Annotated in this window: 154 protein-coding genes, 1 tRNA gene and 2 pseudogenes (1 of these 157 cut by a window edge); 94 read left to right on the top strand and 63 right to left on the bottom strand. The window is 68.8% G+C overall.

The window, feature by feature from the left end; all coding sequences use genetic code 11:
* Positions 1 to 213, top strand: a pseudogene (locus ACQ5SP_RS14120) (hypothetical protein); the annotation flags it as partial.
* A gap of 46 nt (positions 214 to 259) precedes the next feature.
* Here the strand turns inward: ACQ5SP_RS14120 and ACQ5SP_RS14115 are convergent.
* From ACQ5SP_RS14115 to ACQ5SP_RS14095, 5 genes and pseudogenes are all read right to left on the bottom strand, one after another.
* Positions 260 to 529, bottom strand: a complete 270-nt coding sequence (locus ACQ5SP_RS14115) for a hypothetical protein (RefSeq protein ID WP_430939035.1) — start codon at positions 527 to 529, stop codon at positions 260 to 262.
* A 29-nt stretch (positions 530 to 558) separates the two neighbouring features.
* Positions 559 to 879: pseudogene (locus ACQ5SP_RS14110) on the bottom strand (inorganic phosphate transporter); the annotation flags it as partial.
* A gap of 60 nt (positions 880 to 939) precedes the next feature.
* A complete protein-coding gene (locus ACQ5SP_RS14105) occupies positions 940 to 1887 on the bottom strand; it encodes a fumarylacetoacetate hydrolase family protein (protein ID WP_430939034.1) in 948 nt (315 codons plus the stop codon).
* Positions 1888 to 1898: 11 nt separating this feature from the next.
* Positions 1899 to 2645: a sulfite exporter TauE/SafE family protein gene (locus ACQ5SP_RS14100; RefSeq protein ID WP_430939033.1), complete on the bottom strand. Its 747-nt coding sequence runs from the start codon at positions 2643 to 2645 to the stop codon at positions 1899 to 1901.
* Entirely contained in the window at positions 2642 to 3364 is a 723-nt protein-coding gene (locus ACQ5SP_RS14095; RefSeq protein WP_430939032.1) for a GntR family transcriptional regulator, read from the bottom strand. Before ACQ5SP_RS14095 ends, ACQ5SP_RS14100 begins: the two co-directional genes overlap by 4 nt.
* Positions 3365 to 3487: 123 nt before the next feature.
* On the opposite strand from ACQ5SP_RS14095, the gene ACQ5SP_RS14090 reads away from it, so the two are divergent.
* The 4 genes from ACQ5SP_RS14090 (at position 3488) to ACQ5SP_RS14075 (ending at position 8093) form a co-directional block, all read left to right on the top strand.
* Positions 3488 to 4357: a fumarylacetoacetate hydrolase family protein gene (locus ACQ5SP_RS14090; RefSeq protein ID WP_430939031.1), complete on the top strand. Its 870-nt coding sequence runs from the start codon at positions 3488 to 3490 to the stop codon at positions 4355 to 4357.
* 70 nt (positions 4358 to 4427) lie between these two features.
* Complete coding sequence (locus ACQ5SP_RS14085) at positions 4428 to 5504, top strand: hypothetical protein (RefSeq protein ID WP_430939030.1); 1077 nt, start codon at positions 4428 to 4430, stop codon at positions 5502 to 5504.
* Between the two features lie 108 nt (positions 5505 to 5612).
* Entirely contained in the window at positions 5613 to 7553 is a 1941-nt protein-coding gene (locus ACQ5SP_RS14080; protein ID WP_430939029.1) for a tripartite tricarboxylate transporter permease, read from the top strand.
* A 21-nt stretch (positions 7554 to 7574) separates the two neighbouring features.
* Entirely contained in the window at positions 7575 to 8093 is a 519-nt protein-coding gene (locus ACQ5SP_RS14075; RefSeq protein WP_430939028.1) for an OsmC family protein, read from the top strand.
* Positions 8094 to 8631: 538 nt separating this feature from the next.
* On the opposite strand, the gene ACQ5SP_RS14070 is transcribed toward ACQ5SP_RS14075, so the two are convergent.
* Positions 8632 to 9411, bottom strand: coding sequence for a helix-turn-helix transcriptional regulator (locus ACQ5SP_RS14070; RefSeq protein WP_430939027.1), 780 nt, complete (start codon positions 9409 to 9411; stop codon positions 8632 to 8634).
* Between the two features lie 213 nt (positions 9412 to 9624).
* Here ACQ5SP_RS14070 and ACQ5SP_RS14065 point away from each other — a divergent pair, with 213 nt between their 5' ends.
* The 9 genes from ACQ5SP_RS14065 (at position 9625) to ACQ5SP_RS14025 (ending at position 21785) form a co-directional block, all read left to right on the top strand.
* The gene (locus ACQ5SP_RS14065; RefSeq protein WP_430939026.1) at positions 9625 to 10662 is read left to right on the top strand and encodes an ABC transporter ATP-binding protein; all 1038 of its coding nucleotides are present in this window, start codon (positions 9625 to 9627) and stop codon (positions 10660 to 10662) included.
* 28 nt (positions 10663 to 10690) lie between these two features.
* A complete protein-coding gene (locus ACQ5SP_RS14060; protein ID WP_430939025.1) occupies positions 10691 to 11851 on the top strand; it encodes an ABC transporter substrate-binding protein in 1161 nt (386 codons plus the stop codon).
* A gap of 20 nt (positions 11852 to 11871) precedes the next feature.
* A complete protein-coding gene (locus ACQ5SP_RS14055; protein ID WP_430939024.1) occupies positions 11872 to 12726 on the top strand; it encodes an ABC transporter permease in 855 nt (284 codons plus the stop codon).
* A gap of 12 nt (positions 12727 to 12738) precedes the next feature.
* Complete coding sequence (locus tag ACQ5SP_RS14050; RefSeq protein ID WP_430939023.1) at positions 12739 to 13563, top strand: ABC transporter permease; 825 nt, start codon at positions 12739 to 12741, stop codon at positions 13561 to 13563.
* A gap of 17 nt (positions 13564 to 13580) precedes the next feature.
* Positions 13581 to 14339, top strand: coding sequence for an SDR family NAD(P)-dependent oxidoreductase (locus tag ACQ5SP_RS14045; protein WP_430939022.1), 759 nt, complete (start codon positions 13581 to 13583; stop codon positions 14337 to 14339).
* Between the two features lie 24 nt (positions 14340 to 14363).
* The gene (locus ACQ5SP_RS14040) at positions 14364 to 16811 is read left to right on the top strand and encodes a GcvT family protein (RefSeq protein WP_430939021.1); all 2448 of its coding nucleotides are present in this window, start codon (positions 14364 to 14366) and stop codon (positions 16809 to 16811) included.
* A gap of 436 nt (positions 16812 to 17247) precedes the next feature.
* Positions 17248 to 18975, top strand: a complete 1728-nt coding sequence (locus ACQ5SP_RS14035; protein WP_430939020.1) for a cation:proton antiporter — start codon at positions 17248 to 17250, stop codon at positions 18973 to 18975.
* Complete coding sequence (locus ACQ5SP_RS14030; protein WP_430939019.1) at positions 18972 to 19952, top strand: universal stress protein; 981 nt, start codon at positions 18972 to 18974, stop codon at positions 19950 to 19952. The genes ACQ5SP_RS14035 and ACQ5SP_RS14030 overlap by 4 nt, the downstream gene beginning before the upstream one ends.
* A gap of 384 nt (positions 19953 to 20336) precedes the next feature.
* Positions 20337 to 21785 (top strand): amidohydrolase, encoded by a 1449-nt coding sequence (locus ACQ5SP_RS14025; protein ID WP_430939018.1) that lies wholly within the window; start codon positions 20337 to 20339, stop codon positions 21783 to 21785.
* 97 nt (positions 21786 to 21882) lie between these two features.
* On the opposite strand, the gene ACQ5SP_RS14020 is transcribed toward ACQ5SP_RS14025, so the two are convergent.
* The 12 genes from ACQ5SP_RS14020 to atpD all read right to left on the bottom strand — a co-directional run bounded on the left by ACQ5SP_RS14020 (position 21883) and on the right by atpD (position 31176).
* Positions 21883 to 23298: a mannose-1-phosphate guanylyltransferase/mannose-6-phosphate isomerase gene (locus ACQ5SP_RS14020; protein WP_430939017.1), complete on the bottom strand. Its 1416-nt coding sequence runs from the start codon at positions 23296 to 23298 to the stop codon at positions 21883 to 21885.
* A gap of 522 nt (positions 23299 to 23820) precedes the next feature.
* Positions 23821 to 24006 (bottom strand): hypothetical protein, encoded by a 186-nt coding sequence (locus tag ACQ5SP_RS14015; RefSeq protein WP_430939016.1) that lies wholly within the window; start codon positions 24004 to 24006, stop codon positions 23821 to 23823.
* Positions 24007 to 24165: 159 nt separating this feature from the next.
* Entirely contained in the window at positions 24166 to 24357 is a 192-nt protein-coding gene (locus tag ACQ5SP_RS14010; RefSeq protein WP_430939015.1) for a hypothetical protein, read from the bottom strand.
* A gap of 209 nt (positions 24358 to 24566) precedes the next feature.
* Entirely contained in the window at positions 24567 to 25481 is a 915-nt protein-coding gene (locus tag ACQ5SP_RS14005; RefSeq protein ID WP_430939014.1) for a F0F1 ATP synthase subunit gamma, read from the bottom strand.
* Positions 25468 to 26991 carry a F0F1 ATP synthase subunit alpha gene (locus ACQ5SP_RS14000; protein ID WP_430939013.1) on the bottom strand — a complete coding sequence of 508 codons (1524 nt, stop codon included), beginning with the start codon at positions 26989 to 26991 and terminating at the stop codon, positions 25468 to 25470. Before ACQ5SP_RS14000 ends, ACQ5SP_RS14005 begins: the two co-directional genes overlap by 14 nt.
* Before the next feature lie 9 nt (positions 26992 to 27000).
* Positions 27001 to 27783, bottom strand: a complete 783-nt coding sequence (locus ACQ5SP_RS13995) for a F0F1 ATP synthase subunit delta (protein WP_430939012.1) — start codon at positions 27781 to 27783, stop codon at positions 27001 to 27003.
* A gap of 4 nt (positions 27784 to 27787) precedes the next feature.
* Positions 27788 to 28069, bottom strand: coding sequence for a F0F1 ATP synthase subunit C (locus ACQ5SP_RS13990; protein WP_430939011.1), 282 nt, complete (start codon positions 28067 to 28069; stop codon positions 27788 to 27790).
* 2 nt (positions 28070 to 28071) lie between these two features.
* Positions 28072 to 28782: a F0F1 ATP synthase subunit A gene (locus tag ACQ5SP_RS13985; protein ID WP_430939010.1), complete on the bottom strand. Its 711-nt coding sequence runs from the start codon at positions 28780 to 28782 to the stop codon at positions 28072 to 28074.
* A 3-nt stretch (positions 28783 to 28785) separates the two neighbouring features.
* Positions 28786 to 29076 (bottom strand): ATP synthase subunit I, encoded by a 291-nt coding sequence (locus tag ACQ5SP_RS13980; RefSeq protein ID WP_430939009.1) that lies wholly within the window; start codon positions 29074 to 29076, stop codon positions 28786 to 28788.
* Positions 29077 to 29094: 18 nt separating this feature from the next.
* Positions 29095 to 29409 carry an AtpZ/AtpI family protein gene (locus ACQ5SP_RS13975; protein WP_430939008.1) on the bottom strand — a complete coding sequence of 105 codons (315 nt, stop codon included), beginning with the start codon at positions 29407 to 29409 and terminating at the stop codon, positions 29095 to 29097.
* Between the two features lie 2 nt (positions 29410 to 29411).
* Positions 29412 to 29798: a F0F1 ATP synthase subunit epsilon gene (locus ACQ5SP_RS13970; RefSeq protein ID WP_430939007.1), complete on the bottom strand. Its 387-nt coding sequence runs from the start codon at positions 29796 to 29798 to the stop codon at positions 29412 to 29414.
* Positions 29788 to 31176: a F0F1 ATP synthase subunit beta gene (atpD, locus tag ACQ5SP_RS13965; RefSeq protein ID WP_430939006.1), complete on the bottom strand. Its 1389-nt coding sequence runs from the start codon at positions 31174 to 31176 to the stop codon at positions 29788 to 29790. The genes ACQ5SP_RS13970 and atpD overlap by 11 nt, the downstream gene beginning before the upstream one ends.
* A 165-nt stretch (positions 31177 to 31341) precedes the next feature.
* Here atpD and ACQ5SP_RS13960 point away from each other — a divergent pair, with 165 nt between their 5' ends.
* Positions 31342 to 32739: a multicopper oxidase family protein gene (locus tag ACQ5SP_RS13960; protein ID WP_430939005.1), complete on the top strand. Its 1398-nt coding sequence runs from the start codon at positions 31342 to 31344 to the stop codon at positions 32737 to 32739.
* A 30-nt stretch (positions 32740 to 32769) separates the two neighbouring features.
* Here the strand turns inward: ACQ5SP_RS13960 and ACQ5SP_RS13955 are convergent, their stop codons facing one another.
* From ACQ5SP_RS13955 to ACQ5SP_RS13915, 9 genes are all read right to left on the bottom strand, one after another.
* A complete protein-coding gene (locus tag ACQ5SP_RS13955; protein ID WP_430939004.1) occupies positions 32770 to 32895 on the bottom strand; it encodes a hypothetical protein in 126 nt (41 codons plus the stop codon).
* Positions 32892 to 34196 (bottom strand): c-type cytochrome, encoded by a 1305-nt coding sequence (locus ACQ5SP_RS13950; RefSeq protein ID WP_430939003.1) that lies wholly within the window; start codon positions 34194 to 34196, stop codon positions 32892 to 32894. Before ACQ5SP_RS13950 ends, ACQ5SP_RS13955 begins: the two co-directional genes overlap by 4 nt.
* A complete protein-coding gene (locus tag ACQ5SP_RS13945; protein ID WP_430939002.1) occupies positions 34196 to 35428 on the bottom strand; it encodes a formate dehydrogenase subunit gamma in 1233 nt (410 codons plus the stop codon). The genes ACQ5SP_RS13950 and ACQ5SP_RS13945 overlap by 1 nt, the downstream gene beginning before the upstream one ends.
* Positions 35429 to 35545: 117 nt before the next feature.
* Positions 35546 to 36178: a formate dehydrogenase FDH3 subunit beta gene (gene fdh3B, locus ACQ5SP_RS13940; RefSeq protein WP_430939001.1), complete on the bottom strand. Its 633-nt coding sequence runs from the start codon at positions 36176 to 36178 to the stop codon at positions 35546 to 35548.
* Between the two features lie 13 nt (positions 36179 to 36191).
* Positions 36192 to 39104 (bottom strand): formate dehydrogenase subunit alpha, encoded by a 2913-nt coding sequence (locus tag ACQ5SP_RS13935; RefSeq protein WP_430939000.1) that lies wholly within the window; start codon positions 39102 to 39104, stop codon positions 36192 to 36194.
* A 106-nt stretch (positions 39105 to 39210) separates the two neighbouring features.
* Positions 39211 to 39402: a ubiquinol-cytochrome c reductase iron-sulfur subunit N-terminal domain-containing protein gene (locus ACQ5SP_RS13930; RefSeq protein ID WP_430938999.1), complete on the bottom strand. Its 192-nt coding sequence runs from the start codon at positions 39400 to 39402 to the stop codon at positions 39211 to 39213.
* A gap of 66 nt (positions 39403 to 39468) precedes the next feature.
* Complete coding sequence (locus tag ACQ5SP_RS13925) at positions 39469 to 40077, bottom strand: TorD/DmsD family molecular chaperone (protein ID WP_430938998.1); 609 nt, start codon at positions 40075 to 40077, stop codon at positions 39469 to 39471.
* A gap of 25 nt (positions 40078 to 40102) precedes the next feature.
* A complete protein-coding gene (locus ACQ5SP_RS13920; RefSeq protein WP_430938997.1) occupies positions 40103 to 40741 on the bottom strand; it encodes a DUF3306 domain-containing protein in 639 nt (212 codons plus the stop codon).
* On the bottom strand, positions 40738 to 41310 hold the full coding sequence (locus ACQ5SP_RS13915) for a DUF3305 domain-containing protein (protein WP_430938996.1): 573 nt from the start codon (positions 41308 to 41310) through the stop codon (positions 40738 to 40740). The genes ACQ5SP_RS13920 and ACQ5SP_RS13915 overlap by 4 nt, the downstream gene beginning before the upstream one ends.
* A gap of 353 nt (positions 41311 to 41663) precedes the next feature.
* Between ACQ5SP_RS13915 and ACQ5SP_RS13910 the strand changes: the two genes are divergently transcribed.
* Entirely contained in the window at positions 41664 to 43622 is a 1959-nt protein-coding gene (locus tag ACQ5SP_RS13910; RefSeq protein ID WP_430939038.1) for a 4Fe-4S binding protein, read from the top strand.
* Here the strand turns inward: ACQ5SP_RS13910 and ACQ5SP_RS13905 are convergent.
* Positions 43616 to 44347, bottom strand: coding sequence for a hypothetical protein (locus tag ACQ5SP_RS13905; protein ID WP_430938995.1), 732 nt, complete (start codon positions 44345 to 44347; stop codon positions 43616 to 43618). The two genes, ACQ5SP_RS13910 and ACQ5SP_RS13905, sit on opposite strands and share 7 nt — an antisense overlap.
* Before the next feature lie 92 nt (positions 44348 to 44439).
* Here ACQ5SP_RS13905 and ACQ5SP_RS13900 point away from each other — a divergent pair, with 92 nt between their 5' ends.
* From ACQ5SP_RS13900 to ACQ5SP_RS13885, 4 genes are read left to right on the top strand one after another with little or no spacing between them, the layout of a single operon-like run.
* Positions 44440 to 44634, top strand: a complete 195-nt coding sequence (locus ACQ5SP_RS13900; protein WP_430938994.1) for a DUF6494 family protein — start codon at positions 44440 to 44442, stop codon at positions 44632 to 44634.
* Between the two features lies 1 nt (position 44635).
* The gene (gene apbC / locus ACQ5SP_RS13895; protein ID WP_430938993.1) at positions 44636 to 45697 is read left to right on the top strand and encodes an iron-sulfur cluster carrier protein ApbC; all 1062 of its coding nucleotides are present in this window, start codon (positions 44636 to 44638) and stop codon (positions 45695 to 45697) included.
* Positions 45694 to 46413: a DUF4444 domain-containing protein gene (locus tag ACQ5SP_RS13890; RefSeq protein ID WP_430938992.1), complete on the top strand. Its 720-nt coding sequence runs from the start codon at positions 45694 to 45696 to the stop codon at positions 46411 to 46413. Before apbC ends, ACQ5SP_RS13890 begins: the two co-directional genes overlap by 4 nt.
* Entirely contained in the window at positions 46410 to 46889 is a 480-nt protein-coding gene (locus ACQ5SP_RS13885) for a DUF6505 family protein (RefSeq protein WP_430938991.1), read from the top strand. The genes ACQ5SP_RS13890 and ACQ5SP_RS13885 overlap by 4 nt, the downstream gene beginning before the upstream one ends.
* Before the next feature lie 16 nt (positions 46890 to 46905).
* Here the strand turns inward: ACQ5SP_RS13885 and ACQ5SP_RS13880 are convergent, their stop codons facing one another.
* From ACQ5SP_RS13880 to ACQ5SP_RS13865, 4 genes are all read right to left on the bottom strand, one after another.
* On the bottom strand, positions 46906 to 47475 hold the full coding sequence (locus ACQ5SP_RS13880; RefSeq protein ID WP_430938990.1) for a hypothetical protein: 570 nt from the start codon (positions 47473 to 47475) through the stop codon (positions 46906 to 46908).
* Positions 47476 to 47556: 81 nt separating this feature from the next.
* A complete protein-coding gene (locus ACQ5SP_RS13875; RefSeq protein ID WP_430938989.1) occupies positions 47557 to 47823 on the bottom strand; it encodes a hypothetical protein in 267 nt (88 codons plus the stop codon).
* Between the two features lie 237 nt (positions 47824 to 48060).
* Complete coding sequence (locus ACQ5SP_RS13870; protein WP_430938988.1) at positions 48061 to 50010, bottom strand: M1 family metallopeptidase; 1950 nt, start codon at positions 50008 to 50010, stop codon at positions 48061 to 48063.
* 96 nt (positions 50011 to 50106) lie between these two features.
* Positions 50107 to 51432, bottom strand: coding sequence for a Glu/Leu/Phe/Val family dehydrogenase (locus ACQ5SP_RS13865; protein WP_430938987.1), 1326 nt, complete (start codon positions 51430 to 51432; stop codon positions 50107 to 50109).
* A 140-nt stretch (positions 51433 to 51572) separates the two neighbouring features.
* On the opposite strand from ACQ5SP_RS13865, the gene ACQ5SP_RS13860 reads away from it, so the two are divergent.
* Entirely contained in the window at positions 51573 to 52463 is an 891-nt protein-coding gene (locus ACQ5SP_RS13860) for a DMT family transporter (protein ID WP_430938986.1), read from the top strand.
* Positions 52464 to 52627: 164 nt separating this feature from the next.
* Positions 52628 to 53455 (top strand): polysaccharide deacetylase family protein, encoded by an 828-nt coding sequence (locus ACQ5SP_RS13855; RefSeq protein ID WP_430938985.1) that lies wholly within the window; start codon positions 52628 to 52630, stop codon positions 53453 to 53455.
* A gap of 14 nt (positions 53456 to 53469) precedes the next feature.
* On the opposite strand, the gene ACQ5SP_RS13850 is transcribed toward ACQ5SP_RS13855, so the two are convergent.
* Together ACQ5SP_RS13850 and ACQ5SP_RS13845 are read right to left on the bottom strand one after the other, a co-directional pair.
* Positions 53470 to 54846, bottom strand: coding sequence for an SLC13 family permease (locus tag ACQ5SP_RS13850; RefSeq protein WP_430938984.1), 1377 nt, complete (start codon positions 54844 to 54846; stop codon positions 53470 to 53472).
* 70 nt (positions 54847 to 54916) lie between these two features.
* Positions 54917 to 55552 carry a transglutaminase-like cysteine peptidase gene (locus ACQ5SP_RS13845; protein ID WP_430938983.1) on the bottom strand — a complete coding sequence of 212 codons (636 nt, stop codon included), beginning with the start codon at positions 55550 to 55552 and terminating at the stop codon, positions 54917 to 54919.
* Positions 55553 to 55920: 368 nt separating this feature from the next.
* Between ACQ5SP_RS13845 and ACQ5SP_RS13840 the strand changes: the two genes are divergently transcribed.
* Positions 55921 to 56727, top strand: coding sequence for a glycosyl transferase (locus ACQ5SP_RS13840; RefSeq protein ID WP_430938982.1), 807 nt, complete (start codon positions 55921 to 55923; stop codon positions 56725 to 56727).
* A 22-nt stretch (positions 56728 to 56749) separates the two neighbouring features.
* A complete protein-coding gene (locus ACQ5SP_RS13835; protein ID WP_430938981.1) occupies positions 56750 to 57811 on the top strand; it encodes a glycosyltransferase family 4 protein in 1062 nt (353 codons plus the stop codon).
* Here ACQ5SP_RS13835 and ACQ5SP_RS13830 read toward each other — a convergent pair.
* Positions 57784 to 60345 (bottom strand): DUF3131 domain-containing protein, encoded by a 2562-nt coding sequence (locus ACQ5SP_RS13830; protein WP_430938980.1) that lies wholly within the window; start codon positions 60343 to 60345, stop codon positions 57784 to 57786. The two genes, ACQ5SP_RS13835 and ACQ5SP_RS13830, sit on opposite strands and share 28 nt — an antisense overlap.
* 233 nt (positions 60346 to 60578) lie before the next feature.
* Here ACQ5SP_RS13830 and ACQ5SP_RS13825 point away from each other — a divergent pair, with 233 nt between their 5' ends.
* The gene (locus tag ACQ5SP_RS13825; protein WP_430938979.1) at positions 60579 to 63896 is read left to right on the top strand and encodes a glycosyltransferase; all 3318 of its coding nucleotides are present in this window, start codon (positions 60579 to 60581) and stop codon (positions 63894 to 63896) included.
* 46 nt (positions 63897 to 63942) lie between these two features.
* On the opposite strand, the gene bshA is transcribed toward ACQ5SP_RS13825, so the two are convergent.
* Positions 63943 to 65103, bottom strand: coding sequence for an N-acetyl-alpha-D-glucosaminyl L-malate synthase BshA (bshA, locus tag ACQ5SP_RS13820; protein WP_430938978.1), 1161 nt, complete (start codon positions 65101 to 65103; stop codon positions 63943 to 63945).
* A 225-nt stretch (positions 65104 to 65328) separates the two neighbouring features.
* Between bshA and rnd the strand changes: the two genes are divergently transcribed.
* Entirely contained in the window at positions 65329 to 66495 is a 1167-nt protein-coding gene (gene rnd, locus ACQ5SP_RS13815; RefSeq protein ID WP_430938977.1) for a ribonuclease D, read from the top strand.
* Positions 66496 to 66507: 12 nt separating this feature from the next.
* On the opposite strand, the gene ACQ5SP_RS13810 is transcribed toward rnd, so the two are convergent.
* Positions 66508 to 66966, bottom strand: coding sequence for a hypothetical protein (locus ACQ5SP_RS13810; protein WP_430938976.1), 459 nt, complete (start codon positions 66964 to 66966; stop codon positions 66508 to 66510).
* Positions 66967 to 67111: 145 nt separating this feature from the next.
* On the opposite strand from ACQ5SP_RS13810, the gene ACQ5SP_RS13805 reads away from it, so the two are divergent.
* The 8 genes from ACQ5SP_RS13805 (at position 67112) to ACQ5SP_RS13770 (ending at position 73535) form a co-directional block, all read left to right on the top strand.
* Positions 67112 to 67540 carry a SufE family protein gene (locus ACQ5SP_RS13805; RefSeq protein ID WP_430938975.1) on the top strand — a complete coding sequence of 143 codons (429 nt, stop codon included), beginning with the start codon at positions 67112 to 67114 and terminating at the stop codon, positions 67538 to 67540.
* A gap of 94 nt (positions 67541 to 67634) precedes the next feature.
* Positions 67635 to 68645, top strand: coding sequence for a betaine--homocysteine S-methyltransferase (gene bmt, locus ACQ5SP_RS13800; protein WP_430938974.1), 1011 nt, complete (start codon positions 67635 to 67637; stop codon positions 68643 to 68645).
* Between the two features lie 131 nt (positions 68646 to 68776).
* Positions 68777 to 69478 (top strand): corrinoid protein, encoded by a 702-nt coding sequence (locus tag ACQ5SP_RS13795; RefSeq protein WP_430938973.1) that lies wholly within the window; start codon positions 68777 to 68779, stop codon positions 69476 to 69478.
* 120 nt (positions 69479 to 69598) lie between these two features.
* Positions 69599 to 69817 (top strand): hypothetical protein, encoded by a 219-nt coding sequence (locus tag ACQ5SP_RS13790; RefSeq protein ID WP_430938972.1) that lies wholly within the window; start codon positions 69599 to 69601, stop codon positions 69815 to 69817.
* A 39-nt stretch (positions 69818 to 69856) separates the two neighbouring features.
* On the top strand, positions 69857 to 70495 hold the full coding sequence (locus ACQ5SP_RS13785) for a DUF1638 domain-containing protein (protein ID WP_430938971.1): 639 nt from the start codon (positions 69857 to 69859) through the stop codon (positions 70493 to 70495).
* 123 nt (positions 70496 to 70618) lie between these two features.
* Entirely contained in the window at positions 70619 to 71839 is a 1221-nt protein-coding gene (locus tag ACQ5SP_RS13780; RefSeq protein ID WP_430938970.1) for an NAD-dependent epimerase/dehydratase family protein, read from the top strand.
* The gene (locus ACQ5SP_RS13775; protein ID WP_430938969.1) at positions 71836 to 72663 is read left to right on the top strand and encodes a glycosyltransferase; all 828 of its coding nucleotides are present in this window, start codon (positions 71836 to 71838) and stop codon (positions 72661 to 72663) included. The genes ACQ5SP_RS13780 and ACQ5SP_RS13775 overlap by 4 nt, the downstream gene beginning before the upstream one ends.
* Positions 72660 to 73535, top strand: coding sequence for an NAD-dependent epimerase/dehydratase family protein (locus tag ACQ5SP_RS13770; RefSeq protein WP_430938968.1), 876 nt, complete (start codon positions 72660 to 72662; stop codon positions 73533 to 73535). Before ACQ5SP_RS13775 ends, ACQ5SP_RS13770 begins: the two co-directional genes overlap by 4 nt.
* Here the strand turns inward: ACQ5SP_RS13770 and ACQ5SP_RS13765 are convergent.
* From ACQ5SP_RS13765 to purC, 5 genes are all read right to left on the bottom strand, one after another.
* Positions 73526 to 74860, bottom strand: coding sequence for a sigma-54-dependent transcriptional regulator (locus tag ACQ5SP_RS13765; RefSeq protein ID WP_430938967.1), 1335 nt, complete (start codon positions 74858 to 74860; stop codon positions 73526 to 73528). The genes ACQ5SP_RS13770 and ACQ5SP_RS13765 overlap by 10 nt on opposite strands.
* Before the next feature lie 15 nt (positions 74861 to 74875).
* Positions 74876 to 76636: a sensor histidine kinase gene (locus tag ACQ5SP_RS13760; RefSeq protein ID WP_430938966.1), complete on the bottom strand. Its 1761-nt coding sequence runs from the start codon at positions 76634 to 76636 to the stop codon at positions 74876 to 74878.
* Positions 76637 to 76720: 84 nt separating this feature from the next.
* Positions 76721 to 77392 carry a phosphoribosylformylglycinamidine synthase subunit PurQ gene (gene purQ / locus ACQ5SP_RS13755; protein ID WP_430938965.1) on the bottom strand — a complete coding sequence of 224 codons (672 nt, stop codon included), beginning with the start codon at positions 77390 to 77392 and terminating at the stop codon, positions 76721 to 76723.
* A gap of 133 nt (positions 77393 to 77525) precedes the next feature.
* Positions 77526 to 77765 (bottom strand): phosphoribosylformylglycinamidine synthase subunit PurS, encoded by a 240-nt coding sequence (purS, locus tag ACQ5SP_RS13750; protein WP_430938964.1) that lies wholly within the window; start codon positions 77763 to 77765, stop codon positions 77526 to 77528.
* 20 nt (positions 77766 to 77785) lie between these two features.
* Positions 77786 to 78547 (bottom strand): phosphoribosylaminoimidazolesuccinocarboxamide synthase, encoded by a 762-nt coding sequence (purC, locus tag ACQ5SP_RS13745; protein ID WP_430938963.1) that lies wholly within the window; start codon positions 78545 to 78547, stop codon positions 77786 to 77788.
* 177 nt (positions 78548 to 78724) lie between these two features.
* On the opposite strand from purC, the gene ACQ5SP_RS13740 reads away from it, so the two are divergent.
* A complete protein-coding gene (locus ACQ5SP_RS13740; RefSeq protein WP_430938962.1) occupies positions 78725 to 79039 on the top strand; it encodes a DUF1476 domain-containing protein in 315 nt (104 codons plus the stop codon).
* 74 nt (positions 79040 to 79113) lie between these two features.
* Here ACQ5SP_RS13740 and ACQ5SP_RS13735 read toward each other — a convergent pair whose 3' ends face one another.
* On the bottom strand, positions 79114 to 79278 hold the full coding sequence (locus ACQ5SP_RS13735; protein ID WP_430938961.1) for a hypothetical protein: 165 nt from the start codon (positions 79276 to 79278) through the stop codon (positions 79114 to 79116).
* Positions 79279 to 79401: 123 nt separating this feature from the next.
* On the bottom strand, positions 79402 to 80709 hold the full coding sequence (gene purB, locus ACQ5SP_RS13730; protein ID WP_430938960.1) for an adenylosuccinate lyase: 1308 nt from the start codon (positions 80707 to 80709) through the stop codon (positions 79402 to 79404).
* 143 nt (positions 80710 to 80852) lie between these two features.
* Between purB and ACQ5SP_RS13725 the strand changes: the two genes are divergently transcribed.
* The 3 genes from ACQ5SP_RS13725 to ACQ5SP_RS13715 all read left to right on the top strand — a co-directional run bounded on the left by ACQ5SP_RS13725 (position 80853) and on the right by ACQ5SP_RS13715 (position 83234).
* On the top strand, positions 80853 to 81284 hold the full coding sequence (locus ACQ5SP_RS13725; protein WP_430938959.1) for a DUF6314 family protein: 432 nt from the start codon (positions 80853 to 80855) through the stop codon (positions 81282 to 81284).
* 64 nt (positions 81285 to 81348) lie between these two features.
* Positions 81349 to 81954, top strand: a complete 606-nt coding sequence (locus tag ACQ5SP_RS13720; RefSeq protein ID WP_430938958.1) for a biotin transporter BioY — start codon at positions 81349 to 81351, stop codon at positions 81952 to 81954.
* 461 nt (positions 81955 to 82415) lie between these two features.
* Complete coding sequence (locus tag ACQ5SP_RS13715; RefSeq protein ID WP_430938957.1) at positions 82416 to 83234, top strand: polysaccharide lyase; 819 nt, start codon at positions 82416 to 82418, stop codon at positions 83232 to 83234.
* A 230-nt stretch (positions 83235 to 83464) separates the two neighbouring features.
* On the opposite strand, the gene ACQ5SP_RS13710 is transcribed toward ACQ5SP_RS13715, so the two are convergent.
* Together ACQ5SP_RS13710 and ACQ5SP_RS13705 are read right to left on the bottom strand one after the other, a co-directional pair.
* Positions 83465 to 83977, bottom strand: coding sequence for a flavin reductase family protein (locus tag ACQ5SP_RS13710; RefSeq protein WP_430938956.1), 513 nt, complete (start codon positions 83975 to 83977; stop codon positions 83465 to 83467).
* A 64-nt stretch (positions 83978 to 84041) separates the two neighbouring features.
* Positions 84042 to 85385 (bottom strand): NAD(P)/FAD-dependent oxidoreductase, encoded by a 1344-nt coding sequence (locus ACQ5SP_RS13705; protein ID WP_430938955.1) that lies wholly within the window; start codon positions 85383 to 85385, stop codon positions 84042 to 84044.
* 130 nt (positions 85386 to 85515) lie between these two features.
* Here ACQ5SP_RS13705 and ACQ5SP_RS13700 point away from each other — a divergent pair, with 130 nt between their 5' ends.
* From ACQ5SP_RS13700 to ACQ5SP_RS13665, 8 genes are all read left to right on the top strand, one after another.
* Positions 85516 to 86916 (top strand): aminotransferase, encoded by a 1401-nt coding sequence (locus ACQ5SP_RS13700; protein WP_430938954.1) that lies wholly within the window; start codon positions 85516 to 85518, stop codon positions 86914 to 86916.
* Positions 86916 to 87902, top strand: a complete 987-nt coding sequence (gene speB, locus ACQ5SP_RS13695; protein ID WP_430938953.1) for an agmatinase — start codon at positions 86916 to 86918, stop codon at positions 87900 to 87902. The genes ACQ5SP_RS13700 and speB overlap by 1 nt, the downstream gene beginning before the upstream one ends.
* Positions 87903 to 87990: 88 nt before the next feature.
* On the top strand, positions 87991 to 89442 hold the full coding sequence (locus ACQ5SP_RS13690) for an aldehyde dehydrogenase family protein (protein ID WP_430938952.1): 1452 nt from the start codon (positions 87991 to 87993) through the stop codon (positions 89440 to 89442).
* Positions 89443 to 89541: 99 nt separating this feature from the next.
* Complete coding sequence (locus ACQ5SP_RS13685; protein ID WP_430938951.1) at positions 89542 to 90432, top strand: ABC transporter permease; 891 nt, start codon at positions 89542 to 89544, stop codon at positions 90430 to 90432.
* Positions 90429 to 91238 (top strand): ABC transporter permease, encoded by an 810-nt coding sequence (locus ACQ5SP_RS13680; RefSeq protein WP_430938950.1) that lies wholly within the window; start codon positions 90429 to 90431, stop codon positions 91236 to 91238. Before ACQ5SP_RS13685 ends, ACQ5SP_RS13680 begins: the two co-directional genes overlap by 4 nt.
* The gene (locus ACQ5SP_RS13675; RefSeq protein WP_430938949.1) at positions 91235 to 92323 is read left to right on the top strand and encodes an ABC transporter ATP-binding protein; all 1089 of its coding nucleotides are present in this window, start codon (positions 91235 to 91237) and stop codon (positions 92321 to 92323) included. Before ACQ5SP_RS13680 ends, ACQ5SP_RS13675 begins: the two co-directional genes overlap by 4 nt.
* 132 nt (positions 92324 to 92455) lie before the next feature.
* The gene (locus ACQ5SP_RS13670; RefSeq protein ID WP_430938948.1) at positions 92456 to 92881 is read left to right on the top strand and encodes a c-type cytochrome; all 426 of its coding nucleotides are present in this window, start codon (positions 92456 to 92458) and stop codon (positions 92879 to 92881) included.
* Positions 92882 to 92965: 84 nt separating this feature from the next.
* Positions 92966 to 93496, top strand: coding sequence for a DUF6647 family protein (locus ACQ5SP_RS13665; protein ID WP_430938947.1), 531 nt, complete (start codon positions 92966 to 92968; stop codon positions 93494 to 93496).
* Between the two features lie 45 nt (positions 93497 to 93541).
* Here the strand turns inward: ACQ5SP_RS13665 and ACQ5SP_RS13660 are convergent, their stop codons facing one another.
* Together ACQ5SP_RS13660 and ACQ5SP_RS13655 are read right to left on the bottom strand one after the other, a co-directional pair.
* Positions 93542 to 94591, bottom strand: a complete 1050-nt coding sequence (locus ACQ5SP_RS13660) for an ABC transporter substrate-binding protein (protein WP_430938946.1) — start codon at positions 94589 to 94591, stop codon at positions 93542 to 93544.
* Positions 94592 to 94750: 159 nt separating this feature from the next.
* Entirely contained in the window at positions 94751 to 95500 is a 750-nt protein-coding gene (locus tag ACQ5SP_RS13655) for a FadR/GntR family transcriptional regulator (protein ID WP_430938945.1), read from the bottom strand.
* 134 nt (positions 95501 to 95634) lie between these two features.
* Here ACQ5SP_RS13655 and ACQ5SP_RS13650 point away from each other — a divergent pair, with 134 nt between their 5' ends.
* The 15 genes from ACQ5SP_RS13650 (at position 95635) to ACQ5SP_RS13580 (ending at position 111748) form a co-directional block, all read left to right on the top strand.
* A complete protein-coding gene (locus ACQ5SP_RS13650; RefSeq protein WP_430938944.1) occupies positions 95635 to 96390 on the top strand; it encodes a DUF2182 domain-containing protein in 756 nt (251 codons plus the stop codon).
* A gap of 19 nt (positions 96391 to 96409) precedes the next feature.
* Positions 96410 to 97078, top strand: coding sequence for a DUF1326 domain-containing protein (locus ACQ5SP_RS13645; protein WP_430938943.1), 669 nt, complete (start codon positions 96410 to 96412; stop codon positions 97076 to 97078).
* Positions 97075 to 97590, top strand: coding sequence for a DinB family protein (locus ACQ5SP_RS13640; RefSeq protein WP_430938942.1), 516 nt, complete (start codon positions 97075 to 97077; stop codon positions 97588 to 97590). Before ACQ5SP_RS13645 ends, ACQ5SP_RS13640 begins: the two co-directional genes overlap by 4 nt.
* Positions 97587 to 98699: a dimethylsulfoniopropionate demethylase gene (locus ACQ5SP_RS13635; RefSeq protein ID WP_430938941.1), complete on the top strand. Its 1113-nt coding sequence runs from the start codon at positions 97587 to 97589 to the stop codon at positions 98697 to 98699. Before ACQ5SP_RS13640 ends, ACQ5SP_RS13635 begins: the two co-directional genes overlap by 4 nt.
* Before the next feature lie 22 nt (positions 98700 to 98721).
* Complete coding sequence (locus tag ACQ5SP_RS13630; RefSeq protein ID WP_430938940.1) at positions 98722 to 99717, top strand: MDR family oxidoreductase; 996 nt, start codon at positions 98722 to 98724, stop codon at positions 99715 to 99717.
* A 254-nt stretch (positions 99718 to 99971) separates the two neighbouring features.
* Positions 99972 to 101618, top strand: coding sequence for a BCCT family transporter (locus tag ACQ5SP_RS13625; RefSeq protein ID WP_430938939.1), 1647 nt, complete (start codon positions 99972 to 99974; stop codon positions 101616 to 101618).
* Positions 101619 to 101717: 99 nt separating this feature from the next.
* Positions 101718 to 102947, top strand: a complete 1230-nt coding sequence (locus ACQ5SP_RS13620) for an aminotransferase class V-fold PLP-dependent enzyme (protein WP_430938938.1) — start codon at positions 101718 to 101720, stop codon at positions 102945 to 102947.
* Positions 102948 to 102997: 50 nt separating this feature from the next.
* The gene (locus tag ACQ5SP_RS13615; RefSeq protein WP_430938937.1) at positions 102998 to 104428 is read left to right on the top strand and encodes a cryptochrome/photolyase family protein; all 1431 of its coding nucleotides are present in this window, start codon (positions 102998 to 103000) and stop codon (positions 104426 to 104428) included.
* Positions 104429 to 104487: 59 nt separating this feature from the next.
* On the top strand, positions 104488 to 105699 hold the full coding sequence (locus ACQ5SP_RS13610) for a class I SAM-dependent methyltransferase (RefSeq protein ID WP_430938936.1): 1212 nt from the start codon (positions 104488 to 104490) through the stop codon (positions 105697 to 105699).
* Between the two features lie 11 nt (positions 105700 to 105710).
* Positions 105711 to 106151: a TrgA family protein gene (locus ACQ5SP_RS13605; RefSeq protein WP_430938935.1), complete on the top strand. Its 441-nt coding sequence runs from the start codon at positions 105711 to 105713 to the stop codon at positions 106149 to 106151.
* Between the two features lie 8 nt (positions 106152 to 106159).
* Positions 106160 to 107302 carry an NUDIX domain-containing protein gene (locus ACQ5SP_RS13600; protein WP_430938934.1) on the top strand — a complete coding sequence of 381 codons (1143 nt, stop codon included), beginning with the start codon at positions 106160 to 106162 and terminating at the stop codon, positions 107300 to 107302.
* Between the two features lie 57 nt (positions 107303 to 107359).
* Positions 107360 to 108394 (top strand): cysteine synthase A, encoded by a 1035-nt coding sequence (locus ACQ5SP_RS13595; protein WP_430938933.1) that lies wholly within the window; start codon positions 107360 to 107362, stop codon positions 108392 to 108394.
* Positions 108395 to 110872 (top strand): DUF3772 domain-containing protein, encoded by a 2478-nt coding sequence (locus ACQ5SP_RS13590; RefSeq protein WP_430938932.1) that lies wholly within the window; start codon positions 108395 to 108397, stop codon positions 110870 to 110872.
* The gene (locus ACQ5SP_RS13585) at positions 110869 to 111588 is read left to right on the top strand and encodes an alanyl-tRNA editing protein (RefSeq protein WP_430938931.1); all 720 of its coding nucleotides are present in this window, start codon (positions 110869 to 110871) and stop codon (positions 111586 to 111588) included. Before ACQ5SP_RS13590 ends, ACQ5SP_RS13585 begins: the two co-directional genes overlap by 4 nt.
* A 70-nt stretch (positions 111589 to 111658) precedes the next feature.
* Positions 111659 to 111748, top strand: a tRNA-Ser gene (locus tag ACQ5SP_RS13580).
* Between the two features lie 302 nt (positions 111749 to 112050).
* Here ACQ5SP_RS13580 and ACQ5SP_RS13575 read toward each other — a convergent pair.
* Entirely contained in the window at positions 112051 to 112704 is a 654-nt protein-coding gene (locus ACQ5SP_RS13575) for a TetR/AcrR family transcriptional regulator (RefSeq protein WP_430938930.1), read from the bottom strand.
* A 100-nt stretch (positions 112705 to 112804) separates the two neighbouring features.
* Between ACQ5SP_RS13575 and ACQ5SP_RS13570 the strand changes: the two genes are divergently transcribed.
* The 4 genes from ACQ5SP_RS13570 to ACQ5SP_RS13555 all read left to right on the top strand — a co-directional run bounded on the left by ACQ5SP_RS13570 (position 112805) and on the right by ACQ5SP_RS13555 (position 116189).
* Positions 112805 to 113272 (top strand): ABA4-like family protein, encoded by a 468-nt coding sequence (locus ACQ5SP_RS13570; protein WP_430938929.1) that lies wholly within the window; start codon positions 112805 to 112807, stop codon positions 113270 to 113272.
* Positions 113259 to 114077, top strand: a complete 819-nt coding sequence (locus tag ACQ5SP_RS13565) for a hypothetical protein (RefSeq protein WP_430938928.1) — start codon at positions 113259 to 113261, stop codon at positions 114075 to 114077. Before ACQ5SP_RS13570 ends, ACQ5SP_RS13565 begins: the two co-directional genes overlap by 14 nt.
* Positions 114078 to 114587: 510 nt before the next feature.
* A complete protein-coding gene (locus ACQ5SP_RS13560) occupies positions 114588 to 115517 on the top strand; it encodes an META domain-containing protein (RefSeq protein ID WP_430938927.1) in 930 nt (309 codons plus the stop codon).
* Positions 115518 to 115865: 348 nt separating this feature from the next.
* Positions 115866 to 116189, top strand: a complete 324-nt coding sequence (locus tag ACQ5SP_RS13555; RefSeq protein WP_430938926.1) for a hypothetical protein — start codon at positions 115866 to 115868, stop codon at positions 116187 to 116189.
* A 211-nt stretch (positions 116190 to 116400) separates the two neighbouring features.
* Here ACQ5SP_RS13555 and ACQ5SP_RS13550 read toward each other — a convergent pair whose 3' ends face one another.
* A complete protein-coding gene (locus ACQ5SP_RS13550) occupies positions 116401 to 117498 on the bottom strand; it encodes an alanine racemase (protein ID WP_430938925.1) in 1098 nt (365 codons plus the stop codon).
* Between the two features lie 124 nt (positions 117499 to 117622).
* Between ACQ5SP_RS13550 and ACQ5SP_RS13545 the strand changes: the two genes are divergently transcribed.
* A complete protein-coding gene (locus ACQ5SP_RS13545; RefSeq protein ID WP_430938924.1) occupies positions 117623 to 119161 on the top strand; it encodes a glutamate synthase-related protein in 1539 nt (512 codons plus the stop codon).
* Between the two features lie 144 nt (positions 119162 to 119305).
* A complete protein-coding gene (locus ACQ5SP_RS13540; protein ID WP_430938923.1) occupies positions 119306 to 119566 on the top strand; it encodes a hypothetical protein in 261 nt (86 codons plus the stop codon).
* Between the two features lie 46 nt (positions 119567 to 119612).
* Here the strand turns inward: ACQ5SP_RS13540 and ACQ5SP_RS13535 are convergent, their stop codons facing one another.
* Positions 119613 to 120242: a glutathione S-transferase family protein gene (locus ACQ5SP_RS13535; RefSeq protein ID WP_430938922.1), complete on the bottom strand. Its 630-nt coding sequence runs from the start codon at positions 120240 to 120242 to the stop codon at positions 119613 to 119615.
* A gap of 246 nt (positions 120243 to 120488) precedes the next feature.
* Here ACQ5SP_RS13535 and ACQ5SP_RS13530 point away from each other — a divergent pair, with 246 nt between their 5' ends.
* The 7 genes from ACQ5SP_RS13530 (at position 120489) to ACQ5SP_RS13500 (ending at position 130659) form a co-directional block, all read left to right on the top strand.
* Positions 120489 to 121616 (top strand): ABC transporter permease, encoded by a 1128-nt coding sequence (locus tag ACQ5SP_RS13530; protein ID WP_430938921.1) that lies wholly within the window; start codon positions 120489 to 120491, stop codon positions 121614 to 121616.
* Positions 121613 to 122419, top strand: a complete 807-nt coding sequence (locus ACQ5SP_RS13525) for an ABC transporter ATP-binding protein (protein ID WP_430938920.1) — start codon at positions 121613 to 121615, stop codon at positions 122417 to 122419. Before ACQ5SP_RS13530 ends, ACQ5SP_RS13525 begins: the two co-directional genes overlap by 4 nt.
* A gap of 2 nt (positions 122420 to 122421) precedes the next feature.
* Complete coding sequence (locus ACQ5SP_RS13520) at positions 122422 to 124161, top strand: MlaD family protein (RefSeq protein WP_430938919.1); 1740 nt, start codon at positions 122422 to 122424, stop codon at positions 124159 to 124161.
* Positions 124162 to 124170: 9 nt separating this feature from the next.
* On the top strand, positions 124171 to 124788 hold the full coding sequence (locus ACQ5SP_RS13515; protein WP_430938918.1) for an ABC-type transport auxiliary lipoprotein family protein: 618 nt from the start codon (positions 124171 to 124173) through the stop codon (positions 124786 to 124788).
* A 57-nt stretch (positions 124789 to 124845) separates the two neighbouring features.
* Positions 124846 to 126282: an alpha/beta fold hydrolase gene (locus ACQ5SP_RS13510; protein ID WP_430938917.1), complete on the top strand. Its 1437-nt coding sequence runs from the start codon at positions 124846 to 124848 to the stop codon at positions 126280 to 126282.
* A 94-nt stretch (positions 126283 to 126376) separates the two neighbouring features.
* Positions 126377 to 127537 (top strand): efflux RND transporter periplasmic adaptor subunit, encoded by a 1161-nt coding sequence (locus ACQ5SP_RS13505; RefSeq protein ID WP_430938916.1) that lies wholly within the window; start codon positions 126377 to 126379, stop codon positions 127535 to 127537.
* A gap of 2 nt (positions 127538 to 127539) precedes the next feature.
* Positions 127540 to 130659, top strand: a complete 3120-nt coding sequence (locus ACQ5SP_RS13500) for an efflux RND transporter permease subunit (RefSeq protein WP_430938915.1) — start codon at positions 127540 to 127542, stop codon at positions 130657 to 130659.
* Between the two features lie 18 nt (positions 130660 to 130677).
* On the opposite strand, the gene ACQ5SP_RS13495 is transcribed toward ACQ5SP_RS13500, so the two are convergent.
* A complete protein-coding gene (locus ACQ5SP_RS13495; RefSeq protein ID WP_430938914.1) occupies positions 130678 to 131370 on the bottom strand; it encodes a winged helix-turn-helix transcriptional regulator in 693 nt (230 codons plus the stop codon).
* A gap of 153 nt (positions 131371 to 131523) precedes the next feature.
* On the opposite strand from ACQ5SP_RS13495, the gene ACQ5SP_RS13490 reads away from it, so the two are divergent.
* Positions 131524 to 131850, top strand: a complete 327-nt coding sequence (locus ACQ5SP_RS13490) for a DUF1330 domain-containing protein (protein ID WP_430938913.1) — start codon at positions 131524 to 131526, stop codon at positions 131848 to 131850.
* 22 nt (positions 131851 to 131872) lie between these two features.
* Here the strand turns inward: ACQ5SP_RS13490 and ACQ5SP_RS13485 are convergent, their stop codons facing one another.
* Together ACQ5SP_RS13485 and ACQ5SP_RS13480 are read right to left on the bottom strand one after the other, a co-directional pair.
* Positions 131873 to 132109: a hypothetical protein gene (locus ACQ5SP_RS13485; RefSeq protein WP_430938912.1), complete on the bottom strand. Its 237-nt coding sequence runs from the start codon at positions 132107 to 132109 to the stop codon at positions 131873 to 131875.
* An 83-nt stretch (positions 132110 to 132192) separates the two neighbouring features.
* On the bottom strand, positions 132193 to 133263 hold the full coding sequence (locus ACQ5SP_RS13480; RefSeq protein ID WP_430938911.1) for a PLP-dependent cysteine synthase family protein: 1071 nt from the start codon (positions 133261 to 133263) through the stop codon (positions 132193 to 132195).
* A gap of 478 nt (positions 133264 to 133741) precedes the next feature.
* Here ACQ5SP_RS13480 and ACQ5SP_RS13475 point away from each other — a divergent pair, with 478 nt between their 5' ends.
* Positions 133742 to 134500, top strand: coding sequence for a cobalamin-dependent protein (locus ACQ5SP_RS13475; RefSeq protein ID WP_430938910.1), 759 nt, complete (start codon positions 133742 to 133744; stop codon positions 134498 to 134500).
* Between the two features lie 121 nt (positions 134501 to 134621).
* Positions 134622 to 134840: a hypothetical protein gene (locus ACQ5SP_RS13470; protein WP_430938909.1), complete on the top strand. Its 219-nt coding sequence runs from the start codon at positions 134622 to 134624 to the stop codon at positions 134838 to 134840.
* 18 nt (positions 134841 to 134858) lie between these two features.
* Here the strand turns inward: ACQ5SP_RS13470 and ACQ5SP_RS13465 are convergent, their stop codons facing one another.
* On the bottom strand, positions 134859 to 135905 hold the full coding sequence (locus tag ACQ5SP_RS13465) for a LacI family DNA-binding transcriptional regulator (protein ID WP_430938908.1): 1047 nt from the start codon (positions 135903 to 135905) through the stop codon (positions 134859 to 134861).
* 149 nt (positions 135906 to 136054) lie between these two features.
* Here ACQ5SP_RS13465 and ACQ5SP_RS13460 point away from each other — a divergent pair, with 149 nt between their 5' ends.
* The 9 genes from ACQ5SP_RS13460 (at position 136055) to ACQ5SP_RS13420 (ending at position 143972) form a co-directional block, all read left to right on the top strand.
* A complete protein-coding gene (locus ACQ5SP_RS13460; RefSeq protein WP_430938907.1) occupies positions 136055 to 136240 on the top strand; it encodes a hypothetical protein in 186 nt (61 codons plus the stop codon).
* Positions 136241 to 136260: 20 nt separating this feature from the next.
* Complete coding sequence (locus ACQ5SP_RS13455) at positions 136261 to 137406, top strand: TRAP transporter substrate-binding protein (protein WP_430938906.1); 1146 nt, start codon at positions 136261 to 136263, stop codon at positions 137404 to 137406.
* Positions 137407 to 137517: 111 nt separating this feature from the next.
* The gene (locus ACQ5SP_RS13450) at positions 137518 to 138033 is read left to right on the top strand and encodes a TRAP transporter small permease (protein WP_430938905.1); all 516 of its coding nucleotides are present in this window, start codon (positions 137518 to 137520) and stop codon (positions 138031 to 138033) included.
* A 16-nt stretch (positions 138034 to 138049) separates the two neighbouring features.
* Positions 138050 to 139378 carry a TRAP transporter large permease gene (locus tag ACQ5SP_RS13445; protein WP_430939037.1) on the top strand — a complete coding sequence of 443 codons (1329 nt, stop codon included), beginning with the start codon at positions 138050 to 138052 and terminating at the stop codon, positions 139376 to 139378.
* Between the two features lie 9 nt (positions 139379 to 139387).
* Positions 139388 to 140695: a histidinol dehydrogenase gene (gene hisD / locus ACQ5SP_RS13440; RefSeq protein ID WP_430938904.1), complete on the top strand. Its 1308-nt coding sequence runs from the start codon at positions 139388 to 139390 to the stop codon at positions 140693 to 140695.
* Complete coding sequence (locus tag ACQ5SP_RS13435; RefSeq protein WP_430938903.1) at positions 140688 to 141458, top strand: SDR family NAD(P)-dependent oxidoreductase; 771 nt, start codon at positions 140688 to 140690, stop codon at positions 141456 to 141458. Before hisD ends, ACQ5SP_RS13435 begins: the two co-directional genes overlap by 8 nt.
* Positions 141455 to 142450 carry a zinc-dependent alcohol dehydrogenase gene (locus ACQ5SP_RS13430; protein WP_430938902.1) on the top strand — a complete coding sequence of 332 codons (996 nt, stop codon included), beginning with the start codon at positions 141455 to 141457 and terminating at the stop codon, positions 142448 to 142450. Before ACQ5SP_RS13435 ends, ACQ5SP_RS13430 begins: the two co-directional genes overlap by 4 nt.
* A gap of 39 nt (positions 142451 to 142489) precedes the next feature.
* Positions 142490 to 143533, top strand: a complete 1044-nt coding sequence (locus tag ACQ5SP_RS13425; RefSeq protein ID WP_430938901.1) for a YeiH family protein — start codon at positions 142490 to 142492, stop codon at positions 143531 to 143533.
* Positions 143534 to 143549: 16 nt separating this feature from the next.
* Entirely contained in the window at positions 143550 to 143972 is a 423-nt protein-coding gene (locus ACQ5SP_RS13420) for a universal stress protein (protein ID WP_430938900.1), read from the top strand.
* On the opposite strand, the gene ACQ5SP_RS13415 is transcribed toward ACQ5SP_RS13420, so the two are convergent.
* From ACQ5SP_RS13415 to ACQ5SP_RS13390, 6 genes are all read right to left on the bottom strand, one after another.
* Positions 143969 to 145099 carry an acetate/propionate family kinase gene (locus tag ACQ5SP_RS13415; RefSeq protein ID WP_430938899.1) on the bottom strand — a complete coding sequence of 377 codons (1131 nt, stop codon included), beginning with the start codon at positions 145097 to 145099 and terminating at the stop codon, positions 143969 to 143971. The two genes, ACQ5SP_RS13420 and ACQ5SP_RS13415, sit on opposite strands and share 4 nt — an antisense overlap.
* 5 nt (positions 145100 to 145104) lie before the next feature.
* A complete protein-coding gene (gene xsc, locus ACQ5SP_RS13410; RefSeq protein ID WP_430938898.1) occupies positions 145105 to 146880 on the bottom strand; it encodes a sulfoacetaldehyde acetyltransferase in 1776 nt (591 codons plus the stop codon).
* Between the two features lie 31 nt (positions 146881 to 146911).
* The gene (locus tag ACQ5SP_RS13405) at positions 146912 to 148441 is read right to left on the bottom strand and encodes a PLP-dependent aminotransferase family protein (RefSeq protein WP_430938897.1); all 1530 of its coding nucleotides are present in this window, start codon (positions 148439 to 148441) and stop codon (positions 146912 to 146914) included.
* 81 nt (positions 148442 to 148522) lie between these two features.
* On the bottom strand, positions 148523 to 149788 hold the full coding sequence (locus tag ACQ5SP_RS13400) for an ABC transporter permease (protein WP_430938896.1): 1266 nt from the start codon (positions 149786 to 149788) through the stop codon (positions 148523 to 148525).
* Complete coding sequence (locus ACQ5SP_RS13395; RefSeq protein ID WP_430938895.1) at positions 149785 to 150591, bottom strand: taurine ABC transporter ATP-binding protein; 807 nt, start codon at positions 150589 to 150591, stop codon at positions 149785 to 149787. Before ACQ5SP_RS13395 ends, ACQ5SP_RS13400 begins: the two co-directional genes overlap by 4 nt.
* A 71-nt stretch (positions 150592 to 150662) precedes the next feature.
* On the bottom strand, positions 150663 to 151661 hold the full coding sequence (locus ACQ5SP_RS13390; protein ID WP_430938894.1) for an ABC transporter substrate-binding protein: 999 nt from the start codon (positions 151659 to 151661) through the stop codon (positions 150663 to 150665).
* A 291-nt stretch (positions 151662 to 151952) separates the two neighbouring features.
* Here ACQ5SP_RS13390 and ACQ5SP_RS13385 point away from each other — a divergent pair, with 291 nt between their 5' ends.
* The 3 genes from ACQ5SP_RS13385 to ACQ5SP_RS13375 all read left to right on the top strand — a co-directional run bounded on the left by ACQ5SP_RS13385 (position 151953) and on the right by ACQ5SP_RS13375 (position 156456).
* On the top strand, positions 151953 to 153335 hold the full coding sequence (locus ACQ5SP_RS13385; RefSeq protein ID WP_430938893.1) for an aspartate aminotransferase family protein: 1383 nt from the start codon (positions 151953 to 151955) through the stop codon (positions 153333 to 153335).
* Positions 153336 to 153463: 128 nt separating this feature from the next.
* The gene (locus ACQ5SP_RS13380) at positions 153464 to 155791 is read left to right on the top strand and encodes a glycosyltransferase family 2 protein (protein WP_430938892.1); all 2328 of its coding nucleotides are present in this window, start codon (positions 153464 to 153466) and stop codon (positions 155789 to 155791) included.
* Between the two features lie 44 nt (positions 155792 to 155835).
* Positions 155836 to 156456 carry a hypothetical protein gene (locus tag ACQ5SP_RS13375; RefSeq protein ID WP_430938891.1) on the top strand — a complete coding sequence of 207 codons (621 nt, stop codon included), beginning with the start codon at positions 155836 to 155838 and terminating at the stop codon, positions 156454 to 156456.
* A gap of 37 nt (positions 156457 to 156493) precedes the next feature.
* Here the strand turns inward: ACQ5SP_RS13375 and ACQ5SP_RS13370 are convergent, their stop codons facing one another.
* On the bottom strand, positions 156494 to 158116 hold the full coding sequence (locus ACQ5SP_RS13370; RefSeq protein WP_430938890.1) for a glycosyltransferase family 2 protein: 1623 nt from the start codon (positions 158114 to 158116) through the stop codon (positions 156494 to 156496).
* 122 nt (positions 158117 to 158238) lie between these two features.
* Between ACQ5SP_RS13370 and ACQ5SP_RS13365 the strand changes: the two genes are divergently transcribed.
* The gene (locus tag ACQ5SP_RS13365; RefSeq protein WP_430938889.1) at positions 158239 to 160047 is read left to right on the top strand and encodes an FkbM family methyltransferase; all 1809 of its coding nucleotides are present in this window, start codon (positions 158239 to 158241) and stop codon (positions 160045 to 160047) included.
* Positions 160048 to 160236: 189 nt separating this feature from the next.
* On the opposite strand, the gene ACQ5SP_RS13360 is transcribed toward ACQ5SP_RS13365, so the two are convergent.
* Complete coding sequence (locus tag ACQ5SP_RS13360; protein WP_430938888.1) at positions 160237 to 160695, bottom strand: GNAT family N-acetyltransferase; 459 nt, start codon at positions 160693 to 160695, stop codon at positions 160237 to 160239.
* A 366-nt stretch (positions 160696 to 161061) separates the two neighbouring features.
* On the opposite strand from ACQ5SP_RS13360, the gene ACQ5SP_RS13355 reads away from it, so the two are divergent.
* The 4 genes in view from ACQ5SP_RS13355 to ACQ5SP_RS13340 are tightly spaced (at most 56 nt apart) and all read left to right on the top strand, a layout consistent with a single transcriptional unit that may run on beyond the window.
* Positions 161062 to 165453, top strand: coding sequence for an Ig-like domain-containing protein (locus ACQ5SP_RS13355; RefSeq protein ID WP_430938887.1), 4392 nt, complete (start codon positions 161062 to 161064; stop codon positions 165451 to 165453).
* A 56-nt stretch (positions 165454 to 165509) separates the two neighbouring features.
* Positions 165510 to 166286: a SapC family protein gene (locus tag ACQ5SP_RS13350; RefSeq protein WP_430938886.1), complete on the top strand. Its 777-nt coding sequence runs from the start codon at positions 165510 to 165512 to the stop codon at positions 166284 to 166286.
* The gene (locus ACQ5SP_RS13345) at positions 166283 to 167596 is read left to right on the top strand and encodes a TolC family protein (protein WP_430938885.1); all 1314 of its coding nucleotides are present in this window, start codon (positions 166283 to 166285) and stop codon (positions 167594 to 167596) included. The genes ACQ5SP_RS13350 and ACQ5SP_RS13345 overlap by 4 nt, the downstream gene beginning before the upstream one ends.
* A protein-coding gene (locus tag ACQ5SP_RS13340) for a type I secretion system permease/ATPase (RefSeq protein WP_430938884.1) crosses the window boundary here: on the top strand, positions 167593 to 168139 show its 5' end (the start). Its footprint extends 1637 nt past the window's final position; 547 of the gene's 2184 nt are visible here — the first part of the coding sequence; it begins with the start codon at positions 167593 to 167595; its stop codon lies beyond the right edge, outside the window. The genes ACQ5SP_RS13345 and ACQ5SP_RS13340 overlap by 4 nt, the downstream gene beginning before the upstream one ends.

The raw sequence follows: 168139 nt of genomic DNA, 5'->3' as shown, positions 1-168139 counted from the left end.
CGCACCTCCACCGCACACGCGCCTTGGTGTGTCCTGCCGGCCAACAACAAGAAATACGCGCGGATTGCCGCGATGCATGAGATCGTCGAGCGGCTGTCGGCCAGTGTTGACCTCGCGCCGCCAAATCTTGACGCGGCCGTTCTCGAAGAGGCCGAGAAGCATTTCGATTTGCCCGGACCTCTCGCAAGTAACCCTGCACGTCTGCCCGAGTGAGATGGGGTGCCAGAGTGTGGGGTATGCTCAAAGGTTCATACCACGGCTAAACATCCCGCATGGCATTGCGTCGTTGAAGGATGGTCTTTTCGGTTCGCGCGATGCGACGGATCGTTCTGAAGATATCGTCGAGCGCCTCGGTCAGCTCGATTTCGCGGGTGTAGGCCGGCAGCCTCTGCGGTTCAGAGGTCTGCAGGCGGGCCACCTGATGCGCGGCGATTTCCCTTAGGATCCTGGCGACCCTTGATTTCATTGCACGGACCTCGGCGGCACGCTTGCGGTCACGGGTCTCGAGGGCGGCGATGGCGCCGGACATGGCCGTCACCACCTCGCCGTGGAGCCGGGTAATGATCTGCGCCGTGGCATCGCCTTGATGTACTCGCGCAGGAAACCGACGCCGAACACGCCACCGACGGCGATATGCGTCGAGCTGACCGGCAGGCCGAGTTGCGAGGCAATAATCACCGTGATCGCGGCAGCCATCGCGATGCAATAGGTGCGCATCTTGTCGAGCTCGGTGATCTCGCTGCCGACCGTGCGGATCAGCTTGGGGCCGTAAAGAGCAAGCCCGAGCGAAATTCCGATGGCCCCCACGGCCATGACCCAGAGCGGTATCGCAGCTTTATCGGTGACGCTTCCGGCGAGGATCGCATCGTTGAGGCTCGCGTATGCTCGGCCTGCTTGGCCCAGTCAGAGAAATCCTGCCTGAGGCGGGCAGGGGGCTTCTCACCGATTCCGAGCCGCTGAAACGGGATTTTTCAAGGTGCCGATCTGATCGATCGTGCTCTCCACGATATCACCAGGCAGACAATAGCGCGTTGCCGGAACCAGCGCGCCCTCGGGCTTCCACGTGCCACCAAGATCGGCATCTACTGACCATGCTGTGCCCGCTGGGGTGCCGGTCAAGATCAACATGCCGGGGCGCAGCGTGAAGTTGATCGAGAAGAAATGTATGAGCTCGGCGCAGTTCCAAATCATGTCGGCGGTTGAGGCGCTTTGACGAAGCTCGCCGTTAATCCGGGTCGAGAGGTTCAGGGCCTGCGGGTCCGGGATTTCTTCTGCCGTGACGATCACGGGCCCAAGAGGCAAGCTTGAATCAAAGGCCTTACCACGACCAAGCTCGTACCAGGTCAGGCCTTCAGGCGAGCGGCGAACCTGTCTGTCACGCGCCGTGACATCGTTCGCCACGGTATACCCGAAGACATGCTCCATCGCCCGGTCGACGGGAATGTGACGGCCCGGTTTGCCGATCACCACCGCCAGTTCCGTTTCGCAATCGAGCTTCTGGCTGAGCGCGGGGTCATGGATTATCGGCTCCTCGGGGCCAATCACGCAGTCCGCAGTCTTGATGAAGAATTCCGGTTCCTTGCCGCTGAGGGGTGTGTTCGCCTTTTCGGCGTTGTGACTACGATAATTCGAGCCCGAGCAAAGAACGGTCGAGGGAAGAACCGGCGCACCAAGCTTGCATTCGGCGAAAGGCCGGCGGGCAGCATCCTCTCCGTCAGCGAGAAGCTGCTTCGCGGCCGCGATGCCGTCGTCGCCCGCGGTGATGAAGGCAACCGTATCCGCAAAGATCTCGGTAGAACCTCCGGCCGCCAGCGCGTCGAGTAGCGTGTCGCCATCAACAAGGCCCAGGCGATGGCGACCGTTTTCCAAGAACGTGCATATCCGCATAGGTCTTCTCCTCAACGGAATAGGAAAGAAAGCGTGAGAACGAGGCCAAGTCCGGCGACCCCAACTCGCATCAGGCGTTCCGGCAGGTGGCGGGTAATATGGGCGCCAAGATAGCCTCCGGCGAGGCCGCCCGCCACGACCCCCGCCGCCGCGATCCAGTCGACAAGGCCAGATAGGGCAAGCGGAACCACCGCGACTGTGTTCAGGCCGAAAGCGAACAGGTTCTTCGCGGCGTTTGCGCGCCCCAGCGTGTCGTCGCCTGCCGCGGAGAGAACCGCCAACAGCATGAACCCCAGGCCTGCACCGAAGTAGCCACCGTAAAGGCCGCAGAAGAAGAGCAAGACCCCCGCGGCTGTCTCGAGCCTCTTGCCCGGGAACGTGCGGCGCATCAGGTCCGCCAGCTTGGGGCCGAGAAGAATGGCAGTGACTGCAAGGAGGAGAAGCACCGGGATAATCGCGAGGAAGGTGCCCTCGGGTGAGCCGATCAGGAGGAGTGCGCCAATCAGGGCCCCTGCCAGCGCAGGGAGCATCTGTCGGACCAGTCTTCGGCCATGCGCCACGAGTTCCCTGCGATAGACCCATGCGGCCGGGAGTTGCGCGGGCCAGACGGCGACGGTTCCGGTGGCGTTGGCAGCGATCGGGGGCAGCCCGGTCGCGAGGAGGAGGGGAAAAACGAAGAGCTTGGCACCACCCGCGGCGGCGTTCACGAGCCCGCCAACCAGACCCGCGCCGAGAAACAACCAGATGTCAGGTGTCATTTGGCGCCAAGCTCCGCCGTAGCGGTCACCAGTGTCTCGGCCGTGAGGGCGAAGTGTTTCTCGGTCAGGGCACAGGCGCGCTCCGCGTCGCGGTCCAGCACCGCCTTTTCGATCTCGCTGTGCTCAGCGCCGAGGTCGCGCTTGCCGAGCTTCTGGTATACGGCAGCGCGTCGGTAGCGCTCACAAAGATCATGGAGGCCGGCCCTGGTCCGCAACAGCCAGGATGATCCGCATGCCGAAACCAGCGTGCTGTGGAAGGCGGAGTTGGCTTTCTCCCAGCTGTCCGGGACGTAGCTTGCGCCATCCAGGGCCGCGTCTTCCTTGGCCATCAGGTAGCTCGCCGCCACGACGCGGGCTTCCCAGTCGTCATCGCCACGAGCGATGGAGAGGCGAAGCGCTTCTTTTTCCACGGCGGTGCGAGCCGTGTTCAGGTCGAGAAATTCGTCAGGGTCGAGCGGCGCGACCGTGAAACCGCGATTGCCTTCGACAAGAACCAGCCCGTCCATCGACAATTTCTGCAGCGCCTCGCGGAGCGGCGTCGGGCCAATTCCATAGATGGTCTTGAGCCGCTCGATGCGCAGGCGCTCGCCCGGCGGACGACGGCCGCAAATAATGTCGACTCGCAATGTGCGATAGGCAGCTTGCGCCAGCGTTTCGCCTTGCTCTGGGGCGATTCCGGGGGCACTCCCCTGAGCTTTCTGCATGCTTGCCTCGTTCAAGCGGGGCTCTCCTTTGGCTGCTCCGTCTCTGAGCATACCCACCGGCGGTTTGGCAACGGGTTTGACAGACTCAATTTTGTATGCTTGCCTATATTATCGATAAAAAAACAAAGTGTCGAGAATATGAAGCTTGTTTCCTTTGAAGAAGACGGTCGCATCGCGGCTGGCTATATCGATGGCGAGCAAATCGTCGTTTGCGCCGAGGGTTCCGGCGCGGACCGCGCCGTGCTGAGCCTGGTCGAGGGTGATGAAGCTGCGAAAGCGGCCTGGGCTTCCGGCGATGGGCGACGCGTTCCGCGCGCGGCTGTGCGGCTCATTGCCCCGATCCCTGAGCCGAGACGCGACATCTTCTGCGTTGGAAAGAACTACTATGCCCATGCCGCCGAGTTTCATTCGAGCGGCTTCGACTCCAGCGCCAAGGAACAGGTGCCGTCCCATCCCGTCGTTTTCACCAAGGCTACAACCAGCGTCTGCGGGCCAGGCGACGTGGTGAAAGGCTCACTCGACCACACGAATACGGTTGATTACGAGGGCGAACTCGGCGTCGTGATTGGCAAGCGTGCCTTCCAGACGCCCAAGGACCGGGCCATGGATCACGTGTTTGGCTACGTGATCGTCAATGATGTGACGTCGCGGGAGCTGCAGAAAATCCATAATCAATGGGTGATCGGCAAAGGCGTGGATACGTTCTGTCCAATGGGCCCCTGGATTGCCACCGCGGACGAGGTGGCGGATGTCGGCGCGCTGCAACTGACAACGGAAATCAATGGTGAGCTCCGCCAAGATGCGCGGGTGGCAGACTTGATCTTCGATATTCCGACCCTGATCGAAACCATGTCGCGGACGATGACGCTGTTGCCGGGTGACATCATTGCGACGGGCACGCCAGTTGGCGTGGGGATCGGGTTCACACCGCCGAAATACCTGGTGCCGGGAGACCGGATGCGTGTCGAAATCACGGGGCTTGGGGTCCTGGAAAACGAAATCGGCTGAGTTTCCGGGTGGACCATGCTTTGAAAAGGCGAACCACCCGAAAAAAACCAAAATAGGGAGGACGAAAGAAATGTTTCGTAAACTGATGACGACAGCGGCAGCCGCCGCGGTCCTGACGGCGGCCGGCACGGCCTCGGCGCAGGATGGGTATTTCGCGGGCAAGACGATCGACGTGATCGTGCCCTTCGGCCCAGGGGGAGCAACTTTCGTCTCCGCCAAGTTCCTCGAGCCATATTTCGAGAAGCACCTGCCGGGTAATCCTGAAATCAACGTGATCGACCGCCCGGGCGGGGGATCGATCCTCGGTGCGAACTGGTTTGAACAGAACGCGAAATCCGATGGCACGACGATCCTGTTCACGACCTCGTCGACCGCGAACCCGTTCGTGCTCGGCCAGGAGGGCGTCGAGTATCGCCTCGCCGATTACCGTGTGGCCTACAGTCACCCGTTCAGTGCCGTTGCCTATACCTCACCGGAGACCGGCGTGACCGAGGCCTCCGAGATCAAGGATGCAAGCGTGCCGCTGATCTACGGCGGAATTGCGGCCGCGGCGTCGGACTTGCCGGGCCTGCTGTCATTCGAGGTTCTCGATCTCGATGTGAAAACGGTCCTCGGGTTCAACGGGCGCGGTCCGGTGCGCCTTGCCTTCGAGCAGGGTGAGGTCAATCTCGACTACCAGTTCACGCCCGTTTACCTGACCCAGGTCGTGCCCTCGGTCGAAGAAGGCCGGGCAGTGCCACTTTGGACAGGTGGCAGCATCGAGGACGGCGTGCTGAAAGGCCGTGATCCGATTGCGCCCGAACTTCCCTCGGTCTGGGAAGTTTATACCGAGATGAATGGCGAAGAACCCTCCGGCATCGAGTGGGACGCATTCCAGGGCGTAGCCTCGGTCACCTATGCATACGGCCTGACCGGCTACATGCATCCTGACACACCGGAGGAGGTTCTCGAAATTTTCGCCGAGACCGTGGAAGCCATCAACACCGACCCGGAATTCATCGCTGAAAGCCAGGAAGTCACGAATGGCGCGCGGTTGAATGCCGGTCCCGACACCGAGGAGGCCATCAAGGCAGCCCTGTCGCCCAGCCAAGAGGTGAAGGACTATCTCCGCAATCTCCTGAGCGAAAAATACGGGGTCAATTTCTGATCTCGACCCCCACCGGTCGGCGCGCCACGCTCCCTGGCATGCCGACCGGTTTTTGGAAGGCGCGGGCTGCCCATGGCCCGCGCCGCCTTTGTCCCACGGAGCCTGCCCATGTTGGAAAACGCGCTCGCCGCCCTCGACTCGCTTTTCGATCCGATGCGCCTCGCTGCACTGCTTGCAGGAATGATGGTCGGCATGGTTTTCGGTATGTTGCCTGGGCTGGGGGGTGTGGCGGCCGTTTCGATTCTGCTGCCTTTTGTCTACTACATGGATGACTACTCCGGCCTGGCGATGCTGCTGGGGGCCATTTCGGTCGTCTACACGTCTGACACGATCACCTCGGTTCTACTTGGTGCGCCGGGGTCGCCTGCCTCCGCGCCCACGGCGATCGAAGGTCATGCGCTGGCCAAGAAAGGTCAGGCGGCGCGTGCGCTCGGGGTGGGTTTCCTTGCCTCGATGGTGGGCGGTTTGGTCGGGGCGGCGATCCTGTTCGTGGCAATCCCCGTCGCTGGCCCGATTGTCCTTTTGCTTTCCACGCCGGAACTTTTCATGTTCGCGTTGGTCGGGCTCTTTTTCGCCTCTTCGATGATTGGCAAAGACCTGGCAAAGGGGTTGGCGGCTGCCTGCCTCGGGATGTTGCTCGGGGTCGTGGGACCTGCCCAGGCGGCCGCCGATTTTCGGTTCACTTTCGGGCAGGTCTACCTCCTGGACGGGTTTTCACTGACCATCGTTGCCCTCGGGCTCTTTGGGGTGGCCGAGGTCATCGGCATGCTGGCCGCCGGTGGCGGCATCTCGCACAAGCGCATGGAGGTGGCGCGATGGGGAGAAGGGTTTCGCGACTTCTGGGCGAACAAGTTCCTTGTGCTGCGATCGTCGGTGATCGGCGTTTTCGGTGGCTTTGTCCCCGCCGTTGGAGCTTCGGCATCGACCTGGGTCGCTTACGGTCACGCAATCAGATCAACGCCGGATCGCTCGCGTTTCGGAAAGGGTGAGATCCGCGGGGTTGCCGCATCGGAGGGGGCAAACAATGCAACCGTGATCTCCGATCTCGTGCCAACCTTGCTTTTCTCTGTCCCCGGGGGACCTGCGGCTGCGATCTTTCTCGGCGCGCTGTTCTCCTTTGGGTACTACCCCGGACCGCGGATGATCACCCAGAATCCCGATCTGATGTTCCTCATCGTCTGGAGCGTCGCCCTGACATCGATCCTGGGGGCCGCGGTCTGCTTTGGACTTGCCCCGTTCCTTGCCCGGCTGACCCGGATCCCGTTCGCGATCATCGCCGCGCCCCTGGTCCTGGTAATGGTGATCGGCGCCTACCAGTCCACGAGCACGATGGGTGACATCTTCATGCTGATCACGCTCGGGGCGCTTGGTTGGCTGATGAAGCATGGCGGCTGGCCGCGCGCACCGGCGCTCGTGGGCTTCGTGCTTTCAGGACCGATGGAGCAGTATTTCTGGCTGACGAACCAGATCCACGGTTGGTCGTGGCTGACGCGGCCTGGCGTGCTTATCATTGGATCTGTCATCATTATCCCCCTGGTCATGCATGGCTGGCGCTGGGTCCGGGCGCGGGGGGTGAGAAGCCCCGCCGATGCTGTGCGCCCCACCGACGAGGAGGCCGAAGCCGATGATCCGGCGGACAAGGGCATAGCGCTCCTGCTCGCCGTGGTTGCCAGCACTGCGTTCGGCTACGCGCTCTGGGAAATGTCGACCTTCAATCCTTCGTCCCGCCTGATGCCCGCGCTTGCCGTCTTCCCGGGCTTGCCGTTGGCGCTCTGGCTTCTGTGGCGTGGGATCCGCGAATACGATCGTGGATCGGGAACGGGTGAAACCGGGATCCTCTTGACGCTCGCGGCTTATGTCGGGGCGGTCTGGGCCATCGGCTTCAGCGTGCCGACGGTGGCGCTGTTGGGCTGGATGCTCATCGTTCGGGCGCGCATGCGAATTTGGACCGCGCTGATCTATGGCGGGACAGTGTTCCTGCTTATCCGGCTGCTTTTTGAACTGCTCAGAGGCGATGCGCCGGTTGGTGCGCTGCTGCCGCTGAACTGACGACATCAAGGGAGGAAAACCATGATCGACCCCGACATCATCGAACCAAGCATCGACCCTGAAACCAAGAAGATCGGCGTGCGCCACGTGAAAGCGACGAACGCAGCCGGGACGCGCACCAAGATCCAGGTCCGCGATTTCGATCCGGTCTATACCGACGAACCTGCATCGCTGGGCGGAACCAATTCGGCCCCAAGCCCGCTCGAGACGGTTCTGGTGGCGCTCGTGGGGTGTGACGGGGTCATCATCAACGGTGTGGCGCAGGCCATGAGCTTTGAATATTCGGGCGTCGATTTCGCGTGTGAGAGCCAGATCGATGTGCGCGGGCCGAAGGGCGTTTCTGGCATTCGGCCTTACTTCGAGACCGCGAAACTTGAAATTATCGTCTACTCGGATGAGACCGAGGCCCGTTTCAATCAACTTCGCAAGAACGTCGAATTCCGGTGCCCGGTGATGAATTTGCTTGATGCCGCGAATGTCGAAATGAACGTGACCTGGACACAGAAGCCAGCCGGTGAATACGCCGGCAATGTGGAATAATTGTAGATCTGCAGCGGAGGTAAGGCTTGGGCTGTGCTTGCGGGTCGAGGACGGACCGAAGCTGACATTCACACGCGGAGGCTTGAGGGTCCGTTCTCCAGTCGACCGGATCATTCGGTCAGCCCAGACCTGAAACCTTCCGCCGGGTTGTCCAAGTTTTTCCCCCGAAGATCGGGTGACCACGACCATCTTTTGGAGACTGCGCTTCGATGGTTCCAATGTTTCTGACCCGCGTGCTCTGACCAGAAGGATGGAGGGGTAACTTGCTTGGGCTGGCTCCTCTCGCCGCAGATATGGACGCCTGCACCTTGGCGCATCGCAACGCCGGCATGAGCAGGAGCCATCCCCCCATCAGCTCAGCGCCCTTTTTCCCGCGTTCGTATCCAGTCGCGCGAGCGAAGCTTGCGCAGCTCGGGGGGACAACGCCTCAGGCGTTGAGCGCCTTTCCTCCAGCCTCTCCGCGTAATCCCGCGCACCGATCCGGGCGGAGGCTGCGCCCCGGGTGGCCGGGGCGGCCCCGCGATGAACCGCGCGAAGACTATGCGTGGCCGGCCATTATCGCCGATATGAACGCGGAGAACAGTTCGCCCTGCGAGCTGATGCGCAGCTTGGCGTAGATGTTGCGCCTATGAATGCGCACGGTGCCTGGCGAGATACCAAGGGTCTTCCCGGTCGCGTCGGCGGAATAGCCCTGCAGGGTGTATTCGACGATCTCGCGTTCGCGGGGCGTGAGGACGCCCTCGCCGATGGACCGGAAGGCCGTCCGGATCCGGTCGTCGATGCCGGCCCGGTCATGCGTGGTGTCGCGGCTGACGTTCGCCCAGTGCCGGCGGCTCGCGGCCTGGACGACCGGCGTGACCGCCGCCAGGTGCCGGAACTCGGTCGCGGAGAACCGTTTCTCCCTGCGCATCAGCGACACGACCAGCCTCAGGTCATCCCGGACGGTGACCAGGTAGCCGATCTCCTCGGCCAGGCCCGTCTGCTCGTAGTAGTTCCGGAAGTACTCGCCCTGGTAAAAGCGATCGGGCGCGATATCGGACAGGCGGTAGAGGCCGCGCAATGCAGGATCTCGGCTGGCGAGGAAGAACGGGTCGAGTATGTAGGGACCCTCGAGATATTCCGTGACATGCATCCTCCGGCGATCCGGGGGGAAATCCTCGTAAAGGGCGAGCGGTTGGGCATCGCCCGAATAGCCGAAAACCACGCAGAAATCGAAACCCACGATGTCGCGCAGGGCACCTGCGAGCACGGCGGGGAATGTCTCGTCACCGAGCGAGTCGATGATATCGGCAGTCTGCTTGATCCAGCCCGTTTGCACGCTTTTCCCCGCAACAACAGTCATTTGATAAACGTATAACAAAAAGCATATTTACTATATCGTCAATATTTTCGTTTCATAGCGAAAATGCAATCTATGCAGATTTCGGGAATGATTCAGGAAAACGCAAAAGAATTGGCATATGAGGCGCCGGCGGAAGCCGCCACCCCCGTGGCCGAGCTGCGGTCCGTGTCGAAGTCTTTCGGTTCCGTAATGGCGGCGCGGGATCTCAACCTGGCGATCGGCCAGGGCGAGTTCCTGTCCTTTCTCGGCCCGTCCGGATGCGGCAAGACCACCGCGTTGCGCATGCTGGCAGGCTTCGAGACACCCACCGAGGGCGAGGTGCGCATCGCCGGCGACGTCGTGAACGACCAGCCGTCTTTCCAGCGCCCGGTCAACATGGTGTTCCAGAGCTACGCGTTGTTTCCCCACCTGACGGTCGCGCAGAACATCGCCTACGGCTTGCAGCAGAAAAGGCCGCGCCCCGCCCGTGCGGATATCAAGGCCAGGGTGGCCGAGGCCCTTGAGACCGTTCGTCTCGAAGGGTTCCAGGATCGCCGCATCTGGGAGATGTCGGGCGGTCAGCAACAGCGCGTGGCGCTTGCGCGGGCGATCGTGAACCGGCCGCGGCTGCTTTTGCTCGACGAACCGCTCGCGGCGCTCGACCGCAAGCTGCGCAAGGAAATGCAGATCGAACTGCAGGACCTGCAGCGGTCGCTGGGCATTACCTTCGTGCTGGTGACCCATGACCAGGAAGAGGCGCTGTCGCTCAGCGACCGGATCTGCGTCATGCGCAACGGCGAGATCGTCCAGATCGGATCGCCGCAGGAATTGTACGATCACCCGGCGACGAGATACGTCGCGGATTTCGTCGGCACCTCCAATTTTTTCGAGGGCCGGATCGCCTCGAAGGATGGCGCGCGGGCCGGGCTCGGTCTCGAGGGCGGCCAGGTCCTGTCCGGGTCCTGTGGGCCGGGGCTGAACGTCGGCGACCGGGCCTGCATGAGCCTGCGACCGGAGCGGATATTCCTCCGCTCCGAGGCCGGGGATGCGGGGCATCCCGTCACGGTCCAGAACCGCATCTTTCTCGGGGAGCACACGGAATATCTCGTCACCAGCGAGACGCTTGGGCAGGTCATCGTCTTCGCTCCGCGTCAGACGGAGCAAGAGGGCCTGGGGTACAACAAGGGCGACACGGCATGGATCACGTGGCGCGACGACGCGGCGCGCATTCTCCTGTCGGAGCAGTGAACATCAAACCACAACAGGGAGCGTTCCAATGAAAGACAACAGTGGCTACATCTCGAAGCGCAAGTTCATGGAGGAACTGCGCCGCTACCAGAACGGGTCGGTGAGCCGGCGTCATTTTCTGGGTGTCACGGGGCTCGGTGCGGCGAGTGCCGTGATGGGCGCCGCGATCCCGGGCCTGCGTCCGACGGCGGCACGGGCGCAGACGGATATCGGCGACCGGGTCATCCTTGCCACCTGGCCGAACTACCACGATCCCGAGAATTTCGAGATCTTCACCGAGACGACCGGCGCCTACACGCAGGTCAACGTCTTCGGATCGAACGAGGAAATGCTGGCCAAGCTCCAGGCGGGGGGCAGCGGCTGGGACGTCTTCGTGCCGACCAACTACACGATCACGACCTATGTGGACGAGGACCTGATCGAGCCGCTCGACCTGTCGAGGCTGCCCAACTACGACCCGTCGGCCTTCAACCCGCGTTTCGCCGATGCGGGGACCGTCAACGGGACCGTCTACGCGGTTCCCAAGAACTGGGGCACGACGGGCTTCGCGGTGAATTCCGACCACGAGGGCGGCAGCGCGATGAGCTCGTGGAAGGCCTTCTGGGACCGCACCCGGGACGATTTCTCGGGCCGCACCATGGTTCATGACTACCAGCTGACAACCATCGGCAACGCGCTGAAGTATTTCGGCTATTCCTTCAACTCCGTCGCGGAGGCCGAGCTGGCCGACGCCGAGCAGTTGCTGATCGACGCCAAGCCGCACCTCTTCGCGATCTCGTCGGATTACCAGCCGGCGATGCGGTCGGGCGATGCCTGGCTGACCATGTGCTGGACGGGCGACGGCAAGCAGCTGAATGTCGACATGCCCGAGATCCGCTTCGTCCTGGGCGAGGAAGGCGGGGAACTCTGGAGCGATTACTACGCCATCCCGAAGAGCGCACCGCGCAAGGATGCGGCCTACGCGCTGATCAACTTCCTGCTCGATCCGGAGGTCAACGCGCGAGAGGTACTCGCCCATGGCTATCCGACGCCGGACCAGCGCACGAAGGACCTGCTGCCGGAAGAGATCCTCAACGATCCGATCCTCTATCCGGCCGAGGAGCTGCTCAGCGCGCTTGAATTCGGGGCGGCGGCGACGCTGACCGACCCGAACCGGGCCGAGCTGATGGCGCGGTTCAAGTCGGCCTGATCGCAGAACGGAGGGGCAGGATGACACGGCGCGAACGCAACTGGCTTTTGCTGGCCCCGGCGGCGGCGTGGTTTTTCATCATGTTGATCCTGCCCCTCTCCTTCGTCTTCGTGTTCAGCTTCGGTGAACGCGGCGACGCGGGCGGCTACGTGGCGGCGTTCACCCTGGAACAATACGCCAACCTGCCGGCGCGTTTCGCGGCATTCAAGAACACCTTGATCCTGGCACCACTGGGCACGGCCGCGGCGATGCTGATTGCCTACCCGCTTGCCTACCAGCTGGCCGTCCGGACCGATCCGAAATGGAGGTTGATCCTTCTCGTGCTGGTCATCGTGCCGTTCTGGACCTCGATCCTGATCCGGAGCTACGCCTGGATCTACATCCTCGGCGGGCAGGGGATCCCGCGCCTGCTCGAGAGCATCGGGATCGACGATGTGCGGTTGATCTACACGCCTTTCGCGGTGCTGATCGGTATCGTCTACGGCTACCTGCCGCTGATGGTCTTTCCGATCTACGTCGCCCTCGACCGCCTGGACAAGCGGCTGCTGGAGGCATCGGCCGACCTGGGCGCGCGGCCGATGACCACCTTCTTCCGGATTACCCTTCCGAACTCGATCCCGGGCATCGCCACGGGATGCATGCTGGTTTTCATCCTGCTCATGGGCGAGTTCCTGATCCCGGCGCTGCTCGGGGGCGGCAAGGTCTTCTTCGTCGGCAACGCGCTCGTCGACCTGTTCCTTCAGTCGCGGAACTGGGCCTTCGGCTCGGCGGTGGCAATGACCCTGATCGTCGTGATGCTGGTGACCGTGACGCTCTACATGCGGCTGATCGCGCGGCTCAACACGCAGCGCGATTCCGACGTGTCGTTGATGTGAGGACAGCCCGAGATGCGAATCTACGCCGCCTGCGTCTACCTGTTCCTCTACACGCCCATCGCGATCATCGCGCTGTTCAGCTTCAATGCGGGCCGACATGCCAGCCAGCTGCAGGGCTTCTCGGTGCAATGGTACGGGCGGGCGCTGAACAATCCCTTCGTGATGGAGGCGCTCGAGAACAGCCTCGTCGTGGCCTTCACCTCGGCCACGCTGGCCAGCATCATCGGCACGATGGCCGCCGTCGGGCTGCATTCCGTGCGCGGGCCGGTGCGCGCCGTCTTCGACGCCATCATCTACATCGCGATCATGATCCCCGGTATCGTCATCGGGATCGCGACGCTGATCGCGCTGGTCACCGTGTTTGACGTGATCAACCCGTGGATCGCCGCGATCTGGCCGAGGGTCGAGGCCGCGCCGCAATTCTCGATGGGGCGCGGGTCGATCATCGCGGCGCACACCATGTTCACGATGGCGCTGGTCGTCGTCATCGTGCGCGCACGCCTGTCGAGCATCGAGGGGGCGCTGATGGAGGCGTCCGCCGATCTTTATGCGCCGCCCTGGGCGACGTTCCGCCGGATCACGCTGCCGCTGATCGCGCCGGCGATCTTCGCCGGCTTCCTCCTGGCCTTCACGTTCAGCTTCGACGATTTCATCATCGCGTTCTTCGTCGCGGGCTCGGAGACGACGCTTCCGATCTATATCTTTTCCTCTATCCGCCGGGGCGTCACGCCTGAAATCAATGCCATCGGCACCATGGTGATGGTGGTGTCGCTCGTCTTGCTGATCGTCGCCCAGCTCATCCTGCGCAGCAGCGACAGGAAAAAATCCAGGAAATGAAACGTAGGAGGCCATGCATGGATCTTCAGGACAAGATCGCGTTCGTCACGGGCGCAGGATCCGGAATTGGCGCGGCGGGCGCCCGAAAGATGGCCGCGGAGGGCGCGTTCGTCGTCGTCACGGATCGCGACGGCGATGCCGCGCGGGCGACCGCCGACGCAATCCTCGAAGCAGGGCACCGGGCCGAGGCCGTGACGCTCGACGTGACGGATGATGCCGCGCTGGTCGCGGCCATCGACGGTGTCGCCGCGCAACAGGGCCGTCTCGATATCCTGCATTCGCATGCCGGCATCCAGGTCGAGGGCAAGCTGGAACAAGTGGACGTCGCCGACATGGATGCGTCCTGGCAGCTCAATGTCCGGGCGCATTTCGTCGCCGCCAAGGCGACCGTGCCACATATGCGCAAACAGGGACGCGGGAGCATCATCATCACGTCGTCCAATTCCGGCGTGCAGTATGATCGCGAGATGATCGCCTATGCCACGACGAAGCATGCCGTCCTGGCCATGACGCGACAGATGGCGGCCGACTACGCGCACGAGAATATCCGCTTCAACGCCCTCTGCCCGGGTTTCATCGACACGCCGTTCAATCGCGGGTTCGAAATCCAGATGGGGGGGCGGGACAAGCTCGAGGAATACATCGCTTCGCAAATCCCGATGGGCCGCTTCGGCACCGTCGCGGAGATCGCCGAGGGGATTGCCTATCTGGCGTCCGATCGGTCTTCTTTCATGACCGGCCAGGCACTGGTCATCGACGGTGGCGAGTGTATCTGACCATTGAGCGAGAGGAGGCAGGACGTGTCCCAGATCCCTGACCAGGCGCGCGTGGTGATCGTCGGCGGCGGCGTGATCGGCTGTTCGGTGGCCTATCACCTCGCCGCGATCGGCTGGCGCGACATCGTGCTGCTGGAACGCAAACGCCTGACCTCGGGAACCACCTGGCATGCCGCGGGGCTGATCGGGCAGCTGCGCTCCTCGCAGAGCATGACCCGGCTCGCCAAGTATTCGGCCGATCTCTACGCGTCGCTCGAAGAGGAAACCGGCGTCGCCACCGGCTTCCGCCAGGGCGGCTCGATCAGCGCGGCGCTGACCGCCGAGCGGCACGAGGAACTGCTGCGCACCGCCGCCATGGCCCGCGCCTTCGGCGTCGCCGTCGAGGAACTGTCGCCCACCGAGGTGCAGGACCGTTACCCCCATCTCAACATCGAGGGGGTCACGGGCGGTGTCTTCCTGCCGGCCGACGGGCAGGCCGACCCGGCCAACATCGCCTACGCGCTGGCAAAGGGCGCGCGCCAGAAGGGCGCCGAGATCCGGGAAGGCACCCGGGTGACGGGCTTCCGCCGCGCGGGCGCGCGGGTCGAGGGCGTCGAATGGCAGGCAGAGTCGGGCGAACGCGGCGTCATCTCCTGCGAGCATGTGGTGAACGCGGCCGGCATGTGGGCCCGTGACCTGGGGCGCATGGCCGGGGTCAACGTGCCGCTGCATGCCTGCGAGCATTTCTACATCGTGACCGAGGCGATCGAGGGGCTGGGCGTGCTGCCGGTTCTGCGCGTTCCCGACGAATGCGCCTATTACAAGGAGGATGCGGGAAAGCTGATGCTCGGCGCCTTCGAGCCCGAGGCCAAGCCGTGGGGCATGCAGGGCATTCCCGAAGACTTCGAGTTCGACCAGTTGCCGGAGGATTTCGACCATTTCGAGCCGATCCTCGAGCGCGCGGTGAACCGCGTGCCGGTCCTGGCGGAGGCGGGCATTCACACCTTCTTCAACGGCCCCGAAAGCTTCACGCCGGACGATGCCTACCATCTCGGGCTCTGCCCGGGCGCGGACAATGTCTGGGTGGCGGCGGGCTTCAACTCGATCGGCATTCAATCCGCCGGCGGCGCGGGCATGGCGCTGGCGCGGTGGATGGAAGACGGTGAAAAGCCTTTCGATCTCGGCGATGTCGACATCGCGCGGATGCAGCCCTTCCAGGGCAACCGCCACTATCTCTTCGAGCGTTCCAGGGAAACGCTGGGCCTGCTCTACGCGGATCATTTCCCCTACCGCCAGAAGGCGACCGCGCGCGGCGTGCGCCGCACGCCCTTCCATGCCCAGCTTCTGGAACAGGGCGCGGTCATGGGCGAGGTCGCCGGCTGGGAGCGCGCAAACTGGTTTGCCGCACCGGGTCAGGCGCGGGAATACCGCTATTCCTGGGGGCGTCAGAACTGGTTCGCCAACGCGGCGGCCGAACACCGGGCGATCCGCGAAGGCGTCGGGCTTTACGACATGTCGTCCTTCGGCAAGATCCGGGTCGAGGGCGCCGATGCCTGCGCCTTCCTCAACCTGGTCTGCGGCGGCCAGATGGACGTGGCGCCCGGCAAGATCGTCTACACCCAGTTCCTGAACGCGCGCGGCGGGATCGAGGCCGACGTCACCGTCACCCGCCTGAGCGAGACCGCCTACCTTGTCGTCACCCCCGCCGCGTCGCGGCTGGCCGACCAGACATGGCTCGACCGGCACCGGGGGGATTTCCGCGTCGTCGTCACCGACCTGACGCCCGCCGAGGGCGTGCTGGCGGTCATGGGGCCGCGTTCGCGCGAGGTGATGGCGCGGGTCAGCCCGAACGATTTCGGCAACGAGGTCCATCCCTTCGGCACCGCCCGGGAGATCGAGATCGGCATGGGACTCGCGCGGGCGCACCGCGTCAGCTACGTGGGCGAGCTGGGCTGGGAGCTTTATGTCCCCGCCGACATGGCCGGGCATGTCTTCGAAACCCTGTGTGATGCCGGCCAGGAGCTGGGCCTGAAACTCTGCGGGCTGCACGCGATGGACAGCTGCCGGATCGAGAAGGGCTTCCGGCATTTCGGGCACGACATCACCTGCGCGGATCACGTGATCGACGCGGGGCTGGGCTTCGCGGTCAAGACCGACAAGCCCCGCTTCATCGGCCGGGACGCGGTGTTGCGGCGCAAGGAAACCGGGCCGCGCCTTCGCATGATGCAGTTCCTGCTCCGGGATTCGGAACCGCTGCTCTACCACAACGAGCCGATCCTCCGGGACGGCGAGATCGTCGGGTATCTGAGTTCGGGCAATTTCGGCCATCACCTGGGCGCGGCGGTCGGCATGGGATACGTGCCCTGCGAGGGCGAAAGCGCGGCTGCGCTGCTCGACTCCGCCTACGAGATCGACGTCATGGGAAGGCGGGTCGCCGCGACGGCCGCGCTCAAGCCGCTCTACGATCCCGCGGCGGCGCGGATGAAGGCCTGACGCCCGTTATCGCAAACCGCCGTCGATCACCGTCCCGTAGCGATAACGACCCGCGGCCCGGGCCGGATGCCCGGCGCGCGCGCCGGTGCCGGGGCGCCGCCTGACCCGACCGGCCAATCCCCGCATCTGCCCAAGCGCCCCTGTGCCCGCGCCGCCCTTCGGGCGCGGGGCTGGGCGACCGGGCGCACGTCGCCGGGCGCCCCGGTTACCGGTGCGAAACGGCATGCCGGACGGTCCGATCAAGATAGGTATTGCTTTTCCGAGTAAACTTGTCAGCTTTATCTTGGAGGCGTCAACCAGGTGAGAGGACCAAGAATGCGGTTTGTCGGTTGGCCGAAGGTCGAGACGGCGTCACCGGTCCTTGCCACGGCCATGCGGTCAGGCGGCCAGGCGAAGGCCCGTGCCGGCAATCGCGCAGAGCATTGACGAGAGGGATGTGAGCACAGCGATAGAGAGCTATATCTTCTACGAGATCGCGGCCCTGCTGGTATTGGCGGCGGGGGTTGGCTTTGTCGGGCTTTTGTTGCGCCAGCCGCTGATCGTCAGTTTCATTGCCGTGGGAATCATCGCCGGGCCCTCGGTCCTCGACATCGCGCAGTCAGACGAACAGATCGACCTGCTTGCCGAGCTGGGCATCGCGGTGCTGCTCTTCCTCGTGGGGCTCAAGCTCGATTTCAACCTCGTGCGCACCCTGGGTCCGGTCGCGCTGGTCACCGGGCTCGGGCAGGTGTTGTTCACGACCGTCTTCGGCTTCCTGATCGCGCTGGCGCTCGGGCTGAGCGCCCTGACGGCGATCTACGTGGCGATCGCGCTGACCTTCTCTTCCACGATCATCATCGTGAAGCTCCTGTCCGACAAGCGCGAGATCGATTCGCTGCATGGGCGGATCGCGCTGGGCTTCCTGATCGTGCAGGACATCGTCGTCGTGGTCGCCATGATCGCGCTGTCGGCCATCGGTGTGGGCGGTGCCGCGGCCGAGGGCGACACCGCGGTGACCGAGGTGCTGCGCGTCCTGGCCTACGGCATCTCGATGCTGGCCTTCGTCGTGGTCTTCATCCGCTACGTGGCCAACCCGCTGGTCGAGCGGCTTTCGCAGGCGCCCGAGCTTCTGGTGTCCTTTGCCATCGGATGGGCGGCGCTGCTGGCCGCGGTCGGCCATTACCTTGGCTTCGGCAAGGAGCTTGGGGGGCTTCTGGCCGGTGTCTCGCTCGCCTCGACGCCCTTCCGCGAGGCGATCGCGGCGCGGCTCGCCTCCCTGCGCGACTTCCTGCTGCTGTTCTTCTTCATTGCGCTCGGCGCCTCGCTGGACCTCTCGGTTCTGGGGGCGAGCATCGGTCCGGCCATCGTGCTGTCGCTCTTCGTGCTGATCGGCAATCCGCTGATCGTGCTCGCCATCATGGGGGCGATGGGCTACCGCAAGCGCACCGGCTTCCTCGCCGGGCTGACCGTCGCGCAGATCAGCGAGTTCTCGCTGATCTTCATGGCGATGGGGGTGGCCATCGGCCATCTGGCCGAGGAGGCCCTGGGGCTGGTCACGCTGGTCGGGCTCGTGACCATTGCCGCATCGACCTACATGATCACCTATTCCCACCAGCTTTATGGCCTGTTCGAGCCGGTGCTCGGCGTCTTCGAGCGCCGCCAGCCGCAAGCGGAAGATGCGGGCACGACCGAGGCCGCCCGCGCACATGACGTGATCCTGTTCGGCCTTGGCCGCTACGGGCTGGGTATCGCGTCGGCGTTGCGCGACAGCGGCAAGCGGATCCTCGGCGTCGATTTCAGCCCCGGGGCGGTGCGCTATGCCCGCGCGCAGGGCTTCGACGTGCTGTTTGGCGACGCGACCGACCCGGAGTTCCTCGGCCACCTGCCGCTCGCACGGGCGGAATGGCTGGTCATGGCGGTGCCCGAACACGACACCGGGCTCACCCATGACGATCCGCGCCACGCGCTCCTCAAGGGCGTGCGCGATCTGGGCTTCCATGGCAGGATCGCCGTGGCCGCACATCGAGATACCACCGCGGGCATGCTGCAGGCGGAACGGGCTGACCTCGTGCTGATGCCCTACCGGGATGCCGCCTTTGCCGCGGCCAGGATGATCGCGGGCGATGCGCCCGCCCAGGAGCACGCGGTGGAGGATCCAGAGGGCCAAAAGGAGTTGCCGGCATGACCATGAGCATAGCGAACCCCCGCAAGATCCTTGTCGTGGCGGATACGAGCGACAGCCGGGTCGCCCTGCAGAGCGCGATGGCCCTCTCGGACATGCATGGCGCGTCGCTCGAGGTCATCGCCTGCGTGGAGCCCCCGCACGACCTGTCGATCCTCGCCCGCCTGTCCGGCGCGGATGCCGACAAGCTGATCGAGGACGCGGTGGAGCGCACCCGCAATTCGGTGCGCGAGAAACTGGCAGAGATCGCGCCCGACCGCCCGGTCGCGCTGTCGGTGGCGGTCGGCAAGGCCTATCTCGAGATCATCCGGCACGTGGCGCGGTCGGACTGCGACTTCGTCGTCAAGAAGGCCGAACCGCTGCCCGGCCTGGATCGCTTCCTGTTCGCGAGCACCGACCAGCATCTGCTGCGCAAGTGCCCATGTCCCGTCTGGCTGCAGACGCCGACGGCGTCGCCGCGTCCCAGGCGCATCCTGGCCGCGGTCGATCTCGATGTCCTGGACGCCGCCGAGCCCGAGACGCTGACGGCCTTGAACCGGCGCGTGGTCGATGCCGCCTGCATGGTCGCGGGCGCGCCGGAGGCCGAGGTCATCGTTCTTCACGCGTGGGAAGCGGTCGGCGAGGGGATGATCTGGGCGTTTTCCGGCGGGAGCGACGCGCAGATCTCCGCCGACCGATACGTGAACGAAATCCTCGCCGCCCGGCACGACGTGATGGATCGTTTCCTAGCGCATGTCCGGGCAGAGATCGGCCCCGTGCCCCGGCTGGTGCCGCGCCTGGAACGCGGGACCCCGGAGACGGTCATACATGAGCAGAGCCGCGCGGTCGGGGCGGACGTGGTCGTCATGGGCACCGTGGCGCGGACGGGGCTGAGCGGCGTGTTCATCGGAAATACGGCCGAGAACATCATCAACAGCCTGGAATGTCCGGTCCTCGCCGTGAAACCGGAAGGCTTCGTCAGCCCGCTGCTGAAGCACTGATGCAGCGCGGCGCGGTCTTGCGCGCTGCGCTGTGCACCGTGTGAAGAGGGGCCGCGAACGCGCCGCCCTTGCCATCGCACGGGCCTGCGCCCGTTCGGCCAGGGAGCGGCGGACCGCCACGCTACTACGCATCGAGAAGGACCGGCGACGGCGTTCATCCCCGCCCCAGGTTTTCGGAATGGTGCATTTGCCTCTTGGCGCGTTAAGCTTCGGCGAGGTTATTCATGTCCTTGCCAAGGGAGCACCGATATTTCCATATCAGTCGCACAGACCACCGCCCGGGCGTTCATCGAGGCGCACGCCCCCGATCTCTCGGACTGGTGCGCACGCATCTTCGATTACGGGGAGACCGCGTGGCGTGAATACGAATCCGCCGCATGGTATGTGGAGAAACTGCGCGCCGAGGGCTTCACGGTCGAGGAAGGCTCCGGGGGCATGCCCACGGCGTTCGCGGCGGAATGGTCCAACGGACCGGGTCCGGTCATCGGGATGTATGCGGAATACGACGCGATACCCGGCAACTGCCAGGCCGCACTGCCACGTCGGATGCCGCGCGCGGGCCTGGGCTACCAGGCCGGCGGCCACACGGATCCGCATTCCGCCCTGGGGATAGGCGCGTTGGGCGGGCTCCTGGCGACCAAGGCCGCGATGGAGCGGCATGGCATACCGGGCGGGTTGCGCTTTACCGGGGAACCCGCGGAGAAGGTGCGCGGCTCCAAGCCGATCCACGCGGCGAAAGGCTATTACGACGGCCTGGCCGCGATGCTGTCGTTTCATCCGTTCTACATGCTTCCGCTTTGCAACACGGTGCGCTGGAACACGCATTGCGGGGCCGCGTACGCGATGGTCTACCGCTTCATCTGCGACGCGCCCGAGAACTGGGGTTCGGGTGACGGTGCCCCGATACCGCAATCCCACAGCGCGGCCCGCGCCCCGGGCGCGATGGACGCGCTGGCGGTGATGTACGTGAACGCGAAGGCGCTCCGCGACAGCATGCTGCCCCACCAGGGCGGCTGGTCCATCTCCGAGGCCGTCCTGACGGCCGGGCAGGCGACCGCGGACAACCAGCCGGCCGGACTTGCCGAGCTGCAATACATGATCCGGGTTCCGACCATTGACATGGCCGAGCATGTCACGGCCGCGCTGGACCGCACCGCCGCGGCCGCCGCGGCCGCGACGGGCTGCCGCTGGGAACGGCATTGGGTGTCGAAATCGCGCCCAGGGCTTGCGAACCACGCGATGGCCCGGGTCGTCTGGGACGCGATGCAGGCGGCCGGTCCGCCTGCCTGGGGGCGCGCCGCGATCGAGGTGGCCCAGGCGATCCAGGCCGAGCTCGGACTCGATCCGATGGAGGCGCCGTTCATCGACGCCATGCAGCGTCTCGTGTCCCCCGAGACGGCAGAGGCAGCGCTTCGCCAGGAGTTGGCGCCCAGCCAGACCCACGCCACGTCGGACGACTACACCGAGATGTGCTGGCATGCGCCCACGGCGCGCTTCTATATCGCCCGCCCGGCGCTGAAGGCGCCCGAGGGCTTCGGCTATCCCGCCTGGGTAATGAATGCATTGGGCGGGATCCCGGCCACGATCGATCCCACGGTGCTGAAAGCGGCGGAAGTGCTCGCGATCTCGGCCCTGCGGTTGCTCGAGGATGACAGCGCGCGCGACGCCGCCATGGCGGAGTTCCGCACGCGGACAGGCGGCGGCGTCGGCGGCGCGGACTGGCAGCCGCCGCTTTGCGATTACGACCCGCCCATACACTTCCGATGGCCCGAATACATCTCGACGCCACGCGGGCGCGACTGGTGGATCCCGCGGGGGCTGCCGGGCGCCTGAGGCGCGTGACCGGCGAAGACGCACCCGTCTCGTGCAAAGAGGGGGGCGGACCCGCGCGGCATGGGGGCGGGCACGGCGCGGGCGACCCTTGACCCGCTCAGGGGCGCGCGTAGACGTCCTCGTAGCGCAGGATGTCATCCTCGCCGAGATAGCTGCCGGTCTGCACCTCGATAAGCACGAGCGGCACCTTGCCCGGGTTCTCCAGGCGGTGACGGGTGCCGGCGGGCACGTAGACCGACTCGTTTTCGGTCACGAGGCTCCGGTCCCCGCCGATGGTCGCCCGGGCCGAGCCCTCGACGACGATCCAGTGCTCCGAGCGGTGATAGTGACTCTGCAGGCTGAGCGTCGCCCCGGGTTCCACGACGATCCGTTTGACCTGGAACCGCCCCCCCTTCGCCAAAGACTGGAACCACCCCCATGGCCGGTGTTGCTTCGGGAACTGCTCGGCCTGGGATACGCCCTTCTCCTTAAGGCGGGCGACGACGGATTTCACGTCCTGGGCGCGGTCCATACCGGCCACCAGGACGCCATCCGACGTCGCCACGGCGATCACCTTTTCCAGACCGAGGCCGACCAGTGCCACCTCGGGATCCTCCGATCTCAGGAGCGTGTCGCGGCAATCCATGGCGGTCGCGGGGCCATGCGTGACAACGCCGGCTTCATCCGGTTCCTGCGCGCGCCAGACGGAGTCCCACCCGCCGAGATCGGACCAGTGGCCGGGATAGGGCACCGCCGAGATGTTCGTCGCCTTCTCCATGATCGCGTAGTCTATCGAGATGTCGTCCGCGTCCTGCCATGGCTCCGGGGCGAGCCGTAGAAAACCGAGATCGGCCGTCGCGCCGTCGACGGCCCGCGCGACAGGGTCCATGAGCGCGGGGGCATGCGCCGCGAAGGCCGCCACGATATCCCGGACCGAAAAGAGGAATATCCCGGAATTCCAGAGACAGGTGCCGGCCGCCAGCATCTCGGCAGCCCGGGCATGATCGGGTTTCTCGATGAAGCCTCTCAGCTTCCCGGGGCTGCCGTCCCGGGCAGGGCCGGCGAGTTCGAGATAGCCGTAGCCGGTCTCGGCGCGGTCGGGCGTTATGCCGAAGGTGACGAGGTCGCCTGCGGAAACGGCCCCCATCCCGCGGGCGACCGCCGCGCGGAAGGCGGATGCGTCGGGAATGACGTGATCGGAGGGCGCGACGAGCATCACCGCCTCCGGATCCTGTTTCGCAAGGTGCAGCGCGGCCGCCAGGATCGCGGGCGCGGTGTTGCGGCCTTCGGGCTCGATGAGAATGGCGCCCGGATCGACCCCGGCTTCGGTCAGCTGCTGGGTCACGATGAAACGGAACTCCGCGCCGGTAAGCACGCAAGGCGCGGCGTAGCCCGCGCCGCTCAGTCGCCGCGCAGTCGCCTGGAGAAGCGTGCCCCCCGGAACGAGTTCGGTGAACTGCTTGGGGTAGCTCTTGCGCGAGAGGGGCCAGAGCCGTGTACCGGAGCCGCCGCAGAGAATGACCGGATAAATCATCGGGAGGATCCTGGATCCCAGGGTTTCAAGAGATACGGGCCATTGGCCGATATGTTAGACCGGGGGCCGGTGGCGGTCTTCCCCGTCCATGCGCCTGCGCCCTCCGGCCCCGGTCGCGCGGGACCGCCGCGCGGCCGGTGGCCTGGATCATCGTAGGTCACCATAGCTTTACGCGCCTCCGGGATCATCGCCCAACGGGGCAGAGGCCTGCCGTGTAACATCCTTCACGCTGCAACACGCCGCCGGGGGCGTCCACTCTCTTTTCATGGACATGACGCCGGATCGCTTCGGGTTTTCCCGGTTTTCGTTTTCGTGGTGATGCTTGCCGCGCGCCACAACCCTGCTGGCAGAGCCGTGGCGCCGCGCCCCCGGTGCCGTCGTGCCGGCCCCGGACGGCCGGTTTCCCGCCGCGGGTCGGACCTTGGCACGCGGTCCGGTTCGGCTGTCCGCGCGCCATCCCGTTGCCGGGAACAACAGCCCGCCGCCCTGCGGGAGGGCAGGGCGTGACCGACCTGCAGGGGCTCAGGGCGACAGGCGGGCCTTCATCCGCTCGGCCCCCGCGCGCAGGTCCTCGAGGCCCTGAACCAGCGCGGTCCGCGGCGCGGGATCATCGCCCGGGGCGGCAGGTCTGAACAGGGTGAAAAGCAGGAAAGCCGCGCACAGGCCGATGAGGACGACAGCTTTCCACTCGTATCTGAGTGTTCTCAACTCGTACTCCGGATTTACTCGTACACACTCCGCCATGATGGTTGACGCCGGGTTAAAACGCAACCATTGGATGCAGGCGGTCAGCCGTTTCGCGCGCCCCTCTCGCGATGTGGTGGGGCTGCCCGGCATCCGCCGGGGCGCGCGGGCGCTGTGACGCGATCAGTTCGCCGCGAGGGTTCTCAGCCGCTGGATGTCGGTCTTGAACGCCTGCAGGCTCTGAACGAGGCCACCCTTTTGACCTTGGTTTCCCGGATCGGTGGCCTGGGCGGCCATCTGCGTGAAAATGACCGCAAGGGTGATGGCCGTCACGACCGCGAGCGGTGTCCAATCATGCCTGAGGGTTTTCAACATGTACTCTCCACTTACCAAAAATAAATTTCCAGTACTCTCCTAAATTATAGTTAACGACCCAAGAAAAATCAATCTCGGGTTGTGCGACGCCCCGCCGCTCCCCGACACGGGGTAGGACGCAATTTTATTTCGCGGAGTCAGTCACCTGGGCGGGTGTACGGATATCGCATTTCCGCCAGGGTTCCCGCGCGGCAGGCCCGCGGCGCCGATCAGGCGTCGCGGGGAGGTTGTTCGGGGGTGTCGGTGACGCTCTCGGACGATCGCGCCGCCTCGAAGCCCGACACGATATCCAGCAATTCGGTCGTGATCTGCTGCTGGCGTTTCTGCCGGACCTGGGCGACCAGCGCTTCGCGGCGATCCGAGATATTGCGGTCGGCCGCCTGCATCGCGGCGAGCCGCTGGGCGTGTTCGCTGGCCAGCGACTCCGCGAGCGCGCGGTAGATCTCGAGGAAGAGACGCTGCCGGATCAGCCAGGAAAAGAGCGCGCCGCGGTCCATCGTGATCATCGGCAGGCTGTGGCCGGGCCAGGGCGCGTCAGCCAGCGCGGTCAGGAAGTCACGGGAAAGCGGGGCCGCGCGGGCGATATAGGGCACGGCCCGCGCCGTTTCGGTGCGGCGGTTGTAGCAGACATGCAGCGCGCCGAGCTCTTGCGCGCCGCGCCAGGCGTCGATGCGCAGAAGGATCTCGTGCGCGGTCCGGGTCAGCCCCTCGACCGCGCCCGGCAGCTCGAGCATGGCGTCGGGGGAATGGCCGAGCGCGTCCAGCCGCGCCGCCCCGCGCAGACCGGCCGCCAGCAGCCGCGGGGGCGCCGGCCCGCCCAGCAACGCGCGGCTGGCCCGATCCGCGACCGTCTCGTTGAACCGCCCGCAGAGCCCGTGATCGGAGCCGACCACGATCACCGTTGCGCGGGCCATGGTGCCGGCCCGGGGGCTTTCCCGGGGCACCCCGTCCCGGAGAAGCGCCTGCAGCCCCAGGTCTACCGTCCGCTGGTAATCGCGAAGCGCGACCACGGCGCGCTCGTACTGGGTGATGCTGACGGCAGAGAGCGATTTCATCGTGCGGACGATGGCGCGGATGTCCTCGGTCGTCTCCAGCCGGGCGGTGAGGGTTTCAAGCGTGTCCATGGCTCTCCTGCGCCGTCACCACGTCGCGCAGCGCATCGACGAGCGTCTCGAGGTCCGATTGCGACAAGGTCTCGCCGGCCTCGATCCGCGCGGACAGGGCGCCCATCCTGTCCCGGACGGCCGTGCGGATCGCCTGCTGGACCGCCCCGACCGCCCCGGGCGCCACCCCGTCGAGCAGACCCTCGGTCGCTGCGAGCAGGACGGCGATCTGCTCGGGCACGGGGAAGTGGTCACGCTCGGTCTGTTGCAGCACGTCGCGCACGCGCCGGCCGCGGGTCAGCTTCTTGCGGGTGCCCTCGTCGAGCCGGGTGCCGAAGCGCGCGAAGGTCTCCAGCTCCTCGAACTGGGAATAGAAGAGCCGCAGGTCGCCCGCGACCGCGCGGTAGGCGGGCAGTTGCACCTTGCCCCCGATCCGCGAGACCGACGCACCGATATCGATGGCCGGCAGCTGGCCCTTTTCGAACAGCGCGGGCGAGAGATAGATCTGCCCGTCGGTGATCGAGATCAGGTTGGTCGGGATGAAGGCCGAGATGTTCTGTGCCTGGGTCTCGATGATCGGCAGCGCCGTCATGGAGCCGCCGCCGAGCGTATCGCGCAGATGCGTCGCGCGTTCCAGCAGGCGGGCATGGATGTAGAAGACGTCGCCGGGATAGGCTTCGCGCCCCGGCGGCCGGCGCAGCAGCAGCGACAACTCGCGATAGGCGCGGGCGTGGCGGGTGAGATCGTCATAGACCACGAGAACGTCCCGGCCCTGGCGCATGAAATGCTCGGCCATGGTGGTTGCGGCATAGGGCGCGATGAATTGCAGCCCCGGCGCGTCCTCGCCGCTGGCCACGACCACGACGGTCCGCTCCAGCGCGCCGCTCTCGCGCAGCGCGGCGATGACCCGGGCCACCGCCGAGGCGCGCTGACCCACGGCGCAATAGACCGAGAGCACACCGCTGTCGGCCTGGTTCAGGATCGCGTCGAGCGCGATGGCGGTCTTGCCGGTCTGCCGGTCACCGACGATCAGCTCGCGCTGGCCGCGGCCGATGGGAATGGCCGCATCGATCGCCTTGATCCCGGTCTGCAGCGGCTCGTCCACCGGGGCGCGGTCCATGATCCGCGGCGCGGGCTGCTCGATGGCGCGCCGCGCCTCGGCCTCGATCGGCCCGCCCGCGTCGATCGGCTGGCCCAGCCCGTCCACGACACGGCCGAGCAGCGCTGCACCCACCGGCACGTCCACGGCCCGCCCGGTGCGGTGAACGCGCTCGCCGCTGCGGATGCGGCCCGTGTCGCCCAGGACGGTGACGCCGGTGCGCGCCTCGCCGAGATTGGCCGCGAGCCCGGTCACGCCGGACTCGAAGATGACCAGTTCGTCGGGGTGAAGCCCGGTGAAGCCGACGATCTCGGCCACGCCGTCGCCCACGCTGCGGACATGGGCGATCTCGGCCAGCTCGAGCGCGGGCCCGACGCGGGTCATGGCGGTGCCGATGTCCTCGAGAAGCCCGGGAAGAACGGTCCTGAGCATCGTCCCCCCTCAGGCCGCTTCCGTGGCCGCGGCGGCCCTGTTCTCGAGGATGTCGGCGATCTCTTTCTCGAGCCGGTCCAGGTAGCCGCGCGCCGACCATTCGGCGACCTGTTCGCCGATGGTCAGCCGGACGCCCAGAAGGAGATCCGGATCAGTCTCGTAGACCACGTCGAGATCGGCTTCCACGGTCTCGTGCACGGCGCGGGTGATGCGGCTGCGCGCGGCGGCGGGGAGGGTGGCCCCGCTTTCGACGACGGCCTGCGCCCCGGTCCGCTTCGCGGCATGGGCCAGCGCGTCGCGGCGCTCGGCGTCGAGCGCGTCCAGGCGGGCGGCGAATTGCGCGGCGACCTGGCCGGCGAGGTCGGCATCCGCGTAGTCGGCCAGGATCGAGCGGATCACCTCGACCACCTGGGCCGCGGCGCGGCGGCGCAGCTCGGCCAGGAAATCGTCGTGCTCGTCGGCGATCTGGCGCTGCCAGTCGGCGCGCTGGTCCCGCACCTCCGCCCGGATCTCGTCCTCGAGGTCCTGGCGCAGCCCCGCGGCGCGCTGCCGGGCATCCGCGAGGATCTGCTCGCGCCGATCGTCGAGCTCGCGCCGTTCCGCGCGCAGCGCCTCGGCCTCGTCGCGGGCCTCGTCCTGCATGGCCCGCGCATCGGCCAGCCGATCCTCGATCCGGGTCTCGCGCCGGGCCATGGCCCGGGTGATCGGGCCGTAGAGAAATCGCTGCAACAGCCAGACCAGAACCAGGAAGTTGACGATCTGCGCCGCGACGGTCAGCCAGTCGATCTGCACCTGCTTACCCCCCGGCCGCCTGGGCCGCGATCTCGGTGAAGGGATTGGCGAAGATCAGGATCATGGAGACCACGAAACAGTAGATCGCCGTCGACTCGATCATCGCCAGGCTGACGAAGAGCGTCCGCGTGATGGTATTGGAGGCGTCGGGCTGCTGGGCGATGGCCGCCAGCGCCTGCGATGCCGCGCGCCCCTCGGCCAGGGCCGGCCCGATGGAGCCGATGGCGATGGTCAGCCCGGCCGTGACGATGGATACGGCGGCGATCCAGAGGGAATAGTCGTCCATGCTCAGTCTCCTGTCTCTGTGTCGTCGGGCGTGCCGGCCGCCTCGGCGGGCCGGGTCCGGGCGGCAGAGGCGATGTAGACCATCGCCAGCACCGCGAAAATATAGGCCTGGATCAGCCCCGTCAGCAGCCCGAGAAGCTGCATCAGGACCGGGAAGAAAAACGGTGCCACGCTGATCAGGATGCCGGCGATCACGGTGCCGCTCATGACGTTGCCGTAAAGCCGGATCGCCAGGGCGATGGTGCGCGAGACCTCGCCGATCACGTTGAAGGGCAGCATCAAGACGGTCGGGCGGACATAGCTGCCGAGATAGCCGCGCAGCCCGCGCTCCGTGATCGCGAAAAGCGGCACCGCCACCAGCACGCAGGCCGCCAGCGCCACGGTGGTCGAGAGCGACCCGGTCGGCGGGCGGAACCCCGGCACCACCGCCAGCAGGTTGGAGGCCGCGATGAAGAGAAACAGCGTCCCGATGAAGGGCAGGTAGCGCGCCGGGCGGTCCGCGCCGACATCCGCGATCTGATCGCGGATCGTCTCGACGACGACCTCCAGCATCACCTGCCAGCGCGAGATCCGCGTCCCCTCGGAGAGCCGCGCGGTGATGGCCCAGGAGATCAGGACCAGCAGCGCCATCACCCCCCAGGTGAAGACCACCGTGGCGTTGAGCGCGAGCCCGCGCCATTCGTAGAGGATCCACTGGTCCGGGCTGATCTGCATGGCCTATCCGTCCCCTGCCGGGCGCCGCGCGATCCGTGTCGCCGCGACCCGCGCGATCACGAAGCCGATGCCGGCGGCCAGCAGCTCTGCGGCCCCGGCCCCGGCCCAGGCGAGCGCGCCGAGCGCGCCGAGAACGGCCAGCAGCCGCAGGGCCGTGGCCAGCGCGAAGCCGCGCCAGCCGCCGTCCCCGGTGAGCCGGCGCACCGAGATCCAGAGCGCTGCGAAATAGAGCCCGCCGGCCAGCAGGCCCAGCCCGAGGGCCAGCGCCACGGGTGCCGGGTCGGGAATCGTCATGGGTGACCCACCGTCGGTTCAGTCATCGCGGCTCTCCTTTTGAACCCAGTACCAGGCGTTGAAGCATCCCAGCGCCACCCCGCCCAAGAGCAGGGCCAGCGTCCATGATGTCCCGGAACCGGCCCGGCTGTCGATCCACATGCCGAGCGCCGTGCCGAGCAGCGTCGGGACCGCCACCGCCCAGCCGACGAGCCCGAACATGCCAAGGCCGTACCAGAGCCCCCGATCCTTGCGCCGCTGCGCCTCGAGCTTGCGCCTGGCGCTGCGCCCGATGCGGTCCGCGGTCTCGTCGCCCGGGCGCGGGCGCTTCCTTTCGGGGTCGGTCCCGGCCATCGTCAGGTCTTTTCCAGTTCGAGGAAACGGCGCACGATGCCGGCCTCCAGCCGTGCGAGCGCCGAGCGCGCCTGGCGCTCTTCCTCGTCGAGTTCGATGAATTCGGCCCGAACGCGGGCCTGCAGCGAATCCAGGTCGTCGCCGGGGATGGCGTTCCGGGTCGAAACCAGTACCTCGGCCCCGCACTTGACCAGCGTGCCGGCATTGATGCCGACATAGTGTTCGCCCCCGGCCGCCGTCTCGTAGACCAGCACCCCCGGCACCAGCGGCGAGACGAAATCGACATGGCGGGGCAGCAGCCCGAAGGACCCGTTCGGCGCCTCGGCCACGACGCGGGCGACCGTCTCGTCGAGACAGGGCGCGATCGGGGTGACGATCTTAAGCCGCATCCGCATCCTCCAGTTCGGCGACGGTGCCGATCATGTAGAAATCGCTCTCCGGCCGGTCCGAGAAGGCGTCGCCGAGGATCGCCTCGCAGGATTCGAGGGTGTCCTCCAGTGCCACGAAGCGGCCCGGCTTGCCGGTGAACTGCTCGGTGGTGAAGAAGGGCTGGGTCAGGAACCGTTCCAGCCGACGCGCGCGGGAGACCGTGGCGCGATCCTGCTCGGACAGTTCCTCCATCCCCAGCATCGCGATGATGTCCTTGAGATCCTCGTATTGCGACAGCGCGTTGCGCACGTCGCGCGCGACGCGGTAATGGCGATCGCTGACCGTGCCCGGCGTCAGCATCTTGGAATAGGATCGCAGCGGGTCGATGGCCGGGTAGAGTCCCTGCGAGGCCTTCTTGCGCGACAGCACGATCGAGGCGGAGAGATGCGAGAAGGTATGCGTGGCCGCGGGATCGGTGAAATCGTCCGCCGGCACGTAGACCGCCTGGATCGAGGTCATGCGGCCCGACTCCGTCGAGCAGATGCGCTCTTCGAGATCGGCCAGTTCTGTGCCGAGCGAGGGCTGGTAGCCCACCCGCGAGGGGATGCGCCCGAGCAGCCCCGACACCTCTGAGCCGGCCTGCACGAAGCGGAAGATGTTGTCGATCAGCACCAGCACGTCGCTGCGCATGTCGTCGCGGAAATACTCGGCCATCGTCAGCGCGGCGTGGCCCACGCGAAAGCGCACGCCGGGGCTTTCGTTCATCTGGCCGAACACCATCACCGTGCGCTCCAGCACGCCGGCCGCGTCCATCTCGCGGTACAGCTCCTCGGCCTCGCGCGATCGCTCGCCGATCCCGCAAAAGAGGCTGACGCCCTCGTATTCGGCGACCATGTTGTGGATCATCTCGGTGATCAGCACCGTCTTGCCGACCCCCGCACCGCCATAGAGCCCGGCCTTGCCGCCGCGTTCCAGCGGGCTGAGAAGGTCGATCGCCTTGATGCCGGTCTCGAAGATCTCGCCCTCGACCCGGCGCCGGGCCAGCGGCACCGGACGGCCGTGGATCGACCTGCGGGGCAGGTCGACCAGGTCGCTGCCGCCGTCGATGGTCTCGCCGAAGACGTTGAGCATCCGCCCGAGAAGCGCATCGCCCACCGGCACGCTGAGCGGCCGGCCGGTGGAATGGACGGCCATGCCCAGCCGCAGTTCCGGCCCGGGATTGAGCACCAGGCCACGCACCGTATCGGCGGCAACGAGGCTCGCCACCTCGATCCGGATGTCGCGGGCCTCGCCGGCCAGCAGCAGGGTGCCGATCCGCGGCACCGCGCCGGGAAAGCGGATTTCGGCCACGCTGCCCGAAATCGCGGTCATGCGTCCGGTCGTCTCGGCGCTGGACATTCCGCCTCCGCCCTGCTGGCGCGGCCCGCGGGCCGCGGTGGCTCCGTTCGCCGGCATGGTAACGCGTTGGCGGGACTTAGCCCATAGCCCCCGGCCTGCGTCAAATGCGCGGCATCGGCGCTACCCCCAGCGCGGGGATGCGCTATACTCCGGCGCATGAAAGACATGACCCTGACACGGCGCAGGCTGCTGGCCGGGATGGCGGCCGGCGCGGCGCTGCCGGCGCTGCCGCGGACGCTCGGCGCCGCGGCCGCGGCGATGCCGGTCCTTCGGACCGAAGAGCTGTCCGCCCGGCTGCTGCCCCCGGAATACCCCGAAACCCGTCTCTGGTCCTATGCCGGCCGCTCGCCGGGGCCGGAGCTGCGCCTCGCGCAGGGGGCGCGGCTGCGGCGCCGGCTGGAAAACCGGTTGCCCGCGGCGACCACGGTTCACTGGCACGGCATCCGCATCGACAACGCCATGGACGGGGTGCCGGGGCTGACGCAGGATGCCGTCCCGCCCGGCGCCAGCTTCGACTACGATTTCGCGCTGCCCGATGCCGGGACCTACTGGTACCACGCGCACGAGAAATCCTACGAACAGGTGGCGCGCGGCCTCTACGGGGCGCTCATCGTCGAAGAGCCGGACCCGCCCGAGGTCGACCGCGAGGAGGTGCTGGTTCTCGACGACTGGCGCATCGATCCCGCGACCGGGCAACTGGCCGCGAATTTCGAGATGCCGCATGACCGCTCCCATGCCGGGCGGATCGGCAATTACATCACAACGAACGGGGCGCAGACCCTTGAGCTGGCCGCCCGGCGTCACGAGCGGCTGCGTCTGCGGCTCGTCAACGCGTCGAACGCGCGGATCTTCCGGCTTGGCCTGATGGGGCTGGAGGGCTGGCTCATGGCGCTCGACGGCATGCCGCTGGAGACGCCCGCGCCGCTGACCGCCACCCTGACGCTGGCCCCGGCACAGCGGGCGGACCTGATCGTCGACGTCATCGCAGAGCCGGGGGGCGAGGCCTTCCTCGTTCGCCAGGAGCGCGACGGCGGCTATGCCCAGGCCGTCTTTGCCGTCGCCGGCCAGGCCGGCGCCGCGCGCCGCGACGCGCCTGGCGCGCTGCCGCCCAACCCGGTGACCGCCCTGAAGGCGCCCGGTACCGCCCGGCGGCTCACGCTGCACATGGAAGGCGGCGCGATGGGCGGGATGCAGGGCGCGATGCTGAACGGCCGCGCGGCCGACATGCGCGAGATCGCCGGGGCCAACCAGTTCTGGGCCTTCAACGGCATGGTGGGCATGCCCGACGCGCCGCTCGCCGAACTGGACCGCGGCGAGGAGGTGCGCGTCGCGATCCGCAACGACACCGCCTTTCCCCACGCGATGCATGTCCACGGCCACCATTTCCGCGAGATCGGCGCGGACGGCGCGCGCGGGCCTTGGCGGGACACGCTGCTGGTGGATCGGGGCGAGACGCGCGAGATCGGTTTCGTGGCCGACAATCCCGGCGACTGGCTCTTTCACTGTCACATGCTGGCCCATGCGGCCTCGGGCATGATGACATGGTTCCGCGTCACCGGCTGAGCCCGGCGGCGCCGGGGCCGGCGCCCGGGATCAGTCGAGGCGCACGTCGCTGCCCGCGGTCCGGTCCTGGGCCGAGAAGCCGATCCGGTCCAGCGCGATATCGGCGGCGACCGCGATCGCGGCGACCGCGATGAAGGCGATGATCATGGCTTTCATTGCTGCTCCTTTGCTGGGCGCGTGACGCGCCGGAGATAATCGACGAGATCCGCGCGGTCGCTGGCGCGGGTGATGCGCTGCATGGGCATTTTCGTCCCCGGAACGTAGTGATCGGGGCCCTCGTCGAACAGGGCGGCCACGGTCTCCGCCGTCCAGACGATATCGGAACTCTCGAGCGCGGGCGAATAGCTGTAGTCGGGCACGGTGCCCGCCCGGCGCCCGAAAAGTCCGTAAAGCGTCGGGCCCGCCCGCCGCGCCGTGCCCGGAGTCAGCACGTGACAGATCGAGCATTTCCGCGCGAATTGCCGCTCGCCGTTCGTCATCTCGGCGGGGTCGCGCAGGAAGCTCTTGCCGGCGTCCTGCATCGGGTCCTGCGCGCCGAGCCGTGCGACCGGCCAGCTGTGCAGCGCCTCGTCGAGCCCGCCGGCATGCACCACCGTGCCGTCCGGCGAGAAGGCGAGCGCCCAGATCGGCCCGTGCGTCGTGGCGCGGAAATCGCGCAGGATGCTCCAGTCGGCGGTCGAGACCACCATGATGTAGCCGTCGCCGTCGCCGATGGCGAGCTGGCCCTGCACCGGATCATGGGCCAGCGCCAGGACCGGCCGGCGATCGAGCGTCAGGTCCGCCAGTTCGCGGCCGTCGCCGGGGGCGATGATCCTGACCACGCCGTCCACCGTGCCGTAGGCGAGCCAGGAGTCGTCGGGGGGCAGGGCGATCTCGTTGATGCCGAAACCGCCGCGTACCAGCTGGCCCGTCTCGGCACCGGTCTCCCGGTCCCAGACCCGCAGCGTGCCGTCCGCCGCGCCGGAATAGAGCCGGCGGCCATCCGCCGAGAAGGCGACGGCACTCACCGTGCCGTCATGCCCGCGGAGATAGCGCAGCGTGCCGTCCGGCTCCGCCAGGCCGACCGTGCCGTCCCAGCTGGCCGAGGCCACGCCACCGTCCGGCGCGACCGCCAGCCCCATCACCTTGCCCTTGTGCAGGATCAGCTCCGACGGGGCGCCGCCGCCTGCCGGCCAGCGCAGGACGCGGAAATCATCGCCGCCGGACACGAGCCCGCCATCCGGCAGGCCCGCCACGACGTTGACGGCGGCCCGGTGCCCGTCGCGCCAGCTGGGCGTGGTCCCCGACCAGAGCCCTACCGAGTTGTCGAAGCTCGCCGTGGCGATCCGGCCAGCGGCGTCCAGCACCGCGACGCCCATGATGGGGCCGCCATGCCCTTCGCGCAGCGTGAAGTCCTGCGCCGCCGCGGCCACGGCGCCGCAGGCCATCCAGAGGGCCGCGGCCAGACCCCGGCGCATCATTCCGCCGGGGTGGTGGCACCCGAGCCGGTCGCGGATTGCTTTTCCTCCATCTCCGCGACCCAGAGACCGTGGTGCTCCCTGGCCCACTGTTCCTCGACCTCGCCGGAGCCCATCGCGTCGAAGGCGCCTTCCATCCCGACCGAGCCGAGATAGATATGCGCCAGGATGATCGCCATGAAGACGAAGGCCACGATCGCGTGCCAGAGCTGCGCGAACTGCATCTCTTCATGCGGGGCCAGCACCTCGGGCAGGGTGCCGAAGCCAAGCGCCTGCGGCAGGCCGGTCTGGTTCAGCACGACGAAGGTCTTGGCGAACATCGGCAGCTCGAAGGGGAACAGCAGCGACAGCCCCGAGGCCGAGATCGACGCGCCCAGAAGGATCACCGCCCAGAAGATGATCTTCTGGCCCGCGTTGAACTTCTTGGCCGGCGGGTGGACGTTCTTGGAGAACAGGCCACCGCCCACGGCCAGCCATTTCAGGTCGGTCCTGTTCGGGATGTTGTGGACGACCCACATCACGAAGATCAGCACCAGCCCCAGCATGAAGGCCCAGGACACGTTGTTGTGCACCCATTTGCTGCCCTGGGCGAGCAGGGCGTAGTTTTCCCTGCCCATGATCGGAATCAGCCCGATGCGCCCGAACAGCGTGACCAGCCCGGTGATGCCGAGCAGGATGAAGGAGCCCGCCGTCAGCCAGTGGCCGAAGCGCTCGATCGCGGTGAAGCGCAGGATCCGGCGCCCGGTCTTGGGGCCGTCGATCCGGATGCGCCCGCGCAGCAGGTAAAAAAGCGCCAGCGCCGCCAGCGTGCCCAGCATCAGGTAGCCGCCATAGGTCAGCAGCGGACCCTCGCGGAACTGGAGCCACCACATGCCGCGGTCCTGGACCAGCACCTCGGCGCCCTTGGCGCGGGCCGCGGCCGACGAGGAGAGCCGCACATCGGCGGAATTGTAGCGCAGCGCCCTGAACACCTCGGCGTCCGAGGCGGCGCCGAGCGTGCCCAGTTCCGGCGCGAAGGCCGATGACGGCGTGTCGCCGCCGGTCGCCTCGCGGCGGAAGCTGTCGTCGATCTGCTGGCCGCGCTGGCGGGCGAGGATATCCTCGAGCGTCTGGGCGCCGCCGGTCGCGGCCCGCGGATCCTGGTCCGTGTCGGGACCGATGTCCTGCGCGAAGGCGGTACCGCCCAGGGCGAGGCTCAGAAACAGGATGAAAGCGTGAAGCGCGCGACGCATTGTTATTCGCCTCTCTTGCGCGGGGCCGGGAAACCCGGGCCCGGAAAAGCCATGTGTCGGGGAAGGGGCAGGGGCCGCCCGCAGCGGGCCGCCCCTGCCGGTTCGCTCGGGAACGGCTCAGCCGCCCTTCTGATCGTAGGCCGTACCCCAGCCCCAGGCGCCGGAGCCGAAGCCGCGGGCCACCACGCGTTCGCGGTAGATGCCCGAGACGACGTCGCCGTCGCCGGCCAGAAGCGCCTTGGTCGAGCACATCTCGGCGCAGATCGGCAGCTTGCCTTCCGCGATCCGGTTGCGCCCGTACTTGGCGAACTCGGCCGTCGAGTGGGTCTCTTCCGGACCGCCGGCGCAGAAGGTGCACTTGTCCATCTTGCCGCGGGACCCGAAATTGCCCGCCTGCGGGAATTGCGGCGCGCCGAAGGGGCACGCGTAGAAGCAATAGCCGCAGCCGATGCAGAGATCCTTGGAGTGCAGGACGATCCCGTCTTCCTGCTGGTAGAAGCAGTCCACCGGGCACACGGCCATGCACGGCGCGTCCGAGCAGTGCATGCACGCCACCGAGATCGATCGCTCGCCCGGCTTGCCGTCCTGGATCGTCACCACCCGGCGGCGGTTGATGCCCCAGGGCACCTCGTGCTCGTTCTTGCACGCGGTGACGCAGGCGTTGCACTCGATGCACCGTTCCGCATCGCAGAGGAACTTGGCGCGTGCGCGGCCTTCGAGCCCACCGGAATTGTCGACTTGTGTAGCCATCTGTCAGTCCTCCTTAGGCCGGCATGATCTTGCAGAGAGTCGCTTTCGTCTCCTGCATCTGGGTCACCGAGTCGTAGCCATAGGTCTGGGCGGTGTTGGTGGATTCCCCCAGCACATAGGGGTCGGCGCCGTCGGGATACTTGTCCCGCAGGTCCTTGCCCTGGAAATGGCCGCCGAAGTGGAAGGGCATGAAGGCAACGCCCGCCCCGACACGTTCGGTGACCATGGCCATCACCTTGACCTTGCCGCCCTCGGGTCCTTCGACCCAGACCTGTGCGCCGTCCCGCACGCCGAGATTGTTGGCGTCGCGCGGGTTGATCTCGACGAACATGTCCTGCTGCAGTTCGGCCAGCCACGGGTTCGACCGGGTCTCGTCCCCGCCGCCCTCGTACTCGACCAGTCGGCCGGAGGTGAGGATGATCGGGTAGTCCTTCGAGAAGTCGTTCTTCTGGATCGACGCGTACATCGTCGGAAGCCGGTAGAACTTCTTGTCCTCGTAGGTCGGATAATCCGCGACCAGGTCGCGCCGCGGCGTGTAGAGCGGCTCGCGGTGCAGCGGCACCGGGTCGGGGAAGGTCCACACGACCGCCCGCGCCTTGGCGTTGCCGAAGGGCGCGCATTCGTGCTTGATCGCCACCCGCTGGATGCCGCCCGACAGGTCGGTCTTCCAGTTGACGCTGCCGATGTTGTCCGGCCCGCCGGCGACCGCCTCGATGGCGGCGCGTTCCTCGGCGGTGAGATCGGAATCCCAGCCGAGATCCATCAGCATCTGCATCGTGAACTCGGGATACCCGTCCTGGATTTCCGAGCCCTGGCTGTAGACGCCTTCGGCCAGCAGGTTGTCGCCGTTCCGCTCGACGCCGAAGCGCGCGCGGAAGGTGAGCCCGCCCCGCGAGACCGGCTTGGACATGTCGTAGAGGTTCGGCGTGCCCGGGTGGTTCATCTCGGGCGTGCCCCAGGACGGCCAGGGCAGGCCGTAATAGTCGCCGTCGGCCGGGCCGCCCACCGCCTGCAGGGTGGTCCTGTCGAAGGTGTGCTGGTTTTCCATGTGCAGCTTCAGCCGTTCCGGCGACTGGCCGGTATAGCCAATGGTCCACATGCCGCGATTGATCTCGCGCAGCGTGTCCTCGACGTTCGGCGTCACGCCGTCATCCTCGATCGCGATGTTGCGGAACATGCGATCGTGGAAGCCGAACTTCTTGGCGAAGAGGCCGACGATCTCGTGATCCGACTTCGACTCGAAGAGCGGGTCGACCACCTTCTCGCGCCACTGCAGCGACCGGTTCGACGCGGTGACCGAGCCGTAGGTCTCGAACTGCGTGCAGGCCGGCAGCAGGTAGACGCCGTCCTCGCGATCCTGCAGCACCGCCGAGACGGTCGGGTAGGGATCGATGACGACCAGCATGTCGAGCTTTTCCATCGCCGTCTTCATCTCGGTCATGCGGGTCTGCGAGTTGGGCGCGTGGCCCCAAAGCACCATGGCGCGAACGTTGTTCGGCTGGTCCATGTTCTCCGCGTCCTCGAGGATGCCGTCGATCCAGCGGCTGACCGGGATACCGGTGAGGTTCTGCAGCGACTTGGTCTTGCCGTCCGCGCCCTCGAGCGTGTCGAACTGGCCGGCCAGCCATTCCGGGTCCTCGCCCCAGACACGCGCCCAGTGCGCCCAGGCGCCCTTGGACAGGCCGTAATAGCCCGGCAGCGTATGGCTGAGCACGCCGAGATCGGTCGCGCCCTGCACGTTGTCATGGCCGCGGAAGATGTTCGTGCCGCCGCCGGACGTGCCCATGTTGCCCAGGGCCAGCTGCAGGATGCAGTAGGCACGGGTGTTGTTGTTGCCGTTGGTGTGCTGCGTGCCGCCCATGCACCAGATCACCGTGCCGGGACGGTTGTTGGCCATGGTGCGCGCCACGCGCTCGAGCTGGCTGCCCGGCGTGCCGGTCACGCGCTCGACTTCCTCGGGGGTCCACTTGGCGACCTCTTCCTTGATCTGGTCCATCCCCCAGACACGGGTGCGGATGAACTCCTTGTCCTCCCAGCCGTTCTCGAAGATGTGCCAGAGGATGCCCCAGACCAGCGCCACGTCGGTGCCGGGCCGGAAGCGGACGTATTCGTCGGCATGGGCCGCGGTGCGGGTGAAGCGCGGGTCGCAGACGATCAGCGGCGCGTTGTTCTGCTCTTTCGCGCGCAGAACGTGCAGCAGCGAGACCGGGTGCGCCTCGGCGGGGTTGCCGCCGATGATGAAGATCGCGCGGCTGTTGTGGATGTCGTTGTAGCTGTTGGTCATGGCGCCGTAGCCCCATGTGTTCGCAACACCCGCAACGGTGGTGGAGTGACAGATCCGCGCCTGGTGATCCACGTTGTTCGTGCCCCAGTAGGCGGCGAACTTGCGGAACAGGTAGGCCTGCTCGTTGCTGTGCTTGGCCGAGCCGAGCCAGTAGACGCTGTCCGGGCCGCTTTCCTCGCGGATCTGCATCATGCCGTCGCCGATCTCGTCGATCGCCTGTTCCCAGCTGATGCGCTTCCACGCGCCGCCCTCTTTCTTCATCGGGTATTTGAGCCGGCGCTCGCCATGGGCGTGCTCGCGGACCGCGGCGCCCTTGGCGCAGTGGGCGCCCAGGTTGAAGGGGCTGTCCCAGCCGGGCTCCTGGCCCGTCCAGACGCCGTTCTGAACCTCGGCGATGACGGTGCAGCCGACCGAGCAGTGGGTGCAGACGGACTTGACCGTTTCGACCGCCTGGTCGGCGGCGTTCTGGGCCGATGCCTGGGTCACGGTGCCGCCCGTGGCGCCGATTGCGGCCAGGCCGCCGATGGCCAGGCCCGAGCCGCGCAGGAAGGCGCGGCGGTCGACGGATTTCCCGGCGACCTCAGACAGGATACTTGTCCGCTGGGGGCGTCGCGCAACCCCGTTGGTCTTTTTCCTAAGCATTGCAGTTACCTCGCTTGACGTCCCCTTTGGACGCGCAGGTGTTTCGACAACCTCCGGCAGTTGGGCGTCACGCAACCGGTCGCCGGAAGCTTTTGACGACGTCCGGTCAGAACCGGGCGCTGTCGAAGTAGGCGCGCGTGTGCGCGGTGTCCTGAAGACGGGTCTCGCCCGTCGCGGGCTGTGCCGCGTCGGCGTCGGTCGGGGCAAGCGTCGCTGCGGCGAGCGCTGCCGGGGCCGATGTCGTCGCGAGCTTCAGGAAATCACGACGGTTCGCGCCGCGCTTCTCCTTGTCACTCATCGAAGGGTCTCCCTTCCGGTTTCGGTTATGACCGGGCGCGGACGCCCGGCCGGCGCGTTCGCGGGGTCAGGCCCCGCCCATTCGGAACGCCTCGCGCTCGATCTCCATGAAGATCCGGCCGGCGGCGCCGACCGAAGCATAGAAGACCGAGTTCTTGGCGGCTTCCAAATCCGAGTAGAAATGCCCCGCCCAGGGGCCGATATGGCGGTTCCAGAAGGTTTTCTGGTTTTCCAGGTCCGCCGGGGCGGCGAACCGCCCGGTGATGAGCCCGGCCATCATCTCCATCAGCGAGGCGATGTTGTCCTCGGGCTCGAACGTGTTGGGCGCCCGGGTGATGCGGCGCGCGATCATGTCGTTGCGCAGCTGCGCCAGCGGCTTCTCGTTGAGGAAACCGGTCAGGTAGTAGCTGCCATAGGGCAGCAGCTCTCCCCGCCCGAGCCCGATGAAGAGCGCGTTGTACTCGCGCTCCACCGCTTCGGGGCGGGTGGCGCGCGCGACCCGCGCCATGGCGCCGATCGCCTGGCCGAGATCGCTGTCATCGCCGGTCAGGGTGGCGGTCTGCTTCAGAAGCGCCCCGTCGGGCGGTGCCGCCAGGAGGCGGGCGAGGAAATCGTAGAGATCGGCGCGCAGCTGATCTTCTGGGGCGATTTCTCGGCGTTCGGCGGTCACTGTCATCGGGGCTCCGGCTGTTGGGTCTGTGTCAGCTGGCAAAACTGAATCTCATGCGGCGGGGCAGGGCGGGGGCGGGTGCGTCCTCGTCGGTCCCCGCCCAGGCGGTTTGTGCGGGCTGCGCGTCGGGCCCGGTCTCGGTCTCGGGGGCGGCCGCTGCCACGGCCGCGTCGTCCGCGTGGGACTCCCCCGGCTCATCCGGCGTGCCGGTCTCGGTCGTGCCAGATGCGGGGTCGGCCGCCGCGGCCTCCGCCTCCGCCTCTGCCTCGGCCTGGCGGGCGAGTTCCTCGACATGGGCCTTCATGCCCTTGCCGACCTGGTAGGCCGTGCGCACGACCTCGGCCACGCCGCTGCCCGTGTAGTCCTCGCCGTAATCCACCAGCGAGTCGAGATTGGCGAGCGTCGGGTTCGACAGCCAGAGCCGCCGCAGGGCGCGGCGCCGGATACGCTCGGGCACGGCCTTGGCCATGAAGCCCGAGAAATCGTCGCCCGGCTCCAGGCTGTCGGGATCCGGCAGCTCAAGCTCGGCCAGGACGTCCGCGTCGGACTTTTCCTCCAGCTCGGCGCGGGTTTCGGCCAGCTCCGCCGCGGCGCGGGCGCGGGCCTCCGCGTCCTCTTCGGCGCGGACACGGGCCTTGCGGCGGGACCAGAAATCGCTGCCACGGCTCATTGCAGCCCTCCCGCCTTGCGGGCCGGGCGCGGCGCCCGGTAGACGTCGGACATCTGGCGGATCCGGTGGTCGCCCTTCCCGTCCTCGACCAGGTCGATGCGCTTCTTGTCGCGCTTGCGCTTGACGAAGGCTTCCTCGACATGGTGCGCGGTTACGAAATCGCGGACCCAGGCGACGAGGCCGCGGGTCATCGGCACCTTCTCGACGAGCTCTTCGCCGGAGTCGGTATAGTCCTGCGCCTCGTAGGGCGAGGCGGTCACGAGCAGAACCTCGAGCGGCGCGCCGTCCTCGGCCTCGTCGCGCATCACGACGTAGATCGACGGCACCTCGTCCGAGAGCGCGGCCAGATAGGCCTCGGTCTCGGCCGCCCAGAGCGTCAGCGGCAGCGTGGCGGCGTGATACTCGGTCACGTCACCCTCCTGGCGCAGCACGGCCCAGTGGGCCGGCGCGGCGCCGGGCAGAACGGCGACCGCCTTGAACGCCCAGCGCGCCCAACGCGTCACCCCCGGCTGTCGCCGGATCACGATGCCCAGTGGCAGGGTTTCATGAATGGCGGCACTGCGCGCCACGATCGGTGTCCTCCCAGGTGTCTTTCTTCCGGCTCCGCAGGTACGGACGCAGCGCTCGCAGAGACCGGGATTTGAACCAATCATGTGCCAGAATGGACTGTTCGCAAAGAAATATTTTTGGATGTGTACCGTCGTTCACCATTTCCCCTAGCGCGACAGGAGATTCCGTGCATGCCTTTGCATACGCGGCATGGCGATCCTGCGCCGCAGCATCCGCGGCGCGATTCGCGCCGGGGATCGCGGGGGGGGTGACGCGGCACCCGGCAAGGGCTTTACCCTGCGGGGGAATTGTGGCTTCCTGCCCGTGCGAACAGGGAGGACGGGCCGGCATGGCCCGTGACATGGGACCGAAAATGGCGAAGCACCTCGTGCTCTGCGACTGCGAGGGAACGCAGTCGATCGACCGCAAGACGCTCGAAGAAACAACCGGACTGCGCTGCTCGAAGATCTACGACGGCCTGTGCACGCGCCAGATCGGCGCGGCGGCCGAGGCGATCGGGCAGGGCGACGCGATCATCGCCTGCCAGCAGGAGCGGGCCCGGTTCGAGGAACTGGCCGCCGAGCTTGGCCTGCCCGAGCCGGGCTTCGTCGATATCCGCGACCGCGCCGGCTGGACCCGCAAGGGCGAGGATCCGGCCCCGAAAATGGCCGCGCTCGCGGCCGAGGCCGCGATGGCCGCGCCGGCGCCCAAGGCGCTCGACGTGGTCTCGGAAGGCATCTGCCTCGTGATCGGCGCGGCCGAGGTGGCGCTGCCGGCGGCCGAGCGCCTGGCCGGGGCGCTGGGGGTCACCGTGCTGCTGACCGACGCGGGCGCGTTGCCGCTCGACCGGCGCTTCGACGTGGTGCGGGGCGAGGTGCGCAGCCTGTCGGGGGCGCTCGGCGGCTTCGAGCTGCGGATCGACCGGCTGCAGCAGGTCGCGCCCGGCGGGCGCGGCGCCTTCGGCCTGACCGCGCCGCGCGACGGCGGCGTGTCGGAATGCGACATCGTGCTGGACCTGTCGGGCGGAACGCCGCTGGTGCCCGCCCCCGCCAAGCGCGAGGGGTATCTCCGCGCCGATCCGGGCGATCCCAACGCGGTCGCCGCCGCCCTGCTCGAGGCCGTGCAGCTCGTCGGCACCTTCGAGAAGCCGCTTTACGTGCGGATGGAAGAGTCGCTCTGCGCCCATTCGCGGGCCGGGCAGGTGGGCTGCACGCGCTGTCTCGACATCTGCCCGACCGGCGCGATCACGCCGGCCGGCGAGCACGTCACGGTCGACCCGATGATCTGCGCGGGCTGCGGGGCCTGTGCCGCGCTCTGCCCGAGCGGGGCGATCAGCTATGACGACCCGCCGGTGGATCATCTCTTCCGGCGGCTGGACATGCTGGCCCGCAGCTACCGCAAGGCCGGCGGAACGGCGCCGCGCCTCGTGGTCTGCGACACCGCGCATGGCCGCGAGATGATCGCGCTGGCCGCGCGGTTCGGCGACGGGCTGCCCGCGGACGTGATCCCGCTGGAACTGGATACCGTGTCGGGCTTCGGGCATGCCGAGATGCTGGCCGCGCTGGCCACGGGATTTGCGCGCGTGGACGTGCTGCTGGCCCCCACGACCGAGCGCGACGCGCTCATCCGCGAGCAGGCGCTGGCCGAGGCCGTTTCCGGCGCGGGCCGGGTCGGGCTTCTCGACGTGGCCGATCCCGAGGAGATGTCGCACCGTCTCTACGACGCCGATCGTCTGCCCGCGCAGGCGGAGCCGGTCCTTCCGATGGGCTCGCGCCGGCAGGTGACGCGCCTGGCCGCCCAGGCGCTGGCCGGGACGCCGGAAGAACCGCTGCCGCTGCCCGAGGGCGCGCCCTACGGCGCGGTGCTGGTCGATACCGAGGCCTGCACGCTCTGCCTGTCCTGCGTGTCGCTCTGTCCTTCGGGGGCGCTGGTCGACAATCCCGACATGCCGCAGCTCCGCTTCCAGGAGGATGCCTGCCTGCAATGCGGGATCTGCAAGACCGTCTGTCCCGAGAACGCGATCACGCTGGAGCCGCGGCTCGACCTGACCGACGCGGCGCTGTCGCAGCGCGTTCTCAACGAGGAGGAGCCCTTCGCCTGCATCGAGTGCGGGGCGCTGTTCGGGGTGAAATCCACCGTCGAGAAGATCATGGAGACGCTGGCCGGCAAGCACCCGATGTTCGCGGAATCCGACGCGGCGCGGATGATCCAGATGTGCGACAACTGCCGGGTAAACGCGCAGTACCATTCCCAGGACAACCCCTTCGCCATGGGCGAGCGGCCGAAGCTGCGCACGACGGACGACTACTACTCCAAGCGCCGGGATCACTGATGCTTGACGGGGGCGCCCAGATCTGCCGGCGCGAGCGCGGCCGTGTAGGCGATGATCGCGTCGAGATCGTCCAGCGTCATCTCGATGGGCACGATGGGCGAGGGGCGCGTCTTGTCGAAGGGCGGCGTCACGCCTTCGACCTGGGTGAAGGCCCCGTGCGGGTTCAGCGCGAAGAACGCCTCGAAGCGGGCGTTCCAGTTGGGCAGCCCGCGCAGCACCGCGAAGGACGGCGTCGAGCCGAGCCCGTTCATGCGGTTTCGCTCGTTGATGACATGACAGCGTCCGCAGAGCGTGAGCGACAGCTCTTCCCCGAGCACGGCGTCGCCGTCATATGTGGCCGCCGCCGCCGCAACCGCCTGCCGGACCGTGGCCGAGAAGGCCGCGCCCCCCTCCGGCGCGAAGCTGTCCACCGTGCGCCTGCCGATATCGGAGGTCAGCCAGTCCTCGAAGCGGAGCGCATCGGCGCTGCCGTCGTGGCGCAGGTGATAGACCGTGCCGCCGCGCTCGAAGACGGGCGTGCCGGGCGGGCCGGCCGCGATCTGCAGCGCGCCCCGGTCGGCCAGCGCGACGCGGATCGAGGTCTTGAGCGAAAACCGTGGCAGCAGGTGGGCCATCAGGCCGCTCTCCACCGTCTCGGGCGCGGCCTGCATCCGCAGGTCGGGCTCCTGCGCGGCGGCGCCCAGGGCGGTGCCGAGGATCAGGGCGATACAGAGACCGAGACGCATGGCGGTCCCTCTCGGGCTGTTCAAGTGACCTATATACCTTACGAGGCGGGTTTGCCGCCCGTCAACGCGACCGGGAAAAAGGGAGGAAAACCATGAGCGACGACTTCAACATGTCGATGCGGAAATTCCTGAAGCAGGTGGGCGTCACCTCGCAGCAGGCCATCGAGGAGGCCATGCGCGAGGCCGGCGACACGGCCGGCAAGACCTACGCGGCCAAGGTGGTGCTGACCGTCGACGGGCTCGATCTCGAGCATGTGGTGACCGGCGAGATCAAGGGGCAGTCCTGACGTGGCGACGCGTGACGAGGTTCTGGCCGCGCTCCGCGCGGTCCGTGATCCCGGCCGGGACGAGGATATCGTCTCGGCCGGGATGGTGCGGGCGCTGACCGTCGAGGACGGCGCCGTCCGCTTCGTGCTCGAGATTGACCCGGCCCGGGCCGAGGCGATGGAGCCCGTCAAGGCCGAGGCCGAGCGCGCGCTGAAGGCGCTCGGGAGCATCGACGCCGTGTCGGTCGTGATGACCGCGCATTCCCAGAAGGCGCCGCCGGACCTGAAGCCCCAGCGCCCGGCCGAGCCGCAGGGCCCGCAGAAGGTGCCCGGCATCGACCGCATCGTGGCGATCGCCAGCGGCAAGGGGGGCGTCGGCAAATCGACCGTCACCGCCAACCTCGCCTGCGCGCTCGCCGCCGAGGGCCGGCGGGTCGGGCTGCTGGACGCCGATGTCTACGGGCCTTCCCAGCCGCGGATGCTGGGCGTTTCCGGCCGTCCGGCCAGCCCGGACGGCAAGACGATCCTGCCGATGCGCAACCACGGCGTGACCATGATGTCGATCGGGCTGATGACCAACGAGGACCAGGCGGTGGTCTGGCGCGGCCCGATGCTGATGGGCGCGCTGCAGCAGATGCTGTCGCAGGTGCAGTGGGGGGCGCTCGACGTGCTGCTGGTGGACCTGCCGCCCGGCACGGGCGACGTGCAGATGACCCTAGCGCAGAAGGCCGTGGTGGACGGCGCGATCATCGTCTCGACGCCGCAGGACGTGGCGCTGCTCGACGCGCGCAAGGGGGTGGACATGTTCCGCCAGCTCAACGTCCCGATCCTCGGCATGGTCGAGAACATGAGCACCCATATCTGTTCCAATTGCGGGCATGAGGAGCACGTCTTCGGCCATGGCGGGGTCACCCGCGAGGCCGAGAAGCTCGGCGTGCCCCTGCTGGCGGAAATCCCGCTGCATCTGGATATCCGGACCGCCGCCGACGGGGGCGCCCCCATCGTGATCTCCAAGCCCGACAGCGCGCAGGCCGATGCCTTCCGCCGGCTCGCCCGGCAACTGATCGACGCGGGCGCGGCATGACCGACGCGCCCGCCCCGACATTCCCGCCGCTGATGGAGGGTCAGGCGCTCGACGGGGGACTCGACCCGTTCGAGAAGGCCTGCGCGCAGGCGCTTCTGGGCTGCGATGCCGGGCTGGTGAATTATAACCTGCAGGCCGACAGGCTGCGCGCGGCGATCGTCTTCGCGCCCGAGGTCGCGCTCGAGCCGGCGATGGCGATGCTGCCTGCCTGCGGCGTCGGTTTCCAGAACGCGCTGGGCGCGCTCGCGCCGCCCGAGGTCGCGGTGCATCTCGGCTGGGACGGGCGTATCTTCGTCAACGGCGCGCGCTGCGGCCGGCTGCGGGTGGCCGGTGACGACGTCGCGCCGGACGCGGTGCCGGCCTGGCTGGTCGTCGGGCTGGACCTGCCGCTTCTGCCCGGGGGCGACGTGCCGGGCAGCGCGCCCGAGCGCACCTCGCTCTATGACGAGGGCTGCGCCGGGGTGGACCCGGTGCACCTGCTCGAAAGCTGGGCGCGCCATACGCTGGTCTGGCTCAATCGGTGGGAAGACGAGGGCCAGGCCCCGCTTCATGCCGAATGGCTGGGGCTTGCCCATGGCGTCGGCGAGGAGATCGAGGTCGACGGCCAGGCCGGCACCTTCCTCGGCGTGGACGAACATTTCGGCATGCTCCTGCGGGACAGCGAAAAGACCCGGCTGATCCCGCTCTCATCTCTGGTGAAAGGGAAAAGCGCATGAAACTGGCCCGCGCGATCCATTTCGACGAAAGCGACATGAACGTCTTCTTCAGCCCCGCGCGCACAGGCGAATGGGCGATCAGCGGCGGCTTCGAGTTTTCCAACTGGACCGAGGGCGACCTGGTCGGCAAGGCGCGCCAGGCTTTCGCCAATGGCTGGCTCGGGCTGGAGACCTTCGGCCGGGTCACCTTCGTCGCGGTGACCCAGATCGAGGAATCCGAGATCGCGCTGCTCGAGCGGGCGCTGGCCCGCCACTTCGTCGCGGTCTACGGCGCGCCCTCGGAAGAGGCGGCGCTGGGCGTGGCGCGGGAGGAGATCGCGCATATGCGCGAGCTTTGCGAGGATCACCCGGCCAACACGCTGCTGACGGTCAGCCGCGAACTGACGGAATCCGGCGTGCGCGAAGCCTTCCGCGTGATCGAGGCGCAGGAGGCCGGGCTGGAACAGTTCGCGATCCATGGCGACCTGCCGCAGTAACGCGGCGGTCACGGGATCACGATGCGCCGTCGCGGCCCAGCAATCGCATCCAGCGGAAAACGAACATCAGCACGACCATGCAGACGACCAGCCCCATGAGGTCGCCCACCGCGTAGGTCAGCAGGACGCCCAGCATTTCCTCGAGGCCGATGAGCCCGGAATAGACGATGGTCTGGCCGATCGAATTCAGCACCGAGGCGATGGCGCCCACCAGCACGAGGGCGGTCCAGTTCAGCCGCGACCGGCCGCCCGCGTAGAGATCGCGCCCCGCGAGGCGGAGCAGCTCGAACGCGGCCCAGGCCGACATTGCGCCGATCAGGATGGATTCCACGAGCGCCGGCTGCAGGTAGTCGCGGATCTCGGTCGGCGTGAAGATCAGGTCCGAGACGATGGCACCGGCGATCAGCGCCGGGATCGCCTTCCAGCCATACACCCATGTCGCCAGCACGCGGACGCCGTGGGGCAGGTAGACGAGGCTGGCGAAAACGGTCGTCTCCGGCAGGATCTGCGCCTGGACCGGCGTAACGGCGAACGCCGTCATCCCGTGGCAGAGGATGTAGGCCAGGGCGACGATCAGCAGGCTCACGGAGCGGTGATCCCGTTCCATGCATGCCGATCGGGCGCCGGCCGCGTCGCGCGGCGCGCGCCTTTGCGCCGTGGCGTCGTTTCAATTCGCGGCAAGATCGCTCCGCACGACATAGTGGCGAGCCTTGAAGCCTTCGGCCTTCTCGAGCAATCCCAGCGCCACGAGGGAGCGCAGGGCGCGGTGATAGGACGCCTGCGCCATGTGCCGGACGAGCTCGTGCCGGCGAATCTGGTCGGACGTGACAGAGCCGCCCGGCATGCCCGTCAGGGCGTGGGCGGCGAGGAAGACGTCAAGCTCCGACGGGCTGAGCGCGTCGAGCCCGACATCGCGTTCCATCTGGCGAAGCATGCGCCGGAGTTCAAAAAGGGCCGATAGCTTGTTCATAATTCTTTTATATTTGTGACGCCGGGCGAATTCCATAACCGAAATTCAAATCCGAATGCAATTATCATATTGACAGACAAGTCATTTGAAAGGATCGTTTTCTAATTACTCCCTGAGACGTCTTCGTGAGTGGTGGCGTCTCACCTCGTTTCATCACGGGTCTGCCCCGGTTGCCTTGTGGCAGCCGGGGTTTTTCGTCGCTCAGCGAGGCTGGGCCGTGGCAAAGCTCCTGGCCAGCGGGCTCGACGGCATGTCCCATACCCCGGTTTCGACCGTCGCGCCGGCGGCGAAAGCGACATAGCTGCGCCCGGCGTAATAGGGGGCGGCCACGAGTTCCTCCGTGAGCGCGTTGACGCGGTCGGCCGACGCGAAAACGATCTGCCGGCCGGTCGCGTCGCGTTCGGCCCAGATCCGCGCCGCGCCGGTCGCCGGGTCCCAGGGCGCCGGGCCGGCGATCATCTCGTCGCGCAGGCGCGAGACCGCGGCCGTCGTGCCGATCACCAGCAGGTCTGCCGTCGCGGCGCCGGGCGCCTCCAGTGCGACCTCTTCGCGCCGCAGCAGCCGGGCGGCAAGCGTCCGCGCCGCCTCTTCCAGCCCGGCCGCCGTGCCGGCGAGGCGCAGGGTCATCCCCGCGCCGGACAGCGCCCGCAGCGTCGGCGGCACCTCGCCCGGCAGGAGCCGCCGCGCAAGGTCGAACCCCGGATCGACGTGCACCCCCGTGGCCGGGGCGTCGAGCGGCAGCGTCACCGACAGGCGGGTGTCCTCGAGGCGCACGTGCCGCGTGACCGTCCCCGCAGCCGTATCTATGCGCAGCGGCACCGCGAGCCGGAAGGCCGGGCCGGACTGGGAGAGCGCGATGCGCAGCGCCGGCCCACCGCCGGTGTCGATCGCCTCCGCCGCATCGAGCCGGATCTCCGGCAGGCCGGGCCGGTTGATCCACTGGTCGAAAAAGCCCGACAGATCCCGCCCGGCCGCCGCCCCGAACGCATCTGCGAGATCCGCCCAGCCGGCCACCTCGCTTTCCTGTGCCGCGTAGAAGCGCCGGATCCCCGCGCGGAACGCGGCCGGGCCGATCTCGTCCCGCAGCATGTGCAGGACCAGCGCCGCCTTGCCGTAGCCCACCGCCTGCCGCCCGTCATGCGCGGCCGAGCGGAAATCGCGCAGGGCCCCGATATCGTCCGCGGGCAGCTGCGCGAGTCCCCGTAGCCATTCGAGCCGCATCTCGCGCGCGGCCGCCGCGCCCTCGGCCTCGGCCAGGGCGTAGTCGGCCTGGAAGGTGGTCAGCCCCTCGGCCCAGTTCCCGGCCGCGTAATCCACCGCCACGGCGTTGCCCCACCAGCTGTGTACCACCTCGTGGGCGAGCGACCGGCCGCGCATGTAGGGATGCGACAGGATGGACCGGGCGACGTAGGTCAGCCCCGCGAACCCGAGCCCGACCGGGATCGGCGCCGAGACGACCGCGAAACTGTCGTAAGGGTAGGGGCCGATCTCGGCCTCGTAGCGGGCAAGGTATCCCGCCGCCGCGTCGATATAGGCGGCCGACAGGTCGGCGTCGCCGTCCTCGAAATAGGTGCGGATGCGCCGGCCGTCGCGGATCTCCTCGGCGATGGTGTAGCGGCCGACGAAGAGCCCGAGATCGCGCGGACGCCCGGTAAAGACGAAATCGGCGCGGTAGCGGCCCTCGGCGCGGGTTTCGCCGGAAAGCGATCCGGTGGCCACGACGCGATGGCTTTCGGGCACCGAGAGCCCCAGGCGGAAGCGACGCAGCGCGCGATCGTCACGCGGCAGCCAGTCCGCGCCCACGAGATGACCGCCATCGGCGGTCATGCTGGCCAGTCCGATGGGCCGGGCGGGTTGCGGCAGGCGGCCGGCGAGACGAACGGTGACCGGCGCGCCCCCGTGCCGGCCCGGGGCGAGGGTGGCGCCATCGGGCACCGCCGCCCTGTCGCCGATCGCCAGGCCGGTGATCTCCAGCCAGCCGAGGTCGGGCAGGCGGACCGGACCCTCGGGCGCCTCGATCCGCGTCTCGACCTCCAGCGTGGCGCCGTCCGGATCGAGCGACAGCCGGACGGTCTGCAGCACCGGTGTCTCCGCCAGGGCGGGGACGGCGAGACAGATCAGGACCAGGACCGGGCGCAGCAAAGCGGTCATTGCGGGTCTCCTCATGCGGGGCGCGGCCCCCGCGACGCGCCTTAACCTAGGGGAAAGAGCGCCCGGGTCCACGCCGCCCGACAGCGCCCGGGACCGTCAGAGACGCCCGCCATTGGCGAAGAACGCCTCGGTCCCGCGGGCCTCGATCGACTCGGCGATGCGCTTGAGGCCGTGGATATAGGCCGCCTCGCGCATGGAAACCTCCATCTGCGTGCGCAGCGACCAGATCGCCTGGGTCTCGGTCTCCATCTTGGTCTTGAGATGATCGCGCACCTGCGAACTGTCCCAGTAGAAGCCGGACCGGTTCTGCACCCATTCCAGGTGCGACACGGCCACGCCGCCGGCATTGGCCAGGATATCGGGCAGGATCAGTATGCCTTTCGCGGTCAGCGCCGCGTCGGCCTCGGGGGCGACCGGGCCGTTGGCGAGTTCCAGGATGATCCGCGCCGCGATCCGGTCGCAGTTCTGGGCGGTGATCTGGCGCTCGAGCGCGGCGGGGACGAGCACCTCGCAGGGCTGTTCCAGCAGCTCCGCGTTGCTCATCTCGCGGGTCTTGCCGTGGCCCTTGGCGCCCAACACGGTGCCGTTGATGTGCTTGTGCTCCATCGCGGCCAGCGGGTCGATCCCGGCGGGGTCGTATATGCCACCGCACGAGTCGCTGACGCCCACGATCCGGTAGCCGTCGGCATGCAGCAGCTTGGCGCAGTGATAGCCAACATTGCCGAAGCCCTGCACGATCACCGTCGACTTGTCCGGGTCGATGGCAAGCGCGGGCTCGAGATGGCGCAGCGCGTAATAGCCGCCCCGCGCCGTGGCGTCGGTGCGCCCGACCGTGCCGCCGAAAGCCAGCGGCTTGCCGGTGATCGCCGTGGGCGAGGGGCGCCCGGTGATCGAGCTGTACTCGTCCGCCATCCAGGCGATGACGATCCCGTTGGTGTACATGTCGGGGGCCATGATGTCGCGGTCGGTGCCGATGAAGCTGGAGAAGGCCTCGACATAAGCGCGCGAGAGCCGTTCCAGCTCGCCCTTCGACAGCGCCTTGGTGTCGACGCAGACCCCGCCCTTGCCGCCGCCGAAGGGCAGATCGGCCACGGCGCATTTGAAGGTCATCCAGAAGGCCAGCGTCTGGATCTCGTCGAGACACACGCCGGGGTGAAAGCGCACGCCGCCCTTGGTCGGCCCGCGCCGGTCGTTGTAGCGGCAGCGCCAGGCCGGGAAGCTGCGCCGGCTGCCGTCGTCCATCCGGATGAGCAGGCTGGCCGAAAGCGTCTCGCGCGGGTCTTTCAGCTCCTCGAAGACGTCGGGATGGATCTTGAGCCGCTCGCAGGCGGCGCGCAGGTTGTCCCGCGCGGCCGGGAACAGTGCCTCGATCGGCGGCGCGGCGGGTGCGGTGCGGTCGTCGCTGTCGGGATCGTCTTTCATGGGCGGCATTGTCGGGCGCGCGGCGGGGCCTTGTCCAGCCAAGACTTCGGCGTCCGCGGGGGCACGCGGCACCGGGGGCATTGGACCTGGGCCGAAAGGCGGCTAAGGCTTGGCAACCACGGATCCGCAACGGAGACATCATGCGCCGACACCCGCTCTTCGGGCTTGCCCTTGCCGCCGGCGGGGCGCTCGCGCTGACACCGGACACGCTCTTCATGCGCTGGTCCGGTCTCTCGGGGGTGCAGATGCTGGCGTGGCGCGGGCTGTTGATGGGGGCGCTGCTGCTCGTCATCTGGGCCGTCACCAGCCGCGCCCCCCGCGCCGAGCTGCGCCAGCTGGCCAGCCGGCCCGGCATCGCGGTCGCCCTGTTCCATTTCCTGAATGCGACCTTCTTCAGCCTCGGCATCGCGGCGGCCCCGGTCGCGGTGGTGCTGATCGCGGTGGCGACGGTACCCGTCTTCGCGGCGATCTTTTCCTGGCTCCTGATGGGCGAGCCGACGCGCCCGGCGACCTGGGTCACCATCGCCGTCGTGCTGGGCGGCATCGCGCTGGCGGTTTTCGGCAAGGACGCCCAGGGGATCGGTCTGAACGCCGCGGCCCTGCTGGGCGCGCTGGCTGGGCTGGGCGTCGCTGTGATGCTGGCGCTGACCTTCGTGACGCTCCGCGCCCATGGCGGCGTGCCGATCCTGCCGGCGATCGGCGGCGGGGCGTTTCTCTCGGGGCTTTTCGGCATGGCGCTCTCGGGTGGCCCGGCAGCTCTGGGCGGCGAGGCGCTCTGGGCGATCTGGATCGCCGGCGGGGTCATCCTGCCGGTCTCGTTCTTCGCGCTCTCGCTGGCCTCGCGCTACACCCATGCCTCCAATGTCAGCCTGCTGATGCTGCTCGAGACGGTGCTCGGCCCCGCCTGGGTGTGGCTCGGCACGGGCGAGCGGCCGACACCGCAGATGGTGCTGGGCGGCACCGTCGTGGTGGTGAGCCTGGCGGTCTACCTCGTCCATACGGGCCGCCGGCGGATGCGGGCCGCGGCCTGATCCGGCGCGGACGGGTTCGTGTCCGGTGTGCACTGGGCGCCGCGGCGCCTGGCCCGGTGCGGATGCCGGGTCTTTTCACCGAGCGGCCCGCGAGATAGGTTAACATCCGGTTAACCCATCTGCCGGGTGCGGTCGCCCCGGCGCGACATGTCTGGACCCGCGTCATGCTTGCACGGATCATCGGGCCCGCGACGGGCGCTGCCGTCTTCCTGTTCTCCGCCTTCGCGCTGCAGGCGGAGAACCGTGCCGCGCCGTCCGGCGCCGACACGGCACGGCCGCCGGGGGTTGTGACCTTCACCTTCGATGACGGTCTGCGGTCGCAATACGATCTCGCCCTGCCGCTGCTCGTGGATTACGGGGTTCCCGGCACGCTCTTCGTGGTGTCGGACTTCGCTGATACCGCCGACGCGGCATCCGGCCTCAAGACCGGCAAGGCGCAGGTCTTCATGACCTGGGACGAGATCCGCGCCTACCAGGAGGCGGGCTGGGAAATCGGCTCGCACAGCGCGACGCATCCGCATCTGAGCGAACATGCGCCGGACCGGATCACGGCCGAAATCGAGACCGCCGCGCAGCGCATCGCCGAGGAGACCGGCCGCCGGCCGGCCGCCTTCGCGCCGCCCTACGGCGATTTCGACGCCCGGTCGCTGGAGATCGCGATGCGCCGGCACAGCAGCCACGTGCTGGCCTGGGACGAGACCGGCACCGGCAACAGGATCGCGTCGCTCGATCCGGCGCGGATCGTGCGCCTCGAGGTGGGGCCCGACATGGCGCCGGAGATCGCCTGCGCCGAGGTGCTGCGGGCGGCCCGCGAGGGCCGCTGGCTGGTGCTGATGTTCCACGGCTTCGTCGAAGAGGATCCGGGCAGCTACGAATACGCCACCGGCGATTTCGCCGAGATCCTGGCCTGCGCCGACTACCTGCGCGATGCCGGCCTCGTCCGGTTCGCCACGGTCACCGATGTGGTCGAGGAGGCCGCGGCCACGAACTGATCGCGCGGGCCGGGTCAGAACGCCAGCGGTGCGATCAGCATGGCGAGGCCCGCCGCCACCACGATCCCGATCACGTCGAGCGGGGCGCCCGCCTGCAGCATCGCCGCGCGCGTCACCGACGGATGGGCGAAGACGATGGCGTTGGGCGGCGTCGCGACCGGCAGCATGAAACCCACCGAGGCCGCCAGCGCCACCGGCAGCATGAAGGCGACCGGGTCCGCCCCGATGCCGAGCGCCACGGCGCTGGCGATGGGCAGGAAGATCGAGGCCATGGCCGTGTTGCTGGCCAGCTCGCCCACATAGACGATGACCGCGGCGATCGCCAGGATCAGCAGCGGTACGGGCAGCCCGCCCATTTGCGTGACCTGCGCGCCGATCCAGGCGGCCAGCCCGCTGCGTTCCAGCACGCCGGCCAGGGCGAGGCCGCCGCCGAACAGGATCAGCACGTCCCAGCGCAGCGTCGCCGCGGTCTTCCAGTCGAGCAGCGGCGTTCCCTCGCCCGAGGGCAGCAGGAAGAGCGCCAGCGCCGCGGTCATCGCGATCCCGGCATCGCTGAGCGCGAGCCCGGGAAAGACCCAGTCGAGCAAGGGGCGCCCGATCCACGCGAGCGCGGTCAGCCCGGCGATCGCCGCGACCCGCCGTTCGCCGCGGCCGGCCGGGCCCGGTCGCTCCAGGCTCAGGGCGCCGGCTGCGCCGCTGCCGGTGCCGGGGCTCACCCAGGCCAGCAGCGCCCAGGCGATCGCCAGCAGCAGCAGGGCGACCGGCAGGCCCACCAGCGCCCAGCGGGCGAAGCCGATCTCGATGCCGTGGCGCTCGGCCACGAAGGCGGCAAAGATCGCGTTGGGCGGCGTGCCGATCAGCGAGCCCATCCCCCCGATGGTCGCGGCGAAGGCCACGCCCAGCATCACCGCCGTCGCGAAGCCGCGGGCGCCCGCCGCGGCGGTGGCGACCGCCGCGGCAATGGGCATCATCACCATCGACGACGCGGTGTTGCTGATCCAGAGGCTGAGAAAGGCCGTCGCGCCCATCACCGCGGCCAGGATGCGGCGCGGATCGCTGCCCGCGAAGCCGAGCAGCCACAGCGCGAGGCGACGATGCAGCCCCCAGCGCTCGATCGCCTTGGCCAGCAGGAAGCCGCCCAGGAACAGGATGATCAGCGGGTTGGAATAGGACGGGGCAACCGCGCCGATGCCGCCGAGCCCGAGCGGCGGCGCCAGCGCCAGCGGCACCAGCGCCGTCGCCGCCAGCGGCAGGGCCTCGGTCAGCCACCAGACCGCCATCATCAGCGCCAGCCCGGCGGCGCGCCAGGCGGGTTCCGGCATCGCGCCGGGCGGGGGCAGGATCAACGGTACGGCGAGCCCGGCGAGGCCGAGCAGGATCGAAAGACGCATGGCGCCATCTAAGGCGGGGGGCGCCCGTCTCGGCAAGGGGAAATCCCGGGGCCGGGGACGGCCGCCGGGGTCAGCGCGACGCGGCCGCGCCGCTGGCCGCGGCGACCGGCGGGTCGGCGAGCATCCCGCCCGCGAACACCCTGCGCCAGCGCGCCGGCGCCTCGGGATCCTGGACCCGTAGGAAGGTATAGCCCGTCTTGTCCCATGGCAGGATGCTGTCCACGAGATTGTCGAGCACGAGATCACCCTCGTCGGTGCGCAGCAGCAGCACGGCATGGCTGCGGCCCTGCCGGTCGAGCACGGTGGCGATCATCAGGCGCGCGGGCTCAACGCCGAAGGTCATCAGCTTGCGCTTCTTCAACAGGGCGAAATCCTCGCAGTCGCCGCCCCGTGCCGTGGGCAGCGCCCAGACTTCCTCGCGGCCGTACTGGGCCTTGTCCGAGATCTCCGTCACCGCGCGGTTCACCCGGGCATTGACGACACGGGCCCGGGTCATCAGGGCGCGTGCGTTCCAGGACCGCGTCTCCGAGGCCGCGCAGGCCCAGGGATGGGCCGCGCAGAGACCGCGCGCGCCTTTCGGCGCCGCGACCGCCTCGCCCTTAGGCGCAAAGGCCGTGGAGTGGCCGGTGGCCGCGCCGGGCGTCGCGCCGCCGCCCAGGACCAGCGCGGCGAGCGCGGCGGCCCGGAGCGCGGCAAGCCTCCGCATCGGGGGGCGGGGCGCGGTCGGTGTTTCACATGCCATGCGATGACTCTTCTCTTCGGCGGAAGGAGGACTCATCCTGGCCCGCCGTCGGTTTCGGTCCGGTTTACGCGATGCGTATGGGCTTAAGCCGCCGGCCCGCAGTTTCAAGGCAGGCGGCACGCCCGGGTCGGCGGATCGCCGCCTCTTGCGCCAAACCGGCGGTTTCGTGCCGGTGGCATAGGGGCCGGATCGGCGGAACCGTGCCACCCGCCCGTCCGCGCATGGCCTTTCGGGCGGGGCTTGCCCCGATGCCGGATCCGTGAAAAACGATTGCCCGAACCTGTGCCGGGGCCTTCCTGCCGGCCGGAGCAGACGGAGATTCGGCGGCGGCGATGAAACAGATCATCTGCATCAAGTGGGGGAGCAAATACGGTCCGGATTACGTCAACCGCCTCTACGGGATGGTCGCGGACAACATCACGCCCCCGTTCCGGCTGGTTTGTTTCACCGACGATACGTCGGGCCTGCGCCCTGAGATCGAGACCCGGCCCCTTCCGGAGATCGACTATGACGACCGGCCGGCCAAGACTTTCGGGCGCTGGCCCAAGTCGCGGCTCTGGTCCCGGGATCTCGGCGGTCTGGACGGCGTGGTGCTCTTCATGGACCTGGATGTCGTGGTCACGGGATCGCTCGATCCCTTTTTCGACCACGGCGATCCGGAGGACGTGATCCTGGCCTATAATCCGACGACCCCGCTCGAACGGATGGGCCAGACCTCGATCTACCGGATGCCTGTCGGCAAGCTGGCCCCGCTGCAGGAGGAATTCGCCGCCGACCCGCAGGGCATCGCCGACAGGTTCGGCTTCGAGCAACGCTTCGTCACCCGCCGGGCACCGGGCGGCGTGAAATTCTGGCCGCGCCGCTGGGTGCAGCTGTTCAAGCTCGACTGCATCCCGCCGTTCCCGCTGAACTATGTCCGGCCGCCGCGCCTGAAACCTGGCACGCGGGTCGTCATTTTCCCTGGGCCGCTGAACCCCGTGGAGGCGATCGAGGGGCGCTGGAACTGGCGCTATGAGCCGCGCGCGCCGATGGATCATCTGCGCGCGACCTTCGACGGGCGCCGCATCGAGAGCGTGCCGAAACACCTGCGCCATTATTTCCTGCCCGCGGCCTGGGTGAAGGATTACTGGTATCGCTGATCCGGCTGACGGAGCGTTGGGGATGACCGAGTTTCAGGATCCACGAGAGATCGACGTGATCGCGCCGAGCTTCAAGAAACGGCTCTCGGGCGTGACCGCGACCGTGGTGCGGCTGGTGCCGCTGCAGGCCCGCGACATCCGTATCGCCGCGGCCGGCCCGGCGCTGCCGGACAGGGTGCCGCAGATCCGGCTGCGCGACCTGGTGCTGATGGGACGCAGCGGGCCGAACGGCCCGCGGGTCTGGCACGCGCGGCGCAATGTCGAGATGCTGGGCGGGCTGGTGCTGCGTGGCGTTCTCGGAAAGCGGCTGAAGATGGTTTTCACCTCGGCCTCGCAGCGCGAGCACAGCTGGCTGACCAAGGCACTGGTCCGGCGCATGGATGCCGTGATCGCCACCTCGGCGCGGACCGCGACCTATCTCGAGCGGCCGGCCACGGTGATCCTTCACGGGATCGACGTCGAGAGTTTTCGCCCGCCCGTGGACCGCGCCGCGCTGCGGGCCGAACTCGGCCTGCCCGACGGGCCGCTCATCGGCTGCTACGGGCGGATCCGCGCGCAGAAAGGCACCGGCGACTTCGTTGCCGCGATGACCGGGATACTGGCGGCCCGGCCCGGCGCCACGGCCCTCGTCATGGGGCGGGCCACCGAGAAACACGCCGCCTACGAGCGCGACCTGCGCGCGCAGGTGGCCGCGGCCGGGCTCGAGGGGCGCGTTCGCTTTCTGCCCGAGGTCCCGGTCTGGGACATGGCGCGCTGGTACCAGGCGCTCGATCTTTTCGTGGCGCCGCAGCGCTGGGAGGGCTTCGGGCTGACGCCGCTCGAAGCGATGGCCTGCGGCGTGCCGGTCGTCGCAACGCGCGTGGGAGCCTTCGAGGAACTGGTCGCCGACGGCGAGACCGGGCTTCTCGTGCCGCCCGAGGATCCGGCCGGACTGGCCGCCGCGGTCTCCGCGCTGCTCGATGATCCGGACCGGCGCGCCGCCTGTGCCCGGGCCGCGCGGCGCCGCGTCGAAACCGGGTTCCGGATCGAGGACGAGGCCGCCGCCATCAACGCCGTCTACCGGGCCGTGCTGCCCGGGCTCTGAGGTTCCCGGGGGGACGGTCGTCCGCGGCCGCCCAGCATGTGCCGTACCGCCTGCAGGATCACGCCGTTGGTGTTCATGTCGGCGTAATTCACCGTCGGCGCGCCGGTTTCCGCGAAGATGCCGGTGACGAATCCGACCTCGGCGCTGGCCGCGCGTTCGCGGACCAGCTTCAGCAGCCGTTCGGAATAGGCATGCGGGTAGACCGCCGCCCAGAGAAAGGCGGCCTTGGAGCTGATCATCAGGTTTTCGCGCTGGTAGGCCTCGGTCTGGTAGCGCGACGCGCTCGACAGGACCCGTACCGTGAACGGCCAGCCCTGGGCGTCGATCCGCAGGCCCTGGTAGGAGAACCACGGCGAATAGGGCAGCGGTGTCTCCGACACGCAATGGGGCGTGCCGGTCTCGCGGAAGGCCGCGTATTGCGCGGCGAACAACACCCGCGTCAGGACGGTGGACTCCGGCGACGGACCGAACTCGACGGCCTCGCTCAGCAGGGGTTCGGCGCCGATCGAGCCGATCTCGGCCGCGCGGTAGAGCAGCGCCATCTCCGAGTCGGTTTCGGTGTCGCGGTCCATCACGCTGTAGGGGCTTGCCGCCGGGATCCCCCAGTGCCCGAAGGCCCGCGTCGCGTAATGGGTGCAATGCGACAGGAAGACCGGCTGCATGCGTCCGGCGGTGATCGAATGAAGCTGCCCGTCACGGATCGTGTCCGCAAGCGCCCAGCCCGCGACCAGCGCCGCGACCGGCTCGGCCAGCTCGGCTGTCTCGGCCATGGTTCTCAGGGCGCTCAGCAGCCGGCCCGTGTCGCAGGCATTGTAGTCCGACAGGCCCGAAGACGGATTGCTTGTGCTGATCTCGCTGCGTGGCAGGCGCGCACCGGAGAGCGTCGCCCGTTCGAGTGACCCGAGGATCAGCCCGGATCGCGCGAGATAGTCCTCGGCCTCGATCAGGCCGAGATCCAGCGCCGCCCGGTTGGCGAAGATCAGGCTGCCCAGGTCCCACATGGTCAGGCGATCATGCCCGATGGAGCTGCCGTCCTCGGCCAGGAAAACGGTGGAGTCGCAAAGCCCGGTCCTGGGGTTGGCCAAACGCTCGAAATACTGCCAGGCCTTGCGGGCATCGGCCATCAGCCGGGCGGCGTCGGTCGCCGCCGGCGAAAGCGGGGCGGGGGCGATCTCGGCGGCCATCCGGCGGGTCTGCCAGAGCCGGTCATAGACCGGGTCGCCGCCGCGAAGCGCGTGCGCGAAGTCGCGCAGGCCGCGCGTCTCGGTCGTGCTGTCGGCCGCCGCGTCCGTCAGGGCGCGCGTGAGCACGTTGCGCCGCGCGCGGGTCGCAAAGGCGGAGGGGGGAACCCGGATCACCGCGTCGGCGAACGGGCTGAGCCGGCCGAGCGCGGTGTCCGGCGCGGTCGTCTCGTCCAGCACCACGCTCGGGGCGAGATGGTGCTGCCCGGCCCCGGTCATGCGGGTCATGACCGCGCCGCTCTCCTCGAGGATGAGCGAAAGGCCGGTCTCGCGGGGCGGGGCGTCGGCGGGGCCCGCGACCGCGACACAGTCGGACGACCCCTGTCGGGGGTCGCCGTCCGGCGGCGCGTCCTGCGCCGGCGAACGGGGGCAGGCGGAGTCGAACCGGGCGGCGACCTCGGGCGCGTCGGTCACCACGGTGAAGGCCAGGCCCGCCTCGGCGAGCGCGTCCGTCAGGGACAGGAAGCTTTCGAAAACCGCGCCCGCGCCCTCGGACGGCGCGTCGATCCGCAGACCGAACAGGCGGCGTGCGCCCGGTATGGCCCGGAAGGCGATCTCGCGGGGCAGGGCGGGGACGATGGCGGCGCGGTCGCGCGCGGCGGCCAGCCCTGTTGCGAAGCGCAGGGGTGCGCCGGGATCGTCGTCGGCAAGGCCCGGCGCCAGCGACAGGTAGACCGGGGCGCCCCCGCCCATGGTGAGCGCCCGGTCGAGCAGCGCCGGCGCCGCGGCCAGCGGGGCCGGCCGCGCGAGCCCCGCGCAATATGCCGCGGCGCTGCATTCCATCGGCATCCGGCCGGAGCCCTCGGTCGGCAGAAGCAGCGCAGAGCGGAACCCGGCGGCGCGCAGGCCGCCGAGCCGCGGCGGCTCCGGGCCGTGGCCGGGCGTGGCCAGCGTCACCGGTTCCGTGATCGGCGGCAATCCCGTTCCCAGCAGCGACGTGACGGCTGCGCGTGCCGCGCTGGCGGCCCGCATCTGGAAATAGGCGGGCTGGCGGATGGCGGCATCTGCCCGCGGCACCACCTCCAGCAGGGCGGGGCGCTCGTCGACCAGCCGCCGCAGGAACGCGGCCCGCGCGGCCCCGGTCTCGGCGGGGCTGACCAGAAGCGCCAGCGGCAGGTCGCGTTCGATGAAAGGCGCCATCGCCGCCAGGAGCGCGTCTTCCGGTGCGGTCTCGAGGCCCGTGAGCAGGACCGCCGTTTCGGTCGGGGCGTGCTGTGCCGGCCCGGCGCGGGGGGCGAACAGCGTCGTCAGGGCGGTCGCGCCGGAGAGCTTCAAGACAGTTCTGCGCTGCATCCGATCCGTCATCCCCGCACGCTGCCCGGCCGCGCGACCGATTGCCCCGGCCGCACCCCCGGCGCGCATAATCATAGTATACTATATGGGTATATACGCGTAGAGAATACCGGTTAGCAAATCCTTAACGGGAGGGGAGGCTCCGGGTGAGGTTTCCGGCACAGAAAGTGCAGGAAGACGCGGCGCGGCAGAGATTGCCGGTGTTCTCCGATCCGGGACACAGGCGCCGCGGCATGATCCGCTGGCTGGCGGCCGTCGTGGCGGTTGCCCTCGTCGCATGGTCGCTGAGTTTCGGTGCGCGGCTCTACTATGTCGAGAAACTTCCCGAGAGCCAGGCCCTCTTCGGGGCGGCCGACATGACCCGGGTGCCCGAGCCGCTGTTCCGCGATCCTGAGGCCCCGGCGCTGCCCTCTGCGATGACCGCGGCAGAGAGCCCCGCGGCGGGGGCGCCCGCGGGCTGTGCCCCGGGTGGTGGGGCGGTGCTGCCGGTCGATCTCGAGGTGCTTGCCTACCTGCCGGCCTGGCCGGACTGGACCTACGCGTCGCTTCTCAACAACTGCGACCGGATCGACGTGGTGATGCCGCAATGGTACGCGGTGCCCAGCCTCGAGCGTGGCCTGGTCTCGCTCGAAGCGGGCGCCGAGCACCAGCAGCTGATCCGCGAGATGCTGGCCGCGCCGTCCGCGCGGCAGCTGGTCTACCCGGTGGTCGAGATGGCCGGCACGATCTGGCAGGATCCCGCGCCTGCGCGACTGCCGGTGGGGCCGCTCGCCGAGACCCTGGCCACCGAGGCCGACCGGCAGGGCGTCGACGGGCTCTGCCTGAAGATCGCCTCCCTGCCGCCCTCCCGGCTGCCCGATCTGAGCCTGCTTGTCCGGCGGCTGTCAGACCTGTTCGCCGGGTCCGATCGCGGGGTCTGCGTGATCGTTGGGCCCGGCAGCCCGGTGCCCGGCGACAGCGGGATCGTCGCGCGCCTGGACCGGCTGGTCGTGCTCGGCTTCGAAGAGCCCTGGATCGGCGATGCGCCCGGGCCGCTCGCGCCCCAGCCGGCCTTCGCGCAGACGGCCGCGGCGGCGCTCGACGCCGTCGGCCTGGCCAAGCTGACACTCGGGGTCGGCAACTTCGCCTATGAGTGGAGCGCGGCTGGCGGGCCGCCCGAGCGGATCGCCTTTGCCGAGGCGATGCGCCGGGCCGAACGGCATGGCGGCCAGGTCAGCTTCCCCCCGGATGTCCTCAACACCCGCATCGGGTTCACGGATGACGCGGGCGTGCGCCGCGAGATCTGGGCGCTCGACGCGGTGTCGGGCTACAACCAGATCCGCGCCCTCGCAGAAACCGGCGTGACCAGCGTGGCGGTCTGGGCGCTCGGGCTCGAGGATCCGGGCCTCTGGTCGGTGATCGACGCCCAGACGCTGAGCCCCGCCGAAGCCGCTGGGCGGCTCGCGACCGTCACGCTCGAGAACTATGTCGGCTACGAGGGGGACGGCCCGCTGCGCCGCCTCGGCGCCCGCGCGGCGGCGGGCGCGCGCTGGCTGACGCCCGACGCGGACGCCGCGCGGCTGACCGGCCAGACCTATGCCCGGCTGCCGCGACCGATCACGATCGAACGGTTCGGCGCCGCGGCGCCGGGCGATGTGGTGATCACCTTCGATGACGGACCGGACAACCGCTACACGCCGCAAATCCTCGACATCCTCGCCGAGAAGGACGCGACCGCCACCTTCTTCGTGGTCGGCCGCAACGTCCTGGGCGCGCCGGAGGTGGCCCGCCGCATCGTCGCGGACGGCCACGAGATCGGGTCGCACACCTTTTTCCACCCGCAACTCGACGCGGTGCCGGGTCTGCGTGTCGCGCTGGAGCTCAACTCGCTGCAGCGGCTGATCGGCAGCGTGACGGGCCGGCACACGGTGCTGTTCCGCACGCCCTACGGCCGCGCGGAAGGTCCGCTGACTGGCGACCAGGCGCGGCCGCTCGCCCTGATCGACGAGGCGGGCTACGTCGTGGCCGGCAGCGAGATCGTACCCCCGGACTGGCGCGCCCTGCCGCCGGAGGAGATCGTCGCCCATATCCGCGACCGGCTCGACCGCGACGAGGGCAACCTGATCGTCCTGCACGATGCTGGCGGGGACCGCTCGGCCACGGTGGCCGCGCTGCCCGTGCTGATCGACACCCTGCGGGCCGACGGGTACCGGATCGTCTCCCTGGCGGCGCTGCTCGGCGTCGAGCGGGCGGAGCTGATGCCCCCCGCCGACGATCCCTGGATCGCGCTCGACGCGGCCTCGTTCCAGGCATTCTCGACGCTCGGCGGGGTCATGCAGACGGTGTTCTGGATCGTCGTCCTGGCAGGCGGGGCGCGTGGCCTGGTCCTGCTGGTGCTCGCCCATCTCCCGCGGGGGCGCCGCCGGGGTGCCGCGGACCCGCCCGTCGCCGGGGGCGCGGAGCGGGTCACGGTCGTGATCCCGGCCTATAACGAGGAGGCGGTGATCGTGGACTGCGTCGGGGCCGTGCTCGCCTCGGACGAGGCGCCGGCCAAGGTCTTGGTGATCGACGACGGCTCGGTGGATCATACCTTCGAACGCGTCAAATCCGCCTACGGGACAGACAGCCGCGTCGAGATCCTGCGCGAGACCAACCAGGGCAAATGGGCCGCGCTCGATGCCGCCTACGGGCATGTGGACACCGATATCGTGGTCGCCATCGACGCCGATACCTTCATCGCGCCCGACGCGATCGCGCGGCTGCTGCCGGCCTTCGAGGATCCGGCGGTGGGCGCCGTGGCCGGCAATGTGCGCGTCGGCAATGCGCGAAACCTGCTCACCCGGCTGGAATCGCTCGAATACGTCACCGCGCAGAACGTCGACCGGCGCGCGGCCGAGATCTACAACGGCATCATGGTGGTGCCCGGCGCCATCGGCGCCTGGCGCGCCGAGGCGGTCCGCAAGGCGGGCCTCTATACCTGCGAGACGGTGGCCGAGGACGCCGACCTGACCGTTTCGGTGCTGCGGGCCGGCTACCGGGTGCGCTTCGAGCCGCTGGCCGATGCCACCACGGACGTGCCCGCCCGGCCCGGGGCGTTCCTGCGCCAGCGCCTGCGCTGGACCTTCGGGATGATGCAGACGGCCTGGAAACATCGCCGCGCGCTGGCCGAGGGGCGGGGCGTCGGCATCGTGTCGATCCCGGATCTCTTCCTGTTCGGGATCCTGGTCCCGATGATGGCCCCGATCGCCGACCTGGTCTTCCTCGCCACGCTGATCGACCTGGGTGTCAACGCGATGCTCGACCGGCCCGAGACGATGGCGCCGGCGTCGCTCTGGATCATCGCGGGATACCTGACCCTGCCGGCGCTCGACCTGCTGAAGGCCGTGGCGGCCTTCCGTCTCGACCGACGCGCCGACTGGCGGCTGCTCCTGCTGCTGCCGTTCCAGCGCCTGGTCTACGCGCCGCTTCTCTACATCACCGTTTTCCGTGCCGTGATCCGGGCGATCACCGGGCGGCTGATCGCCTGGGGCCAGGCCCGGCAGACCGGCGCAGCCGCGCTGGAGCGCGCCTAACCGCCCGCCGAGGGATGGAAAGCCGCCATTCGCCGCAGAGCGCCGCTCAGCCCGTCGGGCCGGCGCCGCCGGCGGACGCCGCGGAGAGCTGCCGGTACACCGCCTCGTAACGGTCCACGATCTTGTCCAGTGCGAACGCGGTTTCAGCCCGCGTGCGGGCTGCCGCGCCGAGCCGGTCATGCAGCGCGGCGTCGGTGAGAATGGCCTGAACGGCCTCGGCCATGGCCGCCGTGTCGCCGACGGTCCGGGTGTATCCCTCCACGCCGTCGCGGATCACCTCCGGCAGACCCCCGGCATTGGTGGTGACGCAGGGAACCCCGCTTGCCATGGCTTCCAGCGCGGCGAGGCCGAAGCTCTCCGTCTGGCTCGGCAGGAGAAAGACGTCGAGCTGCGGCAGGATGTCTTCCACGTTCTGGATCGCGCCGGTTTCCATCACGTCGCCGTCGAGGCCCGCTTCCGCCAGCCGGCAACGGGCCTCGGAAAGCATGGGACCGTCCCCGATCAGCACGAGCCGCGCCGGCAGCGTCGCCCGTACGCGCCGGAACACATCGATCACGTCGCCGACGCGTTTCACCGCGCGGAAATTGGACATGTGGCCGATCAGGGGCTCGCCATGCGGTGCCAGCGCCCGGCGCCCGGGCGCGGAGCGTTTCGCGGGGGTAAAGCGCGCGATATCCACGAAATTCGGGATCACGTCGATCGCACGTTCGAGCCCGAACACCTCGACGCTCGCGGTCTTGAGCGCCTCGGACACGGCCGTCAGAGCGTCGCAATTGCCGAGCACGAAGCCGGTGACCGCCTTCAGTTCCTGTTCCGCGCCGACCACCGTGACGTCGGTGCCATGCATGGTCACCAGGATCTTCGGGGCGCGTTCCTTCAGGATTTCATGGCTGAGGAAGGCCGAGACGGCATGGGGAATCGCGTAGTGGATATGCAGCACGTCGAAATGCTGCTCCTGCATCAGCTCCGTCAGCTTTCCAGCCAGCGCGATGGAATAGGGCGGGTAGCGAAACAGCGGGTAGTCCGAGATTCGCACCTTGTGGAAATGGACGTTGGGGGTGTCGTCGGGCAGGCGGAACGGACGGGTATGGCTGACGAAATGCACCTGGTGGCCGCGTGCGGCCATGGCCTTTCCAAGCTCGGTGGCAAGGATGCCGCTGCCGCCCTGGGTCGGGTGGCAGACCACGCAGATCCGCAGTCTTTCCATCGGCGGTCCCCTTTCGCGCCTGCCCGGCGGGCCGTCATGTGACTCCGCGCTCGTCCGCGAATCCATGGCGATATGTGAAACTATGCCATCGTTTAAGGTTAGCCGGTCAAGCCCCGGGTTAACCTTACTGCCCCTGCGCGCAGGTCTTTTCATCCTGTCCGGCTTCTCTTATGACGGGCCGGCCGGGCCGTTCCGGCCCCCGCAGATCCGAACCGATGGGTCCCCATGCGCACATTGACGACGACCGAAGAGCTGGCGGAGTTCTGCCGCCGCGCCCGCAACGAGGCTTATGTCACCATAGACACGGAGTTCCTCCGCGAGCGGACCTATTATTCCAAGCTCTGCCTGATCCAGATGGCCCTGCCGGGGGAGGACGACTCCGACGCGGTGCTGGTCGACGTGATCGCGGGCGATATCTCGCTGGAGCCGCTTTTCGAGCTGTTCCGGGACACGGGGGTGGTCAAGGTCTTCCACGCCGCGCGCCAGGACCTCGAGATCTTCTTCGTCGAGGGCGGCGTCATTCCGGACCCGCTCTTCGACACGCAGGTGGCCGCGATGGTCTGCGGCTTCGGTGAACAGGCGGGCTACGAGACGCTGGTGCGGAAGATCGCCAAAACGTCGCTCGACAAGACCTCGCGCTTCACCGACTGGAGCCGCCGGCCGCTGACCGACGCGCAGAAGACCTATGCGCTGGCCGACGTGACCCACCTGCGGGTGATCTACGAGAAACTGGCCGCCGAACTCCAACGCACCGGCCGGACCGCATGGGTGCAGGAGGAACTCGGTACGCTCACCGATCCCGAGACCTACATCATGCGGCCCGAGGATGCCTGGAAGCGGATCAAGACCCGCTCGGGCGCGCCGCGTTTCCTGGCGGTCGTGCGCGAGCTGGCGCGCTTCCGAGAGGCGCATGCTCAGGCCGAGGACATGCCGCGCAACCGCATCCTGAAGGACGATGCGCTGCTCGAACTGGCCTCGACACGGCCGAAAACCATGTCGGACCTGTCCAAGTCGCGGCTGCTGCTGCGCGAGGCCCGCAAGGGCGCCATCGCCGAGGGAATCCTCCAGGCCGTCGAGACCGGGGTGACCTGCCCGCCCGAGGATCTGCCCCAGACCGGCAAAGAGCGCGACCGGGGCCCGGTCGACCAGGGGCTGGCGGATCTGCTGCGCGTGCTGCTCAAGGCCAAGGCAGAGAAAGAGGCCGTGGCCCAGAAGCTGATCGCCACATCGGCCGATCTCGACGACATCGCCTCGGGCCGGCGCGACCTGCGCGCGCTCTCGGGCTGGCGCCACGAGGTCTTCGGGCGCGACGCGCTGCGGCTCTGCGCGGGCGAGATCGCGCTGTCCTCCAACGGCAAGTCCGTGGAAATCGTGGAGCTTAGCCCCGCCTGAGCCGCCCGCGCGTCAGCGCCGGACGATGCGGCGGTTCTGCGCCCCGATGACGGTGATGCTGCGGATCCCGGCCAGGTCCTGGTCCGACACGTAGCGCCCGACCACGACCTCGCGCGAGCGTTCGGTGCTGCGCCGCGCCGGCGTCGGCGGCGGGAAGACGCGGAATTCGTAGACGAGCGTGCCGGCCGTGCCCTCGGGCGTGATCCGCACCAGCTCGGCGTCCCAGTAGCCCTGGGTGGGCGGCAGCCCCATGGCGCGGATGATGGCGCCGCCCGGAATGCGCTCGACGGCGAGGTTCCGGACCTCGGCCACCAGCGGGCGCGGGTCGGCGGGAGCCTGTTCGACGACCACGGCCACGCGCCGTTCCTCGGCGCCCCCGAACCAGTTGAACGGGTTGAAGCGGGAGTCGCGGACCGCGCCGCAGGCACTGAGCAGCAGCAGGATGGACAACGCGGCGGCGATGGATCTCATGTCGGCTCCCCTCGTCTGACGTCCCTTGGATAAACCGAAAGCGCGCATCTTGAAAAGCCGAGACTGTCCCGCCGCCCGCGAAAGCACTGGACGTCCGGGCCGCCGATGCCTAGGTGAGAGCCGGAAACCGCGTTGGAGGAAAACCGTGGCCAAGGCCGAATTCGAGGAAATCGTCGAGAATTTCGAGTTCCTGGACGACTGGGAAGACCGCTATCGCTACGTGATCGAGCTGGGCAAGGCGATGGATCCGCTCGAGGATGCCTTCCGCGTACCGGCGACCAAGGTCGACGGCTGCGCGAGCCAGGTCTGGATCGTGCCGGAAATCCGCGGCACGGGCGGCGATGCGACGTTCAGCTTCCGCGGCGACAGCGATGCGATGATCGTCCGGGGCCTGATCGCGGTGCTGCATGCGCTTTACGGCGGGCGCAAGGTCAGCGACGTGATCGAGGTCGACGCCGGCGCGGAACTGGCCCGGCTCGGGCTTGACGAACATCTCTCGTCGCAGCGCTCCAACGGCCTGCGCGCCATGGTGCAACGTATCCGCAACGTGGCCGGCGAGGCCGCCGCGGCCTGACCGCCGCACCGGGGCCCGGCGTCGAGCCGGCCCGCCGCCCGTGGCACAAGATGACCCGCCCGGACCGGGCGCCAGGAAAAGAAGGCGATTTCCCATGACCAACGCGCTGAGCCGGATGCTTGAGACCCGTGAATGGGTGCTTGCCGACGGGGCCACCGGAACCAACCTGTTCAACATGGGGCTGGCCTCCGGGGATGCGCCCGAGCTCTGGAACGCGGAGCGGCCCGACGACGTGCGCCGGCTCTACCGCGGCGCGGTCGAGGCCGGAAGCGATCTGTTCCTCACCAACAGCTTCGGGGCGAACGCCGCGCGGCTCAAGCTGCACGACGCGCAGGACCGGGCGGTCGAACTGAACCGGCTGGCCGCCGAACTCGGCCGCGAGGTGGCCGAGGCTGCCGATCACCCGGTGGTGGTGGCCGGCTCGATGGGGCCGACGGGCGAGATCATGGCGCCGATGGGGTCGCTGACCCATGCCATCGCGGTCGAGATATTCCACGAACAGGCCGAGGGCCTCAAGGCCGGTGGCGCCGACGTGCTCTGGGTCGAGACGATCTCGGCGGCCGAGGAATTCCGCGCCGCCGCCGAGGCCGCCGCGCTGGCCGAGATGCCCTGGTGCGGCACGATGAGCTTCGATACGGCCGGGCGCACCATGATGGGCCTGACCTCGGCCGAGCTGGTCGGGCTGGTCGAGGCGCTGCCCAACCCGCCGGTCGCCTTCGGCGCCAATTGCGGGGTCGGGGCGTCGGACCTGCTGCGGACCGTGCTGGGCTTCATGGCCGCGGGGACCGAGCGCCCGGTCATCGCCAAGGGCAACGCGGGAATCCCGAAATACGTGGACGGTCACATCCATTACGACGGCACGCCCGAGCTAATGGCGGACTATGCCGTGCTGGCGCGCGACTGCGGCGCGCGGATCATCGGCGGCTGCTGCGGCACCACGCCCGCGCACCTCGCCAAGATGCGGGCGGCGCTGGAAAACACGCCTGCCGGCCCGCGCCCCACGCTCGACCGGATCGCCGAGGCGCTTGGGGCGTTCTCGTCGGGGTCGGACGGCACCGACGACGCCGCGCCGAAGCGCCGCGAGCGCCGCCGCCGCCGGGGCTGATCGCTACAACCTGCGACATCCTGTCGGTTAGCGTCGCACGCATGTCGCAAATCGCGCAGATGGAATCCGCGTTCCAAGCGAAGTCTCGCGCCTAGCCGCTGAGGCGGGCGCGCGAAGAAATGGTGACCAACATGTCCGACGAAGACGAAGAAATCATCCTGTCCGAACTGCCGGACGAGGATCTCGTCCCCCAGATGCATGACGACCTGTATGACGGCCTCAAGGACGAGGTGGTCGAGGGTGTCAACATCCTCCTCGAGCGGGGCTGGACCCCGTACCGCATCCTCACCGAGGCGCTGGTGGGCGGCATGAAGATCGTCGGCGAGGATTTCCGCGACGGGATCCTCTTCGTGCCGGAGGTGCTGCTGGCCGCCAACTCGATGAAGGCCGGCATGTCCATCCTGAAGCCGCTCCTCGTTGAAACGGGCGCGCCGCGGGTCGGCAAGATGGTGATCGGCACGGTGAAGGGCGACATCCACGACATCGGCAAGAACCTGGTATCGATGATGATGGAGGGCGCCGGATTCGAGGTCGTCGATCTCGGCATCAACAACCCGGTCGAGAATTATCTCGAGGCCCTCGATACCGAACAGCCGGATATCCTCGGCATGTCCGCCCTGCTGACCACGACGATGCCCTACATGAAGGTCGTGATCGACGCGATGGTCGAAAAAGGCGTGCGCGACGACTATATCGTGCTCGTGGGCGGCGCGCCGCTGAACGAGGAGTTCGGCCGCGCCATCGGGGCCGACGCCTATTGCCGCGATGCCGCCGTGGCGGTGGAAACCGCCAAGACGCTCGTCGGGCGCAAGCACAACCAGATGCACGCCTGACGATCCGTCGGCGGGAAACCACCGGAATCGGCCCCGCGAGGGGCCTTTTTCACATTGATGCCTTGGAATCGACGCAGTGCGCCGGCAACGTGGGAGAAGGCAAAAGAGCAGGAGATACACATGCCCAGGGATCGCTTCTTTCTGATCATCCTTTGCGTGGTAGGCGCGGCGGGGGGAACGATCTTGCTGGGGGCGCTGCTGTCCTCGATTTACGCGACGCCGGAGTCCGGCACCCTCGCGATCGTGCCGGCCGCCCTGACGGGCTACGTGATCTTCCGCCTGATCGCTTTCCGGCTCGCACCGCCCGAGGACGACCATTTCGACGGCGTGGGGCGCTGACGGCGATCCGCCCGCGCCGCGCCGACGCGAGAGGCCGGGATGCAGATCGACGATGACCGCCTGACGGAACACGGGCTCGACGCGGCAGCGGGGCAGGGCCGCGTGCTGCTGCTGGCCTGCGGCGCGCTTGCCCACGAGATCCTGGCCCTGAAACGCGCCAATGGCTGGGCGCATATGGACCTGACCTGCCTGCCGGCCAATCTGCACCTCTACCCCGAGAAGATCCCGGCCGCGGTCGAGGCCGCGGTCGAAAAGCACCGTGCCGCCTACGCGCAGATCTTCGTGGTTTATGCCGATTGCGGGACCGGCGGGCTCTTGCAGGCGAAATGCGCCGAGCTGGGCGTCGGGATGCTGGAAGGGCCGCATTGCTATTCGTTCTTCGAGGGCAACGCGACCTTCGCGGCCCATGCCGAGGAAGAGTTCAGCGCCTTCTACCTGACCGATTTCCTCGTCAAGCAGTTCGACGCCTTCGTCTGGAAGCCGATGGGGCTCGACCGCCATCCCGAGCTGCGCGACATGTATTTCGGCAATTACACCAAGCTGGTCTACCTCGCGCAGACAGAGGATCCGGCGCTCGACGCCAGGGCGCGCGATTGCGCCGGCCGGCTCGGTCTCGCCTATGAGCGGCGCTTCACCGGATACGGGGATCTCGCGGCGGAACTCGCCCGGATCGGCTGAGAGCCGCCGTCGCCCTCGTGTCGCAATTCTTTCACTATACTTCGGGACGCGATAGCGTTTAGCCCGTCGCTGGGAACACGGCCGGCGCGACGACCGCCGGACCACAGGAGCAGGAGGCACATCATGCGTATAGCGGTTCTGGGCGGAGACGGGTTCGTCGGATGGCCGACGGTGCTGCATCTGTCGGACCTCGGCCACGAGGTGCATATCCTCGACAATCTCTCGCGCCGCTGGATCGACACCGAGTTGGGCGTGCAGTCGCTGACGCCGATGGACTCGATCCAGGAACGCTGCCGCATCTGGAAAGAGGTGACGGGCCGGGCGCTGCAGTTCCACCTGCTGGATCTGGCCCGCGAATACGAACGCCTCCGCGGCTGGCTGGCCGAGTATCGGCCCGACGCGATCATCCATTTCGCCGAACAGCGCGCCGCGCCCTATTCGATGAAGTCCGACCGTCACAAGGTCTACACGGTCAACAACAACACCAACGCCACCCATAACCTGCTGGCCGCGATGGTGGAGACCGGGATCGACGCGCATCTGGTCCACCTGGGCACCATGGGCGTCTACGGCTATTCGAGCGTCGGCGCCGCCATCCCCGAGGGCTATCTCGACGTCGAGATCGAGAACCTCGCGGGCGAGAAGAAGGACCTCGAAATCCTCTACCCGACGCGGCCGGGGTCGGTCTATCACATGACCAAGTCGCTCGATCAGATCCTGTTCCAGTTCTACGCCCAGAATGACGGGCTGCGGATCACCGACCTGCACCAGGGCATCGTCTGGGGGACGCATACCGACCAGACGCGCCGGCACGAACAGCTCATCAACCGGTTCGACTATGACGGCGACTACGGCACGGTGCTCAACCGGTTCCTGATCCAGGCCGCGATCGACTACCCGCTGACCGTCCACGGCTCGGGCGGGCAGACGCGGGCCTTCATCCATATCCAGGACTCGGTGCGCTGCATCGAGCTGGCGCTGGCCGACGCGCCCGCGGCGGGCGAGCGGGTCAAGATCTTCAACCAGATGACCGAGACGCACCGCGTCCGCGACCTGGCCGAGATGGTCGCCGGCATCACCGGCGCGCGGGTGGCCTACCTGCCCAACCCGCGGAAAGAAGCCGACGAGAACGATCTCGTCGTGAAGAACGACCAGTTCCTGGCGCTCGGGCTCAACCCCACCACGCTGCAGGAGGGGCTGCTCGGGGAAGTGGTCGACGTGGCGCGGAAATACGCCCACCGCATCGACCGCTCGCGGGTGCCGGCGGTCTCGGCCTGGACCAAGGACATCGCCCGCCGGGTGGAACGCGATCCCGAGGGCAAGGCGCTGAAATCGGTATCATGAGCGGCCTGCGGCCCGCGGCACCCGCCGCATCCGACCGGGCCTATGTCACGCTGGTCACCAATGCCGATTTCGCGCTGGGCGCGCGGGCGCTGCTGCGCTCGCTCAGGCTGTCGGGGACCGCGGCCGATCTCGTGGTGCTGCACACGGGCGGTGTGCCGGCGGCCGCGCTCACGCCCCTGGCCGGGCAGGGCGCCCGGCTGGTGGAGATCGACCTGCTGCCGACCTCGGCCGCGTTCAACGCCGCCCATGCGCGCGACGCGCTGCACGGGGCGGCGCCCTTCACCAAGGGCGAGAAGCCGGCCTTCCACACCCCGCTCGACAATTTTGCGAAGCTTCGGCTCTGGCAGCTGGACTACGACCGGGCGGTGTTCCTCGACGCCGATACGCTGGTGCTGCGCAATATCGACACGCTCTTCGACTATCCCGAGTTCTGCGCCGCGCCGAACGTCTACGAGAGCCTCGCGGATTTCCACCGGATGAATTCCGGCGTCTTCACCGCGCGGCCCGATCCGGCCACCTTCGAGGCCATGCTGGCCCGGCTCGACGTGCCCGGGGCGTTCTGGCGGCGGACCGACCAGACCTTCCTGCAGGCGTATTTTCCCGACTGGCACGGCCTGCCGGTGACCCTCAACACGCTGCAATATGTCTGGTTCAACCTGCCCGACCTCTGGGACTGGCCGTCGATCCGGGTGTTGCATTTCCAGTACGAAAAGCCCTGGCAGGATCACGACAAGCTGCCCCGGCTGAAGCCGCTGGTCGATCTCTGGCGGGCCTATGCCGGCGACGGGCCGGTGCCGGATCCGGCCACGCTGCCCAACCCATGAAGGTCGCGGTCACAGGGGGCACCGGGCTGGTCGGGCGCTTCATCGTCGAAGCGCTGCTCGCCGCCGGCGACGAGGTGACCGTTCTGGGCCGGCACGCGCCGGCGCGCGGGGCCTTCGGCGCCGAGGTGGCGTTCCGGCCCTTCGACCTGGCCGCGCCGCATCTCCGGCTGGACGGCGCCACGGCGCTGGTCCATGCCGGGTTCGCCCATGTCCCCGGCCGCTACCGGGGCGGCGAGGGCAACGACCCGGCAGGGTTCCTCGCCCGCAATCTCGAGGGCACGCGGCAGCTCTTCGCACAGGCGGCCGCGCAGGGGGTGGGGCGCATCCTGTTCCTGTCTTCCCGCGCCGTCTACGGGCCGCACCCGGCCGGGACCGTCCTTACCGAAACGATGGCGCCCGCGCCGGACACGCTTTACGGCCGGGTGAAGCGCGACGCAGAGGTCGCGCTGGCGGCGCTGGAGGTGCCGGGTGCCAGCCTGCGCGCCACCGGCGTCTATGGCCCCGCCGGGCCTGGGCAGGCGCAGAAATGGCGCGCGCTGTTCCGCGACTTCGCCGCCGGGGCCCGGATCGCGCCCCGCGCCGGGACGGAACTGCACGGCGGCGATCTCGCGGCGGCGGTGCGGCTGCTGCTTACCCTGCCGGAGGCCGCGCTCGCGCCCCGGGTCTTCAACGTCTCGGATATCCTGCTCGACCGGCGCGAGCTGCTGGCGGAATGGTCGGCGGCCAGCGGGCAGGCGGGACCGCTGCCCGGGCCGGCCGATCACGGGGCGGTCAATGTCATGGCGACCGAGCGGCTGCGCGCGCTCGGCTGGCGGCCGCGGGGGCGGGCGGGGCTGCGCGCCGCGCTTGGCGAGATCGCGGCTCAGAGATAGTCGGAGCGGCTGAGCCCGTATTTCGCCATCTTCTCGTTCAGCGTTCGGCGCGGCAGCGACAATTCCTCCATCACCGAGGCGATGGAGCCCTTGTGCCGGCGCATGGTGTTGTCGATCAGCATGCGTTCGAAGGCCTCGACATATTCCTTCAGCGGCTTGCCCTCGGTGGTGATGGCCTGTCCCATTTCCTCGGACTCGTCGAGCAGCAGGCTGACGATGGACCCGCCGCCGCGCCGGCTTTGCAGGACCGCGCGCTCGGCGGTGTTGATGAGCTGGCGAACATTGCCGGGCCAGGGCGCCTGCAGAAGTTGCGCGGCCTCCTTGGCCGAGACCTGCGGCGCCTCGCAGCCGTATTCCTCCGAGAACTGCTCGGCGAAGCGGTTGAAGAGCGTCAGGATATCCTCGCCGCGCTGGCGCAGCGGCGGCACCACGATCTGCATTGCCGCGAGGCGGTAGAAGAGGTCCGGCCGCATCGAGTCCTCGCAGGTCTTGTCCGGCTCCTGCTGGTTGCAGATCGCGATGATCCGCAGCTCCGGCACGTCGCCCTGCTGCTCGTTGATGAAGGTCAGAAGGCGCGCCTGCAAGGTTGTCGGCAGCGCCTCGATGTCCTCGAGGCAGAGCGTCCCGCCGCGTGCCTCCTCGACGGCCGGCAGCGTCGTGCCCTCGGGCGGCGGCCCGAACAGCTTCGCGGCGAGGTCGTCCTCGCCATAGGCGGCGCAGCTGAGCGTGAGGAAGGTCTTGCCCGCCCGCGGCCCGCAGGCATGCAGCGCATGGGCCACGAGGCTCTTGCCGGTGCCGGTCTCGCCGTCGATCAGCACATGCCCGTCGGCCTGGGCCAGATCGAGGATGTCCTCGCGCAGCCGTTCCATCACCGGCGAAGTGCCGATCAGCTTGCGGATCAGCACCGTGCCGTCGCTGAGTTCGCGGCGCAGGGTCCGGTTGTCGAGCGTCAGGCGGCGCGCCTGTGCCGCACGCTTGGCAAGGTCGGTCATCCGTTCGGGATTGAAGGGCTTTTCCATGAAGTCATAGGCGCCGATCCGCATGGCCTCCACCGCCATGGGCACGTCGCCATGGCCGGTGATCATGATGACGGGCAGGGCGCTGTCCATGCTCATCAGCCGCTTCAGAAGCGTCATGCCGTCCATGCCGGGCATCTTGATGTCGCAGACCACGAGACCCGGGTAGTCCGCGCCGATGACCTTCAGCGCCTCCTCGGCGGAGGCAAAGGTCTCGGTGTCGTAACCGGACAGGGCCAGCCACTGGCTGATCGACTGGCGCATGTCCTGCTCATCGTCGATGATGGCGATCTTCATGGTTTCAGGCATGGTGTTCCCTTGCGGTCATTCCGCGGCGCGCGTGCTGCGATCGTCGCGGTGGAGCGGCAGCTGAACCTGGAAAACGGCGCCACGCGCGGATCCGTTTCGCGCCGTGAGCCGCCCGCCGAGATTCTTGATGATGCCGGTCGAGATGGCGAGCCCCAGCCCGACCCCGTCGCCCGGTGCCTTCGTGGTGTAGAAAGGCTCGAACAGGGAGTCGAGATCCTCGATCCCCTTGCCGTTGTCGCGGATGGTCAGCGTCGCCGTCTCGCCGAGGCTGAGCAGGATGTCCAGCTCGCGGTCGGGCTGGTCCTTCATCGCGTCGAGCGCGTTGCGCAGCAAGTTGATGATGACCTGCTCCAGCCGGATCCGGTCGGCCGTGACGATCACCGGTTCCTTGGGCAGCGAGCAGGTGATCTCCACCTCCATCTTGTTGAGCTGGGGCTCCATCATCTGCAGCGCGGATTCGACCGACTTGCGCAGGTCGATCGGCGCGAAATCCTCGTTGCCCTTGCGCGCGTAGGATTTCAGTTGCCGGGTGATCGCGCCCATCCGCTCGATCAGGTCGTCGATGCGCTGGAAACTGGACAGCGCCTCGTCGGGCTTGCGCCGCTGCAGCAGAAGCCGCGCCCCGGCGAGATAGGTCTTCATCGCGGCCAAGGGCTGGTTCAGTTCGTGGCTGACCGCGGCCGACATCTCGCCGAGTGCTGCCAGCTTCGAGCTTTGCGCGATGGTCTGCTCGGCGACCTCGAGGTTGCGCTGCACCTTTTCTCGTTCGGCGATCTCGCGCTGCAACCGCTTGTTCAGCCGCCGAAGTTCCATCGATTCCCGCTGGAACAGAACCGACTGGTACCGCGCGCGCCGCGACAGGATGTAGAAGACGAGCGAGAGCAGGATCGCGAAGCCCATGATCTCCAGCGCGAGCACCCCGTTCACCCGTTCCCGCACCGAGGCATAGGTGGTGAAGGATGTCAGCCGCCAGCCCTGGAACGGGATGCGCCCGTCGAGCCGCAGCAGGGCCTGGCCCTTCAGATACGCGTCGGGGGCGGTCTGGCTCCAGTCCGCGGTGGCCTGGATCGCGCGTTCGATCGCGCTCGGGGCGGGGCGCTCGGCCAGCGCCTCGTCGATCGGCTTGCCGCGCCATTGCGGCTCGGTCGCCAGGATGATCCTGCCCTCCGAATTGGTGACGATCACCGCCTCGGACGTGCCGATCCAGCTTTGTTCCAGCTTGGCGAGATCCACCTCGACCACGATCACGCCGATGCCGCGCTTCTCGCTGGTCACCCGGCGCGAATAGGTGAATTCGTAGGCGCCGGTTTCCAGCTCGGTCGTGGTGAAGACCGTGTCGTTGGTGCGCAGGGCCTGCACGAAATAGGCGTCGTTGCGATGCTGGGTGCCGAGGTTCTGGCGGTCGGTCGCGGCCACGGTCCGGCCATCCCCGTCCAGCAGCATCATCGAGGCCGCGCCGATCTCCTTCTGGTAGGAGATCAGCCGCTGCGAGGTCGCCGCGTAGTCGCCGGAGTTAAGGGCCGCGATCATCACCGGGTCACGCGACAGCAGGAGCGGCACGACCGAATTGCGCTGCAACTCGCTGACGATGGCCCCGGAATAGAGCGCGAGGCGCAGTTCGGCGCGGTTGCGGGTCGATTCCGTGAAGCGTTCGGTCAAAAAGTAGTTGGACGTCCAGACCACCGCGACGCCGAGCGCGATGAAGACGATCAGGACGATGCGCAGCAGCATCGGCGATCGCTTTTCGGGCAGCTCGGTGTCCGGGGTGTCCGTCATGCGCGAAGTCTATGCCGCGCGCGCGGAGCGCTCAAGCTGGCACGCCCGCGTTACGCGAAACGCCGCCTATGTTGGCGGCGCGTCTCAGGCCGTGGCCAGCGCATCGGCCAGCGACCGGAAGAGCCCGGCCCCGTCGGTGCCGCCGAGCGCCGGGTCGGCACGCCGTTCGGGATGGGGCATCATGCCCAGCACGCGGCGGTTCTCGCTCAGTACGCCGGCGATGTCGGCGGTGGAGCCGTTCGGGTTGTCGCGATAGCTGAAGGCGACGCGATCCTCGGCGCGCAGGCGTGCCACCAGCTCGGGCGGGGCGACATAATTGCCGTCGTGATGGGCCACGGGCACCCGGATCACCTGGCCCCTGGCATAGGCGGAGGTGAAGGGGCTGTCGGCCGTTTCCACTTGCAGATCAATGTCCTTGCAGACGAACTTGATGCCCGCGTTGCGCATCAGGACGCCGGGCAGCAACCCGGTTTCCGTCAGCACCTGGAAGCCGTTGCAGATGCCCAGCACCATCCCGCCGCGCCGCGCGAAATCGACCACCGCCTGGCAGATCGGCGAGCGGGCCGCGATCGCGCCGCAGCGCAGGTAATCGCCGAAGGAGAACCCGCCGGGGATGCCGATGATGTCGAGTCCCTGCGGCAGCGCGGTTTCCTTGTGCCAGACCATCTGCGCCCGGGTGCCGGAGGCCTGTTCGAAGGCCACGGCCAGGTCGCGGTCGCAGTTGGAGCCGGGAAAGACGATGACGGCGGACTTCATGGGCGCCTCCTATCGGGTGAAACCTGTGATGACGGCGGTGCCGGGCGCCGCCGGGCCGGCGAAGGCCCTGGGTTCGTCGGTCGCGTCGGCGCGGGCCACGTGCCAGCCTGTCAGCCGCGCTGCGCGCATCGGATCAGATCACCTCGACCGAGTAGTTCTCGATCACCGTGTTGGCGAGCAGCTTCTCGCACATCTCGGTCACGCGCGCCTCGGCGGCGGCGGGGTCGGTGTCGGCCAGGTCGAGCTCGATCAGCTTGCCCTGGCGCACCCCCTCGACGTCGTCGAAGCCAAGCGCGCCGAGCGCGTGGCGGATCGCCTCGCCCTGGGGATCCAGGACGCCGGTCTTGAGTGTGACGGTCACGCGCGCCTTCATGGTCAGTCCCCCGGTCTGTCTCAGTGCACCAGTTTCGGTCCGGTCGTGCCGCCGCCGGATTTCGGCATCACGCCGAGTCGCCGGGCCACCTCGGTATAGGCGTCGGCCAGGTCGCCCAGGTCGCGGCGGAACACGTCCTTGTCCAGCTTGCGGCCGGTGGCGATGTCCCACAGCCGGCAGCTGTCCGGGCTGATCTCGTCGGCCACGATCAGCCGCTGGAAATCGTTGTCCCAGACCCGGCCGATCTCGATCTTGAAGTCCACGAGCCGGATGCCCACGCCGAGCATCACGCCCGAGAGGAAATCGTTCACCCGCAGCGCCAGCGCGACCATGTCGTCGAGATCCTGCTGCACGGCCCAGCCGAAGGCGATGATGTGCTCCTCGGTGACCAGCGGATCGCCGAGACTGTCGTCCTTGTAGTAGAACTCGATGATCGGGCGGGGCAGCTGGGTGCCTTCCTCGATCCCGAGCCGCTTGGACAGCGACCCGGCGGCGACGTTGCGCACGACCACCTCGAGCGGGATGATCTCGACCGAGCGGACGAGTTGCTCGCGCATGTTCAGCCGGCGGATGAAATGGGTCGGGACACCGATCTGGTTGAGCCCGGACATGAAGAATTCCGACAGCCGGTTGTTCAGCACGCCCTTGCCTTCGATCACGTCCTTCTTCTCGGCGTTGAAGGCGGTCGCGTCGTCCTTGAAATACTGGACGACCGTGCCCGGCTCCGGGCCTTCGTAGAGGATCTTCGCCTTGCCTTCGTAGATCAGTTTGCGGCGTGCCATCGGGGCTCCAATTGCAATGGGCCGGGAATCGTGTGCCCGGCCGCCTGATGATGCCGCGCTATAGGCCAAAGCCGGGGGCAGGGCAAGGAGTCGCGCCGCGCGGTGTCCGCAGGCCCTTGCGGTGCAGCGCCGCCCCCGGCATATCTAGAGAGACCGATTTTCAGCGCGGAGACTGCGATGACCACCTTCGACGATCGCGAACACGCCTTCGAGGCGAAGTTCGCCCATGACGAGGAAATGCAATTCCGGGCCGTGGCCCGGCGCAACAAGCTTCTGGGGCTCTGGGCCGCGGAACTTATGGGCAAGACCGGCGACGACGCGGAGGCCTATGCCAAGGAGGTGGTCAAGGCCGATTTCGAGGAAGCCGGCCACGAGGATGTCGTGCGCAAGGTCGCGGGCGACCTGGGCGCGCTGGCCACTCAGGACGAGATCCGCGGCAAGATGGACGCCCTGCTGGCCATCGCCAAGGAACAGCTGCTCAAGGAAGCCTGAGCGCAACCGCGCCTGTCAGACATGCAAGGGGCCGCCCCCGGGGGCGGCCCCTTGTCGTTCCGGGTCGTTGCGCGTCAGCTGGTGGTCAGGTCCACGCAGGCGCCCTTGTCCGAGTCCCAGGCCTGGCCTTCGCCGCACTGGCTTGCGGTGTTGGACTTGTGGCCCCAGCTGCATTCCGCCATGGCCACCGCCGGCGAAAGGGTCAGGGCTGCCGCAACGATCAGGGTCTTGATCTGCATTTCGGATGCCTCCTGTTGAAACATCCGTAAAGATAGCACGATCTCGCGAATTTCAAAATTGCGCGCCGCGCGCCCGGTCCCGGCCGGGGGCGGACGGCGGATTCCCGCCGATGGGCGGGCGGGTCAGCTTTCGCCGAAGACCCGCGCGAAGATCGTGTCGACATGCTTGGTGTGGTAGCCGAGATCGAATTTTTCCTCGATCTCCGGCTCCGAGAGCACGGCCGTGACCTCGGGATCGCCCTTCAGCTCGGTCATGAAGTCCTTGCCCTCTTCCCAGACCTTCATCGCGTTGCGCTGGACGAGGCGATAGGCGTCCTCGCGGCTGACGCCCTTCTGGGTCAGCGCCAGCAGCACGCGCTGGGAATGGACCAGGCCGCGGAACTTGTTCATGTTGTCGAGCATGTGCCGGGGATACACCACCAGCTTGTCGATCACCCCGGTCAGCCGGTGCAGCGCGAAGTCGAGCGTCACCGTCGCGTCGGGGCCGATATTGCGCTCCACCGAGCTGTGCGAGATGTCCCGCTCGTGCCAGAGCGCGACGTTCTCCATCGCGGGCACCACCGCCATGCGCACCAGCCGGGCGAGGCCGGTCAGGTTCTCGGTCAGCACCGGGTTGCGCTTGTGCGGCATGGCCGAGCTGCCCTTCTGCCCCTTGGAGAAGAACTCCTCCGCCTCCAGCACCTCGGTGCGCTGCATGTGGCGGATCTCGATGGCGACGTTCTCGATCGAGGAGGCCACGACACCGAGCGCCGCGAAGAAGGCCGCGTGGCGGTCGCGGGGGATCACCTGGGTCGAGATCGGTTCGGGCGTCAGGCCGAGCTGCGCGCAGACATGCTCTTCCACGGCGGGGTCGATATTGGCGAAGGTGCCCACCGCCCCCGAGATCGCACCGGTCGCGATTTCCGCACGCGCGGCCGCGAGCCGGCGGCGGTTGCGATCCATCTCGGCGTAGAACCGCGCGAAGGTCAGGCCCATGGTGGTGGGCTCGGCATGGATGCCGTGGCTGCGCCCGATCCGCACCGTTTCCTTGTGCTCGAAGGCGCGGCGCTTCAGCGCGTCGAGCAGCGCGTCCATGTCGGCCAGCAGGATGTCGGCCGCGCGCACCAGCTGGATGTTGAAACAGGTGTCCAGAACGTCCGAGCTGGTCATGCCCTGGTGGACGAAGCGCGCCTCGTCGGCGCCGACGATCTCGGCCAGGTGGGTCAGGAAGGCGATGACGTCATGCTTGGTGACGGCCTCGATCTCGTCGATGCGGGCCACGTCGAACTCCACGTTCTGCGCCGTCCAGACCGCGGCGGCGTTCTCGCGCGGGATCACGCCCAGCTCGGCCATCGCGTCGCAGGCATGGGCCTCGATCTCGAACCAGATGCGGAACTTGGTCTCGGGGGACCAGATGGCGACCATCTCGGGGCGGGAATAGCGGGGGATCATGCAGCGCGCCTTTTTGTCCGTTGAGAGCGTGGTGCGCGTCTCATAGACTCGGGCCGGACAAGGAACAAGGCCAAGGAGAGTCACATGTGTACGAGTTGCGGCCACTCTGTCTCCCGCCGCATCCCCGGGGCAGGGCGATGCCCATGACCGCGTCCCGCCTTACGCTGGACAGCTTCGCGGGGGCATGGTCGCTCGACCGCGAGATCGCGGACCTGCACCAGGGCAGCGGCGGCACGCTGACCGGCCGGGCCGTCTTCACGCCGGAGGCGGACGGGCTCGCCTATGTCGAGGAGGGGCGGCTCCGGATGACCGGCCAGCCCGAACTGGTCGCGACGCGGCGGTATCTCTGGCGGGACGCGGGGCCGGGCACCATCGCCGTCCTGTTCGAGGATGGCCGCCCGTTCCACCACATCGCGCTCGACCGGCTGATGCCCGACGACAACCATATCTGCGGCGCGGATTTCTACCACGTCACCTATGACTTCACCCACTGGCCGCGCTGGTCCGCGGCCTGGCGGGTGCAGGGACCGCGCAAGGACTACCGCATGGTCTCGCGTTACGCGCCGGCCGATTGAGGCTTGCACGAGGCTGCCGGGCGTTGCAAAACCGTCGGGACGACAAAACGAGGGAGAGGATCCTATGGCGATCGCACGGACGGACAGGGTGCTGAGCGAGACCTTCTGGCAGGCCGAGGGCAGCGCGCTCTGGGCCAAGCGCGCGGTGCTGGTGGTGCTTGGCATCGCGGCGCTGGCGGTGGCGGCGAAGATCAAGGTGCCGATGTGGCCCTCGCCGGTGCCGGTGACGCTGGGCACCTTCGCGGTGCTGACGATCGGTGCGGCCTACGGTCCGCGGCTCGGCCTGACGACGATCCTCGGCTACATGATCATCGGGGCGGCCGGCTTCGACGTCTTCGCCAGCTCCGGCGCCGGCGCGGCGGGGATCGAGTACATGCTGGGCGGCACCGGCGGCTACCTGCTGGGCTACGTGCTGGCCACGCTCGCGCTGGGCTATGCCGCGCGGGCCGGCTGGGACCGCAACGTCTGGAAGATGGGCGCGGCGATGCTGGGCGGCAACGCGCTGATCTACGTGCCCGGCATCCTGTGGCTCGCGCATCTCTACAGCTGGGAAAAGCCGATCCTGGAATGGGGGCTCTATCCCTTCCTGGTGGGTGACGCGATGAAACTGGCGCTGGCGGCGCTGATCCTGCCCGCCGCCTGGACCCTGGTCGGCCGCGCCCGCGGCTGATCCACCGACTCGGAACACGCGAAAGGGCGCGGCCTGTGGCTGCGCCCTTTGTTTTTAAATGACTGCGAGGGTGCGGCGTTTGTACATGCGATTGCGGCCTTGAACGCCATGCAGAACTCGAAGCCCGAACCTGTACCGATGCAGTGTCCCGGCTCGCGGGGGTTCTGTGGATGCCGCGACCGGGCGTATCGAGTACCTGCCCCTATCGCGTGCCGCAGATGGGCCTGGTCGAGGATCTCTGCACTGTGGGCGATATCGTCACCGCTGTTTGTCGCCGGGCCACCATTTCGGTGTGCATGAGGCCCGTTGGGGGGCGCTTCCCATTCTCAAGCAAGGCATAGCGGCGCAGCTTGACCCGAATGGCGCCAAAGCTTGACAGGCATTCTGTCGGAAAGACCGTCAGCGGGTCCTGAAGCGGTGGGCTGCCCACATTTTTTGACATCTGCCAATTCGCGTTTGCTATGCTTCCGGCAACAGGGAGTTCAGTAATGGTATATTTCGTCCGTGGTATCCTTGTTTCGGTGGGCCTCGCAATATGCGCGGCTGACGCAGCAGCGCAGTCACCGCCCCCGGATGACGCGGGGACTTATGGCCGTTTCGCGGATCATCCGCGTTCCGCGCGCACCCCGCATGGTTTCAAGACCATATCGGGCCCGCCAGCGCTGATCCGCGAGGGCAGGAGGGCCATGATGTTCGACGTTCGCCCGGGTGATTGCGGGCGGGAGGATTGCCGGGAGGATAGAGAGCGTGTCGAGCGGCAGGATCGACGCGGCACACGTCCTGGCAATTCGCACTGGTATGCGTGGTCTGTAAGACTTGCAGGCGACTTTCCCTATATTCGTCCGACCAATACGACGCTCGGGCAGTTCAAGCAGGAGCCCCAGGGCTGCGAGGTGGCGGGCGTGGGAATCGAAAACAACCGGCTTTTCTTTTATAATAAGCTGTGCACGGCTTCGGGCGAGACGGTCTACATGATAGATCAGCCGTTCATGGCGCTTCCAGCAGCTCGCGGTCGGTGGGTGGATTTCCTGGTGCATTCCAACTGGAGCAGCGGCGCCGACGGCTTTCTTGATTTCTACGTGAACGGTCGGAGGGTAGCGTCGCACCGGGGCCGGGTAAGCTATAACATGCGCGACCGTGTCGACTTCCGGTTCGGCGTTTATCGCTCTTTCGTCTCGCGCTACATGTCCGCGACCGGTGGCCCGGTCCCGCGGCAGGTCGCAATTTACGACAATGTGCGGCGCGGCCCGACGCGGGCCAGTGTAGAACTCGCGCGATAGGGGCTCGCACTTCGAGAATGTGGGTGCCAGCTCCGAGCGGAAAGTCTCGGATTATCGGTATCTTTCGCCTGTCCCAATGGGTGCAACCGGTCAAGGACGGCATGTTTGCCGAGCGCCCGTCGCGCAACAGGTCTTGTTCTTCAACGCTGTCGCATACGAAACGGATGAGCCGATGGCTGCGCCCTTTCTCGTTTGCGATCAAGTGTATACCGCGCGGCCTTCGTGCGGCCTCAGCCCTCGTGCGGTTCGGGCTTCAGATAGGCGCGGTTGCCATAGAGCAGCGGGCGGCCCTCGCCGATATGCACGCCCGCCACCTCGCCGATGAAGAGGTGATGCGTGCCCACCCGTTCGCCCGAGACGAGCCGGCAGTCGAAGGCCACCAGCGGGTCGGCCAGCCGCGGCGCGCCGCTGTGCATGGCGACGAAGGGCGCCACGTTGAACTTGTCGCCGCCGGGCGCGGGCACGCGGCGGGCGAAGACGTCCGATATCGCGGCCTGGTCCTCGCGCAGCACGTTGATGCAGAAGCAGCCGTTCCCGAGGATCGCCGCGGCGGTCTCGCTCTGGTGATGGACGCAGACCAGCATGGTCGGCGCCGTGCCCTCGGCCGAGACCGAGGTCATCGCCGACACCGTCACGCCGTAGCGCCCGGCCGGGCCGTCGGTCGTCACGACGCTGACGGTCGCGGCGGCGCGGCTCATGCCGGCGAGGAAATCCTCGCGAAGCGCGTTTGCAGGCATGGTCATCGGCGGTCTCTCCTCTGTGCGGGCCTTGTGCCCTGTCCCGGACATAGGCGCAAGCGCGCCGAGGTCACGCGGAAACCGGCCCGTCCGCGAGACGGTAGCGCAGATAGGCCGCGCCCAGCCCCGCCCGGCGCAGCGGCGCCAGCGGAAAGCGCGCCGGCGGCCGCGCCAGCAGGGCGGGGATCGCCGCCTCGGCGCCCATGGCGCAGCGCGCCACGCGGCGCCCGGCCTCGCTGCCCGCGGCCACGCCATTGCCATGATAGCCAAGCGCCGCGAACAGCCCGGGCCGGCCCGGCAGCGCCGCGATACTGGGCGTCAGCCGCCAGGTCAGCGCGATCAGGCCCGACCAGAAATACGGGGTCTCGACATGCGCCCAGGCCGGGAACAGGGCCTCGAGATGGCGTCGCGCCATGCGCCGGATCGCCGCCTGCGCGCCGGTCCGCGCCGAAAGCCCGCCCCGCATGCCGAAGAGGAACCGGCCATCCGGCAGCAACCGGAAGTAATGAAGCAGCGTGCGGCTGTCGAACGCGATCAGCGGGCTCTGCCAGCCCGCCGCGCTGCGCTCGGCCGTGGTCAGGGGGCGGGTCACGAGGATCGAGGAGAAGGCCGGCAGGACCCGCCCGGCCAGCGCCGGGGGGATATCCTCGGCGGTGTAGCCATTGGTCGCCAGGATCACCCGGTCGGCCGTCAGGCTGCCCTGCGGTGTCTCGAGCCGCCAGCGGTTTCCCGCGGGGCGGATCGCGGTCACCGGGCTCTGCCCGTGGAGCTTCACGCCCGTCGCGATCGCCGCCCCGGCCAGCCCGAGCACGTATTTCAGCGGATGCAGGCCGAAGCCGCAGCCGATCCGGATCCCGCCATGAAAGACCGAGGGGCCGAGCCCCCGCTCCGCCAGGGATTCGGGCGCGAGGCGCTCGGTCTCGAGCCCGAGCACGTCCGAGAGCAGCGCGGCCTCGCGGTCCAGTTCCGCCATCGCGGCGGGGCGGTGGGCGAGGGCGATCTCGCCGGTCGGCTGGCGGTCGGCGTCGATCCGGTATCGGTCGAGATTGTCGGCGACGCGGTCGATCCCGGCCATGCGGAAGGCGTGGAATGCGCGCAGAACCTCGGCGCCGTGGCGCGCCAGGATGGTCGCGTCGTCGATCTTGGCGCCGCCAAGGCAGGCGAAGCCGCCGTTCCGGCCCGACGCGCCCCAGCCGGGCTGGCCGGCGTCGAGCACGGTGGCGGCCGTGCCGAAGCGTTCGGCCAGTTCCAGCGCCGCGTTGAGCCCGGTGACCCCCGCGCCGATGATCGCCACCTCGGTCTCGGCCGCGCCGGACAGCGGCGCATGGTCCGGGATCGCCGCCACGCTCGCGCGCCACCAGCTGTCGGGCCAGCGCGCGGTGTCGTAGGCAGGGGCTTCGTAGAGGCGTTTCACGCGTGTCTCCAGGGCAGGCAGGCGCAGCCTAGGCGGGCAATGGCTGGCCGGCAAGAAACCACTGGCCACGCCGGATCGCTGCGTTAAGCTGGCCGCGACCGCCCCGCCGGGGCCTCGCAAAGGAGCCTGCATGTCACCCGATACCGCCCGCCCGAACGATGCCGCGAAAGACCTCTGGGAGATGGACCGCGCCCATGCGCTGCATCCCTGGACCCATTTCGACAGCTTCCGCGAGGAGGGCGCGCTGGTCATCATTCGCGGGGAGGGCTGCCGCCTCTGGGATGCCAATGGCGGCGCGTATCTCGATGCCGTGGGCGGGCTCTGGTGCACCAATATCGGGCTCGGACGGCGCGAGATGGCCGAGGCCATCGGCGCCCAGGCCGAGCGGCTCGCCTTTTCCAACACCTTCACCGACATGACGAACGATCCCTCCGCGCGGCTGGCGGCACGGCTTGCCGAACTGGCGCCGGGCGACCTGAACCATGTCCATTTCACCACCGGCGGCTCGACCGCGATCGACAGCGCCTATCGCATGGTCCAGTTCTACCAGAGCTGCATGGGCCGGCCGGAAAAGACCCACGTGATCGCGCGGGATCATTCCTATCACGGCTCTACCTACGCGGCGATGTCGATCGGCAAGCGCCCCGGCGACCACGTGCCGGAGTTCCGCTACAAGACCGACGACATCCATCACCTTTCGGTCCCGAACCCCTACCGTGCGCCGGACGGCATGGATGCCGCCGCCTTCTGCGACTGGCTCGTGGCCGAGTTCGAGGCAAAGATCGCCGAGATCGGCCCGGAACGCGTCGGCGCCTTCTTCGCCGAGCCGATCCAGGCCTCGGGCGGGGTGATCGTGCCGCCCGAGGGATATCTCCGGCGCATGTGGGAGGTCTGCCGCCACCATGACATCCTGTTCGTCGCCGACGAGGTGGTCACGGCCTGGGGCCGGATCGGCCACTGGTTCGCCAGCCGCGACGCCTTCGGCGTGCAGCCCGACATCATCTGCACCGCCAAGGGGCTGTCCTCGGGCTACGTGCCGATCGGCGCGATGATCTATTCCGACCGCATCCAGCAGGCGATGGAGGGCGACCGCTGGTACACGAGCGGCTTTACCTATTCCGGCCACCCGGTCGCCTGCGCCGCGGCGCTGAAGAATATCGAGATCATGGAACGCGAGAACCTCGTTGCCCATGCTTCTGAAATCGGGGACTATTTCATGGAGCGGCTATCGGGGCTGGAGACGCTGCCGCTGGTTGGCGAGGTCCGGGGCGCCAAGCTGATGGTCTGCGTCGAGAATGTTGCCGACAAGGCGACGAAACGCCTTCTGCCCGACGAGATCGATATCGGCCGGCGGATCGCGGACAGCTGCGAGGCGATGGGGCTCCTGGTGCGGCCGATGGGACATCTCAACGTGATGTCGCCACCGCTCGTCATCACCCGGGACGAGGTGGATTTCGTGGCCGAGACGCTCGGGCGAGCCATCCGGCAGGTTGCCGACGACCTCGTGCGCGACGGCGTGGAGATCGGGTGATGAGCCTGTCCGACGCCAAGACCCAGGTCGATACCGCGCTGACCCGCAAGGGCTATCGCGGCGCGGCGATGGAAAACACCTTCGGCGGCGCGACGAGTTTCCTTCGGCGCCGCTATTCCAAGGATCTCGACGGCGTGGATCTCGCCATAACCGGCGTGCCCTTCGACCAGGCGGTGACGAACCGCCCCGGCACCCGGCTCGGGCCGCGCGCGATCCGCGAGGCCTCGGCGCTGCAGGCCTTCGATCCGCCCTATGGCTGGGACGTCGATCCCATGGAGGACATCGCGATCGCCGATTACGGCGACATGGCCTTCGACTATGCCGACGTGCCGGGCTTCCCGGCGGCGCTGACCGCGCATATCCGCGGCATCCTGGACGCCGGCGCGGCCACGGTGACGCTGGGGGGAGATCACTCTATTTCCTACCCGATCCTAGAGGCTTACGCCGAAAAGTTCGGGCCGCTGGCGCTGTTGCAGTTCGACGCGCATTCGGACACCTGGGCCGATGACGACATGGCGCGTATCGACCATGGCACGATGTTCTACAAGGCGGTGAAAACCGGCGTGATCGACCCTGGACGCTCGGTGCAGGTCGGCATCCGCACGACCAATCCCGACACGATGGGGATCAACATCGTCGACGCGCGCGAGGTGCACGAAACCGGACCGGCCCGGACAGCGAAGAAAATCAAGGAGTTGCTGGGCGACGCTCCGGTCTATCTCAGCTTCGATATCGACGCGCTGGACCCGGCCTACGCGCCCGGGACCGGCACACCGGTCTGGGGCGGGCTGACCAGCGCGCAGGCGGCGATCCTCCTGCGTGACATCGCCGGCATCAACATGGTGGGCGGCGACGTGGTCGAGGTCTCGCCGCCCTTCGACACAACGGGCGCGACCGCGATCGCCGGGGCCCATGTGGCGGTCGAGCTGACCTGCCTCTGGGCCTATAATGCGCGGGCGCGGGGCACGATCCGCGGCCCGGCTTGACAGTCACGGGCCGATCTGGTCCGGGACGGGTCGACAAGAACGGGCCGTTCCGGCCGTGCCGCAGTTTTCTTCCGGGAGTTCGGGAACGATGCAGAACCTTATCGACAAGCTTGGAAAATTCTACATTGACGGGGCCTGGGTCGATCCCGTTGCCGGTGACAGCTTCCCGGTGCTCAACCCCGCGACGGAGGAACGGGTCGGCGACGTGGCCATGGGCGACGCCCGCGACGTGGACCGCGCCGTGGCCGCCGCGCGGGCGGCCTTCGAGAGCTTCGGCCGCACGCCCAAGGCCGAACGGATCGCCCTGATCGAACGGATCCGGGCCATCTCGCGGCGGCGCCTGCCCGAGATGGCCGCGGCGATCACCCTGGACGTCGGTGCGCCGGCGACCTTCAGCCATGACGTGCAGGCCGACTCGGCCGTCGGCCACGCCGAGGGCATCCTGCGCGCGCTGGAGGCGCAGGAGGAGCGCGAGGCGCTCTACAACGGTGATATTCTCGTGCGCGAGCCGATCGGGGTCTGCGGCCTGATCACCCCCTGGAACTGGCCCATCAACCAGGTCGCGCTGAAGGTGCTGCCGGCGATCGCGGCGGGCTGCAGCTGCGTGCTGAAGGGCTCTGAATACACGCCGCTCTCGACGATCATCTATGCCGAGATCATGGAAGAGGCGGGCGTGCCCGCGGGCGTCTTCAACTTCGTCCAGGGCGACGGGCCGACGGCGGGTGCGGCGCTCTCGCGGCATCCGGACGTGCAGATGATGTCCTTCACCGGCTCCACCCGCGGCGGGCGCGCCGTGACCAAGGACAGCGCCGACACGATCAAGCGCGTCACGCTGGAACTGGGCGGCAAGTCCCCGAACCTCGTCTTCGCGGATTGCGGCGGCATGCTGGACCGGCTGGTCGTCAACGCGGTGGCCGAGTGTAACCTGAACACGGGCCAGTCCTGCGACGCGCCGACCCGGATGCTGGTCGAGCGCAGCGTCTACCCCGATGTCTGCGAGATCGCGCGGCGCGCGGCCGAGGAGACCCGGCTCGACGACCCGACCAAGGAAGGCGATCACCTCGGCCCGCTGTTCAGCCAGCTGCAATACGACCGGGTGCAGGCCATGATCGAGACCGGCATCGCCGAGGGGGCGACGCTGCTGGCCGGCGGGCCGGGCAAGCCCGAGGGCCGGAATGCCGGCTACTGGGTGAAGCCCACCGTTTTCGCGGACGTGACCCCCGGGATGACCATCTACCGCGAGGAGATCTTCGGCCCGGTGCTGTCGATCAGCCCCTTCGAGACGGAAGAGGAGGCCATCGCCATGGCCAACGACACGGAATACGGGCTGGCCGCCTATATCCAGACCGGCGACCGCGACCGGGCGGAACGGGTCGCGGCGCGGCTCCGGGCCGGGGCAGTGCATGTGAACGGCGCGGCCGTCGAATACGGCACGCCCTTCGGCGGCTACAAGCAGTCCGGGAACGGCCGCGAGGGCGGGCTCATGGGGCTCGAGGACTACCAGGAGGTCAAGTCCCTCCATATCGGGCCGTTCGGCTGAGCGCCCGTGCATTCAGGTTCTTGAGCGTGGCGCGGATATCGCTACTCTCGACCGGACGGGCCGCGCCGGGGCGGAACCCGTCCAAGGGCAGGGGATAGCATGGCGACACTGGCGGCGCGCCTGAGGCGCTGGAGACGGTCGGAAGGGGCGCAGGGACTCCTGCTTGTCAGCCCGACCCTGCTCTATGCGCTGCTTCTGCTGGCCGCGCCGCTTGCCACCATCGTCGCCTTCAGCTTCTGGAGCCAGGACTACCTGACCATCGATCGCAGCTTCACGCTGGAGAATTACCGAGAGGCCTGGACCGAGCCGCTTTTCCGCGAACTGATGCTGCGCTCGCTGGCGATCTCGGGCGCGGTGACCATGGTCACGGTGATCCTGGCCTTTCCCATCGCCTATTTCGTGTCCTTCCACGTCGCCCCCGAGCGCAAGGCGCTCTGGATCTTCCTGATCACCATCCCGTTCTGGACGAGCTACCTGATCCGCGTGTTCCTGTGGAAGGTGATCCTCGGCTATAACGGCGTGCTGAACTCGGGGCTTCTGGGGCTCGGCATCATCGACGAGCCGCTGACCTTCATCCTTTACAATGCCAACGCGGTGGTGATCACGCTGGCCCATGCCTGGGCGCCCTTCGCGATCCTGCCGATCTTCGTGGCGCTCGAGAAGATCGACCGATCCCTGCTCGAGGCCAGCCGCGACCTTGGCGAGACAACGGTCACGACCTTCCTGCGGGTGACCCTGCCGCTGGCCATGCCGGGCGTGGTCGCCGCGGTGCTGATCGTCTTCATCCCGACCATCGGCGATTACGTCACGCCGCGTCTCGTCGGCGGCCCCAACGGCCTGATGATCGCCAACATGATCCAGGTCCAGTTCATGAAACTGAACAACGCGCCGCTGGGTGCGACGCTGGCGCTGTCGGCGATGCTGATCGTGGGGGCGATCTCGATCCTCTTCCTCTGGCTCAACCGCCGTTTCCTGAAGGTGCGCCAATGAAACGGTCGGGCTGGCTCGGGATCTATGCGGTCGCCTACCTGGTGTTCCTCTACGCGCCGGTGGTGCTGCTGCCGCTCTTCGCGTTCAACGACGCGACGATCATCGCCTTCCCGCTCTCGGGGTTCACGACGGAATGGTTCGCGCAGCTCGCCACCATCGAGGCGCTGCACGACTCGGTGATCAACAGCCTCTATATCGCGGTCTCGACGGCGATCCTGGCGACCTGTTTCGGCGTCTTCGCCGCGCGCGCGTCCTCGCGCTACGACTTCCCGGCCAAGCGCGGGATCATGGGCTTCATCATGATCCCGCTGGTGCTGCCCGAGATCATCATCGCGGTCGCGCTGCTGGTGGTGCTGCTGCAACTGGGCATCGCGCTGTCGGCCTGGACGGTGATCCTGGGCCACGTGCTGCTTTGCACGCCGTTTTCCATCGCGATCCTGAACTCGGCCTTCCTGGCGATGGACCGGTCGCTGGAGGAAGCCGCCTACGACCTGGGCGAGACGCGGTGGTCGGCCTTCCGGCTGATCACGCTGCCGCTGGTGATGCCGGGGATCGTCTCGTCGCTGCTGATCTCCTTCACGATTTCGCTCGACGAGTTCATCATCGCCTTCTTCCTTACCGGCAACGAGCCGACGCTGCCGGTCTATCTCTGGTCGCAGCTGCGCTTTCCGCAGAAGATCCCGGTGGTGATGGCGCTCGGCACGATCCTGCTGGCCGCCTCGCTGATCCTGCTGACCACGGCCGAATATTTCCGGCGCCGCGGCGTGGCCCGCACCGGCGCCAAGGACACCGGAGGATTCCTGTGAGCGCACCGCTGATCGAGTTGGAAACCGTCGAGAAGGACTATGGCGAGGTGCTGGCGCTCGCCGGGGTCTCGGCCGATATCGCGGCCGGCGAGTTCTTTTCGCTGCTCGGGCCTTCGGGCTGCGGCAAGACCACGCTGCTGCGCACCATCGCCGGTTTCGAGGATCCGACCGGCGGCCGGGTCCGGATCGACGGGCGCGACATGGAGGGCGTGCCGGCAAACCGCCGTCCGACCAACATGGTGTTCCAGTCCTACGCGATCTTCCCGCATCTCAGCGTGGGCCAGAACGTGGGTTTCGGCCTGCGGCGCAAGGGGCTGACCAAGACCGAGATGGCCCGTCAGGTGGGCGAGGCGCTGGAGATGGTCGGCCTCGGCGGTTACGAGGCGCGGGCGAGCCACGCGCTCTCGGGCGGGCAGCGCCAGCGGGTGGCGCTGGCGCGCGCGCTCATCATGAAGCCCAAGGTGCTGCTTCTCGACGAGCCGCTCTCGGCGCTGGACAAGAAACTGCGCGAGCAGATGCAGGTGGAGCTGCGCAAGCTGCAGCGGCAGGTGGGCATCACCTTCATCCTCGTCACCCATGACCAAGAAGAGGCGCTGATCATGTCCGACCGGATCGCGGTGATGTTCGACGGGCAGATCGCCCAGCTCGACAGCCCGCAGGCCCTTTACCGGCGGCCGGTCTCGCGGCGCGTGGCGGAATTCATCGGGGTGATGAACTTCATCGAGGCCGAGGTCACGGCCGAAACCGGCGACCGCCTGACCGTCGACGTCGCCGGGCTCGGCGCGGTGGACCTCTCCGCTGAGCAATGCCCCGGCGGGGGCGGCGGGCGCGGCGCGGCCGTGGGAATCCGCCCGGAGACCATGACGCTTCTGATCGACGGCGAGACGCGGTCCGGCCGGATCACCGAGGGCAGCGTCGAGGAAGTCGTCTATTACGGCGACATGACCTATTACGACATCCGCCTCGACGGGGTGCCGGCGCCGGTCACCATCTCGATGCGGAACCTGCCGGGGCGCGCCGTGCTGGAGCGCGGCGCGCGGGCGCGCGTGGCCTGGGATGCCAGCGCCATGGTGCTGTTCCGCTAGGGTCGGCCCGGCCCCCTGCGATCCTGTCCGAAAGTTCATGCGTCCTATGAAGAAGGGCGCTGATATGATATAATATGTTCATATTTGTATCATGCGTGCCAGTTTTCAGGACAATGGATAGAGGGAACTGTCATGATGACAAGGAAAGTGACGCGCACGCTCTTCGCATCGGCATTCGCGGTCGCAGCGGCAGCCGGCGCGGCCAGCGCCCAGGGCAACGACTACGGCGAGAGCCTGTTCATGAACAATTGTGCCGTGTGCCACGGCGCGACCGGGGCCGGCGACGGCCCGGTGGCCGACTTCTTCGCACAACGGCCCGGCGACCTGAGCGTGCTGTCCGAGGACAATGACGGCGTCTTTCCTTTCAGCGAGGTCTACCAGTCGATCGACGGCCGGCGCGAGGTCGGCGGGCACGGCACCTCCGAGATGCCGGTCTGGGGGGATCTCTTCATGACCGACGCCCTGCCGAAGACGGTCCATCCCGGCGTCAGCGCCGACGCGATCGTCCAGGGCCGCATCCTGGCGCTGGTCTACTACATCCAGTCGATGCAGCAGTAACGGTTCCGGGCCGGGGCGGCGCCGGAGGCGCGTCCGCCCCCGCGCGGGGCGGAAGACCGTCGCGCCGGGCCCGGCCTTTCCCGCATGCCGCGCATCGCATCAATCCCGGCTGCCCTGGTCTGCGGGGTGGCCGCGCTGGTCTGCGCCGCCCCGGAGGCGGGGGCGGACGCGGCCGACGACTGCATGCCGCCGCCGCCCGGGCTGGTCCAGGATCTCTATGACTGGATCGGCGCGAACAGCGATTACGAGGTTGCCGCCGCCAAGGCCGATCCGCCCGAAATCATCTTCTGCATCGAGGGCGAAGAGGTGCCTTACGGCGCGAAGACCACGATGATCTCGCCGCGCGAGATGGGCATCTTCGACTTCGAGGAACGCCGGATCTACCTGGTGGCGCCATGGCGCGTCGAGGTGCCCCGCGACGTCGGCGTGCTGCTGCACGAGCTGGTGCACGACGTTCAGTTCCTGAACCGCGACTGGCCCTGTCCCGGGGCCACCGAGATCGAGGCCTACAAGCTCTACGAGGACTGGCTCGCCGAGCAGGGCGTCGAGATCGAGCTGAACTGGCTGATGATCTACATGTGGTCGCGCTGTCCGCGCGACATCCATCCCGACTGAGGGCGGGGCCGGGGCCGCCGGGCAGGGCGGCCCCGGGGCGCCGGATCAGAAACCGGCCTTGATGCGCTCGAATTCCTCGAGCATGCGGTTGCGCAGTTCCTGGTCCATCGGGACCTGCGGCAGGAGCGGCGCGTCCACCGGGCCGAGCCCGACCTCGACCAGCGTCTCCTGCGGGATCTCGGCCATCGCGGCGGCGTTGCCGTGGCCGTAGCCCCACTCGTTGACGATGTAGTCGGCCGAGCCCTGCGCGAGCCAGGCGTTGATGAAGTCATGCGCCTTGTCTTCCGACCCGGGGCCGTCCTTGAGGTTCACATAGCCGCAGAACCAGGTCGATGACCCTTCCTCGGCCTCGCGTTCGAAGGCGATCGGATGGCCCTCGGCCTCGAGCACGGTGGGCGTCTCGTTCCAGGCCCAGGAAATCAGCACCTCGCCCGAGGACATGAGCTGGCCCAGCTCCGCGCCGTCCTGCCAGTAGGCGCGCACGTTCGGATGCGCCGCGCGCAGCCAGGCGGCGGCGGCGTCGAACTCGGCGTCGGTGACGCTGGTCCAGTCGCTGACGCCGGTGGCCAGCAGCGCCAGCGCCCAGATATCGTCGGTGTTGTCGGGCAGCGAGATGCGCCCGGCATATTTCGGATCGGTGAAGACCTGCAGAGTCTGCACCTCGTCCGCGCCGACTTCCTCGGTGTTGTAGGCGATGGCGGTCGCCCCCCAGTCGGCGGGGATGAAGTAGACGTCGCCGTCATCGACGAAGATCTCGGAGTCCATGAAGCGGTCGTCGAGATCCTCCGCGGCGTCGATCCGGCCCATGTCCCAGGGCTCGATCAGGTCGGCGTCGCGGTATTTCTCGACCATCTGGCTGCAGGGATGGCCGACATCCGCGCGGAAGCCGGAGACCAGTTTCTGGAACGCCTCGTCGTCATCGCCGAAGAAGGCGAAGCTCGGCGGCTCGCCATGCTGCGCGATGTAGCCCTGGTAGAAGCCTTCCTCCTCGTAGCCGGACCAGTCGAAGACCAGCAGCTCGTCGTCCGCCGCGGCTGCGGGCAGGGCCCAGGCCAGCACCGTCGCCAGCGCCGTGACGCTTTTCAGTGTTTTCATGTTCGCCTCCGCTTGTTGCGCACCCGCCCCGTCGGCGGGGTCCGCACCGACGCTAGAATAGGCCCGCGGGCAAGCCAAGGGTTTCTTGGGCGGGCGGCCGCACGACGGGGGATCATGCCTCCGGCGGGGATATTTGTGCCACTTGGATGGGCAGGGCGCCTAGCCGGCGGGCGCGGCGCCGTGCCGCGTGGCCCGGCGGGCGCGGAGGTCGCGCGCCAGCGCCACCGTGTAGGCCGCGAGATCGGCCAGGGCCATCTCGGCGCGGGACGCCTCGCCGGCCTCGAGCGCATCCGCGATCGCGGTGTGCAGATCGACGATGCGCTGGCGCGAGCGGGCGGTGAAGGTGATCATGTTCATCAGCGGCTGCATGGCTTCGACCGCGCCGGCCAGGTGGTAGGACAGCACCGGGTTGCCGGCCGCGTCCACCAGGGCCCGGTGGAAGGCCACGTCGGAGGCGCAGAAGCTTTCGTCGGAGAGGCCGGGCTGAGCCTGGCGATGGATTTCGGCGCGCATCGCGGCGAGGTGGTCGGCGCCGCGGCGCAGGGCGGCCAGCGGCACGCAGGCCCGTTCCAGCGCGTAGCGCGCCTCGCAGGCGGTGTCGAAATCCACCTCGTTCATCGACAAGAGGAGCGTCGAGGTGGTGATCTGCTGGCCGTAGGCGTCTTCGTAGCGGAGCCGGTTGACGAAGGCGCCCCCGGTCGCGCCGCGCTGGGTGCGGATCAGGTTCTGCGCCGCCAGGCGTTTCAGGGCCTCGCGCACCGTCGGGCGCGAGACCTCGAACTGCTCGGCCAGCTCGGCCTCCGAGGGCAGGCGCTCGTCCACGATCAGCCGGCCGGCGACGATGGCGTCGCGGATCGCGGCGGCGATCTGCGCCGAAAGCTCGCCCTCGGTGTTGAGATCGTAGGTCACGGGCACGGGCGGAGTCCTCCGGTTCGATTTGTCAGACAATTAAATGTTTGACATTTGGATCATGTAGCAGGATCGTCGCGGCGAAGGCAATCGCGGGAGGATCGCGGGTGATTGCGGCGTGGCGGATCAGGCGGATGACGGGGGCGCACTGGCTGACGTTCTACGGACTCGTGCTGGGGGCCTGGGCGGTGCTCTACGCGATGCAGCTGCCCGCCGATCTGCGCGCGGCCGCCGATCTTTACGGCGCCGCGTTCTGGGCCGCGCTCTGCACCGTCGAACCCGGTCTCGCCGGCTATCCCGGCGTCTTCGCGATGTGGGCGCTGATGTCGGCGGCGATGATGGCGCCGACGGCGCTGCCGGCGCTGGCCACCTACGAGGATCTCGCCGAGACCGGCGCGGGCACGGGGCGCGGTTTCATGGAATTGCTGGCCGGCTACCTCGCCGTCTGGCTCGGCTTCTCGGGCCTGGCCGCCGGCGCGCAGGTCGCGCTCTCGGGCGCGGGGCTGGTCACCCCCCTGGGCGAGAGCGCCTCGCCCGTGCTGTCGGCCGCGCTGCTGGCCGGGGCCGGGGCCTACCAGTTCTCGGCCCTCAAGGATGCCTGCCTGTCGAAATGCCGCCAGCCGCTGACCTTCTTCATGGAGCATTGGCGCGGGACGCGCTGGAACGCCCTGGGCATGGGCCTCCGGCTGGGCGCGGTCTGCCTCGGCTGCTGCTGGGCGCTGATGGCGCTGGCCTTCGTCGGCGGCACGATGAGCCTGGCCTGGATGGGGCTCGCGACCCTGGTGATGGTGCTCGAGAAACTGCCCGAGATCGGCCGGCCGGTGACCCGGCCGCTCGGCGCCGTTCTGCTGGCCGCCGCGGCGGCCGTTCTGGTGACCGGTCTGGCATGACCGAAAGGGAGGAGACAGGATGACGGAGACATTGGAGAAAACCGCCCCCGCGGCGGAGGCGGCCGCGGCCGGGCCCGAGCCCTGGGCCATCAAGGGCGAGCTGATCCTGAACTGCAACTGCACGGTGTTCTGCCCCTGCGTGGTCAGCCTCGGCCAGCACCCGCCGACCGAGGGCTATTGCCAGGCCTGGGCGGGCGTCCGGATCGACACGGGCCATTACGGCGAGACCGATCTCTCGGGGCTGAACGTGGGCCTGCTGCTGGAGATCCCCGGGCTGATGGCGCGCGGGAACTGGAAGGCCGCGGCCTATATCGACGATCGCGCCAGCCCCGCGGCCCATGACGCGCTGGTCAAGATCTTCTCGGGCCAGGCCCGGGGCACCACGGGGCTCTTCTCGGTGCTGGTGAGCGAGTTTCTCGGCGCCGAAAGCGCGCCAGTGGTCTTCGAGACCGAGGGCAAGGCGCGCCGCCTGATGGTCGGCAAGAAGATCAAGGGCGAGGTGGTGCCGGTGGCGGGCGCGGCGCCGGACGAGGATATCGTGGTGACCAACACCAAGTACTGGATGGGCCCCGACATCACCGTGGCCACCGCCACCCAGGGACGTGTGCGCGCCTTCGGGCGCGTCTGGGACTTCGACGGCCGGTCGGCCGAGATCTGCCAGATCGACTGGCACGGTCCGGGCAAATGATCGTCACGCCGGGGTATTGCGCGCTGATGGCGCGCTACAATACCTGGCAGAACCGGAGCCTCGTGGCGGCGGCCGGGACGCTGGACGCGCCGGCGCGCGCGGCCGACCGCGGTGCCTTCTTCGGCTCGATCCGGGGAACGCTCAGCCACCTGCTCTGGGCGGACCTGCTGTGGATGTCGCGCTTCGACGGCGGCCCGCGGCCCGCGGGCGGCATCGCGGAGAGCGCGGATCTTTTCCCCGACTGGGACGCCTTGACGCGCGAGCGCGCGGCCACGGACCGGCGCATCCTGGGATGGGCGGACCGGCTCGGGCCGGAGGCGCTGGAGGGCGTGCTGACATGGCGCTCGGGCGCGCTGGGGCGCGAGGTGTCCCGGCCGGTCGGGCTCTGCGTGGCGCATTTCTTCAATCACCAGACCCATCACAGGGGCCAGGTGCACGCGATGCTGACGGCGGCGGGCGCGGCGCCCGCCGACACGGATCTTTTCATCATGCCTGAAGGAATCGGGACATGACGGCACCTATTCTCGCCACCTCGCGCCGCCTGCGCCGGACGCCTTTCTCGGCGGGCGTCGAGCGCGCCGGGGTCAAGGCCTACACGATCTACAATCACATGCTGCTGCCCTGCGTCTTCGACAGCATGGAAGCCGATTATCACCACCTGAAGCGCCACGTGCAGGTCTGGGACGTGGCCTGCGAGCGCCAGGTGGAACTGCGCGGCCCGGATGCCGGGCGACTGATGCAGATGCTGACCCCGCGCGACCTGCGGGGCATGCTGCCCGGCCAGTGCTACTACGTGCCCATCGTCGACGAGACCGGCGGGATGCTGAACGACCCGGTGGCGGTGAAACTGGCCGAGGACCGGTTCTGGATTTCCATCGCCGACAGCGACCTGCTCTACTGGGTCAAGGCGGTGGCCCATGGCTGGCGGCTGGACGTGCTGGTGGACGAGCCCGACGTCTCGCCGCTGGCGGTCCAGGGCCCCAAGGCCGACGCGCTGATGGCGCGGGTCTTCGGCGCGGGGGTGACGACCCTGCGCTTCTTCCGATTCGGCTGGTTCGATTTCCAGGGTCGCGACATGCTGATCGCGCGCTCGGGCTATTCGCGGCAGGGCGGCTTCGAGATCTATCTCGAGGGCGGCGACATGGGCATGGCGCTCTGGGAGGCGCTGATGGCCGCGGGCGCGGATCTCGAGGTGCGCGCGGGCTGTCCGAACCTGATCGAACGGATCGAGGGCGGGCTGCTGTCCTACGGCAACGACATGACCCGCGAGAACACGCCGCACGAATGTGGTCTCGGGCGGTTCTGCAACACCCATTCGGCGATCGGCTGCATCGGACGCGACGCGCTGTTGCGCGTGGCGCAGGAGGGGCCGGTGCGCCAGATCCGGTCGATGGCGATCGAGGGCGGGCCGGTTCCCCCCTGCGAGGATCTCTGGCCGGTGATGGCCGGAAGCGAGCGGGTCGGCCGGATCAGCTCGGCCGTCTGGTCGCCCGATTTCCAGACGAACGTCGCGATCGGCATGGTCCGGATGACCCACTGGACACCGGGAACGGAACTGACGGTCGAGGCGCCCGACGGGGCGCGGCGGGCCGTCGTGCGCGGCGAATTTTTCATCCAGTAGCCAGGAGCGAAGGAGAAAGCGAATGACATTCAAGGCACTGCTCGTCGAGAAGGACGAGGACGGAAAGACCCGTGCGGGCGTCCAGGACATCGCCGAGGATCGGCTGCCCGAGGGCGACGTCACGGTCGCGGTCGAGTATTCCACGCTGAACTACAAGGACGGGCTCTGCATCGGGCCGGGCGGCGGGCTCGTGAGAGAGTATCCGCATGTGCCGGGGATCGATTTCGCCGGAACCGTCGAGGACAGCGCCGACGACCGCTACAAGCCGGGCGACAAGGTGGTGCTGACCGGATGGCGCGTGGGCGAGATCCATTGGGGCGGCTATGCCCAGAAGGCCCGGGTGAAGGCCGACTGGCTGGTGCCGCTGCCCGAGGGGCTGACGACGCGCCGGGCCATGGCCGTGGGGACGGCGGGCTTTACCGCGATGCTGGCGATCATGGCGCTGGAAGATCACGGCCTTGCGCCGGGGCAGGGGCCGGTGCTGGTCACCGGCGCCGCGGGCGGGGTCGGGTCGGTCGCCACGGCGACGCTGGCCGCGCTGGGCTACGAGGTCGCGGCGGTGACCGGGCGCCCGGAACAGGCCGACTACCTGACCGATCTCGGCGCGACGCAGATCGTGCCGCGCGACGAGCTGACGGAAGTGACCCGGAAACCGCTCGAACGCGAAACCTGGGCGGGCGCCATCGACGCGGTGGCCGGCGCGATGCTGGGCCGCGTGCTCAAGCAGATGATGTACGGCAAGTCGGTCGCGGCCATCGGGCTGGCCGGCGGGCCGGCGATCGAGGGCGCGCTGATCACGCCGTTCATCCTGCGGGGCGTCAACCTGCTGGGCATCGACAGCGTGATGCGCCCCTACGAGGATCGCCTGCGGGCCTGGACGCGTATCGGGTCCGACCTGCCCATGGACAAGCTCGAGGCGATGGTCCAGCCCGCGACGCTGTCGGATCTGCCGGCGCTCGGCAAGGATATCCTTAAGGGCCAGGTGAAGGGCCGGGTCGTGGTCGACGTCAACGCCTGACCCAGGTTTTCAAGTGTTTCACGGCCCGCCCGCAGCCCGGTCGGGCCGTTTTTCTTTGCCCGGGGGGTTGCCCCCGGGGCCGCAAGTCGTGCTATCCGGATGAAAACGCGCCATGCTGTCGCTTTTCGGCACCGATACTTCGGTATGGGATCGTATGGTCGAAAAACTATAGCCGATGGTTTATGGTTAACGGGGTTTCACGGTCGCGACGGCCCGTGTGACACGAGAAACAGAAAATATCAGGGGAGACAGACATGACGGATACATCGGGCCAGGGCATACCCGAGCCGGAAGGTGCCGCCGATCTGATCGACACGGATTACGAGATCGGACAGGACAACATCACGACGAAGATCGGCCCCTTCGGGCTGGACATCCACAACCCGGTCTTCGTGATCTCCGGGGTCGTGGTGATCCTCTTCGTCGCCTACGCGCTGATCGCGCCGACGCACGCCTCCGACTTCTTCGGCTGGCTGCGCCCGGCGCTGACAAGCACCTTTGACTGGTTCTTCCTTCTCGCGGCAAACGTCTTCGTGTTGTTCTGCCTGTTCCTGATCGTCAGCCCCTGGGGTTCGGTCCGGCTGGGCGGGGCGGAGGCCACGCCGGATTACGGCTACCCGGGCTGGTTCGCGATGCTGTTCGCGGCCGGCATGGGCATCGGGCTGATGTTCTTCGGGGTGCTGGAACCGGCCTATTACTTCGGCACGCCCTGGGGCGATGCGCCGCTTGGCACGGTACGTCCCTTCACCGAGGACGGCGCGCTGATCGCGGGCAATGTCGAGGAAGCCCGGCGCATGGCGCTGGCGGCCACGTCCTATCACTGGGCGCTGCATCCCTGGGCGATCTACGCCGTTGTCGCGCTGGCGCTGGCCCTGTTCAGCTACAACAAGGGCCTGCCGCTTTCGATCCGCTCGGCCTTCTACCCGATCCTCGGCGAACGTGTCTGGGGCTGGTGGGGTCACATCATCGACACGCTGGCGGTGTTCGCCACGCTCTTCGGCCTGGCGACGTCGCTCGGCATCGGGGCGCAGCAGGCCAATGCCGGTCTGAACTACGTCTACGGTATCCCGAGCAACACCACCGTGCAGGTTCTGCTGATCATCGGCATCACCGCGATCGCGCTGGTCTCGGTGCTGCGCGGCCTCGACGGCGGGGTGAAGCTCCTGTCCGAGATCAACATGGTCGTCGCGGCGCTGCTGCTGGTCTTCGTGCTCTTCGCCGCGGGCGCCGGCACCATCCTGTCGGAATTCGTCGCCGGCCTGGGGGCCTACGCGCAGGAGGTCGTGCCGCTGTCGAACCCGTTCGGCCGCGAGGACACGGGCTACATGCAGGGCTGGACGGCCTTCTACTGGGCCTGGTGGATCAGCTGGTCGCCCTTCGTGGGGATGTTCATCGCCCGCGTCAGCCGCGGCCGCACCGTGCGCGAGTTCATCACCTGCGTGCTGATCATCCCGAGCCTCGTCTGCATCCTGTGGATGGCGGTCTTCGGCGGATCGGCCATCAGCGACATGATCGCCAATCCCGAGACCTCGGCGGTCAAGGCCAACGTCATCGACAGCTACGCGCCCGAGCTTTCGCTCTTCGCGATGCTCGAAAGCCTGCCGCTGACGGCGATCACCTCGACCATCGGGATCATCCTGGTGATCGTGTTCTTCGTCACCTCGTCGGACTCCGGCAGCCTCGTGATCGACACGATCACCGCGGGCGGCAAGATCGACGCGCCGGTGCCGCAGCGGGTGTTCTGGTGCACCTTCGAGGGGCTTGTCGCCATCGCGCTGCTGATCGGCGGGGGGCTGACGGCGTTGCAGGCCATGGTGATCTCTACCGGTCTGCCCTTCACGGTCATCCTGCTGCTGATCTGCTGGGCGATCCTGCAGGGGCTGCGCGCCGAGAAACGCTGACAGGTCTTGCCCGGCCTTCGGGCCGCAGGTAGCACTACGACAGAGGGCCCCGGAGCCGATCCCGGGGCCCTTTTCATGCCCGACAGGAGGCCACGCCGCATGACCGCAGAGCTCGACACCGATTTCGTCCGCGCGCAGTTCCCCGCCTTTTCCGAACCGGCGCTCGCCGGGCAGGCCTTCTTCGAGAATGCCGGCGGGTCCTATGCCTCGGGCTTCGTGATCGATCGGCTGACGCGCTTTTACCGCGAACGCAAGGTGCAGCCCTACGGCCCCTACGCGGCCGCGCAGCTGGCCGGCGCGGAGATGGACGAGGCCCGCCGGCGGCTCGCGGCGATTCTCGGGGTCGAGACCGACGAGCTGTCCTTCGGCCCGTCCACGACCCAGAACACCTACGTGCTGGCGCAGGCCTTCCGGCAATGGATGGCGCCGGGCGACGCCATCGTGGTGACCGACCAGGATCACGAGGCCAACACCGGCCCCTGGCGGCGGCTCGCCGGGGAGGGCGTCGAGATTCGCGAGTGGAAGATCGACCCGCGGACCGGGCATCTCGACCCGGCCGGGCTGGCCGCGCTGCTGGACGACCGGGTGCGGCTGGTCTGCTTCCCGCATTGTTCCAACGTGGTGGCCGAGATCAACCCGGTCGCCGAGATCACCCGCATGGCCCATGACGCGGGGGCCGTGGTCTGCGTCGACGGCGTCAGCTACGCCCCGCACGGTCTGCCGGATGTCGGTGCGCTCGGCGCGGATATCTACCTGTTCTCGGCCTACAAGACCTATGGCCCGCACCAGGGGCTGATGGTGATCCGCCGGGCGCTCGGCGAGACGCTGCCGAACCAGGCGCATTTCTTCAACGCGGACACGCTCTACAAGCGGTTCACGCCGGCCGGTCCCGACCATGCCCAGGTGGCGGCCTGCGCCGGCATCGCGGATTACATCGACGCGCTTTACGATCACCATTTCGACGCACCCGCGGAGCCCGCCGCCCGTGGCCGCGCCGTCCATGACCTGATGCGCGCCCACGAGGCGCGGCTCCTCCAGCCGCTGCTGGACCGGCTCGCCGACCGGAACGACCTGCGGCTGCTCGGCCCGCGGCAGGCCGCGGGGCGCGCGCCCACGGTGGCGCTGGCGCTTGACATGCCCGGGGAGATGGCGGCCGAGCGCCTGGCCGCGCAGGGCATCATGGCCGGCGGCGGCGATTTCTACGCGGTCCGGGCGCTGGCGGCGCAAGGCGTCGATCCCGATCACGGGGTCCTGCGCCTGAGCTTCGTCCATTACACGAGCGCCGACGAGATCGCGCGCCTGATCGCCGCGCTGGACGACCTGTTGTGATCCGGGACGTCCCGGCCCCCGTAAACACCTGAAAAGGGCAAGGGGCAGGCATGGCAGAGCACTCACCGATCCTTCTGTGGTTCCGGCGCGATTTCCGACTGGGCGATCACCCGGCGCTGGCCGCGGCCGCCGAGACCGGCCGGCCGGTCATCCCCGTCTTCATCCATGACGAGGTGGTCGAGACCCACGGCGCGGCGCCGAAATGGCGGCTCGGCCTGGCGGTGGAGAGATTCGCGGAAACGCTGGCGGGGCTAGGCAGCCGGCTGGTGCTGCGCCGGGGGCCCGCGCGCGCGACCCTCGAGCAACTGGTCGAGGAAACCGGCGCCACCGCGATCTGGTGGTCGCGCGGCTATGACCCCGACGCCATTGCCCGCGACAGCGACGTCAAGGCGGCGCTCAAGGCCCGCGGTCTCGATGCGCGCAGCTTTCCCGGCCACCTGCTGTTCGAACCCTGGACGGTCGAGACCAAGCAGGGCGGTTATTACCGTGTCTACACGCCCTTCTGGCGCGCCGTGAAGGATCGCGACCTGGGCCCGGCCCCGGCACCGGTCCGCGCGGTGACCGCGCCGGCCGCCTGGCCGGCCAGCGACCGGCTTGCCGACTGGCGGATGGGCGCCGGGATGAACCGCGGCGCGGCGGTGGTGGCCGATCATGTCTGCGTGGGCGAAGACGCGGCGCTGGGGCGGCTCGGCGCCTTCATCGCCCATCATGCCGACGGCTACCGCGACCGGCGCGATTACCCGGCGGAACCGGCGACCTCGAAGCTCTCGGAAAACCTCACCTATGGCGAGATTTCGCCGCGCACGGTCTGGCAGGCGGGCCTGCGCGCGCATCACGAGGGGGCGCGGGGCGCAGAGCACTTCGTCAAGGAGCTGGTCTGGCGCGAGTTCGCCTACCACCTCGTCTACCATTCGCCGGAGATCACCACCCGCAACTGGCGGGCCGAGTGGGATGCCTTCCCCTGGTCGGAGTCGGAGGACGACGCGGTCCTCCGCTGGAAGCAGGGGCGCACGGGCGTGGCGCTCGTCGATGCGGCGATGCGCGAGATGTATGTCACCGGTCACATGCACAACCGTTGCCGGATGCTGGTGGGCTCCTACCTGACCAAGCACATGCTGACCCACTGGAAGATCGGCCAGCGCTGTTTCGAGGACTGCCTGATCGACTGGGACCCGGCCTCCAACGCGATGGGCTGGCAGTGGGTGGCCGGCTCGGGACCCGACGCCGCACCCTATTTCCGGATCTTCAATCCCGACACCCAGGCCCGGAAATTCGACGCCGACGGCGCCTATATCCGCCGCTTCCTCGCCGAGGCGACGGCAACCCCGGGACCGGAGGCACGGGCCTTTTTCGACGCGATCCCGCGCAGCTGGGGCCTTGCGCCGGACATGGATCCGCCAACGCCTGTCGTGCCGCTCGATGCCGGGCGCAAACGGGCGCTGGCGGCCTACCAGAACCGCGACCTCTCGGCGCGCGATTGAATTGCCGTCTTGATATGGCCGGCCCGATCGGTCTTACTTCCGAAAAACCGGGGAGAAACATGACGATACTGACCAGCACCAAGGGCCAGAAGGATCTGCCCCGCTACTTCGCGCCGGTTTTCGCGATCGCCCAGCAGATGGATAACGGCCGGCTCGATATCCGGCTGCCCGACGGCCGCGTGTTCCGGGCCGAGGGCGGCAAGCCCGGCCCGGTGGCAGAGGTAAGCGTGCATGACCCGGACGTTTTCGCGCGGCTGATCCGCGAGGGCGACATGGGCTTTTCCGACGCCTATCTCGAAGGGTGGTGGTCGACCCCGGACCTGCAATCCTTTATGGATCTCGTGCTCAACAGCAACGACAACCTCTTCGACGGCTATCCCGGCATGGGGCTCGTGCGCGCCTTCGAGCGCATCCGCCACCTGCTGCGGGCCAATACCCGGCGCCAGGCAAGGAAGAACATCTCCTACCACTACGATCTGGGCAATGCCTTCTACGAAAAGTGGCTCGACGAGACGATGACCTATTCCTCCGCGCTCTTCGAGACCGGGCAGGAGGATCTTCCGCGCGCGCAGATCCAGAAATACGCGGCGCTGGTGGACCGGCTCGACGTGAAGCCGGGCGACCACGTGCTCGAGATCGGCTGCGGCTGGGGCGGTTTCGCCGAATACGCGGCCGGCCAGCGGGGGCTGCGCGTGACCGGTCTGACCATCTCGCGCGAGCAGCATGATTACGCGGTGGACCGCATCCGCCGCGCCGGGCTCGAGGACAAGGTGGAGATCGTGCTGCGCGATTACCGCGACGAACGCGGCCAGTATGACGCCGTGGCCTCGATCGAGATGTTCGAGGCGGTGGGCGAGAAATACTGGCCGGTCTTCTTCGACGCGCTCCGCGAGCGGCTGAAACCGGGGGCCAAGGCGACGCTGCAGATTATCACCCTGTCCGAGCACCGCTTTGAGACCTACCGAAAAGGTGTTGATTTCATTCAGAAATATATCTTTCCGGGTGGCATGGTTCCCAGCCGGACCGCCCTGCAGGATCAGGTCTCGCGCGCCGGGCTGGCCTGGACCGGGTCGCACGAGTTCGGGCAGAGCTACTCGCAGACCCTGCGCCGCTGGCACGAGACTTTCAACGACGAGTGGGACAGCATCTGCCGGCTCGGCTTCGACGATCGTTTCCGGCGGATGTGGAACTACTACCTCACCTCTTGCGCCGCGGCCTTCCGCGTTGGAAACTGTGACGTGACGCAGGTCACCGTGACCCGCCCCGCCTGAGGAGGCGTGTTTTGCCCACAGCGCCGAAACTGGTCGCAGCGCTTCTCTTTGCCGCCCTCGGCTGGGCGGCGGGCCGGGCGCTGGTCCCGGCGCTGCCCGAGGGCATGAGCGCCGGCAATCTGCCGATCGCGGCCATCGCGCTCGGTTTCTTCGCGGGCTGGTTCGTCGTCGGGCCGGGGGCCGGGCGCGGCTGGCAGTTCGGCGCCGCGGCCGGGCTGCGCGGCGCGGCGGCGATCTTTCTCTGGGCGCTGATCCTGGTCTCGATCCTGAGGATGCTGGAGCGCTCCATGCGCCGGATGTATGACGACCCCATGCAGGCGATCCTCGGCGTCTTCGCACTGATCGTGGAATATGGCGCGATTGCAATGACCTGGCCGGTGATCATCATCCTCGTTCTCGGCGGTATCTGCGCCGGTCTCATCGTGGAAACGGCGGGACGGCACTGGAAGTGACGGCCGAGATGCATCTTCGGCGGGTGTTTCTCTACGGCACCTTGCGCGATCATGCGCTGCTGGCCGCCGTGCTGGGCCGTCCGGCAGACCCCGGCGACCTGGCGGAGGCGGCGCTGCCCGACCATGCCGCGCATCGCGTGGTGCCGGGCGCCTATCCGGTGATCCGGCCCGAGCCCGGCGCGGTGGCGCCGGGGCTGCTGCTGTCGGGGCTGACCGCCGAAGAGGTCGGGCGGCTTTCCTATTACGAGGGCGCCTTCGGCTACGGGACCGAGCCCATCGAGGTCGTCTCGGGCGGGACGTCGGTTCGGGCGCTGGTGTTCTGGCCCGACGGGCGCCACCTGCATACGGACGGGCACTGGGACCTGGCGCGCTGGCAGGACGAGGATCGCGGCCTCGCCGCCGAGGCCGCCCGCGAGGTGATGAGCGAGATGGGCCACCGCCCGGCGGAAACGGTCGGTGCGCGCTATGCCCAGATCGAGGCCCGGGCCCAGAGCCGCCTGGCCGCCCGGGCCGAGGCGCCGCCGGCGGAGATCCGCGCCGGGCTGGGCGCGGAGGCGGTCACGCTCGAGTCCCGGCGGCGGCCCTATGCCGGCTTTTTCAACGTCGAGGAATACGAGCTCGACCTGCCGGCCTTCGGCGGCGGCCGGCTGCGGCCGAACACGCGCTCGGTTTTCGTCGCGGCCGATGCCGTCACGGTTCTGCCCTACGACCCGCGGCGCGACACGGTGCTCCTGCTGGAACAGTTCCGCCCCGGTCCCTATGGCCGCGGCGATCCCTGTCCCTGGACCCTGGAACCCGTCGCCGGGCGCCGTGATCCCGGCGAAAGCGTGGCCGAGACCGCGCGCCGGGAGACCCGCGAGGAGGCGGGTATCGAGATCGGCGCCCTGCATCATATCGGGTCGTATTACCCCTCGCCGGGCTGCATCACCGAGTTCCTGGTATCCTACGTCGCCGAGGCCGCGCTGCCCGACAGCGCCGAAGGCGTGCACGGCCTCGCCACCGAGGGCGAGAATATCCGCACGCGGATCGTGGCGTTCGACAGGCTCATGCAGGCGGTGCGCACGGGCGAGGCCGGGACCGGGCCGCTGCTGCTGTCGGCCTACTGGCTCTCGCTCAATCGTGACCGTCTGCGGCGGGCAGGGGGCGCTTGAGTTCCACCGCACCCGGTCCTATCAAGGGGCTGGAACGCCGCGAAGAAGGACCACTCGATGACCGTCTACAAGGACCTGCCCGACGCGGTCGGCAATACGCCCCTGATCCGCCTGCGCAAGGCGTCGGAGCGCACCGGTTGCGAGATTCTCGGCAAGGCGGAGTTCCTGAATCCGGGCCAGTCGGTGAAGGATCGCGCGGCATTGTCGATCATCCGTGACGCGATGGCGCGCGGCCAGCTGGAACCCGGCGGCACCATCGTCGAGGGCACGGCCGGCAATACCGGGATCGGCCTGGCGCTGGTCGGCAACGCCATGGGCTTTCGCACGGTGATCGTGATCCCCGAGACCCAGAGCCAGGAAAAGAAGGACGCGATCCGCCTGGCGGGGGCGGAGCTGGTGCAGGTTCCCGCGGCCCCCTACAAGAACCCGAACAACTACGTGCGCTATTCCGGCCGGTTGGCCGAGGAACTGGCCAGGACCGAGCCACATGGCGCGATCTGGGCCAACCAGTTCGACAACGTGGCCAACCGCCAGGCGCATGTCGACACGACCGCGCCCGAGATCTGGGCGCAGACCGACGGCGGGGTCGACGGCTTCATCTGCGCGGTGGGCTCCGGCGGCACGCTGGCCGGCGTCGCCGAGGGGCTGCGGGCGCGCTCGGGCGACGTGAAGATCGGCCTCGCGGATCCCGACGGCGCGGCGCTCTACAGCTATTACACCACCGGCGAATTCAAGTCCGAGGGTAACTCGATCACCGAGGGGATCGGGCAGGGCCGGGTGACCGCCAACCTCGAGGGTTTCCGCCCCGACTGGGCCTGGAACATCCATGATTCCGAGGCTTTGCCGATCGTCTTTGATCTCGTGCGCGAAGAGGGGCTGGTGCTGGGCGGCTCTTCCGGCATCAACATCGCCGGCGCGATCCGCATGGCCGAGGAGATGGGGCCGGGCCACACCATCGTCACCATCCTCTGCGACTACGGCAACCGCTACCAGTCCAAGCTCTTCAACCCGGCCTTCCTCAGGGAAAAGGGGCTGCCGGTGCCGGACTGGCTGGCATCCGGGCCGCGTCCGCTGCCCTCGGTGTTCGCCTAGATGGCCCGCGCGCTGCCCTCCCTGCCGCGGCTCCTGAGCGGCCTGGCTTGCCTGGCGCTGGCGCTGTTCCTGGTGCTCGGCGCCGTGCCGACGGCCGTCGAGGCCCAGGCGCCCGATAGCGGGCAAACCGCCGAAGTCCAGCCGCCCGATTACGAGGCGTGGCAACGGCTGGCCACACGTGCCGAGGAGGTCGTCGCCGCCGAGCGCGCCTCCACCGAGGCCTTCGGGCAGCTGCGCGCACAACTGGCCGAGTGGCGCGGCCGCTTCCAGACCGAGCAGACCCGCCACACGGCGCGCATCGCGACGCTGGAGGCGCAGATCGAGGCGCTCGGCCCGGAACCGGAGGGAGACGCCGCCGAGTCCGAAGAGATCGCCGCCCGCCGCGCCGAGCTGAACGAGCAGCTCGCCCAGGCGCGCGCGCCGGTCCTCGCGGCCGAGGAAGCCTATAGCCGCGCCGACGGGCTTATCCGCGAGATCGACACGATCGTCCGCGAACGCCAGACCGACCAGTTGCTGCGGCTCGGTCCGTCGCCGCTGAACCCGGCGAGCTGGCCCGCGGCCATCGGCGCGCTGGAGAAGGCCACCGTAGGACTGGTCGAGGGCATCGTCGAGAACTGGGCCAACGATGCGCTCGCGGCCCAGAGGTGGCAGAACCTGCCGGTGATCGTGGCCCTTCTGGGCGCGGGGCTGGTGTTGCTCCTGCGCGGGCGGCGCTGGTTCCACCGCGCAAGCGCCCGCATCGTCCCCCAGGGAAGCACGTCCTTTCACCGCGAGCTGCGCTGGCTGCTGACCTCGCTGTCGCGGGTCGTGCTGCCGATGCTCGGCCTGCTGGCGCTGACCACGGCGCTCGAGGTCAGCCAGCTGATCGGCGTCAAGGCGGAATGGCTGCCGGACACGCTGCTCAAGATGGGGCTGGGCTTTTTCGGCGCCCAGTGGCTGGGCTGGGTGATCTTCAGCACGGAAAAATCCGCGCCGCGGCTCATGTATCTCGACGAGGCCCAGGCCGCGCTGGGACACCGCATCGCAACGGCGCTCGGCGTGCTGCTCGCGCTGGCGATCCTGTTAAGCGCGCTGCTCGGCCAGCCTGGCGTCGCGGACGGCGCCCTGCTGGTGTTCGGCTTCCCGGTCATCGTGGTGATGGGGGTGATGCTGTACCGGCTCGGGAGACTCCTCGTGGCCGAGGGGCACGCCGCCGCGGATGTCGACGAGGGCGGGCTCTTCCGGCAACGCGCCGTGACGATCCTGGGCCGGGCGCTGCTGGGCGTCGGCGTGCTCGGCCCGGTTCTGGCCGGGATCGGCTATTTCAACGCCGGGGGCTTCTTCGTCTTTCCCTCGGTGATGACGGTCGGGCTGGTCGCCGCGCTGGTCATCCTAAACCGCTTCCTCGTGAACCTCTATGCCATCGCGCTGCGCGCGGACGAGGAGACCGGCATCGCCGATGCGCTCGTGCCGGTGCTGATCGGCTTCGCGCTGACGCTCCTGTCGCTGCCGCTGCTGGCGCTCTTCTGGGGCGCGCGCACCACCGATCTGCTGGAAATCTGGGCCGTGATGCGCGACGGGTTCTCGATCGGCAACACCAAGATCTCGGTGCAGGATATCCTGACCTTCGTGGTCGTCTTCGTGATCGGCTACATGGTGACCCGGCTGATCCAGGGGGCGCTGCGCGGCTCCGTGCTGCCCAAGACCCGGATGGACACCGGCGCGCGCGAGGCCATCGTCACCGGCACCGGCTATCTGGGGATCGTGCTGGCGGCGCTGATCGCCATCACCACCGCCGGCATCGACCTATCGAGCCTGGCCATCGTCGCCGGTGCGCTGTCGGTCGGCATCGGTTTCGGGCTTCAGACCATCGTGTCGAACTTCGTCTCCGGGATCATCCTGCTGATCGAGCGGCCCATCAAGAAGGGCGACTGGATCGAGGTTGGCGGGATCCACGGCAACGTGCGCGACATCTCGGTGCGCTCGACCCGGATCGAGACCTTCGACCGGTCGGACGTGATCCTGCCCAATGCCGACCTGATCGCCGGGCGGGTGACGAACTATACCCATGCCAACCTGGCCGGACGGCTGATCGTGCCGGTGGGCGTGGCCTACGGCACGGATACCCGAAAGGTCGAGAAGATCCTCAAGGGGGTGGCCGAGAACCACCCGATGGTGATCATGAACCCGCCGCCCTACGTGCTCTTCCGCGGCTTCGGGGCGGATTCGCTCGATTTCGAGATCCGGGCGATCCTGCGCGACGTGAACTGGGTGTTGAACGTGCATTCCGATCTCAACCACGAGATCGCGCAGCGCTTCGCCGAGGAGGGGATCGAGATTCCCTTCGCTCAGCGCGATGTCTGGCTGCGCAATCCCGAGTCGCTCCGCACCGCGCCGGGCGCGGCGTCGGGGGCGCCCCCCGAGGATCATCCCGAACCCGCCCTCGAGACGCCGCCGGAGCCGGAGGACGGCGGCGATGCCACAGGAGGTGAAACGTGACAGAGGCCCTTTTCCGCGACGATCCCTACCTGCGTGAGGCCCCGGGCCGCGTGACGGGGCTGACCGACGAGGGCGGCGTGGTGCTGGACGCGACGATCTTCTACCCGACCGGCGGCGGGCAGCCGGGCGACTCGGGCCGTCTGGTCTGGGAGGGCGGCGAGATCGCCATCGCCACGACCGTGAAGGGCGCGGGCGACGCCATCGTGCTGGTGCCGGGCGAGCCCGCCGCGCTGCCCCCGGTCGGGACCGAGCTGCGCCAGGTGCTGGACTGGGACCGGCGTCACCGCCACATGCGTATCCACACGGCGCTGCACCTGCTGTCGGTCGTGATCCCGCTGCCCGTGACCGGGGGCGCGATCTCGGCCGAGAAGGGGCGGCTGGATTTCGACATGCCCGAGGCGCCCGGCGACAAGGCCGCGCTGGAGGCCGAGCTGAACGCGCTTGCCGCGCGTGACCTTGCCGTGACCGAGGACTGGATCACCGAGGACGCGCTGGCGGCCAATCCGGGCCTTGTGAAGACGATGTCGGTCAAGCCGCCCGCCGGCGCGGGCCGCGTCAGGCTGATCCGTATCGGCACGGCGGACGCGCAGGTCGACCTTCAGCCCTGCGGCGGCACCCATGTGCGCAGCACTGGCGAGATCGGCCCCCTGGCGCTTGGCAAGATCGAGAAGAAGGGCAAGCAGAACCGCCGCGTCAGCCTGCGTCTCGCCGACTGAAACACGGCGGCGATTCAACTGCGTCGGGTCCCTTGATTTCCCCGAAACCCGACCTTATACCGCGCGTCACGGAGAGGTGGCCGAGTGGTCGAAGGCGCACGCCTGGAACGCGTGTAGGCGGGAAACCGTCTCCAGGGTTCGAATCCCTGTCTCTCCGCCACTCGCCCCCTTGATGCGCGTTCTCCCGATCCGGCTGCGGCCGGATAAATCCGCTATTCTCGAGGGTTATGCGGGTGGGGCTGCGCACCGGTCGCGGCCGGTTGATCATTGCGGCGGGGCGGGACTGTCCACGGGATTTCTTCTATCGTTTGTTCCCGCATGACGGACGATGGAAAAGCCTTCGCCTTGCGTGCGCGCCCAGCACCGGTCCCGGCGCGGCGGCAAGCTGAACGGCCAGTGGCGATGGTGCGGCCGCGATCCTGCCGCTGAGAATGTGCAGGACCGGCGGTCTGGACGCGGTCATCACAGTTTTGCGCCGCCGCGCCCCTCGAAAGGCGGCGGCATCGTTTCCAGCTCCGCTTCGCGGTAGGCGAAGTCGGGCAGCAGACCGTCCATGTCGAACAGCGGCGTTCCATCGTCGTCGCGCGGGATCTGCCCCTCGATCAGCAGCATCGCGTAGCCGTGCACCAGGCTCCACAGCATCCATTCGGTCCGCCACGGGCTGCCGGGCGCGTCGGCCTTGTCCCAGTCGAGCCCGTGTGCAACGCTGCGCAACACGGTGTAGCTGTCCCGGGACGCGCGTTTCAGGTCGGGGTCGTCGGCATTGCAGAGCGTGCTGGAGAACATGAGCTTGAAGACCTCGGGATGCGCCAGCGCGAAGCGCAGATAGCCGTTGCAGGCGGCGTGCAGCCGGGCCTTGCCCGGCGGCTGGTCCTCGACCCCGCGCCGCATCTCGGCCGCGTGCCTTTCGAACCCGACCGTCGCGATCGCCGTGAGCAGGCCGCGCAATCCGTCGAAATGGTTCTTCGGCGCCGTGTGACTGACCCCGACCCGGGCCGCGATCGAGCGCAGCGAGACCGCTTCCAGCCCCTTTTCCTCGAGTTCAGCCAGGCCGGCCTCTACAAGCGCTGCCTTCAGATCGCCGTGGTGATACTTTTTTCTGTTTTCTTTCAGCATGATGGTGTCTCCATGTTTCCAATGTAAATTTTTTCGCTGGACTCTGCAAGGCGTCGGGCCCAATAAATGACCAGTGGAAACTTCCATTGGAGATATTGCGATGACGCCCGAGCTTCTCTTCTCGCATGTCGGTACCGCCGCGATGGCCGGGTGGGCGCTGCTCATCCTCGGCCCGCGCCGCTTCGCCTGGTTCAACGCGATCCCGCTCTGGGTCATCCCGGCCGGACTCTCGGCGGTCTATGCCGCGCTGATCTTCAGCCGCTTCTCCGGCATGGGCGGCGGTTTCGACAGCCTCGACAATGTCGCGATCCTCATGTCGGACCGCTGGGCGCTGCTCGCGGGCTGGGTGCATTACCTGGCCTTCGATCTCTTTGTCGGCGCCGTCATGGCCGTGCGGATGGATCGCGCCGGGGTCGGCCGCCTCGTGCAGGCGCCGATCCTGCTGTCCACCTTCATGCTGGGCCCGCTCGGCTTCCTGATCGCGGCGCTGGTCGAGCTTGGCCTGCGGGCCGCCATGATCCCCACGCAAACCCGTTCCCTGAAAGGCCAGGCCCATGTCGCTGCTTGATCTCAACCCGCCTGCCGCCAGCATCGCGAAACCGTCGCAATTCCAGACGCTGACGGTCGTCTCCCTCGTCCTGTTCGCGCTCACGGTGCTCTGGAGCTTCGTCGATGCCCGTACCATCGACGCCGTTCCGGTCTGGATGAAGCCGCTGAAGTTCGCGCTGAGTTTCGCCGTGCTGTTCGGCACCATCGCGCTGATCGAGTCGCGCCTGTCCGAGAGGGTTCGCGCCGGCTGGCCCTTGCGCGTCCTGGGCTGGGTGATGGCGGCCGCCTTCCTGTCGGAGATGGCCTACATGATGTACCAGGCCGGCCGGGCCGAGCCGTCGCATTTCAATGTGTCCACGCCGTTCCACCGGATGATGTACGAAGTCGTGATGGCCGCGGGCGCGGTGTCGCTGGTCGCCGCGACGGCGGTGATCGGCTGGGTGGTGAAGCGCGACGAGGCCGCCGATCTGAGCCCCGCCCTGCGCGAGGCGATCTGGCTGGGCTTCCTGCTGACCTTCGTGCTGACGATGATCGCCGCGGGCTATCTCAGCTTCATCGGCGGGCACCATGTCGGGGTGCATCCCGACGGTGCGCCGACGCTGCCGCTCTTCGGCTGGTCCGGCGTGACGGGCGACCTGCGGCCGGCGCATTTCGCATCGCTCCACGCGATGCAGGTCCTGCCTATGGTCGCGCTGTGGCTTGATCGTGGCGACAGGGTCGGATCGGTCCGCACCGTGCGCCACGCGGCCCTCGGCTATGTGGCCCTGACCGTCGCGGTCTTCGTGCAGGCGTTGCTCGGCATGCCGCTCATCCCGCTGGGGTGAGCAGGACGCCTTGGACCGCCCTGCGGTCCGGTGAACGGGCCGAAACCGGACAAGGCCGCGTCACCTCTCCGGGGTGCGCGGCACGGGGCTCCGGTCTCGCGAGGCCCGGATGCGTTGTTCCCGAAGCGCCGTCGAGTCCGGTCGTGGCCGCGCGGCGGGCGTTTCTGACCGGGGCAGGCCCGCCGGCTGTCCGCCGGTCGCCGGGTGCAGCCGGGGATTTCAGGCGCGGGCCGCGCATGCGGTGCCGCAGGGGAAACGCCTGCCGGGTCGGATCAATTCCCCAAACGCATATTCTCGCCCTTTGCCTTGGAAACGATCCGAGAAACACTCTGCCGGCAGGGGGCGGTGCAGGGTTTGAGTCTACTTGCGAGATCAACGCCTTGCACTTGCATTTCCCGGGAGTGGAGGGGTGAACCAGTGCGTTTGCGGCAGAATGTCGGCGGCAGAACCAAAGCCGGGGCGCGCCGGCGCGTGACCTGCCGTGGTGGTGCGGTCCTCGCCGGTCTTTTCATGGCCCTGACGCCGGCCGGCGTGGCGGCCGCCGAGTGGCAGGTGGTGGCACTGAACGATGCCGCGCCCGTCGCGGTGCCGTCCGTGCAGTTCTCGACCGGGGGCGGCTTCTCGGGAACCACGGGGTGCAACAGGTTCCAGGGCAGCGCGCGGCTGGAGGAGGGGGGCCTCGTCATCGACGGCCCGGTCGCCACCACGCGGATGGCCTGTCCCGGCGAGGCCATGACCCTGCAGGACGATACGATCATCGCGTTCTTCAGCGGGCGCGTCGCCGTCGCCTTCGACCCGCTGCGGGATGTGCTTCGCTTGACGAAGGGGGATGTCGCGCTCGACCTTGCACGTGCCGTCGGCGCGGACGCCGCCCTGCCGGACCTGCCGGAAACCCATGCCGGCCGCGAGGCCCCGACCGGCACGCCCCCCTACCTAAGCCCGTTCGGACTGTCCGGGGACATGCCGATCCTTGCCGCACCGGATGCCGGATCTGCGGTTCTGGGCAGTGCCCTCCCGGGCCAGGTGCTTCGGAACGACGGGTGCGAGGATGCGTGGTGTCGCGTCGCCACGCTCGACGGCAGCGTCAGCGGCTGGGGCGCGCGCGAACATCTCGAGGCCGCGGATTCCGCGCTGCGGGCCGGGCAGGGCGTCTTCGACGCGGTGGGGCCGGTTCCCTGTGCCGCGGGGGTCGGCGCGCCGATGACCCACTGCGCGATGGGCGTGGCCCGTGACGGCGACGGCTCCGCGACGGTGGTGATCACCAAGCCTGACGGGGTCCCGCGCGCCCTGTTCTTCACGGACGGGGCCTTCGTGAGTTCCGACACGAGCCAGGCCGGCGGCGGCTTCGAGAATTCGGCCACCCGCGAGGGTGACCTGACGCGCATCCGCGTCGACGACGAGCGCTACGAGATACCCGATGCCGTCATATTCGGTGGCTGAGCGTCGACACAACGTCCTGGAGGATCCCGAGCCGATGACTGCGAAAGCCCCGTCGCCATCACGCGCCCTCCTGCCGCGGCCGCACGCCGCCGCGGCGCCGGCACCGGTCCGAAGGGCATCGAGGCCGCGATCACCGCGTGCCGCGTGCGTCGGCGGGCGGCAGCCTTGCCATCCGGACGGGTCGCGGAGCCTTCGGGCGTCGTCATCGCGGATGTATCGCGGTCACCTCTGGCAATCCGCCGGTCACGGGATCCGAGTGATCGACAGGGGGCAGCGGGCCAGAGGCGTTCAAGATGGTTTTCGGGGTCGAGTAAACCCCTGGGTCAACAAGCAGGAAAGGAAAGACAAATGACCAACGCGATCAAGACCTTGATCGGCACTGCAGCGCTCGTCGCCCTGGCGGGATGCGTCGAGACCGGCGGCGGCACGTCCGGCGGCGGCATGACCGATGACGGCCTGAGCGGCACCGAAGCGCAATTCGATGGCATGAACGCGCGCTGTATCGATCAGGCCGCGCGCTATGCGGGCTATCCCGCGATGGACATCAATATCGTGGAACGCATCCGGACCGGGGGCGGCCCGCTGCTGGTGCTCGATGCAGGAGGCCAGCGTTTGAGCTGCCGCCTGGAGGACGACGGAAGCGTGACCGTCTTCAGCGAGTACGCGAACTAAGCCCGCGGCATCTCGGCCCCATGCAAGGGGGCTCCCGGACCTTCGGGGCGCCATTTCCCGGGGGTGCGGCCACGCCCCTGATCGAACCCTTCGGGCATCGGTCAGGGGCAACGCGCGCCCCCAGGCGCGTGCCCTCTGCGCCGCGGCCCGCCGCGGCTGCCGGCACGCGCGATCCGGCGCTGCCCGCCATTTCCGCCGGATGGCCGGCGGGCTAGCGCGCGCTTCCGAGCTGGGCGCGAACCTCCCAGGCGCCGTCGCGCCCGCGCACCCAGGCCCGGTCGTAGAGATAGGCGGTCGTGCAGGCGTGTTCCGGGACGAGCAGCACGCGGTCGCCGACCGCCAGGCCCGCGGTGCGGAGCACGGCGTGTTCCTCGCTCATCAGGCAGATCTCCCCGTCGACTGGGAAGCGCGTCTTCAGGGGCTTGTCGGGCGCGATGGCCTTCGATCCGGCATCGAGCGTCACGGTGCCGTCATACGCCGATATCACGGTCGACAGGACGAAGGCGGCGGGCTTCCAGGCGAGGTTCCCGAGATCGCGGTCATGCATTGCGCTCGAATAGGTCCAGCTGCCGGGTGACACGAACCGGGCCCCCTCGGCGGGCCAGAGATCGAAGGTATAGCTCCCGCCCGCGACCAGATCACCGGATATCCCGAACGCGGCGAGGCGGGCGTCGAGCCCGCGCACGGCCTCGGCTTCGGCCGCGACCCTTGCGCGCCGCTCCGCGAGGCTGCCATGGACATGGCCGTCGTAAAGATGCCAGCCAAGGAACCGGCGCATCTCGTGAAGCCCGCGCGCAAGGTCGACGGCCACCTCCGTCATCGGCGCGCCCGTTCGGCCGAACGCCGGGTCGAGATCGACGCGCATCAGGATATTGTGCGGTGCCGTGTCCAGCTGTGTTCGCCAGACCCCCAGCCCATGCTCGGAGTCGACCATCCCGACGAAGGTGGTCCCCGGATTGGCCGCGGCGCAGCGGATGAACCGCGCGACATTGGCCGGGTTGACCGTCGGATAGGCCAGCGTGACGTTTTTCGCGCCGCATCGCGCCACCATTTCCACCTCGGCGACCGTCGCGGTCTTGAAGGTCTCGATCCCCGCCCGGCGCAGGGCCGCGACCACCCATGGCGCGCGGTGCGTCTTGACATGGGGCATCAGCCGGGCCGGACCGCCGCAAGCCACGAGCGTTTTCTCGAGATTGGCCATGACCGCATCCTCGTGGATGACGAAGGCCGGCGTCTCCACCTCGCCCGGCGGGCAGTCCGCATCGCGCGCCAGGATCGGGTTGGCGTGGGGTTCGTCATGGTCGCGCATCGGGCGTTCCTTTCGATCTCGGACCGGTCGCGGTCCCGGGGGGCGTCGGGCACGGGGGCTTTCCCCGGACCCGCTATGCCATAGGTTGGGGGCAGACCCGAAACGCAAAAGACGAGAGTACAGGATGACCGACGCCCCGATCATTGCCGCCAAGTCGCCCGAGTCCGTCGAGCTCGAAGCAGGCGAGACCTACAGCTGGTGCCGCTGCGGGCGGTCCTCCAACCAGCCGTTCTGTGACGGGTCCCACGCCGGCACGGGTATCGAGCCGCTGACCTTCAAGGCCGACAAGACCGGGAAGGCCGCGCTGTGCCGGTGCAAGGCGACGCGGAACCCGCCCTATTGCGACGGCACCCATGCGACGCTTGGCGACCGCGCCGCCGGGGACGAGGTGCTGCAGGACGGGTCGGATGCCGACGCGGCCCCGGGTGCGAAACCGACGCCCGAAGAACCCACCGTCGCCCGCATTCACGCGCTTGCCCGTGACGGCCTGTCCAAGCTGGGCCATCATGGCGAGGTGGCGGCCATGGGCGTGCCGCGAAAGGATCTGCCGCATTGGGACGATATCCAGATCCTGCCCGCGCAGGTGGCGCGCAAGCCGCTGCCCGACGATCATGACGTCCGGACCGAGACGGTGATCGGACCGCGGGCGCGCCGGCCGCTGCATCTCGATATCCCGCTCTTCGTCTCCGACATGAGCCTCGGCGCGCTCTCCGAGGAAGCCAAGATCGCGCTCGCGCGCGGTGCCGAGAAGGCCGGCACGGGCATCTGCTCGGGCGAGGGCGGCATGCTTCCCGAAGAGCAGGCGGAGAACAGCCGCTATTTCTACGAGCTGGCCTCCGGGCGTTTCGGATGGACGCCGGAGCTGGCGGAGAAGGTGCAGGCCTTCCACTTCAAGGGCGGGCAGGGCGCCAAGACCGGAACCGGCGGGCATCTGCCCGGCGACAAGGTGACGGGCCGCGTGGCCGAGGTGCGCGGCGCCACGCCGGGCGAAACCTCGATCTCGCCGAGCACCTTCCCGGACCTCGAGACCGCGGCGGATTTCCGGAAGCTGGCCGACGAGGTGCGCGAACGCTCCGGCGGTATCCCGATCGGGTTCAAGCTCTCTGCCAATCACATCGAGGACGACATCGACTTCGCGCTTGCCGCCGGGGCCGACTACATCATCCTCGACGGGCGCGGCGGCGGCACCGGCGCGGCGCCGCTCATCTTCCGGGACCATATTTCCGTGCCGACCATTCCCGCGCTCGCCCGGGCGCGGCGCCACCTGGACCGGACCGCGGGCCGCGAGGTGACGCTGGTGGTCACCGGCGGGCTGCGCGTGGCCGAGGATTTCACCAAGGCGCTGGCCCTGGGCGCGGACGCCGTCGCCGTTTCGAACGCGGCCATTCAGGCGGTCGGATGCGTGGCGGCGCGGATGTGCCACACGAACAACTGCCCGGCCGGGATCGCCACGCAGAAGCCCGAGCTGCGCGCGCGTCTGGACGTCGCGGCCGGCGCGGCGCGGCTGGCGCGGTATTTCGAGGCGTCCGTGGCGCTGATGAAAGTGCTGTCGCGGGCCTGCGGCCATTCCGAGCTGTCGGCCTTCACGGCGCGCGACATCACCACCTGGAAACGCGAAATGGCGGAGCTGAGCGGCCTGCGCTTCGCGGGGGTCGGCGCGTAACGGGCGCCCCGGGGGACAAAGCAGGCCAGCCTGCGGGCAAAACCGTGCTATGGTGATCGCGCCGCTTCCATCCGGAGGTCGGCCTCGGGGCCGGCCGGCCCCAGCGGGGGGATAGGAATGTTTGCCAGGATAACACGATACAAGATGAAGCCCGAAAGCCGCGACGCGGCGACGGAGCTGCTGAATTCGCTGCGCGACCAGATCATGGGCATGCCTGGCATGCATAACTTCGTCAACGTCATGAACGCCGACGGCAGTGGCTGCGTCATCTCGGTCGTCGAGAGCGAGGAAAGCTCGGACGCCAACGCGGAACGGGTGGCCGCGCTCTGGAGCCACTTCTCCGAGTATCTCGAAGCGCCGCCCGAGGCCGAGGGCTACGACGTCATCGCCAACTGGTCCAACTGAGCGCGCGGCACGGGCCGCCGGGCGGCCGTCCCCGGCAGCCCGGGCGCTAGCCTGCGGGGATCGTGCCCACCTCCTTCGGCACGTGGTAGCCCCGCCGGACCGCCGGGCGCGCCGCGATGCGCCGGTACCAGTCGCGCAGGTTGGGGTAATCGCGAAGATCCGCGCGATGCCATTCATGGCGGCTGATCCATGGCCATATCGCCATGTCGGCGATCGAATAGTCGTCGCAGACATAGGCGCGTCCGGCGAGCCGCTGATCCAGCACCGTGTAGAGCCGGCCGACCTCTTTCGCTAGCCGGCCTTCGGCATAAGGGTCGACGCCCGGATTGAAATGCATGTAGTGGTGCGCCTGGCCCGCGATCGGGCCGAGCCCGCCCATCTGCCACATCAGCCACTCGATCACCTCGAAGCGCGCGAGCGTGGCCTCGGGCAGGAAACGGCCGTGTTTCTCGGCGAGATAGAGCAGGATCGCGCCCGATTCCATCAGGCTCATCCCCGTCTCGCGGTCGACGATGGCGGGTATCTTCCCGTTGGGTGAGATCTTCAGGAAATCGGGCGCCTTCTGCGCGCCCTGGCCGATATCGACCGGGTGGACGGTATAGTCCGCGCCCAGTTCCTCGAGCAGAATGGACACCTTGCGTCCGTTCGGCGTGGTCCATGTGTAGAGATCGATCAAGATATTCCCCTTGCAGCACAGGTTTCCCGGGTCCGGTCGCCCGCGTAGCAGGCTCATGCCACGGCCGCCTTTGCGCAAGCTTTTTCGCGCCTCTGCGGATGATCCTGGCCCCGTCGGCCCCCTTGCCGTCGCGGGAGGCATTATCGCGGTGGCGTTGTGGCCGAACCTTGCCCTACACTCGCCGCGAGAGACCGGTCGGGCTGGCCTATGCCGCCGGCGCGCCTCGCAGACGGGACAGGGCGGCACTTGGCAGACGAAGACATCAGGATCGAGCGCCGGGATACCCCGGCGGAGACGTCGCTGACACTCGGCGAGGAGCTGACCGTCCACCAGGTGACGCGGGTCCGCGCCCGCTTCGCGTCCCTGGCGGCGGATGGACCGCTGGTCGTCGATCTTGGCGCGTTGCGTCGCCTCGACACCGCCGGCGCCTGGGCGCTGTCGGAACTGCGCCGGCGAATCGAGGCGGCCGGCGGCAGCGTCCGGCTCGAGAACGCGGCACCGGACGTGGAGATGCTGCTCGATGCCGTCGCCGCGGCCACGCCGCAGCCCGAACCCAAGCCGGCGGCTCGCCGCGGACTGGCCGTGCGGCTGGAGACCATCGGGCGGGCGGTGACGCGCGGTGCGCTCTTCGGGGTCGGTCTGACGGGATATCTCGGCCTCTTCCTCGTGCGGCTCGGCCAGGTGCTGCGCCATCCGGGCCGGTTCCGCCTGACGGCCCTGGTCGCCCATTGCGAGGATGTCGGCTTTCGCGCGGTGCCGATCGTGGCGGTGATGGCGTTCCTGATTGGCGTCGTGCTGGCCTTCCAGGGTGCGGCGCAGCTGCGCCAGTTCGGGGCCGAGGTCTTCGTCGTGGACCTGATCGCGATCTCGATCCTGCGCGAGCTCGGCATCCTGCTGACCGCGATCATCGTGGCCGGGCGCACGGCGTCCAGCTTCACCGCGGCGATCGGATCCATGAAGATGCGCGAGGAGATCGACGCGATGCGCACGCTGGGGCTCGACCCGGCCGCGGTGCTCTTCGTGCCGCGCATCCTGGCGCTGATCCTGATGCTGCCGATCCTGGGGCTGATCGCGAATCTCGCGGGGCTTTTCGGCGGGGCGCTGATGTCCTGGATCGAGCTTGGCATCTCGCCGTCGATGTTCCGCACGCGGCTGATCGAGGGCACGGACGTCTCGCATGTCTTCGTCGGCCTCGTGAAGGCCCCGGTCTTCGCAGTGATCATCGGCGTCGTGGGATGTCACGCGGGGATGCGGGTCCAGAGCAACGCCGAGTCGCTCGGGCGGATGACCTCGAGCGCCGTGGTGACGGCGATCTTCGCGGTGATCCTGGCCGACGCGCTGTTTTCCGTGTTTTTCGCCGAGGTCGGGCTGTGAGCCGGCCGGACGGGCCCGAGGCGGTGATCCGCGTGCGCGGCCTGCGCACCCAGTTCGGCGATCACGTCGTGCATGAGGGGCTCGATCTCGATGTCCGGCGGGGCGAGGTGCTCGGGATCGTCGGCGGTTCGGGCACGGGCAAGTCGGTGCTGCTGCGCTCGATCGTCGGGTTGCAGCGACCGGCCGCCGGGTCGATCGAGGTCTTCGGGGTCGATGTGCTGTCCGGGGATGCCGCGGCGCGCGCCCGGCTCGACGAGCGCTGGGGCGTGCTGTTCCAGGACGGCGCGCTCTTCTCGTCGCTCACGGTGCGCGAGAATGTCGAGGTGCCGCTCCGGGCGGTGGACGGGCTCGCGCCCGAGATCCGCCGACAGCTCGCGGAGCTGAAGATCGCGCTGGTGGGGCTGCCCTATACCGCCGGCGACAAGTACCCGTCGGAACTGTCGGGTGGCATGCGCAAACGCGCGGGCCTCGCGCGGGCGCTGGCGCTCGATCCGGATATCGTCTTTCTGGATGAGCCGACCGCCGGGCTCGACCCGATCGGCGCGGCGGACTTCGACCAGCTCATCTTGAAATTGCGCCAGGCGCTGGGGCTGACGGTCTTCCTCGTCACCCATGATCTGGATACGCTGCACGCGATCTGCGACCGCATCGCCGTGCTGGCCGAGCGAAAGGTCCTGGTCACCGGCGGCTTGCGTGACATGCTGGCCGTCGACCATCCTTGGGTGCAGGACTATTTCCATGGGCCCCGTGCCCGCGCCGCCTTCGAAGCCCCCGGGGCGGACGCGGCAACCGAGAAAGGCTGACGATGGAAACCCGCGCGAACTACATTCTCGTCGGCGCTTTCGCGGTTGCGGGGTTCCTCGGCCTGCTGGGGTTCTTCCTGTGGTTCGCACGCGTCGAGCTGGACCGGCAGTTCGCCTATTACGACATCGATTTCGAAAGCGTGTCCGGCCTGAGCGAAGCCTCGGACGTCCGCTATGCCGGCTTCCCCGTGGGGCAGGTGGTGGGGATCCGGCTGTCGCCGGAAAACGACGGCCGCGTGCGGGTCCGCATCGAGGTGGAGGCCGGGACCCCGGTGCGCACCGACAGCACCGCCACCATCGAGGCGCAGGGCGTCACCGGCGTTTCCTTCGTCGGGATCAGCCCCGGCTCGCCCGAGGCGCCCCTGCTGGCCGAGACCTCGGATGCGGACGTGCCCGAGATCGAGGCGGGCCGGTCGGTGTTGCAGACGCTCTCCCAGGACGCGCCCGAGATCCTCGCCGAGACGCTGGGCGTCGTGCGCGAGTTGCGCGAATTGCTGGGCGGTGAGAACCGCCGGCGGGTCGATACGATCCTCCAGAACGTCGAGGGCGCCTCGGCAGAGTTCGCCACCGCGCTCGAGGATTTCTCGACGGTCACCGGCTCCGTCTCCGGCTTCGCGGGCCAGATCGAGCGGTTCAACTCCACGCTCGATGCGCTGACGGGCGATATCTCGGGGGCGCTGGCCGAGGCCGAGACGACGATCCGATCCTTCGGCACGCTGTCGGAAGAGGCGCGGGGGGTGCTGGCGCAGGGGTCGGGAACCCTGACCGACGCCGGGGACACCATCGCGACCCTCGATCGCTATATCACCGAGGATCTCGGCCCCGCGACGGAGGCGCTCGGGCGGTCGGTCACCGATATCGAAACGCGCGTCGCGCGCTTCGGCGAAAGGGCCGAGACGCTGATCGACACCTATGCCGAGACCGGCAGGGCGGCGACGGCGCGCCTGACCGAGGCACGGCAGACGCTTTCGGCGACCGATGCGCTGATCGCCCGCATCGAGCAGACGCTGGGCACGGTCGACGCGGCCGCGCTGCGCTTCGACGGGCTGCTGGCCGAGGACGCGACCCCGCTGATCCGCGAATTGCGGGTGGCCACGACCGAGGCGACCGCGGTCATCCGGTCGCTCGGCGACACGGCCGGGAGCGATCTGCCGGCGCTGATGGACGAGGTGCGCGGGGCCGCGGCCCGCGCCGCCGAGGTCGTCGACCGGGTCGGCGCCGATCTCTCGGAGGCCTCGGGCCGGCTGGACGGGCTGACCGGGTCCGCGGACGAAACGCTGGCCGCCGCGCGCGGAACCTTTGAACGGGCCAACGACACCCTCGCGGCCATCAACGGGGCGCTGGAGACGGGCGACCGCGCGCTGGGCGCGGCCGAACGCGCCTTCACCGGGGCGGATCGGGTCATCAACGAGGACATGGCCGGTATCGTCGCCGGGCTCGAGACCACGCTGACGGAACTCGAGACCGCCGTCGGCGGCGTTGCCGACGAGATACCGGCCGTCGCCGAGGAGCTGCGCGCGGCCAGCCGCTCGGCGCGGGCGGCTTTCGCCGAGGTCGAACAGGTCGCCCAGTCGAGCGGGCCGCAGGTGCGCAGCTTCGCCGACGAGGCGCTGCCGCAATACACGCGGCTCTCCGTCGAGATCCGCGCGCTGGTCGACAATCTCGACGCGCTCGTCGAACAGATCCGCCGAAACCCGAGCCGATTCTTCCTCGACCCGCGCGCCCCCGAATTCAGACGATGAGGCATGTTCATGCTGGGTAAGTTTCCCTTTCTCGCAATTCTGCTGGCGCTGGCCCTGCCGGGCTGTACCGCGATTTCCGCCTTGCAGGACGCGTCCGAGCCGCTGGCGATCTACGAGCTTGCCACCCCCGCGGCACGCCCCGCCGCGGGGCCGCGGCGCGGCGCGGAGCTTGTCGTCGCCGAACCGATGGCCAGCGGGGCGCTGGCCACCGACCGGATCATGATCCGGCCGCAGCCGCTGCAGGTGGAATACCTGCCCGGTGCACGCTGGGCGGATCCGGCGCCGGAAATGCTGCAGACGATGATCCTGCGGCACCTGTCGGAAACCGGCGCGTTCGGTTCGGTCGCGCGCCGCCCGGTCGGCACGACGGGCGATTACGCGGTTCTGACAGAACTCACGGATTTCCAGGCCGAGACCGGCGCGGACATGGCCGGCGCGACGGTGCGCCTGCGCCTGGTCGCCCGCCTTGTCGACGACCGGGATGCGCGGGTGATCGCGGCCCGAACCTTCTCGGTCACGCGCGACGCGGCCTCGACCGAGGTCGGCGCGGTCGTCGCCGCCTTCGACGCGGCCGGTGCCGTGCTGCTGGGCGATCTGGCGCGCTGGCTGCTGGCAGAGATCGGCTGACGCCGTGCGCCGGCGGTCCCGCGATCCCCGGCCCGCGGCGATGCCGGAAGGCCCCCGATGAGGGGGATGGTCGCACTGGTGCTTATCGTGGTCTCGCTCTGGGTGCTGGAACGGGCCCGGTCCGGCGTGGAGATATCCGCCACCCGGGTCGGTGAGACCCCGGTGACCGTTCTCGCCCGCCCCGGGGCCGACGGGCCGGCGGTCGTGATCGCCCATGGCTTCGCGGGCTCGTCGCCGATGATGCAGGGCTACGCGCTGCCGCTGGCCCGCGCGGGCTACCGGGTGCACAGCTTCGACTTTCTCGGCCACGGGCGGCACCCGGTGCCGATGTCGGGCGACCTGGCCGCGATCGACGGGACCACGCGGCTGCTGGCCGCGCAGGCGGAAAAGGTGATCGACGCCGTCGGCGCGGATAATGTGCCCGTGGCGCTAATCGGGCATTCGATGGCCACGGATATCCTGGTGCGGGTCGCCGCCGGGCGCGCGGATATCGGGCCCGTGGTGCTGATCTCGGCCTTTTCGCGCGAGATCGACGCAACCACCCCGCGAACGCTGCTCCTGGTCACCGGCCAGTGGGAGCCGGGCCTGCGCGATTTCGCGCGGGAGGCGGTGCAAATGGTCGATCCCGCCGCCGAGCCGGGCCTGACGGCCACCGCCGGGCCGGTGACCCGCCGCGCCGTCGTCGCCCCCTGGACCGAACACGTCTCCGTGCTGCAGAGCAGGGCCGGCCGACGCGCGGCGCTCGACTGGCTGGACCAGGCCTACGGGCGCAGCTCTGACGCGGTCATCCTGCCGACCGGCCACGCGATCATCGGGCTCGTCGCGGGGCTGGTGCTGCTTTTCGGCGGGCTGGCGCGGCGGCTGCCGGTCGTGCCCGTCGCCGCGGTCGATCTGGGCTGGCGGCGGCTGCTGGCCGTCACCGCGTTGCCGGCGCTGGCCGCGCCGCCGCTGGCCCTGGCGCTGCCGGTCGCGGCCCTGCCGGTGCTGGTGGCCGACTACCTGGCGCTGCATCTCGGGATCTACGCGGCGGTGCAGATCGTCCTCCTGCGGGTCTGGGGGGTGCGCTGGGGCGGCGTGTCGCTACCGGCGATCCTGCTGCTCGGGGGGGCGAGCCTTCTGATCGGCGTCGCGCTGGATCGCTATGCCGCGAATTTCTGGCCGACGGCGGAGCGCGCCGCGATCATTCTCGTCCTCGCCCTGGGCGCCGTGCCCTTTTTCCTGGCCGATGCGCGGCTCGGGCACGCGGCGGGGCGCGGGCGCCGTCTGTTGCTGCACGGCGCGTTCCTTGCATCGCTTGGGTTCGGGGTGGCGCTGGATTTCGAAGGGCTGTTCTTCCTGCTCATGATCGCGCCCGTGATCGTCCTGTTCTACCTCGTCTTCGGCACGATGGGCCACGCGGCGAGCCGGCGGTCCGGCCCGCTGGCGCCCGGCCTCGTGCTGGGGCTGGTGCTGGCCTGGGCGCTGGGGGTTTCGTTCCCGCTGTTCTCCGGCTGACGCGTTCTGCCGGTCGGCGGTGCATGTCGCGTTTTCGTGATATTGAGTGACAGCGATGCCCGGTGCATTACCTTTCCGGGTCAAAGGAACGAGAATGGCTGTAATCCGGCAAATCCTTCTGGGCGGCGCCTTGCTGGCGGCCGTGATCTATGTCTGGGCGGCCTATGTCCCGGCCGCCGGCCCGGTGCTGGAGCGCCTCGGCCTGACCGACTTGCTGGGCATCGAGGTCGCGACCGCCGAGGATGGCGAGGGCCGCGGCTGGGGCGGCGGCGGTCCCGCGCAGGTCGTCGTGGCCGCGGTGACGGCCGGCGCGGTCGACGACCGCATCGAGGCGATCGGCGACGGGCACGCGCTGCGCTCGGTCACCCTGCGCCCGGAGGTGTCGGGCCAGATCCGCGCGATGCCGCTCGAGGGCGGCAGCTATGTCGAGGAAGGCGACGTCGTGCTCCGTTTCGACGCGGAGGCCGAGCGGATCGCGCTCGAGCGCGCCCGGCTGATGCTGGACGAGGCGCGGGAGGAGGCCGCGCGGCTGGAACGTCTCGGCGACACCGGGGCCGTCACGCAGGTGCGCCTGCGCGAGGCCCGGCTGGCGCTGCGCACCGCGGAGCTGGAGCGTGACCAGGCGGAATACGATCTCGACCAGCGCACCGTGCGCGCGCCGATCTCGGGCTGGGTGGGCGTGCTGGACGTGGCGGTGGGTGACCGGCTCTCGAGCCAGGACGCGATCGGGACGATCACCGACCGGTCGGCGATCCTGATCGATTTCCGCGTGCCGGAACGCGTCGTGGGGCAGGTCGCGCTCGGCAGCGAGATCACGGCGCGACCGCTGGGCATCCCGGACCTGCGCCTCACCGGCCAGATCAGCGCCATCGACAACGTCGTCGACAGCGCCAGCCGCACCCTGCGCCTGCAGGGACGCGTGGCCAATGCCGAGGACCGGCTGCGCGCCGGCATGGCCTTCAAGGTCGAGATGCGGTTTCCCGGCGAGACGCTGCCGGTGGTCGATCCCTTGTCGGTGCAATGGTCGAGCGACGGCTCCTATGTCTGGGTCGTGCGCGAGGGCAAGGCGGCGCGGGTGCCGATCACCATCCGCCAGCGCAACGCCGACAGCGTGGTGGTCGAGGCCGATCTCGCGACGGGTGAGCTTGTCGTCACCGAGGGCGTGCAGAACCTGCGCCCGGGGGCGGAGGTCAGCGTGGTCTCCGACCGGACCGCGGCCGGGGCGGCCCGCCCCGGCGGCCGGGCGAGGCTCTAGCCGTGCAGGTCGACGGCCAGGCCAGCGCGATCGCGGGATCCGGCACGGCGCTGTTCGTCCGGCGCCCGATCCTGGCGCTCGTGCTGAGCGCGCTGCTGATCCTGTCCGGCATCGCCGCGCTCTTCGGCGTCGAAATCCGCGAGTTGCCGAACGTCGACAGCCCGGTGGTCACCATCCGCACCGATTTTCCCGGCGCCTCGCCGGAAAGCGTCGACCAGGACGTGACCGGCCGGATCGAGGGCGCGGTGGGACGCGTGCCGGGCATTCGCAGCATCTCGTCCACCTCGCGGTTCGGGCGCAGCCGGGTCACGCTGGAATTCGAGGAAGACGTCGATATCGACGTGGCCGCGACCGACGCGCGGGACGCGGTCGGACGCATCGCCGGGCAGCTGCCGGACGACGCCGAGACGCCGCGGGTCGTCAAGGCCGACGACAACGCGCAGCCCGTGGTCCGCGTCGCCGTCACCGCCCAGGGCCGTTCGCCGCAGGACCTGACCCGGATCGTGCAGGATCGCGTCGAGGACCGGCTGATCTCGGTCGAGGGGGTGGCGGACCTGCAGATCTACGGCGATCGCGAACCGATCTTCCGCGTCGATATCGACATGGCGCAGCTCGCGGCGCGGGGGCTCACGCTGGGTGATCTGCGCCGGGCGCTGGCCGACGTGGCCTATGACGCGCCGGCGGGCGATCTCTCGGGCGGGCGGCAGTCGATCAACGTGCGCACCACCGCGACGGTGGTTTCGGCGCAGGCCTTCGAGGCGCTGACCATCGCGCCGGACGTGCGGGTGGGGGACGTCGCCCGGGTCACACTCGGCCCGGCACCGGACGAGACGGTGCTGCGCGCCAACGGCCAGACGGGCATCGGGCTTGGTATCATCCGGCAGGCGACCTCGAACACGCTCGAGATCTCGGCGGCCGTGCGCGCGGTAGTGGACGAGCTGTCGCAGACGCTGCCCGAGGACGTGTCGATCTTCGTCACCTCCGACGACGCGATCTTCATCAACGGCGCGATCCAGGAGGTGCTGAAGACCCTGGCGCTGGCGGTGGGCATCGTCGTGCTGGTGATCTTCGTCTTCCTGCGCGATGCGCGCGCCACCATGATCCCCGCGCTCACCATGCCTGTGGCGCTGGTGGGCACGCTGGCGGCGATCTACATCGTTGGCTTCTCGGTCAATATCCTGACGCTGCTGGCGCTGGTTCTGGCCACGGGCATGGTCGTCGACGACGCGATCGTGGTGCTCGAAAACATCGTGCGCCGCCGCGGCGACGGGATGGGTTCGCGCGCCGCCGCGGTGCTGGGCACGCGGCAGGTCTTCTTCGCCGTGGTCACCACGACGGCCACGCTGGCCGCCGTCTTCGTGCCGCTGTCCTTCCTGCCGGGGCAGGCGGGCGGGCTCTTCCGCGAGTTCGGCTTCACGCTGGCCATGGCGGTGGCGCTGTCGTCGCTGGTCGCGCTGACGCTTTGCCCGGTGCTGGCAAGCCGGCTTCTGACGGCCGATCCGGCCGCCGATCCCCGCGGGCCGATGGTCTGGCTGGGCAACCGGCTGGCGGGGCTTTATGCCGCCACCTTGCGTTGGGCGCTGGCGGTGCCCTTCGTCGTGGTGCTGGCGGCGGCTTTGTTCGCCACGACGGCGGCGATGATGTTCGGCTCCATCCGCCAGGAGCTGACCCCGCGCGAGGACCGCGCCGTGGCGCTGTTGGTGGTGCGCGCGCCGCAGGGCGTGTCGCTCGACTACACCACGGCCAAGATGCGCGAGATCGAGGCGCTGGCCGAGCCCCTGAAAGAGGCGGGCGAGGTCACCAACGTCTTTTCCATCACCGGCTTCGGGGCCGACAATCGCGGCTTCATGGTGTTCTCGCTCGCCCCTTGGGGCGACCGGGCGCGCAGCCAGAACGAGATCGTGGGCCAGATCAACGCGGGGCTGCGCGACATTGTCGGGGTGCGGGCCTTCGCGATCCAGCCGAACTCGCTGGGAATCCGCGGGGCCGGCCGGGGGCTCAGCTTCGCGATCACCGGCAGCAGCTACGGACAGCTTGCGGAGGTGGCCGACGCGCTGATCGCGCGGATGCAGGACAACCCGGCCTTCGGATCCGTGCGCCTCGATTACGAGACCACGCAGCCCCAGCTTTTCATCGAGGTGGACCGCACGCGGGCCTCCGATCTGGGGGTCGAGATCGCCGGGCTCGGCGAGGCGCTGCGGGCCGTGCTTGACGGGCGCACGGTGGGGTCCGTCTTCATCGACGATCTGAGCTACGACATCCAGATGCTGTCGACCTCGGATCCGGTGAACGATCCCGGCGATCTCAGCAATATCTTCGTCGAGGCCGGGGACGGCACAATGGTGCCGATGTCGAGCTTCGTGCGCCTGCAGGAACGCGCCGTCGCGCCCGAGCTTGGCCGCGAGGGCCAGAACCGGTCGGTCGAGGTGACGGCCTCGCTGACGCCGGATTTCGCGCTCGGCGACGCGATGGCCGAGGTGCGGCGTCTTGGCGATGAGGTGCTGGCCGAGGAGAACCGCATCGTGCCGCTGGCCGAGGCCGCGACGCTCGACCAGACAAGCTCGGGGCTGGTGGTGATCTTCGGCTTCGCCATCGCGGTGGTGCTGCTGGTCCTGGCCGCCCAGTTCGAGAGCTTCGTCTCGGCGGTGGTGGTCATGGCGACAGTGCCGCTGGGGCTGGCCTGCGCGGTCTTCGCGATGGTGTTCACGGGTCTGTCGCTCAACGTCTACAGCCAGATCGGGCTGGTGATGCTGATCGGGATCATGGCCAAGAACGGCATCCTGATCGTCGAGTTCGCCAACCAGCTGCGGGACCGGGGCGCCGCCGTGCGCGAGGCGATCCTCGAGGCGTCCACCGTGCGGCTGCGGCCGGTGATGATGACCATGGTCTCGACGGTCCTCGGGGGCGTGCCGCTGATCCTGTCGGCCGGCGCCGGCGCCGAGGCGCGCGAGGCGCTCGGCTGGGTGATCGTCGGCGGGCTCGGGCTGGCGACGCTGTCCACGCTTTACCTGACGCCGGTGGCCTATCTGCTTCTGGCGGGGCTCTCGAAACCGCGTATCGAGGAAGAACGCCGCCTGACCCGCGAGCTGGACAGCGCGCTCCAGGGGCCGGCGCGGGCGTAAGACCGGCCGCGGCCGCCGTCAGGGCACCAGTTTTTCCTGGACGGCGAAGGGGCTGAGGCCAAGCCAGCTCTGCATCGAGCGGGCCACGTCCCGCGCGCCGTCGAGCTTCAGCCGCGCGTCCTCGCGCGCCACCGTGGTCAGCCCCATCCAGATCGCCGTCATGGTTCGCAGGTCCGTCGTGACGTAGAGATCGATGTCGAAGCCCGGATCCGACCAGCAGAGATCGACCGAGGCGTCCGGCTCGATCACCAGCCACCAGCGCCGCTTCGAGGCGGGCAGGTCCGTGTAGAGGAACTCGACGACCACCCGCCGCGCGGGCAGGGGGCGCGGATCGAGGTTGCGGCGCATGTCCCACATCAGCAGCGACGGGTCGAGATTCTTCAGCGAAAGCGAGCTTTCGACCCATTTCTGACCCCAGAACCCCATCGCCTCGATGATGGGGCGCAGGTCTTGCCCGGCTTGCGTGAGGTGATAGGCAAAGACGCCCTTTTCACTGGGCAGCGGGCGCTTTTCCACGATGCCCGCCTGCTCGAGCTCCTTCAGGCGCTGCGAGAGAAGCGATGGCGACATGCGCGGTACGCCGCGCCTGAGATCGTTGAACCGGGTCGAGCCGGCGATCAGCTCGCGCAGGAGAACCATCGTCCAGCGCGAACAGAGAACCTCGGCGGCCATCGCCACCGGGCAGAACTGCTTGTAGCCGGGTTGCGTCATCCTCTCTCCCTTTTCCCCCAGTCTAGGGGATGGCACGCGGACCGGCCAGTTCAGTAACTGTATCACCCGGTACAGATCGGTGACTGGCGGTTGCGCACGCCTTTGGCCGATGCTCGTCCGGTCAAACGCGTCCAGCGCAGAAGGAGGAGAGAGATGAGCGTTTACCTGATCGCCGATATCGAGGTCACCGATGACGGGTGGGTTCCCGAATACGCCGCCAATGTCCACGACCTGGTCGAAAAGCATGGCGGGCGCTACCTCGCCCGGTCCGGGAATATCGAGACGCTGGAAGGCGAAACGCCGCCGAGCACCCTCGTCGCGCTTCTCGAGTTTCCCTCGCGCGACGCGGTGATGGCCTTTGCCTCCGACCCGGCCTACGCGCCCTATGGCGAGGCGCGGCAGGCGGGCAGCGTCAGCCGGTTCCGCCTGATCGACGACACCGACATCGCCGGCACGATCCCGTATCTGCCGACCGGCTGAGGGCCGGGACGGGCGGCGGCGTTCAGAAAAACGGGCCGTTCGGCATCAGCGCCAGGACGAGGCCCAAGACGACGAGGCCGCCGCCGAGCCCAACGATGACCGGCAGCCCGAAATAGAGACAGAGCACCGCGCCCGCCGCCGCGCCGATCGCGAAGGCCGCGACCAGCCGCCCGGCATCGGCGGCCAGATCGCCGAACAGCCGCGCGCCAAGGCTTCGGCTGCGCCCGGTCGCCGGGCCGGACTCGGTATCGTGATCCATGACACTCTCCTGGCCGGCGGGGTCCGCGGGCTGCTGGCCGGACCGTAGCAACCGCCGCCGCGCCCGGGCAAGGGCGGCGCGCCCTAGGGCATCTGCGCCGTCGGCGTGGACCGGGATATCGCCCGTTCCTCGTCGCTCATCTCCGCGGGAATGTCCTCGAAGAGCGGCGTGGAGAGATAGCGCTCGCCCGTGTCGGGCAGCATCACCAGCATCGCGGCGCCCTCGGGGGCGCTCTCGGCGAGTTTCATCGCAACCGCGAAGGTCGATCCGCCGGAGATCCCGGTGAAGATCCCTTCCTCGGCGGCGAGGCGGCGTGACCAGGCGATCCCGTCGGCGCCCGCGATGGGGATGAGGTCGTCGTAGTAGCGCTTGTCGAGCGCCTCCTGCAGCACGAAGGGAATGAAATCCGGCGTCCAGCCCTGGATCGGGTGCGGCTCGAAGGCGGGGTGGCTTTCCGTCGGCTGATGGGCGTCGTTGCGCGTGTTGACATAGCCCGAGGCCACGAGGGCCGCGTTGGCCGGTTCCGTCAGCACGATGCGTGTCTCCGGGCGGGCTTCGCGCAGCACCCGGCCGACGCCCGAGACCGTGCCCCCGGTGCCGTAGCCGGTGATCCAGTAATCCAGCCGCGCGCCGTCGAAATCGGCCAGGATCTCGCGGGCCGTCGTCGCGGCATGGATGGCGGCGTTGTCCGGCGTCTCGAACTGGCTGGCGAGGAACCAGCCGTTCTGTTCGGCCAGTTCCTTGGCCTTGGTATACATGCCGAAGCCCTTGAGTTCCTTGGGGGTCAGCACGACCTGCGCGCCGAGAAACCGCATCAGCCGCCGACGCTCCACCGAGAAGCTCTCGGCCATTGTCACCACCAGCGGATAGCCCTTGGCCGCGCAGACCATGGCAAGCCCGATGCCGGTATTGCCGGAGGTGGCCTCCACCACGGTCTGGCCGGGCGCGAGCCGGCCGTCCCGCTCGGCGGCCTCGATGATGCTGAGCGCCAGGCGATCCTTGACCGAGCCGGCCGGGTTGAAGGCCTCGACCTTTACGTAGACATTGAGATGTTCGGGGGCGATGCGGTTGATGCGGATGACGGGTGTGTCGCCGACGGTGTCCAGCACGCTGTCATAGCGGCGGCCGCGGCCCTCTGTCCTGCGCGTGGTCATGATATCCCTCTTCTCACCTTTTGTGATCCCCGGAGGGTAGCTGAATCCGCGCCGGGCGTCTTTGATTCTCCCGACTCCGCGCCGTGCCGCGCCCGCCGCCTGGCGGCCGCGCTGTTGCGCGATGGCGACGCCCCGGGCCAAGGCGGAGCGTGCATATGCCGGTCCCGGATCGACCGGCCGGGTCCTGGGCCGCCTGGCCGGCGGCAGGCCGCTCTGCCCGGCCGGGCGATGAATTCGCAAGGCCGGACAGGGCCTTGCCGGCCCGCCTGCGCCTGCGGGTCCCGGGGCCTGCGCCGGGGCAGGCCGGCCCGTGCCGGCCTGCGCCCGCGATGCTGGCAGCGCTGCAACATCCCCTGTGGCCGGGCCGTTTGATCGAAATCAAGGGGGGATTGGCGTTTCGACGCTTAACTGGGAGCGTGGGGGAGAGTGCATAATGCCCGTTCAGTTTCAGTATTCGAAAACGGTTGCCCAGGCTTCCTTGGAAACTGCCGACAAGCCCGACCGCGCGCCGGAGGCGGGTTCGGTCGAGGATCTCGCCCGGGCCGCGCTGTCGCGTCTCGCCCAGGCCCGCAGGGCGGCGGAGACCGCGCCGCCGGCCGTCTCCGAGGCCGATCTGCAGCGTTTCGCGGTGCATCTGGTCGACAACGACATCGAGGCGGCGACAGCCTGCGTGGAGGCGCTGCGCCGGCAAGGCGCGGGCTACCAGCAGATCGCCGACGGTCTCTTTGCCGAGACCGCGCGCTGGCTTGGCGCCTGCTGGGACCGGGACGTGCTTTCCTGGCTCGATGTATCGCTCGGGATCTCGGCCCTGCTCAGGGTCAACAGCGCGCTGCGCGACTCCTGTACCCGGCAATGCCGAGGCTGCAAGTGCGACGCGCTCTTCGCCACCCTCCCGAACCAGTCGCACACCCTCGGCATCATCCTGGCGGCCGAGGCGTTCCGGCAGCAGCATCTGGACGTCGAGCTGATGCTCGGGGCGTCGGCCGGGGATATCGTCGACGCGGCCGACCGGCGCGGCGTCGATTTCGTCGGCCTGACGGTCGGCAGCAACGACCGGCTGAAGGATATCGTGCCGCTGGCGATGCGGCTGAAGGCGCTGCCGAGGGCGCCGGGGATCCTGGTCGGCGGCAGCGCGGCCAAGAGCGTGGCGCTTGCCGGGCCGGGCGTGCCCGTCGACTGGACCGTCGGCAGCCTCGACGAGGCGACGGCCATCGCGCGGGACGCGCTCTGCCGCTGAGCGCGGCCCTTTCGTTTTTCGATCCCATGCGTCGTTTTGGGCGGGTCACGCCGGGCGGTGCGGTCGCATGGTGGCGCTCTGCGGGCCGGGCAGGCCGGCCGTAAGCCTGGAGAGCGCGAGCATGACCGTTTCCTCCGAGATCCGCCCCGTAACCGCGGGGGTCGAGTTTTCCATCGCGATTTCGCTCGACGCGCCGCAAGACGCGGCGCTGCGCGCGCGGATCGCCCGCCATCTGCGCGGCGTCGCCGAGCGGATCGAGGCCGGCGAAGACCTGGGCGAGATCCGAGACCGGCACGGCGCCGAGATCGGCTGGTTCGACCTCTTGCCCGAGGATATCTGAGCGCCCGCGGCGCCCGGGTCAGGCGATGGTCCGCGGATCGGGCGGGGGCGGGCCCAGCGAGGCGCGAAAGCGGATATCGGTCGCAAGCTCGACCGGCGCCGGGGGCGTGCCGGTGTCCAGCGCCTCGAGCAGCGCGAGCGCGGCGCGGCGCCCCATTTCGCGATGGGGCACGTGCACGGTGGTCAGTTCCGGGTCGATGACGGTGGCGATCTCGATATCGTCGAACCCGGTGATCGAGACATCCTGCGGCACGCGCAGCCGCATCTGCCTGGCCGCGCGGATGGCGCCGACGGCGAGCACGTCGTTGCCGCACATCACCGCCGTCGGCCGCGGCGTCCGCGCCATCAGCTCGCGGAAGGCCGCGCTGCCGGCGTCGATGGCGTAGGTCGTCTCCACCACGTGGAGGCTGTCGGCCGCGCAGCCCGCGGCCCGGAGCGCCGCGCGAATGCCCTCGACCCGCTTGCGCGCGCGGTCGTTGGAACCCGTTCCGGCCGAGATCACGCCGACCTGCCGATGCCCCAGCGCCAGCACTTCGCGGGTCAGCGCGGCCATCGCGGCGCTGTTGTCGAAGCCGACCGCCGGTTGCGGCCGGCCCGGCTCGAAGGCCCAGGCGATGATCGCGTGGATGCCGCGGCGGGCGCATTCGAGCGCGATCGACTCGCTGCGCTGGTAGCCGATCAGCAAAAGCCCGTCGACGCCGCGCGCGATCAGGTTGCGGACCTGGTCCTCCTCGAGGTCCTGGCGATACTGCGAGCTGGCCACCAGCAGGGTGAGCCCGCGCTCGTTCAGCGTTTCCTGGAACGCCTGCAGGCCGCGCGCGAAAATCGCGTTCTCCATCGTCGGGATCACGGCGCCGATGGTGTTGGTGCGCCGCGCCACCAGCGCGCGCGCCCCGAAATTGGGCGTGTAGCCCAGACGGGCGATGGCGGCCATGACCTGCTGGCGGGTGGCTTTCTGCACGCGGTCGGGCGCGTTGAGGCAGCGAGAGACCGTGGCCGTCGACACGCCCGCGGCGCGCGCCACGTCGGCGATGGTCGGAACGGATTTGTCCTTCTGATCGGTCATTGGCCTTCGGTCATGCCTGCGGCGAAAGCATAGGATACTCCGGGTCGGTCGCCTAGCGACCCGCGTCAATTTGGCATGTAAGCGCTTGCATGGGAATATGTAAGCGCTTACACTCGGCAAGAATCGAGGCCGTATCCAGGGAGGGGATCATGAGTCTGCTGATCGCGGCGATCTTGTTCGCCATCTTCTTCGGAAACGTGGTGATGGGGGCCTTTCTCGGAACCCCGTTCCTGACCGATCTGGGCGAAATGCTGATGCTTCTGGCCGCCTCGGTCGCCTTCGTCGTCGCGATCCTGAAGAAAGAGCGCGCGGCATTGGCCAAGAAATCGACGTAATCCACGACAGGGAGGAGATCATGGATTCAAGGGATAACGAGCTGAAGTCGGCCGAACGCCGTAACTTCTTGAAACTGGTAGGCTCGGGAGGCTTCACCGCGGCGATGGTCGCCGGGGCCGGCGGGATGCTCTGGTCGGACGAGGCCGCCGCGCAGACCGCCCAGGAGGAACGCGAGCGCGAGGCCGCGGCCGATCACGTCATGACGATCGCCACCGCCTACGTGCTCGGTGCGACGCGCAGCTACCCGATCATGCAGCTGGACCTGAAGGAAAACATCCAGAACATGACGAACGGCAAGGTGTATGTCCGGCTCGCCCCGGGCGGGCAGCTCGGTGCCGGCGGCGCGCTCGTGCAGGCGGTTCAGGGCGGCACGATCCAGTGTGCGCAGCACAGCCTGTCGAACTTCGCGCCCTTCGCGTCGGTCGTCGACCTGATCAACCTTCCGTATTTCTGCGGCTCCAACCAGCGCTTCACCAACCTGACCTCGTCCGAGGCCTGGAAGTCCGAAGTCGATCCGAAGATCGCGGCGGCGGGCTTCAAGGCGCTGTTCTACATCGTCATCGACCCGCGCGTTGTCGCGGTGCGCCAGGGCGGCGACGCGATCATCACCCCGGCCGACATGGCGGGCGTGAAGTTCCGCGTGCCGGGCTCGGCGATGCTGCAGCAGTACTACCGCCTGGTCGGCGCGAACCCGACCCCGGTGGCCTGGGGCGAGACCCCGTCGGCGATCCGCCAGGGCGTGGCCGACGCGCTCGACCCGTCGGTCGGCGCGCTGCATGTCTTCGGCTTCGGCGAGATCCTCAGCCACGTGACCTTCACCCAGGCGGTGCCGGACAGCCAGGTCTACTCGATCAACATCGAGTGGTTCGACAGCCTGCCCATGGACGTCAAGGAAGGCATCGAGTTCGCCGGCGAGGTGACCCAGGGGCAGAACCTGTCCAAGGTGCCCTCGGCACGGTCCTACGCGATGTCGCAGCTCATGGAGAACGGCGTCGAGTTCCATTCGCTGTCCGACGATCAGCTGGCCGAATGGAAAGAGGCCGGCGGCTACCAGCGCTCCGACTGGGACAAGTTCAAGGTCGATCTCGCGGGCGACATGGACACCTTCGCGCAGCTGGAAGAAGCCGCGGGCACGATGGGCCGCTACTACGTCCACGACGCCTAAGACGGAACGGGCCGGCATCGCGCCCGCGGTGCCGGCCCGCGACAGCCTCAGGAACAGCATGCATGTCATGCAGCGGGGGTGGCCATCGGCGCGTCCGGGCAGGAGGGCTTCATGTCACGAATATACCAGGCCATAGACAGGAACGGGGAGCGCTGGCTGCTGCTCGTCTTCTACGTGATGCTCGTGGGCACGATGTTCGTCGAGGTCGTGCGGCGCGAGCTGTTCTCCTACTCGTCGATCTGGGGCGAGGAGATGGTGCGCTACTCCTTCATCTACCTGGCCTGGATCGGCGCGGCCGCCGCGGTCAGGGAACGCGGCCATATCCGCATCGACGTCATCATGAATTACGTGGGCCGGCGGATCAAAGCGCTGCTCTACATGTTCGGCGACATCGTGATGCTGATCGTCGCCTTGATCGCCCTTTACTGGTCGTGGGAGTCGGTCCACGTGTCGTGGAAGTTCCAGTCCGTGACCCACGGGCTTCGGATCGGCCAGTACTTCTTCCTTTTCGCCGTGCCCTTCGGCTTCGGCCTGGTGATCTTCCGTCTGGTGCAGTCCTTCCTGCGTGACCTCTCTGACCTTCGTGGCGGGCGTAACGTCTACGAAGGCGACAAGCTTTTCGATTGAGGAGGACTGGGCCATGATGTGGCAACAGCTTCAGCCGTCAGACCTGATCCTGGGCTGGGATTTCTACGCGCCGGTCATCCTCTTCGTGCTGCTCGTGGCGCTGGCGGTGCCGGTCTGGGCCGCCATCGGCGCCTCGACGGTGCTGATGCTGGTCTGGTCGGGGGCGCTGCCGCTCAGCCTGATGGGCGAGAAGCTTTTCTCGGGCATCGACGCCTTCGCGCTCACCGCGGTGCCGCTCTTCATCCTGACCGGGGACGTGCTGGTGCGAACCGGGTTGTCCCGAAAATTCCTCGATGTCGCCGAGGCGCTCACCTGCTGGGCCAAGGGCGGTTTCGGCTCGGCGACCGTCCTCGTCTGCGGGATGTTCGCCGCGATCTCGGGTTCCGACGCGGCGGGGGCCGCGGCGGTCGGGCGCATGACCATCGACCGGCTGGTCGAGGCGGGATATCCGAGGCCCTACGCCTGCGCGCTCGTCGCGGCCGGCGCCTGCACGGGCATCCTGATCCCGCCGTCGATCGCCTATATCATCATTGGCCTGGTGCTGGGCATCGCGGTCTCGACGCTGTTCCTCGCGGCGCTGATCCCGGGCATCCTGATCCTGGTCTCGATCCTGATCACCAATATCGTTATGAACCGGCTCAACGCCTGGGAAGGCGGCGGGATCATGACCGCGGCGGAGTGGCGCGCCAACCTGTGGCAGAAGGTCAAGTCGGGCTGGTACGCCTTCCTCGTGCCCGGGATCATTTTCTACGGGATCTTCTCGGGCCGCCTGACGCCGACGGAGGCCGGCGCGGTCGCCGTCGTCGTGACCATCGCCATGGGCTTCATCCTCGGCACGCTGCGGCTCTCTGATTTCCCGGCCATGCTGGTCAGCTCGGCCAAGGTCAACGGGGTCATCCTTCCGATCATCGCCTTCTCGATCCCGCTGGCCGAGGCGCTGGCGATCATCGGGGTTCCGCAGGGCTTCGTGGGCGCCCTCACGTCGCTGAGCGAGAACGAATACGTGCTCATCGGCATGATGGTGCTGATCCTGATCGCGGCCGGCTGCGTCATGGAGACGACGCCGAACATCGTGATCCTGGCCCCGATCCTGAAGCCCCTGGCCGACAATATCGGCATGAACGACGTCCAGTTCTGTATCATGATGATCACCGCGCTCGGCGTCGGGTTCATCACGCCGCCGCTGGGGCTCAACCTGTTCGTGGTCTCGGGGCTGACCGGCGAGTCGATCCTCAAGATCGCGGCGCGCGCCGTGCCCTTCGTCTTCTTCATGCTCTGCGTGACCCTCCTGATCGCCTACGTGCCGGCGATCTCGACCACGCTTCTTCCCGATATCTACAAGTAGGACTGACCGATGCAGCGAGAGTATCTCAAGAAAGCGACCCTCACCTCGCGGAGCGACGCCTCGGACGTGACCCGCACCGTGCAGGGCATCCTCGACAACATCGAGGCCGGGGGCGATGCCAAGGCGCTGGAATACGCCGCGAAGTTCGACAACTACGAGGGCGACATCCTGCTGAGCGCGGACCAGATCGCCGCCGCCGCCGCCGCTGTGCCGGAGAAGCTCAAGCGCGACATCGAGTTCGCGCACGAGAACGTCCGCAAGTTCGCCGAGGCCCAGAAGCAGACGCTGCGCGACATCGAGGTGGAAATCGTGCCGGGGCTGATCGCCGGGCAGAAGAGCATCCCCGTCAACGCCGCCGGTTGCTACGTGCCCGGCGGGCGCTACAGCCATATCGCCAGCGCGATCATGACGGTCACCACCGCCAAGGTCGCCGGCTGCAATCATATCGTGGCCTGTTCGCCGCCGCGCCCGGGCGTCGGCATCAACCCGGCGATCATCTATGCCGCGCATATCTGCGGCGCCGACAAGATCCTGGCCATGGGCGGGGTGCAGGGCGTCGCGGCGATGACCTTCGGCCTGTTCGGGCTGCCCAAGGCGAATATCCTCGTCGGCCCCGGCAACCAGTTCGTGGCAGAGGCCAAGCGCATTCTCTTCGGCCGGGTCGGCATTGACATGATCGCCGGGCCGACCGACAGCCTGATCCTGGCGGACGCGACGGCCGACCCGATGATCGTCGCGACCGATCTCGTGGGCCAGGCCGAGCATGGCTACAATTCGCCCGTCTGGCTGGTCACCGACGACCGGGCGCTGGCCGAGGAGGTGATGCGCCTCGTGCCGACGCTGATCGACGACCTGCCGGAGGTGAACCGCGAGAACGCCACCGCCGCCTGGCGCGACTATGCCGAGGTGATCGTCTGCCCGGACCGCGAGACCATGGCCGCGACCTCGGACGAGTATGCGCCCGAACACCTGACGGTCATGGCCGCGGATCTCGACTGGTGGCTCGACCGGCTGTCCTGTTACGGCTCGCTCTTCCTGGGCGAGGAGACGACCGTCGCCTTCGGTGACAAGGCGTCCGGCACCAACCACGTGCTGCCGACCTCGGGCGCCGCGAGCTATACGGGCGGGCTTTCGGTCCACAAATACATGAAGATCGTGACCTGGCAGCGCGCCACGCCCGAAGGCGCCCGGCCGGTGGCCGAGGCCACCGCGCGGATCGCCCGGCTCGAAGGCATGGAAGGCCATGCCCGCACCGCGGATATCCGGCTCAGGAAGTTCTTTCCGGGTGAAAACTTCGACCTGAGCGCCGATGCCTGACGACGTCCCCGCCGCCGATCTCTTCGACGTCGCCGGCCGGGTGGCCGTTGTCACCGGGGCCAGTTCCGGTCTGGGCCGGCGCGCCGCCAGCGTGCTGGCCCGCGCCGGCGCGCGGGTCGTCGGCGTTGCCCGGCGCGCCGACGCACTGGCCGACTGGCGGGCCGAGGCCGGCGGCGAGACCGCCGCCGTCACCGCTGATCTGTCGGACCGCGCGGCGCTGGCCGACCTGGCCGCGCGGGTGGCCGCGCCCTTCGGCGCGCCCGACATCGTCGTGCATGCCGCCGGCATAAACACCCGCGAGCCCGCCGACGCCGTCACGCCCGAGGGATGGGAGATCACGCTCGGGCTCAACCTGACGGTGCCGTTCTTCCTTAGCCAGCATCTCGTGCCGGCGATGCGGGACAAGGGCTGGGGGCGGATCGTGCTTTTTGCCTCGCTCCAGAGCTTCCGCGCCTTTCCAGGCGGGATCGCCTATGGCGCGTCCAAGGGTGGCGCGGCACAGATGACCCGTGCCATGGCCGAGGCCTGGTCGGCCGACGGCATCACGGCCAACGCGCTCGGGCCGGGGTTCTTCCCCACCGAGCTGACCTCGGCCGTGTTCGACGACCCGGCGCGCGCCGCGCGCAACGCGGCGCAGACCTGCATCGGGCGGAACGGGCGGCCCGGGGATATCGACGGCCCGCTCCTGTTCCTGGCGTCGCCGGCCTCGGACTACGTGACCGGCCAGGTGCTCATGGTGGACGGAGGATACACCGCGAAATGAAGGCTCTCGTCTATACCGGTGCCGAGACGCTCGACTATGCCGCCGCGCCCGATCCCGTGCCCGCGCCGGGCGAGGTTCTGATCCGCGTCGAAAGCGCGGGGATCTGCGGCTCCGACATGCATGCCTATCTCGGCCATGACGAGCGCCGCCCGGCGCCGCTGATCCTGGGGCACGAGGTCTCGGGCGTCATCGCCGACGGCACGCAGGCGGGTCAGCGGGTTACCGTCAACCCGCTGGTGACCTGCGGCAGCTGCCGGGCCTGCCGGGCAGGGCGCGACAATCTGTGTCCCGACCGGCAGATCATCTCGATGCCGCCGCGCCCCGGCGGCTTTGCCGGGCTGCTGGCCATGCCGGCGGGCAATCTCGTCCCCGTGCCCGCGGGCATCGGTCCTGATCAGGCCGCGCTGGCCGAGCCCATCGCCTGCGGCTGGCACGCGGTGCGGCTCGGGCGGGCGGCGCTCGGCGAGGACGCGGGGATCCGGGCGCTCGTCTTCGGCGGCGGCGCCATCGGGCTCGGCGCGGCGCTGAGCCTCGCGGCGCAGGGGATCGCCGACGTCACCATGATCGAGCCCAACGTCGCGCGCCGGCGCTATCTCGAGCTGCATTGCGGCCAGCAGGTGATCGCGCCGGACGCGCTCGATCCGGCGGCGCGTTTCGAGCTGATTGTCGACGGCGTGGGGATCGAGGCCACCCGCGCCCGGTCCAGCGCCATCGCCGCGCCGGGCGGCGTCGTCGTCCATATCGGGCTTGGGTCGGCGGCGGGCGGTCTCGACATACGCCGCATGACCCTGCAGGAGATCACCTTCATCGGCACCTACACCTATACCGCGCAAGATTTCCGCGATACCGCCGCGGCGATGTTCGAGGGCCGGCTCGGCGCGCTGGACTGGACGGAACGCCGCCCGCTGTCCCACGGGGCGGCCGCCTTCGCCGATATCCGCGCCGGCCGGGTGGCGGCGCCCAAGATCGTGCTGAAACCCGATGCGCCCTAGACCCGCCCATGCCCCGCAGGCCGTGCCCACGGCGCGGCCATGACCGCCGCGGCGACCCGGCTGGAGGCGCGCCTGCGCGCGTCCTCGGTCCTGGTGCCGGGGCTGCTGGTGAGCGCGCTGATCGCGATTTCCAGCCGCTTCATCTCGGATCATTACGGCGCGCCGGCAATGCTGATGGCGCTGCTTTTCGGCATCGCGCTCAATTTCCTCTCCGAGACCGAGCGGTGCGACCCGGGCATCGGCTTCTCGGCGCGGACGGTGCTGCGGACGGGTGTCGCGCTTCTGGGCGTGCAGATAAGCTTCGAGATGCTGGGCGAGCTGGGGGTCTCGGCCGCCGTGCTGGTGGTGGGCAGTCTCCTGGCCACCATCGGCTTCGGGCTGGCGGTGGCGCGGCTCTTCGGGTTCCGCTACCGCTTTGCCTTTCTCTCGGCCGGGGCCGTCGCGATCTGCGGGGCCTCGGCGGCCATCGCCATCGCCGCGATCCTGCCAAAGGACGAAAGGTCCGAGGAACGGCTGGTCTTCACGGTGGTGGGCGTGACCGTGCTCTCGACCGCGGCGATGATCCTCTATCCGCTGGTCGTGTCGGGCTTCGGGTTCGACGACCGCCTGGCGGGCATCTATCTCGGCGCGACGATCCACGACGTGGCGCAGGTCGTGGGGGCCGGGTTCTCGGTCTCGGACGCGACGGGCGAAACGGCCACGCTGGTCAAGCTGTTGCGCGTGGCGATGCTGGCACCGGTGGTGGTGCTGGGCCTGCTGGTGCTGCGGGTCGCGGGGCCGGCGGGGGCGCCGGGGGAACGCACCGGGCCGATCCTGCCCGTGTTCCTGCTGGGCTTCATCGCCTGTTCGGCGCTGGCCTCGACGGGGCTGCTGCCCGCGGGCGTGATCGCCGCCGTGGCGGCGGCCTCGCGCTGGATGCTGCTGATGGCGATCGCGGCGGTGGGGCTTCGGACCCGGCCGGCCGAGATCCTGCGCGTCGGCCCGGCGGCGATCGGCCTGCTGGTCGCCGAAACCCTGTTTCTCGCGGTGATCGTCGCGCTTGGCCTGGTCCTGCTCGGCCCGGGCGGCGCGGCGCAATTCTAGGAAAGGAGAGGGCGTCATGTACAAGAATATCCTGATCCCCGTGGCGCTGGATCACATCGAGCTCATCCCGGACAAGATCGCGCTTGCCCGGCGTCTGCTGGCAGAGGGCGGACGGATCACCGTGGTCACGGTGCTGGAGGGCATTCCCGGCTACGTGTCCGAGTTCGTCACGGTAAAGTCCGAAAACCACCTGACCGAGTCCGTGCGCCGCAAACTCGCGGACGCGGTCGGCGGGGCGCCCGATGTCGGGACCGAGATCCTGACCGGCAAGGCCGGGGTCGAGATCACGCAATACGCCCGCGATACCGGCGTCGACCTGATCGTGATCGGCAGCCATCGCCCCGGCATCCAGGATTATTTCCTGGGCTCCACGGCGGCGCGCGTCGTGCGCCGCGCGGGATGCACGGTGATGGTCGTCCGCCCCGACGGCGCCGCCTAGCCGGGGGACAGCACCGCCGCGGCCTCGCGGGCGATCCAGCCTTCCTCGTCGGCGGGGTGAATACAGGCGATCAGCGCCGATCCCGCCCGGTCGAGCCGCATGGCGCCCGCGGCGTTGGCACCGGGGTCGTAGGCGAGGCCCAGATAGGCCAGACCGTCCATGATGCCGGCGCGGATCGCGGGGGCGTTCTCGCCGATGCCGCCGGTAAAGGCGATCGCGTCGCAGCCGCCCATCGCGGCGACCATCGCGCCCGCCTGCCGCACGGCCCAGTAGATGAAATGGCGCATGGCGAAGTCGGCCGCGGGCGTGCCCGCCGCCTCGAGCGCGCGCATGTCGCTGTCGCCCGCCAGCCCCCTGAGACCGCTTTCCCGGTTCAGGATACGCGACGCGGTGGCGATGTCCGACCGGGCGGCGATCTCCAGCACGGCGTTGCCGTCGATATCGCCGCAGCGCGTGCCCATGGTCAGCCCGCCCAGCGGCGAATACCCCATCGTCGTCGCCACCGAGCGTCCCCCGTCAATGGCGCAGAGGCTCGCGCCGTTGCCGAGGTGACAGGCCAGCAGCCGACGCGGCAGCGGCCGGCCCAGCCGTCCGGCCAGGTCCGCGACGAGGCTCGCATAGGACAGGCCGTGAAAGCCATAGCGCCTGAGCCCCGCCGTCTCGGGCCGGTCGGGCAGCGCGTAGCGGCGCGCCAGCTCGGGCATGGTGGCGTGGAAGGCGGTGTCGAAACAGGCGACCTGGGGCAGGGCCGGGCGCAGGGCGGAGAGCGCGTCGATCACCGCCAGCGCCGGCGGGTTATGGAGCGGGGCGAGGGCGGCGGCGGCCTCCACCGCCGCGCGCACCGCCGGGGTCAGCCGGGTGCTTTCCGTCAGCCCGGGGCCGCCATGCACGATCCGGTGCGCAGCGGCCTCGATCCCGTCCAGCCGGACACCGGCCGCCGTCATGACCGCCGAGAGCGCCGCGGCATGGTCGGGCGCCGCAACCGGGGCGTCGTCCTCGTCCGAGGACAGGCGCGCGGCGGCGCCGATCTCGGACACCGCGCCGCGCCAGAGCCGCGCGCCGCCGGGGCCGAACACCTCCGCCTTGAGCGAGGAAGATCCCGCGTTCAGCGTCAGGACGGCGGGCACGGGCCTCAGCCGGCCTGTTGCACGCGCATGTCGGCGGGGTCGATCCCGGCCACCGCGACCGGCTTCTTCATCGCGTCGCGGCGGAAGGGTTCGCCCAGCTCCTGGTTGATCAGCGCCTCGATCAGCGTGGTCTTGCCGGCCTTCTGGTCCTTCAGCGCGCGGTCGAGCGCGTCGGTCAGCTCGTCCATGCTGCGCGCCTGCACGCCCTCGAGCCCGCAGGATCGCGCGATGCCGGCATAGCTCACGCCCTCGTCAAGCTCGGTGCCGACGAAGTTGTCGTCATACCAGAGCGTCGAGTTCCGCTTTTCCGCACCCCACTGGTAGTTGCGGAACACGATCATGGTGATCGGGGGCCATTCCGACCGGCCGATGGCGGTCAGCTCCGTCACCGCGATCCCGAAGGCGCCGTCGCCGGCAAAGCCCACGACGGGCGTGTCCGGGCAGGCGATCTTGGCGCCGACGATGGCCGGCAGCCCGTAGCCGCAGGGACCGAAAAGACCGGGCGCGAGATATTTGCGGCCCTCCTCGAAGGTCGGGTAGGCGTTGCCGATGGCGCAGTTGTTGCCGATGTCCGAGGAGATGATCGCCTCTTTCGGCAGCGCCTGCTGGATCGCGCGCCAGGCCATGCGCGGGCTCATCCAGTCGGGCTTGTCGGCGCGCGCGCGTTCGTTCCAGCTGGTTCCGGGGTCGTCGTCCTCGTGATCCATGCTGGAGAGTTGCTGCGCCCAGGCGGACTTGGTCTGCGCGATGGTGGCCTTGCGGGCCGCGCGGTCGGCGTCGCCGGCGTTGTCCGACAGCCCGGCGAGGATCTGTTCGGCCACCTTGCGGGCGTCTCCGACGATGCCGACGCTGACGGGCTTGGTAAGGCCTATCCGGTCGGGATTGATGTCGATCTGGATGATCCGCGCGTCCTTGGGCCAGTAGTCGATGCCGTAGCCCGGCAGGGTCGAGAACGGGTTGAGCCGCGTGCCGAGGCAGAGCACCACGTCCGCCTGCGCGATCAGCTCCATCCCTGCCTTGGACCCGTTATAGCCGAGCGGTCCCGCGAAGAGCGGATGCGAGCCGGGGAAGGCGTCGTTGTGCTGGTAGCCGCAGCAGACCGGCGCATCGAGCCGCTCGGCCAGCTGCATCGAGGCCGGGATCGCCCCGGCCAGAACCACGCCGGCCCCGTTCAGGATCACCGGGAAACGCGCCTCGGAGAGCAGTTTCGCCGCCTCCGCGATGGCGGCTTCGCCCCCTGACGGGCGTTCGAACTCCACCATCGCCGGCAGGTCGATGTCGACGACCTGGGTCCAGAAATCGCGCGGCATGTTGATCTGCGCCGGCGCCGAGGCGCGCCTGGCCTTCAGGATGACGCGGTTCAGCACCTCGGCCACGCGCGACGGGTCGCGCACCTCTTCCTGGTAGGCGACCATGTCCTCGAAGAGCTTCATCTGCTCGACTTCCTGGAAGCCGCCCTGGCCAAGCGTCTTGTTCGCAGCCTGCGGCGTGACCAGCAGCAGCGGCGTATGGTTCCAGTAGGCGGTCTTCACGGCGGTGACGAAATTGGTGATGCCCGGCCCGTTCTGGGCGATCATCATGCTCATCTTGCCGGAGGCGCGGGTGTAGCCGTCGGCCATCATGCCGCCGGAGCCTTCATGCGCGCAGTCCCAGAAGGTGATCCCGGCCTTGGGAAAGAGGTCCGAGATCGGCATGAAGGCCGAGCCGATGATCCCGAAGGCATCCGTGATGCCATGCATCTGGAGCGTTTTGACGAAAGCTTCCTCGGTCGTCATCTTCATCGGTCGATCTCCTGTCGCGGCGGTTCGGGGGTCATTGGCGTTCAGATACGCGCGATGCACCGCGCTCGGTTAGGGCCAGATCCCTTGCCCGTGTCGGTCCAGATACGCCGAGCGCCTCGGCGATCAGCGCGATGCCCTCGGGGATGCGCTCGGGCGGGATGGAGGAATAGGCGAGGCGGTAGTACTCGGTCGGCGCGGGCGTGCGGGCGAAGAAGACGTCGCCCGGCTCGATCAGCACGCCATGGGCGTGCAGCCGGCTTGCCAGTGCGCGGGTATCCGTGCCGGCCGGCGCCCGCATCCAGAAGCTCGAGCCGCCCGGCACGTCCGCGCCGGCGGGCGTCAGCCCCGCGTCGCGGATCGCGGTCTCCATCACGTCGCGCCGCGCGCGGTAGGCCTTGCGCATCCGGTTGATCTGGGCATCGTAATGGCCGAGCGACAGGAAATAGGCGGCGGTGCGCTGGATATGTCCCGGCGGGTGGCGCAGCACCAGCGCGCGCAGCGCGCGGGCCTCGCGGATCAGCGGCGGCGGCGCGACCATGAAGCCGAGCCGCAGCCCCGGGAAGAGCGATTTCGAGAACGACCCGATATAGATCACCGACCCGGCCTCGTCGAGCGACTTAAGCGCCGGCGAGGTGCCCCCGGAAAACGAGATCTCGAATTCGTAATCGTCCTCCACGATGACGAACCCCCGCTCGCGCGACAGGCGCAGCAACTCCTTGCGCCGGGCCAGAGCCATGGTGGCGTTGGTCGGGCACTGGTGGCTCGGCGTCGTGAAGACGGCGTCGACCTCGTCGGGCAGCGCCTCGGGGGGCAGGCCGTCATCGTCGACGTCGATCGCCACCGTGCGGCAGCGCGCCTGGTGCAGGATTTCGCGCAAGCCCGGATAGCAGGGATTTTCCATCGCCGCGGTGCGTCGCTGGCTGAGGATCAGTTCCGCCGCCATCCAGAGCGCGTTCTGCGCGCCGAGCGTGATCAGGATGTTCTCGGGGGCGGCGACGATCCCCCGGCGGGGCAGGATGTGGCGCAGGATGTATTCCACGAGCCGCGCGTCGTCGCGCTCGTACTGGTCCTGGATCAGGGCGCCGAAATCCTTTTGCCCCAGTGCCTGCAGCGCGCAAAGCCGCCAGTTCTGATGATCGAGCAGCCCCGGATCCGCCTGGCCATAGATGAAGGCATAGGGAAAGTTGCGCCAGTTGCGCGGGCGTTCGAGATCGCGGAAGCCCGCGTAGCGCGGCGTGATGATGCGGCCCCAGTCGAACTCGCCCGCCGCGGGCTGGCGCGGGGTCTCGAACCGCGGCGACACCGGCGCCGTGTCGGAGACGAAATACCCCGAGCGCCCGCGCGCGATCAGGTAGTCGTCGGCCACGAGGTCGTTATAGGCGACGGTCACCGTGATCCGGCTGACGCCCAGATGCCGGGCGAGGCTGCGGCTCGACGGCATGCGCTCGCCGGGCAGGAAGCGGCCAGCGAGGATGCTCTCGGCAATCTGCTGCTGCAGTTTCTGCTGCAGCGTGCCGTCGGCCTCGCGGTCCAGGAAGAAGACGTCTACGGGTATCGCCATGACTGGACCCAAGCATGCCGCAATTTCGCGCGGCAGGCTAGGTCCAGTTGCAGGAATTCGGCCGGGCCGCGCGCGGTGCGGTCAGGCCTGTCCCTTCCACGGCACCAGGAACCGCTCGGCCTTGCGCATCAGCATGTCGATGCCGTAGCCGATGATCCCGATCAGCACGATGCCCATGATCACGATGTCGGTCAGCTGGAACTTCGAGGCCGCGATGATCATCATGCCCGCGCCCTTCTGCGCGGCGACCAGCTCGGCGGCGACCACCGTGCCCCAGCAAACCCCCATCGCGACACGCGCGCCGGTGAAGATCTCGGGCAGGGAGTTGGGGATGATCACGTGGCGCAGGATCTGCCATTTCGAGGCGCCCAGCGAATAGGCGGCATGGATCTTGGAGATGCTGACGCCCGAAACGCCCGCGCGCGCCGCGATGGTCATGATCCAGAGCGCGGCGAGGAACAGCAGCACGATCTTGCCGGTCTCCCAGATGCCGAACCAGATGATGACCAGCGGGATCAGCGCCAGCGGCGGGACCGGGCGCATGAACTCGACGATCGGGTCGAACCAGCCGCGGAACCAGCCCGAGAGCCCCATCGCGTAGCCGAGCGGGATGCCCACCAGCGAGCCGAGCGCGAAACCCGCGACCACGCGCAGAAGCGACCAGCCGAGATGTTCCCAGAGGGTGAAGTTCTGGTAGCCCTCGCTGGCGATCTCCAGGAAGCGCTGGACCGTGGCCTCGGGCGAGGGCAGCCAGATGGGTTCCATCTGCATGCCCTTGCGCGGCGTGAAATTGAGCGAGCCCTTGGGGGTCATCGCGACCGTGCCGTCGGCCACCCTCACGGTCTCTCCGGGCGCGATCTCCTGGCCGTCCACCGCAATCACGGCATAGCCGTCCTGGTCGCCGCCCTCGTCGTTGGCATGGGCCCGGATCAGCTCCGAGCGCCACTCCTGCAGCACGTCGCTGTCGTTCTTCGCAAAGCCGTCCCCGGGATCGATCTCGGGGGCCTCGCCGTCCTCTCCGACCTTGTGGACGAGAACGCGCACGATGGCGTCGTCGGTTTCCCCGGCGGCATTGCGCGCGGTATAGGTGAACTCCGTCGTGCCGCTATAGGGGCCGGGCACGTGGATCGGCATCAGCGACGAGCCGGTGAAGGCGCCCCAGATCACGAACACCGTCAGAACCGAGATGATCGAGGCGGCCCGGTCCGGGCGTACCGCGCTCTCGTCGCCGAAGGTCACGGTCTTGAGGCTGGTGAAGTCGTGGCGCGGGGTCATCATCCGCCTGAGCAGGCTGACGATGAACAGCGCGCCCGCGAAAATGGCGATGTAGAAGACGAGGACGCTCATTGTGCTGCCTCCGTGCGGCCCATGATTTCCTCTTCCATCTCCCAGATCATGCTCAGGATCTCGTCGCGGGTCTCGGAAAAGCCTTCGGATCGCTTGACCTCGCGCAGATCGGCATTGACGCCCCGATCGGCGAAGGGCAGGCGGTATTCCTTGTGGATGCGGCCGGGGCGGGGCGCCATGACGATCAGCCGCTCGCCCAGGAGCAGCGCCTCCTCGACCGAGTGGGTGATCAGGATCACGGTCTTGCCGGTCTCCTTCCAGAGCTTCAGCACGAGCCCCTGCATCTTCTCGCGCGTCAGCGCGTCCAGCGCGCCGAGCGGCTCGTCCATCAGGATCACGTCCGGGTCGTTGGCCAGGCAGCGCGCCAGCGCCACGCGCTGCTGCATGCCGCCCGACAGCTCGTAGATCGCCTTTTCCTTGAAATCCCTGAGCCCGGTGATGTCGAGCAGGTGATCGCTGATCCGGTCACGCTCGGCCTTGGGCATGCCCTTCATCCGCGGGCCGAAATCGACGTTGTCGCGCACGTTCATCCATTCGAAGAGCGCGCCCTGCTGGAACACCATGCCCCGTTCAGGCGCGGGGCCGGTCACGACGTGATCGTTGATCTCGACCTTGCCGTCCGTCGGCGCGAGAAAGCCCGCGATGATGTTCAGCAGCGTGGTCTTGCCGCAGCCCGAAGGCCCCAGCACCGAGATGATCTCGCCCTCGGCCACGCTCAGCGATACGTCTTGCAGCGCCTGGATCGACGCGCCGTTCGGCAGATCGAAGCGCATGGACAGGTTGGAGATGGTCAGACCGGACATGCAGCCCCCCGCTTGCTCGTCTGCAAAAAAGGACGGCCCCCGTGGTCGGGGGCCGTCCGGCGCATGCGCGATTACATGTCGCTCGCGGCCTGGAGCGGCCCGATATTGACCGCACTGGCATAGCTGTCGCGGGCCTCGTCGATCGAGCCGGCCTCGAGGAAGACGCTGGCCACGCCATCCATGAAGCTGGCGGCGCCGCCGGCGAGCCATTTCGCCGAGAGCTGCTCATCGACGGAGGGGAAGACGAAGGTCTCGATGGTGGCGCGGGTCGCCTCCAGATCCATGCCGGCGTCCTCGGCGATGACGGGCAGCATTTCCTCGGTGTTCTCGCCCGAGTTCCACATCGCGTTCGCCTCGGCGGTCACGGCGAGGAACTTGGCGACCATGTCGCTGTTCTCGGCCACGAAGTCGGCCGGCGCGCTGGTCACGTCGAAGACGAGGATCCCGAGATCCTCCTTCTCGGCGCCGGTCAGCAGCACGTTGCCGTGTTCCTTCATGCGGCGCAGCGCGCCGCCCCAGCCGCAGACCATGTCGAGGTTGCCCTGCGCGAAGGCGGCCGCGCCGTCGGCGGGAGCCATGTCGACGATCTCCATCGTGCCGATGTCGACGCCGAAATGGTCCATCTGGCTGAGAAAGCCGTAATGGGCCGCGGTGCCGATCGGCACGCCGACTTTCTTGCCCTCGAGTTCCGAGGCCGAGGTCTTGTCGATCTCGAGCGTCTCGGCCACCACGCAGTTGTCGTTGTCGGAATAGCTGACCGCGACATCGACGATCTGCAGATCCTGCCCGGCCGAGGTGGCGACCACGAAGGGCGGCACGCCCTGGCTGACCGACAATTGCACGTCGCCCGACGCCATCGCGGCAGACATGGCGGTGCCCGTGTCGAAGCTCACCCAGTTGATGTCGACGCCGAGCGCCTCTTCGTACATGCCCTTCACCTTGGCGTACTGGAACGGCATCGGCCATTCGAGGAAATACGCCACGGTCAGGTCCTGCGCCTGGGCGGCCTGGGCCGAGGTCAGCACCGCCAGCGCGGCGGCGGCCCCCTTCAGTCTGGTCATTTTCTTCATGATCGGCTCCCTGTTGTGGTCATTATGTCGGCGGGCTTTTCCCCGCGCTTCAACCGTTTTGCAGTTCGAGTATAGAGAGAGTATGCTTGCGCGGCATAGGGCCAATTTCGCGAGATTGGACGAGTCCAACACCGTTTCACCTTGGGCCGGAACGGGATGGCGGTGTCCAGCCCGCATCGCTGGCCTTACGGGTGCACGGACACTGGCCCTATCTGCACGCCGCCAGTTTCGGCACTCTCGCCCGGTAATTCAGCACGGAATGAACCATTCCTGCGTCGCTTGGAGGCCGCCATGACCGAACACTTCACCGCCAACGATCTCACCTCCGTCGTCGAGGCCGACCGCGCGCATATCTGGCATCACCTGATGCAGCACAAGGGATTCGAGACCAAGGATCCCCGCATCATCGTCGAAGGCCGGGGCATGCGGGTCTGGGACCAGACCGGCAAGGAGCATATCGACGGCGTCTCGGGCGGCGTCTGGACCGTCAATGTCGGCTACGGCCGCGAGCGGATCGCCAACGCCGTGCGCGACCAGCTGATCCAGATGAACTACTTCGCCAATTCCATGGGGTCGGTCCCGGGGGCGCGGTTCGCCGACATTCTGATCGACAAGATGCCGGGCATGAGCCGGGTCTATTACACGAACTCCGGCTCCGAGGCGAACGAGAAGGCCTTCAAGATGGTTCGCCAGATCGCGCACAAGCGCTACGGCGGGCGCAAGCACAAGATCCTCTACCGCGAACGCGACTACCACGGCTCGACGCTGGCGGCGATGTCGGCCGGCGGCCAGCAGGAGCGCAACGCCCAGTACGGCCCCTTCGCGCCCGGCTTCGTCGAGGTGCCGCACTGCCTCGAATACCGCGCCCAGTGGGAGACCGAGAATTACGGCGAGCGCGCCGCCGATGCCATCGAGGAGGTGATCCTGCGCGAAGGCCCCGACACGGTGGGCGCGCTCTGCCTCGAGCCGGTGACGGCGGGGGGCGGCGTCATCACCCCGCCCGAGGGCTACTGGCAGCGCGTCCAGGAGATCTGCCGCAAATACGACGTGCTGCTCCATATCGACGAGGTGGTCTGCGGCGTCGGCCGGACCGGCACCTGGTTCGGCTACCAGCATTACGGCATCGAGCCGGATTTCGTGACCATGGCCAAGGGCGTGGCCTCGGGCTATGCCGCCATCGCCTGCATGGTGACGACCGAAAAGGTCTTCGACATGTTCAAGGCCGACCCGGACGATCCGATGGATTATTTCCGCGACATCTCCACCTTCGGGGGCTGCACGGCCGGACCTGCCGCCGCGATCGAGAACATGGCCATCATCGAGGAGGAGGGCCTGCTCGAGAACACCCAGGCGATGGGCGCGCGGCTGATGGACAACCTCGAGGCGCTCAAGGACAAGCACGCGGTGGTGGGCGACGTGCGGGGCAAGGGGCTCTTTGCCGGGGCCGAGCTGGTCGCCGACCGCACCACCAAGGAGCCCGCGCCCGAGAAGATGGTCCAGGCCGTCGTCGCGGACTGCATGGCGCAGGGCGTGATCATCGGGGCCACCAACCGGTCGGTGCCGGGCTTCAACAACACGCTCTGCCTGTCGCCGGCGCTGATCGCGACGGCCGACGACATCGACCGCCTGACCGACGCGATCGACGGGGCGCTGACCCGCGTCTTCGCGGCATAGACGGGCCGGCGCGCGATCTCGGGGCGGCGCCGGGGGACGGGGCGCCGGCCCGGATGCGGCGTGGCCTCTTGGACGGTTAACGTCTGACGGGTAAGCTGCCCCGCAGTGTGTGACCCGAAGACGCGTATATGTCCGAACCCCGTACCCCCGAGAGCCCGCGCCGGAACCGCCCCGCCGCCCGGCCCGCGATCCTGCACCGCCGCCTGGCGCCGGTCACGCTGGGCGGGGTGACCTGCCTCGATGCGGTGCTGTCCGGCGAGACCCTGCGCGTCTTCGGTGCGGCCGGGCTTGGCCGGGACGACCTGCGCCCGGCCGCCGACAGCCCCTGGGCGCTGGTGGGCACGCGGGCGATCCGGGGCGATGGCGGGTGCGTGCTGGCGTTCCGGCCGACCGCGGCCGCCGGGCGCCGGATCACGCTGCTGACCGCGGCGGGGGGCGCGCTCACCCTGCATCCCGTGCCGGCCGAGCCGGGCCTCCTGGCCGGGACGGACTGCCTATTCGCGATCCTGAACGGCGAGGATCCCCAACAGGTCGCCGACTGGCTCGCCTATCACGCGGCCCGGCACGGGGCGGAGGCGGCGTTGTTGCTGAACCGGCTCGGGCCCGCGGGGCAGATGGCGGATCTGCCGGATCGCCTTGCGGCGGCGGCATGGTCCGGCGGGGCGCCGGCACAGATCGTGGTGGTGGACATACCCGTGGCCGTCGGCCGGCGCGACCTGCCGGCGGCGGGCCATCCCTATTGCGCGCCCGACGCGCCCGGCCGGGCGCGCGGGGGGCGGCCCGCGCCCGACCCGTGGCGCGCGCCCCTGGCCGACGGGGTGTTGCTGGAGCTTGCCCGGCACCGCTTCCTGTCCGGGGCCGGCGCGGTCTGCTACCTGGACCCGTCGGACTATGTCGCGCCCGTCGCGGGGGGCGTGTTCGCCGCCGCCCGGCGCGCCGCCTCGGGCGTCGTGCGGCTGGCCGGCCAGCGCCTTTATCCCTGGGCCGTCAAGGGCAACCGCCCGGCGGGGCCCGGCGACCATGTCTGCCGTCCCTTCGACATCGGGACCGGCTTTGCGCGCTGGTGCTGCGCGCCGGACCGGATCGCCGCCGACAGCCTGTGGCGCCCGCACCGCATCCTGGGCGCGGCGCCCACGGCGGAGCCGCGGCCGCGGCTCTACAGGTTCATGGCGCTCCGCCATCCGGGTGTCCCGACGGGCCGGATCGTGCCGCGTGCCAGCCTGGTCGAGGATGCCGCCGCCGTCGACTTCGCGCGCGATGTTCTCGGGGCCGCGCCGATGCGGCCGCCGCGCCCGGAGACCCGCGCGCTCGCGGCGCTGCCTGCGGATCGGCCGCCGCGGGTCACCATCGTGACGGCGATGAAGAACGAGGGCCCCTTCATCCTCGAGTGGCTCGCCTATCACCGCATGATCGGGGTCACCGACGTGCTGGTCTATTCCAACGACTGCACCGACGGCACCGACAGGTTCCTCGATCTGCTGGAGCGCAAGGGGCTGGTGACCCACCGCGTCAACCCCTTCGACGCCGGGCAGGGGCAGAAGCCCCAGCACGCGGCCTTCGCGGCGGCCGAGACCGAGCCGGTGGTCCGGGCGGCGGACTGGCTGATGACCCTGGACGTCGACGAGTTCATCAACATCCATGCCGGCGCGGGTCACTTGGCGGATCTCTTCGCCGCGATCGGCGATGCGACGCTGGTCTCGCTGACCTGGCGGCTGTTCGGCAACGCGGATATCGCGCGCTTCCGCGAGGGCTTCCTGACGCGGCAATTCACCCGCTGTGCCGCGCCGCTCACCCGCAAGCCCCACCAGGCCTGGGGGTTCAAGACGCTCTACCGGAACGCGGGGTTGTTCCGGAAACTGGGGGTGCATCGTCCCAAGGGGCTGAACCCGGAGATGCTGGATCATGTCCGCTGGGTGAACGGCTCCGGGCGCCCGATGCCGCGCAGCGCCTACCGCCATGCCTGGCGTTCGACCCTGCACACCTACGGCTACGAGCTGGCCACGCTGAACCACTACGCCGTGCGCTCGGCCGAGTCGTTCCTCGTGAAGCGCGACCGGGGCCGCGTGAACCACACCGCCCGCGACCAGGGGCTGGCCTACTGGTTCCGCATGAACCACAACACCGTCGAGGATCGGTCGATCCAGCGGATGCTGCCCGCGCTCGACCGCGCCGTGGCCGGGTTGCTCTCCGATCCCGAGATCGCCGCGATGCAGGCCGAGGTGGTGGCCCGCCACCGCGCGCGCATCGCCGCGCTGCTGGCCCGGCCCGACTTCGCCGCGCTTCACGCCGCCCTGACGGGCCGGCGCATGCGGCGGCTCTCGCGGATGCTGCCGCATTTCGGGGCGAACGTCTTCCTGCGCGGCCCGGACAGCGTGCCCGACGCCCTGATCGACGAAGACCCGCCCGCCGATTTCTTCTTCACCGTCGACCCGCCCGAAGACGGGCAGGTGCATTGAGCGCGCGGCGCGCGCCGTCGCCGCACGATCCACGGAGGTGCCCCATGCCCGGACCGACCGAACGCCCGGCCCTGACCTTCCCCGAAGAGGTGGCGGGGTGGGTGCGCAGCCATTACATGGCCGCGTCTGTCATCCTCGAATACGGGTCTGGCGGATCGACGGTGCTTGCCTCGGAATTGCCGGGCCGGACGATCTTTAGCGTGGAAAGCGATGCCCGCTGGGCCGACGGCGTGGAAGCCTATATCGCGGCTTCGGAACGGACCCGCTCGTCAGTGGCCCTGCACCGCGTCGACCTGGGCGCCACCGGCCGGTGGGGGCGCCCCAAGAGGCCCGCGCGCTGGAAGGACTACTGGCGCTATCCGGTCTCGGTCTGGGAACGCGAGGATTTCCGACAGCCCGATCTCGTGCTGGTGGACGGGTTGTTCCGCATGGCTTGCACCCTGATGACGCTGGTGATGACGCAAAGGCCGGTAGTGCTTCTCTTCGACGATTTCATGAACCCCCGTGACGAGCTGAGAACCGTTCGGCCGCGGCACGCGGGTGTTCTCGATTTTCTGGAGCCGGTGGCAACCCGGGGGTGCATGGCGAAGTTCACCATTGAGCCCATGGGCCTGCCGCGGCAGCAACTCGGCCGCTTCCTCGCGACGTTCTTCAAGAGCTATTGATGCGCCCCGGCGCGTCCTGGTGGCGGAAATGTCCCGCTCAGCCAACGCTGCCGGGCGGCTGCGCCACGGTGATGATGTATTGCTGCCCGCGCCGGCCGAAGGCGTCGCGGTTGCCGCGGGCCTTCAGCACGTCGAAGACCGCCTCCCGGACATGGAGCCGGCCCTCGCGCTTCCAGAAGAGATCGTCACCGGCCACGATGCCCCCGGGGCGGACCTTGCGGAACGCCAGCTCGAGATCGGCCTTCACGAAGTCGTAGCGGTGGTTGCCGTCGATATAGACCCAGTCGAAGTGATGGTCCGGGTAGCCGGCCAGGACATCGGTCGAGAAGCCGCGCCGGATCGTGCAGTCGGCTCTGGCGCCGTAGAGCCGCTGCACCTGGGCGTGCATCGCGCGCATGGCCTCCGCGTCGGCCTGGCGGGCGTGGGTCAGCGTGTCGTCCGGCGTGGCGGCCAGCAGGTCCCAGGGATCGATCATCACCAGTTCACGAGGGCGGGTGAAATGCAGGATCTCGGCCGAGAAACGGCCTTCCCAGACGCCGATCTCGGCGCAGCGCCCGCCCTTGGGCATGACCTCGTCCAGCATCTTCTGGCGCAGCGCGAGGCGTTTCGGCGCGCGGGTGCGCCGGGCCGTGTCGGCGCGGATTTCGTCGAGACCGGGGGCCGCGGGTGTCGCCGGTGCAGGCGCCGGCGCGGTGTCTTCGGCGCCGGTCAGGGCGGCGCGCAACACCCGGTAGTCAGGATCGGCCAGCAACGCGGCCAGGTGGTCCCGGTGGATGTCCCGGGCGGCAGCCTCCAGCGCCGCGGTCAGCGGATCGGCCCGCAGCGCCGAAAGCTCGGCGCGCAGCGCCGGCGCGTGGCGCTGAATCGAGATGTCCCGGACGCCCCCGCGGCACCAGCGCCGCCAGTAGGCCAGCCCGAGCGTGTCGCCCACGTGGTTCGCGTTCCCACGCTCTCGTTTGAGGAGGAACGCATCCACGGTGCGGACCGCGTAGTGATTGACCTGGGCAGTGGCGTAGCCCGGGAAGGCACGTGATCGCCGCGGATCGGCGGACGGATTTGCGGCGCGCTCCGCGCATCCCCACCGGATGTCATGCCTGGCGTCCGGTGCGTAGATCGGGGCATGCACGCCGAGCCGCTCGATGCCTTGTGCCGGCCGGAACAGGGTCTTGACGAACCGGGCCCGATCCCCGGCCCCGAGGCGCTTGGGCTCGGCATCGGTCAGCAGTTCTGTCAGAAGGCCCGCGGGCAGGTCGGCAAGACCGTTATTCGAGAAGAGCCGCCAGGTCACGGGAATCGCGTCTGCGTCGGGATAGTGCGCGATCAGGTCAGTGACCCGGCCCGCGCCGGTGCGGATGTTCAGGAACTCGTCGGCGTCACAGACGAAGACCCAGTCGGCCCGCGCGTAGAGATCATGCGCCAGGGCATATTTGAGCGCCGATTTCTGCGGCCCGCGCCGCAGCACCCTGTTGCGCACATGGGTGACAAGCCCCCGCTGCGCCAGCCGGTCGAGCAGCAGGTCTGTGCCGTCGGTGCAGTCGTTCGTGTAGACCAGGACGTCGGTGAAACCGATCACCCGGTAATGGGCGAGCCATTCCAGCAGATAGGGCGCCTCGTTCTTCATGGTCGCGATGACCAGCAGGGATGGATCGCGGGCGCTCATGCCGCCGCCCCGTGCCGCGGGTCGGACGGCCCGGCCCGGTCGGCGGCGCGGGGCCGGGTGCCGGCTGCAAGGCGGGCCGCGTTCAGCAAGATGAAAGGCGGTGGCGTGCATGCTGGAAACAAATGGATTTTCCCGCGGTGGGCGTTACTATGGGCGCATGGCCGGTGCGTGGTATCGCGTGTGAGTGGGTCTGCATGGTGGATCTGAGTTACGACGAGGTTATCGAGGTTCAGGGCGTCCGGATCCCGATCATCCCCGGGATCGTGACCGGGCGCATCGAACAGTCCCTGCGCAAGGGGCGCTACGAGGCCGGCGAGGCGCGGGCGCTGCGCGCCGCGATCCGCCCGGGCGACCGGGTCCTGGAACTCGGCGGCGGGATCGGGCTCTTGTCGACGGTGGCGGCGACGGTGAACGGGGTCGGGGCCGTGATGACCGTCGAGGCCGACCCCGCCCTGATCCCGCTCATCGCCGAGACCCACCGTCTGAACGGCGTCGCCGGGGTCGCGATCCGCGCCGCCGCCGTCACGCGCGGCGGCGATGCGCGCGTCGGGTTTTTCCGGCACGAGAATTTCTGGGCCTCCTCCACCGCAAGCGAGCCGCGCGGCGCGCACGAGGTGCTCGACGTGCCGGCCGTCGATTTCGATACGCTGCTGGCAGAGTTCCGGCCGAGCGTCCTGGCCTGCGATATCGAGGGCGCCGAGCGCGCGCTGCTGGCCGGCGCCGATCTTGCCGGAATACGCGAGATCGTGCTCGAACTGCACCCGCGCGTCTATGGCGCCGCGGGCGTCGAGGCGATCCACGATGGGCTCGAGGCGGCGGGCTTCCTCGCCCTGCCGCGCAACCGCGAGACCAGCGTCCGCCATTTCGTCCGGGCCGCGCCGGATCGTCGGATCGCGCCGCTGCATCCCGAAACCAGCACCATGCCGGTCCGCAGTTACCGGAGCTGGCCGATCCCCGAGCCCCGGGTGATGATCGCGACCTGCATGAAGGACGAAGGCCCCTACATCCTCGAATGGCTCGCCTGGCACAGGGCCATCGGGGTGACCGACGTGGTCGTCTTCACCAATCATTGCAGCGACGGCACGCTCGAACTTCTCGACCGGCTGCACGAGATGGGCGAGGTAATGCATCTGCCGAACCCGGCCGCGGTCGCGGGGGGCACGGGGTTCCAGGCGGCGGCGCTGGCCTTCGCCCACGGGCTGCCGGCGTTCCGCGCGGCGGATTTCTTCGTCTCGATGGACGTCGACGAGTTCATCAACATCCGGGTCGGCGCGGGACGGCTCTGCGACCTCTTCGCGGCGACGGGACGCTTCGACGTGCTGAGCCTGACGGAACTCAACCACGGCAGCAACGGCCGCGCGCGCTTTGCGCCGGGTTTCGTGCGCGACCAGTTCCCCGGTCACCAGACGCTGGCGCCGCGCCGGCGCAAGGCGCATCGGGGGGTGAAGTCGATCACCCGGCTGGGGCCGCGGGTGCAGGCGATCCGCAACCATCGCCCCGATGTCGCGACCGGCGCTGACCCGGTCCTCTGGCTGGACGGCTCCGGCGCGCGGGTGGCGCATTTTACCGAGGACGCCCGGCGCAACGGGCATGATTGCCGCGGCACCTATGATCTGGCCGTGCTCGACCATTTCGCGCTCCGCGCGCTCGACTCCTACCTGATGAAACATCATCGCGGGGACGTGGTCCGGCCGCGGCATCGCGTCTCGCGCCGGTACTGGCGGCTGCGCAACCACCACGCGGAGCGCGAGATTTCCTTCGACCGGGCCGACCCGCTCTTTCGCGCACAGTATGCGCGCTACGCCGCCGACGGCCGGCTGATGGCGCTTCACGAAGACGCCTGCAGGCGCCATGCCGCGATGATCGAGGCTTTGAAGGAGATCCCCTTCTACCGCGAGGAACGGGCCTTCCTGCTGGAGAACCACTGGTAGACCGGCGGCGCGGCAGCGTTTGGGCCGGGTTTGCGGCGCGGGGGGCAAGGGGGGCTGTGGCACGCGGGAACTCGGGCACTCGAAACCGGACGGGGACGCGGCTAGGGTGCGCGTTGGGCCGGCTGCTGTAAAGGCGGATCGTCCGCAGCCGCTGCGACCGCGCCGCGGATCGTGCCCGTACCCGGCCGCTCAGCCAAGGTCGCGCCGCATCGTGACCATGCCGCCGCGCCGCGCGAGCGCCTCGTATCCCGCGGCCAGATAGGCGTTCAGCGCCCTGGCGTTCGCGGCCTCCACCTTCAGGGTGATCGAGAGCGCGCCGAGCCCCCGCGCGGCCTCTTCGACCAGCGCGGCCATCTGCGCGCCGGCACCGCCGCGCGCGGCCGGGTCGACATAGACATAGGTCAGGTGCCGGACCTCGGGGCCGACACCCACGCGCAGCGCGAAGAACCCCAGCTCATGCCCGGACCCGTCCACAAGGTAGAAGGACGCGTCATCGGCCTCGTTCAGCCATTTCTCCTGCCATTCGAGCGGGTCGAAGGGATGCTTGGCGTTCGGGTTGACCAGTGCCAGCTCTGCCCGGTCGCTCAGAAGCCGGGCCAGCGGGGCAAGGTCGAAGGGTGCGTTTCGCCGGATCGAAAGCGCGGTCACTGTCGGGTCTCCCTTGGCTCGGGCGCGGGGCTCTCAGATTCGGGGCGCCAATGCAAACCGGTTGCCGTCAAGGGGAGGGGCAGGCTCACCGGCCGTTTACGCTCCGGGGGCCGGACCGGCCTGGCTTCGGCGAACGGCGCGACGGGGTGGCAACGGGCGCGGCGTTTCGGGCCGGGGCCGCGGGGCTAGCCGGTTGTCCGGGCGAAACCTCTTTCTTTACGCGGACATCGCCCGGCCTGCCGGGCGGCCCGGGTAAGGAATTCCGCCGCTTCCGCCGACGCGGCTTGACCGATGCGGCGGGTTGGACAATGATCACGCCACCCGCGGGGCGGTGTTAATGAGTAACGAGTACAGGGATTGACCGACATGACGGATGACGTGCGCGCGACGGTGCGGAAGATGGTTCTGGCCCGGGCGACCGATGGCTACACCGTTCTACCGGGGGTTTTCTTTGCAGACGACGCGGACCTGGCGCGGGCCGAGGGCGTGCGTCCGGTCACCGTGCCGCGTGATTCGTCGGCGCGCCGGCGATTCGTCCGCGACTGGGTGCGAAAGAATCAGCGCGCCGTCGCGGCCGGGCTGTCCGGCATGACCCTGCTGCTGCCGATGGCCGCGGCCGCGCAGGCCACGCAGGAGCTGGTCGCGCTGTCCGACGTCGAGGGGGTCGAGAGCTTCCGCGTGCTGGCGGACGGGCAGGTCGAGGTCACGCTGTCCGGCGGGCGGACGACCACCTTGCCCGCCGGGGCCGTGACGACCGGTGCCGGCGGCGAGGTGATGGTGGCCGCCGCGACGGGCGAGGCCATCGCCGCGGCCGCGGCGTCGGCATCGGCGGGGCTCGGGCTCGGGCTCGGCCAGATCGCGGCCGGCGGCCTGGCGCTCGGCGCGGCGGCGGCCGTCGCGTCGGACTCCGACTCGGACGGCGGCGGCGGGGCGGCGGAGCCCGAAACTGCCTATGTCATCGACGGCTACCTGGCCGGGGCGCGCGTGTTCCACGATGCCGACGACAGCGGCACCTGGGACGAGGGCGAGCCCTACGACTTCACCGAAGATGACGGGTCCTTCGACCCGTCCATCTTCGGCGCCGACATGGTGCTGACCTCGACGGGCGGCATCGACATTTCCACCGGCGCGCCCTTCACCGGCACGCTGACCGCCCCGGCGGGCTCGACCGTTGTGACGCCCCTGACGACACTGGTGCAGTCGCTGGTGGAGGCGACCGCAGACGACGACGAACCGCTGGATGCCGCCGCGGCCGAAGAGGTCATCAAGACCAAGCTCGGGCTGGACGCAGATGCGGACCTGACGACGCTCGACCCGGTGGAGGCGGCCGAGGCGGGCGATACCGCGCCGATGAAGAAGGCTGCCCAGGTGGCGAACGTGCTCGCCCTGGCCGAGCAGAACGGCGGGGACAGCGCCGCCGTGGCGCGGGAGCTCGCGCAGGCTTTGAACGATCCGGAGGGGGCGGAAAACCCGCTGCAGGACAGCGAAAGCATCAAGGCGGCCCTGGAAGCCGGCGGGGTGAGTGCGGAGACCAGCCAGGACATCGCCGACGATGCCAAGACGGCCAATGATACCGTCGATGAAGCGGAGGACCTTGCCGCGATCGAAGACGAGCAGGCGAAAGTCGCCGGAGAGACCACCGCGCTCCGCCCGACCCTCGACCCGGTCGACACCGAAATCGACGCTGCCGAGGCCGCCGCGGGCGTGACCTTCACCGGCACGGGCCGGGCCGGGACCGATATCACCGTCGCGTTCGGTGGTGAAACCGCCAGCGCGACCGTGGACGCCGAAGGCGATTGGTCCGTGACCTTCGCCGCCGAAGATCTTCCGGCGGATGGGGTGCATGAGGTTGCCGTCACCGCCACCACCGAAGTCGAGACCGCCGACGGCACGACAGTGGTCACCAGCGCCCCCCGCACGGCCGATGTCACCCTCGACGCCACCGTGCCCGATGCGCCGGTGATCGACACCGTCGCGGGCGACGACGTGATCGACGCGACCGAGGCCGGATCGCTCACCATTTCCGGCACGGCCGAGGCGGGCGCGACCGTCACGGTCAGCGGGGACGGCATCGCCGACCTCACGGCGACCGCCGGGGCCGACGGCGCCTGGTCGGTGACGGCGGATCTCTCGGGGGCCAGCGACGGGGCGCTCACGCTTTCGGCGACGGCGACCGACGCGGTCGGCAACAGCTCCGCGCCCGCGACCCGCGCGGTGACGGTGAACATCGCCCCGCCCGCCGCGCCGGTGATCGACACCGTCGCGGGCGACGACGTGATCGACCCGACCGAGGCCGGTTCGGTCACCATTTCCGGCACGGCCGAGGCGGGGGCGACGGTTACGCTCAGCTCGACGCTCTTTGCCGGGGACATCACGGTGACCGCGGACGAAACGGGCGCCTGGACCACCGAGGCGCTCGATCTCTCGGGCGCCGCGGTCGAGACATACACGATCTCGGCCGTGGCCAATGACGGTCTGCAGGACTCCGCCGCCGCCACGACCGAGGTGGAGGTGACCGACCAGACCGGACCGGCCATCACCCTCGAGGGTGGCGAGCAGGACGGCGATGTCGTCGTCTTCGACGCGCAGGAATTCGACGAGGGCGGCAATCTCGTCGAAAGGGAGAACACCGTCGACGGGGCGGTGTCGAACGTCGACGCGGGCACCGAGGTGAGCGTGACCATCGGCGAAGAGACCTATACCGGCCAGACCGGCGCGAACGGCGTCTTCAGCATCGCCATCCCGCCCGAGGACATCGAGGCGCTCGACGGCAGCGCCGCCGCCGTGCCCGTCACCATCGCGGCCGGGGGCGCGAGCCTGACGCTCAACCTGCTGGTCAATTCCGAGATCGACGGCCAGACGATCTTTGCCCATGGCGGGCGGGTGATCCGGCCGGAGGTGGATGCGGAAAGCGGCACCGAGAACTTCGAGGCCTCGATCGGGGAGACGGGCACGCTCTCGAACGGGCAGTTCGTCGTCGTGCTCGACATGGAGCATACCGCCGAGGAGTCCGACCGGCTGTCCGACTTCCACTACAAGGCGCTGCTCTACGGTGCCGACGGCCAGCTGGCGGAAAGTTTCGCCTTCGACGGCGGCCCCGATGAAACCGATCTCGCGGCGCTGTCCTCTTACGTGACCGTCACCGCCGACGGGCTTGGCGTCGTGCAGTCGAACGCGAGCCTGTCGGGCGAGACCATCCGGCAATCGGCCGATCCCGCGGTGACCCTCTATCATATCCCGGCGGCGCAGCTGGCCGGTGCGCTGGGGTCCGACGGGACCAATATCGATACCTCCGGGATTGCCGCGCAGACCATCGCCCTGGACGATCTCGGGATCGATTCGGACCTGGCCGACAATGTCGTCCTGGTCGCCGAGGAAGCGGCGTTCCCCGCGGACGGGCCGGCGGCGGTGATCCTGGTGCAGGAAGACGTCTCGACCGAGGAATTCACGCCGCAGGCCGGTTACCTGGCGTCGGTCGCGGCGAACGGCACCGTCACGGCGCGCGAATTCGGGGTCGAGCTGGACGAGTATGACGAGCTGGTCATCGATGCGCTGCGTGTCGACCCGGCCACCGGTGACCCGATAACGGTCCTGCTCTCCGATCCCGGTGATCGGGCCGAAGACGAGTACTTCACCGGCTTCGCCTATGACCTCGCGACCGGCACCTTCACCGACGCGGTGGGGATGCTGGAGGACAGCAACGACAGCTTCGTGGCCGACGGCCAAGACGCGATCGTCGATGGCGGCGGGCTGTCCGATTTCAGCGACGACACGCTTTCCGACGATGACAGCTTCTTCCTTGGCAACCTGAACGGGGACGAGGGCGAGTTGAAGATCACCCGCGAGGGCGACACCGTGACCGTCGCCGTGGATCGCGAGGCTGCGCTGGACTTCTTCGCGGGCGAGCCGGACCTGATCGAAGAAGGGTTCGATTTCGACATCTTCTTCGGCGGCAATGTCGAGTATGATGCGGCCGTCACGCCCAGCTACGGAACGCATGTGCAGGCCCCGGAAGCAGTCGAAACGGGGGCAATGAACGATAGACTGGATTACGCCTCTTTCTGGGTCGATATCGACTATGCCGGCATCCAGAACGACAGCGCCGAGACGGTGGAACTCGTGAGTTTCGGCGTCACCCCGGAAACGGGCAATGGCAGCTATGGCATCGGCTTCGGGGTGCCGACCGATGACGGCGATTTCGATTTCGAGGGCTTCGCCCACCTGCAGGGCATTGATGGCGCCGGCACGCAGACCGTCGTCCTCGAAAGCTCCCAGGGCTTCGGCGGGCTCGAGACGATTTACGGCTTCGAAACCGGCGCTGGCGAGAATGCCGACGCGATCCTGGTCGATGTCGATGACTACAGCATCGACGGTGTAGGCGGCGACGCCATCCAGAAGGTCGCGACGGGCCAAACCCTCGCGGTCAGCGACGACACCGGGCTGGTGATCTTCGAGGGCGCGATGGAAGATTTCGAGGACGCGGATGTCGTGCAGCTCATCAACGACAGCCTTACCGGCATGGGCGAGGGCGACGTGCTCTTCGTGCTTTCGGGCGATGCGAGCGGGTCGTCGCTGGCCAAGGTCGGCTTCGGCGCGGATGGCGACGTGGCGGTTCGCGACAGCGGCACGCCGGACGATGAAAGCGACGACTATGCCGACATCGACTACATCGCCGATTTCGTGGGCCTCACGGGCGATGCGCTTTCGGGCTTCACCGCCGACAATTTCGAGCTGCTGCGCAACCAGGCCGAGGTCTGATCCAGCACAGGCCCCGCGCGGTGCGACGCGCGGGGCCGCGGCCCGGTATGACACGCATGAATGACAGCACCGTGCCTCTCTCGCCGGAGGGTCATGCCGGCCGCGCCTGGCGGCGCCCGGCCGATTATGCCTTTGCCGCCGACTGGGGCGAGGTGCCGGTGGCCCTGGCCGAGATCGCGGCGGTGGCGGTGCGGATGCCCTTCGCCTTTGCCCGCGGCGCGGACGGGACGGGGCCGGCGGTGCCGCTGCGCTTCGCCCCGGACGGCCCGTCGGTGCTGATCGACGGGGCGGGGCGCTGGCGCGCCTCCTACACGCCGCATCTGCTGCGCGCCTATCCCTTCCGCCCCGCCGCCGACGCGGCCGGGACGGCGGTGCATGTCGACCCGGCCGCGCTGCTGCCGGCCGGCCAGCGCGGCACGCTGCCGCTTTTCGCGGCCGATGGCACGTTGCACAAGACGGCGGCCGACCGGGTGGCGCGGCTTGGCGCCTGGGCGCGCTCGCGCGCGGCGGCGCGGTCGGCCACGGCGGTGCTGGACGCCGCTGGCCTGCTCGTGCCCTGGACGGGCGTGCGCCCGGATCTGATGGTCCCCGACGCGGATGCCCTGGCGCGGCTTTCGGGCGCGGCGCTGGCCGAGGCTCACCGATCCGGGGCCTTGCAGCTGGCGCATCTCCAGCAGGTGTCGCTCGAAACGCTGCGCCGCTTTCCGACCGAACCGGCCGACGCCCCGGTGCGCGGGGCGGGCGCGCCCGCCCCGGCCGGTCGGCCCGACCCGGAGGCCGCGCGGGCGGATGCGTTCCTGGCCGCGGTGCGCGCGGCGGCGGCCAGCGAATGACCCGGTCCCGGCTCTTTCTGCTCGTGGCGCTGCCGGTCTGCCTGGCGGCCTGCCTGCCCGCGGGGCCGCCGCCGCCGGGGGGCGATGGGTCGCCCGCCGCGGCGCCGGCGACACCGTCGCCGGCCGTGCCCGAACCGCGCCTGGTGGGCACGCCGCTGGCCCGCGCGCTCGCCGCGGCGCTGGCCGACACCCCGGTCCGCGACGCCGCGGCGGCGGGCGAGGCGGCGGCCGAGGCCGCGCTGAGCCGGGCCGGCGCGGCCTTCCGGCCGAGCTTCAACATCGGGCTGGAGGCCAGCGCCAACACTGCGGGCGCGGACGGGGTCGTGCCGACCGCGCGCGCCACGCAGCGGCTCTATGACGGGGGCGTCGCGCGGGCCGGGCAACGCGCAGCGGCGGCGCGGCGCGACGCCGCGCGGGCGGATAGCGGCGACAGCCTGGCGGCGCGGGCCTTCGACGGCGTCACGGCCTGGGAATCGCTGGCGGTCGCGCGCCAGGCGCTCCGGGTGATCGTCGACGCGCAAGATCGCCACGCGGGCGTCGCCGCGCAGGTCGAACAGCGGCTCGCGGCCGGGGCCGGGCGCCAGGCCGAGGCGTTGCGCGTTGCGTCGCGCGGGGCGGATCTTGCCGCGCGCCGGGCCGCGGCGGAGGGCCGGATCGCGGCGGCCGAGGCCCGCCTGGCCGAGATTTTCGGGCACGTGCCGGCCGCGGTCGGCCCCCTGCCGCCGGCGCCGCCCCCGGCGGGGGGGCGTCCCGGCGCGCATCCCGCGCTGGCCGCACTACGGGCCGAGACGGAGGCCGCCGAGGCCGACCTCGCCCGGGCGGAGGCCGGGGCGCGGCCGACGGTGTTCCTGGATATCACCGGGCAGGCCCCGCTCGACGACGACCCGGCGCTCGGCGCGGGGCTGCGGCTGGATTACCCGGTCGGGACGGCCGGCCGCCAGAAAGCCGCCGTCGCCGAGGCTCGCGCGCGGCGCGATGCGGCCGTGGCCCGCCGCGCGCTGGAGACGGAGCGCCTCTCGAGCGCCTACCGCCAGGCAGCGGCGCGGGCGGCCGCGCTGACCCGCGAGGTCGCCGCCGCACGCGCCGCCGAAGAGGCCGCCGCCGCGGCGCTGGCGGATGCGCGGGCACAGTTGCGCGCGGGCCGGGCCGACATCGTGGACCTGCTGGATCTCGGCCGGGATCTCGACCTGGCACGCGCGGCGCGGCTCGAGGTGGAAAGCCGCCAGCGCCTGACGGGCTACGAGATGCTGCGGCTGACGGGCGGGTTGATGCCCGCGCTCGGGCTCTGCGCCGCCGGATGCGGCGGATGACCGGCGCCGGGACCGCGCCCGCCGACGCGCCGGCCACCGCCGGGACCGCGCCCGCCGACGACGGGTCGACCGCGATGGACAGGCGCGCCCGGATCGCAGCCTGTCTCGTGCATGCCTCGGCCGGTTTGGGCCTGCCGGTCTCGCGCGCGCTGATCGAGGAGGCCGACCGCCCGGACGAGGACGACGACGGGCTGCGCGCGGCGATCCGCGCGGCCGAGGCCGCGGGTTTCCAGGTCGGCTTCGGCCCGCTCTCGCCCGGGGAACTCGATGCCGCGCTCCTGCCGGCGATCCTGCTGACCGGCGACGGCGCCGTCGTGGTCGAGGGGCTGCGCCGCGGGGGATTCGACGTCTTCGACCCGCGGCTCGGCGAAGGCACCGGGCGAATGACGGCGGCGACGCTCGGCAAGGTGGCCACGGGCGAGGCGCTGATCCTGCGCCCGGCCGCTGGCGCCGAGGCGCCCGGCGCCGGCGAGGGGCACTGGTTCTGGTCGGCCATCGCCGCAAATCGCTGGAGCTACCTGCAGGTGATCCTGGCCGCGGCGG

The sequence above is a fragment of the Rhodovulum sp. YNF3179 genome (assembly GCF_050586465.1).
In the GTDB taxonomy this organism is placed as follows: Bacteria; Pseudomonadota; Alphaproteobacteria; order Rhodobacterales; family Rhodobacteraceae; genus CAJXYS01.
This window is presented reverse-complemented; position numbering and strand designations above follow the sequence as displayed.

Coding starts and splice junctions, on each gene's coding strand:
- ACQ5SP_RS13980 (WP_430939009.1), bottom strand. CDS start 29,076: ATGACGATTCCCGACCCGGCACCCGTGGCGCTGGCCCTCGGGCTGGGC.
- ACQ5SP_RS13680 (WP_430938950.1), top strand. CDS start 90,429: ATGAAACGGTCGGGCTGGCTCGGGATCTATGCGGTCGCCTACCTGGTG.
- ACQ5SP_RS13485 (WP_430938912.1), bottom strand. CDS start 132,109: ATGGATCACGATACCGAGTCCGGCCCGGCGACCGGGCGCAGCCGAAGC.
- ACQ5SP_RS13470 (WP_430938909.1), top strand. CDS start 134,622: ATGACCGTTTCCTCCGAGATCCGCCCCGTAACCGCGGGGGTCGAGTTT.
- ACQ5SP_RS13775 (WP_430938969.1), top strand. CDS start 71,836: ATGAGCGGCCTGCGGCCCGCGGCACCCGCCGCATCCGACCGGGCCTAT.
- ACQ5SP_RS13445 (WP_430939037.1), top strand. CDS start 138,050: ATGTGGCAACAGCTTCAGCCGTCAGACCTGATCCTGGGCTGGGATTTC.
- ACQ5SP_RS13420 (WP_430938900.1), top strand. CDS start 143,550: ATGTACAAGAATATCCTGATCCCCGTGGCGCTGGATCACATCGAGCTC.
- ACQ5SP_RS13835 (WP_430938981.1), top strand. CDS start 56,750: ATGACCGAGTTTCAGGATCCACGAGAGATCGACGTGATCGCGCCGAGC.
- ACQ5SP_RS13650 (WP_430938944.1), top strand. CDS start 95,635: ATGACGGGGGCGCACTGGCTGACGTTCTACGGACTCGTGCTGGGGGCC.
- ACQ5SP_RS13845 (WP_430938983.1), bottom strand. CDS start 55,552: ATGCGGAGGCTTGCCGCGCTCCGGGCCGCCGCGCTCGCCGCGCTGGTC.
- ACQ5SP_RS13840 (WP_430938982.1), top strand. CDS start 55,921: ATGAAACAGATCATCTGCATCAAGTGGGGGAGCAAATACGGTCCGGAT.
- ACQ5SP_RS13935 (WP_430939000.1), bottom strand. CDS start 39,104: ATGCTTAGGAAAAAGACCAACGGGGTTGCGCGACGCCCCCAGCGGACA.
- ACQ5SP_RS13665 (WP_430938947.1), top strand. CDS start 92,966: ATGCCGCGCATCGCATCAATCCCGGCTGCCCTGGTCTGCGGGGTGGCC.
- ACQ5SP_RS13640 (WP_430938942.1), top strand. CDS start 97,075: ATGATCGTCACGCCGGGGTATTGCGCGCTGATGGCGCGCTACAATACC.
- ACQ5SP_RS13515 (WP_430938918.1), top strand. CDS start 124,171: ATGCTGGGTAAGTTTCCCTTTCTCGCAATTCTGCTGGCGCTGGCCCTG.
- ACQ5SP_RS13495 (WP_430938914.1), bottom strand. CDS start 131,370: ATGACGCAACCCGGCTACAAGCAGTTCTGCCCGGTGGCGATGGCCGCC.
- ACQ5SP_RS14000 (WP_430939013.1), bottom strand. CDS start 26,991: ATGCTCAGGACCGTTCTTCCCGGGCTTCTCGAGGACATCGGCACCGCC.
- ACQ5SP_RS13990 (WP_430939011.1), bottom strand. CDS start 28,069: ATGGACGACTATTCCCTCTGGATCGCCGCCGTATCCATCGTCACGGCC.
- ACQ5SP_RS13545 (WP_430938924.1), top strand. CDS start 117,623: ATGACCGACGCCCCGATCATTGCCGCCAAGTCGCCCGAGTCCGTCGAG.
- ACQ5SP_RS13985 (WP_430939010.1), bottom strand. CDS start 28,782: ATGCAGATCAGCCCGGACCAGTGGATCCTCTACGAATGGCGCGGGCTC.
- ACQ5SP_RS13575 (WP_430938930.1), bottom strand. CDS start 112,704: ATGCTGAAAGAAAACAGAAAAAAGTATCACCACGGCGATCTGAAGGCA.
- ACQ5SP_RS13480 (WP_430938911.1), bottom strand. CDS start 133,263: ATGACCACGCGCAGGACAGAGGGCCGCGGCCGCCGCTATGACAGCGTG.
- ACQ5SP_RS14085 (WP_430939030.1), top strand. CDS start 4,428: ATGTTTCGTAAACTGATGACGACAGCGGCAGCCGCCGCGGTCCTGACG.
- rnd (WP_430938977.1), top strand. CDS start 65,329: ATGCGCACATTGACGACGACCGAAGAGCTGGCGGAGTTCTGCCGCCGC.
- ACQ5SP_RS13505 (WP_430938916.1), top strand. CDS start 126,377: ATGGCTGTAATCCGGCAAATCCTTCTGGGCGGCGCCTTGCTGGCGGCC.
- ACQ5SP_RS13365 (WP_430938889.1), top strand. CDS start 158,239: ATGGATTTTCCCGCGGTGGGCGTTACTATGGGCGCATGGCCGGTGCGT.
- ACQ5SP_RS13720 (WP_430938958.1), top strand. CDS start 81,349: ATGGCGATCGCACGGACGGACAGGGTGCTGAGCGAGACCTTCTGGCAG.
- ACQ5SP_RS13350 (WP_430938886.1), top strand. CDS start 165,510: ATGAATGACAGCACCGTGCCTCTCTCGCCGGAGGGTCATGCCGGCCGC.
- ACQ5SP_RS13355 (WP_430938887.1), top strand. CDS start 161,062: ATGACGGATGACGTGCGCGCGACGGTGCGGAAGATGGTTCTGGCCCGG.
- ACQ5SP_RS14075 (WP_430939028.1), top strand. CDS start 7,575: ATGATCGACCCCGACATCATCGAACCAAGCATCGACCCTGAAACCAAG.
- ACQ5SP_RS13375 (WP_430938891.1), top strand. CDS start 155,836: ATGCCCGGACCGACCGAACGCCCGGCCCTGACCTTCCCCGAAGAGGTG.
- ACQ5SP_RS13885 (WP_430938991.1), top strand. CDS start 46,410: ATGAAACTGGCCCGCGCGATCCATTTCGACGAAAGCGACATGAACGTC.
- ACQ5SP_RS13875 (WP_430938989.1), bottom strand. CDS start 47,823: ATGCTTCGCCAGATGGAACGCGATGTCGGGCTCGACGCGCTCAGCCCG.
- ACQ5SP_RS13930 (WP_430938999.1), bottom strand. CDS start 39,402: ATGAGTGACAAGGAGAAGCGCGGCGCGAACCGTCGTGATTTCCTGAAG.
- ACQ5SP_RS14030 (WP_430939019.1), top strand. CDS start 18,972: ATGACCATGAGCATAGCGAACCCCCGCAAGATCCTTGTCGTGGCGGAT.
- ACQ5SP_RS13435 (WP_430938903.1), top strand. CDS start 140,688: ATGCCTGACGACGTCCCCGCCGCCGATCTCTTCGACGTCGCCGGCCGG.
- ACQ5SP_RS13690 (WP_430938952.1), top strand. CDS start 87,991: ATGCAGAACCTTATCGACAAGCTTGGAAAATTCTACATTGACGGGGCC.
- ACQ5SP_RS13830 (WP_430938980.1), bottom strand. CDS start 60,345: ATGCAGCGCAGAACTGTCTTGAAGCTCTCCGGCGCGACCGCCCTGACG.
- ACQ5SP_RS13370 (WP_430938890.1), bottom strand. CDS start 158,116: ATGAGCGCCCGCGATCCATCCCTGCTGGTCATCGCGACCATGAAGAAC.
- ACQ5SP_RS13975 (WP_430939008.1), bottom strand. CDS start 29,409: ATGGCCGGGACCGACCCCGAAAGGAAGCGCCCGCGCCCGGGCGACGAG.
- ACQ5SP_RS13670 (WP_430938948.1), top strand. CDS start 92,456: ATGATGACAAGGAAAGTGACGCGCACGCTCTTCGCATCGGCATTCGCG.
- ACQ5SP_RS13950 (WP_430939003.1), bottom strand. CDS start 34,196: ATGCGCCGGGGTCTGGCCGCGGCCCTCTGGATGGCCTGCGGCGCCGTG.
- ACQ5SP_RS13550 (WP_430938925.1), bottom strand. CDS start 117,498: ATGCGCGACCATGACGAACCCCACGCCAACCCGATCCTGGCGCGCGAT.
- ACQ5SP_RS13905 (WP_430938995.1), bottom strand. CDS start 44,347: ATGCGTCTCGGTCTCTGTATCGCCCTGATCCTCGGCACCGCCCTGGGC.
- speB (WP_430938953.1), top strand. CDS start 86,916: ATGAGCCTGTCCGACGCCAAGACCCAGGTCGATACCGCGCTGACCCGC.
- ACQ5SP_RS13760 (WP_430938966.1), bottom strand. CDS start 76,636: ATGACGGACACCCCGGACACCGAGCTGCCCGAAAAGCGATCGCCGATG.
- ACQ5SP_RS13390 (WP_430938894.1), bottom strand. CDS start 151,661: ATGAAGAAAATGACCAGACTGAAGGGGGCCGCCGCCGCGCTGGCGGTG.
- hisD (WP_430938904.1), top strand. CDS start 139,388: ATGCAGCGAGAGTATCTCAAGAAAGCGACCCTCACCTCGCGGAGCGAC.
- ACQ5SP_RS13460 (WP_430938907.1), top strand. CDS start 136,055: ATGAGTCTGCTGATCGCGGCGATCTTGTTCGCCATCTTCTTCGGAAAC.
- ACQ5SP_RS13510 (WP_430938917.1), top strand. CDS start 124,846: ATGAGGGGGATGGTCGCACTGGTGCTTATCGTGGTCTCGCTCTGGGTG.
- ACQ5SP_RS13660 (WP_430938946.1), bottom strand. CDS start 94,591: ATGAAAACACTGAAAAGCGTCACGGCGCTGGCGACGGTGCTGGCCTGG.
- ACQ5SP_RS13860 (WP_430938986.1), top strand. CDS start 51,573: ATGCGCCGACACCCGCTCTTCGGGCTTGCCCTTGCCGCCGGCGGGGCG.
- ACQ5SP_RS13565 (WP_430938928.1), top strand. CDS start 113,259: ATGTCGCTGCTTGATCTCAACCCGCCTGCCGCCAGCATCGCGAAACCG.
- ACQ5SP_RS13960 (WP_430939005.1), top strand. CDS start 31,342: ATGACCCTGACACGGCGCAGGCTGCTGGCCGGGATGGCGGCCGGCGCG.
- ACQ5SP_RS14080 (WP_430939029.1), top strand. CDS start 5,613: ATGTTGGAAAACGCGCTCGCCGCCCTCGACTCGCTTTTCGATCCGATG.
- ACQ5SP_RS13765 (WP_430938967.1), bottom strand. CDS start 74,860: ATGCCTGAAACCATGAAGATCGCCATCATCGACGATGAGCAGGACATG.
- ACQ5SP_RS13685 (WP_430938951.1), top strand. CDS start 89,542: ATGGCGACACTGGCGGCGCGCCTGAGGCGCTGGAGACGGTCGGAAGGG.
- ACQ5SP_RS13715 (WP_430938957.1), top strand. CDS start 82,416: ATGCTTCCGGCAACAGGGAGTTCAGTAATGGTATATTTCGTCCGTGGT.
- ACQ5SP_RS13790 (WP_430938972.1), top strand. CDS start 69,599: ATGCCCAGGGATCGCTTCTTTCTGATCATCCTTTGCGTGGTAGGCGCG.
- ACQ5SP_RS13590 (WP_430938932.1), top strand. CDS start 108,395: ATGGCCCGCGCGCTGCCCTCCCTGCCGCGGCTCCTGAGCGGCCTGGCT.
- ACQ5SP_RS13795 (WP_430938973.1), top strand. CDS start 68,777: ATGTCCGACGAAGACGAAGAAATCATCCTGTCCGAACTGCCGGACGAG.
- ACQ5SP_RS14005 (WP_430939014.1), bottom strand. CDS start 25,481: ATGGACACGCTTGAAACCCTCACCGCCCGGCTGGAGACGACCGAGGAC.
- ACQ5SP_RS13890 (WP_430938992.1), top strand. CDS start 45,694: ATGACCGACGCGCCCGCCCCGACATTCCCGCCGCTGATGGAGGGTCAG.
- ACQ5SP_RS13855 (WP_430938985.1), top strand. CDS start 52,628: ATGCTTGCACGGATCATCGGGCCCGCGACGGGCGCTGCCGTCTTCCTG.
- ACQ5SP_RS14055 (WP_430939024.1), top strand. CDS start 11,872: ATGACACGGCGCGAACGCAACTGGCTTTTGCTGGCCCCGGCGGCGGCG.
- ACQ5SP_RS13570 (WP_430938929.1), top strand. CDS start 112,805: ATGACGCCCGAGCTTCTCTTCTCGCATGTCGGTACCGCCGCGATGGCC.
- ACQ5SP_RS13430 (WP_430938902.1), top strand. CDS start 141,455: ATGAAGGCTCTCGTCTATACCGGTGCCGAGACGCTCGACTATGCCGCC.
- ACQ5SP_RS13600 (WP_430938934.1), top strand. CDS start 106,160: ATGCATCTTCGGCGGGTGTTTCTCTACGGCACCTTGCGCGATCATGCG.
- ACQ5SP_RS13770 (WP_430938968.1), top strand. CDS start 72,660: ATGAAGGTCGCGGTCACAGGGGGCACCGGGCTGGTCGGGCGCTTCATC.
- ACQ5SP_RS13865 (WP_430938987.1), bottom strand. CDS start 51,432: ATGAAAGACGATCCCGACAGCGACGACCGCACCGCACCCGCCGCGCCG.
- ACQ5SP_RS13810 (WP_430938976.1), bottom strand. CDS start 66,966: ATGAGATCCATCGCCGCCGCGTTGTCCATCCTGCTGCTGCTCAGTGCC.
- ACQ5SP_RS13700 (WP_430938954.1), top strand. CDS start 85,516: ATGTCACCCGATACCGCCCGCCCGAACGATGCCGCGAAAGACCTCTGG.
- ACQ5SP_RS13540 (WP_430938923.1), top strand. CDS start 119,306: ATGAAGCCCGAAAGCCGCGACGCGGCGACGGAGCTGCTGAATTCGCTG.
- ACQ5SP_RS13970 (WP_430939007.1), bottom strand. CDS start 29,798: ATGCGGCTTAAGATCGTCACCCCGATCGCGCCCTGTCTCGACGAGACG.
- ACQ5SP_RS13395 (WP_430938895.1), bottom strand. CDS start 150,591: ATGTCCGGTCTGACCATCTCCAACCTGTCCATGCGCTTCGATCTGCCG.
- purB (WP_430938960.1), bottom strand. CDS start 80,709: ATGATCCCCCGCTATTCCCGCCCCGAGATGGTCGCCATCTGGTCCCCC.
- ACQ5SP_RS13900 (WP_430938994.1), top strand. CDS start 44,440: ATGAGCGACGACTTCAACATGTCGATGCGGAAATTCCTGAAGCAGGTG.
- ACQ5SP_RS14020 (WP_430939017.1), bottom strand. CDS start 23,298: ATGATTTATCCGGTCATTCTCTGCGGCGGCTCCGGTACACGGCTCTGG.
- ACQ5SP_RS14115 (WP_430939035.1), bottom strand. CDS start 529: ATGTCCGGCGCCATCGCCGCCCTCGAGACCCGTGACCGCAAGCGTGCC.
- bshA (WP_430938978.1), bottom strand. CDS start 65,103: ATGGAAAGACTGCGGATCTGCGTGGTCTGCCACCCGACCCAGGGCGGC.
- xsc (WP_430938898.1), bottom strand. CDS start 146,880: ATGAAGATGACGACCGAGGAAGCTTTCGTCAAAACGCTCCAGATGCAT.
- ACQ5SP_RS13465 (WP_430938908.1), bottom strand. CDS start 135,905: ATGACCGATCAGAAGGACAAATCCGTTCCGACCATCGCCGACGTGGCG.
- ACQ5SP_RS13710 (WP_430938956.1), bottom strand. CDS start 83,977: ATGACCATGCCTGCAAACGCGCTTCGCGAGGATTTCCTCGCCGGCATG.
- ACQ5SP_RS13615 (WP_430938937.1), top strand. CDS start 102,998: ATGGCAGAGCACTCACCGATCCTTCTGTGGTTCCGGCGCGATTTCCGA.
- ACQ5SP_RS13630 (WP_430938940.1), top strand. CDS start 98,722: ATGACATTCAAGGCACTGCTCGTCGAGAAGGACGAGGACGGAAAGACC.
- ACQ5SP_RS13850 (WP_430938984.1), bottom strand. CDS start 54,846: ATGCGTCTTTCGATCCTGCTCGGCCTCGCCGGGCTCGCCGTACCGTTG.
- ACQ5SP_RS13620 (WP_430938938.1), top strand. CDS start 101,718: ATGACCGCAGAGCTCGACACCGATTTCGTCCGCGCGCAGTTCCCCGCC.
- ACQ5SP_RS14010 (WP_430939015.1), bottom strand. CDS start 24,357: ATGTTGAAAACCCTCAGGCATGATTGGACACCGCTCGCGGTCGTGACG.
- ACQ5SP_RS13825 (WP_430938979.1), top strand. CDS start 60,579: ATGATCCGCTGGCTGGCGGCCGTCGTGGCGGTTGCCCTCGTCGCATGG.
- ACQ5SP_RS13520 (WP_430938919.1), top strand. CDS start 122,422: ATGGAAACCCGCGCGAACTACATTCTCGTCGGCGCTTTCGCGGTTGCG.
- ACQ5SP_RS13735 (WP_430938961.1), bottom strand. CDS start 79,278: ATGCAGATCAAGACCCTGATCGTTGCGGCAGCCCTGACCCTTTCGCCG.
- ACQ5SP_RS13780 (WP_430938970.1), top strand. CDS start 70,619: ATGCGTATAGCGGTTCTGGGCGGAGACGGGTTCGTCGGATGGCCGACG.
- ACQ5SP_RS14090 (WP_430939031.1), top strand. CDS start 3,488: ATGAAGCTTGTTTCCTTTGAAGAAGACGGTCGCATCGCGGCTGGCTAT.
- ACQ5SP_RS13595 (WP_430938933.1), top strand. CDS start 107,360: ATGACCGTCTACAAGGACCTGCCCGACGCGGTCGGCAATACGCCCCTG.
- fdh3B (WP_430939001.1), bottom strand. CDS start 36,178: ATGGCTACACAAGTCGACAATTCCGGTGGGCTCGAAGGCCGCGCACGC.
- ACQ5SP_RS14060 (WP_430939025.1), top strand. CDS start 10,691: ATGAAAGACAACAGTGGCTACATCTCGAAGCGCAAGTTCATGGAGGAA.
- ACQ5SP_RS13455 (WP_430938906.1), top strand. CDS start 136,261: ATGGATTCAAGGGATAACGAGCTGAAGTCGGCCGAACGCCGTAACTTC.
- ACQ5SP_RS13450 (WP_430938905.1), top strand. CDS start 137,518: ATGTCACGAATATACCAGGCCATAGACAGGAACGGGGAGCGCTGGCTG.
- ACQ5SP_RS13400 (WP_430938896.1), bottom strand. CDS start 149,788: ATGAGCGTCCTCGTCTTCTACATCGCCATTTTCGCGGGCGCGCTGTTC.
- ACQ5SP_RS13405 (WP_430938897.1), bottom strand. CDS start 148,441: ATGGCGATACCCGTAGACGTCTTCTTCCTGGACCGCGAGGCCGACGGC.
- ACQ5SP_RS13925 (WP_430938998.1), bottom strand. CDS start 40,077: ATGACAGTGACCGCCGAACGCCGAGAAATCGCCCCAGAAGATCAGCTG.
- ACQ5SP_RS14065 (WP_430939026.1), top strand. CDS start 9,625: ATGGCGGCGCGGGATCTCAACCTGGCGATCGGCCAGGGCGAGTTCCTG.
- ACQ5SP_RS13560 (WP_430938927.1), top strand. CDS start 114,588: ATGGCCCTGACGCCGGCCGGCGTGGCGGCCGCCGAGTGGCAGGTGGTG.
- ACQ5SP_RS13870 (WP_430938988.1), bottom strand. CDS start 50,010: ATGACCGCTTTGCTGCGCCCGGTCCTGGTCCTGATCTGTCTCGCCGTC.
- ACQ5SP_RS13725 (WP_430938959.1), top strand. CDS start 80,853: ATGACCGCGTCCCGCCTTACGCTGGACAGCTTCGCGGGGGCATGGTCG.
- ACQ5SP_RS14050 (WP_430939023.1), top strand. CDS start 12,739: ATGCGAATCTACGCCGCCTGCGTCTACCTGTTCCTCTACACGCCCATC.
- ACQ5SP_RS13910 (WP_430939038.1), top strand. CDS start 41,664: ATGGCGAAGCACCTCGTGCTCTGCGACTGCGAGGGAACGCAGTCGATC.
- ACQ5SP_RS13380 (WP_430938892.1), top strand. CDS start 153,464: ATGTCCGAACCCCGTACCCCCGAGAGCCCGCGCCGGAACCGCCCCGCC.
- ACQ5SP_RS13345 (WP_430938885.1), top strand. CDS start 166,283: ATGACCCGGTCCCGGCTCTTTCTGCTCGTGGCGCTGCCGGTCTGCCTG.
- ACQ5SP_RS13610 (WP_430938936.1), top strand. CDS start 104,488: ATGACGATACTGACCAGCACCAAGGGCCAGAAGGATCTGCCCCGCTAC.
- ACQ5SP_RS13785 (WP_430938971.1), top strand. CDS start 69,857: ATGCAGATCGACGATGACCGCCTGACGGAACACGGGCTCGACGCGGCA.
- ACQ5SP_RS13425 (WP_430938901.1), top strand. CDS start 142,490: ATGACCGCCGCGGCGACCCGGCTGGAGGCGCGCCTGCGCGCGTCCTCG.
- ACQ5SP_RS13490 (WP_430938913.1), top strand. CDS start 131,524: ATGAGCGTTTACCTGATCGCCGATATCGAGGTCACCGATGACGGGTGG.
- ACQ5SP_RS14100 (WP_430939033.1), bottom strand. CDS start 2,645: ATGACACCTGACATCTGGTTGTTTCTCGGCGCGGGTCTGGTTGGCGGG.
- ACQ5SP_RS13740 (WP_430938962.1), top strand. CDS start 78,725: ATGACCACCTTCGACGATCGCGAACACGCCTTCGAGGCGAAGTTCGCC.
- ACQ5SP_RS14105 (WP_430939034.1), bottom strand. CDS start 1,887: ATGCGGATATGCACGTTCTTGGAAAACGGTCGCCATCGCCTGGGCCTT.
- ACQ5SP_RS13945 (WP_430939002.1), bottom strand. CDS start 35,428: ATGCGTCGCGCGCTTCACGCTTTCATCCTGTTTCTGAGCCTCGCCCTG.
- ACQ5SP_RS13385 (WP_430938893.1), top strand. CDS start 151,953: ATGACCGAACACTTCACCGCCAACGATCTCACCTCCGTCGTCGAGGCC.
- bmt (WP_430938974.1), top strand. CDS start 67,635: ATGACCAACGCGCTGAGCCGGATGCTTGAGACCCGTGAATGGGTGCTT.
- atpD (WP_430939006.1), bottom strand. CDS start 31,176: ATGTCCAGCGCCGAGACGACCGGACGCATGACCGCGATTTCGGGCAGC.
- ACQ5SP_RS13555 (WP_430938926.1), top strand. CDS start 115,866: ATGACCAACGCGATCAAGACCTTGATCGGCACTGCAGCGCTCGTCGCC.
- ACQ5SP_RS13645 (WP_430938943.1), top strand. CDS start 96,410: ATGACGGAGACATTGGAGAAAACCGCCCCCGCGGCGGAGGCGGCCGCG.
- ACQ5SP_RS13625 (WP_430938939.1), top strand. CDS start 99,972: ATGACGGATACATCGGGCCAGGGCATACCCGAGCCGGAAGGTGCCGCC.
- ACQ5SP_RS13920 (WP_430938997.1), bottom strand. CDS start 40,741: ATGAGCCGTGGCAGCGATTTCTGGTCCCGCCGCAAGGCCCGTGTCCGC.
- ACQ5SP_RS13955 (WP_430939004.1), bottom strand. CDS start 32,895: ATGAAAGCCATGATCATCGCCTTCATCGCGGTCGCCGCGATCGCGGTC.
- purQ (WP_430938965.1), bottom strand. CDS start 77,392: ATGAAGTCCGCCGTCATCGTCTTTCCCGGCTCCAACTGCGACCGCGAC.
- ACQ5SP_RS13635 (WP_430938941.1), top strand. CDS start 97,587: ATGACGGCACCTATTCTCGCCACCTCGCGCCGCCTGCGCCGGACGCCT.
- ACQ5SP_RS14045 (WP_430939022.1), top strand. CDS start 13,581: ATGGATCTTCAGGACAAGATCGCGTTCGTCACGGGCGCAGGATCCGGA.
- purS (WP_430938964.1), bottom strand. CDS start 77,765: ATGAAGGCGCGCGTGACCGTCACACTCAAGACCGGCGTCCTGGATCCC.
- purC (WP_430938963.1), bottom strand. CDS start 78,547: ATGGCACGCCGCAAACTGATCTACGAAGGCAAGGCGAAGATCCTCTAC.